162 protein-coding genes, 3 tRNA genes and 1 pseudogene (2 of these 166 only partly in view) are annotated in these 230,686 nt (G+C 35.0%); 53 read left to right on the top strand and 113 right to left on the bottom strand.

Going from position 1 to position 230,686, the window contains the following annotated elements; genetic code table 11:
• Positions 1-202: the start of a 2-hydroxyacid dehydrogenase gene (locus tag BIW12_RS10865; protein WP_071185131.1), read on the bottom strand. Its footprint begins 824 nt before the window's first position; the window shows 202 of its 1,026 coding nt (coding positions 1-202); the start codon lies at positions 200-202; its stop codon lies beyond the left edge, outside the window.
• A 162-nt stretch (positions 203-364) separates the two neighbouring features.
• Between BIW12_RS10865 and BIW12_RS10860 the strand changes: the two genes are divergently transcribed.
• Together BIW12_RS10860 and BIW12_RS10855 are read left to right on the top strand one after the other, a co-directional pair.
• Complete coding sequence (locus BIW12_RS10860; RefSeq protein ID WP_071185130.1) at positions 365-2,818, top strand: TonB-dependent receptor; 2,454 nt, start codon at positions 365-367, stop codon at positions 2,816-2,818.
• A 76-nt stretch (positions 2,819-2,894) separates the two neighbouring features.
• Positions 2,895-3,392 carry a hypothetical protein gene (locus BIW12_RS10855; protein ID WP_071185129.1) on the top strand — a complete coding sequence of 166 codons (498 nt, stop codon included), beginning with the start codon at positions 2,895-2,897 and terminating at the stop codon, positions 3,390-3,392.
• A gap of 78 nt (positions 3,393-3,470) precedes the next feature.
• On the opposite strand, the gene BIW12_RS10850 is transcribed toward BIW12_RS10855, so the two are convergent.
• The 19 genes from BIW12_RS10850 to BIW12_RS10760 form a co-directional block, all read right to left on the bottom strand.
• Positions 3,471-3,725: a DUF6755 family protein gene (locus tag BIW12_RS10850; RefSeq protein ID WP_071185128.1), complete on the bottom strand. Its 255-nt coding sequence runs from the start codon at positions 3,723-3,725 to the stop codon at positions 3,471-3,473.
• A gap of 19 nt (positions 3,726-3,744) precedes the next feature.
• The gene (locus BIW12_RS10845) at positions 3,745-4,266 is read right to left on the bottom strand and encodes a Rieske (2Fe-2S) protein (protein ID WP_071185127.1); all 522 of its coding nucleotides are present in this window, start codon (positions 4,264-4,266) and stop codon (positions 3,745-3,747) included.
• Positions 4,267-4,352: 86 nt separating this feature from the next.
• Positions 4,353-4,922, bottom strand: a complete 570-nt coding sequence (locus BIW12_RS10840) for a 4Fe-4S dicluster domain-containing protein (RefSeq protein WP_071185126.1) — start codon at positions 4,920-4,922, stop codon at positions 4,353-4,355.
• 21 nt (positions 4,923-4,943) lie between these two features.
• Entirely contained in the window at positions 4,944-7,160 is a 2,217-nt protein-coding gene (locus BIW12_RS10835) for a molybdopterin oxidoreductase family protein (RefSeq protein WP_071185125.1), read from the bottom strand.
• Positions 7,161-7,183: 23 nt separating this feature from the next.
• Positions 7,184-8,233: an MFS transporter gene (locus BIW12_RS10830; protein WP_071185124.1), complete on the bottom strand. Its 1,050-nt coding sequence runs from the start codon at positions 8,231-8,233 to the stop codon at positions 7,184-7,186.
• Between the two features lie 523 nt (positions 8,234-8,756).
• On the bottom strand, positions 8,757-10,418 hold the full coding sequence (locus tag BIW12_RS10825) for an MFS transporter (RefSeq protein ID WP_232227078.1): 1,662 nt from the start codon (positions 10,416-10,418) through the stop codon (positions 8,757-8,759).
• Between the two features lie 27 nt (positions 10,419-10,445).
• Positions 10,446-11,921: an MFS transporter gene (locus BIW12_RS10820; protein ID WP_071185123.1), complete on the bottom strand. Its 1,476-nt coding sequence runs from the start codon at positions 11,919-11,921 to the stop codon at positions 10,446-10,448.
• Between the two features lie 183 nt (positions 11,922-12,104).
• A complete protein-coding gene (locus tag BIW12_RS10815) occupies positions 12,105-13,367 on the bottom strand; it encodes an alginate export family protein (protein ID WP_071185122.1) in 1,263 nt (420 codons plus the stop codon).
• A gap of 2 nt (positions 13,368-13,369) precedes the next feature.
• Positions 13,370-13,957 (bottom strand): SCO family protein, encoded by a 588-nt coding sequence (locus BIW12_RS10810; protein ID WP_071185121.1) that lies wholly within the window; start codon positions 13,955-13,957, stop codon positions 13,370-13,372.
• Between the two features lie 26 nt (positions 13,958-13,983).
• Entirely contained in the window at positions 13,984-14,754 is a 771-nt protein-coding gene (locus tag BIW12_RS10805; RefSeq protein ID WP_083382107.1) for a formylglycine-generating enzyme family protein, read from the bottom strand.
• Between the two features lie 26 nt (positions 14,755-14,780).
• Positions 14,781-15,155, bottom strand: a complete 375-nt coding sequence (locus BIW12_RS10800; RefSeq protein ID WP_083382106.1) for a c-type cytochrome — start codon at positions 15,153-15,155, stop codon at positions 14,781-14,783.
• Positions 15,156-15,186: 31 nt separating this feature from the next.
• Positions 15,187-16,674, bottom strand: a complete 1,488-nt coding sequence (gene nirK, locus BIW12_RS10795) for a copper-containing nitrite reductase (RefSeq protein ID WP_071185119.1) — start codon at positions 16,672-16,674, stop codon at positions 15,187-15,189.
• 101 nt (positions 16,675-16,775) lie between these two features.
• Complete coding sequence (locus BIW12_RS16355; RefSeq protein WP_157499546.1) at positions 16,776-17,018, bottom strand: cytochrome C oxidase subunit IV family protein; 243 nt, start codon at positions 17,016-17,018, stop codon at positions 16,776-16,778.
• A gap of 2 nt (positions 17,019-17,020) precedes the next feature.
• Positions 17,021-17,602, bottom strand: a complete 582-nt coding sequence (locus tag BIW12_RS10785) for a cytochrome c oxidase subunit 3 (protein WP_071185117.1) — start codon at positions 17,600-17,602, stop codon at positions 17,021-17,023.
• 21 nt (positions 17,603-17,623) lie between these two features.
• Positions 17,624-18,589, bottom strand: a complete 966-nt coding sequence (locus BIW12_RS10780; RefSeq protein WP_071186335.1) for a DUF438 domain-containing protein — start codon at positions 18,587-18,589, stop codon at positions 17,624-17,626.
• A gap of 7 nt (positions 18,590-18,596) precedes the next feature.
• Positions 18,597-20,372, bottom strand: coding sequence for a nitric oxide reductase activation protein NorD (locus tag BIW12_RS10775; protein WP_071185116.1), 1,776 nt, complete (start codon positions 20,370-20,372; stop codon positions 18,597-18,599).
• Between the two features lie 76 nt (positions 20,373-20,448).
• Positions 20,449-21,240 carry a CbbQ/NirQ/NorQ/GpvN family protein gene (locus BIW12_RS10770; RefSeq protein ID WP_071185115.1) on the bottom strand — a complete coding sequence of 264 codons (792 nt, stop codon included), beginning with the start codon at positions 21,238-21,240 and terminating at the stop codon, positions 20,449-20,451.
• Between the two features lie 110 nt (positions 21,241-21,350).
• Complete coding sequence (locus tag BIW12_RS10765; RefSeq protein WP_071185114.1) at positions 21,351-22,685, bottom strand: cbb3-type cytochrome c oxidase subunit I; 1,335 nt, start codon at positions 22,683-22,685, stop codon at positions 21,351-21,353.
• Between the two features lie 13 nt (positions 22,686-22,698).
• Entirely contained in the window at positions 22,699-23,133 is a 435-nt protein-coding gene (locus BIW12_RS10760; RefSeq protein ID WP_071185113.1) for a c-type cytochrome, read from the bottom strand.
• 291 nt (positions 23,134-23,424) lie between these two features.
• On the opposite strand from BIW12_RS10760, the gene ric reads away from it, so the two are divergent.
• The 10 genes from ric (at position 23,425) to BIW12_RS10715 (ending at position 32,721) form a co-directional block, all read left to right on the top strand.
• Entirely contained in the window at positions 23,425-24,153 is a 729-nt protein-coding gene (gene ric / locus BIW12_RS10755) for an iron-sulfur cluster repair di-iron protein (RefSeq protein ID WP_071185112.1), read from the top strand.
• Positions 24,154-24,384: 231 nt separating this feature from the next.
• The gene (locus tag BIW12_RS10750; RefSeq protein WP_071186333.1) at positions 24,385-26,475 is read left to right on the top strand and encodes a ribonucleoside triphosphate reductase; all 2,091 of its coding nucleotides are present in this window, start codon (positions 24,385-24,387) and stop codon (positions 26,473-26,475) included.
• Between the two features lie 81 nt (positions 26,476-26,556).
• Positions 26,557-26,721, top strand: coding sequence for an anaerobic ribonucleoside-triphosphate reductase (gene nrdD / locus BIW12_RS16350; RefSeq protein ID WP_128194331.1), 165 nt, complete (start codon positions 26,557-26,559; stop codon positions 26,719-26,721).
• Complete coding sequence (locus BIW12_RS10745) at positions 26,705-27,394, top strand: anaerobic ribonucleoside-triphosphate reductase activating protein (protein WP_071185111.1); 690 nt, start codon at positions 26,705-26,707, stop codon at positions 27,392-27,394. Before nrdD ends, BIW12_RS10745 begins: the two co-directional genes overlap by 17 nt.
• An 11-nt stretch (positions 27,395-27,405) precedes the next feature.
• Positions 27,406-27,855: a CopD family protein gene (locus BIW12_RS10740; RefSeq protein WP_071185110.1), complete on the top strand. Its 450-nt coding sequence runs from the start codon at positions 27,406-27,408 to the stop codon at positions 27,853-27,855.
• Positions 27,856-27,898: 43 nt separating this feature from the next.
• Positions 27,899-29,116 carry a hypothetical protein gene (locus BIW12_RS10735; RefSeq protein ID WP_071185109.1) on the top strand — a complete coding sequence of 406 codons (1,218 nt, stop codon included), beginning with the start codon at positions 27,899-27,901 and terminating at the stop codon, positions 29,114-29,116.
• A 53-nt stretch (positions 29,117-29,169) separates the two neighbouring features.
• Positions 29,170-29,604, top strand: a complete 435-nt coding sequence (locus BIW12_RS10730) for an RrF2 family transcriptional regulator (RefSeq protein WP_071185108.1) — start codon at positions 29,170-29,172, stop codon at positions 29,602-29,604.
• A gap of 81 nt (positions 29,605-29,685) precedes the next feature.
• On the top strand, positions 29,686-30,630 hold the full coding sequence (gene nadA / locus BIW12_RS10725) for a quinolinate synthase NadA (protein WP_071185107.1): 945 nt from the start codon (positions 29,686-29,688) through the stop codon (positions 30,628-30,630).
• Complete coding sequence (nadB, locus tag BIW12_RS10720; RefSeq protein WP_071185106.1) at positions 30,630-32,180, top strand: L-aspartate oxidase; 1,551 nt, start codon at positions 30,630-30,632, stop codon at positions 32,178-32,180. The genes nadA and nadB overlap by 1 nt, the downstream gene beginning before the upstream one ends.
• Before the next feature lie 109 nt (positions 32,181-32,289).
• The gene (locus tag BIW12_RS10715; protein ID WP_071185105.1) at positions 32,290-32,721 is read left to right on the top strand and encodes a hypothetical protein; all 432 of its coding nucleotides are present in this window, start codon (positions 32,290-32,292) and stop codon (positions 32,719-32,721) included.
• Between the two features lie 49 nt (positions 32,722-32,770).
• Here BIW12_RS10715 and hemL read toward each other — a convergent pair whose 3' ends face one another.
• The 4 genes from hemL to BIW12_RS10695 all read right to left on the bottom strand — a co-directional run bounded on the left by hemL (position 32,771) and on the right by BIW12_RS10695 (position 36,446).
• The gene (gene hemL, locus BIW12_RS10710; RefSeq protein WP_071185104.1) at positions 32,771-34,057 is read right to left on the bottom strand and encodes a glutamate-1-semialdehyde 2,1-aminomutase; all 1,287 of its coding nucleotides are present in this window, start codon (positions 34,055-34,057) and stop codon (positions 32,771-32,773) included.
• Between the two features lie 89 nt (positions 34,058-34,146).
• Entirely contained in the window at positions 34,147-34,977 is an 831-nt protein-coding gene (locus tag BIW12_RS10705) for a glucosaminidase domain-containing protein (RefSeq protein WP_071185103.1), read from the bottom strand.
• Positions 34,970-35,866, bottom strand: coding sequence for a 1-aminocyclopropane-1-carboxylate deaminase/D-cysteine desulfhydrase (locus BIW12_RS10700; protein WP_157499545.1), 897 nt, complete (start codon positions 35,864-35,866; stop codon positions 34,970-34,972). Before BIW12_RS10700 ends, BIW12_RS10705 begins: the two co-directional genes overlap by 8 nt.
• A gap of 250 nt (positions 35,867-36,116) precedes the next feature.
• Positions 36,117-36,446, bottom strand: coding sequence for a hypothetical protein (locus tag BIW12_RS10695; protein WP_071185101.1), 330 nt, complete (start codon positions 36,444-36,446; stop codon positions 36,117-36,119).
• A 48-nt stretch (positions 36,447-36,494) separates the two neighbouring features.
• On the opposite strand from BIW12_RS10695, the gene BIW12_RS10690 reads away from it, so the two are divergent.
• From BIW12_RS10690 to BIW12_RS10675, 4 genes are all read left to right on the top strand, one after another.
• On the top strand, positions 36,495-36,677 hold the full coding sequence (locus tag BIW12_RS10690; RefSeq protein WP_071185100.1) for a DUF5522 domain-containing protein: 183 nt from the start codon (positions 36,495-36,497) through the stop codon (positions 36,675-36,677).
• 89 nt (positions 36,678-36,766) lie between these two features.
• Positions 36,767-37,303 carry a DUF4136 domain-containing protein gene (locus tag BIW12_RS10685; RefSeq protein ID WP_071185099.1) on the top strand — a complete coding sequence of 179 codons (537 nt, stop codon included), beginning with the start codon at positions 36,767-36,769 and terminating at the stop codon, positions 37,301-37,303.
• Positions 37,304-37,537: 234 nt separating this feature from the next.
• Entirely contained in the window at positions 37,538-38,782 is a 1,245-nt protein-coding gene (ilvA, locus tag BIW12_RS10680; protein ID WP_071185098.1) for a threonine ammonia-lyase IlvA, read from the top strand.
• Positions 38,783-38,819: 37 nt separating this feature from the next.
• The gene (locus BIW12_RS10675; protein ID WP_071185097.1) at positions 38,820-39,218 is read left to right on the top strand and encodes a group III truncated hemoglobin; all 399 of its coding nucleotides are present in this window, start codon (positions 38,820-38,822) and stop codon (positions 39,216-39,218) included.
• Between the two features lie 5 nt (positions 39,219-39,223).
• Here the strand turns inward: BIW12_RS10675 and BIW12_RS10670 are convergent, their stop codons facing one another.
• The 3 genes from BIW12_RS10670 to BIW12_RS10660 form a co-directional block, all read right to left on the bottom strand.
• Complete coding sequence (locus tag BIW12_RS10670) at positions 39,224-39,844, bottom strand: DUF4230 domain-containing protein (protein WP_071185096.1); 621 nt, start codon at positions 39,842-39,844, stop codon at positions 39,224-39,226.
• 2 nt (positions 39,845-39,846) lie between these two features.
• The gene (locus BIW12_RS10665; RefSeq protein WP_071185095.1) at positions 39,847-40,809 is read right to left on the bottom strand and encodes a GSCFA domain-containing protein; all 963 of its coding nucleotides are present in this window, start codon (positions 40,807-40,809) and stop codon (positions 39,847-39,849) included.
• Between the two features lie 257 nt (positions 40,810-41,066).
• On the bottom strand, positions 41,067-41,837 hold the full coding sequence (locus BIW12_RS10660; RefSeq protein WP_071186331.1) for a hypothetical protein: 771 nt from the start codon (positions 41,835-41,837) through the stop codon (positions 41,067-41,069).
• A 401-nt stretch (positions 41,838-42,238) separates the two neighbouring features.
• On the opposite strand from BIW12_RS10660, the gene BIW12_RS10655 reads away from it, so the two are divergent.
• Entirely contained in the window at positions 42,239-42,622 is a 384-nt protein-coding gene (locus BIW12_RS10655) for a hypothetical protein (RefSeq protein WP_140484990.1), read from the top strand.
• Between the two features lie 89 nt (positions 42,623-42,711).
• Here the strand turns inward: BIW12_RS10655 and alaS are convergent, their stop codons facing one another.
• Positions 42,712-45,348: an alanine--tRNA ligase gene (gene alaS, locus BIW12_RS10650; protein ID WP_071185093.1), complete on the bottom strand. Its 2,637-nt coding sequence runs from the start codon at positions 45,346-45,348 to the stop codon at positions 42,712-42,714.
• Between the two features lie 220 nt (positions 45,349-45,568).
• Here alaS and BIW12_RS10645 point away from each other — a divergent pair, with 220 nt between their 5' ends.
• The 8 genes from BIW12_RS10645 to BIW12_RS10610 all read left to right on the top strand — a co-directional run bounded on the left by BIW12_RS10645 (position 45,569) and on the right by BIW12_RS10610 (position 53,356).
• A complete protein-coding gene (locus BIW12_RS10645; RefSeq protein ID WP_071185092.1) occupies positions 45,569-46,546 on the top strand; it encodes a M23 family metallopeptidase in 978 nt (325 codons plus the stop codon).
• Between the two features lie 148 nt (positions 46,547-46,694).
• Positions 46,695-47,027 carry a MerR family transcriptional regulator gene (locus tag BIW12_RS10640; protein WP_026713247.1) on the top strand — a complete coding sequence of 111 codons (333 nt, stop codon included), beginning with the start codon at positions 46,695-46,697 and terminating at the stop codon, positions 47,025-47,027.
• A gap of 61 nt (positions 47,028-47,088) precedes the next feature.
• Entirely contained in the window at positions 47,089-47,682 is a 594-nt protein-coding gene (locus BIW12_RS10635) for a LemA family protein (protein WP_071185091.1), read from the top strand.
• A gap of 58 nt (positions 47,683-47,740) precedes the next feature.
• On the top strand, positions 47,741-48,178 hold the full coding sequence (locus tag BIW12_RS10630) for a TPM domain-containing protein (protein WP_071185090.1): 438 nt from the start codon (positions 47,741-47,743) through the stop codon (positions 48,176-48,178).
• Positions 48,179-48,181: 3 nt separating this feature from the next.
• Positions 48,182-49,027: a TPM domain-containing protein gene (locus BIW12_RS10625; protein WP_071185089.1), complete on the top strand. Its 846-nt coding sequence runs from the start codon at positions 48,182-48,184 to the stop codon at positions 49,025-49,027.
• Positions 49,028-49,320: 293 nt separating this feature from the next.
• Complete coding sequence (locus BIW12_RS10620) at positions 49,321-49,734, top strand: RrF2 family transcriptional regulator (protein ID WP_071185088.1); 414 nt, start codon at positions 49,321-49,323, stop codon at positions 49,732-49,734.
• 258 nt (positions 49,735-49,992) lie between these two features.
• On the top strand, positions 49,993-52,542 hold the full coding sequence (locus BIW12_RS10615; protein WP_071185087.1) for a TonB-dependent receptor: 2,550 nt from the start codon (positions 49,993-49,995) through the stop codon (positions 52,540-52,542).
• Positions 52,543-52,741: 199 nt separating this feature from the next.
• Positions 52,742-53,356, top strand: coding sequence for a deoxynucleoside kinase (locus BIW12_RS10610; protein ID WP_071185086.1), 615 nt, complete (start codon positions 52,742-52,744; stop codon positions 53,354-53,356).
• Positions 53,357-53,407: 51 nt separating this feature from the next.
• Here BIW12_RS10610 and BIW12_RS10605 read toward each other — a convergent pair.
• From BIW12_RS10605 to BIW12_RS10580, 6 genes and pseudogenes are all read right to left on the bottom strand, one after another.
• Positions 53,408-53,597, bottom strand: a pseudogene (locus BIW12_RS10605) (CsbD family protein).
• Positions 53,598-53,622: 25 nt separating this feature from the next.
• The gene (locus BIW12_RS10600) at positions 53,623-54,096 is read right to left on the bottom strand and encodes a Dps family protein (RefSeq protein WP_071185085.1); all 474 of its coding nucleotides are present in this window, start codon (positions 54,094-54,096) and stop codon (positions 53,623-53,625) included.
• 747 nt (positions 54,097-54,843) lie between these two features.
• On the bottom strand, positions 54,844-57,327 hold the full coding sequence (locus tag BIW12_RS10595; RefSeq protein WP_083382104.1) for a sodium-translocating pyrophosphatase: 2,484 nt from the start codon (positions 57,325-57,327) through the stop codon (positions 54,844-54,846).
• A gap of 110 nt (positions 57,328-57,437) precedes the next feature.
• On the bottom strand, positions 57,438-57,968 hold the full coding sequence (locus tag BIW12_RS10590) for an inorganic diphosphatase (protein WP_066328669.1): 531 nt from the start codon (positions 57,966-57,968) through the stop codon (positions 57,438-57,440).
• A gap of 92 nt (positions 57,969-58,060) precedes the next feature.
• A complete protein-coding gene (locus tag BIW12_RS10585; RefSeq protein WP_071186329.1) occupies positions 58,061-60,550 on the bottom strand; it encodes a DUF5686 and carboxypeptidase-like regulatory domain-containing protein in 2,490 nt (829 codons plus the stop codon).
• Between the two features lie 119 nt (positions 60,551-60,669).
• Positions 60,670-61,647 carry a pyruvate dehydrogenase complex E1 component subunit beta gene (locus BIW12_RS10580; RefSeq protein ID WP_035662453.1) on the bottom strand — a complete coding sequence of 326 codons (978 nt, stop codon included), beginning with the start codon at positions 61,645-61,647 and terminating at the stop codon, positions 60,670-60,672.
• Positions 61,648-61,910: 263 nt separating this feature from the next.
• Between BIW12_RS10580 and BIW12_RS10575 the strand changes: the two genes are divergently transcribed.
• From BIW12_RS10575 to BIW12_RS10560, 4 genes are all read left to right on the top strand, one after another.
• On the top strand, positions 61,911-62,657 hold the full coding sequence (locus BIW12_RS10575) for an electron transfer flavoprotein subunit beta/FixA family protein (protein ID WP_071185084.1): 747 nt from the start codon (positions 61,911-61,913) through the stop codon (positions 62,655-62,657).
• A gap of 107 nt (positions 62,658-62,764) precedes the next feature.
• A complete protein-coding gene (locus BIW12_RS10570) occupies positions 62,765-63,733 on the top strand; it encodes an electron transfer flavoprotein subunit alpha/FixB family protein (RefSeq protein WP_071185083.1) in 969 nt (322 codons plus the stop codon).
• 137 nt (positions 63,734-63,870) lie between these two features.
• Positions 63,871-64,491, top strand: coding sequence for a bifunctional nuclease family protein (locus BIW12_RS10565; RefSeq protein ID WP_071185082.1), 621 nt, complete (start codon positions 63,871-63,873; stop codon positions 64,489-64,491).
• 51 nt (positions 64,492-64,542) lie between these two features.
• Positions 64,543-65,367, top strand: coding sequence for a thymidylate synthase (locus BIW12_RS10560; RefSeq protein WP_071185081.1), 825 nt, complete (start codon positions 64,543-64,545; stop codon positions 65,365-65,367).
• A 109-nt stretch (positions 65,368-65,476) separates the two neighbouring features.
• On the opposite strand, the gene BIW12_RS10555 is transcribed toward BIW12_RS10560, so the two are convergent.
• Positions 65,477-65,773 (bottom strand): isoamylase early set domain-containing protein, encoded by a 297-nt coding sequence (locus BIW12_RS10555; RefSeq protein WP_071185080.1) that lies wholly within the window; start codon positions 65,771-65,773, stop codon positions 65,477-65,479.
• 238 nt (positions 65,774-66,011) lie between these two features.
• On the opposite strand from BIW12_RS10555, the gene BIW12_RS10550 reads away from it, so the two are divergent.
• From BIW12_RS10550 to BIW12_RS10540, 3 genes are all read left to right on the top strand, one after another.
• The gene (locus BIW12_RS10550; protein WP_071185079.1) at positions 66,012-66,347 is read left to right on the top strand and encodes a 2TM domain-containing protein; all 336 of its coding nucleotides are present in this window, start codon (positions 66,012-66,014) and stop codon (positions 66,345-66,347) included.
• Between the two features lie 6 nt (positions 66,348-66,353).
• Entirely contained in the window at positions 66,354-66,857 is a 504-nt protein-coding gene (locus tag BIW12_RS10545; protein ID WP_071185078.1) for a dihydrofolate reductase, read from the top strand.
• A 242-nt stretch (positions 66,858-67,099) separates the two neighbouring features.
• Complete coding sequence (locus BIW12_RS10540) at positions 67,100-67,339, top strand: hypothetical protein (protein WP_071186327.1); 240 nt, start codon at positions 67,100-67,102, stop codon at positions 67,337-67,339.
• 64 nt (positions 67,340-67,403) lie between these two features.
• Here BIW12_RS10540 and der read toward each other — a convergent pair whose 3' ends face one another.
• Complete coding sequence (der, locus tag BIW12_RS10535) at positions 67,404-68,714, bottom strand: ribosome biogenesis GTPase Der (protein WP_071185077.1); 1,311 nt, start codon at positions 68,712-68,714, stop codon at positions 67,404-67,406.
• Positions 68,715-68,923: 209 nt separating this feature from the next.
• Positions 68,924-69,805 carry a GTPase Era gene (era, locus tag BIW12_RS10530; protein ID WP_071185076.1) on the bottom strand — a complete coding sequence of 294 codons (882 nt, stop codon included), beginning with the start codon at positions 69,803-69,805 and terminating at the stop codon, positions 68,924-68,926.
• Positions 69,806-70,008: 203 nt separating this feature from the next.
• Between era and BIW12_RS10525 the strand changes: the two genes are divergently transcribed.
• The 5 genes from BIW12_RS10525 (at position 70,009) to BIW12_RS10510 (ending at position 72,269) form a co-directional block, all read left to right on the top strand.
• A tRNA-Met gene (locus tag BIW12_RS10525) sits at positions 70,009-70,081 on the top strand.
• Positions 70,082-70,198: 117 nt separating this feature from the next.
• Positions 70,199-70,271 (top strand) — tRNA-Met (locus BIW12_RS10520).
• Between the two features lie 58 nt (positions 70,272-70,329).
• The gene (locus BIW12_RS10515) at positions 70,330-70,584 is read left to right on the top strand and encodes a GIY-YIG nuclease family protein (protein ID WP_071185075.1); all 255 of its coding nucleotides are present in this window, start codon (positions 70,330-70,332) and stop codon (positions 70,582-70,584) included.
• Positions 70,585-70,771: 187 nt separating this feature from the next.
• On the top strand, positions 70,772-70,954 hold the full coding sequence (locus tag BIW12_RS16190) for a GIY-YIG nuclease family protein (protein ID WP_317040856.1): 183 nt from the start codon (positions 70,772-70,774) through the stop codon (positions 70,952-70,954).
• A gap of 283 nt (positions 70,955-71,237) precedes the next feature.
• On the top strand, positions 71,238-72,269 hold the full coding sequence (locus BIW12_RS10510; RefSeq protein ID WP_071185074.1) for a LacI family DNA-binding transcriptional regulator: 1,032 nt from the start codon (positions 71,238-71,240) through the stop codon (positions 72,267-72,269).
• 46 nt (positions 72,270-72,315) lie between these two features.
• On the opposite strand, the gene BIW12_RS10505 is transcribed toward BIW12_RS10510, so the two are convergent.
• Positions 72,316-74,244 carry a sialate O-acetylesterase gene (locus BIW12_RS10505; RefSeq protein ID WP_083382103.1) on the bottom strand — a complete coding sequence of 643 codons (1,929 nt, stop codon included), beginning with the start codon at positions 74,242-74,244 and terminating at the stop codon, positions 72,316-72,318.
• Positions 74,245-74,418: 174 nt separating this feature from the next.
• Positions 74,419-76,635, bottom strand: a complete 2,217-nt coding sequence (locus tag BIW12_RS10500; RefSeq protein WP_083382175.1) for a glycoside hydrolase family 3 N-terminal domain-containing protein — start codon at positions 76,633-76,635, stop codon at positions 74,419-74,421.
• A 232-nt stretch (positions 76,636-76,867) separates the two neighbouring features.
• Between BIW12_RS10500 and BIW12_RS10495 the strand changes: the two genes are divergently transcribed.
• The 7 genes from BIW12_RS10495 to BIW12_RS10465 all read left to right on the top strand — a co-directional run bounded on the left by BIW12_RS10495 (position 76,868) and on the right by BIW12_RS10465 (position 87,736).
• On the top strand, positions 76,868-79,033 hold the full coding sequence (locus BIW12_RS10495) for an alpha-glucuronidase family glycosyl hydrolase (RefSeq protein ID WP_071185073.1): 2,166 nt from the start codon (positions 76,868-76,870) through the stop codon (positions 79,031-79,033).
• Positions 79,034-79,107: 74 nt separating this feature from the next.
• Complete coding sequence (locus BIW12_RS10490; RefSeq protein ID WP_071186322.1) at positions 79,108-81,945, top strand: glycosyl hydrolase 115 family protein; 2,838 nt, start codon at positions 79,108-79,110, stop codon at positions 81,943-81,945.
• Between the two features lie 25 nt (positions 81,946-81,970).
• Positions 81,971-83,095, top strand: coding sequence for an endo-1,4-beta-xylanase (locus BIW12_RS10485; protein ID WP_071185072.1), 1,125 nt, complete (start codon positions 81,971-81,973; stop codon positions 83,093-83,095).
• A 26-nt stretch (positions 83,096-83,121) separates the two neighbouring features.
• Entirely contained in the window at positions 83,122-84,555 is a 1,434-nt protein-coding gene (locus BIW12_RS10480) for an MFS transporter (RefSeq protein WP_071185071.1), read from the top strand.
• Between the two features lie 30 nt (positions 84,556-84,585).
• Positions 84,586-85,605, top strand: coding sequence for a glycoside hydrolase family 43 protein (locus BIW12_RS10475; protein ID WP_071185070.1), 1,020 nt, complete (start codon positions 84,586-84,588; stop codon positions 85,603-85,605).
• A gap of 215 nt (positions 85,606-85,820) precedes the next feature.
• Entirely contained in the window at positions 85,821-86,675 is an 855-nt protein-coding gene (locus tag BIW12_RS10470) for a transketolase (protein ID WP_071185069.1), read from the top strand.
• A gap of 107 nt (positions 86,676-86,782) precedes the next feature.
• Positions 86,783-87,736 carry a transketolase family protein gene (locus BIW12_RS10465; RefSeq protein ID WP_071185068.1) on the top strand — a complete coding sequence of 318 codons (954 nt, stop codon included), beginning with the start codon at positions 86,783-86,785 and terminating at the stop codon, positions 87,734-87,736.
• 196 nt (positions 87,737-87,932) lie between these two features.
• Here BIW12_RS10465 and BIW12_RS10460 read toward each other — a convergent pair whose 3' ends face one another.
• From BIW12_RS10460 to BIW12_RS10280, 36 genes are all read right to left on the bottom strand, one after another.
• A complete protein-coding gene (locus BIW12_RS10460) occupies positions 87,933-89,174 on the bottom strand; it encodes a cellulase family glycosylhydrolase (protein WP_071185067.1) in 1,242 nt (413 codons plus the stop codon).
• Positions 89,175-89,422: 248 nt separating this feature from the next.
• Positions 89,423-92,572, bottom strand: coding sequence for a glycoside hydrolase family 2 TIM barrel-domain containing protein (locus BIW12_RS10455; RefSeq protein WP_071185066.1), 3,150 nt, complete (start codon positions 92,570-92,572; stop codon positions 89,423-89,425).
• A 57-nt stretch (positions 92,573-92,629) separates the two neighbouring features.
• Positions 92,630-93,313 carry a fibronectin type III domain-containing protein gene (locus BIW12_RS10450; RefSeq protein WP_071185065.1) on the bottom strand — a complete coding sequence of 228 codons (684 nt, stop codon included), beginning with the start codon at positions 93,311-93,313 and terminating at the stop codon, positions 92,630-92,632.
• A gap of 7 nt (positions 93,314-93,320) precedes the next feature.
• Positions 93,321-96,773, bottom strand: coding sequence for a thrombospondin type 3 repeat-containing protein (locus BIW12_RS10445; protein WP_071185064.1), 3,453 nt, complete (start codon positions 96,771-96,773; stop codon positions 93,321-93,323).
• A 296-nt stretch (positions 96,774-97,069) separates the two neighbouring features.
• Entirely contained in the window at positions 97,070-97,753 is a 684-nt protein-coding gene (locus BIW12_RS10440) for a fibronectin type III domain-containing protein (RefSeq protein WP_071185063.1), read from the bottom strand.
• 7 nt (positions 97,754-97,760) lie between these two features.
• A complete protein-coding gene (locus BIW12_RS10435) occupies positions 97,761-103,160 on the bottom strand; it encodes a glycoside hydrolase family 98 domain-containing protein (RefSeq protein WP_071185062.1) in 5,400 nt (1,799 codons plus the stop codon).
• Positions 103,161-103,558: 398 nt separating this feature from the next.
• The gene (locus BIW12_RS10425) at positions 103,559-104,614 is read right to left on the bottom strand and encodes a DUF5627 domain-containing protein (protein ID WP_071185060.1); all 1,056 of its coding nucleotides are present in this window, start codon (positions 104,612-104,614) and stop codon (positions 103,559-103,561) included.
• A gap of 23 nt (positions 104,615-104,637) precedes the next feature.
• On the bottom strand, positions 104,638-106,446 hold the full coding sequence (locus BIW12_RS10420) for a RagB/SusD family nutrient uptake outer membrane protein (protein WP_071185059.1): 1,809 nt from the start codon (positions 106,444-106,446) through the stop codon (positions 104,638-104,640).
• A 17-nt stretch (positions 106,447-106,463) separates the two neighbouring features.
• Complete coding sequence (locus BIW12_RS10415; RefSeq protein WP_198033416.1) at positions 106,464-109,445, bottom strand: SusC/RagA family TonB-linked outer membrane protein; 2,982 nt, start codon at positions 109,443-109,445, stop codon at positions 106,464-106,466.
• Between the two features lie 92 nt (positions 109,446-109,537).
• Positions 109,538-111,511 carry a RagB/SusD family nutrient uptake outer membrane protein gene (locus BIW12_RS10410; RefSeq protein WP_071185057.1) on the bottom strand — a complete coding sequence of 658 codons (1,974 nt, stop codon included), beginning with the start codon at positions 111,509-111,511 and terminating at the stop codon, positions 109,538-109,540.
• Between the two features lie 12 nt (positions 111,512-111,523).
• Positions 111,524-114,703, bottom strand: a complete 3,180-nt coding sequence (locus BIW12_RS10405) for a SusC/RagA family TonB-linked outer membrane protein (RefSeq protein ID WP_071185056.1) — start codon at positions 114,701-114,703, stop codon at positions 111,524-111,526.
• Between the two features lie 831 nt (positions 114,704-115,534).
• Positions 115,535-117,814: a glycoside hydrolase family 127 protein gene (locus tag BIW12_RS10400; protein ID WP_071185055.1), complete on the bottom strand. Its 2,280-nt coding sequence runs from the start codon at positions 117,812-117,814 to the stop codon at positions 115,535-115,537.
• Positions 117,815-117,856: 42 nt separating this feature from the next.
• Complete coding sequence (locus tag BIW12_RS10395) at positions 117,857-119,080, bottom strand: SGNH/GDSL hydrolase family protein (protein ID WP_071185054.1); 1,224 nt, start codon at positions 119,078-119,080, stop codon at positions 117,857-117,859.
• Between the two features lie 230 nt (positions 119,081-119,310).
• Positions 119,311-121,044 carry a glycoside hydrolase family 43 protein gene (locus tag BIW12_RS10390; RefSeq protein ID WP_071185053.1) on the bottom strand — a complete coding sequence of 578 codons (1,734 nt, stop codon included), beginning with the start codon at positions 121,042-121,044 and terminating at the stop codon, positions 119,311-119,313.
• A 169-nt stretch (positions 121,045-121,213) separates the two neighbouring features.
• Positions 121,214-122,578, bottom strand: a complete 1,365-nt coding sequence (locus BIW12_RS10385; protein ID WP_071185052.1) for a glycoside hydrolase family 43 protein — start codon at positions 122,576-122,578, stop codon at positions 121,214-121,216.
• Between the two features lie 4 nt (positions 122,579-122,582).
• Positions 122,583-124,517, bottom strand: a complete 1,935-nt coding sequence (locus tag BIW12_RS10380) for a glycoside hydrolase family 97 protein (protein WP_071185051.1) — start codon at positions 124,515-124,517, stop codon at positions 122,583-122,585.
• Positions 124,518-124,523: 6 nt separating this feature from the next.
• Positions 124,524-125,867, bottom strand: a complete 1,344-nt coding sequence (locus BIW12_RS10375; protein ID WP_083382101.1) for a glycoside hydrolase family 43 protein — start codon at positions 125,865-125,867, stop codon at positions 124,524-124,526.
• A gap of 35 nt (positions 125,868-125,902) precedes the next feature.
• Entirely contained in the window at positions 125,903-126,643 is a 741-nt protein-coding gene (locus BIW12_RS10370; RefSeq protein WP_071185050.1) for a 3-keto-disaccharide hydrolase, read from the bottom strand.
• Between the two features lie 31 nt (positions 126,644-126,674).
• Entirely contained in the window at positions 126,675-128,093 is a 1,419-nt protein-coding gene (locus BIW12_RS10365; protein WP_071185049.1) for a Gfo/Idh/MocA family oxidoreductase, read from the bottom strand.
• A 130-nt stretch (positions 128,094-128,223) separates the two neighbouring features.
• Positions 128,224-129,402, bottom strand: coding sequence for an alpha/beta hydrolase-fold protein (locus BIW12_RS10360; RefSeq protein ID WP_232227076.1), 1,179 nt, complete (start codon positions 129,400-129,402; stop codon positions 128,224-128,226).
• Between the two features lie 44 nt (positions 129,403-129,446).
• Positions 129,447-130,340 (bottom strand): alpha/beta hydrolase, encoded by an 894-nt coding sequence (locus tag BIW12_RS10355; protein WP_083382100.1) that lies wholly within the window; start codon positions 130,338-130,340, stop codon positions 129,447-129,449.
• Between the two features lie 34 nt (positions 130,341-130,374).
• Entirely contained in the window at positions 130,375-131,529 is a 1,155-nt protein-coding gene (locus BIW12_RS10350) for an alpha/beta hydrolase-fold protein (RefSeq protein WP_071185048.1), read from the bottom strand.
• Positions 131,530-131,541: 12 nt separating this feature from the next.
• The gene (locus tag BIW12_RS10345; protein ID WP_071185047.1) at positions 131,542-132,654 is read right to left on the bottom strand and encodes an alpha/beta hydrolase-fold protein; all 1,113 of its coding nucleotides are present in this window, start codon (positions 132,652-132,654) and stop codon (positions 131,542-131,544) included.
• A 31-nt stretch (positions 132,655-132,685) separates the two neighbouring features.
• Complete coding sequence (locus BIW12_RS10340) at positions 132,686-133,984, bottom strand: glycosyl hydrolase family 8 (protein ID WP_071185046.1); 1,299 nt, start codon at positions 133,982-133,984, stop codon at positions 132,686-132,688.
• 9 nt (positions 133,985-133,993) lie between these two features.
• Positions 133,994-135,553, bottom strand: a complete 1,560-nt coding sequence (locus tag BIW12_RS10335) for a glycoside hydrolase family 43 protein (protein WP_083382099.1) — start codon at positions 135,551-135,553, stop codon at positions 133,994-133,996.
• Between the two features lie 8 nt (positions 135,554-135,561).
• On the bottom strand, positions 135,562-136,521 hold the full coding sequence (locus BIW12_RS10330) for a glycoside hydrolase family 43 protein (RefSeq protein WP_071185045.1): 960 nt from the start codon (positions 136,519-136,521) through the stop codon (positions 135,562-135,564).
• 43 nt (positions 136,522-136,564) lie between these two features.
• On the bottom strand, positions 136,565-137,407 hold the full coding sequence (locus BIW12_RS10325; protein WP_071185044.1) for a sialate O-acetylesterase: 843 nt from the start codon (positions 137,405-137,407) through the stop codon (positions 136,565-136,567).
• A gap of 33 nt (positions 137,408-137,440) precedes the next feature.
• Entirely contained in the window at positions 137,441-139,900 is a 2,460-nt protein-coding gene (locus BIW12_RS10320) for a glycoside hydrolase family 95 protein (protein WP_071185043.1), read from the bottom strand.
• Positions 139,901-140,316: 416 nt separating this feature from the next.
• On the bottom strand, positions 140,317-141,303 hold the full coding sequence (locus BIW12_RS10315; protein WP_071185042.1) for a pectinesterase family protein: 987 nt from the start codon (positions 141,301-141,303) through the stop codon (positions 140,317-140,319).
• Positions 141,304-141,318: 15 nt separating this feature from the next.
• Positions 141,319-142,128: a rhamnogalacturonan acetylesterase gene (locus BIW12_RS10310; RefSeq protein WP_157499544.1), complete on the bottom strand. Its 810-nt coding sequence runs from the start codon at positions 142,126-142,128 to the stop codon at positions 141,319-141,321.
• A gap of 6 nt (positions 142,129-142,134) precedes the next feature.
• Positions 142,135-143,121 carry an alpha/beta hydrolase gene (locus tag BIW12_RS10305; RefSeq protein WP_071185040.1) on the bottom strand — a complete coding sequence of 329 codons (987 nt, stop codon included), beginning with the start codon at positions 143,119-143,121 and terminating at the stop codon, positions 142,135-142,137.
• Positions 143,122-143,133: 12 nt separating this feature from the next.
• The gene (locus BIW12_RS10300) at positions 143,134-144,135 is read right to left on the bottom strand and encodes an alpha/beta hydrolase (RefSeq protein WP_232227075.1); all 1,002 of its coding nucleotides are present in this window, start codon (positions 144,133-144,135) and stop codon (positions 143,134-143,136) included.
• A gap of 97 nt (positions 144,136-144,232) precedes the next feature.
• Positions 144,233-145,771 (bottom strand): RagB/SusD family nutrient uptake outer membrane protein, encoded by a 1,539-nt coding sequence (locus BIW12_RS10295; protein WP_071185039.1) that lies wholly within the window; start codon positions 145,769-145,771, stop codon positions 144,233-144,235.
• 29 nt (positions 145,772-145,800) lie between these two features.
• Positions 145,801-149,121 (bottom strand): SusC/RagA family TonB-linked outer membrane protein, encoded by a 3,321-nt coding sequence (locus tag BIW12_RS10290; protein ID WP_198033415.1) that lies wholly within the window; start codon positions 149,119-149,121, stop codon positions 145,801-145,803.
• Between the two features lie 99 nt (positions 149,122-149,220).
• Positions 149,221-150,372 (bottom strand): FecR family protein, encoded by a 1,152-nt coding sequence (locus BIW12_RS10285; RefSeq protein WP_071185037.1) that lies wholly within the window; start codon positions 150,370-150,372, stop codon positions 149,221-149,223.
• Positions 150,373-150,474: 102 nt separating this feature from the next.
• Positions 150,475-151,059 (bottom strand): RNA polymerase sigma factor, encoded by a 585-nt coding sequence (locus BIW12_RS10280; RefSeq protein WP_071185036.1) that lies wholly within the window; start codon positions 151,057-151,059, stop codon positions 150,475-150,477.
• Between the two features lie 338 nt (positions 151,060-151,397).
• On the opposite strand from BIW12_RS10280, the gene BIW12_RS10275 reads away from it, so the two are divergent.
• From BIW12_RS10275 to BIW12_RS10245, 7 genes are all read left to right on the top strand, one after another.
• Positions 151,398-153,884: a DUF2339 domain-containing protein gene (locus tag BIW12_RS10275; RefSeq protein ID WP_071185035.1), complete on the top strand. Its 2,487-nt coding sequence runs from the start codon at positions 151,398-151,400 to the stop codon at positions 153,882-153,884.
• Positions 153,871-155,103 carry a hypothetical protein gene (locus tag BIW12_RS10270; protein WP_198033414.1) on the top strand — a complete coding sequence of 411 codons (1,233 nt, stop codon included), beginning with the start codon at positions 153,871-153,873 and terminating at the stop codon, positions 155,101-155,103. The genes BIW12_RS10275 and BIW12_RS10270 overlap by 14 nt, the downstream gene beginning before the upstream one ends.
• Positions 155,104-155,183: 80 nt before the next feature.
• On the top strand, positions 155,184-156,203 hold the full coding sequence (locus tag BIW12_RS10265) for a LacI family DNA-binding transcriptional regulator (protein ID WP_071185033.1): 1,020 nt from the start codon (positions 155,184-155,186) through the stop codon (positions 156,201-156,203).
• A gap of 48 nt (positions 156,204-156,251) precedes the next feature.
• A complete protein-coding gene (gene mgrA, locus BIW12_RS10260; RefSeq protein ID WP_071185032.1) occupies positions 156,252-157,241 on the top strand; it encodes an L-glyceraldehyde 3-phosphate reductase in 990 nt (329 codons plus the stop codon).
• A 236-nt stretch (positions 157,242-157,477) separates the two neighbouring features.
• Positions 157,478-159,814: a glycoside hydrolase family 2 TIM barrel-domain containing protein gene (locus BIW12_RS10255; RefSeq protein ID WP_157499543.1), complete on the top strand. Its 2,337-nt coding sequence runs from the start codon at positions 157,478-157,480 to the stop codon at positions 159,812-159,814.
• Positions 159,815-160,194: 380 nt separating this feature from the next.
• Positions 160,195-161,052, top strand: a complete 858-nt coding sequence (locus BIW12_RS10250) for a hypothetical protein (RefSeq protein WP_071185031.1) — start codon at positions 160,195-160,197, stop codon at positions 161,050-161,052.
• Positions 161,053-161,324: 272 nt separating this feature from the next.
• Positions 161,325-161,395 (top strand) — tRNA-Trp (locus BIW12_RS10245).
• A 64-nt stretch (positions 161,396-161,459) separates the two neighbouring features.
• Here BIW12_RS10245 and BIW12_RS10240 read toward each other — a convergent pair.
• From BIW12_RS10240 to BIW12_RS16345, 8 genes are all read right to left on the bottom strand, one after another.
• A complete protein-coding gene (locus BIW12_RS10240) occupies positions 161,460-162,464 on the bottom strand; it encodes an alpha/beta hydrolase (protein ID WP_232227074.1) in 1,005 nt (334 codons plus the stop codon).
• A gap of 79 nt (positions 162,465-162,543) precedes the next feature.
• Positions 162,544-164,106, bottom strand: a complete 1,563-nt coding sequence (pelA, locus tag BIW12_RS16180) for a pectate lyase (RefSeq protein ID WP_083382096.1) — start codon at positions 164,104-164,106, stop codon at positions 162,544-162,546.
• Between the two features lie 109 nt (positions 164,107-164,215).
• Positions 164,216-165,817 carry a DUF5123 domain-containing protein gene (locus BIW12_RS10230; RefSeq protein ID WP_157499542.1) on the bottom strand — a complete coding sequence of 534 codons (1,602 nt, stop codon included), beginning with the start codon at positions 165,815-165,817 and terminating at the stop codon, positions 164,216-164,218.
• Between the two features lie 83 nt (positions 165,818-165,900).
• On the bottom strand, positions 165,901-167,697 hold the full coding sequence (locus BIW12_RS10225) for a RagB/SusD family nutrient uptake outer membrane protein (protein ID WP_071185029.1): 1,797 nt from the start codon (positions 167,695-167,697) through the stop codon (positions 165,901-165,903).
• 10 nt (positions 167,698-167,707) lie between these two features.
• Positions 167,708-171,229, bottom strand: a complete 3,522-nt coding sequence (locus BIW12_RS10220; protein WP_083382095.1) for a TonB-dependent receptor — start codon at positions 171,227-171,229, stop codon at positions 167,708-167,710.
• A gap of 173 nt (positions 171,230-171,402) precedes the next feature.
• Positions 171,403-172,542, bottom strand: coding sequence for a FecR family protein (locus BIW12_RS10215; protein ID WP_071185028.1), 1,140 nt, complete (start codon positions 172,540-172,542; stop codon positions 171,403-171,405).
• A gap of 415 nt (positions 172,543-172,957) precedes the next feature.
• Positions 172,958-173,662, bottom strand: coding sequence for a hypothetical protein (locus tag BIW12_RS10210; protein WP_071185027.1), 705 nt, complete (start codon positions 173,660-173,662; stop codon positions 172,958-172,960).
• Positions 173,659-180,228 carry a pectate lyase family protein gene (locus tag BIW12_RS16345; RefSeq protein ID WP_157499541.1) on the bottom strand — a complete coding sequence of 2,190 codons (6,570 nt, stop codon included), beginning with the start codon at positions 180,226-180,228 and terminating at the stop codon, positions 173,659-173,661. The genes BIW12_RS10210 and BIW12_RS16345 overlap by 4 nt, the downstream gene beginning before the upstream one ends.
• A 494-nt stretch (positions 180,229-180,722) precedes the next feature.
• Here BIW12_RS16345 and BIW12_RS10200 point away from each other — a divergent pair, with 494 nt between their 5' ends.
• On the top strand, positions 180,723-181,262 hold the full coding sequence (locus BIW12_RS10200) for a sigma-70 family RNA polymerase sigma factor (protein WP_071185025.1): 540 nt from the start codon (positions 180,723-180,725) through the stop codon (positions 181,260-181,262).
• Positions 181,263-181,378: 116 nt separating this feature from the next.
• Here BIW12_RS10200 and BIW12_RS10195 read toward each other — a convergent pair whose 3' ends face one another.
• The 7 genes from BIW12_RS10195 to BIW12_RS10165 all read right to left on the bottom strand — a co-directional run bounded on the left by BIW12_RS10195 (position 181,379) and on the right by BIW12_RS10165 (position 191,411).
• The gene (locus BIW12_RS10195; protein ID WP_071185024.1) at positions 181,379-182,737 is read right to left on the bottom strand and encodes a glycoside hydrolase family 28 protein; all 1,359 of its coding nucleotides are present in this window, start codon (positions 182,735-182,737) and stop codon (positions 181,379-181,381) included.
• Positions 182,738-182,745: 8 nt separating this feature from the next.
• Entirely contained in the window at positions 182,746-183,477 is a 732-nt protein-coding gene (locus tag BIW12_RS10190) for a rhamnogalacturonan acetylesterase (protein WP_071185023.1), read from the bottom strand.
• Positions 183,478-183,483: 6 nt separating this feature from the next.
• A complete protein-coding gene (gene pelA / locus BIW12_RS10185; protein ID WP_071186307.1) occupies positions 183,484-185,526 on the bottom strand; it encodes a pectate lyase in 2,043 nt (680 codons plus the stop codon).
• A gap of 10 nt (positions 185,527-185,536) precedes the next feature.
• Complete coding sequence (locus BIW12_RS10180; RefSeq protein ID WP_071185022.1) at positions 185,537-187,162, bottom strand: glycoside hydrolase family 43 protein; 1,626 nt, start codon at positions 187,160-187,162, stop codon at positions 185,537-185,539.
• A 250-nt stretch (positions 187,163-187,412) separates the two neighbouring features.
• Positions 187,413-188,636, bottom strand: coding sequence for a glycoside hydrolase family 88/105 protein (locus tag BIW12_RS10175; protein WP_071186305.1), 1,224 nt, complete (start codon positions 188,634-188,636; stop codon positions 187,413-187,415).
• A gap of 28 nt (positions 188,637-188,664) precedes the next feature.
• The gene (locus BIW12_RS10170; protein ID WP_071185021.1) at positions 188,665-189,897 is read right to left on the bottom strand and encodes a glycoside hydrolase family 88/105 protein; all 1,233 of its coding nucleotides are present in this window, start codon (positions 189,895-189,897) and stop codon (positions 188,665-188,667) included.
• Positions 189,898-189,968: 71 nt separating this feature from the next.
• Entirely contained in the window at positions 189,969-191,411 is a 1,443-nt protein-coding gene (locus BIW12_RS10165; RefSeq protein ID WP_071185020.1) for a glycoside hydrolase family 28 protein, read from the bottom strand.
• Between the two features lie 327 nt (positions 191,412-191,738).
• Here BIW12_RS10165 and BIW12_RS10160 point away from each other — a divergent pair, with 327 nt between their 5' ends.
• A complete protein-coding gene (locus BIW12_RS10160; RefSeq protein ID WP_071185019.1) occupies positions 191,739-192,761 on the top strand; it encodes a LacI family DNA-binding transcriptional regulator in 1,023 nt (340 codons plus the stop codon).
• Positions 192,762-193,105: 344 nt separating this feature from the next.
• On the opposite strand, the gene BIW12_RS10150 is transcribed toward BIW12_RS10160, so the two are convergent.
• The 23 genes from BIW12_RS10150 to BIW12_RS10040 form a co-directional block, all read right to left on the bottom strand.
• Positions 193,106-194,083 (bottom strand): IS256 family transposase, variant Zn-binding type, encoded by a 978-nt coding sequence (locus BIW12_RS10150; RefSeq protein ID WP_157499540.1) that lies wholly within the window; start codon positions 194,081-194,083, stop codon positions 193,106-193,108.
• Between the two features lie 187 nt (positions 194,084-194,270).
• Positions 194,271-195,887, bottom strand: coding sequence for a UxaA family hydrolase (locus BIW12_RS10145; RefSeq protein ID WP_071185017.1), 1,617 nt, complete (start codon positions 195,885-195,887; stop codon positions 194,271-194,273).
• Positions 195,888-195,916: 29 nt separating this feature from the next.
• A complete protein-coding gene (locus BIW12_RS10140) occupies positions 195,917-197,359 on the bottom strand; it encodes a tagaturonate reductase (protein ID WP_071186303.1) in 1,443 nt (480 codons plus the stop codon).
• 30 nt (positions 197,360-197,389) lie between these two features.
• Entirely contained in the window at positions 197,390-198,061 is a 672-nt protein-coding gene (locus tag BIW12_RS10135) for a bifunctional 4-hydroxy-2-oxoglutarate aldolase/2-dehydro-3-deoxy-phosphogluconate aldolase (protein WP_071185016.1), read from the bottom strand.
• 11 nt (positions 198,062-198,072) lie between these two features.
• Positions 198,073-199,095, bottom strand: coding sequence for a sugar kinase (locus tag BIW12_RS10130; protein ID WP_071185015.1), 1,023 nt, complete (start codon positions 199,093-199,095; stop codon positions 198,073-198,075).
• A gap of 32 nt (positions 199,096-199,127) precedes the next feature.
• Positions 199,128-200,537, bottom strand: a complete 1,410-nt coding sequence (gene uxaC, locus BIW12_RS10125; protein WP_071185014.1) for a glucuronate isomerase — start codon at positions 200,535-200,537, stop codon at positions 199,128-199,130.
• Between the two features lie 18 nt (positions 200,538-200,555).
• Positions 200,556-201,347, bottom strand: coding sequence for a gluconate 5-dehydrogenase (locus BIW12_RS10120; RefSeq protein WP_071185013.1), 792 nt, complete (start codon positions 201,345-201,347; stop codon positions 200,556-200,558).
• A 4-nt stretch (positions 201,348-201,351) separates the two neighbouring features.
• The gene (gene kduI / locus BIW12_RS10115) at positions 201,352-202,191 is read right to left on the bottom strand and encodes a 5-dehydro-4-deoxy-D-glucuronate isomerase (protein ID WP_083382094.1); all 840 of its coding nucleotides are present in this window, start codon (positions 202,189-202,191) and stop codon (positions 201,352-201,354) included.
• 142 nt (positions 202,192-202,333) lie between these two features.
• On the bottom strand, positions 202,334-203,779 hold the full coding sequence (locus BIW12_RS10110) for an MFS transporter (RefSeq protein ID WP_071185011.1): 1,446 nt from the start codon (positions 203,777-203,779) through the stop codon (positions 202,334-202,336).
• 445 nt (positions 203,780-204,224) lie between these two features.
• Positions 204,225-208,256, bottom strand: coding sequence for a hybrid sensor histidine kinase/response regulator transcription factor (locus tag BIW12_RS10105; protein ID WP_071185010.1), 4,032 nt, complete (start codon positions 208,254-208,256; stop codon positions 204,225-204,227).
• A 23-nt stretch (positions 208,257-208,279) separates the two neighbouring features.
• Positions 208,280-210,115, bottom strand: coding sequence for a metallophosphoesterase family protein (locus BIW12_RS10100; protein WP_071185009.1), 1,836 nt, complete (start codon positions 210,113-210,115; stop codon positions 208,280-208,282).
• Positions 210,116-210,137: 22 nt separating this feature from the next.
• Positions 210,138-213,101, bottom strand: a complete 2,964-nt coding sequence (locus BIW12_RS10095) for a glycosyl hydrolase 115 family protein (RefSeq protein WP_071186301.1) — start codon at positions 213,099-213,101, stop codon at positions 210,138-210,140.
• Complete coding sequence (locus BIW12_RS10090; RefSeq protein WP_071185008.1) at positions 213,088-214,176, bottom strand: phosphatidylinositol-specific phospholipase C1-like protein; 1,089 nt, start codon at positions 214,174-214,176, stop codon at positions 213,088-213,090. The genes BIW12_RS10095 and BIW12_RS10090 overlap by 14 nt, the downstream gene beginning before the upstream one ends.
• 24 nt (positions 214,177-214,200) lie before the next feature.
• On the bottom strand, positions 214,201-215,343 hold the full coding sequence (locus tag BIW12_RS10085) for an acyltransferase family protein (RefSeq protein WP_071185007.1): 1,143 nt from the start codon (positions 215,341-215,343) through the stop codon (positions 214,201-214,203).
• A 1-nt stretch (position 215,344) separates the two neighbouring features.
• Complete coding sequence (locus BIW12_RS10080) at positions 215,345-217,579, bottom strand: alpha-N-acetylglucosaminidase (RefSeq protein WP_071185006.1); 2,235 nt, start codon at positions 217,577-217,579, stop codon at positions 215,345-215,347.
• Positions 217,580-217,605: 26 nt separating this feature from the next.
• Positions 217,606-218,592 carry a family 43 glycosylhydrolase gene (locus BIW12_RS10075; RefSeq protein ID WP_198033413.1) on the bottom strand — a complete coding sequence of 329 codons (987 nt, stop codon included), beginning with the start codon at positions 218,590-218,592 and terminating at the stop codon, positions 217,606-217,608.
• Positions 218,593-218,622: 30 nt separating this feature from the next.
• A complete protein-coding gene (locus tag BIW12_RS10070; protein WP_071185004.1) occupies positions 218,623-220,920 on the bottom strand; it encodes a GH92 family glycosyl hydrolase in 2,298 nt (765 codons plus the stop codon).
• Positions 220,921-220,948: 28 nt separating this feature from the next.
• On the bottom strand, positions 220,949-222,535 hold the full coding sequence (locus BIW12_RS10065) for a glycoside hydrolase family 28 protein (protein ID WP_232227072.1): 1,587 nt from the start codon (positions 222,533-222,535) through the stop codon (positions 220,949-220,951).
• 197 nt (positions 222,536-222,732) lie between these two features.
• Positions 222,733-223,581 carry a DUF4861 family protein gene (locus BIW12_RS10060; RefSeq protein WP_071185003.1) on the bottom strand — a complete coding sequence of 283 codons (849 nt, stop codon included), beginning with the start codon at positions 223,579-223,581 and terminating at the stop codon, positions 222,733-222,735.
• Positions 223,582-223,662: 81 nt separating this feature from the next.
• The gene (locus tag BIW12_RS10055) at positions 223,663-225,456 is read right to left on the bottom strand and encodes a prenyltransferase/squalene oxidase repeat-containing protein (RefSeq protein WP_071185002.1); all 1,794 of its coding nucleotides are present in this window, start codon (positions 225,454-225,456) and stop codon (positions 223,663-223,665) included.
• An 11-nt stretch (positions 225,457-225,467) separates the two neighbouring features.
• A complete protein-coding gene (locus BIW12_RS10050; protein WP_071185001.1) occupies positions 225,468-227,783 on the bottom strand; it encodes a GH92 family glycosyl hydrolase in 2,316 nt (771 codons plus the stop codon).
• 430 nt (positions 227,784-228,213) lie between these two features.
• Positions 228,214-229,827: a RagB/SusD family nutrient uptake outer membrane protein gene (locus tag BIW12_RS10045; protein WP_071185000.1), complete on the bottom strand. Its 1,614-nt coding sequence runs from the start codon at positions 229,825-229,827 to the stop codon at positions 228,214-228,216.
• Positions 229,828-229,858: 31 nt separating this feature from the next.
• On the bottom strand, positions 229,859-230,686 hold the final stretch of the coding sequence (locus tag BIW12_RS10040; RefSeq protein WP_071184999.1) for a SusC/RagA family TonB-linked outer membrane protein. Its footprint extends 2,187 nt past the window's final position; only the last 828 of its 3,015 coding nucleotides appear in the window; its start codon lies off the right edge, out of view — the gene reads right to left on this strand; the stop codon is at positions 229,859-229,861.

The following is a 230,686-nucleotide window of genomic DNA, read 5'->3' as shown; positions in this document are numbered from 1 at the left end:
CCTCATTGACTACATCATTTACAAAAACACAAATAACATCAGTATTACTAATTAATTTCGCCGTTTGCTCGTTTAATTGGGTGTCAAAAAAATCTAATTCGTAACCATAATCAACATTATACTTTTCAAAGAAAACTTTATCATAAGCTTGGGTTGAGAAAAAAGCAATTCTTGATTTTATTGGTAAAATAGGGTGTTTCATGAGCTGTTTTTAAAGGATTCTTTTTTATTTAAAAGTGTTATTCCAATTTAGGAAATAATATTAAACCATTTATAAAAAAACAATCTATATAATAAATAGATTACATTTATACTTCTAAACCAAAAATATACTCTATCACAACTGAACCAAAGAATAACCACTATGACCAAAAAATTATTTTACCTACTTGTATTTTTTTTCAGCATACCCACAATCAATTTTGCTCAACAGCTAAGCGATTCTATTCAAAAAACAAAAACAACTCCACCAGAGATTGAAAAAGTTTACCTCCATACTGACAATAATTATTACACGGTTGGAGAATCATTATGGTACAAAGCCTATTCAGTCTATGCTTACACCAATCAACTTTTTGATCATAGCAAAATACTCTATGTAGAACTCCTATCACCAGAATCTAAAATAATCAGTCGTAATATAACCAACCTTGAAGGCGGTCTTGGTCATGGGGATTTTATATTGGCGGATTCTCTAGGTATCAAACCAGGAACCTACCAATTAAGAGCTTATACCAACTGGATGCGGAATTATGGAGATGATTTTGTTTTCAAAAAAGAAATCCAAATTATTACTCCTAACAAAGAGAATGCAATCCTATCTAAAGAAAACAATAACACAAAAACAATCTCTAAGAGCAAAAAAGACAATTCAAAAGTTGAAAACACGGCAGCAGTACTAGTCGATTTTTTCCCCGAAAGCGGCTCTCTTGTAGAAGATGTAATTAGTAATGTAGCCTTCAAAGCAACGGATTCCTACGGAAATCCAATTGAAATAAAAGGGACTATTTTTGACACTAATGATAAACCAATTACTTTATTCAAAAGTATTCATGACGGCATGGGGAAATTTATATTACAACCCGAAAAAAACCAAAAGTATTATGCCAAAGTGACCATTCCTAACAATGAAGAAGTAAAAATAAACTTACCTGAAATTCAAAAAACAGGCTATACATTATCTGTTAATAAAGTTGATGAGAAAAAAATAGTCTCTATTAAAACCAATGCAGCCACGCTGAATCAAAACCCGGATGCTGATTTAACACTTATTTGCACCACAAGAGGCATTACTTATTTTGAAGGAACTCAACCCTTAAAAGACACTAAACTTTCGTTTATATTACCCGAAGAAAATTTCCCGGAAGGTATTGCACAAATCACACTTTATGATAAACTCTCCCGACCACAAAGCGAACGATTAGTTTACATCGAAAAAAATAATGATATTACGGTATCTTTATCAACTGATAAAAAACAATATACTCCAAAAGAAAAAGTAAACCTGAGTGTTTCAGCAAAAGACAAACAAGGAAATCCTTTGATAGCTAACTTTTCAATAGCCGCAACGGACACCAATGGTATAAACGAAAATTTTGACAACACTTTAAATATTTGTTCTTATTTCCTCATGGCTTCAGATATTAAAGGAAAAGTACACAACCCAAATTATTATTTCAACAATTCAAATCCTGCAAGACTAAATCATTTAGATCTTCTTTTATTAACCCAGGGATGGCGCGATTTTGTCTGGAAAAAATTCCCAAATCTCAATAATAATCAAAACTTTAAAGTCGAAAAAGGAATTTCTATTACTGGAAAAGTGGAGAATTTATTTGGCACTACAGCCAAAGAAAATAATCAGGTACAAATGATACTTTTAAATAACAAAGCTACCGCAATGCTAAATGACACTACTGATGTGAATGGAAAATTTGAATTCAATAATATTGTTTTCAAAGGCACCGCTACTATGCTACTCAATACAAAAAATCAAAAAGGAAAAAACAGTGGCGAATTTGTACTGGACTCTATATACAATCAACCCATAGCAGTCGATTTCAAGGGCTATTATCCTTTAAATTATGAAGAAAATAAAATAACTCAAATCAAAACAAATATTCGTAATAAAAACATTCTTTTTAATATTCCCGAAGAAAACCAATTGAAAGATGTAATTATTACTGCAAAAAAGAAAAAAGATGATACCACTGAAAGTCGCTACGGTTTTGCCGATTTCACCTATATTCCTGAAGAAAAAGGCCCTCGATCTTCTAATATTTTTATACTGCTGCAAATTGCCATTCCTAATCTAACAGCTACTGCTAATTCCGTTCGTTTTAACCGTTATAATGGCCCACCAATTATTTTAGTTGATGGAATAGAAACGGATATGGATCTTTTGTCTTCTATTTCTACCGATGATATTGCTAAAATTGAAGCTATAAAAGGCCCTGGAGCTGCTGTTTTTGGTTCACAAGGTGCCAATGGAGCCTTAATTATCTATACCAAACTTGGAAAAGGAAGCACTACAAGTAAAAAAGTTTTTCACTCTATAGCCATGCCCATCGATGGATATCAAAATACCCGATTTTTCTACTCTCCTGATTACAGTCAACCAAATCCATTAGAAAAGGACAAAGCCGATATTCGAAACACCTTATATTGGAATCCTTACGTTCAGCCTGATGAAAAAGGAAGCACCACAATTTCGTATTATAACAATGAAGTTGACACAACTGTAAATATCAATTTAGAAGGAATAACCAATAATGGAATCCCTATTGTAGTAAAAAGCAGTTATCAAATAAAAAAATAAAAATCATAATTTCTTCTTAACAATTAAACTTTAAACAGCACCAGTAGTCTTATTTAAAAAATAAAACCTATTGACTATGAAAAAATTAATCACTGCAGCATTGATCACTATTATTAGCGTATCTTCTTATGCACAAGAAAAACAACAAAGACCAGCGAGACACGATGGCAATCCGATGGAGAAATTCACACCGGAACAGCGCAATCAACTAATGTTGAAAAAAATGACATTAGATTTGGATTTGAATGATTCCCAACAAAAAGAAATGGGAAAAATTATTGCAGAACAAAGTGCAAAAAGAGAGGCTCATTTGAAAGACAGAAAAGCTAAGACAGAAAAACCAACTTCGGACGAAATTTTCCAAATGAAAAGCAAAATGCTCGATGAACAAATTGCTATGAATGCAAAAATGAAAAAAGTCCTTTCCCCGGATCAATTCAAAAAATGGGGCGAAATGAAAAAACACCACCGTGAAGATTTCAGAAAAAAACACCGCCCTGAAATGAGACAACACGACCGTCATACCATGAAAAAAGGAATGAAGCACAAAGATAGTACTGCGATAAAAAAATAACTGTGTTCAAAACACAAAAAAAGGGATTAACTTTTATAATTAAGTTAATCCCTTTTTCATATTGATATATAAGTCTGTTTATTTTTTGGTATGACCGTTATTTCCTGTTGGTAAATAATACAACCAGCTAAAACCTATCAAAAACAAGATTAAAGAGGCCACAAATGCAGGAATAAGAATCTCTTTATTGTTATCCAAAGCATTATTCAATGAAGCATACAACAACCAAATTTGGATACTCACATTCAATATTAATATAAAAATTAACGACGAAAGGATTGCGTTTAATTTATTAGGATTGGATTGATTCTGACTTCTTCTAAAATTACTCATAGCGATTTATTTTAATAATTTATCCGAGTTTTGCTTGCTGCATTGCTGTTGCTGCTTTAACATATATGTCATTTCCTTTGAAAAACACATCTAAACTTGGCAAAGCTCTAGGCGGAGGTCCTGCAATAACATCACCTGTATTAGCATCAAACGACCCCTCGTGACATGGACAATGAATAATTCCGGTTCCTGGCTTGTAAAAAACAGAACAAGAAAGGTGGGTACATTTCTGTTCGTATGCTTTAAACTCGCCAGTTTCCAGATGAATCAATATATAAGGAATTGTGCTTCCATCGATTACAAAAGCACGTGTTCCTCCTAGCGGAACTTCCTCTTTTTTGCATACAAAATGTTCTCCTTCTACTTCTTCTTTTGGATACATATAAGCTTTAGCGGCAACTAATCCACTACCTACCATCAATCCTCCGGATACTAAAGTTAGGAACTTAGCAAAGTCACGACGACTTACATTAGTAGCTTGTTGTTTTTCAATTGGAAAATCCTTTTTCCAATTTTTATTTAAATTATCTTCTTTTGACATTTTTTTATGTTCTAAAAAGTTTATGTTTCCAATTTCAAGTTTTAGCTTTCAAGTTGAGATACTTCTAACTTCCCACTTCTAACTTCTTAATATATTATCAGTTCTGTACTTCCTTTAGGCATCATGATATTAACCTTAGTATTCACCACTTCTTTTCCAAATATGAAGCTATTTACCGGAGTACTATTCGGACGCATTTCCTGGATTTCATCTTTAGTACCGTAGAACAAAGCCCCACTTGGACAAACTGTAGCACACATAGGTTTTTTGCCCACACTGGTTCGATCGTAACACATGGTACATTTCATCATCAAATCGTAATTTTCTTCTTTCTTTGGCACACCAAAAGGACAAGCCATCACACAGTTAGAGCATCCAATACATCTTTCGGTATTAGCAGTGTGAACAATTCCGAATTCATCCTTCGATATTGCATCGGCCGGACAGACATTAGCACAAACAGGATCATCACAGTGCATACACACCTGAACGGTTGTTTGTACAGTAGCAGCACGATCCACATAATTAACATGTATCATCGAATCCTGACCGTTAGTCTCGCATTCGGCACAAGCCAATTCGCAAGCCTTACAACCAATGCAACGTTGCATATCTACAAAAAACTCTTCATTTTTATTAAAACTAGTATAGTTCATTTTATATCAATTCTTTATAGATTAAATACTCGCGTAAGCCGTCGATTCGTTTGAAGGCGGAGCTATTTCTTTAAGTGGTTCCAAATGACAGGCGCAAACTTTAAATTCAGGTATTTTAGAAATTGGATCTAATGTTCCCGGTGTCAATTGGTTTGCTGATTTTTTCCCGGACCAGTGGTACGGAATAAAAACAGTATCTTCCCGAATGGTTTCTACAATATTTGCCGGAAAAATTCCTTCTCCTCTTCTTGTTGAAACACGAATTAATTCTCTTTGTTTAATATTGTATTGCTTCGCCAAATTAGGATGAATTTCCAACAAAGGCTCAGGGAATTGATCTACTAATTTCCCGATTCTACGGGTTTGCGTTCCACTTAAATATTGTGATACCACGCGGCCGGTAGTTAAAATCACAGGATAATCAACGCAGGTTACTTCACCAGGAAGTTTATACGGCGCCGGATTAAAATGCGCTTTTCCATCAGGGGTTTTAAACTTTCTGTCTTCCCATAAACGTGGAGTTCCGGGATGATCTTCTGTTGGACATGGCCAAAAAACACCCATATTATCTTCTACTTTTTTATAAGTAATTCCATAATAATCGGCTGTTCCTCCTTTTGAAGCAACACGCAATTCATTAAAAATGGCTTCACTGTTTTCATAGGTAAATTTATCTTTCACCCCCAAACGTTTGGCTATTTCCAAGATAATCGAAGTATCTGTTCTGGCATCTCCCGGAGGAGTAACCGCCTGACGAATACGAATTACTCTACCTTCGGCAGAAGTAGTCGTTCCTTCTTCTTCTTCCTGCAAAGAACCTGCTAAAACAATATCGGCATGACGCGCTGTTTCGTTTAAGAAAAAGTCAATACAAACATAATATTCTAACTTTTCCAAAGCTTCTCTAACATAATTACTGTTAGGTAAAGAAACTAGCGGATTGAAACAAATAGACAATAAACCTTTGATTTCCCCTCTGTGAATGGCTTCGATAATTTCGTAAGCCGATAAACCTTTACCCGGTAAATCTTTCTCATTAATTCCCCAAACTTCCGAAATATATTTACGGTGTTCCGGATTTTCTATATCCCTGTTTCCTGGCAATTGATCACATTTGTGACCGTGTTCTCTACCTCCTTGTCCATTTCCTTGTCCGGTAATAGTTGCATAGCCACAATAAGGTTTACCAATTCTTCCCGTTGCCAAGACTAAATTGATACATCCCAAAACATTATCTACACCTTTAGAATGGTGCTCGATTCCGCGGGCATGAAGCAAGAAACTGGTATTGGCTTTTCCCCATAACTCAGCTGCCTGTTGTATTTTTTCTTTCTTAATTCCGGTAATTTCTTCAGCCCATTCCAGCGTATTGTCTTTTACAGCATCTAAAGTTTCCTGAAATCCTGAAGTATGATTATCAATAAAATCATGGTCTAACATATCATGATCGGCCAAATACTTTAACATCGCACCATACAAAGCCGAATCGGTTCCCGGACGCACATCTAAGTGAAGATCAGCTGTTCTGGCCAGCGGAATCATCCTTGGATCGATTACGATTAATTTTGCACCTCTGTCTCTGGCTTTCCAAATCCAATGCGTCAGCGTTGGAAATGTTTCGCTAATATTGGCTCCGGCTACAATAATCACCTCAGCATATTCTAAATCCGAATAGTTGTTAGAACCTCTGTCTAAACCAAATGCTTTTTTATTTCCGGCTCCGGCACTTACCATGCACAAACGTCCGTTATAATCCAGGTTTTTGGTTTTTAAAGCGACTCTGGCAAATTTCCCAACTAAATAACTTTTCTCATTGGTCAATGAAACTCCCGAAAGCATCGAAAAAGCATCATTCCCATAAGTTTCCTGAATACGTTTTATTTCAGAAACCGTTTTTTCCATAGCCACATCCCAGGAAGTAGGTACAAATCCTTGTCCTTCTACCCTTTTCAACGGACTTAAAAGTCGGTCTGGATGATTATTTTGCAAATAACGTTGTACTCCTTTTGGACAAAGACGGCCTTCATTAAAAGGAAATTCCATCCAGGGCTCAAACCCTACTACTTTATTTTCTTTTACAGATAGTTGAATTCCGCATTGCATTCCGCAAAAACAACAATGTGTTTTTACCAATTCATCTGGTTCATCTCTTCCCTCATAGCCTTCCTTTGGACTATAATTTTTATGTGGTCCAAATTGTGCAACAATATGCTCTTCTGAAACAGGTAATTTTGCCATGTTTATATACTTTTATCTTTAAATTATCCAAATAAATTTCCACCAGTCTGTCTTGCTCTCAGGTGTGCTTTCGCCAATCGGGCTCTTTTCCCTTCAGGACTTAAATCAAGGTGCGAACCACCATCTTCCATCGAAAAGTCGAAACCTAATTGTTTAGTCACTATTTTCAAATCGTCAATATGCAATTTGGTAGCAAATTCTTCTCCGGTATGTGGACAAACCGCCATTCCTTTTCTTCTTCCTTCCTTATTATATATGTGTGCACCTATTTGAGCCGGACGCTGAATGATATGGAAAAATTTACCAAACGGAATCCAAATCAAAAACATAATTACCGTAACAGCATGAAGAACAGCCAAAAAGTCGAAAGCAAAACCTTTCATGAATTGGTACGAATAAGTCAATCCCAATCCTGTAACCGAAATAGCTATCAATAAAATGAGCGGCAACAAATCGCCTTCAAAAGACTGAGTTGCAATCAATCCCGGATTAGTCAATCGTCTTCTTAAATAATACAATGAACCAAAAATCACTAAATAAGAAGACCAGTTCAACGCATGAAATGTCAGGAATGCCATGATAGAATCCAATTCAAAATCCATTACCTTGAAACCAAAGAAATGTGCTTCGTAAACCGAAATAGAATTAGGAGCCATCGTAAAGTGAATCCAACCAAATGTAAGCGGAATGGTGATTAAAAAAGCCGATGTACAACCTACAGCAATCATAAAATGCGCTACCCAACGGTATTTTCCCCTTGGATATATAAATTTTTGAAAAGCTATATTTTCGATAGATTCTTTAGAAGCAAACCAAAAATGTGAAAACACCTTTCCTGTAAACAGGAAACAAATTCCTCTTTTGAAATAAATCCACGTAGGAGGTCTTTGCAACCACACCGTATAACGATAAACAATCCCAAAGAAAGCGAATACAGTCCCAAACAAGTAGGTAATTAAAGCTGCATCAAAATTTTGCAATTCTCTTGAACCATAAAACACTAACACAATCATAAATACTGAAAGTAGTGTGGCAATGAGCAATGCTTTTACATTATATGTTCTGTTTTTCATTTTAATTTTAGTATTACACGCTTACAATTACAAATCTATTTTTATCCAAAAATCCAAAGGTTTTTCTTCGGGAGTAAAATTAAACAAAAGAAAAACTAAGTGAAACTACTTAAGTATTTTTCTAAAGTACAAAAACACTTAAATATGTTATAATTCATGTACAAATCACTAATTTACAACAATAATTTCAATCGAATGTCATCAAACTATTAATTTTCGATATAAAATTGTAAAAAACGTACTGCTTTATTGAATATCAACTGAGTTCCAATTATTTTTCAAATTAAGTATTCCTTCAGGGCAAACGCACGAGTTTTATTTTTGCCACGAATTACACTAATTAGCACAAATAGTATTGATTCTAAAATAAATTACACAAATTTTTATCTGCCTTTGGCAGATTTGTGGAATATTATAACATCCAAATTAGTGTTATTTCGTGTAACCTGCCTGTCGGCAGACAGGTTCGTGGCTACTTTTTTTATTTCTGGAACTGGTGCGTTTGCCATGAGTATTCCTTCATTTAACTTGGTCTTTCACATCCTTTTCGATTATAAAACCACCAGTTAATAACAGTAGCTAATATTGTAAAAACAATAAGCCCCATGAAGAATTGTATCACTGAACCGTTTGCTGAAATATTATTTCCTATTAATTTTGAAAAAATGAAAGGACCAAAAGCTGCAATGGCTGCAGTCCAACCAATAACACCTGCTGCTTGTCTCTGATTCTCTGAAAAAATAATTGGAAACTGTCTAAAAGTACCTGCATTCCCTATACCTGTAAAGAAAAACATCGCTAAAATTACTCCAACAAATAACGGAAACTGCTCCATACTGGTAGGAGATACTAATCCCTGAGTGATTAAAATAACAGCTCCTGCTAAAATCCCAATACCTGTAATGGTTGTTAATATAGCTCCTCCCACTTTATCAGCAATAAATCCAAAAGCAATTCGGCTGGCAGAACCAATAAGCGGACCATAAAAAGCATACACTAACGGATCCGGAGCATTTGGAAAATCACCATATAAAAATTTTATCATCAAAGGAAAAGCTGCTGACAAACCGGCAAAAGTTCCAAAAGTCATTAGATAAGTAATTGTACAATACCAGGTATGTTTGTTTTTAAAAATATCCATCTGCTCTTTTACTGAAGCCTGCATTGGGATACTTTTTAAAAAGAACCAACTCATACATGCCAAAACTAAGAGAAAACCAATATACCAAAATGCAGCAGATTGAATATAGATACTGCTTTTATTTACCGCCTCATTTTTGGGGCTTATTTTGTTTAATATTTTTTCAGCTAACTTAGGATTTGCATTAGCTATGGCTTTCGATTTGACTTCCAAAGGCAAAGCTGCAAAAACTACTGTATTATCTGCTGATTTTACGGCAGTTGTTACTGAATCTAAAAGCGGTTTCTTTACAGTAGCCAAAATTATATTTTGCGTTTTAACGTCCAAAGCGGCAAAAACTTCTTTTTGCTTTTCAATTGTTGAGTCTGTTAAAACATTTTGTGTTTCTTTGGCATCGATACTTGTAAATACCGAAGTGGTCCCGTAAATACTAACACTCAAAATAATCGGAGTAATAAACTGAGCTAAAGAAACCCCAAAATTCCCAATACCCGCTTGGATTCCCAACGCTGTTCCTTTTAATCTTTTTGGAAAAAACAAACTTGTGCTAGGCATAAAAGATGAAAAATCTCCGCCACCAAAACCAGTGGTAATAGCCAAAAGAACAAATACCCAAAATGGAGTAGAGGTATCCATCACTGCAAACCCGATTCCAATTGCTGGAATTAATTTGAGTAAAGTTGCCACAGTCACTACATGCCTTGTTCCGAAAATAGGCAGAATAAAGGTGTGTATAATTCGTAAAAAACCCGCAGCTAATCCCGGAATAGCCACCAACCAAAAAAGCTGATCTTTAGAAAATGAAAAACCAAGTCCAGGAAGTTTCACCGCAATGACACTCATCATAAACCAGGAAGCAAATGATAAGATTAATGAAAGAGTGGTTACTGTTAATGTTATCCAGGCAATTTTACTACCTGTTGCCGCCCAGAATGCTTCATCCTCAGGCTCCCACTTGGTCAACCACGTATTACTTTTATTGGTTTGCGTTTCGTTAGATACATTTTCAGGCTCTGATCCTATTTTTTTTAAGTAAGTATCCATAATATTATTTTTTAAAATTTTTCTATTTTATTGGTTGCGCTCAATTCCTTTGGTAAACTGAGGCATCTTTTCTCTCATAATGTTAATAATGGTTCGGTGCATCCATAATAAACAGCCCACAGAAATCAGGAAAATAAATATCCAGGAACTTGTCCATAAGCCAGTTGCATTCAATAAGTATCCGAATAATATTGGCCCTATAAATCCGCCTAAACCACCTATTAAACCCACCATTCCTCCTACAACTCCCACCTCGTTAGGGAAATATTCCGGAATGTGTTTGAAAACGGCTGCCTTTCCAATTCCCCATGAAATCCCGATTAAAACTACCAATAACAAATAAATCCACATATTGGCATTAAATTTTATTTGGGTGATTCCTTCTGCCAAAAGTTCTTTCTTTTTGACTTCCTGATTTTGTTGTACTACAATTTCCTGCCATGAATTTCGAACAGGCAAAATATCCGAATCAGATGAACTAATTATTGATTTTGCATTAACATTGTAAGTTCTTTCTCCTACTTTAATTTCAGAGGCTGATACTTGGGTAACCACTCCATTATTAGTTGCTAAAACTCCGGGACCCGATGTAAAAACTTCCATTTTAGGAAACATCAATAAAAAACTAATGGCAATTGAAGAACCTAAAACCCAATACATAACTGCTCTTGCTCCATATTTATCAGACAAATAACCCCCAAAAGCCCTGATTACACCGGATGGCAAACTAAATAAAGTGGCAAACATTCCTCCCATTACTAAGGTTGTGTGATACACATTCATAAAATTAGATAACAACCATTGTGAGTAAGCAACGAAACATCCAAAGACTAAGAAATAATAAGCCCCAAATCGCCAAACACGGACATTTTTTAAAGGAGCTAATAATTCGGATGTTGATCTGGCCACTGTTGCTGCTTTTTTATTTTTAGCAAAAAACACAAACAATAATCCAATTGCTACCAATACCACTCCGTAAATTACAGGAAGCATTTTCCAGCCGTTCTCCGTATCTGTTTCGGATAAAAAATTGAGTAAGCTTGGCGCAAAAAAAGTAGTGACGGCAGCACCGGCATTTCCCATTCCGAAAATCCCTAAGGCCCTCCCCTGCCATTCTTTAGGATACCAAACTGAAGTATATCCTACTCCAACAGCAAAACTGGTTCCTACCAATCCAAACAAAAAACTTAATACTGCAAATTCCCAAAATGAACCGGCAAAAGGCAATAAAAACAATGGAATAGAACAAAGTAACAACAATGTAGAGAATACTTTTTTTCCTCCGTATTTATCGGTTAAAATTCCTATTGGTAAACGAAAAACAGCTCCCGATAAAATAGGCAATCCTAACAACCATCCTACCTCAACAACTGACCAATTGAAAATTCCTCTATCTACTAAAAAAGTAACTAAAACACCATTTAAAGTCCAACAGGCAAAACTGATTGTAAATGCCAGTGTATTCAAAAATAAAATACGATGTGACTGTGATAAATTGCTCATAAATTCCCTAAATCAATTATGATGTAAAGATATAATAGTCCTTTATCTATAAATATGATAAATATCAGCAAGTTTTATATTCTTACTAAATTCAAATATAATTTATTTTTTAACACAAAAAACCTCCATTAAATGCCCGAGAGCTTCTAAATAGAGGTTAAAAAAAAAACGAATTAATAGACTTTATTTTAATGAAAAGATTTTTGGATTTATAGAAACCATAACCCACGCCCAATTGTTAGTATTTGCAGCATTAGTTACATTTTTAAGTCTTTCTAAAGTTTCGGAAGCAAACATCTGAGAATATCCCGCCGTAGCTACAATATCTTTTTGAATGGTATAAGTAGCCGTAAAATCGATTTCTGTCCCCAAATAACTATCCATTTTTTTATTGGCTGCATCCAAAACCGTATTAGGCGCATTGAAAACATGTGGCATCAAGGAAAACTGCCATTTGTGGGACATATAATTTAATTTCAAATAGGCATCTTGTAATCCCACACTGTTTTGATGGTTTCCCACGTAGAAATAATCCATAAAACCATTAAAAGCATGATTAGTTCCAAAAATCGGACTGAAAGATTTAATAGCTAAACTGCTATCATTTTGATCTTTTCCCGAAAGAAATTCATAGCCCACACCGACTTTAAATCCATCTGAAAAAGCATAGCCTGCAAAAGCTCCCGCATACCAGGCACTGACATTTTTATCAGCACTTTTTCCTGTTTGCCCGTACAAACCTAAATTGCTATCCCATTTTTTATCTTTAAAAGCAAGATAGCTTCCAAAAGTTTGCTTGTAATCGACTTCAAAATTGCCTAGCGATTTTTCGAATTCATAAGCTGTATTCAACAATAACACACTCGCATTTATTTTACTAAATTGGGTATGGTACCAGGCATATTGCAACGATTTATAATTAGTGGTATAAGGCGTTTTAGGAGCAACCAAATTTTCCGCATTGGCATTTAACGCAAATCCTAAATCCAGCTGATGGTTTTTCGGATGAAAAGAAAACAGAGCAGCATCATGGCTTTGTCCTTGTTGTAACCAATCGATTTCGCCAAAAATACGCTGATTGTCATAGGAAATCACCTGACGTCCCAGACGCGCTGACCAATTAGAACTGAAATCGTATTGTGCCCAAGCCTCAAATAAAGCGATACCATTTTTATCAACAGTGGCTGTGGTGGGCACGTCACCCCAAGTTCGAATATTCTGCAGTGTCAGTTTTAATTTTAATTTTTCCTGTTTGAAATTGAGATTCAGTCGGGAACGTTGGGAGACAAATGAGGTTGCATCTTCACCATTTACCATCAGACTTTTAAAACCGTTTCGGTATTCATAACGAGGTCTGAGTTGCAAATTAGCATCCAATTCCTGTGCATAAGTACTCAGGCTTATCATCCCTATTAATGATAAACCGATTATTTTTAATGTTTTCATCTTTAATTTTGTTTTTGAGCTTCTTCGGTAATTTTAGCAACAGTCTGGTCTGAATTTACTCCTAAACCCTCTTGTTGAAATACTAATTCTCCTTTAGTATTAAAAACACTTATAAGATTGGAATGAGAAAAATCCATTGGTGATACTTTTTTATAATTTACAGATAAGACTGCAGCAAATTCTCTAGTGTTTTCTTCGGTAGAACGCAAAAACAACCATTGTTTTCCATTCATTTTATTTTCTATGGCAAAAGCTTTCAATCGTTCCGGCGTATCAACTTTAGGATCAATACTTAACAAAACAAGCTGAACATTATCCTTAATATCTTTTGGCAATCGACTTTCAATATTACGCATGTCAGCCACTAATCTCGGACATGCGGCTTTGCAGGAAGTATATATCATAACCATCGCAAGGACTTTGCCTTTCAGGTCCTTCATTTCGATATTCTTACCCTCCTGACTTGTCCATTTTGAAGGCAAATTATATATGGATAATTCCGAAATCGATTGGTCATCGGTTTTTTTATTGGTATTGCATCCCTGTGTTACCAAAAGGATTATTACTAATCCCAGAAACAGCTTTTTCATTTTTTTGAGTATAAATTGTTTCAAAACTATCTTATGTCTTTCGCACAACGAAACCCAAGATTTTTTGTAGTGTATTTAGCTTTAAGACTTCCTCTGAAAGCATATCGCATAAATGCGGCATAATTCATTAAATCAGTTGCATTGACTGACCCGCTTCCGCAAAAGAGATTCTTATCGGTTGCTTTGTCTTTTCTGGATTCTCCGGAAAGGAAAATACTGTTGAAGTCGGCTGTCCATTCCCAAACTAAGCCGTGCATGTCATACACTCCCCAATAGTTCTTAAAAGTTTGCCCAACGGGATTCAAATAAGTCTTCGGCTTTTCGTACCAGGACATGATATATTTATTGAAATTTTCTTTGGTACGGGCATCAATACGCTTTTCATCGGCCATAGCAACATATTCCCATTCATCCATTGTGGGTAATCTTTTTCCCTGACATTCGCAGTATTTTTTAGCAGCAAACCAGGAAACATTGGTTACAGCTGCATTATCTAAATTGTTTTTTCCGTAATTGAAATCACTTTCCCATTGATTCAAATAACTTTTATCCGCAAAAAGTCCTTTCATTTTAGAACGGCTGTAAGCTGGATATTTTTTTACAAAAGCCAGATATTGTGCATTAGTTACCGGATACACATCTATACTGAAGGAGGTGACTTTAACCGGTTTTTTATTGGTAGCTCCATAAAGAGGGACAAAGCTGCCCTCTTTTATGGATACCATTTTTACTTCTTGTGCAAAAAGAGTAGCCGTCAACAACATCAAAATGGCTGTTATTTTTTTTTGTAGAAACATAGATACTCTTTTTAAACAATTCGTAATTATCTTTGGGCTTTGACCATTGCTGGAGTAATCACTTTTTTGCTATTTCCCCAGCTTGAATAGACATAAGTTAGTACATCGGCAATTTGTTGATCACTTAATGCCTGAGCTGGCATGGCTCCACTAAATTTTTTCCCGTTTACAACTATAGGTCCATTTAATCCTTTTACCACTCCTTTGATAGCTCTGTTTACATCTTTGTTAAGATAATCAGATTTTGCTAATGGCGGAAAAGCTCCCGGTACTCCAGCACCTGTTGCCTGATGGCAAGCCACACAGGTTTGCATATAAACCGATTTCCCTTTAGTTGCATTTTGGCTATAGCCATACAAACCTACTCCCATCATTACGATGCTTAAAACATACTTTTTCATTGGTTTTTAATATTAAATTATTGTTTTTATTTTAATGTTCAGAAGCAACTTTAGGAGCTGGTTTTGCTCTAACTGCTTTTACTTTTGCAGGAGTTACAACTGTTTTATTATTACCCCAACTATTATATACATAGGTCAAAACATCAGCTACCTGCTCGTCTGTTAAATTTTGGCTGGTCATTACATTGTTGAATTTCTTGCCGTTTACTGTGATTTCTCCGCTCAATCCATGCAATACAGCACCAATTGCTCTATCCGGATTAGCATTTAGGAAATCAGATTTAGCCAATGGTGGAAAAGCATTAGGAATTCCCTGTCCTTCTAGTTGATGACAGGCAAAACAAGTTCTTTCATACAATCCTTTACCTGCTTTTATTTGTTCAGGAACTGTTTTGGCTACAGGAGCTTTTGCAACACCATTCGTTTTAGGCATATTCTGGATTGTTCCTCCTTCCGGCAAATAAATTCCTTCTTGAATTGTTCCTGAATAAATTTTCTTATTTTCTTCTCCTTCAACTTTCAGCATCCCTAATGCTCCTTTATTGAAAGCCCTAAAAATGGAATGATCTACTAATATCAAAGTACCCGGAACATCAACTTTAAACTCTACAATGGCTGAACCACCGGCAGGTATCAAAGTAGTTTGGATATTTTTGTTAACCATATCTCCTCCTTCAATATGAACTTTGTCGAAAATTTCCCCAATTACGTGGAAAGAAGAGACCAAATTTGGACCTCCGTTACCCATATAAATACGAACGGTTTCACCCACTTTGGCTGTAATTGCTTTATCTCCGGCAACAGCACCTACTTTTCCATTGAAAACCACATAATCAGGCTCTTCTTTAATGGCTTTATTCATATCAAAAGGTTGAGAACCTTGTTCTCCATAACTTCCTTTGGTATAAAAATCCCCTTGCATGATGTAGTATTCTTTATCCACAGGTGGCAAACCTCCTTCGGGTTCGACTAAAATCAACCCATACATTCCGTTGGCGATGTGCATCCCAACTGGTGCTGTGGCACAGTGATAAACATACAAGCCCGGATTTAATGTCTTGAAGTTGAATACTTTTTCGTGTCCCGGTGCTACCAATGAAGAAGTCGCTCCTCCTCCCGGTCCGGTCACCGCATGTAAATCGATGTTGTGCGGCATTTTGTTATCCGGATGATTTTTTAAATGAAATTCTATCTCATCACCCACTCGTGTTCTGATAAAACTCCCCGGTACCGAACCTCCAAAAGTCCAATAGGTATATTTTACTCCATCAACCATTTCTCCTTCTTCTTCCTTAATTTCCATGTTGACAACCAATTTCATCGCGGCACGATCTCCAACCGGTTTGGGAACCAATGGTGGCGCCGTAAGCTCGGCTTCTTTTTGGCCATCTACTTTTATATCCTGATAATACTGAACATCTTTGTCTTCCTTTTTGGCACAAGAAAACAAGCCAAAAGCCATTGCAATTACTACAGCAATTCTCAAGCTTTGTTTCTTTAAATTTAGTTTGGGTTTCATAGTTATTTGGTGTTAAATTCATCTTGATTTGTATCGCAAATATAAAAGACAAAAACATCCTTTATTATGATATTTGTCATATTTGCCCTTTTTATTCTGATTTATTTAATCAAAAAAAGGACTAAAACCAACACCCCTAAAACCAGACTCAAACTAAATTTCCAAAAAGGATTTGCCTTATTCAATTCCATAAATTGGAAAGCAACTAGGAGGAATTTAATGGCCGAAAAAAACAATATCAAAAGAATTACACTGCCCGAAAAAAAGGCTGATTTTGAAATTAATGCCGTAAACAAAGTCAGCGCAATCAATAATCCATAAGTAAACAATAGTGATTTTTTCATCTTCAAAAAATTAAGTATAAAACCGGAAACAAAAGCAGCCAAATCAAATCGCACATGTGCCAGAATGCGGCACAAGACTCAACATCTTCAATTTGAGTATCGGAATTTTTCTTTGTCATTCCATAATTCGTCCAGATTAAAATGACCAAACCTATGAGAACATGTATCAGATGAAATCCGGTTAACAACCAATAAAACGTAAAAAAGATATTGGTTTCCAATGAAATTCCGGACTCGATTTTATGATAATATTCCAGGCTTTTTAAGATTAAAAACAATAATCCGCCCAGCATTGTCAATTTAAAATATAAAGAAGATTTTGCTGTATTATTTCCTTTAAATTCCTGTACCGCATTGGCCATACAAAAACCACTCGTCAACAAAAAAACCGTGTTTATGGCTCCAAAAGTGGTATTCAATCGCAATCGGGATTGATGAAATAATTCTGCTTGCTCACTTCCATAATATACAAAAGCCACAATCGCCATCCCGAACGTTATGAGTTCCAGAAAAATAATAATCCACATCAAAATACCTCCCGGAGGATAATAGATATTTTTGTAATTGATTTTTAGTGTCTCCATTTTTAATAAGTCATAAATAATCTATTCCCAATCCAGTAATCGTTTCTCTCCTTCAATTTTCTTGATATCGGTAATATCCTGTGACATTTCGATGACGCCTTTGTAGCTTTTGTTGGCATCCCTAACGGCGAAATAGCGGATATAAATCAGCCTTTCCTTGTAGTTAATCCAAAACGAAGATTCGTTTTTTGTCCCTTTTCTGAATTCCTCCAGAATCCTAAGAACGGTTCCAACGCTTTTGGGCGGATGACAAAATTTAACTTCACGCCCAATGATTCCGGAACTTCTGGGAAAAACACGTTCTTCTCCCCGATTATAAAAAATCACTCTGTCGTTTTCATCGACATAAGTCAAATCCAACGGCATCGTTTTAAAAAGCAAATTCACCTGCTCCACCGTCATATAGCCTTCATCATAATGGGAAGTGTTTTCTAAAGAAAAAGTCAGTTCTCTCGGAGTAACATCTTCAGCCGGATGAACGTATTCAACAGCCGGAAACGGAGCCGGAGTATTAGGCAACATCCAGCCAATTTCTTCCTCACCGACACGCATTTTTATCCAGTCTTCTTCGGAAAGTAAATCCAAAGCATTGGGAAATAAAACCGTTTCTTCCACATGCATCAAGCGATAAATCCCATCAACCAAAAATGGAGTGTTTGTACTTATTTTTTCGGGATTTTGAGTTTTAAGATAATAACGAATCAAACGAAATTGTTCTCTCAAATTATCATGAAAAGACCACATGCCCTGTGATGGTCCAACCCAGTTTTTCTTTTCCAAAAACGGAAAAAGCTGGTTTTCTTTTCGGGCAAATCGTTTTTCAATCGTGCACAATTCATTAAATACATTCGTATATTTTTGAAAATCTTCTTCAGGATTTGTATTTGATAATTCTTCTAAAAGAAAATGAATCAGATCATTTTCCTGAAAATATACCCTGATAGGGTGCCCTTCGGGAAGTCTTGTGGTATTGGAATCAGTGTTCATTGTACTATTATTTTTGATGTTTAATTTTTTCATACAATCGCACTAACGATTGCAATAATTCAACAGGGGTGGTTAAAATCTGATAGTGATTCTGCCCAAACATTTGCGGCAAATAATATTTCGCTTCGGCCTCAATGGCCAACGCATAGGAATTGATATTCTTTGAATTAAGTTCGCGAAGTGCCTGTTTCACATCGTTAATACCGTAGTTGCCTTCGTATTTGTCGTAATCATTCGGCTTTCCGTCAGAAATCAGGATTACCCATTTATTTTTGGTATTTCTTTTGTCAAGTCGGGCACCGGCATGGCGCAGAGCTGCCCCGATTCGGGTATAACCGCTAGGCTCAACAGCTCCGATTTTATGTTTGCCAATATTCCAATTTTCATCAAAATCCTTAATGGTCAAATAGGTCGAATAATTTCGGGTTTTCGAATAAAAACTGTCAATCGAAAAATCGATATTGAACTCGTTCAGGATTTCCCCAAAAAGAATGGAAACCTCTTTCTCCACATCAATCACCCGGTTTCCTGCGGCATATCCATCGCTGGAAAGGCTGATATCCAACAGAATCAGAATAGATAAATCTTTTTCTTTTTTACGGTTCGAAAAATAAATTTTGTCCGAAGGCGTTCTTCGGGAATGCACATCGACATACAAATCGGTAATGGCATCAATATCAAATTCGTCGCCTTGAATCTGACGTTTTTGCTGCTGCATTTTGTTATTGACATTGGTCAACATTTTGCGCAAGCCCATCAAGATCGAAGCATTTTTGGCAATCGTCTTTTTGTAATAATCCGAATCGGTTTTTTGTTGTGATTTGGGATAGACTTTACAGAAATTCTCTTTGTAAATCCCTTTGCTGCAATCCCATTCGTTATAGGTCAGATGAAATCCTTTGGCATCCACTTCGGCACTTTCGGAGATAGAAGTGTTCTCGATAAAATCAGCCTGATAAACCGAATGAGCCGTATCATCCACGCGGACGGTGAATTTCATATTCAGCTCTTCCAAGGCTTCCTGATGGTCTTCCAATTCGTCAGAACCATCAAAATCACGCCAAACACCATTAAATTCTTCGGCCGTTTCTACCTTTTCAAAATTATGCAGCATAACATAATCCTCCTGTTGTTTTTTGTCCAATTCTACCGTTTTAACTTCTTCCACCGCAGTTGCTTTTAAAGTAGTTGTAGGCTGGTTTTCGATTCCTTTTTTAGTCTTATCCGAGAAATTTTCGAGTACTGTTTCGGGATTTTGATCTACCTCATTTTGCATCCATTTTCCGTAAAGCCAGGAAAAATCAGGAGCGTTTTTTTCAGTCGCTTGCTGAATAAAATGTTCTCTGGCCTGTGCATGAAAATTTTCGTCAATAGCATATTCTTCAAATACAATTTTCAAAATCGCCTCAGAAGTTTCTAATGCTTTTTGCTTGGAAAGTTCCAATGAAGGTTCCTTTTCTTCGAAAGTCCAATTGAGATTCAAACGTTGTTGGACGCTTAAAAACAATATTCGAAAAAGATAAAAAGTATGATTTTCTTCTTTGGTTGGAAATTCGGCAAAAGAAATCGGAAGGAAAAAATTATTGTTTTTATAACCTCCTTCGCGTTCGGCTGGAAAAATTTCGATAGGATTGCCTGTTAAAGCCCTTGCCAAAATAGTCAGCCGCGGTTTAATTTCGCTAAGGCTAACCGTTCTTGCCAGAATTTCGGGATGTACTTTTCTACTTTTTTTTAAGTGTTTAAAGAATTTCCCAACTAAATATTCATCTATTTCGAAACCCATTTTCAAAAAGTTTTTGATTTTTTAGTTAATGGTTTGTGGTTCTGTAAACTATAAACAACAAACTATCAACACTTTTTCATATCATCAAATTGCACAAATCTTTGAGTGCTTCCAGTGTTTGTAAGTCATCTGTCAGGGGTTCTACAATTGCCACATGAACAGACAAACGTTTGGGTAATCCGCTGTGGATGATTTTTGCGGCATCTACCAACAGTCGTGTAGAAACCGTTTCCGTCAATCCTAATTCGGTCAGGTTTCGGATTTTATTTCCAATGGCCACCAGTTTTTTAGCCGTATCCGTATCGATATCGGTTTCATTAACCAAAATCTCGGTTTCGATTTTGGGTTCGGGATAATCAAACGACACCGCAATAAAACGTTGGCGTGTGGAAGGTTTCAGTTCTTTAAAACCTCTTTGATAACCCGGATTGAAGGAAGCCACCAACATAAAATCCTCGTGTGCTTTCACCGTTTCTCCCAGTTTATCAATAAACAATTCGCGTCTATGATCGGTCAGGGAGTGAATAGCGACAATCACATCGGGACGGGCTTCGGCTATTTCATCCAGATAGATAATCGCCCCTTCTTTTACGGCAGTGGTCAACGGACCGTCCAACCAGACGGTTTCGGCTCCTTTGATGATAAACCTACCGATTAAATCCGTAGAAGAGGTTTCTTCATGACAGCTGATAGTGATGATTTTTTTATCCAGTTGATGCGCCATAAATTCCACAAAACGGGATTTTCCGGTTCCGGTTGGCCCTTTTAATAAAAAAGGAATTTTGTTTTTATAGGCTTGGTTAAAAACGTCTATTTCTTTGCCAACAGCATGATAATAGGGCGTATCTATTAAAGTTTCTACTAACATATTTTTAAAATTTTAGAAAAAAACCGGAACGTCAAACCATTGTCTTTCTGGAAATGCAGTTCTAAAAAACGCTCGTTATCGTTCCGGTAAAAAAAAAGGGATTCGGTTAGTTATTTTAGTTCTATGGCTTCATCCGAAGGACGGCCATATTTAAAGAAATCATAAATAAAGAGGCTTATTCCAGTGGTAAACATTGTGGCGCAAATGAGCAGTACTACAAAATGGATACTGATTTCGTTTTGAACGGCCATAAATTCCATTTTCATTTTTCGTTCCAAATAAACCTGTGCCACACCGGCAACCCCAAAGGCTACGGTCATTCCAAGCATTCCAACATTGGACAACCAAAATGCTGTATTTCCTTGTGTAGTATTGTAGCGTTTTCTACCCGTTAAATTAGGAAGTGCATAGCTTATAATTGCAAGAACAATCATGGCGTAAGCACCCCAAAACGCATAATGTCCGTGCATAGCCGTTACCAATGTTCCATGTGTGTATAAATTAGTTTGGGGCAAAGTATGTGCAAACCCTAGTAAACCAGCACCAATAAATGAAACAATAGAAGCACCAATGGTCCAGAATAAGGCTATTTTGTTTGGATGGCTTTTTTCGCCTTTACGGTACATATTCACGGCAAACAATGCCATCGCCAGAAAAGCCAAAGGTTCTAAGGCAGAGAAAATTCCCCCCACGATTAACCAAATTTTATTCACCCCGATGAAATAATAGTGATGTCCTGTTCCCAACACTCCGGAAAGGAAAGTTAAACCAACAATTACATACAACCATTTCTCGATTACTTCTCGGTCAACACCCGTTAATTTGATTAACAGGAACGAAAGAATACCTCCCATAATCAACTCCCAAACTCCTTCAACCCAAAGATGTACTACCCACCAACGGAAGAATGAATCCATTACCTGACTGTCAAACCAAATCATTCCCGGCAGGTACAATAAGGCGGCAAACAACAATCCCATGGATAAAACTAAGGCTGTGGTTGTCTGGCGTTTTCCTTTGAATAGCGTTCCCAGAATTAATCCCAGAAAAAGCAATACATTAATCACTACCAGAAAGTCCAATTCTCTGGGAATCTCCAAGAATTTTCTACCTTCCCAATGGTTGAAGTGAAAGCCAACAATGGCTACAACTCCTACCACCGCTAAGGATATGAGCTGAATGTACGCCCATTTGACACTGATTAATTCGCGTTGGGCTTCTTCGGGAATAATGTAATAGGCGGCTCCCATAAAACCGGTTAATAACCAAACCACCAACAAATTGGTATGTACGGCACGAGCCGTATTAAAAGGAATAATGTCATGTAATCCTTGTATTCCTATACGGTCGAAGCCCATGATAAAACCATAGATAATTTGCAGAGAGAACAAAAGCATACACAATGCAAAAAACCAATAAGCGACTTTTTGTGATTTATATTTCATATCTGGATAATTTTTAATTATTTTCTTTGGCTAAAGGTGAAACGATACGGTCAAAACCATTTAAATCTATTTTTCCAACCCATTTAAAGTAGGCGACCAATGCATCAGCATCTTTTTCGTTCATGTGGTAGGCTACCATTTTTCGACCACTAGGTGCCCAGGGTACCGGCGACATTAAGGCTGCTTTGACATAGCCTTCCCCTCTTCGGTCGATTACTTTTGTCAATTCGGGAGCATAATAACCTCCTTCTCCCATGATCGAATGACATCCCATACAGTTGTTGGTTTCCCAAAGTTCTTTTCCCCGTACTACCTTTTTGTCAATCTTAGTGTAGTTTGTTTGATCGTTTCTGGGCATAAAGGAATAAACGGTCAATCCTATAAAGATTAAAAAAGTGACCAATGTCCCACCCAAAAAAAATGCTCTTGCCTGTGATTTTGAAAGCATACTTAATTAGTTTTTTAGTTAATAAATGTATATTTTTAAATAAAAGACAAAAACATCCTTTATTTGATATTGCAAAGAAAAGATTGATATGAAATATAGAATATGATTTAAATCATATTCTATATTTTTTATTATTCCTAAAATTACAGTCACAAACAAGAGCAACTAATCGAAGCTCATTTTACTGATTACAAATCATTTAAAAAACAAAACTTAACGAAAATCAATTTAGGACAATTTTATCCTTTTTACAGAGAGATTATTTAATTTTTAAACTTAAAAACAACAATTATGGAAACATTAGAAAAAACAACAATTGGAGAATATGTAGCAAAAGATTTTAGAACAGCAGCTATTTTTTCAAAATACGGAATTGATTTTTGTTGCAAAGGAAACAGAACAATAGAAGAAGCTACCGAGAAAAAAGGACAAGATACAGCAACTATTTTGAATGAAATTAACACCGTTTTGGCAACAAAAAACGACAATACCATCGACTTCCAATCCTGGCCAATGGATTTATTGGTGGACTATATCGAGAAAACCCATCACCGTTATGTGGAAGACAAAACCCAGATTTTACTTCCTTTCTTAGACAAACTATGTAAAGTGCATGGAGCAAGCCATCCGGAACTGTTTGAAATCAACGAACTTTTCATAGGCTGTGCGGGGGAACTGGCGCAACACATGAAAAAGGAAGAACTGATTTTATTTCCTTTCATCAAAAAATTGGTCAAAGCCAGTCTTAGCGATGAACTGATTCAGCAACCACATTTTGGGACGGTAGAAAACCCGATTGCCATGATGATGCACGAGCACGATGCCGAAGGAGAGCGTTTCCGCAAAATTGCCGAATTGACCAATAATTATACACCGCCGGCAGATGCCTGTAATACCTACAAAGTAACCTTTGCCATGCTTCAGGAATTCGAGCAGGATTTACACAAACACATCCATCTGGAAAATAACATCTTGTTCCCAAAAGCAGTCGCATTGGAGAAAAAATTCTCAGAACAATAATAAAAACCAAATAAGTAAACAGAGTGTTCGCATTGAAAAAAAAGTTGGACACGAATTTCACCAATTGTCACTAATTCTTAATCAATTAAAAATCAAATAACACAAATTTCTATCTGCCTTTGACAGATTCATGAAATTAAAACGGGGTGTAGTTTGTGTTTATTTGTGTAATTCGTGGTGAAAATTTTAAATGCGAATGCGTTCATAAGTAAATCAAAATCATCAAATGCTATGGAAAAATATGTTATCAAAAGAAACGGCGAATACAAACCCTTTGAGAGTTTTAAAATAAAGGATGCCATTGAAAAAAGTTTCAACAGTGTCAATGTAGTATTTGATGAAAATATTTTCAAAACCATTTTACAAGGCCTGGAAACCAAAGAAACCTGGGCGGTAGAGGAAATTCAGGATTTGATTGAAAAAACGCTTTTCGAGAAACACTATTTTGAAGTCATGCGTTCGTTTATGTTGTTTCGACATACCCGTAAACTGCAACGCGAGCATATTGATGGTCTTAATGAGGACACCACTTATGTAGACAGTACCCAAACTATCGAAGAATATATCGAACAAACCGATTGGCGCATCAATGCCAATGCGAATACCTCCTACTCTAATGCCGGTTTGGTCAACAATGTGGCGGGAAAAATCATTGCCAATTATTGGCTGGATAAAGTTTATACCAAAGAAGAAGGCTATGCACACCGCAATGGTGACATCCATATTCACGATTTAGACTGCTTGACAGGCTATTGCGCCGGCTGGAGTTTACGCGTATTACTCAACGAAGGTTTTAACGGCGTGAGAGGTCGCGTGGAAAGCAAAGCGCCTTCACATTTCAGGGAAGCTTTAGGACAAATGGCTAATTTTCTTGGAATTTTACAGAGCGAATGGGCTGGAGCGCAGGCTTTCAGTTCGTTTGACACCTATCTGGCGCCTTATGTTTTCAAGGATAATTTATCGTTTGATGATGTGCTGAAAGCAGTTCGCAGTTTTGTTTACAACCTGAATGTGCCTGCCCGTTGGGGACAATCGCCTTTTACCAATATCACTTTGGACTGGGTCGTGCCCGAAGATTTGAAAACACAGATTCCTACGAAAAATGATTTGCATTTTTTTGAAGGAAACTTTAATTATGATCTTTTGGTTCGAGCGAAAGAAAGAGGGGTCTTAAAACTAACCGATTTGCGTTACGAGCATTTTCAACCCGAAATGAACCTCATCAACAAAGCTTATTACACCGTAATGACCGAAGGCGATGCCAATGGACAACCATTTACGTTCCCGATTCCAACGGTAAATATCACCGAGGAATTTGACTGGAACGGCGAAAATACCGAATTGCTTTTTGAAAATACAGCCAAGATTGGATCTTCCTATTTCCAAAATTTTATCGGAAGCCAATATGTTTTGGATGAAAATGGCAATAAAGAAGAAAATCCGAATGCTTATAAACCCAATGCAGTGCGTTCTATGTGCTGCCGTTTGCAACTGGATTTGCGCGAACTCTTAAAACGCGGTAATGGACTTTTTGGAAGTGCCGAAATGACCGGAAGCATTGGAGTGGTAACCATCAACATGGCGCGTTTAGGGTATTTACACAAAGGAAACAAAACCGAATTGTTCAAACAATTAGACCGATTATTATCTATTTCGAAATCGACTCTGGAGAAAAAAAGAGTGTTCATTCAGGAAATGTACGACCGTGGTTTGTATCCGTATACGAAACGTTATTTGCCTCATTTCAGAAATCATTTTTCAACAATCGGGGTAAACGGGATGAACGAAATGATTATCAATTTTACTGAAAACCAAAACGATATCACGACCGCATCCGGAATTGCATTTGCTTCTGAAATATTAGACCATATCCGCAACCGAATGAGAGAATTTCAGGAACAAACCGGAAATTTATACAATCTGGAAGCGACTCCTGCCGAAGGAACTACCTATCGTTTTGCCAAGGAAGACCGGAAACGCTTTACCGATATTTATCAGGCAGGACAGGAAAATAACATCTATTATACCAACAGTTCCCAAATTCCGGTGAATCACACCGAAGATCCTTTTGAAGCCTTGTTTCTTCAGGACGAATTGCAATGCAAATACACCGGAGGAACGGTATTGCACTTGTACATGAGCGAAAGAATCAGTTCGCCCGAAGCCTGTAAAAAATTTGTCAAGAAAGTGATTAGCAATTTCAAATTGCCTTACATCACCGTAACGCCAGTATTTAGTGTGTGCCCGGTACATGGCTATTTGAATGGCGAACACGAATATTGTCCAAAATGTGATGATCTTTTATTAATAGAAAAAAATTAAGAGTTAAGTATCAGCTATCGAAAATTGGTAACCAACTCTTTACTCATAACTTTTAACACATAACTCATAACTCCACAAAATATGAAAACAGCCACTAATCCCATTTTAGAAGAAAAACAGCATTTAAGAACCAAATGCTTAGTGTACACCCGCGTTATGGGCTACCACCGACCTGTAGAGAGTTTCAACATTGGTAAAAAAGGCGAGCACAAACAACGCACTCATTTCAATGAAGAAAAATGTTAGCACCCCTATTTACAGCATAACCCCTTTTACGTTATTAGATTATGCGCATCAATCAGCCTGTATCCTTTGGTTTGCAGGCTGTAATATGCGTTGTCTCTACTGCTACAACCCGGAAATTGTATTGGGAAAAGGAAGTATTTCTTTCGAAAAAGCACTTGGCTTTCTTCGCTCCCGAAAAATTTTATTAGACGGAGTGGTTTTCAGCGGAGGCGAATGTTTGCTGCATAAAAACATCATAGAATTAATTGCTGAAGTCAAAAAAATGGGCTTTCTGGTCAAAATCGACACTAATGGTTCCCAACCCAAAGTCTTAAAAACACTAATCGAAAACCAATTAATTGATTATGTAGCTTTAGATTTTAAGGCTCTGCCCGAGCACTTTGAAAAAATAACCCAATCCACACTTTTTTCTGCTTTTGAAAAGTCCTTACATTTATTGCTGGAAAACCAGCTTCCGTTCGAGGTTCGTACCACTGTTCATTCAGAATTAATTAGAGAAAAAGACATTCAACTAATGATTGCGTATTTAGAAAATAAAAAATATTCTGGGAATTATTACATCCAGTATTTTGTAAATGATGTAAAAACCTTGGCCAAATTAGGACATTCGTTCCGGGAATTAGACAGCCAAAAACTCTCTACTTCGAAAATTAAAGTTTGTATTAGAAAATAATTTCTGAAAAAATGAATCATCATCTGCTATTAATCATTCATCTCTTAAGTGCCGCAATATGGGTTGGCGGACATTTATTACTTTGTTTTGCCTATTTACCTCAGGCATTCAGGGAAAAAGACCCCAAAATCATTTTAAATTACGAAAGGAAATACGAGGCAGTAGGAATGACTTCGCTCTTTTTCTTAGTAACTACCGGCATTATGATAGCTTACAAATACGGTGTGAGCATCCATTTTTGGTTTCAATTTGCTTCACCCATTGAGAAAGTTGTCTCTTCAAAATTGATTTTATTATTGCTAACCGTAGCCTTTGCATTAAGCGCACAATTTAGAGTGATACCAAGATTAAAAAATGATTCCACTCACTTATCCGAAATGATTTTTCATATTGTATCGGTGACAACAATTGGTGTTTTAATGCTTATTTTTGGATCATTCATACGATTTGGAGGTTTTTAAAAATTGCTACACCAATAGGCAATATTTATTTTAGAGGATAACTATGCAAAAATCTTGGCTTTTAACCTGCTTTTTCAATTTCTTTATTGCAGCATTCATGGGATTGCTGCTTCGGTTGCTCTATGTATTCCCTGTTGAAATTATAAATTATCAGTTTTTATTACACGGACATTCTCATGTTGCCATGCTAGGCTGGGTTTATCTGATGATTTACAGTTTGATTGTTCATTTTTTTATTCCAAAAACAACACAACAAAAACCCGTTTACAACCGATTATTTTGGCTAACTGAAATAGCCGTTATTGGCATGATGTTTCGTTTTCCTGTTGAAGGATATGCTTTCTTTTCGATTGCATTTTCTACACTTCATATTTTTTGCAGTTATTATTTCTGCCGATTGGTATGGAAAGACGCCCATACCGATTCGCTTCCGGAAAAGCTATTATTGCGAACCGCATTATTTTTCATGATTTTATCGACTCTGGGGGTTTGGTGTTTGGGACCGGCAGTTGGATTGCTTGGTAAAGCCAGTGCTTTTTACCAAATTGCTATTCAGTTCTTCCTGCATTTCCAATTCAACGGTTGGTTTCTTTTTGCCATTTTAGCCTTGTTTTTTCATCAATTAAAAGCAAATATCAACGAAAAGCAATTTCGATTATGCTACAAATTGTTAGTCACAGCCACCATTTTCACTTTGGCTTTACCGGTAAGTTGGTATCTTTCTAATCCTGTTTTTCATTGGATAAACAGCATAGGAGTACTATTGCAACTGCTTTCTTTTATTATTTTTATTCAAATAATCCGACCATATTTTCAAACTTTCTACACCGCTTTAAAAGCTATTGAAAAATTACTTTATGGTTTTGCTTTAACTTCATTATTCTTAAAAATTGTTATTCAATTAGTGGTTTTAATTCCTGAATTGGCTCAAATTTCACATCAAATTCGAAATTTTGTAATTGGTTATATTCACCTGACTATGTTAGGGATTATCAGCAGTTTTTTGTTTGCTTTCCTATTAAAAAATTCTTTTTTAAACGGACAGAAAAAATTATCCAATTGGGGAATAAAACTATTTATTTTTGGTTTTGTACTAACCGAATTGCTGTTATTTGGACAAGGCATTTATCTCTTTTTAGAGAAAGGACAATTCCCTATGTATTTCCAAAACCTATTTTTTACTAGCATTTTCTTACCTGTAGCTATTTTAATGCTTATTTTTAGCCTTTTTAAAGGCATAATTAAATCACATAAATACTGAAAATTGAGTCGAATAATAACGCTTATTTTCTATAAATTTGTAAAAAACTAATTATGTTCTCTAAAACCTGCGAATATGGGATTCGAGCGACTATTTTTATTGCATCCGAATCTTATCAAAATAATAGATCCGGTCTAAAAGATATTGCCAAAAAGATAGATTCTCCCGAGGCTTTTACTGCCAAGATTTTACAGATTTTATCTAAAAACAATATTATCAATTCTATCAAAGGTGTGGGTGGTGGATTTGAAATTCCAAAAGAAAAAATGAGTCAGATAAAATTGTCTCAGATTGTAACTGCACTCGAAGGTGATTCTGTTTTTACAGGATGTGGTTTAGGCTTAAGCCATTGCTCAGAAACACACCCTTGTCCGGTACATGAGAAATTCAAATCTATCCGAAATGAATTGGCTTTTATGTTAGAGAATACTAATTTAGAAGAATTGGCAATCGGAATTAAATCAGGAGATACTTTTTTAAGGTATTAACTTTTTAAATAAATTAGCTTTACAAAAACAAAACAACAAACAACAACATATTACAATTAAACACTTGTTATCAATATTAAAATGGATACAAACAAAATAAAAGATCTAAAAGAACGAATATTACAATTAAAAAAAGAGAAAAATGCGGTTCTTTTAGCGCATTATTATCAGGAAAATGATATTCAGGACATAGCGGATTATGTAGGGGACAGCTTGGGATTATCACAAGAAGCGATGAAAGTGGATGCCGATATTATTCTTTTTGCAGGAGTCCATTTTATGGCTGAAACAGCTAAGATTTTAAATCCAAACAAAAAAGTAATCCTTCCTGATTTGAATGCAGGATGTTCATTGGCAGAATCCTGTCCTCCGGATTTATTTAAAAACTTCATCGATCAACATCCTGACCATACGGTTATAACTTATGTGAATTGTTCGGCCGAAGTAAAAGCACTGACTGACATTGTGGTTACTTCAGCAAATGCAGTGAAAATTGTAGAATCGATTCCTAAAGACAAACCAATCATCTTTGCTCCGGACAAGAATTTAGGAAAATATGTGATGAGCAAAACAGGGCGCGATATGTTACTTTGGGATGGTTCCTGCGTAGTTCACGAAGCCTTTTCATTGGATAAATTAATCGAATTGCACAAGCAACATCCAGATGCAAAAATCATTGCACACCCGGAATCTGAAACTCATATTTTAGCTACTGCCAGCTATATTGGTTCGACTTCAGGAATGATTGATTATGTAAAAAACAATCCTAACAATAAATTTATTGTAGCTACTGAATTTGGTATTTTACACAAAATGCAACAGGAAGTACCTGATAAAATCTTAATTCCGGCTCCTGCAAAAGAAGACAATACTTGCGCCTGCAGTGAATGTGGTTACATGAAAATGAATACTTTACAAAAAGTATATGATTGCTTAGTAAATGAAAGTCCTGAAGTTCACGTAGCCGAAGACATTATCCAAAAAGCATTAATTCCAATTGAGAGAATGCTTGAATTATCAAAATAATGACAAATACCAATTACCTGATTATCGGTTCTGGTGTTGCCGGTTTGACATTTGCCCTTCGAATAGCAGAGCAATTTCCGAACAAAAAGATAACCATTGTAACCAAGGCAAATGCTGACGAATCAAATACCAAATATGCCCAGGGTGGTATAGCCATTGTTACTGATAAAAATGAAGATTCATACCAAAAACATATAGAAGACACTTTGATTTGTGGAGATGGATTATGTGATGAAGCTGTCGTAAAAATGGTTGTTACCGAAGGTCCAAAGCGATTAAAAGAATTAATTGAATGGGGAGCCAAATTTGACAAAAACTCTGATGGCAATCTAAATTTAGGTAAAGAAGGCGGACATTCAGAAAACCGTGTCGTACACCATAAAGACCAAACCGGTCATGAGATAGAACGCGCTATTTTGATGCAGGTGTATCAAAAAGACAACATCACCGTTTTAGATCATCATTTTGCAGCCGATTTAATTACCGCTGACAACTGCTGCTTAGGAGCTATTGTTTTGGACGAAAAAACAAAACAAATAAGCACTTACCTATCCGATATTACGCTGTTGGCTACCGGCGGAATTGGTCATCTTTACGGACACACTACCAATCCTGTAATAGCAACCGGAGACGGAATTGCCATGGCCTATCGTGCTCATGCCAATATTAAAGAAATGGAATTCATCCAATTCCATCCTACCGCTTTTTATGATACATCTACCGGTTCCAAATTTTTAATTTCTGAGGCAGTTCGAGGTTTTGGTGCTTATTTACGCACCAAAAAAGGACATCGTTTTATGATTGATTATGATTCCAGAGAAGAATTGGCATCCAGAGATATTGTATCCCAAAGTATTGATTTGGAACTAAAAAAATCAGGTGACGATTGCGTATATTTAGATTGCACTCATCTGGATATAGAAGCTTTCAAAAAGCATTTCCCAATGATTTACAATCATTGCCTAAAGGCAGGAATTGACATAGAAAAAGACTGGATTCCTGTAGTTCCTGCTCAACATTATATTTGTGGCGGAATTGTTGTTGACACTGACGGAAAAACATCAGTAAACAATTTATTTGCCTGTGGCGAATGTTCACAAACCGGCTTACACGGAGCTAACCGACTAGCATCTAACTCATTGTTAGAAGCATTAGTTTATTCGAGTAGAATTTACGAATATCTGGCCGATCCTAATTTAGAGATCAGAACAATAAAGAAGGATATTCAGGAAACAGTAGCTACTGAAAAACCGGAAATTGATGCTAACTATTTGACAAATTTAAAAGCAAATCTTCAGCATTTAATGAGACAAAATGCGGGTATTGTTAGATACGACTCTGATTTAATTAAAGCTAAAGAACAACTATTGAATTGGAAACAAGAAATAGAAGCGATTAGTAAAACACATCAAATCAACACTTCGTATTACGAATTATTAAATATGATTACTATAGGATATTTGATTGTTACCCAATCTATTGAAAGACATGAAAATCGTGGTGGCTTTGTAAAATTTGAATCGGCTTCATTTGTTAAAAAAAAATCCTAGTTCAGTTTTAGGATTAAAAAAGACATTCAATATTTTTTTATGAATAATTAAACCTTTTGTTCTTTTTATTATCTTACTGCTATAACTTTTAACATAAATCAAAAAAGAAATGAAAAAACTAATTATTGCCGCATTATTGGTTGTTGGAGTATCAAGTTTTGCTCAGGAAAACAACGACAGACCACAGAGAGCCAACATGGAAAGAATGACTCCGGAACAGCGCTCAGAACAACGTATCGCAAGAATGACTAAGGAATTGAATCTGGATGCAAAACAACAGGAACAGCTAAAACAACTTTATGCTGAGCAAGCTGCCCAAAGAGCTAACAGACAAAACAACCAAGGTCAGGGCAGAGAAAATATGGAGGCTCAAAGAAAAGCAATGGAAGATAAAATGAAAGCTATTTTAACTCCGGAGCAACTAACAAAATGGAAAAGCAGCCAGGACAAAATGAGAGAAAGAATGCAGCAAAGAATGGGTGACAGACAAGGTGGCGGAATGGGTGACGACAGACCTGCTGGTGGAAATATGGAAAACTAAAAAAAAGCTTCGAGAAACTAAACTCGAAGCTTTTTTTTACCCTTTTATATTACAATGTCTTTGAAACTTTATCAATTGCATTGATTGTAAAATCCAAATCTTCATAACTCAAAGCATCGGTGATGAACCAGGTTTCGTAAGCTGAAGGCGCAATATAAACACCTTCCTGTAACAATCCATGGAAGAATTTCTTGAAAGTATCATTATCACCTTTAGCAGCCGTTTGAAAATCAACAACAGGACTGGCATCAAAATGTACCGAAATCATAGAACCTACTCTATTAATAGTATAAACAACATTGTTTGCTTGTAAAACTTTATGAATTCCGACTTCTAAATAAGCTGTTTTTTCTTCTAATCTTTGAAAAATAGCTGTATCATTATTTAAAGATTCCAGCATTGCTTTACCAGCAGCCATTGCTAGTGGATTTCCCGATAAAGTTCCCGCCTGATAAACAGGACCAAGCGGAGCCAGATAATTCATAATTTCTTCTCTGGCAGCAAAAGCTCCCACTGGTAATCCGCCACCAATTACTTTTCCGAAACAAACAATATCAGCATTGATGTTTAATAACTCCTGAGCACCACCTCTAGCTAATCTAAAACCGGTCATTACCTCATCAAAAATCAGTAAGATTCCGTTCTCAGAACACAATTGACGTACACCTTCTAAAAAGCCTTTGCTTGGCGGCACACAACCCATATTTCCTGCAACTGGTTCTACTATAATGGCTGCAATTTCGTTCGAATTTGCTTCGATTAAACTGCGTACATTTTCTAAATCATTGTATTTAGCCAACAAGGTATCCTTAGCTGTTCCAGCAGTTACACCCGGACTATTAGGAGTTCCAAAGGTCATTGCCCCGCTTCCGGCCTGAATCAGGAAAGAATCAGAATGCCCGTGATAACAACCTGCAAATTTTATAATTTTATCTCTTTTTGTAAATCCGCGTGCCAATCTTACCGCACTCATACAGGCTTCAGTACCTGAATTTACAAAACGGATTTTATCAATATTAGGAACCATCGATACCGCCAAAGCAGCAATTTGAGTTTCTAATTCCGTAGGCATCCCAAAAGAAGTTCCCAGTTTAGCTTTCTCAGTTACCGCCTGAACTACTGGCTCATAAGCATGTCCCAAAATCATCGGTCCCCAGGAATTAATATAATCAATCAATCGGTTTCCGTCTTCATCATACAAATAAGCACCTTTGGCTTGTTTTACAAAAATAGGTGTTCCTCCTACCGATTTGAATGCTCTAACCGGCGAATTTACGCCTCCCGGAATTACTTTTTCTGCTTCAGCAAACAGCTGACTACTTCTTTGGTATAACATTTTTAATTTAAAATTTCTGATTTTAGAGTTTAGAATTTAGATTTACAATCTTGACTTCTAACAACTCATTATTTTTTTATAACTTATAATTACTTCACTTTCAACTTTTGCCCTACAAAAAGAGTATTATCCGAAAGATTATTTTTTTGCTTTAAATCATCCACTAACAGATTGTATTTTTTGGAAATAGAATACAAAGTATCTCCTTTCTGAACTTCATAAAAAGTATCATTTCCGGAATTTCTAACTACAATTCTTCGATTCTGATTTTCCACAGGCACATAATTTGTTCCCAAAACCTGAGCATCATATTGACCTAAATTGTAACGTTCTATATAAGAAATCAATTTGTCTGGATATCTCGGATCAGTTGCATAACCTGCCTTTCTCAAACCTTTTGCCCAAGCCTGATAATCGTCTTTATCCAGTTCAAACAAGCTGGCATACCTGACTTTGCCTTTTAAAAACAATGCATGATCTCTGTAAGATTCGGAAACTTTATCGTATTTTCTAAAACATTCCTGACTGGAATCGTCATCATGTCTTACCGAATCTCCTTTCCAGTCGGCGTGGCATTTGATACCAAAATGATTGTTAGCACTTTCAGCTAATTTTCCTCTTCCCGCCCCTGATTCTAAAATTCCCTGAGCCAATATAATACTTGCCGGAATTCCATAGGTTTTCATATTACTCATCGCAATATCTTTGTATTGCAACACATAACCATTAACAACATCATTTGTAACCACCGTTCTCGAAGTAGATTCAATTACTTCATTGCGACCTTTGTATTTTTTATTTTTTTGAGAATAAGCAGTGTTTTTACCGGATCCTTTTTTAGTTGTTACAATTGGAGATTTTGTAGCATTACAACTAATCAGCGTCAGAAGAATAAATAAAAGTAGGTTTTTCTTAAACATCAATATTTATTGTTGGTAATTGTTTGTTTTTCAATCGCTCATTCATGCCAAAAATGCCTTGCAATCCACCAGTGTGAATAAGCAAAATATTGGAATGAGCCGGAAAATAATTCTTTTGTATCAAATCCATAACACCAAAAACCATTTTTCCGGTATAAACAGGATCTAACGGAATTTGATTTTCAATATAAAACTGATTGATAAAATAAATCAAATCTTCATTGACCTTGCCATATCCGCCAAAATGATAATCAGTTAGTAACTCCCAATTTTGATTTTGCACAAAAATACGGATTTCATCTTGTAAAAAATCACCTTTTAAAGCCGGAAATCCTAAAACTTTTTGATGCGGCAACGCGCTGTTAATAATTCCCGAAATGGTTCCGCCCGTTCCTACCGCACAACAAATATAATCAAACGCGCTATCCTCATCGGTTAAAATTTCCTGACAGCCTTCTATGGCCAAAGCATTCGTTCCCCCTTCGGGAACCAAATAAAAATCTCCAAATTGTTGTTTCAATTCATCTAAAAACGAAGATTCACTTTTTAATCGATATTCTTCACGGGAAATAAATTCAAATTGCATTCCGCATTCCTGAGCAAATTGGAGCGTTGGATTACTATCGATTTTATCTCTTAATTCATCGCCACGGATAATCCCAATGGATTGAAGTCCTTGCTCCTGAGCCGCAAAAGCTACAGCGGCAATATGATTAGAAAAAGCACCACCAAAAGTAAGCAGCGTTTTTTTATTTTCAGCTTTCGCCTGAAGCAAATTGTACTTTAACTTTCGAAACTTATTTCCCGAAACCACCGGATGCAGTAAATCTTCCCTTTTAATGGTAACAGCAATCGAATTAGGAAATATTATTTGCAGTTTTTGATTCAAAGCATTTATTTTTTTGACAAAGGTAAAACTTATAGCTTTAAAATAGTGAAAACTTTTTTTAACCCCGAGTTCACTGTGAATTATATGATGACTGTGATAATTTTTAATACCGCAGATTTTCAGATTTTTTTCCCTTCTTTGAATTAAAAAAAATCACGAAAAGCTTTGCTTACCCTACAATAAATAATTCAAAAACAACTATTAAAAAATCTGCGAATCTGCAGTATTAAAAAACTTCTAAACTTTGCGATTAAAACAAATACTTCCAAAAACTAAAAAACCTTCTTTTTTTAAGATAATCCATATCAATTTCGTTGCTATATGCCTCTCTTTCAAAAGAAATATTTCGATAGGCACGATTTTTGTTACGAAATTGTAATAAGCGAACAAGATATTCAAGGAAGTACCAAATAAAAAAAGGAAGTATCAATAATTCTATTTGTTGCCGTAAGTGAATGCGTTCGTGATTGATAAAAACTGGATTTTGTTTATCAATCCGATGTTTCAAAAACACAAATGGATAAGCCGTTAATCCACGGTATCCTTTTGGTATTAAATACTTGTTAACAACAAAAAACATTGGTTCTTAAATTTATAAATTTGTGTAAACTAACAACAAAACCTATTAATGATTGAACAAAGTAATGAAAATAAATTAATAGAAGGAGAAGATTTCTATTACACAGCCGAAGGATACAAATGTTTTACTGAAAAATACCACTTAAAGAGAGGCTATTGTTGCAAGAGTGGTTGCCGTCATTGTCCTTATGGATACGACAAAAAAACAGGTACAAATAAGAAATCGTTATAAAAACAACCCGAATCTATTTATCTTATTTTAGCGTATATAAAAACATAACCCATTTTTATTCATATATTTAACAATCAAACAATTGCATTATGAAAACACTCAAAATACTACCGCTTTTATTTATTTTTCTATTGAGTTCCTGTAGCTCTGTTAGGGTTTATTCTGATTTTGACAGTCGTGCTGATTTTAGTCAATACAAAACCTATGCTTTTCACAAAAAAGGCATTGATCGGGTTCAAATATCTGAATTAGACAAAAAAAGAATACTACATGCTATTGACAACGAATTGAGTAAAAAAGGCATGAGCAAAAGTGAAAATCCTGATTTACTAATCAATTTTTTCACCAAAGAGAGAGAACAACTTGACGTGAACCAATTCAATATGGGTTGGGGTTACGGTTGGGGTTGGGGATGGAATCCTTTCTTATGGGGCGGCAACACCTATGTTAGCTCATCAACCCAAGGCACACTGTATATCGATTTAATCGATGCTAAGAAAAAAGAGTTGATTTGGCAAGGTGAAGGAGTTGGAACCCTAACTGAAAATCGAAGAGAGAAAGAAAACCAAATCAATGAGTTTGTTGCCAAAATTCTGGCGCAATTCCCACCTACTGAAAAAAAATAAATCATATTCTTTCACCAAGCCTAAAGGGTGTAAAATTGATTTAAAATTTTTAAAAGACCTAAAATATAAAATGATATATTTGTAATACAATCATAAAAAATGAACAACACGATTAACATAGGTATCACAATTAACATTATTATCCAATAATAATGACGGAGTGTTATGTAAATAAGTAATCAAGATACCATTTATTCAACCTCCCAATACGGGAGGTTTTTTTATACCAATAAAATGAAACTACTAAACCAAATACAAGAAGCCAAAAAGCAATTACAGGGCGTGGTCATGGAGACACCGCTATCGGAAAATTTGAATCTATCAACCGAATTCAATGCCCGAATTCTATTAAAAAGAGAAGATTTACAAACGGTACGTTCCTATAAAATCAGAGGAGCTTACAACAAAATCAGCACGCTTAGCCCTGAAGAACAAGATCAGGGTGTAATATGTGCTAGTGCCGGAAATCATGCGCAGGGCGTTGCTTATTCCTGTAAATTACTTCAGATAAAAGGCAAAATATACATGCCTAAAACCACACCGAAGCAAAAAATAAAACAAGTCAAACTTTTTGGAGGTTCCTTTGTAGAAATTGTGCTTACAGGAGATACTTTTGACGATGCTTACGCCGCTGCATTGGCTGATGCTACCAAAAACAAGATGCCTTTCATCCATCCTTTTGATGACATTAAAGTTATTGCCGGTCAGGGAACGGTAGGTCTTGAAATTCTGGAAAGCTATAAAAAACCTATTGATTATGTATTTGTTCCCATAGGCGGCGGCGGACTAGCCTCAGGGCTTTCGGAAGTTTTCAGGTATTTGAGTCCTAATACTAAAATCATTGGCGTTGAGCCCGAAGGTGCTTCTTCGATGAAAACATCTATAGAAAATGGAAAAGTGACCATTTTAGAAAACATCGACAAATTTGTTGACGGAGCAGCCGTAAAACAAGTGGGGAAAATGACTTTTGACATTTGTAAAAAAAACCTAAGCGACATTATTCTTGTTCCTGAAGGAAAAGTATGTACCACTATTTTGCGTTTGTACAACGAAGAAGCCATGGTAGTAGAACCCGCAGGGGCATTGACTATTTCGGCATTGGATTTTTATAAAGAAAAAATAAAAGGAAAAACCGTAGTGTGCATTGTTAGCGGAAGTAACAACGACATTGAACGTACCGCCGAAATAAAAGAACGCTCTTTGCTTTACGAAGGATTGATGCACTATTTTATGATTCAGTTTCCGCAACGTCCGGGTGCTTTAAAAGAATTTGTCAACGACATTTTAGGTCCTGACGATGATATTACTTATTTTCAGTTTACAAAGAAAAACAATCGCGAAGTAGGCCCTGCCGTTGTAGGATTGGAACTCAAAAACAAAAACGATATTATTGCTATAAAAACCAAAATGGACAACAAAGGTTTTGAATACAAATACCTCAACGAAAAACAAGACTTATTTCATCAATTAATTGGCTAAAAACAAGCTAACTTTGTAATTCATTATTCCAGAAAACATGAGCGATTTAGCCGATATTAAAAATCTTGACGACATCAAATTATTAGTAGATAGTTTCTATGCTAAAGTACGAGAAGACAACTTAATTGGACCTGTTTTTAATGAAAAAATAGGCCCTAATTGGCCGGCACATTTAGAAAGAATGTACCGTTTTTGGCAAACCATCTTACTCGAAGAACACACCTACTCAGGCAGTCCGTTTCCTCCGCACAAGCATTTGCCGGTAGAAAAAGAGCATTTTAATCGTTGGATGGAAATTTTTACCGAAACTATCGATGCTTTATTCCAAGGAAAACTAGCAGAAGAAGCAAAACTCCGAGCTAAAAACATGGCAGAAATGTTCTTTTACAAAATTGAGTATTTCAGAAATGGCGGACGGAATTTTTTCGAAAACTAAATCAACTATAATTTCACCTGTTGCCCTAAATCTTTTTCAGTTTCAATAACTTTGCCTTCGTATTGTAATTTCCACCCCATAGTGTTGGTCAGAATCAAAATTTTAGAAAGTTCGCTAATGAGTCGGTTTTGGGCATTAGATTTTAAGGTTGATTTAGCTATTTTCTTTGCCAAATTAGCCTTAACCTGCTTGTTGATTTTATTGTAATCATCGCCCGTAAAAGGATTCAGTTTGCTTTGTTCTACATCATAAAACTGAATATCGGGACTGATTTTTATTTCTTCTTTTGGAATACTTACAATAGTGATTATTTTGTTTTTTTCGTCAATATCATACTTCATTTGGTGCAAATCATAAGCCACGGTCACATCGGCATTGACCACAATGAGCGCTTTTTTTTCAAAAGAAACCATATCCAACAGGTATTTTTGCTGATTTTTATAGGTAATCACTTCTGAGAAATGCCCCTCGGTAACGACTAATTTACCAACGTTTACAATTTGCTGCTGAATCAGATTGGTATTGTAACTAATAGCATCTTCATCGCTTTTTTTGAAATCACAAAATTTAAATAACAAGACGGCTGCCACTATAACTGCGGCTCCAATAAGTATGTTTTTTATCATAATTAAAATTTCATAAATGGATATTCCGAACACAATTTAGTAATTCCTGCCTGAAGTTTGGCTAGAAATTTTTGATGACTTTCTGATTCTGGCTTAAAAGACCGATGGGATAAGCTTTTTTGAATTCCTTCCACTTGCTCCATAACAATAAAAGCAGTTTTTGAAATGGAAGTTTCCTTAAATCGCTGCCAGATGTAATTTATTGCCACTTGGTTAGGATGCAGCATGTCTTCGGCATAAAAGCGATAATCACGTAATTCGTCCATCATAATTTCGTAACTGGGAAAATAAATGGCGGAATTTACATTGCAGAAAGCAGAATCCCCTAAAACCTGATGAATTGCACTAATTAAATGGGCTTTACTCCTTTGATTTTCTACAACGCCATCTTTGATATGACGCACTGGTGAAACAGTGAATGTAAATTTTGCCTCGGGATTTAGCGACTGAATTAAACGAAATGTATTCTGAATTGCGGTTTGAATGCTGTCAATCGATAAAATTTCCTTTGTAAATTGCTTCTGGGGTAGTTTATGACAATTGGCCACTATTTCTCCGCTTTCGATATGACGATATACCCAAGCCGTTCCGTAAGTAATTAGAAAATGGCTGGACTGGATTATTTGCTGATGTGTTGCAACAACTAATTCATTTAATAATTGTAAAAAAATTGCTTTATCAGAATTTGAAAGTTCCGAATGAACTTCAAAACAATGCCATGAATCATTGAGAACGAAAATATCTTTTTCGCTAAAAAACTGTTTAGTAACGGCTCTTGAAATTAATTTTTCAATCGAAACGGGATTAAAAATAATCCCAAACGGATTGCAAGCATTTTGAAATTTAAAATACTCCAATTTTTCGGCCATATTTACCGCAAAACAAGAACCCAAACTTAAAATTCCTGAATGATAATCAACAGGAAACGGACTTTCTAAAATGGGTATTGGGGTACGAAATTGCATTGCAGTTTTTTACCAAAAATAAGTATAATAATATTTATTATAATGAGTCTTATACCAACTTTTTTTTGCAAACAATTAAACATAAATAATGTTGCTTTTTAAACCATATAAGCCATATAAGTTTTAGCTTATCTAGTCTTACTTACATAAACTTTGAGTTGCTGTTTTATAATATATTAAGACCATATAAGTATCGATACACCAAACAACAAAACTTATATAACTTACAGACTTACAAACTGCTTTAAAACCGATAACTAATACAAATATTGGATTTTAGAATAATTTGAATTTCCTACACTCGATTCCGAAACCTGTTCAGTAGGATAATTATCGGCATCGTATTTATAGGTTGTTGGATACAAATTTGCCGAAGCAATTGTTTCTTCTCCATTTACAACCTTAGTTTCAACAACGGTTAAAACAACATTGTTTTTAGAAACTAAAGCAGCATTATCCAATAATTGGTTGTAACCTAAAATAGCACAATACGGATTATTATAAGTATCGTACTCATAAGTAGTTTTAGAAGTAGAAAGCACTCCTTCATCAACATTATCAAAAGTACGCTCCACCTTGATTAAATTTTTATTCTTAAAAAACAAGGTTCCATGATGTACCATTTGCTCCTGATTTTGAGTATCGATCTTGAATTTTTCATACAAAACCGTTTCACTGTTTTCATGAGTGTAATAAATCACATAATGATCGGACGAAGTTATTTTAACTAATTTATCATCAAGATAAGTATATTGTAATGTAACACTAAGTTGTGTTTGCTTATTATACTTAACAATTTTAGTAATCAAGCCGTCAGTATAGGTATAATCAATTCTTTCCTTTGAATTATCGGCACTTAACAATTGATTTTGATTGTATGTAAAAACGGAATTTTCTGAAACACCATTCTCGGTAGATTCAATAATTTTGACAAAATTCTTTCCTTTAATTTCTTTTTCATTGGAACAAGAACTAAAAAGAACAGCAACTATTGAAATGAAAACAAATATTCTATTTAATTTTCTCATGGTTTTATAGGTTAATTTGAACATAGCATATTGGGGACTTCAAAACTATATATTAAATACAGCTAAGCCAACAAAACAAGTTCAACAACCTAAAAACTCGTTAAAAAGAATATTTCAAACAACAATTACTGCAAAATATCGAAACATTTTCTATATCAGGGTTTAACCTCATCAAATTGTTAATTCGTTTTTGCAAAACTTCTTAGGCTAAATTCGACCTGAACTCAAACGAACTCTAATTTGGTACTTCAAAAAGAATTACTGATGCAAACCAACTACTTATTTTATCGACAAAATACATAGCCCAAGCGATTTAAAGAGTATTTTATCCTTTCAACGATTTTAAATGGTGAACTCATTTATTGCTTTTACTTTTGATAATGAATACTACAACCAACACCATGAAAAACATATTCAACCCAATTTACAGACAAGATTATTTAGAAGGTTATTCTAAAGGTCTTGATCCTTATTCGAAAGTAAAAAGCGACACAGCCAATACTGCTTTTAATGACGGATTTAACTCCGGTAGAGTTGATTACGAAAGTGTAAATGGCTGCATCCTTGACGGAATTCCGAAAAAAATCATCACCGAAAAAATCTTAGAAGAATTCCTAATGGCAGGCTTACTGGGTATTAATATTGACACCGAAGGTTATACCCATTTCCAGATAAGTGTTTTAGTGAAGTGGTATCAAAGTGGTATTGAAAAATACGATCCTAAAGAAAACAATTACTTACTGGATATTCTGGAAGAAAACGGAATTGAACTAAACCATTCCTAAAAATAACTTTTTCATACTTAAAAAGAGAAACCCTTTTAGTTTGCTTACACATTCTAAAAGGGTTTCTTGATTTTTATAAAACTTAAATTTTACTTCACAAAGTCAATTGCTTTTGATAAAGCATCCGGGATTCCGGCTGCGTTTTTACCTCCTGCAGTTGCAAAGAACGGCTGTCCTCCACCCCCACCTTGGATAAACTTCCCTAATTCACGAACTACCTGACCTGCATTTAGATTTTTCTCAGCCACTAATTCTTTAGAAATATAACAGCTTAACATTGGTTTTCCTTCTTCGGCTGTAGCCAAAACTAAAAACAGATTATCTCCTAAATTCCCTAATTCATAAGCCAAATCTTTTGCTCCCTCTGGGTTCAAATCAACTTGTTTAGCTAAAAATTGAACCCCGTTTACTTGTTGAAGTTCGTTTGCCAATTCCGCTTTCATATTTTTCGCTTTCTCTTTCAACAAAGCTTCCACTTGTTTTTTCAATTTGGCATTTTCATCCTGTAAAGAAACTACTGCTTTAACCGTATCTTGTGGATTCTTCAATGCCGTTTTAATTTCGTCTAACAATTCTTCCTGCGAAGCAAAAAACTGTCTTACGCCATCTCCGGTAATCGCTTCAATACGACGGATTCCTGCCGCTACTGCTCCTTCAGAAACAATTTTGAAAGACCAAATATCAGCGGTATTGTTTACGTGGATTCCTCCACACAATTCCATGCTGTCTCCAAATTTAATTGCACGTACATTATCACCATATTTTTCTCCAAACAAAGCCATTGCTCCTTCGTCTAAAGCTTGTTGGATAGGAATACTTCTTCTTTCGATCAATGGCAATTGCTCTTGAATTCGAGCATTTACAAAATCCTCTACTTGCTGCAATTCTTCATCAGTTACTTTAGAAAAATGAGAAAAGTCAAAACGTAAATTTTTTGGGTTTACCAAAGATCCTTTTTGCTCCACATGCGTTCCTAAAATACTTCTCAACGCCTGGTGCATCAAGTGTGTCGCCGAGTGATTTTTAGAAGTCGCCGCTCTTAAATCGGTATTAACTTTGGCTACGAAAGAGGCGTTTACATTTTCCGGCAATTTTTTAGTAAAATGCAAGATTAGATTATTCTCTTTCTTGGTATCTATAATTTCAATGGTTTCATTAGCCGAAACCAATGTTCCTTTATCTCCTACTTGTCCTCCTCCTTCTGGGTAAAATGGCGTTGCATCTAAAACGATTTGGTACAAAACACCATCTTTTTTAGAATCTACTTTACGAATACGAGTGATTTTTACTTCGTTTTCTACTTGATCGTAACCTACAAAAGACTCTATATTCCCGTCAACCATGATTTTCCAGTCATCAGTAGAAACTTCTGAAGCCGCACGAGAACGCGATTTTTGTTCTTGCATCGCTTTATCAAAACCAGCTTCGTCCAGACTGAATCCTCTTTCTCTAAGAATCAAAGCGGTTAAATCAATTGGGAAACCAAAAGTATCATACAATTCGAATGCTTTTGTTCCTGCTACTTCTTTTCCTTTAGTCTCAGCCATTACATTTTCCAACAATTGCAATCCTTGATCTAAAGTTCTTAAGAAAGAAGCTTCTTCTTCACGAATTACATTGGTAACCAAAGTTTGTTGCTTTTTGATTTCCGGGAAAAATTCACCCATTTGATCTGCTAAAACAGCAACCAATTGATTGATAAAAGGTTCTTTAGTATTTAGAAAAGTAAAACCGTAACGAATAGCACGACGCAAAATACGACGAATTACATAACCTGCTCCAGTGTTAGATGGCAACTGTCCGTCAGCAATAGCAAAGGCTACGGCACGAACGTGATCCACCACTACACGAATCGCAATATTGGTTTTATTCTGCTCTTCTGAAATATTTTTTATTTCATTTGAGGTGTATTTCAATCCTGTAATTTGCTCCACTTTTTCAATAAGTGGTGTAAATACATCGGTATCATAATTAGATGTTACATTTTGCATCGCCATACACAAACGTTCAAATCCCATTCCGGTATCTACGTGTTGTGCCGGTAACTTTTCCAATGAACCATCGGCTTTACGGTTGAATTCCATAAATACGTTGTTCCAGATCTCCACTACCTGCGGATGATCGGCATTGACTAAACTAAAACCTGAAATTGCAGCTCTTTCAGCATCAGTACGCAAATCGATATGAATTTCCGAACATGGTCCACAAGGTCCCTGATCTCCCATTTCCCAGAAATTGTCTTTTTTGTTTCCAAGGATAATACGATCTTCAGATACAAATTGTTTCCAAATATCAAAAGCTTCCTGATCAAAAGGTACATTCTCTGCTTCGTTACCTTCAAAAACAGAAACATACAAACGGTCTTTGTCTAATTTCAACACTTCTGTTAAAAATTCCCAAGCCCACGGAATAGCCTCTTTTTTGAAATAATCTCCAAAAGACCAGTTCCCTAACATTTCGAACATCGTATGATGGTAAGTATCAAAACCTACATCTTCTAAGTCGTTGTGTTTTCCTGAAACACGAAGGCATTTTTGCGTATCAGTAATACGATTGCTTTTTGGCGTGGCGTTTCCTAAAAAATATTCTTTAAACTGAGCCATTCCTGAGTTATTAAACATCAGGGTTGGATCGTCTTTTAGAACAATAGGTGCCGAAGGAACAATTAAATGTCCTTTACTTTCAAAGAATTGTAAATACGCTTTGCGAATGTCTTGTGATTTCATTTTTATATTTTTTTGCCACTAAGGCGCTAAGGCACAAAGTTTTTATTTATTTTTTGTAAAACTCCTAAATTCAACAATTTTTAAATCCTTGAATTTTTAAATTTTGTCAATCAATTTTATGTTATATTTAATACTAAAAAAAGGGCGGAACAACTAAAACATTTATTAAATTTGTTGCAATGTGCTTTTTTAGAGGTGCAAAAATAGGGTATTTTAAAATATGGCGAAAGTAAAATATTATTACGATTCTGAAAATCTGGCTTATCGCAAAATCAAAGTCAAAAAAAGAACAAAATTTGGCTTTGTAGCCTTATTTTTGTTGGCTTCCGCTTTATTTGGTTTTATCAGTTTTGTAGTTTTGTTAAACACCCCTTATTTTGACACTCCAAAAGACCGTCTTTTGATTCGGGAAATTGAAAATTTAAAATTAAACTATGCTTTTTTGAATAAAAAAATAGATCAACTGGACAATGTAGTGGAAGCTATTGAAGAGCGTGACAACAACCTGTATCGCACTTATTTTAATACAGCGCCCATTCCTGAAGAAGAAAGAAAAGCAGGCTACAAGGGTGCAAATAAGTACAAAGCGCTTCAGGGATACAACAACAGCCAACTGGTTTTACAAACCACTAAAAGAGTCGATATTTTAACAAAAGAGCTCGTAATTCAATCGCAATCATTAGATTATATTTTAAAATTAGCCAAAGAGAAAAACAAATTACTGGCCGCTATTCCGGCCATTCAGCCGGTTAGAAATGAAAATTTAAAACACATGGCTTCCGGTTTTGGTTATCGCACTGATCCTTTTACCAAAGCTAGAAAAATGCACAAAGGCATGGATTTTACAGCTAAACAGGGTACTCCTATATTCGCCACCGGAGATGGGGTCATTGCACGGGCCGACAATACCGCTTCGGGATATGGAAACCATATTGTTATCAGACATGGTTATGGATACGAAACCTTATATGCCCATTTGAGCAAATACAAATGTCAAAGGGGACAAAGAGTAAAACGTGGGGACATTATTGGATTAGTAGGAAGCACAGGAAGATCCGAAGCACCACATTTGCATTATGAAGTTCACAAAGACGGTCGGGTGGTGAATCCGCTTAATTTTTATTATGGCAATATTTCGGCAGTGGAATACGTTGCCATTTCAAAATTGGCCAACCAGGAAAACCAATCGCTGGATTAGTTTTTAGTACTTAGTATCTGATCCTATAGTGATTAGTAACAAGTAATTGAAAATTTAGATACCATAATTAATAATAGATGATAAAAACAATATAAAAAAAAGACTGGGAACTAAGGACTAGTAACTACGGACTAAAAAAATAACAAAAATGCACATAGAATTACAACCCGGCAAAAGATATTACAGCATCGGCGAGGTGGCGAAAGCCTTTGACGTCAATGCATCTCTTATTCGTTTTTGGGATAGCGAATTTGACATTCTCAAACCCAAAAAGAATGCTAAAGGCAATAGAATGTTTACTCCTGAAGACATCAAAAATCTCCAATTAATTTACCATTTGGTTAAAGAAAGAGGATTCACGCTAGAAGGAGCTAAAACCCATTTGAAAGAAGGTCAGAAAAAAACGCTAGACAAATTTGAAATCATCAGTAAACTGGAAGCAATCAAAGTACAGCTGACTAATATTAAAAATGAGCTTTAGTCAATATCAATTTTGAAATAAATAAAAACAATAAATATTAAACTTTAAATTAAACAGAAACATGGATTTTAAAAAATTTTTACCTTGGATTATTTTAGCAATTATCATTATTGGTGGTTATAGCTGGGTTAAAGGAATTAACAACACTGCAGTGACTCTAGGTCAGGATGTAGAACAATCTTGGGGAGATGTGCAAACTTCTTATCAAAGACGTAATGACTTAATAGGAAACTTAGTAAATACCGTTAAAGGAGCTGCTGATTTTGAAAAAAGCACTTTAACAGCTGTTATCGAAGCTCGTGCTAAGGCTACACAAACTACAATTGACCCAACTAATATTACACCAGAACAATTAGCAGCGTTTAACTCAGCTCAAAGTGGCTTAAGCAGTTCTTTGTCTCGTTTATTAATTACGGTAGAAAAATATCCCGATTTGAAAGCCAATCAAAATTTCTTAAAATTACAAGACGAATTGGCCAGTACTGAAAACCAAATTTTAACGGCTCGTACTCGTTTTAATGAAGCGGTAAAACCATACAATACGCACATCAAAACGTTTCCAAATACCCTATTTGCTGGAATTTTTGGTTTCAAAGAAAAAGCCTATTTCAACGCTGTTGAAGGTGCTGATAAACCAGTGGAAGTAAAATTCTAATCCTCCCCAACCCCTCCAGAGGAGGGGCTTTTTAATAGGTATTAAAAAAACAAAACAAATGTCAAAAGTAGAAGATTTTTTAACCAAAGAGGAAGAACAAGAAATTGTTGAAGCTATCCGAATAGCTGAAAAAAACACCTCCGGCGAGATTAGAGTCCATATTGAAAGAACAACTTCTATGGACACCTACGATCGTGCGAAGGAAATTTTCCATGAACTTAAAATGGATGAAACCGAATTAAAAAACGGCGTGTTAATTTATCTGGCGGTTGACGATCATAACTTTGTGATATGCGGAGACAAGGGAATCAACGATGTTGTTGAAGCCGATTTTTGGAATTGTACCCGTGATGCTATGGTTGCTCAATTCAAGCAACATAAATTCAAACAAGGACTTGTTGACGGGATTCTAAGAGCCGGAGAACAGCTTAAAAAATATTTCCCTTGGCAGGAAGGTGACAGCAACGAATTATCTAACGAAATCTCAAAAGGATAAATAATGAAAATTCCAACACAGAAAAACTCAAATTCCAAAGGAATTTTTCAATTTGTACTCTTACTATCTGTACTTTTTTCCTGCAATTGCATCTTTTCACAATTTACAATTCCAGAAAAACCAAAAGACCCCAGTTTACAGACTTCGGTTTATGACTATGCCAATCTTTTTAGCACCAACGAAAAAACGCAATTAGAAGAAAAACTCATTCGATATTCTGATACAACCACAACACAAATTGTGGTTATTACAATAGAGAGTTTAAAAGGCGAAGACGTTAGTTTACTCGCTACCAAATGGGGACACACCTGGGGAGTTGGAGGAACTAAAAAAGACGATAATGGCGTAATTATCTTAATATCTAAAAACGACCGAAAAATTGCCATCAATCCGGGTTATGGTTTAGAAGACCGATTGACGGCCGGAATTGGCGGTGAAATTATCCGAAACATCATCATTCCTGAATTCAAAGCCGGTAGTTATTACAACGGAGTTAACAAAGGAACCGACGCCTTGTTTGATGTTTTTAAAGGCAAATACAAAGGCACTCGAAAACAAGCCAAACAAGAACAAGATTTCCCATTTCTCCCTTTTATCATCATCATTGCTTTTATTTTGATTTTAGCATCCAGAAACAAAGGTGGCGGTAGTGGAAACTCCGGAAATAGTGGTGGCGGAGGTCCCAGTTTATTAGATGTTATTATCCTGAGTAATCTGGGACGCAATAGCGGTGGTTTTGGAGGAGGCTTCGGTGGAGGTTCTTCTGGTGGTGGATTTGGTGGAGGCGGCTTCGGTGGAGGCTTTGGCGGCGGAGGTTTCTCTGGCGGCGGTTCCAGCGGAAGTTGGTAATTTTTTATATAACTTTCATTGAGAATGGCACACAGATGAAACGGATTTTCGCAGATTATCATTTACAAAAAACTAAAAAAATCCGTTTTTATCTGTTCAATCAGTATCATCTGTGGCCTATTTTTTCATTTGGTCCGCTTAGCGGACAGCCATAATTTTTTATTCAAACACAATCATAATAAACCATTGGCTACAGCTAATGGTTTATTTATTTTAAAAATTCCTTGACTCCTTTATAAAATTATTTATCTTTATCCTGAATTTATCTGAACCACATAAGATAACCCACACAAATGCTTTCACAAAAAACCAAATACGCACTTAAAGCCCTACTCTATTTAGCGCAACAAGATGTCAATCATATTTCTAAAACCACTGATATAGCTGAAGCAGCTAATATTCCTAAAAAGTTTTTAGAACAAATTCTTTTAGACTTAAAACGTGGGCATTTAGTAGGCAGTAAGCAAGGGAAATTTGGCGGATATTACCTTTTAAAATCAGGAAACGAAATTACACTAGCTGATATTCACCGATTATTTGACGGTGCTATTGCTTTACTACCTTGTGCTTCTATCAATTTTTACGAGCGTTGTTTAGATTGCAAAGACGAGTCGGAATGCCTGCTACGACACGGATTAATCACTATTAGGGAAGAAACTTTAAAAGCAATGCAAGGCATTACGATAACCTCATTAGTAAAAAAATAAAAAAATATATTTTAATTTCTACTAATTATATAGAATTAATTATATACATTTGCCCCAGAATTAAAATCATATATAAAAACCTAAAAATGAAACTTATGAAAAGGCAACGAACAAAATTTATTTTTTCGGAAAATTATTCAAAAGAAAACAAAACTCTAAACAGCAATACAACCATAGCTATTATAATGTGTATGTGTTAGTTAAAAAAATTTATTTTTAAATTCTACTAATTACATATAACATACATAAATACTAAACATGAAAACAATTTATACAAAATCAATCACAATAATCACATTACTATTATTCTTTTCAGTTTCAAATGCACAGAATACTTTAAAAGGAAACGTAAAAAACAGTCAGGACCAATCTCTACCAGGTGCAAATGTTATCCTGAAAGGAACTAAATACAACACGACCACAGATGCAAACGGAAATTTTTCGATTGACACAAAAGACAAGACTTCTTTTTCCCTATTAATACAATATGTAGGATACAAAACGGAAGAAATAACTATTACTGAAAATCAAACAGCTCCATTAACAATAAAACTTTCTGAAGAAAACGAACTTGTTGAAGTTGTTATCTCATCTCGAAGAAGAATTGAAAAAGCACAAAACGTACCTATTCCAATTTCAGTAGTTAGCGGAAAACAAGCAGAACAGGCAGGTGCCTTTAATGTAAACAGAATTAAAGAATTGATTCCATCTGTTCAGCTTTACTCATCAAACCCAAGAAACACAGGAATTAACATTCGTAGTTTAGGTTCTCCTTTTGGTCTTACTAATGATGGTATTGATCCGGGTGTTGGTTTCTATATTGATGGTGTCTATTATGCCCGCCCTGCAATTACAACTTTAGATTTTATTGATGTAAGTCAAATAGAAGTACTACGCGGACCGCAAGGAACGTTATTTGGAAAAAACACCACTTCAGGTGCCTTTAATATTACAACCAGAAAGCCAAGTTTTACTCCTGCTGCTGACTTTGAAGTAAGCTATGGAAATTATTCTTTCCTGCAAGCCAAAGCATCTATTACAGGAGCAATTGCAAAAAAAATTGCAGGACGTATTTCTTTTTCAGGAACACAACGTGATGGTTTAATTGAAAATGTGGCAACAGGAAAAGCAACAAATACATTAAACAATCAGGGAATCAGAGGTCAGTTACTTTTTACCCCTACAGAAAATACTAATATTACATTAGCTGCAGACATCACCACACAACGTCCTGATGGATATGCACAGGTTCTTGCCGGTGTTGCTCCAACTCAAAGAGCTGCATACCGTCAATTCAATCAAATTATTGCCGATTTAAATTATACCCTTCCAAGCACAAATCCTTTTGATCGTAAAATTGACCATGATACTCCATGGCGTTCCGGACAAGACATAGGAGGTATTTCGCTTAATGTTGATACAAAAATTGGAGGAGGAACACTTACCTCAACAACAGCCTGGCGCTTTTCAACTTGGGATCCGTCAAATGACAGGGATTTTACAGGATTACAAGTTTTAGCAAAATCACAAAATCCAAACAGACATGAGCAATTCACCCAAGAAGTGCGTTATGCTGGAGAAATCAGCCCAAAATTATCGGGAGTTGGAGGAATATTCTTTATTGACCAGGAAGTTAATACATATGGAACAGAAGAATCAGGAAGTGCACAATGGCGTTTCTCTCAAAGTACTACTAGCACCAAATGGCAAACACCAGGTCTTTTTGAAGGATATGGTATAAGAACAAATGCAGGTATCCATTCAGTTAGTGCTGCTGTATTTGGTCAATTAGACTGGGCTATTACTGATAAATTACATATTTTACCAGGTTTAAGATACAATTATGATAAAAAGGATGCCGATTACGACCGTGCCACTTACGGAGGTTTACAAACGACAGATCCTGAATTAATCGCTCTAAAAAGATTAGTTTATACTGACCAAAGTTTTAGCAAAAACACGGATGCAACTGACTTTTCAGGAAACTTAACGCTATCTTTCAAGGCATCTGACCGAATTAATGCTTACGCAACTTATGCAAAAAGCTACAAGCCTGTTGGGGTAAATGTTGCCGGACTTCCAACTGTTTCCGGTCAACCAGCTCTTGATTTGGCAGTAATCAAACCCGAAAAAGTACAGCACTACGAAGCAGGTGTTAAAACATCTCCATTTAATAATACTATCTTGAACCTAACTTTCTTTAATACCGATATTACGGATTACCAAACTAATGTTCAGGCTGCTGAATTAGGTGTCAATCGTGGTTATTTAGCCAATGCTGATAAAGTACGTGTAAGAGGTGCCGAATTGGATGCCAGTTTTGTTATCAACAAAAATTTTACTATAAATGGAGCTGCAACTTATACGGATGGAAAATACATTAAATTTACAAATGCACCACTACCATTAGAAGAAACAGGATCTTCAGTATCTTTTAAAGATGTTTCAGGAAGCAGTTTACCAGGAGTTTCAAAATGGGCCGGAAGTTTAGGTGGTGAATACACAACAGATGCAAAATTCTTTGGAAATTTAGGTAAATTCTTTGTAGCTGTAGATTCTTATGCCCGTTCAGAATTTTCTTCAAGTCCATCGGCCTCAAAATACTTGGTTGTTGACGGCTATGCAATCTTTAATGGTCGTTTAGGATTTAGAGCTACTGAAGGTTTATCAATCAACTTCTGGGGACGCAACCTTTTAAATAAAGATTATTTTGAACAATTATTACCTGCCGGTGGTAATGCCGGTCACTATGCCGGAGTATTAGGAGATCAGAGAACGTATGGAATTACATTGAAATATTCGCTATAAAATTCAATTTTCTAACTAAAGGAAGCCGTCTCAAAAATTGTATTGAGGCGGCTTCTTTATTTAATCCAATATTAGAAAACGCAAAAAAACAGCAGTTCAAACAAAATTTAAAATCATTCAAATCACTTACAATAAAGACTATTTTTTTTCTATTTTTACATCTTTAGTAAAATACAAATCATAAAACTGTAACATCATAATGCACATAGCAGTAGCAGGAAATATAGGCTCAGGAAAAACAACATTAACCGCTTTACTATCCAAACATTTTAAATGGGAACCTCATTACGAAGACGTAGTTGACAATCCGTATCTGGATGATTTTTATCACCAAATGGAGCGTTGGTCTTTCAATCTTCAAATTTATTTCTTGAACAGTCGTTTCCGCCAGGTTATGCAAATTCGCGAAAGCGGAAAAAAAGTAATTCAGGACAGAACCATTTATGAAGATGCTCATATTTTTGCCCCTAACCTTCACGCCATGGGATTGATGACCAATCGTGATTTTCAAAATTATGCTACCCTTTTTGAATTGATGGAATCTACGGTTAAAGCTCCCGATTTATTAATTTACCTAAGAAGTTCAATTCCGAATTTAGTGGGACAAATCCACAAACGCGGACGCGAATACGAAAACTCTATTTCTATCGATTATTTGAGTCGTTTGAACGAACGCTACGAAGCATGGATTCACACCTATACAAAAGGAAAATTACTGATTATTGATGTGGATAAAATTAACTTTGTGGACAACCCTGAAGATTTAGGAAACATCATCGAACGAATTAATGCCGAATTAAACGGATTGTTTTAAAAAAAGAAACCGCTTCAAAAATTTGAAGCGGTTTCTTTTTTAACCTTGGCATTAGAATTCTTCATTATACCACTTGGCAATTTCCTCTTTAGTCTTACCTATTTTTTTGTTGAATTTTCCCAAACATTTCATCTTCTTTCCCTTCTTCATACAACAAGTCGTCTTCTGTAAGTTCGGCATACTTTTGTTTTAGTTTTCCTTTAATTTCGTTCCAATTTCCTTTAAGCTCTGTACTATTCATAATTTCTAAATTTTAATATTACTATTTATTTTTGATCTATATATTTACGCAGCATCCACGACTGTTCTTCATGTTTTTGAATTAAAGCCGTTAGAAAATCTGTTGTGCCATAATCTTGCGTTTCTTCAACTGTTTTAACAAAATCTCTCAACTGCTTTAATACCGTTTCATGATCTGTTAAAAGCTCATGAAGCATTTCTCTTTGATCTACAGTTTTTAGATTTTCTTTTAAAATAGAATTATCAATAAACTCTTTCATAGTACCTATGGCATTCCCACCTAGTTTACTAATACGTTCGGCTATTTCATCTATTTCTTGTTCTAATGCCGTATACTGACTTTCAAACAGTTTATGCAACTCCATAAAGCTATTCCCTGAAACATTCCAATGAAATTTTCTTGTCTTTGTGTACAGCAACATTTCGTTTGCTAAAACCGTCGTCAAACAATTAATACTTGACTCGAGCTCTTTTTTTGTGATTCCAATTTTTGGCTCCATTATATTTTCTTTTTGTTATTTACAAATATATTACACTACCACAACTAACATCTTACACAGTTCTCCAAGATTGTTATACAATTGCTTCATATTTAAATTTTATGATTAGGTGCTTTTAATAACACAACAACTATAGGAGAACAAATAAAATTTTGCGACCATTAATAACGACAAAATCAATCCGTTTTTGACGTAACTTAATGTATCCATTTTCGCTTCTATCCCCAGATTTACCTTTAATGATTCCTCTAAAAATGATATACTGATTAGTAACTTAAATCAAAAAACCATGGGAATATCTAGCCTACGAAAAAGATTTATTTGTCTATTTCTTGTTTTCATGCTAACTTTTCAAAGTTGTAGTATTTATGAAAAAGCAGCGTAAGCTTAAGTGAAGCTGAAAAAGCAAATCTAAAAACCTTAGTAATTTTTAATGATAATGTAAAAACATCGTTATTCGAGAATCATAAAAATTAATGATCGTTATTATGGTGAAGTAAAAACAAAAGGCAAAATTGAAACCATACTTTTATCGGAAGAAGAAATTAAAAGTATTCGAATTCTGGACAAACCTTCATCATTATATAGGTAATCTTGTTATTGTTCTGACTACATTTGGAACAATATTAATAATCAGTACTGTTAATTTCGCTCCAGATTTTAATATTGGCGATAGCGGTTATTAATTGTTAACGTAAAAAAATGCCTCACAATTGCGAGGCATTTTTAGTTTTTTTATAGCAAAATTTATTTTTTGTGAGCACAACAACTTCCCTTAGAAGTTCCTGAAGGTATAACAAACTTTCCATTCGCATCATAATGAGACAGGCAGGCTTCTTTTTGCGCTGGCGAACATTTTAAACTATCGCACATTTTTGCACATTCTTCTTTGGACATTGTTGCCATTTTGGACATGTCGCAATGCCCCATCATAGCAGCATTATGATGCTCGCAATTTTTATTCGTACAACCTTTGGCGATACATTCTTCTTTAGACATCGAAGTACATTTAGCAGTTGAAACACAACAAGAAGCCGCAGTTCCAATAGTATGACTTCCATTACCTAAAATCGGAGCAATAACTAAACCTATTAAACATGTTAATTTGATTAAAATATTCATCGAAGGTCCGGAAGTATCTTTGAATGGATCTCCAACAGTATCTCCGGTTACAGCAGCTTTATGCGCATCAGAACCCTTATAGGTCATTTCGCCATTAATCATTACACCAGCTTCAAAAGATTTTTTAGCATTGTCCCAGGCACCTCCGGCATTGTTTTGAAAAACCGCCCAAAGCACACCCGAAACTGTAACTCCAGCCATATAACCTCCCAACATTTCGGCAATTAACTGATTATTGTCGCCATAAACCAATTTACCAAGCAACACAATCGCAATAGGAAAACCAATGGTCAAAACACCCGGCAACATCATTTCGCGTAAAGCGGCTTTTGTTGAAATATCCACACATTTAGCATATTCCGGTTTGGCTGTTCCTTCCATAATTCCCGGAATTTCTTTAAACTGACGACGTACTTCATATACCATGTCCATAGCTGCTTTCCCAACGGAATTCATTGCTAATGCTGAAAAAACCACAGGAATCATTCCGCCCACAAACAACATTGCTAAAACGGGTGCTTTAAAAATATTAATTCCGTCAATTCCTGTAAAAGTAACATAAGCCGCAAACAGAGCCAATGAAGTCAATGCTGCCGAAGCAATTGCAAATCCTTTTCCGGTTGCTGCAGTTGTGTTTCCAACAGAATCTAAAATATCGGTTCGGGTACGTACTTCTTTAGGCAATTCACTCATTTCGGCAATTCCTCCCGCATTGTCTGAAATGGGTCCGAAAGCATCAATGGCTAATTGCATTGCCGTAGTAGCCATCATAGCTGAAGCTGCCAAGGCTACACCATAAAAACCCGCTAAAGCATACGATGTCCAAATTGCAGCTGCAAACAATAAAACCGTTGGAAAAGTAGAAATCATTCCAGTTGCCAATCCTGCAATAACATTTGTCCCGGCTCCTGTACTCGATTTTTGAACAATAGCCATTACCGGTTTTGTCCCAAGACCTGTATAATATTCAGTTACCGAAGAAATCACTCCACCAACTATTAATCCGATAATGGTAGCATAAAAAACACGCATCGAAGAAATTTCCTGACTTCCCTCACCAAAAAATTCCATTCTCATCATTGGTGGTAACATGTATTGCACTAAAAAGAAACAGCTAATAGCCGTTAGAACTATGGCAACCCAATTCCCTATATTCAATGCTTTTTGTACCTGAGCTTCTTTAGCATTATCATCGGTTATTTTTACTAACATTGTTCCAATGATGGAAAATAAAATTCCAAAACCAGCAATGGACATTGGCAACAAAATAGGTCCAATTCCGCCAAAAGCATCCTGAATGCTTCCGCCCATATCTTTGATAACATAATTCCCCAAAACCATAGCTGCCAAAACTGTTGCTACATAAGACCCAAATAAATCGGCTCCCATTCCTGCCACATCGCCCACATTATCTCCTACGTTATCTGCAATGGTTGCAGGATTTCGAGGATCATCTTCTGGGATTCCGGCTTCCACTTTCCCTACTAAATCGGCACCTACATCGGCAGCTTTTGTATAAATTCCGCCTCCAACACGGGCAAACAAAGCAATCGATTCGGCTCCTAAAGAAAAACCTGCTAAGGTTTCTAATACTACGGTCATGTCATCAATAGAAGTCCATGTCCCGCCCATAAAAAAATGATAGAAAAAAATAAAAAAGGAAGTCAATCCTAAAACGGCTAAACCGGCAACGCCTAACCCCATTACGGTTCCACCTCCAAAAGAAACCTTTAAGGCCTGAGGCAAACTACTGCGAGCAGCCTGAGTGGTTCTTACATTGGTTTTAGTTGCTATTTTCATCCCCATATTTCCTGCCAGAGCAGAAAATAAAGCACCAATAACAAAGGCTACAACAATTAATAAATGTGTTTTAACACCTGGTAAAAAAGTAATTCCCGCCAAAACAATACTGGCAAAAAAAACAAAAACGGCCAGTAATCGGTATTCCGCTTTTAAAAATGCCAGAGCACCCTCGTAAATAAAATCGGAAATTGAGGCCATTTTACCATCGCCGGCGTCTTGTTTTAAAACCCAGGCTCTTTTTAAAAACATAAAAGCAAGTCCAACTAATGCCATAAAAACAGGCACCCAAATCATAATTGTATTCATAAATTCGTTTTTGGTTAAGGTTAATAATCAACAGCATACAAACGAATTTAAACAAAAAAGCAATACTCCTGACGAAGTATTGCTTTTTTTACAAATTTATAACCTGAAAATTATTTAATGCTAAATAACCCTTCAGGCTTGTTTTCAATGGCATTAAAACGATCAGTACACTCTTTGATGATTGCTTTTGCTTCACTCAAATCTCCCCATCCTTCAACATCTACTTGTTTGTTTTCAAGATCTTTGTAAACCTGGAAGAAATGCTCGATTTCTTTTAATAAGTGTGGATTAACGTCTGATAAATCATTTAATTTATTCCAAATTGGATCAGAAACCGGTACACAAACAATTTTCTCATCCGGTCCTTTATCATCTGCCATGTGGAAAACACCAATTGGTTTTACTTCCATAACACATCCAGGGAAAGTTGGTTCGTTTACTAAAACCAATACGTCCAATGGATCTCCGTCAAGAGCTAAAGTTTCAGGAATAAATCCGTAATCAGCAGGATACATCATTGAAGAGAATAACATTCTGTCAAAACGCATTCTTTTGATTTCAAAATCGTATTCGTATTTGTTTCTACTTCCTCTTGGAATTTCGATTAACACATCGAAAGTGTTTATTTTGTCTGCAGTCATTTTATTTATTGTCTTAAGTTGATTTTATCTGGGCACAAAAGTAACTCAAATCCTTATTTATAACAAAACATTTGCTTTAGATTTCGTGATTTTTAGAAATAAAATCCAAACGAACCTTTTACAGAAAACTTCTGCGTATCAGGTGTATTCAAATAATTTCCTCTCCAGGTAAAATCAATTCGAAATACTTTAAAAATATTGCCTATTCCTGCACTGTATTCCCAATACACATCTTCGGGAGCGGCATACACTAAGCCCGAAGCATTAATGGCTCTGCTGGCATCTGAAATTGTTCCGTAAACTGCTTTTGCCCCAATTATTTCTCGCCAATTTAGCTTTCTCATAAATGGAATTCTTGAAAACACACGTCCTCCAAAATTATGTTCCCATTGCAACGTACTGTATTGATCGGCAACAAATTCGTAAAAATTAAGGTTATTAAAAGTGTTTTCGATAGTAGAATATGACTGGTTTCCGGGAATTACACTCATCAATCCTAACGGAATTGTTCCAAAAGTTTTTCCTAATTCCAAAGTAAGATTAGTACGTCCTAATGGTCCAATAATAATAGGCTGTCTATAATACAACTGTAATTTATCATACTTAAAATCACTATCAAACAGGCCTTTAAAACCATGACTATAATTAACATAAAAACGGCTAAAAGGACTATCTACAGTACTTCTTTCTACTCCGTAACCTATCATTTTTCGGTTAGGAGTTAACTCTAACTGCAAATTAACCTCTGATTGCTTAACATCACTTCTTGTGGTGGTTTGGCTTGCATCAGTATAATAATCCAACTTAAAAGTATCCGATGCCGATTCTAATGTCCTGTACGAAAATCCCATTTGAAACATTAAGTTTTTTACAGGCTCCATTTCAACCGACAAATTAGACAAATTAATATTAGTCAACTTTCCATTATTTCCTGTTGAAACCAATGAAGAAGAAGCAAAACTTCTGCCCAAAACATCGTTAGTAGTTGTTAAACTGGCACCTATTTGCTCCACATCCCGTCTATTTCCACCTGAAATGATAATTCGGTTCTTCTTATCCACCATCCATTTTCCTGACAAACCGTATTTGAATTTATTATCATCAAAACCATAGGCTGTATATCCTTGTAAACGCCAGGTGTCATTAGGACCAAAATAAGTTCTTCCCCCTGTTCTAATTCGGATTCCTTCTACTTCATTGTAACCAAAAGTGGAAAAAATAGGCCCGTAATCAAAATGCCCAAACTGTACATATCCACTACCTAAAATAGAGACCAAATTATACAATTGCCTGAATTTCTTGACTGTTTGCAAGGTATCCAGCATTTTATAAATTCCTTTCTCGTCTTTATTTAAGTTTTCAAAACGATTGTCATCCCAATACTTCTCCGATCGATTATAAACCTCATTATCAATATAATTAACCTCATCTCTATAAAAAGCAGCCGGTTTTTCGATATTGAATTGATGATTTTGATACAAGGTAGTACGTTTTCCATACACCCCTTTAGACTCATCTTTTTTATTCAAAGCAAAATCTGACATCATGTGATCGCGGGTCAACAAAAAGACCGAATCGTTTTGCACTTCAAATTCCTGTTCGATATAAATATCTTTTACCCAGTTAATATTGGCACTTTTAGTCACTGCCATATTGATTTTTTTGATGGCAAAAGTGGTATCGTTCACCCAAAAATCGCCTTTAAAAGTCAGCTCATTTTTACGTCTTGGATAAAACAAAATGTTGTAACACCATTTTTTATCAATAAAAGCACTGTCTCTAAGAACATAACTATAGACATCTATACCCGTTTTAGACAATGGACTGGTGAAACTTTTGTCAAAAAAAGTAAGGTGGTTGTTGTAAATATCGTAATTCGAATACAAATCCTTAATAAAAGATAAAATTTGCTGATTATCACTAAATCCAGAATTTTTATTAGCCTTTAATTTTTCTTTTACCTTATTTATTTTATTATTCCCATAAACATCCATTAACGATTCATTGATAAAAATAGGCAGATACGTTTTCCCGGTAACTCTCGAAGTATCAATATGATTAAAAACAAATTCCATTCCTTTGAAGATTTTGTTTTTCATAAAAGCACTATCAATAGTATTCATATCAAACTCTACTTTTTCGTACTTCTCCATTTGGTACTGATCAAATTGGTACAAACCATTTTTTCGCTTTCTTTCCCAAATTTTCCTAAGAATATCTAATGCCGGATTGTTCTTTTTAGAAGTTTTTCCAGAGTAAATAACCACCTCTTTTAATTCCTCGACATCTTTTAGTAATACCTTAAAATTATAATTTACGGCTTTGTCCAAAGTAATTTCCGTATCTGAAAACCCTACAGAAGTCACTATCAAAACAGTATAAGTAGCAGGCGATTCGATATAAAAACGTCCGTCTTCATTAGACATAACTCCCATATTCGAACCTTTAAAAACAACATTTGCAAAAGGAACGGGTTGATTGGATTTATCTACCACTATACCGCTCACTTTTGTTTGGGCAAAAAGTGTTGAGAAAACAGACAATACAAAAAACAGAGCTAGAAATAGGTACTTCTTATTCATACAGGTTGACATTTATTGCTTTTTATTGAGGTTTGTTTGCAACAAACTCCCATTAAAATTAAAAAAAAAGCTTCATCAAACTAACGTAAGATGAAGCCTTAATAGTATTTACTAATGTATTATTTATACATTACTTTCTTTACTGCTTTCACAACATCAGCTGCGTTTGGCAACCAATCTTTCAACAATACCGGAGAGTAAGGTGCCGGAGCATCGGCAGTTGTAATTCTTTGAATTGGTGCATCAAGGAAATCAAAAGCTTGTTCTTGTACAATATAAGTAATCTCAGAAGAAATACTTGCAAATGGCCAAGCTTCTTCAAGAATTACCAAACGATTTGTTTTCTTAACTGATTTTAAAATCGCTTCGTTATCCATTGGACGAACCGTTCTTAAATCGATAACTTCACAAGAAATTCCTTCCTTAGCTAATTCATCAGCAGCAATAAAAGCTTCTTTGATGATTTTTCCAAAAGAAACAATTGTTACATCAGTTCCTTCTCTTTTAACATCAGCAACTCCAATAGGAATTACATATTCTCCGTCTGGCACTTCACCTTTATCACCATACATTTGCTCAGATTCCATGAAAATTACAGGATCATTATCGCGAATAGCTGATTTCAAAAGTCCTTTAGCATCATAAGGAGTAGAAGGTACAATCACTTTTAATCCTGGAGTATTAGCAAACCAGTTTTCTAAAGCCTGTGAGTGAGTAGCTCCTAATTGACCTGCAGAAGCAGTTGGTCCACGAAAAACGATAGGCACATTAAATTGTCCTCCTGTCATTTGACGCATTTTAGCAGCATTATTTATAATTTGATCAATACCAACTAAACAGAAGTTGAAAGTCATGTATTCTACAATAGGACGACAACCGTTCATAGCAGATCCTACTGCAATTCCTGTAAAACCAAGCTCAGCAATTGGAGTATCAATTACTCTTTTTTCGCCAAATTCAGCCAGCATTCCTTTTGAAGCTTTGTATGCTCCGTTGTATTCTGCAACTTCTTCGCCCATTAAATATATGGATTCATCGTGACGCATTTCTTCGCTCATCGCTTCGCAAATGGCCTCTCTAAATTGTATTGTTCTCATATTATATTGTATGTTGAATTTTCTGAAGAGCAAAAATAAATATTTTAAACCATTTAAAACACAAATTAACTTAAATAATCCTCCATAAATTCTAACATCTTAGATTAGGTATGTGAATATCTCGCATTTATTCTGCTATTTTACACGAATCAAACAAATAAAAATATTATTGCAACAATGCTTAGTCTTTATTCATACTAAATTATTCGAAATATTATTCTAATTTTGTAACTCAATCTACGAAATTTATAAAATATCCCAACATGAAAATACTAGTTTGCATCAGTCATGTTCCTGATACTACCTCAAAAATCAACTTTACAAACGCTGATACCGAATTTGATACTAACGGCGTACAATATGTAATCAATCCTAATGACGAATTTGGATTAACACGTGCTATTTGGTTTCAAGAACAACAAGGAGCTACCGTAACTGTAGTAAACGTGGGCGGTCCTGAAACCGAACCTACATTAAGAAAAGCATTAGCAATCGGAGCTAACGAAGCCATTCGTATCAATGCTACTCCTACTGACGGATTTTTTGTTGCCAAACAATTAGCTGAAGTTATCAAATCAGGAGCTTACGATTTAGTTATTGCCGGAAAAGAATCTCTTGATTATAATGGAGGAATGGTTCCCGGGATGATTGCCGGTATTTTAGGATACAATTTCTTAAACGCCTGTATTGACATAGCAGTTGATGGTACAAATGTAAAAGCGGTTCGCGAAATTGACGGAGGAAAAGAAACTGTTACCACTTCTTTACCTTTAATCATTGGCGGACAAAAAGGAATCGTTGAAGAAAAAGATTTGCGTATCCCCAACATGAGAGGAATCATGACTGCCAGAACAAAAACATTAAATGTTGTTGAACCGGTTGACGCTGCCATAAACACCAAAGCGGTAAAATTTGAAAAACCGGCTCCAAAATCGGCAATAAAAATGGTTTCCCCAGATAATTTAGACGAGTTAATCGACTTATTACACAACGAAGCGAAAGTGATTTAAGATTGTAGAGTTTAGATTTTAGATTGCTGATTGCAATACGAAATCTAAAAATCACCATTTGATTCACCTCTAAAATCTAAAATCGTTAATCTAAAATCTAAAATCATATGTCAATATTAATATATGCAGAATCTGCAGAAGGAAAATTTAAAAAAGTAGCATTCGAAATCGCTTCTTACGCAAAAAAAGTAGCTGAATCTTTAGGAACTACAGTAACTGCCTTAACTATCAATACTGAAAACGTTGCCGAATTAGCAAAATACGGGGTTGACAAAGTATTAAAAGTAAACAACGACAAATTAGCCGGTTTTAACGCCAAAGCTTATGCTGACGTTATCAAACAAGCAGCTCAACAAGAAAACACAAAATTAGTTATTCTTTCTTCCAGCACTGACAGCATCTATCTTTCTTCATTGGTAGCCGTAAATCTGGAAGCAGGTTTTGCTTCAAACGTAGTAGGATTACCGGTAAGCACTGCTCCTTTTCAGGTAAAAAGAAATGCTTTTTCAAACAAAGCATTCAACATAACAGAAATCAATACCGAGGTAAAAGTTATTGGTCTGGCTAAAAACTCTTATGGTATTTTCGAAAATGCCTCAACATTAACAGAAGAAGCTTTCAATCCAAGCATTGGAGATAATGATTTTGGAATAAAAGTAGCATCAATTGAAAAATCATCAGGAAAAGTATCTATTGCCGATGCTGACATTGTAGTTTCCGGCGGACGCGGATTAAAAGGACCAGAAAACTGGAACTTAATTGAAGATTTAGCTGCTGTTTTAGGAGCTGCAACAGCCTGTTCTAAACCCGTTTCCGACTTAGGATGGAGACCACACGCTGAACACGTAGGACAAACAGGAAAACCGGTAGCAACTAATTTATACATTGCAGTTGGAATTTCGGGTGCTATCCAGCACATTGCCGGAATCAATGCTTCTAAGGTAAAAGTAGTTATCAATACTGATGCCGAAGCACCTTTCTTTAAAGTTGCCGACTACGGAATTGTAGGGGATGCTTTTGATGTTGTTCCCAGATTAATCGAAAAACTAAAGGCTTTTAAGGCGCAAAACGCTTAATACCCTAACTCCTTATTAAAATAATTCTGCCTAATAAAATAAGATAATCGTATCTTTGCTTATTGGCAGAATTTTTAATTAATATTGTAACCTAAAACTAGCCAACAAAACTAAAATACTTTTTCATTTCAACAATTATGAGCTTAGTCAAATTATCCATAAAAGGAATTTCATATAGCCAAACACAAAATGGAGCCTACGCTTTGATTTTGAATGAAGTAGATGGCGAAAGAAAACTACCTATCGTAATAGGAGCTTTCGAAGCACAATCTATCGCTATTGCTTTAGAAAAAGAAATCAAGCCGCCACGTCCATTAACTCATGATTTGTTTAAAAATTTTGCAGAACGATTTGATATTGTTGTCAAACAAGTTATTATTCACAAACTCGTTGACGGTGTGTTTTACTCCAGTATTATTTGCGAAAGAGACAAAATAGAAGAAATTATAGACGCCAGAACATCTGATGCTATCGCATTAGCCTTGCGTTTTAATGCTCCTATTTTTACCTATAAAAACATTCTTGACAAAGCGGGAATTTATTTAAAAACGAATCCTACTGATTCCGACAAGGAAAATCAGCCAATGGATGATGTGATTTCAAATCCGGAATCTTTTACCGCCGAAGCCGAAAGCGGTCGCGCTTACATCAAATACAGTCTTCAGGAATTAAACGACTTATTAATTCAGGCTGTAGAACAGGAAGATTATGAAAAAGCAGCAAAAATAAGAGACGAAATTTCAAAAAGAGAATCCTAATTTAAACGTCAATTCGATCATTCAAATCAACAAATAAGCAAATTCAAAGCAATGAAGCAATATTTAGATTTAGTAAAACATGTTATGGAAAACGGCTGCCAAAAAGGCGACCGAACCGGCACCGGAACTAAAAGTGTATTTGGCTACCAAATGCGTTTTGATTTAAGCGAAGGTTTTCCAATGGTTACCACCAAAAAACTACATCTTAAATCGATTATTTACGAATTGCTTTGGTTCTTAAAAGGCGAAACCAACATTGGTTATCTTAAAGAACATAATGTAAAAATATGGGATGCCTGGGCAGATCAAAATGGCGATTTAGGTCCAGTTTACGGACATCAATGGCGCAACTGGAACAGTGAAGAAATCGATCAGATTTCCGATTTAATCCAAGAATTAAAAACCAATCCTAATAGCCGCAGAATGCTGGTTTCGGCATGGAATCCTTCGGTTTTACCCGATACAACAAAATCATTTGAAGAAAACGTAGCCAATAACAAAGCGGCTTTACCTCCGTGTCATGCGTTCTTTCAGTTTTATGTTGCCGATGGAAAACTGTCCTGCCAACTTTATCAAAGAAGTGCCGACATCTTTCTGGGAGTTCCATTCAACATTGCTTCTTATGCACTATTAACCATGATGATTGCACAGGTATGCGACTTAGAACCAGGAGAATTCATCCACACTTTTGGTGACGCACACATCTATAACAATCATTTTGAGCAATTGGAATTGCAATTATCACGCGAACCAAAACCATTACCAAAAATGATTTTAAATCCGGAGATTAAAAATATCTTTGATTTTGATTACAGTGATTTTACCCTCGTAGGTTATGAACCACACGAAACCATAAAAGGGAGCGTAGCGGTTTAAAATTATAGAAATTCCAAATTTTAAATTCCAAATTCCAATCCCGATATAGTTATCGGGATAAAATTAGAATTTGGAATTTTTTATTAGAATAAAAAAAAAGCGTTTTAGATTAAACCTCTAAAACGCTATTTTCTGTTCCTGCAAATTCATTCCATTTAAAAGAATCTGCTTCTGTTTCGTTGATATATTCTCCGTCAACTAAATATTTGAATTCGTAAGCGGCATCTTTATTCAAATCAAAAGCTCCTTTAAAAGTTCCGTTTTTTAATTTGCTTAAAGCACCTTCTTCAGGATTCCAATTATTAAAATCACCAATAACCGAAACTTGAGTCGCTTCTTTAGCTTCTATAGAAAATGTAACTTTACAAACTGGTTTTGACTTTACAAATTGTTTTTTAATTGGCATAACTATTTCATTTTTAGATTTATGAGACAAAGTAAGTCAATTTAATCGAAGTATAAATACCCAAAAGTAAGTTTTAGGATAATGCTCAATAAACTGTTAAAAACAAACCAATTCATCAAATTTAAAAGCTTTATATTTTCAAAATACAAAAAAGCAAGAGACTAAAAGCTAAATATTCTATAGTACAAATCGGCATTTCCAAATTAAATTTTATCTTTATAGTCAAAAAAAACAGCCTATGAAAACCGAACAATATGAATTGTACGAATACGCCAGAAAACGTATAACACAAAAAAAAAGAGTCTATTTTCATTTTGTTGTATTGTTTTTAGCCAGCCTGTTTTTATTTGTATCTACCGAAGTTTTTCACTTTAACGAAGATGCAAATTGGCACATTTGGTTAATTACAGTCTGGTTATTTCTTTTTATATTACACTTTATCAAAGTTTTTATAACCGATCGTTTTATGAGTAAAAATTGGGAAAAAGAACAAATTGACCGATTAATTGCCCTACAGGAAAAAAAGATAGCCGAATTAAACGACCAAATCAACGAAGAATCCTCTACAAAATAAAAACTAATGATTACAATGATTGCTGCCGCTGCCCAAAACAAGGCATTGGGAAAAGACAACCAATTGATTTGGCATTTACCTAACGATTTTAAAAGATTCAAAAGCCTGACAACAGGACATCATATTATCATGGGAAGAAAAACTTTTGAAAGCTTCCCAAAACCATTACCTAATCGCACACACATTATAATTACACGTCAGACGAATTACAAAGCCGAAGGTTGTATTATTGTAGATAGTATCGAAAAAGCCATTGAAAAATGCCCGGAAGGAGAAGAATCTTTCATTATTGGCGGAGGCGAGATTTATCAGCTAGCCATGCCTTTTTCAGATAAAATCGAACTTACGGTAGTGCATCACAACTTTGAAGCCGATGCTTTTTTCCCAGAAATTAAATTGGAAGACTGGGAATTAATCAATAGTGATTTTCAGCCCAAAGACGAAAAACACCTCTACGATTACAGCTTTGATACTTATATCCGAAAACAAAAAATACCGTCTGAAAAGTAATTCCCAAACATCCTCTTATTGTTTTTATGTGAATTTTTCAAAGTATTAAAAAGATCTACTGATGTAAGTTTGTACCTTATCCTTTTAGATATGCTTAATACAAATTTGAGTGATGCAATATTTGCTATAAATTTTGATTTCAAGATTTCACAACCCCAAACAACAAAACCAAGTGTTTGATTAATAGATATTTAACCCTTTTTTTCCATTTAAAAATCGTAACTTTAAGAGAAAATGGGGCTATGAAAAATTTTGCTATCAAACTGGTATGGTTTACAACGGCTTATGTATTTGTATTTGCTGGTCTCAATCAAACTAATGTTGATTTGAGAATTATAATGACTTTACATCTTATAGGTGTAATTTTGATCCCTTACATGACGTACTGCGTACTCACGGATAAATACAAAACCAATAAAACATTTAAAGATTGGTACGAAGATTATCCTATGGACACGCTGGAAGACGAAGAAGACAATTAAATTCTTAATCATTTTATTCCAAAAAAAAGTCCCAATTCCGATTGTTCGGAACGGGACTTTTCTATTATTTCTCTCTAATATAGATATCTATTGGAACACCTGAGAAATCCCAATTTTCTCTAATTTTATTTTCAAGGTAACGCTTGTACGGTTCTTTTACATACTGCGGCAAGTTAGCAAAAAACACAAACTGAGGCGTTGGCGATGGCAACTGCATGCAATATTTAATTTTCACATATTTTCCTTTAGTCGCTGGTGGCGGATAAGCTTCAATTACTTTCAACATGAATTCGTTGAATTTTGAAGTTGGAATACGTTGTTGTCTGTTTTCATACACTTTTACCGTAGCTTCTAGTGCTTTCAACAAACGTTGTTTAGTCAATGCAGAAACAAAAAGAATAGGCACATCTGTAAAAGGCATTAATTCTTTCTTAATCTTCTCTTCGTAATCACGGGTTGACATGGTATCTTTTTCAACCAAATCCCATTTATTTACTAAGATCACGACTCCTTTACGGTTTTTTTCAGCCAACCAAAAAATACTTTGATCTTGTCCTTCAAATCCACGAGTCGCATCAATAACCAGAATACAAATATCAGCATGCTCAATAGCACGTACCGAACGCATTACCGAGTAAAATTCTAAATCTTCCTTAACCTTCGCTTTTCTACGAATTCCCGCTGTATCCACTAAGTTAAATTCGAAACCAAAACGATCAAATTTAGTATCAATAGCATCACGGGTTGTTCCTGCAATATCCGTAACCATAAAACGGTCTTTGCCAATAAGTGCGTTTATAAAACTAGATTTACCAGCATTAGGACGTCCTACAACTGCAAAACGTGGTAAAATCACTTCTTCCTGAACAGGTTCCGGTTTTTCAGGAAAAGCATCGATTAAAGCATCCAATAAATCCCCAGTTCCACTTCCGGAAATACTGGCAAAAGTGTAATAATCTCCTAAACCAAGGTTGTAAAATTCCACAGCATCCTTCTCACGCATAGCGTTATCAACCTTATTTACTGCTAACAAAACCGGCTTAGTTACTTTACGCAACAATTTAGCCACCGTTTCATCCATTGGGGTAATCCCCTCTTCTACATCCACCACAAAAATGATAACATCGGCTTCATCGATAGCCAATTCGACTTGTTTGCGAATTTCCCCTTCAAATACGTCATCTGATCCGCGAACGTATCCTCCGGTATCAATTACAGAAAACTCTTTTCCGTTCCACTCGCTTTTACCATAGTTTCTATCACGGGTAACCCCAGATACTGAATCTACAATAGCTTCTCTTCTTTGTATCAGCCTATTAAAAAGGGTTGATTTCCCTACATTAGGTCTTCCTACTATCGCAACAATGTTATTCATTTTTTTGAATTTTAAATTTCAGTCCCGATAGCTATCGGGATATATTTTAGATTTTGCAGACTAAATCACATTAGTTTAACAAATCCAAAATGCGGTGTTTTAATTTTTTGCAAAGGTACACTTTAGTTTGCAGTATTCAGCATTAAGTATTCAGTTATTAAAATGCGAAAACTGATTACTACTCCCGAAGCTTCGGGACTGACCACTGATTACTGGTTATAACCAAAACGCTTCAACATATTAGCGTTGCTTCTCCAGTTTTTATTGACCTTCACATACAATTCAATGTGAATTTGTTTTCCGAAAAATTTCTCTAAATCCACACGGGCATCCATTCCTACTTTCTTCAAAGCCGCTCCTTTATGACCAATAACAATACCTTTTTGAGTATCTCTTTCGACCATAATCAGCGAACGAATACGAATAATAGTATCCGTTTCAACAAACTCTTCCGTTACAATTTCTACAGCATACGGAATTTCTTTGCTGTAATTCAACAAGATTTTTTCGCGAATAATCTCATTCACAAAAAAACGTTCCGGTTTATCGGTCAATTGGTCTTTTGGATAATAAGGCGGTGAATCCGGTAATAACGAAATAATTCTTTGAAAAACTTCCGGTACATTAAAGTTTTGTAAAGCCGAAATGGGGTAAATTTCTGCATTCGGCACTTTCTCAGTCCAGAAAGCCACTTGCTGCTCTAATTGCTCCTGATTAGAATTATCAATCTTATTCAACAACAACAAAACCGGAATCTTAGAATGAATAATTTTATTAAAAAAAGCTTCATCTTTCAATTCCTGCTCTCCTATTTCGACCATATAAATCAACACATCAGCATCTTCAAAAGCCGATTTCACAAAATCCATCATCGATTCCTGCATTTCATAAGCAGGTTTGATAATTCCGGGCGTATCCGAAAGTACCATTTGAAAATCGTCACCGTTTACAATCCCCAGAATTCTATGACGGGTAGTTTGCGCTTTTGACGTTATAATAGACAATCGCTCTCCTACAAAGGCATTCATCAAGGTTGATTTCCCTACATTTGGATTCCCTATAATATTTACAAAACCAGCTTTATGTGTCATTTTCTTATAATTTAATGCTGCAAAGGTAGTCATATCAAGCCAATAGACGAAATAAAACATTTTTTAAAATTCGGCATTGTATATGTCGAATTTATTTGTATATTTGCACCCGAAACATCGCGGGATAAAACATTATCCAAATCAGATGGCTCATATCCGCCATGGCGGACACAGGTTCAGAAATTGACAAATTGAAAATATATCGCGGGATAGAGCAGTAGGCAGCTCGTCGGGCTCATAACCCGAAGGTCACAGGTTCGAGTCCTGTTCCCGCTACTAAGATAGCCTTATTGAGATTACAAAACGCACATCGCGGGATAGAGCAGTAGGCAAATCAAAGAGCTCATATCCGCCAAGGCGGACACAGGTTCTAAAAATATATTGAAAATACATCGCGGGATAGAGCAGTAGGCAGCTCGTCGGGCTCATAACCCGAAGGTCACAGGTTCGAGTCCTGTTCCCGCTACTAGAAAAGCTTCATAGAAATATGAGGCTTTTTTATTTATATTTATCAATAAAAACATATGGATGAATTTGTAGTTTATATTCTGTTTTCTGAAAACTTCAATCAGCACTACACTGGATACACTTCCAATGTTATCGACCGCTTCAAATCTCACAATCATTTAGCAACAAAAGGACATACCATCAAATACAGACCATGGATTATAATTCATATTGAATTTTTCAATTCTAAATCTGAGGCAATGAAAAGAGAAAAATATTTTAAAACAGGAATAGGACGAGAATTTATTAAAAACATTATCAAAAACTTATAACTCGTCAAGCTCATATCCGCCACGGCGGACACAGCTTCGAGTCTCCGCCGCGGCTGACTACTAAGAAAACACCACTGAAAAGCTGGTGTTTTTTTTTGTTTAAAAAATATCTATATGGATGAATTCGTAGTCTAAATTCTATAATTCTGGAAAATTTAATCAGCACTACACTGGATACACTTCCAACATTATTGAACGTTTCAAATCTCACAATCATTTAGCAACAAAAGGACATACCATCAAATACAGACCATGGATTATAATTCATATTGAATTTTTCAATTCTAAATCTGAGGCAATGAAAAGAGAAAAATATTTTAAAACAGGAATAGGACGAGAATTTATTAAAAACATTATCAAAAACTTATAATTCGTCAAGCTCATATCCGCCACGGCAGACACAGGTTCGAGTCTCCTCCGCGGCTGACTACCAGAACAGCTTAACATAAATAGAACATTTTTTCCACACCTTAAAACAAATCACTTATTCTTAGCTCTTTTTGAACCTATCCAAACGCATCAAAATATTTTTGTTTAAATTACTATTTGTATTCACCTCAGGCTAACATTGTCACAAGCTAGAAATATTCCTAAAAAACGACAAAGACAATTACTCGAAAATGTATATATTTGTGATTCACACGTTTTAGTTTATGGAAGAAAATAAAGATATTACCATTTATGATATCGCTGAAAAACTGAATCTTGCAACCTCTACCATTTCGAGAGCGTTAAAAGATCATCCGTCAATTAGCGATAAAACGATAAAGAAAGTAAAAAAAACCGCCGAAGAAATGGGTTATGTCCCCAATACTTTGGCAGCAGGACTTCGTGGTAACAAAACCAATACAATTGGTGTTCTAATACCCACCGTTACCCAACCTTTCCTTTCTTCATTAATTAGTGGTATTGAAATTACGGCTCAAAAATCAGGATACAACGTAATTATTATGCAATCACATGACTCTTACGAAGAAGAAGTCAGTTTAGCAAAGTCTTTATACAGCAGTAGAGTAAGTGGTGTAATTAGCTCACTTGCAATGGAAACACGTGACACTTCGCACTTTCAACAATTTGTGAGCAACAATATTCCTTTAGTTTTTGTTGACCGTGTACCCAAAGATTTTAATACGTTCCGGGTTATCATTGATAACTATGCAGCCGGTTACAAGGCTACAAAACATCTTATTGAACAAGGTTGCACCCGTATTGCCCATCTTACCGCCGGATCTGAATTTGGTAATTTGTACAGCGAAAGAAAAAGAGGTTATCTTGATGCTTTAAAAGACCACAATTTACCTTTAATCGAAGAATTAATAGTCAATCTAAAAACAGTTACCTACGAAGAAGGAGCTAAAGCCAGTAACAAATTATTTGATTTAGAACTTCGTCCGGATGGAATTTTTGCTTCCGGAGATATTATAGCTGTTAGTGCTATTCAAACAGCAAAAAAAAGAGGCATTAAAATCCCTGAAGAATTAGCTATAATCGGTTTTAATAATGACCCTATCTCACAAATTATAGATCCTAATTTATCCACCATTACGCATCCCGCTGCCAAAATGGGAAAAGCATCAGCTGAGATTATACTAAAAAACATAAAATCGAATAAAAAAGATGAAGTCAAAGAAATCACTTTTCTAAATACCGAAGTACTGGTTCGGGAATCTTCTAAAAGAATCTAAAAAAGAAACCACGTTAAGCATAATGTCTGCTAACGTGGTTTTTTGATTATTTCTTTTTCACTTCAAAAGGTGTAGCCGGTAATCCTTCTTTCGAAAATAAATTAGCATCTTCTGGATTGTTATCCCAGGCATATCGAACGATTGTGGGATTGCTTATTTTTTCATTCCAGACTTCTACGTTATTACCAATTATTTTAGCCTTTGCCCAGACAAAATTTTTGCCATCATCTGAAATAGCAAAAGATTTTAATTCAGTTCCTTTTTTTACAATTAGTCCTCCTCCACTATTTTTGAAAGAAATAATAGCTTTATCTTTTTCAAAAACAGAAGTATTTGGCATCGGGCTTGAAGCTTGTAATTTACGCTCTCCATAGGCTAACTTTCGAGCCAATAAAGACAAGCGTTTCCCCACATCTTCTTTATTTAAAGGATGAATATCGTTCCACTCTCCCAAATCAATCGTTACTGCCATAGCTGTATTAGGCACGCTTAATGTTTCTAACTGAGCTTGTCTTAAAGCCGCCCAATTGCTTTCTCTAGGTTCTGAAAAAGTTTCCATATAATTAGGCAATTGAACAAAAAGAAAAGGAAAATTACCCTGTCCCCATTTTGTTCTCCAATCCTGTATTAATGCTGGTAAAGCTTTAGCATATAATTTAGGATTTCCTGAATTTGATTCGCCTTGATACCATAAAACCCCTTTAATTTTTAAATTAGTTAAGGGAGCAATCATAGCATTAAACAAACCTTCTGGTTTCCAGCGAATAAAGGTCTCTCCTCTTAACGGCTTCATTGTTGCTCCCAATTTGTATTTCCACAATCCTTTTAAATCGATAGTATCTTTATCTACCGCCAAATAATAAGGTTTGTCCAATACAAATCCTCCCTGTCCGGAATTATTAATCACTCTTATCGAAATAACATTCTTTCCTTCTTTCAAAACAGTTGGTTTTACGGTATATCTGCGTGGCGGATATTGATAACCAGTAGTACCTACTAATTCATCATTGACATAAACAAAATCCTGATCAACAATACATCCCATGAACAATTTAGCTGGCTTTCCTACCATCGATTTAGGGATTTGTATTTCTTTTCTAAACCAAACTGCCCCATTGACATTTCCAATAGACTGACGATTCCAGAATCCAGGAATAGACATTTGTTCCCAGTTTCCATCATCTATTCCTGCTAAATTCCAGTTATTCTTTACCCCTTCATCATTTGCATTCAATAATTGATACCATTCTTCATTTCGTTTTTTATCGGCGGTTTCAATTTCCTTGATATAATCATTGCTCTTGAATTTTTGAGCTTCGTTGTAAGCCTCCGGAAAAGCAGTGAGTGCAGTGTCACTCAACCAAGCTTCTATAGGAGAACCTCCTAATGCTGAATTAATTAACCCAATAGGAACCTGATGTTTCTCATAAATATTTTTAGCAAAAAAATAGGCTACTCCTGAAAAATTAAGCACCGTTTCAGGACTTGCAGAAATCCAATTTCCCGAATCTAAATCGGCTTGCTCTTTTTGAAAATTGTATTTATCTGGCACTAAAAAATGTCTAATATTGGCATTTTTTGCGTTTTTAATCACCTCTCCATACTTTTCTTTGAGGCGTTCCATAGGAAGTTCCATATTTGACTGTCCCGAACAAATCCAAACATCGCCAAATAGAATATCTTTGATTACAATTTCATTACTAGCCTTAAGAGCCATTTGGTAAGGTCCTCCTGCTTTTTCAGCCTGCAAAATAATATTCCAATTTCCTTCTTGATCCGCTTCTGTAAAATACACTTTGGATTTGAATTCTAACTTGATTTTTTCCTTTGGTGAAGCCCATCCCCAAATTTTTACTTTTTCATTTCTTTGCAAAACAACCCCATCACTAATTAGTTTAGGAAGTTTAATTTGAGAAAGAATCATATTAGATGGAATGAAAAGCAGAACAATTAATGCATTTTTTAATTTATTCATTTTGTATGTTTTTATTTTTATAAAAGCTTTGAATTGCCTCCAGCTTTAGCTGGAGAAATAGAATTAAGAATTGAATTCATTGGCTTTAGCCAAAATTATTTTTCTTTTAGCTAAAGCCGATTTCATATTTATTTTACTCCAACTAAAGCTGGAGGCAATTCAAAGCCCTATTTACTATTTCACATTAATTATAACTTCAGACATTTTAGGCGCACCTAATTCAAAACTTCTTTTCATTGGACTGGATCCTCCCACATAAATTTTGAAATCTCCTGCTTCCATAACCCGATTACCTTTATTATTAACCATTTCGAATGCTTCAGGAGTCAAAGTGAATTCAACCTCTTTTACTTCGCCGGGTTCCAAAGTAATTCTTTTCATATTGGCAAGCTGAAAATTAGGCACATCTACTGATGCAACCAAATCCGAAATATACAATTGTACTACTTCATCTGCTTTCACTTTACCTGTATTAGTTACTTTTACGAAAATGCGAAGATTGTCCTTTCTCGAAATTTTATCTGAAAACACTTTTATGTCTCCATAAGAAAAAGTGGTGTAACTTAATCCAAAACCAAACGGATACATCGGATCTTCGTTCATGTATCGATACGTTCTGCCTTTCATCGAATAATCTTCAAATGGAGGCAATTGATCTAAGGATTTTGGAAATGTTATTGGTAATTTTCCTGATGGCGCAGTTCTTCCAAAAAGAATATCAGCTACAGCAGTCCCTCCTTCTTCTCCCGGATACCAAGCCAATAATACTGCATCTGACAACTCCTGTACTTCGGCAAGATTCATTGGACTTCCTCCTGTAATTACAGTTACAATTGGATTTTTATCATTCGGATTTTTATCTGCTGTTTTTCTTAATTCTTTTAAATAATCTATTTGATTTTGAGATAAATTATAATCCAGTCTATCTCCTGCTGTGGAAGAATCTAATGAATCTCCCTCCTCTCCTTCTATAGTACTCGAAACACCCAACACAACAATTGTTACATCACTATCCCCTGCATTGCCGGTAGCATAATTAATAGGATTTATAGATTCTTTATTGAGCATTGCTCCTAAACGATATTGCAACTGACTTGCCGGACTTATAGAAGCAGTAATTCCCTCTAAAATAGTTACCATATTAGGATTTATACCATAATAATTTCCTAAAAGGACTTCGATACTAGCTGCATTTGGCCCTGTTACAAAATATTTAGAAAGGTCATTTTTTAATGGTAAAATCCCATTATTTTTTAACAAAACCATACTCTTTTGAGCCACTTCCCTTGCTAATTCCCGATGTGCTTTACTATTAACAACTTCAGGTGCAATAGCATCATAAGGATTACTTCCCATAGGGTCAAACAAGCCCAGTTTGAATCTGGTTTGCAACAAAATTGCCAATTGCTTATCAATATCTTTTTCAGTTATCAATCCATCCTTAACAGCCTGAGGAAGTGATTTATAAGAATCTCCACAATTCAAACTTACCCCGCTTTTTAAAACTAATGCAGCGGCTTCGGATTGGGTTTTCACAATCCCATGCCCTCCTTTATCTTTGGGAACATAAAAATCATCAATAGCTCCGCAATCGGTTACCACATGACCTTTAAACCCCCATTGTTTCCTTAAAACATCAGTAATTAAATATTTATTAGCACAACAAGGTTCGCCATCGGTACTGTTATAAGCACACATTACGGATTCAACCTTAGCTTCTACCAATGCCTGAAAAGCAGGTAAATAGGTTTCCCATAAATCTTTTGGAGTAACTTCGGCATTAAATTCATGTCTTACTTTTTCCGGACCACTATGCACAGCAAAATGTTTAGCACAAGCAGCTGTTTTTAAATAAATAGGATTATCCCCCTGCAATCCTTTTACAAATTCAGTACCTATCATAGCCGTCAAAAAAGGATCTTCTCCATAAGTTTCCTGCCCACGACCCCAACGAGGATCTCTAAAAATATTAATATTAGGTGTCCAGAAAGTCAGACCTCCGTATTGTTTATTATAGCCTTTGGCTTTTGCAACATTATACATTGCTCTGGCTTCATCTGAAATGGCAGTAGAAACCTTAAGTGCTAAATCGGTATCAAAAGTAGCCCCTAAACCTATAGCTTGGGGGAAAACTGTAGCAGTGCCCGAACGTCCCACACCATGAAGCGCTTCATTCCAATAATCATAAGGTGCAATATTTAATCTCTTTATTTCCGGGGTAGCATTCATCATTTGCTCTACTTTTTCCTCTAAAGTAAGTCTGGAAATCAAATCCTGAACCCTTTGATCAATCGGTAATTTTGTATTATAAAAAGGTAATGTCTGACTCTGACAATGAAGAGCAACAAGCACCATTAACAACATGCCTGATTTTTTAAAATTAACACTCATAAGTAGATTTTTGTTAGTTATTATCTCTTTTTTCAATGAATATAAAAAAAATATGAGATTTTTTTTTTTTATATCATACAATGTTTTACTTTTACGCAACCGATTGCAAATATAAATAAAAAACGATACAAAGATTAAGACTGTAAAAAAATTATAACATGTACTCATAACTCAAACAGAGAGTAAATTCAACTGATGTGTTAAAAAAATCGTTATATAAAATCAATACTAAATGAATCAGCCATTATTTCTATATATCCTATTGCAACTATCTTTTTTGATAGCTCCATTTAATATGTCTGCACAGGAGGATTATAAATTGTGGCTTCAGTACAAAAAAGTGCAAGACACTAAAATAGCAACAAATTATCATTCAAAAATTAATGGAATTGTTGCCTTAGGTAATTCTGAAACTATTCAGACTGCAATAAAAGAAATACAATTGGGTCTTTCTGGTTTAATAGGTCATCAAATTACTCTTCAAAAAAACACGAATACTGAAAACATGTTGATTTTAGGCAATCAATCTTCTTTAGATGAAGCTGTGCTTAAAAATGTAAAAAGTGAGTTTGACTTGATTAATAATGAAGGATATATTATAAAAACCATTCAATTAAAAAATAAAAAACATATCCTAATTACGGCAAAAACAGATATAGGAGTTTTATACGGAGTTTTTAATTTTTTAAAATTACTTCAAACCAATCAACAGATTGAAAATCTAGCAATTACTGATTCTCCTCGAATAAACATCCGAATGCTGAATCATTGGGATAATTTAGATCGAACAGTCGAAAGAGGTTATGCTGGATTTTCGCTTTGGAACTGGCAAAAACTGCCTGATTTTATTGACCAACGTTATATTGATTATGCCCGCGCCAATGCTTCTATCGGGATCAACGGCACAGTTATTAATAATGTAAATGCCAATGCTTTGATATTAACACCTCAATATTTGGAAAAAGTCGAGGCTTTAGCCAAAGTGTTCAGACCTTATGGAATAAAGGTATATTTAACGGCTCGTTTTTCGGCACCAATAGAAATTGGAGGATTAAAAACTGCTGATCCATTTGATGCTGCCGTTAAAAATTGGTGGAAAGAAAAAGCAGCAGAAATTTATGCTAGAATTCCCGATTTTGGTGGATTCTTGGTAAAAGCAAATTCTGAAGGGCAACCTGGTCCACAAAATTATGGTCGAAATCACGTTGATGGTGCAAATATGCTTGCTGATGCTGTTGCTCCGTTTGGAGGAATTGTAATGTGGAGAGCCTTTGTTTATTCAGAACACGATGTTAACGACAGAGCAAAACAGGCTTATAGCGAATTTGTTCCTTATGATGGTCAATTCAGAAATAACGTAATTGTTCAGGTAAAAAATGGAGCGATTGATTTTCAACCCAGAGAACCTTTTCATCCAATGTTTGGCGCAATGCCTAAAACTCCTTTGATGATGGAATTCCAAATCACTCAGGAATATTTAGGATTCAGTACGCATTTAGTATATCTGCCGAAATTATACCAGGAAGTCTTAGAATCTGATACGTATAGTAAAGGCAAAGGCTCTACTGTTGCCAAAATAATTGACGGAACAGTAGACAACCATAAAATTTCAGGAATAGCTGGAGTGGCTAATATTGGAAATGATATTAACTGGACAGGACATCCTTTTGCACAAGCTAATTGGTATGGATTTGGACGACTGGCCTGGAATCCGTATCAAGACTCGGAAACTATCGCTGAAGACTGGTTGCGAATGACTTTTTCGAACGACGAAAAATTTATAAAACCTGTAAAAGAAATGATGCTAGAATCCAGAGAAGCTGTAGTAAATTATATGACTCCTTTGGGCTTACATCATATTATGGATACTGGTCATCATTATGGTCCAGGACCTTGGGTAAGTAATTTATCCAGACCCGATTGGAATCCTACTTATTATCACAAAGCTGATACCAAAGGAATCGGATTTGACCGTTCTAAAACAGGAAGCAATGCAACCGCACAGTATAGTCCTGAAGTGGCTAAAATATTTGATGATGTAGCAAACTGTCCAGAAAAAGATCTGTTGTGGTTTCATCATATATCCTGGGATTATAAATTGAAAAATGGTGAAACGCTTTGGAATTCTTTAGCATTAAAATACCAGGAAGGTGTAAATCAAGTGGAATCAATGAATACAACCTGGAATAAAATGGAACAGTATGTTGACCAAGTGAGATTTAAAGAAGTTCAAATGTTGCTCAATATTCAGCATAAAGAAGCCAAATGGTGGCGTGATGCCTGCCTGTTGTATTTTCAACAATACTCTGGAAAAGAATTACCTAAATCAGTTGAAAAACCAACCCAAACATTAAATTATTTTAAATCATTAAAATTTCCATTTGCACCAGGGAATTAATAAAGAAAACAGCATAAATAATGAGATTTTCAATTCAAAAAAATACATTTCTAGCGCTATTATTGTTTTCAATAATGAACATTGGCTATGCCATTAATCCAAATAAATATGTAACCAATAAAGCTTCTAAAGAAAGTTTTCCTTTGGCTTCGAATGGAAAAGTAGCTTCTCTACTAGTAAGTGATGTAGATTTCCCGGGAGTATTGCGTGTGGTGAATCATCTTCAAAATGACATTCGTTTAGTAACTAGTATTTCACCAAATATTATCAATAAAAGCAGTACCGAAAACTACGTTGTAATTATTGGTACTTTAGGTAAAAGTCCTATCATTGATCAACTAGCCCGAGAAGGCAAAATTGATACCAGTCAACTGCAAGGAAAATGGGAAAAATTCACCACTCAAGTTGTCAATAATCCTATTGCGGGAGTTCAAAAAGCATTAGTGATTGCTGGTTCAGACAAAAGAGGAACTATCTATGGAATTTATGATCTTTCTAATCAAATTGGCGTTTCGCCTTGGGGATTTTGGGCTGATGTTCCTTCAAAAAAACAATCGGAATTACACGTACTTCCTGGCGTTCATACTTTGGGAGAACCAAAAGTAAAATACCGCGGTATTTTTATCAATGATGAAGCTCCTGCCCTTACGGGTTGGGTTCGTCAGAATTACGGAAAATTTAATGCTAAATTCTACGATAAGGTTTTTGAATTAATCCTTAGAATGAAAGGAAATTATTTGTGGCCAGCCATGTGGGGCGAAAAATTTTATGCCGATGATCCTCAAAACGGAATTCTGGCTGACGAATATGGAATTGTTATGGGAACTTCTCATCACGAACCTTTAGCAAAAGCGCATCAAGAATGGAATAAGTCTGTTAATGGAGTATGGGATTTTAATAAAAATCCAGAAGGTTTAAAGAAATTCTGGACTGCTGGAATGGAGCGAATGGGAAATAAGGAAACCTTGGTAACTATTGGTATGCGTGGCGATGGTGACGAACCCATGACTGAAGGAACCGCTATTGATTTATTAGAAAACATTGTTAAGACTCAACGTGAAATTATAACCAATGTCACTAAAAAACCAGCGGAAGAAACACCTCAAATCTGGGCTTTGTACAAAGAAGTTCAGGAGTATTATGACAAAGGAATGAAAGTGCCTGATGACGTTACTTTATTGTTGTGTGACGACAACTGGGGAAACCTAAGAAAATTAACTGCACTGGATGCAAAACCTAGAAAAGGTGGCTATGGAATTTACTATCATTTTGATTACGTGGGAGGTCCAAGAAGTTACAAATGGATTAATTCTAACCAAATAGAACGTACCTGGGAACAAATGCATCTGGCATATGAACATGGTGTTGATAAAGTCTGGATTGTAAATGTGGGAGATATAAAACCAATGGAATTCCCTATCGAATTCTTCTTAGATTATGCGTGGAATCCGGAATACTGGAATGAAACCAATTTAAATGACTATTATTTGCAATGGTCAAAGGATAATTTTGGAGGACAAAATACCGAAGAAATTGCCAATCTATTAAAGATGTATTCTAAATACAATGCCAATAGAAAACCAGAACTATTAGATCCTTCCAGCTATAGTTTAATCCATTATAATGAAGCTGAAAATGTAGTTTCAGACTATAATAAATTGGCTCAAAAAGCACAAGAAATCAATGCACAGCTTAAACCGGAATACAAAGATGCTTTTTACCAATTGATTTTATATCCTGTTTTGGCCAGCGCCAATTTAAATGAATTGTATGTTACCACAGCAAAGAACAATTTGTATGCTAGTCAAGGTAGAGCAGCAACCAATGAATATGCTGAGAAAGTAAAAACGTTATTTGATAAAGATGCTGAACTTTCGAGCTATTATCATAAAACAATGGCGAATGGAAAATGGAATCACATGATGTCCCAAACGCATATTGGATATAAAAATTGGCAGGACCCAAAAACAAATATTATTCCTAACACTAAAACTATTGAAGTCCCTGTTAAAGCTGAATTAGGAGTTGCCATTGAAGGTTCAACAAATTGGTGGCCAAATGCAACAGAAAAAGCAGTATTGCCAAGCTTTAATTCTTCTGAAAACAGCACTTCTTACATTGATATTTTCAACAGAGGTACGACGCCTTTTGACTTTAAAATTACATCAAAATCAAATTGGATAAAATTTTCTAAAACCAAAGGAAACATTGGCAAACAGGAAAGAATATTTGTAGAAATAGACTGGAAAAAAGCACCTCAAGGCAGTCAAACAGCTGCTGCAGTGATATCAGGAGCTGGAAAAGAAATTCCAATCAATATCAAAATAAACAATACTAAAACAGATAATGCTAAAGGTTTTGTTGAAAATAATGGATACATCGTTATCAAAGCGGTAAATTTTTCCAATAAATACGAACCGGAATCTTTTAAATGGAAAATAGTTCCTAATTTAGGAAAAACCGATGGAGCTGTAATTTCATCACCTATCAAAAAAGGACGGGTAGAACTGAATGAAAATTCTCCAAAACTATCTTATAATGTTCATCTTAAGAATACAGGAATAGTAAAAGTTCAAATGCATTTTTCTCCTACAATCAATTATTCTACAAGAGAAGGCATGTATTATGGATTATCATTTGACAACGAAAGTCCAACCAAAGTAAACTATGCTTCAGACCCAATTATTTTTGATTATAATGGAAAAGTGACAAAGAATTGGGACAAAAATGTTACTAACAACATCAAAATTATTACAACTGAATTTAAAATAGATAAAGCAGGAAATCATACCTTAAATTATTATCGAATGGATGAAGGTTTAGTACTTCAAAAAATTATTATCGAAACAGAAAAAAGCGAATTAAAACCAACCCTTCTCTGTCCTTCTGAGAGTTCAAACATAAAAAATTAATCAAAAAAATATAAAATCAAAAAATATGAAACCAACCAAATCCTTTTTATTCTTCTTCTCGGCAATACTTGCGTTAAGTAGTTGTAACAATAAAATCAATAGCCAATCTGCAGCAAAAAATTCTCTTAAAAATGCATACAAGGGTGATTTTTACATTGGAACAGCCTTAGATATTAATCAAATTGAAGAAAAGAATCCTAAAGTAACTAATCTAATTTCAAAAGAATTCAACAGTATCACTCCCGAAAACATTATGAAATCAATGTTTCTTCAACCCGAAGAAAATAAGTTTGATTTTGATGTAAGTGATAAGTATGTCGCTTTTGGACAAAAACACAAAATGTTTATTCATGGTCATACCTTGGTATGGCATAGTCAATTAGCTCCCTGGATGTCAAAAATAAAAGACAGCGCAAGTATGGCTAAAATGCTAACCAATCATATTACTACTGTAGTAAAAAAATACAAAGGAAAAATTGACTCCTGGGATGTTGTTAATGAAGCACTTAATGAGGATGGTTCATTAAGAAAATCAGTCTTTTTAAAAACTTACGGAAAAGATTTTATTACTCATGCCTTTAAAACAGCAGCTGAAATAGACTCAAAAGTAGAATTATATTATAATGATTACAATCTATGCAATGCTAAAAAAAGACAAGGAGCTGTTGAATTGGTAAAAAATCTTCAAAAAAACGGAGTTAAAATTGACGGAGTTGGAGAACAAGGTCATTGGCATTTAGACACACCCACTCTTGAAGAAATTGAACAAACTATTTTAGATTTTTCTACTCTTGGAGTAAAAGTATCTTTCTCTGAATTAGATATTTCTGTACTTCCAAGCCCTTATGGATTACAAGGTGCTGAAATAAGCCAAAGATTTGAGAATAACGAAAAAATGAATCCCTATCCTAAAAGCTTACCCGATTCTATGCAGGTTAAACTTGCTCAACGCTATAACGACATCTTTAAATTATTTTTAAAACACAAAGACAAAATAAGCAGAGTTACATTTTGGGGAGTTAATGATACTCAATCCTGGTTAAACGATTTTCCTATTAAAGGAAGAACAGATTATCCATTATTATTCGATACGAATTTACAACCTAAGAAAGCCTATGAAAGCGTTATCTCTTTGAAAGCAAAAAAATAAATCCACCTACTAAAACAAAAAATTAAATGACATCTATTTCACAAAAATTATCCATAAAAGAAAAAATTGGATACAGCTTGGGAGACCTTGCTGCCAACTTGGTTTTCCAAACCTTGATGACTTATCTTGCTTACTTTTATACGGATATATACGGTCTGTCTCCTTCCGATTCGTCAATAATTATGTTAAGCGTTGGATTAGTAGCTGCTTTTATCTTTAATCCAATTATAGGCGCCATAGCTGACAGAACGAATTCCAAATGGGGGAAATTTCGCCCTTGGATTTTATGGACTGCAGTTCCTTTAGGAGTCATTGCTTTACTGGCTTTTACTACTCCTGATTTTTCATACAAAGGCAAAGTGATTTATGCTGTTATAACTTATACTTTATTACTCTTATTTTATGCAGGTAACAACCTTCCCTATTCCGCTTTAAGTGGTGTTATCACTGGTGATATGGGAGATCGCAACAGTCTTTCGTCTTATCGTTTTGTTGCTGTTATGTTTGCTCAGTTTTTCGTGCAGGTTTTCATGCTCGGAATCATTAAAAGTGCAGGAAATGGTGATAAAGCCATTGGTATCGAAAAAGTAATGACTGTGTTAGCTATTGTGGGAACCATCATGCTTTTAATTACATTTTTTACTACCAAAGAACGAATTATTCCTAAACCAGAACAAAAATCAAGTGTTGGTGAAGACTTAGCCGATTTAGTAAAAAATAAGCCATGGTTAATTATGCTATCACTAACCACGTTAGTATTTATCACACTCGCGATGAAAGGTGGAGCTTATGTTTATTATTTTGAAAATTATGTAGATAAACAAGAATTAGCCATTGTCATCCAACCTATTTTGGACGTTTTAAACTCCATTGGATTGAATCAATTTGGTGAAGATCCTATTTCTGCCGGTTTCGGATTGTTCAATGCCGGTGGTATCATTTTTATGATTGTTGGAATTACTTTGTCAAAAAGATTAGCCGATAAATATGGCAAAAGAGACATTTTTGGATTTTTCCTTTTTATCTCAACCTTATTCATTATTGCTTTTTATTTTTTCTCTCCGCAATCGGTTTCCCTGATGTTTATTTCCCAAATTTTTCACGGATTTTTCTACGGTATTACCATACCGCTTCTTTGGGCCATGATTGCTGATGTTGCCGATTATTCAGAATGGAAAAACAATCGTCGTGCTACTGCTATTATATTTTCAGCAATGATGGTTGGGTTAAAAGCGGGATTGAGCATTGGCGGAGCCTTAACAACTTCATTATTGGGTTATTTTAACTATACCCCAAACTCATTAGAACAATCCGCAACGGCTATAAACGGAATAAAATTATTAGTAAGCGTATTTCCTGCCATTCCTTTTATGATAGGAGTTGGACTATTGTTTTTCTATGAAATCAATAAAAAAATGGAAGTTCAAATAGAATCGGATTTAAAAGGAAGAAGAGCTTAATCATTTTGCATCACAATAAAATTAAATAAAATGCCAGAAGAAAGTATAAAACATATAGACTTTAATGAATTAGCAAAAACAGCTATATCACAACCATTAGTATCCAATATATACACCGCAGATCCTTCGGCTCATGTATTTAATGGTAAAATTTATATTTACCCATCCCATGATATTGATGCAGGAATACCTTTCAATGATAATGGAGATCATTTTGGAATGGAAGACTATCACGTTATATCAATGGAAAGTGTTACTTCCGAAGCTGTAGATAACGGATTAGCATTGCATGTAGACGATGTCCCTTGGGCGGAAAGACAGATGTGGGCTCCTGATGCTGCTCATAAAAACGGAAAATACTATTTGTATTTCCCAGCCAAACGTGCCAATGGAATTTTCCAAATTGGAGTAGCTATTAGTGATTCACCAATAGGTCCTTTTTTACCAGAACCCGAAGCCATCAATAGAAGTTACTCTATTGATCCAGCCGTTTTTGAAGACGAAGATGGTAAATATTACATGTATTTTGGCGGAATTTGGGGAGGTCAACTTCAAAAATACAGAAACAACAAATATGCTGAAGAAAACGAAGAACCTTCAGCCGATGAAGCTGCTCTGGGACCAATTGTTGCCTTATTAACAGATGACATGAAGGAATTTGCCGAAGAACCTAAAGAAATCAAAATTCTGGATGAAAACGGCGAAGAAATTTTAGCAGGAGATAATGAAAGACGTTTTTTTGAAGCTTCATGGGTACATAAATACAATGGAAAATATTACTTCTCCTACTCTACCGGTGACACTCATTTTATTTGTTATGCAACCGGTGATAATCCTTACGGTCCTTTTACCTACCAAGGAATAATTCTTAAACCCGTAATTGGATGGACCTCACATCACTCTATTTGCGAAGTGGAAGGAAAATGGTATTTATTTTATCATGATTCCAGCCTTTCTAAAGGAGTAACTCATTTGAGATCTATTAAAGTAACTGAAATTACGTACAATGAAGACGATACAATAATTCCAATAAATCCGTATCTGGAATAAACTTCTAAATTTCAAAAAAATAAAAACACTAGTTTTCTGTTTATTATTGTTTTACCCTTTTTTTGTATCACTACTTTCTCAAAGTAAATAATCTTAATATATATGGATTCCATTAAACATCAATTTATAAAAAAATTGGTGTTGGAGACTTTCTATTGCAAAAAAGTAGCGTTTGGGTAAAATAAATCTAAAGAGATTAATCCTAAAAAAATAAAATGAAACCTAACACTCAACAATTAAACGATTTAATTATCCAAGTAAGAAGAGACATCCTTCGAATGGTTCACGCTGTTAATTCAGGTCACCCGGGAGGCTCTCTAGGCTGTACTGAATTTTTGGTAGCCTTATATCAAAACATAATGGACCGCAAAGAAGGTTGGGATATGGACGGTATTGGTGAAGATTTATTCTTCTTATCAAACGGACACATCTCTCCTGTTTTTTATAGTGTTCTGGCAAGAAGCGGTTATTTTCCAGTTTCAGAATTGGCAACTTTCCGTTTGTTAAATTCAAGATTGCAAGGACACCCAACTACTCATGACAACTTGCCGGGAGTACGTATTGCATCTGGTTCTCTAGGTCAAGGATTATCAGTAGCAATTGGAGCAGCGCAAGCTAAAAAACTAAACAACGACAAACATATTATTTACACACTTCACGGTGATGGTGAATTACAGGAAGGTCAAAACTGGGAAGCTATTATGTATGCTTCTGCTAAAGGAGTAGATAACTTAATTGCAACTGTTGACCTTAACGGAAAACAAATTGACGGTACTACTGACGAAGTTTTAGCAATGGGAAGTCTTCGTGCTAAATTTGAAGCTTTTGACTGGGAAGTGGTTGAAATCACTAAAGGAAATGATGTTGAAGCTATCATTGGAGGAATGGCTGAAGCAAAAGCAAGAACTGGAAAAGGGAAACCAGTTTGTGTATTACTACACACTGAAATGGGTAATGGAGTTGATTACATGATGTACAGTCATGCTTGGCACGGTAAAGCACCTAACGATGCTCAACTTGAAAACGCGTTAGGACAAAATTATAATACTGGAGGCAATTCAGATTACTAATCCCCTCCTAACCTCCCCAAAGGGGAGGAATATCAAAATTAATAAATAACATAAACCCTATTACCCCAATAGGAACTCCCCTCCTTCGGAGGGGTTGGGGGAGGAAAATGAAAAAATATATAAATACAGGAAGTAAAGATACCCGTTCAGGTTTTGGAGTGGGTATGACTGAATTAGGTCAGAAAAATGAAAATGTAGTAGCACTTTGTGCAGATTTAATTGGATCGTTAAAATTTGATGATTTCAAGAAAAATCACCCAGAGCGTTTTTTCCAAATCGGTATTGCTGAGGCAAACATGATTGGAATTGCTGCAGGATTAACTATTGGTGGAAAAATTCCTTTTACAGGAACTTTCGCTAACTTCTCTACAGGAAGGGTTTATGACCAAATTCGTCAATCGGTTGCTTACTCTGATAAAAACGTAAAAATCTGTGCTTCTCACGCCGGATTAACTTTAGGAGAAGATGGAGCTACGCACCAAATCCTTGAAGATATCGGTTTGATGAAAATGTTACCTGGAATGACTGTTATCAACACTTGTGACCACAACCAAACAAAAGCGGCTACAATTGCACTTGCTGATCACCACGGTCCTGCTTACCTGCGTTTTGGACGTCCGGTTGTACCTAACTTTACTCCTGCCGACGAGCCATTCGTAATTGGAAAAGCAATCATGTTAAACGAAGGCACTGATGTAACTATTGTTGCTACAGGTCACTTGGTTTGGGAGGCTTTAATTGCTGCTGAAAAACTAGAAGAAAAAGGAATTTCTGCCGAAGTAATCAACATCCACACCATTAAACCATTAGACGCTGAAGCTATTTTGAAATCGGTAGCTAAAACAAAATGTATCGTAACTGCTGAAGAGCACAACTACCTTGGTGGTCTTGGAGAAAGTATTGCAGGTGTATTAGCTTTACACCATCCTACTCCACAAGAATTTGTAGCTGTTAGAGATAGTTTTGGTGAATCAGGTACTCCTGAACAATTAATGGAAAAATACAAATTAAACAATCAAGCGATTGTTGAAGCTGTAGAAAGAGTTATTAAAAGAAAATAATTCGCCCCGATTCCGATAGCTATCGGGACTTTCGGGACTGAAATAAAAAACGAAACCGTCAAAAGTAAAATTTGACGGTTTTTTTATGGATAAATTATAAGGTACTACATAAGCCTAAAAAAGGCTGCCCGAAAGGGCAGCCTTAATAAAGATAGATTCTCTTTTACTACAAGATTCACTACACTACAATTTAACATTAATTGCAAATAACCATCTTTTTAGCATATTCTTTAAACCATTTATTCACTGGATTTGCACATGCCTGTGGATCATTATCATAAGCAATACCTCCGTTGACAGATCCTTTATCGATAAGATTTTCCGGGGATAAAACATTCCAGCTTACGTTGCCAGATTCATCAGTCAGCACTTTAAAATTAGCACCAAAACCCCATCCTCCTGCGGTTCCAGTTACTCCTCCTTTTCCCCAAACTGCATATTTCTCTGGTCCCCAATCAATTTCTGTAATAGCGATTGGCGCTATATCTGCAACAGGTTTTATGTTTTCATTCCAATTGGCTCTAAACAATGAAGGGCTATTATTGTCTTTTCCCCAATATCCCGGATAGATATGTACAGCATAGCCTATATTCTCTCCTGCAATAGGATTAACTGCATAGCCTTTATATTGTGATTGCCAACCAGAACCTGGAATCCAAAGAATATTATTGGCACCATTCGTTCTAATCATATCGACAATGGGTTGAAAAAACAATTTCAACTGATCAAAGTGAGCTTGGGTATTGGCTCCATAAGTACCATCGGGAAGTTTTATTCTTATAGGTTCATTTGCTAATTCAAACATCACGTGATCTGAATTTTTTAAAGAAGGATGTTTCGATATATAATCCCAAATTACTTTTAAATAATCATGATAAGCATCACCTACTGCTATATGCTCAGGACAAACACCAGGTGGACGCAAAATGATATACATTCCTCTGGTTTTTGCATGTGCAATAAGCGGAAGAATAACATTATCAATTGCCGATTTAAATCTTTCAACATTAAATTGAGAAATATCATTTTCCTGAATACCTGAAACCCCTAAATTGTTTGTCCAATAAGGGTCTATATGCAAGCGCACATAGTTTAGATACCAACCTTGTTTGGCATCAGATAACTTATTCATTACAGCTTTATTATAGGATAAACATGCCGCTACGTCATAATTATTCCAACGCCATTCGCCAACAGCTCCCCCATTGAACCAAGGACTTGGAGTCATGGCAACACCATGCATATTAATTATATTACCACAAGGATCTTTTAGATATTTACCAACTACTTTTAATTTAGGAGTTGCTAATGGCCAGGCAATGGTTTCTTCAACCGGGACTTCTTTTACAGGTTCTGTTTTGGTTGGAGTATCATCCTTTGAACAGGAAAACAAAAACAAAAAAGCAAATTGTATGCTAAATAATTTATATAATTTCATTCTGACTGATTTTAAAATTAATAAACCCTTTGAACGTAATTAAAAAATAAGTACGCCCAAAGGGTAAACTCAAACTAGTTATTTATGATGATTGCAAATAATTGGATAGATTATCCAGCAACTTTACGTTGCCTAGAAAAAATTCATTTGAATAGAGCTTATTTTAGACATTCAAATTTGAACTTCCTAAAAAAATGCAACTTATTGTAAAAAAACTTGAAAAGTACTTCTTCATATTTAATATTTAATTAAAACAAGTTAATAGTGTAAGTAAATGAAGTAGGCACTGCAAAAACCTGGTATTCTTCAAGTGGTTTAGGTCCACAACTAGCCGATCCTACACCAAGTGTTTTGGTTGAAAGACAAAATACAGTCGAAGTACTTGCTGGTAAATCAATCTTATATTCCACCGGATGCATTTGCTCATCAGTATGAGGAAGCGCCGCCACTTGCATTAATTTATCATCTGATTTTACTATCAATGAAGGCATGTCTTTACCACTTAATTTTGCCCAACTGACATCTTCATGATTTCCACGTTCCATCGGTTTTTCGTATTCGTATTGTTCATTTACGCCTAATTCATAAAGACCTACTTCAGCAGAACTTTTTCTATCCGAATAATTTTCGAATGGTCCTCTACCAAAAAATGACATGCGATCCAGTTTTTTATCAAGTAACATACGTACACCTATTCGAGCCAAATTAATTCGGAAACCTACAAATTGAACATCATTATCCACTTTTATCAAACCATCTCCTTTAACTAGATAAGTTGCGGTATGATACACTCCAAAACCTTCTTTACCATCTGCCTTTGTTGTAGCTGTTATTTTCACTGAAACTTTGTCAATAATTTCTACTTTAAAATCCACCAATTTATATTGGAGCGCAGTTACACCATACTTTTCCCATTGTCTATAAGCCCAGTCATCGTCATTTCGGTGAGAAGCACGCCATAAATGCAATTTAGGAGCACCATCAACTGTTAATAAATTAATACCATTTTTAGTTAACTGACTCATGAAGCCGGTTTTCTTATCAAAACTTACAGAGAAATCTTTTCCTGAAACAATTGCCGATTGAGAATTCTGTACCAGTTTTACGGGTTGAGTAACTTTTATTTCTTCCGCTGGTGGCGTATTAACAGGAAGTTTAAACTGTTCTGTTGCAACTTCAAAGCCTTTATCTGCCCAGAGTGTCTTTTCTTTTAGCTTATATGAAACACGTAGGTAATATTCAGCACCTGCTTTTGGATGCTCTATTTTATAAGAGATATTACCAGTAAAATTCCCTTTCCCCCATGTAGGGCGTATTCTAATTTTGCCATTATCAATTTCTTGACCGTTTTCGGTCAGGCTCCACGTGGCGTCAAAACCATCCAGAGAAATAAACTGATATTTATTTTTAATTTGAATTCCTCCACTAACTGGATCAGCAAGTTTTGTATCAATCCATTGGAATGCTTTCTTCATTTCAGGATAATGTGGTTTTACATTTTTTCCTCCTGTAGCACGATCATAAGAAATCACACCTTTATGAATAAAATAATGGTCATTTGGATTTTCGCCAAAACCACCACCATAAGCCAAAATTGGATGGTTTGGATCACGCCTATTCCACAATGCCTGATCTTGGAATTCCCAAATAGCACCGCCTAAAATTTCAGGATTTTCATCGAAAACTCGAGAGTATTCATCAAGAGAACCCATAGAATTAAACATAGCATGAACAAATTCACAAATATAAAAGGGTTTAGTAAGATTTTTGTCCTGAGCAATGCGGGCATAATCTTCTGCAGTTCCATACATTCGCCCATCGAGATCAGAAGGATTATTTTTACCAGTGCCAAATCTTTCATAGTGAACAAATCGGGTATCATCAATCTTTTTTACCTCAGTCATAGCAGCTTTTAAATTTGTGCTAATTCCACCACCTTCATTTCCTAATGACCAGATGATTACTGATGGATGATTTTTAAAATTTTCAACATTAGCCACATTACGATCAATAATAGCTGCTTTTATTGTTGGTTCTTCATCAAATCGGGTATCATAACCATGGTATTCCATATTAGCTTCAGCAACCAACCAGATTCCCCACTCGTCACACAATTCATACCAGCGTGGATCATTGGAATAATGACTCGTACGGATGTGGTTACAATTTCCTTGCTTAATAACTTCCAAATCACGTATCATTTGCTCTTCGGTAACCGCATGGCCCACATCTGACCAATGCTCGTGACGATTTACCCCCTTCAATTTAATTGGTACACCATTAGCCATAAAAACCCTTCCTTTGATTTCTACCTTACGGAAACCTATTTTCGATGAAAGTATTTCTCCTTCAGAACTTGTTAATACAACCGTATATAGATTAGGTGTTTCAGCGGTCCATTTTAATGGATTAGCTACTTTAATTTTTACACTCAATAACTGCTCTGTATTGGATTTGAGTGCAGAACCATTTGCACTTGCTTTGGCTATTTCTTTGCCCTCTTTGTCGTAAAGTGTAGCTGTAAATGTTTGCGCTTTTCCAGTTTTATCACTGTAATTTTTAATTTTGGCAGATACATCTAATGTTGCATCTTTATAATCTTTATCCAAATCTGTTTTCACAAAAAAGTCACGAATATGTACCTGAGGAGCACTCCAAAGCGTCACATTACGAAAAATTCCGTGCAAACGCCACATATCCTGGTCTTCTAGCCAGGTTCCTGAGCTGTATTGATATACTTCAACAGCAATCATGTTTTTACCTGGTTTTAGATATTTGGTAAGATCAAATTCGGCTGCATTACGACTATTTACACTAAAACCTACTTTTTTACCGTTTACCCACAAAAAGAAAGCACTATCAACCCCATCAAAAGTGATGAAATTACGACGACCTTCCCATTCTGCAGGAACTGTAAATTCTCTGCGGTAACTTCCCACAGGATTTCGCTCATTGTATGATGTGTACCATTTCTCTGGTTCACTCATTACATGTGGAAAATCTTTTTTGATAGTATAACCTAAATTTCTGTAAAAAGGTGTACCATATCCTTTTACTTCCCAGTTAGAAGGCACAGCAATTTCTTTCCAACCAGAAACATCATAATCAGACTTATAGAAATCGACAGGACGTTTTTCAGGCGTTGAAACCCAATTGAATCTCCACTCACCATTAAGGCTCTGACAAAATGATGATGCATGTCGTTTGGCCACTAAAGCTTCTTTCAAATTGCCATAAGGCATCAAAGTAGCGTGATAGGGTTCTTTGTTTATGCCGAGTAATTCGGGATTTTCTATTTCAGGTGGAATTGAGGCTCCTGCTACAGTAGTCTGAGCCTCAATATCATTTATAAAAAATATTGATACCAAAATCAATAATAAGAAAGCGTTTTTTTTCATTTTTTTTACAATTGTTGTCTATTTTTCTGAATGTTTAGCCTTTATGCAAAAATCATCTTATTGTTTAGAAAAACTCCAAACTTGACCAATTGTAGTTCCACCTTTTCCATCTTTAACAACAATATTCCAATAATACTTTGTTCCAGGTGTTAATGAAGATACTTCATAAGTAGCAGTAGATAAGTCTGAAGCTACTTTCTGAGTAGGTGGATTTGAAGTTCCTAAATACACATCATACGACAAATTATCATTATCTGCATCTACTGCTGTCCAACTTAAAGTTGTTGTACTACCGGAAATACTCGAATGCAAAACCGGCGTCTTTATTTCTGGTATAAACGGTAAATGATTAACTATTCCTTCATTTTCAGTAAAAAAAGTATATACCGAAGAATATTTACCAACTTTATTGTTAGAATCTATTGCTTTTACCCGCCAATAATAAAACTTACCCTTCTCTAAAGACAATGACTTACTCAGCATAGTAGTCGTTGAAGTAACTACATTTTTAGTGAAAGCATTATCTGTTGCAACATCTAGTTGATATGTAATAGCATCATTTTGAGCATCAGATGAAGCATTCCACTTCAATTCAACTGTATTGTCTATACAAACCAAATTATTTGTTGGATAAACTAAACCTGGAATAGTCGGTGGAGTTTGGGCATCGCCCTCATCTCCACCACTACTACATGAAACCAATAGTATCAAACTCAAAATAAATAAACTTGTTTTTTTCATATCTCAATTACTTTTTAATAATTTTAATTGTCTCTATAGGATTTGATTGAATTTTGACAAAATAAACACCTGTTGGTTCTTTTCCTAAATCTAAATGCACTTTACCATTTTCAATAGTGTAAACCGATTTAGAAATTAAAATTCCATTTACCGTATAAATTCCTATTTCTACTGAGGTGTCATTAGTAGGTAAATAAATATCAAACGGACCAGTTGTAGGATTAGGAACTGCTCTCACTAAATCAAAAAGTGTAATCGTTTTAACTAATGTTCCTTCACATAATTTTGAAGTTGAAACTTCCAAAACATCTCCGGAATTTACTGCTACATCAAAATTTGAATTATTGGTTTCAAATTGTAAAACTCCATTAACATTTACTTGGTAAGGTGCTGTTCCTGATTCAATTTCAACGTGTAATTTATCCGACGAAGAACTCGTTTTTGCTGTTATAGCTGCACTTGCAGGAATTACAATAGAGTAGCATTGTTTTGAAGCTGCACCTGAAGCCTCAACACATATATCATAAGTCCCCGGAGCAAGATTATTTAACGCTAAAATCTTATTTGTAAAAGCTTTAGAGGTTCCGTTAACAGTTGCTGAATAAGTCAAATTCTGACTGGCAGTAATTGTAATTTGACCATTATTTTTATTTGGACAACTTTCGCCAACAACTTCAATAGAATAATTTGTTGATCCTAAAGCTATACACCCATTAGCATCAACAGCCTGACCGCTAGGTGTATTTGGACAAATATCAATACTATTTTTAACACCATCGCTATCATCATCCAATTGACTCTGAGCACATCCACTAGAATTTACAGTTTGACCTGATAGAGTATTTGGACAGATATCCAGACTATTTTTAACACCATCTCCATCGTCATCTAATTCACTTTGAGCACATCCGCTGGCATTTACGGTTTGACCTGATGGTGTATTAGGACATGTATCTATATTATTTGGAACACCATCTGCATCATTATCATCTGATATATCAAATTTTAGAGGAAGAACTTCTGCTGTATATAAATTTTCGGAAGTAATATATGCCGTAAATGGATTCATATCTGAAAGAGAAGAAGTTGTTACAGTATAAAATCCCGAAACACCATTAACTGTTTTAAAAACATAACTTTTCACAGGAGATTTGTAGCTGATATACACAGGCACAAAATTATTTACTGTGAGATTTTTAGGAGTAGAAACAGCTCCACTTCCCGTAAAAGTAAAGGTGCCATTTGCACTAATTAAAACAGGCGTATTCGCAGGAATAATTCCGTTTTTGATTGATGTACAAGAAACATTTGCAGATGATGAAACCATATTATAAGCAGTAACTCCTGTGGGAATTGATGCTTCAAAAGGCAATGTCAAAGTTCTATACCCTGCAAAAACTCCAGTATAAGTAGCTGAAGTGGTATTAAAATTAAAAGGTACACTAAAATCACCACTCTGATCAGCTAGTGAAAGTAAATTTGCATTGTTGTTTGCAATAACATTCGTTGTAAGACCTGTATAACCTTGAGGCACATAATAAATACTGTTTTTATTTGCTGCTGATTGATACCAATTTTTACTTTGGGGAATTGCTGTTACATTACGAAGATCGAGAGAAGTACTATAGCTACTTGTCAAAGCATCCAGCAAGTTACTATCATCATCGAAATAAACTCCGGAGAATTTCGAAGTTTTTTCATTACCGATATTCAGATAGACATCTCCAAAATTCATGGTGAGTACTGAACTATAATTGGAATTTGTAAGGCTAATAATTCCTTTAATACCATCGGTCAATGTTGCTGTGGAAATATCTAAAACAATGTCAAAACTCCCAGCAGCGGGAAAAGTCACCCGCCCGTAATTTTTACTCTTTACTGTTCCGGCGGCATTTACATAAATAAGCGTCGTATTATCAGAATAGCGATTAGAAACAGATGTTGCACTGTTTACATGCATTATCAATTTGCTATATCTGTCATCCAAAGCAATATAACCATTTGTTCCGTTAGTATTCGAACTAAATAAAGGATTTGGATTAGACCATGTTTTAGTTTGTCCACTAATTTTATAAGCCGTTCCAAAAGTAGCACTAGAAGTTTGCTGAACATCAATTTTATTATAATGGATATCTTCCCCAATCATATTAGATTGTAATCTCTCGCTATTTTTATTAAAAATAAAAGTCATAACACTAGAAGCATCTACAGTTACAACAGGACGAAAAGTTTGTTCATTATAAGTAAGATTAGAAATGGTATAATCACTTGTAGCATTTGTAAGTGCTTTTGTTCCTGAAACGGTATAAAATGGTAAATCTACTGTCAAAGTTGAAGGTGTAGATGCAGTATTATATACAAATAAAACGATTTTATTTCCATCTTCAGAAATATATGAAGATCCTTTTAAAAAACCTTCATCTGTCCATATAGCATTGATTCTGGTCTTTCCGGTAACATTTTTAGCTAATTGCTGAAGAACATATCCTCTTTTAGTAATTTCACCATCAACAGAACCATTAGTTCCATCCCCCATTAACCCATAAAAACGCTTTGTAGCATAATGAATCCAGGCATTTATATTACCCAATAACGCATCATTTACACTTTTAGCAAAAGAAAAACCATCTGTATTCCAATCAAAATCTCTTGGCGTAGTACCACTAGAAGAGTTCCAATTGATAAGATACTCTGTCTGCCAGATTTGTTTGTTATAATTCTGAAATTGCTTATAGACAGACTGCATTCCACCATACTGATGGCCTCCATATACTTCAAAATTAGCCATTACTTCAGGCTTCAAAAAAGCATTTGCATAATTATCTGAAAAACCAACACTCTCGGGTGCGATTACTTTACAATTGATAAGATGACCATAGTCTTTCACAAAAGTAGCAATCTGATCTGGAGTCCATATACATCCATGATACAATGCCTTCTCATCTGGTTCATTTTGTACAGAAATATAATCCAGTTCTATCCCATTATTTTTAAGATACGTCACAAAATCATCCAGATATAAAGCATAATCCTGATAATGTTCTGGCTTTAGATATCCTATCTGTTGTACACCATTAGCATCTACGTACACTGCATTAATATGATTATTAGTTTTCCATTCTGCAGGCATTGTCCAAGGACTTGCAAAAATGGTAAGTCCCATAGATTTTGCAAGTTGTGCAGTAGCCAACACAGAACTCCAACTACTCTTATTTTCAGGAATATAAAGTCGCATAATATTATAACCTGCCCCACTATTTGCACCCCAAACTTTTTGAATTTCTGCTGTTGACATATGATTATAACCAAATTGTGGACTATTTACAAATCCACCAAATCCGGTAATTTTTTGATAAGGTGTATTCTTGTCAATTCTGACTTTTGGATTTTGTGCAAACCCTAGACCGCAAAAAATTATACCCGCAATAATTGCAAATTTTATTTTAATTTTTCTTTTCATACATAGTAGAATTATTGTTACATCATTAAAGTTAATAGATGTTTTTTTTTTATTAAGTGATAAATCAAGTTTATAGATTATTAAAAAAACAAACAATTAACATTCAGTTTTTTATAAATCATAAATTCATAAAAAACTAATCATTTGAAAATCAAGAATATCTCCTGAAAATTGTTTACTTATTTTTTTCGATTCTATATCAAGAGAGATATGAGACCGTCCTAAAATTTAGATAGTCTCATATCAAACTTCTTTTATTTAAAAGATATTTATAAGATAATTGCTGTGTGCAAAACTTATTGTTTATTAAAATCCCAAACCGGACCTATAGTATTTCCTCCTTTATCATCTTTAACAACAACTTTCCAGTAATATTTTGTTGAAGATGTCAATGAAGATGCTGTATAAGAAGCAGCCGACAAATCCGATGCTACTTTTTGAGTAGGAAAGTTTGACGTTCCTAAATACACATCATACAACAAATTATCATTATCTGCATCTACTGCTGTCCAACTTAAAGTTATTGAACTACCGGAAACATCCGAATGTAAAACAGGTAATTTTATTTCTGGTATAAATGGTAAATGGTTAACTATTCCCTGATTTTCAGTAAAAAAAGTATATACCGAAGTATATTTATCTGCTTTATTTTTAGAATCAATTGCTTTTACCCGCCAATAATAAAACTTCCCCTTCTCTAAAGACAATGACTTACTCAACAAAGTGGTAGTTGAAGTAACTACATTTTTAGTGAAAGCATTATCTGTAGCAACATCTAGTTGATAAGTAATCACATCATTTTGAGCATCAGATGAAGCATTCCACTTAAATTCAACTGTATTGTCTATACAAACCAAATTATTTGTTGGATAAACTAAACTTGGAATAGTTGGTGGAGTTTGGGCATCGCCCTCATCTCCACCACTGCTACAAGAAGAAAATAGTGTCAAACTCAATATAAATAAACTTATTTTTTTCATATCGCAACTACTTTTTAATGATTTTAATTGTTTCTAAAGGATTTGATTGTATTCTAACAAAATAAACTCCAGCAGGTTCTTTTCCTAAATCTAAATGTACTTTACCATTTTCAATAATGTAAACCGATTTAGAAATTAGCATTCCTGTGACAGTATAAATTCCTATTTCTACTGAGCTGTCATTAGTTGGTAAATAAATATCAAACGGACCAGTTGTAGGATTTGGAACGGCTTGAACAAAATCAAACAAAGTAATCGTTTTGGCATAAGTCCCCTCACATTCTTTTGAAGTTGTAACTTCTAATACATCCCCATTACTTACATCTACACCAAAATTGGAATTATTGGTTTCAAATTGTAGTACTCCATTAACATTTACCTGATAAGGAGCGGTACCTGACTGAATTTCAACCATTAACTTTTCAGATGTTGATGTCGTTTTTGCTGTAATAGCCGCACTTGCAGGAATTACAATAGAATAGCATTGTTTTGCAGTCGTCCCCGATGCATCAATACATATATCATAAGTACCCGGATTAAGATTAGTTAAGGCTAAAATTTTATTTGTAAAAGATTTAGGGGTTCCATTAACAGTTGCAGAATATGTCAAAGCCTGGCTGGCTGTGATGGTAATTTGACCATTGTTCTTATTTGGACAACTTTCTCCAACAACTTCAATAGAATAATTCGTTGAGCCTAAGGCGATACAACCATTAGCATCGACTGCCTGACCAACAGGTGTACTTGGACATAAATCAACACTGTTCTTAACACCGTCGCCGTCATCATCTAATTGCCCCAAAGCACAACCTGAAGCATTTACTGACTGACCTGTTGGTGTGTTTGGACATAAATCAACATTGTTCTTAACACCATCATTGTCATCATCTAATTGACTCTGAGCACAGCCTGTGGTATTTACCGTCTGACCTGTTGGTGTGTTTGGACATAAATCAACATTATTCTTCACACCATCATTGTCATCATCTAATTGCCCCAAAGCACAACCCGAAGCATTTACTGACTGACCTGTTGGTGTATTTGGACATAAATCAACATTGTTTTTAACACCATCATTATCATCATCTAATTGACTCTGGGCACAACCTGAAGCATTTACTGACTGACCTGTTGGTGTGTTTGGACAGATATCCAGACTATTTTTGACACCATCATTATCATCATCCAATTGACTCTGGGCACAACCTGAAGCACTTACTGACTGAGCTGTTGGTGTATTTGGACATAAATCAACATTGTTCTTAACACCATCATTATCATCATCTAATTGACTCTGAGCGCAACCATTAGCATTTACAGTTTGACCAGTTGGTGTATTTGAACAAAGATCGACATTGTTTTTAATACCATCCCCATCATCATCTAATTGAGTCTGAGAACAACCAGTGGTATTTACCGCTTGACCTATTGGTGTATTTGGACAAATGTCTATATTATTTGGTACACCGTCATTATCATCATCAATTTCTAATGTTGCTGATTCATCTAAACCTGAAAAAGCAATATCATCCATGTAAAAGTCTAAACTGTTAACAGCTAAACCCCATACAATTTGCGTAGCTCCAGCTGAATAAGTTGAACTACCGTCAGTAGTGGAGCCGCCTGTAGTCCAGTTTACTCCATCAGTTGAATACTCAATTTTTAATGCAACACTACCACTTCCTGAAGCAGATGCTCTATACCAAATAGGCTTATTAGGAATTGGATCCAAACTTACAGTTGTACTAATTAGGGTTGTTAATCCACTTGATGTGGAGCGGTAAATTCTAAATTGTGAATCAGTTCCTGTATTATACACTAATAGTAAATAACCTTCCATAATACCCTGAACATATCCTGTTGTTGCATTACCTATTTTACTAGTATTACCTCTTAACAAAACGCCTGTTTTATATTGAGTTGGATCAGATCCAATGTATTGTTTCCATGTTACAGAGTAATTTGTAGCTGTTTTCGAAAAAGCATTCAAATCTATCACACCTGTAGCGTTTTTTTGCCCCACACCATAAGGTTTAATAACATTACTTGTCAAACTATTGGCATCTGTATAAGATACAACGCCAGCTGTTGCAGCATTCCCTTGTCCAATAGTTGCATTGATTGCCGCAGGTGTTGTTGCAGACGTTGTAGCCACATCATTTGTAAAATCATATTTAACAAATATTGGACTTTGATCTACTTTACCGGTCAAACTTATTTGACGGTCTATTGTATTGGTAGTTTTTATTGTGATTACACCTACCTTTTTACCTGTTGACAATCCAGATGTCATACGAACAAATATTGGTGTACTGGCTACTGCTCCATTAATTTGCGGTAATATAAGTTTAGGCTGATATGTGCCATTAGCACTCAAAGAGAGTTCGTAATTTACTGGAGCTTCAACACTTATGTCTCCTACAAGTGAGTTGCCTGACACAGAAAACATTTGACTGGCTGATGGACCTGAACTCTGAACATAAGTAAACCCTTCCATGTCAAGCTTAGATAAGGTGATGCTTGATGAAGAAAATTTAATATCGTCCATTACCCAATTCAAATTGTTTGAGCCTAATCCCCAGACTAATTCTGAAGCTCCTGAAGTATAAATGGCATCCTGGAAAGTTGTTTGCGGCGCACCTTCCCAATTTATACCGTCTGCAGAACATTCAAAAATTAACTTATTAGCTATTGCAGAAGCCCTAAACCACACAGGTTGACCCGGCATTACTTTAAGAGTTGTGGTTGTATAAGTTGGTTTAGCTATAATACCATCTGTACCAGCAACATAAGGCATAAGTGTAATAGTTCCATCTGAATTGTTTAAAGCAATAAACAAATATCCTTGTTTCATTCCATCAGCATAAGTGCATGAACCATTTGCACCTGATGCTCTTAATAAAACACCTTTTTTACCTCCATTAGTAGAATAATATTCTTTCCAGGTAACAGAATAATCTTTTGCGTCAGTCTGGAACAAATCCAAATCTGCCACTGCTGTTCCGTTAATTGACCCCACAGAATAAGCCTTAAAAGCATTACTGGTATTATTATTTACATCTTTATATGATATTACACCAGCACTACCACTTTTTACGGTAATTAAATTAGCAGCAGGCAAACTAGCACTTGTAGTAGCTACATCATTTGTAAAATTATAAACTCCATTATTTTCATTCTGTGAAAATGTAATATTGTCAAAATAAATAGTTGCCAAACCTGCCGCATTGGCTTCTAATTTTATTTCATTATCTCCCTCATTCAATTCTATATTTTGTGATATCGTTAACCAAGAGCTTTCATCATTGGTTTTATTAAATATTGGAGTCGCAACTTTAATCCCGTTTACATATAAATCAATAGTTGTAACTGCTGAAACAGGAGCTGAATATCTTATCTCAAGTTGATAAGTCCCTTTTCTTAAAGCTTTAATTACATCTCTTATACTTGCTGCAGCATTTGTTCCAAAATTTAAATATCCCTGACCCTGATAATTTCTTATAGAACCATTTTGACCACCGGTAATAATGCTGTTTATGTTTTTATAATCAAAATGTTCTGCTTCATTTTGACGAGCCCCAATATAAACTGACGGTTTATTTGGTTCAATTAATCGGGCTTCTGTATAAGCTGATAAACGTCCTGTTGCTGCACCCGAACAATTCACAGTTAAATCAAGAGGGCCATTATGCTGAATTGTTAAAGTAAGTACCCCTCCAGACCAGTTTTTTGTAATAATACTTGCCTGATGATTGGCTCTATCCAGATAAGAATAGGTAGGTTCTGAATTACTTCCAAATATTTTGATAATATCTGTCTTTAAACTCGAATCATACTCATTATAATTTGTCAAATAGAAATTAACTTTGTTTGAAAATTCCTTAATAATTCCTGCAGAATATTGTGAATACGTCAGCTCTACCTTTTCACATGTATTGTATTTAAAAGGGATACTTGCACTAGCAATTTTTCCAGCTACTGTTTTATATGGATTATAAGTCACCCATCCGTTTTCATGTCTCCCTACAAATAAGTCTCCGGTATATTCTTCAGGAAACAATGCATTTAATTCAGTCTGTTTAGAAGTTATAGTTGGCCATTTAGTGGCATAATTTGATTTATTAATCTGGACATCAAATGACTTCGCCTCAGTATCATCCAATTCAAAAACCGTTGGAATTGTTGGAAATCGCCCCGTTTTCTTAAAGAAACTCTTATTATCTTTATAATTACCATCACCATCCATACGGTAAAGCCCTTCGAACAAAGTTTCAGGAGTACTATAAATATTATCAGGAGTACCCGATTGAACATCATTAACAATTACGACCTTAGTTCGGTCAATAACTTCAGTTCTGGTTGGAATACGGACCGTACCATCTAATATTTTTCGGAAAATATCTACAGAAGTATTATCAAATTGAGGAAAAGTTTCCCAATTTCGACTCATATAACCATTTGATGAAGTGATACGGTTTGTTTCACGGAAACACTGTGTCCATATAAGCTCCGGACCATCTATTACGGTTTGTCCTGTAAGCATCATGTGTTCAAAATGTGGCGCAGCTGCAGTAGCCATTGTAAAACCTTCATGGACTCCACTGGCATTTGTCCACCCTGTATCGTCATAACGAATACCATAATTCCCACTATATCCTGAAAGATAAGATCCCAAACAAATACTCTCCATATCTGACTGGTAAGAAATTTGAGTATATTTTTCGGACAGTATATAATTTTCTGTATAATCCCGACAAGCTTTAGCAAAAGCCGGATTTCGTTTCATCATACCAATAGGATTTATAGCAGGGCTCCATTGGTTTCCACACCAACTCACTGACAGATAACCTCCATATTGGTTGCTCAATTTTAATAAATTAGCAAAATGAGACATTCGATTAGACCAAGATGGGGAAAGCGGGTCACTGGCATCATCATATCCCCAGAATTGTTCAGCATAATTGAATCCTATAAAGTTTGGATAATCTTTATAAAACTCTTCATAAACCGAAAGATCAAAATCTGAAAACTGGGAATATCCACCACTAGAAGGTTGAATCATCGCCCACATGCGATTCTGAGCGCAAGTTCTAATCCAAGACTTAGCTATTTCATAACCATATTCAGCAACTTTAAACTGACTAGTTGCTACATCATGACTAATAGAAAGTGAAATATTCATCACAACATAAGGACGAATATCTACGGGGATTAAATCAATAATTTTTTGTGGATCTGCATAATTCCAAGTATCAATATGAACTAACCACATTGGCTTGTCAGGTGAAACAGGTCGCCTTAAAGACACATTTTGTTGAGCGTTAACCAATTGAACGAAAGACAAAAAAAATATTATCAAAAAAATATTCTTAGTACTTTCTTTATAAAAAAGTATTTTTTTTTTCATAATTAAATTATTTCATTAAAATCAACATAACTATATGGCAAACAATACGTATGAAATATCACAGAGCGAATTAATTATAAAATGGCTCAATAATATTTCAAAAAAAGCAATCGGTTGTGTTTTTTTTTTTTTTGCAACTATGACAAAAAATAATTATACCTGCTTTTTTGACGATAAAAAAATGAACCTAAATGTTCTCTTTAAAATATGTAGTAAAATGCCAATAAAAGAAAATAAGAAACAATGAAGGAATTACTTCATTGTTTCTTATAAAAACATTTAAGTAAAGAAATCTAAACTAGAAAAAAGTTTTTACTATTAGATATATGAAAACAAAATCAATTAAATTAATAATTCTTTTTCAATAATATAAAAAAATATTTCTTTATGATTTAATTTTAAGGAGCTAAAACAGGAGTAAATTGTTCCATAACAACCCCTCTGTTTCTCATTACCAGAGTATCCTTAGTTTGTGTTGTAATACCTTTCCCTATATGATTTATTGTATAATCTAAATAAAGAACATCTCTGTCAAGGCCTCCAAAACTTTTCTTCTCACCTTTTTTCACAAACTTTCCAGTACCAGTAACTGTATAAGCTGTCGGATCAGAAGAAGTGATTACACAGTTGTTTTCTTGATCAAAGTTTAAATTTAAAATACAATTGTAATTTTGCGAAGCATTATCCTGATAAACTATTGGGAATCTCAAAACATTTAAAGATTGTGTAGTCAATGGAAAAACCCATTTTTGAGAATCAGCAGCTGAGGCATCATAGGTTACAACATCCACAGGGCGTCTAACTGTAGTAGCTACTTTATTTCCAGAATAAATATCTCTCCCCCTTCTAAGATATTGACCATGCCATGTATTAATATATTTTACTGCATACAATACATAATCTTTTGCGCGAACATCCCAAAGTGCTCCATTCAGCCTTCTAGGTTTAGAACCTAAAACAATTGGTTTCCCTTGCAAAATAGTATCAGCATTAGTAACTGTAGTCATCATTAAAGGAATTACATAATTATTAGCTGTAGCTAAAGGATCAGCAAAAAAAGCATCCGTTAATTGCACTTGTACACCTCCAGAAATACTCCCTTTCTTAATAATGATTTGATTTGATGCTAGTGTATAGTAATTTCTTGGCATAGCTCGTATGGCTCTAGTGGTTCCAGTAAAATTATAACCACTAGGAATGGTATCGGCTATTTCAATATTAATTATTCGGTCTTGTTTGTTTTCATAAACACCACCTAAAGCACACATAATTTCGCACTTACCCTGAAGATCTAAAGTATTGTCAAAAATATCTTCTCCAAAAGTTATTGTTCGCACAGGGAACTGGTAAGGAAAATATACTGCAGAATAATCATAATCCGGAAATGATATTGGATCGTTTGAACATCCTGCAGCAGATATCAATATCAATAAAAATAAAATTAGTTTTTTCATAATTTTTGTTATTAAGTATATTTCTAATTATTCCAAAGATCGTTTTGAAGCAAATTAGTAAATTTTAAAGTTTCCAAATATGGAATTGGTCCATAATACATGTGATTTTGATACGCTCTATTTTCAACGGTTGCAGGCGTGCTGTAAACAGGAGCATTTAATGTTCCAGATACCGTTATTCCTTTAGCATCTTCAGTCAACTTTGAAAACGGAACTTTCCATCGTCGTAAATCCCAAAAACGGAATCCTTCAAAAGACAATTCTAAACGACGCTCATTACGAATTAACTCACGCATAGCATCCTTATCATTTTTAATAGACTCTAAATAAGGATCCGTATTCAAATTCATTGCTCTTTTACGAATAACCTTAATTATATCATAAGCAGTGTAACCATAACCTTCCGGATCGGAAACTGCCCCCCAAGCTTCATTAGCAGCTTCAGCATAATTAAGATACATTTCGGTATAGCGAATACGTGGTCTGTAATGCAACTGCGTATTTCTACCGCTTGGATTATAATTCACATCCTGTCTTAACAATTTTCTCATATAATAACCTGTACGAGTAGAAGTTAACACCTTATTTACTGGATCCTGAGTTCCCGTTGCCATATTAATTTGAGCATTAGTAACTCCTGCTGTTCTTCCATGATAATTAACAAACTCTGCTAAACGAGGATCGCGGTTTGCATAAGGACTATTTTGATTATAATTAGATGAAGGATGTGTTATTGGATAACCATTATTTGCATAAAAAGCATCAACAAAATTTTGGGTTGGATTCACACGACCATTACCAAACAAAGATGGAGGAAAATGTTCACGTTCTAAATCATTATTATTTGAAGTTCCTGCCCTCCATAGAACCTCTGGAGGGTTAGATCCCGCAGTCAATCCATTAATTTGTGATGTATTTCTGTACCATGCAACACCACTATTAAAATCAGTTGGAAGTCCAGTTAAACCACCTTTGAAGGCAATAACTTCAGCAGCATGTTTAGCCGCATTTGCCCATGTTTCGTTTGAACCATTGGCAGTCCCATCAGCAAAAGCAGGACTGGCTGCCATTAAAGATGTTTGCGAACGTATTGCTTTTACAATAATCCCACTTACTAAACCTAAATAGCGCAAACCCATCGTTCTATTATATGCACCAACTGTAGCATTAATCGCTAGGTAACGTGCAGGAATGTCACTTTCGTTAACAATATCTCGATAGTTAAGAGGCAAACGAACTGCTGCACTATCCACATCTTTATAAATTTGTGCTACACAGGTATTAAAATCCTGACGAGGAACATTAAAGTTAGAATCTTTATTTAAAACCTCCGAATAAATCGGAACCCCCATTAATTTTCCATTTACCCAACCTGCGTGTGACTGTAACAAATTAAACATAAAAAGAGCACGTAAACCATAAGCCTCTCCTTTAATACGCTCTTTAAACAATTTATCAATAATTGGGTCTTCTGCAAACGTCATTTTGTCTGCTTCAGTTAAAACAATATTCATGTATTGTATTCCTGAAAAACAAGATGTCCAGCGATCAGCAGCATTATTAGATGCCGTCCATTGCCCTGTTGCTAACCTCAAAAAACCATTACTAACATCATTACTTACTGCATCATCTGTGGCTACTTCACTAAAATTGTAGCCATTAGTAGGAATCCTGGTATAACCTTGAGTCAATAAGCCCAAACCAAAATTTGGCTCATTGTATGTTGAATTTTGGTCACGAATATTCTCGTCTGCTGGATCTATAACATCTGTACAGCCAACAAATAAAATAGAGAGAATTAAAATTACAAATATGTTTTTATTCTTAATCATTATACAATTTTTTTAAATTAAAATGTTGCCGTTAAACCCATATTAAAAGATCTCATCTGTGGCATAGAACCAATATTGGTTTCCATATGTTTTCTCTCTTTAGAAATTAATAATAAATCATTACCATTAACATAAAGACCTAAATTTCTTATAAAACCACTACTAGGTAAATACTCTTTTGGCAAATCAAATGAGAATTGAATTCTAGCTAAATTAAATCGATCATTTTTGAATAACCAAAAATCTGAATTTCTATAATTATTAGCTCCAGCTGTAGTTGTCAACCTTGGATAAGTAGCAGTTTCAGCCGTTTCTGGTGTCCAACGATCACGAAGTGCAGCAGAATATTTAGCGTTCACTCCAGCAGTTGGCCAATAATATGAACTGTTTTTTAATCCAACAGAACCGCTAGTTTGGTTTGCTAAAACAAACAAAGAGAAATGTTTCCATTTTGCTGTCATATTAAGACCTAATGTTAATGGCGATCCAGCCCAGCCACCTCTACCAAGATAAACCTGATCATTATTATCAACCAAACCATCATTATTTATATCAACATACTTAATGTCCCCTGCCTTAACATTTCCAAAAGCAGGAGTTGGATAATCGTTATCAATAATATCTTGTTGTGTATAGAAGCCATCGTTCTTTAACCCCCAAATAGCATCAATAGGCGTTCCTTTACGTTTTTGATACGCTTCTTCAAAAGTTATGTCGTTTCTTATATCAGCATCTGCTGTGTAATAAGTAGCTACCATACCTACATTCAAATCAACTTTATTCACTCTCTTATTGAAAGATACACCTACATCAAAACCTTGACGGTTATCTGCATTATAATTAACATATGGAACAAAAGAACTAGCTGAAGGGAATTGAACAGACAAAAAGCTAGGATAAAGATTAACATCATTAATAGGAATACCTGTCAACTGATGTGCAAAATATGAAGCATTAAACTGTAACTTATTTTTAAACAAAGATCCTTCAATTCCAAAACTGATTTCTCTCCTCTGTTGGTAAGTTAAATCAGGATTACCTACCCTTTGAATGTCTGTAGCACGCAACTGACGACCTTCCTGCCATGAAAAATAAGCACCATTATTTGTACTGTAAACATCACGCTCTAAAAAGTAAGCACCATTGCTTGCAATAAGAGATTCAAAATCCAAATCCGTATTCAAAATACCTGCACTTGCAGTTAATTTTAAATCGTCAATAAAACTAGAATTAGCTAAAAAATCCTCATTACTTATTCTCCACCCAATCGAAGCGGTTGGTGAGAATGCTCCACGATTACCTTCTACAAATCTAGCAGAATGTACATAGTTTGCTGTAAAATCAAGGTAATATTTTTGCTTAAAGTTATAAGCGGCTTGAAAACCTAAGTTAGCACTACCAATAGCATGATACACCTGTGATTCAGCAAGTTTGTAACCATGAGCTACTAACATACTAGATACATTGTGAACTTTGTTAAAAGTATTTTTATACTTAAAAGCACCTGAAAAAAACAAGGTTTGACGCTGATAGGATGCCTCCAAAGTTCTTGAATTATTGTTAACGTTATTACCTATTTGAGATAATGAAGTAATATTATCTCCTGTCCATGTTGGTACATAAACAGCATAAGTATTATCAGAAATATTCTGTGCGTAAGAAGTATTGTAATCAATGGCAAACTGTGTATCAAAAGACAAACCTTTTAAAACTTTGGCTAAATCAAAATTGATAGTAGCATCAAACTGGTATTTACGAGTTGTAGCTTGTCTTGTACCTCTAGTATAGATATCTGCGAAAGGATTGGTTGCCTGTGTTTGAGTACCTCCTAGAATATATTGACCATCAATAATAAAAGGATTAGTACTTAAACGTGCCTGAGAACCCGCATCTAAATTTCCTAAATAACTCAAGGGTATTAAAGGAGCTATCAGATTAGGTCTTAAGGTTGCGGCTGCACCCCAAAAATTACCCTGTGCTGTATTATTGTCATAAAAAGTAACATTGGTATTAATCTTAGTAGAAATCATATCATTTATTTTAATATCCAGATTACCTCTAACATTAAAACGATTTTCTCCCTCTTTCTTACCATTTCCTATATCTAGTAATGAAGTAGTATTGTAATTCCCAACATTAACATAGAATTGTGCACTTTCAGTTCCTCCATTATACTCAGTAACAATTTCTGAACGTCTGGCAAATTTATTTATATTCTTAAAAGAATAAAAGTCAACATCTGGATAACGAAACGGATTGGAACCTGATGCGTAATTAGCTATTTCTTCATTAGAGTATAAAGGAGCAATACCATCATTTACTAAAGCCTCATTAAAAAGAGTCATATATTCAGCTGAACCCAAATATTCTGCATAACGTTTAGGGGTATAAAGCGTATTATTAAAACGAACGTCAAATCTGCTCTTTTTAGCAGTACCTCTCTTAGTAGTAATAGAAACTACCCCTTTAGCAGCACGGCTTCCATATAAGGCTACAGCAGCAGCACTTTTTAAGACTGTAATATCATCAATTTCAAATGGCAACACATTGAATTCGTCACGAGGCACTCCATCAACAATAACCAACTTACTATTCATCCCCCATATATTACCATGGTAACCTGGAATAAAACTAGATAAATTATCTAAACTGAATAATGAATAGTTAGTATGTAGCATTCCTTCAATATTCACGTTAGAAACACCACCAAGAATGTCAACCTTATCCACTTTATTGAAGGCTACATTTACTAAATTGGATTTATCCAATTGTAATACGATAGTCTTCAAATCTGACTTAGCCTGGACAGTACTTAATTTATATCCAGACGCTTTTACAGACAAAGTACTATTAGCTTCAACAGTTAATGCAAACTCACCAACTTCATTAGCAATGGTAGTAACATTATTACTATCCGTGATGATTGCGCCTGGTACCTGTACTCCTTTAGTATCAAGCACAACAGCAGAAACAACAATCTTGTTATCTTGTGCACTCATTTTCAATGAGAAAAGAGTGTGTATTGCGCATATAAAAAAAACTATTTTGATATATTTCATTATTATTTACTTTTTTCGATTATATATTGCAATTACCAACCTGGATTTTGAGCAAATTCTGGATACAAATTTGCATCAGCTCTTTTCAAAGGAAGCCAATAATGTCTTTCTGTAAAATTACGCTGCCAAACTACATACTCTCTTAAATTTTCTATTCTATTGTTTTGAGGAACATTTTTATCAAGGAAATTAAATGTTGGAGTAGCATTGTTAGTTTCAGGAATTGCTCGATCAAAACTAATACCTGTTTTAACATTATATGGCGACTTAATTAACAAACGCCAACGACGCAAATCATTGAATCGATGTCCTTCATAAGCCAACTCAACTGCACGCTCACGTCTTACCTCAGACATAAAACTCTCAACAGAAGTAAGAAATATTGGAGCAACGCCAGGTAGAGGATTTCCGTTTGGTAATATCACACGATTTCTTACTTTATTAATAGCATAGACTGCATTCTGACTAAAAGTCGTCGAAGTAGCGTTAATATTATTATAACCCATAGCTACTGATTCTGCATACATCAAATAAACATCAGCTAGTCGCATCCAAGCCGTATGTACCTGATGTCTGTTATATGCATTATCATACTTATTAAAACCAAGAGGATTGAATTTCATCATCAGATATCCTGTATTACTACCCGTGTTTGCAGCTCTGTAATTTCCTCCTGTATAAAGATTAGCATAAACAAAATTTTTAGCAGCAGCAGCAGTACTGTTTACCATCTTTTGAGTATCGAAACCAAAATTGATATAAAAGCGAGGATCTCTATTTTTCCATGGATAATGAACATCATAAGTTGATCCCTGATCACCTGGAACATCAGCCTTACTAACACTGTTGATTGGTAAACCAGTATCCATACCAAAATAATTCACATAATTAGCTGTAGCATACTGCGACCAGCTTCTGTCTTGTAAAACTCCCCCAGCACATAAATACTGTTTGTTAGTAGATTGATCAGTACCGCCCCAGTTAGGACCTCTAAAAATCGCTTCATTGTAAACAACATTGTTAACAGTTGCTGTACCAGGCATTCTACCTCCTTGTCCATTAGTCATATAATTTTCAGAATATTTACTCCAAGGAATCAAACTGTACTGACAAGCACCAGATTCAGAAGCTTGTAACAAAATACCAAAAGCATCAGCAGCTTTTTTGCAATATTCAGCGTTGTAAGCATCAGCACCACCTGAAGACAAATTCATTAATGGACTCCCTGCATACAAATAATTTTTACCTAAATAGGCAATAGCCATCCATTTATTTATGCGTAGCTCATTTTTATTAACTGTTGCTTGTCCTGCTGGTACTGCATCCCAATTTCCTGGTAATAATTCATAAGCTTTTTGAAAGTCCTCAGCAATTTTGTCAGCAGTTTGCTGATAGGTCAACCTAGGCAATCTAAGTGGTTCATCAGACGGAAGCACATAATCTATATAAGGCATTCCGCCCCAATAGGTAATTAAATGCATGTGAAACCAAGCTCTAAAAAAATACAATTGACCAGCAATTATATTTTTTTCCTCAGGCGTAGCATCGACCATTTTGTCAATATTTGCTAGACCTATGTTTGCTCTTCTTATTCCGTACCAAGCACCAACCCATAATGATTTAGATCTCTTATTGTTATCGGTACTAAAATTATCTGTATTTTGATCCAAGAAAGAGCCTCCGTTTCCAAAACCTCCTCTTTGCCATGACCAATAGTTCCCTAAATCAACTTGCCAAATCCAAGCGCCTTGATTGGTTGCATTTTGCTGCCACATTTCTTCTTCTCCATTATTAAAGAAATTGTTATCGTCACGATTACAAAAACTGGGAACACAATTATACAACTCCTCTGTAAAACCTTGGAAATTCACAAAATTTTTGTAAGCATCCTCCGGATTAACTAAAGATGCTGGTGCAACATCTAAATAATCTGTACAGGAAGAAGTACTGCCTGCAAGAAAAAAGAAAAGCCCACAATACAAAATTATCTTATTATATATTTTCATTTTTATTGTATTTTATAATGTTAATCTAAAACCTAAATTTACACGTCTTACCGTAGGATAAGCTATACCCCCATTATCAACCTCTCTGTCATCTGGTGTTTTAGTCCATAAAAACAGATTATTACCGTTAGCATAAACACGTAAGGATTCAAGACCAATAGACTTAACCCAATTTGAAGTGAAATTATAAGCAATTTCCGCATTCTTCAAACGAATATAAGAACCATCATATACATAACGTGTTCCCCAGCTATCACCATTTAATGTATTATTTAATCTTGGTACAGGTGAATCAGCATTGGTATTATCTTTAGACCAATATGTTCCTTCTTCAAAAACATTATTAAAATACGCTAGTGAGAAAGTTGAAATTGGCACAGAACGCATCACATTGTTTACACCGTAAAATTGAACCATCGCTGAGAATCCTTTCCAATCCACACCAAGAGTAGCGTTGTAAGTATTCTGTGGATTACTAGGATAACCATATCGTACTCTGTCAGTATCCTGATTGATTATACCATCTCCATTGTAGTCCATTATTCTATAATTACCCGGTATTTTAGAGTCATTTGTTTCAAAAGCTGTACTACCATACAACTCATCCCAGGTATTATAAAACCCTTGATCAATCATATACCTACCTTGTCTGAGCGCATAACCTTCTCTCTTCATATAGTCAGGTAAAAGTCCCGGATCATCTCTAAATATGACCCTATCTTTAGCATGAGTTAAAGCAAAGTCAGCCCATAAACGTACATCATTATTAATTCTCTTACTAAAGTGCAATTCGAATTCATATCCATTTACCTCCATAGCTCCCAAATTTACCCTTGGAGGAGTAAATCCAAAATAAGAAGGCATCGCTCTATCACTACCAGCCATTAGGATATCCGTTCTATAATCATTAAAGATATCAACACTACCTGAAAACAACTTATCAAAAATTGAGAACTCCACACCAAAATTCTTTTTAGTTACATTCTCCCATCCGATATTAGGATTACCAATCGAAGTTTGAGTAAACCATCCATAAGCAGAACTGGTTTCTCCTTCTGTAGTAGTCAATCTAGGTCTGGTAATCCCATTGCCATACTGGTCAAAGTATAAAAAACGTGCATTTGCACTGTCATCACCAATTGTTCCATAAGAAGCCCTTACTTTTAGATTATCCAGAAAAGTCAGTTTACTCATGAATTTCTCTTTTGAAATTACCCAACCTACAGTTCCAGAGTTAAAAAAGCCGAAACGGTTTGCAGAAGCAAATTTTTCAGTACCATTATAAGCACCGCTATACTCAGCAAAATATTTACTCTTATAATCATAAGTTGCACGGAAAATCCAATCCTCACGATAAGAAGGAATATCTGCCCCTATCCCTAACTCCTGACGTTGAAGGTTACCCATTGCTGTAACATTGTGATCACCAAACTGACGCCCATAGAATAATTGCGCCTGATAGGTCAAGTTACGACGGGTTTGTCCGTTATCCATTAAACCTCCATTAATTGTCCAATCAGAAGATTCATAAAAGTCAAAACCAGTAAGGCCATCAGGGGCATTACGTAAAACAGGAATACCGGTTAACGGATCTATCCATTTTTCATAAACCGTAAAATTTTGATTATTAGCGCCTCTTTGATTTTCAAGAAAAGTATTATCCAAAGAAAAAGTTACATTTGCCGAAAGCCCTTTTATAAATTTCCCTAAATCTTGTTTTAAATTAAAATCAGAGGTAATACGAGTAGTTGTTATATATTCAGCTCCCCCCATTGTCAAGTTCATTGCAGAATTCGCCCCTTGAACCTGATTTAAAGGATGGTATCCCCATGCCCCATCGGAGTATTTCGGATAATAAACATCTGGTGGTAAGGTATAAGCCCCTTGCCACAAATAGCCTTCAGAAATTACCCTCCATGGCTGTTGCTTTTGAGAATAAGAACCTGCTAAATTCACTTTTAAAGTTGTAGTTTTTGATAATTGAAAATCCAAATTCGCTCTAGAATTCAATCTATTTAAAGCATAACCAGAATCAAAACCTTTCCCATTAGGAATTAAATCAACTAAATCTCCTTCATGTAAATAATCTACAGCCGCAAAATATTTAACCTTATCCGTTCCTCCTGTTATATTCAGGTTTGCATTATGAGTCATTGCAAAATCTTTAAACATAAAATCCTGCCAATCAATATTAGGATAACGCTCTCTTTGCTCCTGAGTAGTTTGATTGCGATAGTTATCAATAAAAGATTGTGGTCTGATATAAGCCCAACTGTCTGGCCTCTGATTCAATTCGTATTCAATTACTCTATTTTTAATAAGTAAAGCATCATAAGCATCATATTTACCCGGTAGTTTAGAAGCTGTTTTCATTACAGAGTTGAAACCAAAGTCAATTTTTGCTTTTCCTTCAACCCCTCTTTTAGTAGTAATCAAAATTACCCCATTTGCGCCTCGAACACCATAAACAGCAGTAGCCGAAGCATCCTTTAAAACCGAAACAGTTTCAACAGAAGTAATATCAACACTACTAATTTCACGTTCAATACCATCCACAAGAATAAGCGGGCTACTATTATTCCAAGAACTAACCCCCCTAATAATAATTTGAGGATCTTCCTCTCCTGGCTTACCAGTTGTCTGTAAAGTAGAAATCCCTGGCAGGTTACCTGTCAACGCAGCTCCTAAACTGGAAACACCTCCCGTTCGCTGCAAAACCTTACCTGTAGTTTGAGAAATAGCTCCAATAACACTGGCTTTCTTTTGCGTACCAAAACCTACAACCACCACTTCTTCAAGATTAGTTTGATCACTAGACATGACAATGTTAATTATGGTTTGCGAACCTACTTTTTTCTCAATGGTTTTAAATCCAATACTTGAAAAAACCAAAACTGCATCACTGGAAGGCAAACTAATTTTATAATTTCCATCAAAATCAGTAACAACCACTAATTTTGGATTACCTTTAACTGCGACAGTAACTCCCGGAACAGGTAATTTATCTTCAGAAGATGTAATTGTCCCAGAAACGATAATTTGTTGCGCGACTGGTTTTTTTTCTGTTGCCAAAGAAGGTGAATCAACACCAACCCCTTTAGCCAGCAATGCATTCGAAAACAAAAACTGAAATAAAACTCCCATTACCACGATATTTGTTTTTCGTGGAATTTTAATTAATCGTATTTTCATATTAATATTTTGACATTTTTTAATTTGTTAAAAATTAGAACTTAACTTTAATAACCATATTCTTCCTCATTATCAATAAAATCACTTCAAATGATTCTAATTTATGGTTGCTAAATTACACTACATAAATACAGTGAATTTTTTTTAAAAAAAAACTTTTATTTCATAGGCTTGAGCTGGTCTTTTTAATTGTTAGTTAATAGTTTATGTTTGGTTTATTTAGTTTTTTTTTGAATCTTTCCATACACCCTTATCAGACTGGTTATAATTAATAATTCCCGTATTCTATAACACAACCTAATTACTTACCTAAACAAGTAAAACAACCGATTGCATTCTTTTTTCAATTTTTCCGAGCGTTTTTAATTCTTATACAACATCAAAACTTCTATATATATCGCAAAAATAGTTACTGACTCTTAAAAAGCCGAGAGTAACCAATTCCCGGCCTTTACTACAAACCACACTAACTAAAATTCTAAAAACCTCGATTCTCAAAATTCACGAAACAACAGACATCTTAATTAACAAAAGATTAAGAATTAAACAAATATATAATAAAATAATATTAAACACAACCGATTGCGTATTTTTTTTGTAAAAAAAAGTAAAATTAAATTAATTATAAATATTTAAAATATTATTTAATTACACATTATATAATTAATACAGGAATATACTGAAAAACTCTAAAAAAAATTAATCCATAATCTTATAATTATGACGAATAGATAACAAAAACAAGAACAAAAAATTAACATTTTATTAAACCTTAACAATATGTCCTCTTATCGTAAGTATTTAACCACTTGAAAATAATCTGTATTTGAATTATTTTAAAATCCTTATTTGATAAAAACGAGGCGATACAATTTTATTTTTGGCAGTAATCTTCAATTGAAAACTCTCTTCTACTGGTACTTCAATTTTAATAAGCTTACTTTCAACGGCAATTATTTTAGCTTCATTTCCATTGATTGTAATTTCAATATTTTCAAGATTAGCATCATTCAAAGTAGTGATTTCAGTGTATTTACCTGCATTGTTTTTGTTTTGTAGTTGGTATGAAATATAGGAACGTGTAGTACGCCAAAATTTCTCATCATTATAACCGGAATTACTTTGTTCCCCTTTGTACTGATGATCCACCTCTGGTTGTTGCTCACCACAATTAATTTTATCTACAGTTTTAGCTTCAATGGCTAAAAGTTCCATTTCTTTTTGTTTTTGAGCCTCTTTTTGTTTTTCATAATCTTTTTGGGTGAAAGTTTGAAAATACATTTGATAACGTGCATCATGAATTTGATAAAAAGGTTGTAAAGTCAATGAATCCATTTTGAAATTCATATTATCAATAGGTTGCAATTTTGAAACATAATTTTTAGAATCGTCTACCAAGGCATAAGCTTCATTAATTGGGTACAATTTTCCTCTTGTTTCATGTCCCATTCTACTATCATCAGCAAAAAGTCCTTTTAAATCATCTGTAGAAGTTTTAGCTGCTAAAACGATAGGTCCGCGTACAAAAGCTGCCCAATTAGAACCGTCTGGAAGATATTCTAATTTGGTGTTCATCGTAAATTGCACAACAATTTTATCACCATTTTTCCAATTCCTATTCAAATTAATATATTCTGAAGGATTGGCCTTCACTACTTCTGCTTTTCCATTCACTATAACTTTAATATTTTCAGCCCATTTAGGATAACGAATGTTAAGAGAGAATGTCTGTTTTTTATTCAGTTTTAATAGTAATTCAGTAGCATTCTCATTTGGAAAATTATTTTTTTGTATCAGTTGAATTCCTTTTTCTTTCCAATTCAATTCAGAAGGAATGAAAAGATTAACAAAAACGTCTTTATCAGAATGGCTATATATTAATTCACCATACTTGGTATGGTTTTCTATCCCGGAACCCACACAACACCACATACTAGTTTCTGGTTGTGAATAAACTCTGTAATGGTTTGGGCGAATGGGTGTAAAATATACAAAACCTCCTTTTTCAGGATGTTGAGTCGATAAAATATGGTTATAAAGTGTACGTTCATAATAATCAAGATAACTCACATCATTATTATCTAAAAATAAAGCCATACTTAATCGAAGCATATTATAACTGTTACAAGTTTCAGGTCCCTGATTGGATTCTAACATACTTTTAAAATCGTTAGTTGGATTAAAGTGTTCCCGAACACTGTTTCCTCCAAATGCAACACTGCGATTTTCTGTAATATTATGCCAAAAATATTCCGCTGTATGTTCCCATTCAGCATTGTTTGTCAATGTGCCAATTTTTTCAAAACCAATTACTTTTGGTATTTGTGTATTAGCGTGAAGCCCTGTGAGCTTATCTTGTTTTTCAAGTAAAGGATTCAAAATTTTAAGATGCGAAAGTCTTTTTGCTGCATCAAGATACTTTTTGTCTTTGGTAATAATATACAAATCAGCAAAAGTTTCGTTGATTCCTCCATGCTCTGTATTCAATACTTGCTGAATTTGCTCAGTAGAAAGTGGTTGTATCAATTCAATAAACCAATCGCCTAATCCTATCAATACTTGTTTTGCCTGATTATTACCTCCTATCTCATAAGCATCACGTAAACCTGCAAAAAGCTTATGAATATTGTAAATAGGTACCCATGTATTGTTTAACCCAAAAGTACTTCCGTCAATATCTCCTTTGTGAATACGTTCCCAAAATACTTTCCCATTAGGAATTCCTCCAACATAGCCATTACCATTCTTTGCCTGACAAAGAGCCAGTTCATTAACCATATAATCCAGACGGGTTTTTAGTTCTTTATTTCCGGTACTGGCATACATCATAGCTAATGCAGACAAATAATGTCCACCAATATGGCCATCTAATCCTGTACTTTCCCAGTTGCCATATCGTTGAGCTTTCAATGGCAATCCTGCATCAATTAGATATGGAGCAAGCAATTTATCTGGATTTAGATCTAAAATGTATTTTAAATCAACATCCTGAGCTTTTTTGAAAACACCATCTGTAAGCCTTACTTCCTGCAATTTGAAGGGTTGCATTTGAGCAAAAGAAGACTGAATACAGATAAGCAGTAATACATATTTAATTTTTTTTAACTCCATAATTATTATTTTGAATGATAACCAATTCCTGTTTTATAAATATTAAATTTTAAATAATCCCAGATCAATTGCCTCTCCTAAACGACGATAACCTTTTTCATTAGGATGTAAAAAATCGTTATCATGCATATCAGGTAAAATAGTCTGTGATTCTGTATTTGATTCCATCACTTTATCAAAATCAATAACCGCGTCAAAACTCTTGCCAGATCGTATCCATTCATTTACAATACTTCTGGCTTCTTGTTTAAAATCGGCATCATAAAATGATTTTTTAAAAGGTAAAATGGTACATCCGTACACTTTTATTCCTTTAGCATGGGCTTTGCTTATCATTACCTTATAAGCTTCAATGAGTTCATTAGCTCTTACAGTTGCGTCTTCTGCTTTTCGAATACCTCCAATATCATTAATTCCTTCTAAAAGAATCAACCATTTAACTCCATTTTGAGAAAGTACATCCCTGTCAAAACGCTCTAATCCTGTTGGACCTAAACCTCCTCTCAAAACACAATTACCACCAATACCTAAATTTAATACACCTATAGTATTTGTAGCATGATTGGCTAATAATCGTTCGGACAAAATATCCGTCCATCTATTTTGCTTATTCGTTCCTGAACCTCTCCCATCTGTTATTGAATTTCCCAAGCAAACAATAGCATTTGTTTTTTTGGAAGCCATAACATCGACTCCCATTATGGTATACCAATGATCGGTTTTAATTGCACCAGAAAAATTGACATTCTTACTATGATCCCCTTCTAAAAGAAATGATGTGGTTCGAGATCCAGGATGACCTGATATTTTCGAAGCTGTTTTACCATAATGAATTGTAATAGCTAATAATTGACCTGCTTGTAATGGAAAATCAAATGCGTCTGAAAAAACATCCGTTTTCGCTTCAATAGTCACTGATGATTTTCCGCCAAAAGTAAGTTGCTTAAGCGATTGACCATCAATCATAGCAGCATCAACAACATTAGCAACAGTTACCGATTCTAAAACTGTAGATTCATCACTAAATAAATTGGAAAAATGTAACCTTATATTTTTACCTCCTATAGAAACTCTAATAATTTGTCGTAAGGTATTATTTGTAAGTCCGGGACTTGGAGGTACATTATGTGGTTCAACTAGTTGTTGTGCTGTAGCCCAACTTCCAACCCAACTTGACTTATTATTTGATAAGCGTTGTGATTGACATCCTGAAAAAAGAATCAGTAAATAAAAAAATAAGAGCCAACTTGTATATCGTTTATACATAATTAATTATTATTGTGCTTTAACAACATCATTTACATAGATTTTCCCAACATTAATAGTATTTATATAAATAAATCACGTCATTGTTAATACACAATAGGATTCTAGCTTTACGTATGAAAAGCATTATTGGAAAACTACTGATTTTAAAATTCAGTTTGACTTAAATTATGGTTGTCCTGAATATTTCGATTCAGGACAACCATCTTCTTAATACTATCAAAAATTACTTATGGTCGTGCATCATTAGTTGAAGTAGCATACAATCCTAATAAACAACCTGTAAATCCACCTGCAACATCCGTTGATAAAATATCTCCGGAAACAATTCCTCCTACATTAACAAAATCAGTTCCGTTGACAGAATAAGCAAATTCATAATCATCTCCATTTGCTTTCATTTGAAGCTGAACCGGTTTTTTAAGATCTATTTTTGCACTTGCCACAATTGTAGAATTTATTGCGGCATCTCTTCTTGTTTTCTGATTTTTTTGCAGCACTACATAATAGTCTTTATCCTTCATGGTAATTCCAAAAACATAATTAGAACCTTCATTTTGCAAGGCTACAACACCTGCTAAATCTTTGTCTGATTTTGGTTTGTAATCAATAGTTGTTGTCAATGAAAATCTATTATGCTGTTGGCGATAAAACAACGTAGATGTAGGTTTTAACTCTTTTATATTGGTTTCAAACGGATTAATTTGTAATCCTTTTTTAGTAATTGCTATAAATTTTTCACGAGGTCCTCTTAGACCAATCCAACGATTATCCAATTTGTTTGATGTGAAATTATCATTGAAAGTGAAATTACCATTCGGGAAGAATCCTTCCTTACCTGTTTTGTTTTCAGTAGCTCCTTGTGGCATTTTCATTTTTGGTTCCAATGGAATCAATCCATTTTCGAAAACTGGAAATTCACCAGACCAATCTACAGGCAGCATAAAAGTTTCACGACCGGTATTTACCCTATTTTTTTCGTTTGGTCTAACCGCTAAGAAAACACCATAATATTTGTCTCCAGGTCCTTTAACCAAATCGGCATGACCAGCCCAATCGACTTTGTTTTTTCTGTCTCTTCCAAAATACTTTTGTGTTAGAATTGGATTGCTTGGTGCAGGAATAAATGGTCCTTTTGGACTATCACTTTTAAAGATAACCTCAGTATGATTGCCTCCAGTACCACCTTCAGCACACATTAAAAAATATTTTCCGTCTTTCTTATAAAGATGTGGTGCTTCAATCCAAATTGGATTTTTAGCAGGATCTACTCCTCCATCAACAATAATCTTGTCAGTTCCCGGAATTACTTTATCATTTTCCACATCATATTCCCAAATTTTAATCACACGATGTCCATTGTAACGCTCTTTCCCATTATCCGGAGCATCATTATGAACGATATAACCTTTACCGTTATCATCAAAGAAAATAGAAGGATCGATACCTCCAAAACCTAATTTTATTGGATTCCCCCAACCTTTTTTAGGATCTTTTGTTTTTACAATAATATTGTTTAAACCTCCTGAAAATGCCGTTACAATCATATAGAATGTATCATTATGAGGATTATAAGTAATTCCAGGCGCATAAACTCCAGCACTAATTCCGGTGTCATGAGGATTGAATTGCGTAACATCATTCAATACTCCTCCCAGGTCAGTCCAGTTGACCAAATCTTTAGAGTGAAAAATAGGCACACCCGGAAACATGGCAAATGAAGAACATACCATGTAATAATCGTCCCCTTTTCTAGTGATGGCCGGATCAGGATAACATCCTTGTAAAATAGGAGTATAAAACTCATCAGATTTTAATGGATTATCTATATACACCTGATCGTTTCCTTGATAGCTGAAATTAGAAAATAAAGGAGGATTATTTTTTGGTTTATTTTGGCTGTTTGCTCCAGTTACAGATAACAAAACAACGCTTAATAATAGTAAGACTTTTGTTTTTTTCATTAGGTTAATTTTTAATTGTTTATTTTTTATTGCTTAATTATTTTATTTCTAGACTTAATTTAGGATACTTTTGAAATCAGCTAACATAATTTTTATTCATGTATCTTTCGAATCCTAATTTAAAAACTTTTTAGACAACCGATTGCTTTTTTCTTAAAAAAAAATAAAATTATTTTGAGAATTTCCAATAATCAAAATACATAATATCCTTTTGGGCTTTCCCTTTAAAAACGAAATAGACATCATGAATTCCGGATACTTTTTTTATATCAATTGTCTGTAATACCCATCTGTCATTTCCTCCTGTCATTGGAACATTTACAGTTCCAATTAACTCTCCTTCTTTACTGTCCAATCGTACCTCCATAGTTACATTACTATTATGCGTTGTACCGATTCGGGCTGTAAATTTTGAAGCTCCCTCTTGACGAAAATCTACCTCTTTGACTTTGGTATAAGCATTATTATATTTTGCTGTAATAAAATTACCAACTACATCATTTTTCATCGACTTCACACCTTCTGACCAGGCAATAGTTTCTGCTTCCGTTTTAGTAAAAGGATTTAACGGACTTAAACTTTGTTTAATTCCTTCGGTCATATTCATTTGCACGATCGAACCGTCTTTATTAAATTTAAGTTCTTCAACACTTACAGAACGGGTGAAACCTCCACCTCCCGGTAATGCTCCATTATGATAGAAAAAATAACTTTTTCCCTTAAAATCAATAACTCCCGGATGATTCGTAAAAGAACCTCCTTGTGTAGGCATTACAACTCCTTGATATTTCCACGGTCCAGTTATGTTTTTACTGGTTGAATACCCAATATGCTCCGAAATAGGTCCTGCTGCAAAAAATAAATAGTAAAGATTATTGCGTTTGTACAACCACGGTCCTTCTTCATAAGTAGTTGGTCTTTGTTCATTTACTTTTCCTTCACGCTTGCCAAATGCTTCAATTGTATTCGAAATTTGTTGGATTTCACCTTTATAAGAAATCATGTCTTCATTTAACTTTACATAATAACACACCGGATTTCCCCAAAATAAATAAGCTTGTCCATCATCATCTATAAATACAGTAGGATCAATATCGGCATTACTATTTGAAACTAAAGGTTTTCCTAACGGATCAATAAATGGTCCATAAGGACTATTAGCAACAGCAACTCCAATACCGTTCTTTCCCTGACGATCAGTTATGGGAACATACATATAAAACTTTCCTTTTCGCTCTATACATTGTGGTGCCCAAGCGTTCATTTTTGCCCAATCGAATTCTTTATAAGACAATACAGCACCATGATCAGTCCAATTGACCATATCGTCGGTGGTATACAATCGCCAATCGTTCATTGTAAACCAGGTAGAATCATCTTCATCATGACTGGTATATAAATACACTTTGCCATTATAAACCATAGGAGCCGGATCGGCAGTATAATTGGTTTGTACAATAGGATTTTGTGCTTCTCCTATTGTACAATTTAAAATGGTAATAAGTATTGCTACTATTTTATAAGGTTGTTTCATAATTCTAATTGGTTATTACAACTCCTCCATTAGGTTGTATTGTTATAGACAATTCTCCATTTTTAGAAACTTTTAAATTAGTGGTATACGTTTCTTTATCCGCTTTATCATTATACATCGTGATCGTTTGACCAGCAAGCATAGGTAATTTTAGTTTTAAAACTTTAGCTGTTTTCTCGGCATTTACACCTGCTACATACCATTTTTGTTCCTGTCTTCGGGCTACAACACTGTATTTGCCCGGATATCCGTCTATAAAAACTGTTTCATCCCATGTGGTTGGAACCTTTCTTAAAAAATCCAATTCAAAAGCAGGTACATCAGTCAAATTATTAGGAGTCAGACCAAACATCTGAACAGGATTTTGAAAAAGAACCGAAGTTGCTAATTGAAAAGCATCAGTAGTCAATCGTTCTTGTCCTTTTGTATTTCCTTTGTTTAGAAATTTATTTAATAATACGCCTCCAAATTCCATACTTCCTACTGCATTTCGAATAAAAGGATGTAATGACGCAAAATAAGCTTCTTTTTCACGTACATCCTGCGAAAAAATTAACATTTCAGAGGCTACTACAGCTTCACTTCCTACAAAATTAGGATACATTTTTTCCCAACCACGAGGTAATGTTGCACCATGAAAAACAATCATTAAACCATAATCATTAGCATCTGAAAGAATATCTTCATACAGTTTCATAGTCTCTTGTTTATCTCCTCCAAAGAAATCCACTTTCAATCCTTTTACACCTGCTTCTTTAAGCCACTTCATTTCGTTTTTTCGGGCAATAGCGGTATTCATTTTATTGAGCGGAGTCTGAAAAGCATCATTAACAGTACCATTAGAATTATACCATAAGAATACCTCAACATTTTTAGATTTAGCATACTTAATTAATTCTTTCATTTTGTCATAACCAATTCTATCATCCCACCAGGCATCAATCAAAATATATTCAAACTTCATAGCAGCAGCCAGATCAATATATTTTACCTGATCTTCATAGTTCATACTATTGTCCTGCCATACAATCCAGCTCCAGCTACCGCGTCCCATTTTATACTCTTGTGAAGGCTTGTAAAGTGGTTTTACAACATCAAAAGGAATGGTAGTTTCAACAATAGGTTTTAGTGTTTCTCCTACAGTGATTGTTCGCCAGGGTGTTACTCCGGGAAGACTTATTTGTGCTCCCGAACTTCCAAAACCATTATTTTGTTTCGGATTGGGATACTCTACAGTGTATATACCGTTTTTATACCCACTTAAATGGGATGCGGTATACAAACTACTCACTCCTGTTTCGGATAACAAAATCCAGGCTTTATTGGCTAAATTGAAAAGTCCCGGAAACACATAACCTTCAGAAGATGTGGTTTTACTCAATGGAGCATCCGCTTCGTAACCGCTTTCATAACTTGGTGCAGTACGGGCAAATCCTGTCATTGGTCGCATCATCGGAGAAAGAAAAGTTGTTGTTGATGACGGAAATTTAAATCCTGTTTTTTCTTCAGAAACCACACATACTTTAGTATCTCCCCATGCCGGAAGCTCATATCTAAAAGCAATATTATTATCACTTACCTGAAACAAAACTGCTATTTTTTGTTGCTTGGCATTCGAAAATACACAGTTCAAAGTATTGGCATTATAATTTACTTTTGATTGTTTGATCTTAGTCTGATGGTAAGTTTCCTCTACTTTTGCCGTAGTTGAACTCACAAAATTCATATTAGTTGTAAAATCACCAGCATTAGTAATTAATCCTAGTGGAGAATCTTCTAATACAATTCCTCCCTTGTAAGCAACGGAATAAAAAGCCGTTCCGTCGTTGATTAACACCTTTAATGTCAGGTCTCCATTAGGACTGGAAACCGACATTGTGTTTTGTGAATAAGCTGCTGAAAAAATGATGAAGCAGCATAAAAAAAATATATTTCTCATTGGTGTTTATTTACTGAATTTCCATGCGTCAAAATTGAATAATTCTCCTTGCTCTCCTTTAAAAACAAAAAACAAATCATGTACGCCATTTACTTTTTTTACTTTAGTTTTGAATGTTTTCCAATTTTGTCCTCCACCCGTATTTTCTATTTTACTGATACCAATGATATCACCATCAACATTATCCAGACGTATCTCAATTGTTCCTCCGTTTAAAGAGGCTGCAATAAGCTCTATTTTTTTAGCGCCTTTTGCAAAATCAACCCCTCTTATCTGAATAAAGTCACCGTTATGGATTTGAGTTACATAAACTCCGGATTCTTTATTTTTATCGGCTTTAACACCTTTACTCCAAGCCATCGTTTCTGCTTCTATACGTCTAAAAGGATTGAGTGTTTCTATTTGTTCCGGTCCTTCTTTGGTGAAATAACTGTAATTTTTAATTGTTCCGTCTTCGTTATAAACCAGCTGTTCAGCATCTACAGAACGTCTTTCATAAAAGGTAGAAGTCTCACTTTTTAACAAATCATAACTATGTCCAAAAACATAGGATTTCCCCTTGTAATCAATAATTCCCGGATGATTTCCTCTTGTTTTTTCACTTGCATCTATAATCATTCCTTTGTATTCCCAAGGTCCTGTAGCTGAATTACTCATGGCATAACCAATACCTTCCGGACAACAGGTAGAAGCATAAGACAAATAATAATGATTTTTTCTTTTCCAAATCCATGGTCCTTCCTGATAATTTTTAGGCTTTGAATCTACTTTTACAACTTCGCCAGAAGTAGAAATCATATCCGCATTTAGTTTCACATAATACAAATGTGGATTTCCCCAATACAAATAGGCCTGACCATCATCATCAATAAACGGACTTGGATCTATATCGTCCCAAATGTTGTGATCAGAATAGACTAGTCTCTTCCCCAGAGGATCTATAAATGGACCATACGGACTATCTGAAACTAATACTCCTATACCTCCACCGTGCATAGGACAATACAAATAAAATTTACCATTTCGTTCGATACACTGCACTGCCCAGGCTCCGTTATCCTGCTTAGCCCATTTAAAATCTTTTAAAGATGCAACTGCTCCATGTTCTGTCCAATTGACCATATCGGTTGATGTATAAAGCAACCAATCGAGCATTTTAAAGCCTTTTGCATCATCTTCATCATGTGAAGTATAAAGAAATATGGTATCATTATGTACCATTGGTGCAGGATCGGCAGTATATTTTGTTTGAATTATTGGTTTTTGGGCTTTTACTGTTGAAAGATTCAAAAGAAAAAATATCCCAAAAGCCAATACCCTTGCATTATGCAATTTTGAATAATTAATCATAATTTTTGTTATTAATAACATTAAAAAAAGAACCACTATTTTAAAACTTTAATTTTTATATTTTTGAAAAACACTTCATTTCCATGGTCTTGCAATAGAATATTACCCTCTGCTGCGTTTCCGAAATTTGGCCAATCCTTATATTTACTGTAGGCAACTAAAGCATCCCACATTTGGTTATTTCGGGTATATTCTACAAGTTTAACTCCATTTAACCAGTGTTCTACTTTTTCATTTTGAACTATGATTGTGGCTGTATTGAAGTCGTTCTTATCAAACTTGAAATTCTTGTCTCTTTTAGAGGTAATTAAATCATAAAGGGATCCGAGTGTACGATTTCCTCTGACTCCATTTTTTGCATCAGGATGATTTTCATCATCTAATATTTGGAATTCACAACCAATTGCAGATCCTGCTCCTTTATTCAAATCAGAATCCACAAAGTACTTTATTCCACTATTAGCTCCTTTTGTTATTTTAAAATCAACTTTCAAAATGAAATTTTTATACTTTTTAACGGTAACAATATCCCCACCATTAGAAGATTCTCCACCATCAGTGCTATGTACTTTTAAGCTACCGTTTGCAATACTCCATCCTTTTGTGGGAAACGTATCCATTCTTGCCCCTCTCCATCCATTGGTCGTTTTTCCATCCCATAGTAACTCCCAACCCTCATTCACTTCTTGTGGGGTTAAAGTATTCGAATTGTCTTTTTGTGCCTGAACAACAAGACTGCTAAGCAACACTATAGTTAGTAACAATATTTTTTTCATGTTTAGATTTTATTTTTGAACGATTCTTTTATCAAAGTTTATAAAATTCTTCCCATCCTTTGCGTGGTGGGACATCTGTTAATAATGCATTAGCAAACGGATTGTTTGTAATCGTTTTTGTATTTCTGTCAAATTGAATAGGTGTATTTAATCTTTGAGCAATCACTCCCAATGAGAAAACCTGACTCAGTGGACCAAAAATCTTAAACGGTGATCTGGTTTTCTCTTTTCCCAAGCAGGACAGCAGAAAATTAGCAAAATGATTAGAAGTGCTTACAGGAACTTCTGGCAACTTTGATTCCATTTCTTTGGCTTTGTCACTTGGAATGATGCTTAAAGTACTTCCGTGCGTACCACCTTTAAAAATAAGATCATCACTGTAAATTATTTTTCCGGGATTCAACTTTGCCTCCTGCAACTTTGCACCAGCGACTGTTGGAATATTAGGATCCAATTGAGAACCACCATATCCGGATGGTAAAGCTGGCATATTGTTTACACCATCATACCAAGTAATATTCATAGGTGGCATACTACCTCTTTTAGGGAATTTAAATTGGATTGTGGACGACATAGGAAAGAAGTAATCATTATGACCTTCTAATTTAATCGGATTAACTTCATAAGGCAGTCCAAGATCTAGAAATTCATGGGCTGTGTCTAAAATATGAGCTCCCCAATCTCCCAGTGCTCCCATTCCAAAATCATACCAACAACGCCAGTTACCCTGATGGTACTTTTCGCTGTAGTCATGATAGGGTCTGGCCATTAACCAGGTGTTCCAATCCATACCCTCGGGAATTGGTTGTCCTTCCGGAAGTTTATAAATATTTGGATCCCAACCATGCCATCTTCGGGGCGAATTCATGTGGGCTACCACTTCAGTTACATTTTTGATAATCCCGGCTTCTTTCCATGCTTTAAACTGGAAATAGTTTGCCTCTGAATGTCCCTGATTACCCACTTGGGTTACCACATTAGGATGTTTTCTGGCTGCCTGCATCATTAGTTCAATTTCATAAAAGGTGCAAGCCATAGGTTTTTCAACATAAATATGCTTTCCTAAAGAGAGTGCCATCATGCAAATAGGGAAATGGGAATGATCTGGTGTACCTACAGAAACTGCTTCGATTTCATTTGACGCTTTATCAAACATTTCCCGAAAATCTTTAAACTGTTTGGCTTTGGGAAACATTGTCATAATTTCCTGTGTGTGCTTAGCTCCCATATCTACATCACAAAGCGCTACGATTTCACACAAACCAGTAGCATACAAATCCTTGGCAATTTGCCCGCCACGGTTACCAATACCTACCAAAGCTAACTTAACCTTCTCTTTTTCGGATGCCGAAGCTGAATTTGCAAATAATGACGGAGCTATAGCAACTGTAGCCGATCCTAATATAGCTTGTTTTAAAAATATACGTCTTGAATTTTCTCTTTTACTCATATTAAAAATATTTTAATGGTCTTGTAAAATTTTATCTTTTTCTAATAATAAAAATCAAATCCCAAAATCAACAATAAGTAGAAGATGATACATTGCTTATGTTCATTCTTGGTACAATTGTCTTTATGATTTACTTAAACAATAATGGTGTAAACAGAAATAAATCGTGTCTCCAAACCGGCCAACTATGACCTCCAGGATATTCACTATATTTGTATTTTATCCCCATTTGGTCGAATTTGCTCATCATTATTTTGCAGTTTTCATACGCAATATCTTCTTTTCCTCCCATAGAAATCCAGAATTCTTTAATATTTGAGTTAAGAGTTGCGACATTGTTTTTCATAAACTCATATTGAGGTTCAGATAATGTTGTATTATTTGCCCACCAACCAGAGCTAAACACTCCTATACTTGAAAACATATTTGAATTTTTCACACCAGCATATAAAGTCTGCAATCCACCCATTGATAAACCGGCCAAAGCTCTGTTTTTGGCATCGGTTGCCACTCTAAAATTACTTTCCACAAACGGAATTGCTCCTAACTTCAATTCATTTTCAAAGGCCTTCAGCGCATTTTCATTAAAACCTGTAATTCCTCCTGTATTTCCCATATTGCCATCAAGCATTGCTATCACCATCGGTTTGGCTTTGTTTTCGGCAATTAAATTATCTAAAATTAAATTAGCTTTCCCTTGAGTAGCCCATCCTCTCTGATCTTCTCCTCCTCCGTGCAATAGATACAAAACAGGATATTTTTCGGTAGATTTTTCATAGCCTGGTGGAGTATAAACATACATTTCACGCCAGGAATTCGTGGCTTTTGAAAAATATTGCTTAATTCTGATATCACCATGGGGCACGTTATTTAGAGCATAAAAATCACCTTCTTTATTTGGAATCTCTATCCCACTGGCCATACGTCCCATTCCATAGAAACTTTCGCTTGCAGGGTCAGCAACCGCTACACCATCAATAAGTAAGGAATAATAATTAAATCCTTTATTGATGACATCAGTAGTCAGATTCCAAGTTCCGTCTTCCTCTTTTATCATGTCGTATTTTTTTCCTAAATCGACTTGTACTTTAGCAGCATCCGGTGCCTTAATTTTAAAAACAACCCGATTGTCTGGTAGTATTTGAGGATACTTGGCATTACGGATATTGGTTTGGGAGGGAACACCTATTAGCTCCTGTTTTGTTTCAATTATCGAACTTTGAGCTTTAACTGTAACAAAATTCAAAAAGAAAAACATTCCTAATGTCAAACCAGTGTTGATGTTACATAATTTTAAAAATTTACTCATAATTGTTTTTTATAGACCGTTGTTAATCCAATATCTGATTATTTTTACTTCTCAACAGAAGCCGTATCCAATACTGTATATTGGCTTAAAGAGGCTACATCAACAGGCTTAAACAAAAACTGTGACAACATATACAAACCATTTTTCCAAACTTTAAAATCATGTCCGCCTGGCTCTAAATAATATACATGCGGTACGTTTTTTTCCAATAAATAATCATGTAAACGCTTGCCGTAAGTAATTAATCCATCTTTGTCTCCACAGGAAATCCAAAGCAATTTTAATTTTTTCTTTGCTTCTTCCGGATTTGGTATTAAAACTTCTGGTAATTTAGTATTAGGTGCAGATGAAAAACCTCCCACCCAGGCAAATTTGTCTAAGTTCCCTAAACCAAAATTAAGTGATTGACCTCCTCCCATAGAAAGTCCTGCAATAGCGCGGTTCTCTCGATCAGTCAGAGTTGGATATGTTTTTTCGATAAAAGGGATTAAATCGTCTAAAAGATCTCTTTCAAAAGTGGCAAAACCTTGAACCTTATCTGGAGCCATAATATTTCCAGTAGCCCGATCATCTTTAATAGCGCGTCCATTTGGCAACACCACTATCATTGGCTTAATTTTTCCTTCGGCAAATAAGTTATCCAATATTATTTGTGGAGTCCCTCCTTTTAGCCACTCTTTTTCATCACCGCCAATACCATGCAGTAAATAAAGTACAGGATATTTTTTGTCCTTTGAAAATCCAGGAGTCTTATAAACTAAAGCCTTTCTGGTGGTTCCTACTGTTTTTGAATCATAAGCGATGGTATCTATTGTACCGTGAGCGATAGCTGGCTTTAATTGGTCAAATCCCTTCGGACCTTCTTTTTCGATTTTTTGTGCAACAACAATTAGATTACACATAAAAAGCATTGTTGCTGTAACAATAATTTTTTTCATTATTTTATTTTTAGGTTGGTTGATAATTGGTTTTTTATTTAAATAATTGAGTTACAAATTGATTTAAGCATCTTCTCCATGTAAGCCATTCATGCGCTGTTTCAGGAGATTCATAATAGGCATATCTAATTCCTTGTTGTTCTAACATGGTTCGAAATGCACCTACGGATGCAGGAAATGGGATAGGCTCTTTCGTTCCTAATCCTAACCAAAAAAGCTTTATTTTTTTATTGAGTGCATTACCCTCTTTAAATTTTCCATCTAAAAAAGTGTTGACGTCAATTGCATCAATACTCGGATAATTGGAAGTTCCACTAAATCCTCCATAATAAGAAAAGGTATCCAAATGATTCATCATTATCCTCATAGTTTGATTGGCTCCCATAGAAAGTCCGGCAATTGCTCTGTGTTCACGATTTGCAATGGTTCGAAACTTTGAATCAATCATAGGAATAATTTCATTTATTACAACCTCTTCGAATATTGATTCCGGACGAGATGTATTCGTTTGAGGTTTATAAGCGTAGCCATTATCCATCACTACAATCATAGGATTTGCCTTTTCCGAAGCAATCAAATTATCCAATATTAAATTGGCTTTTCCTTGTACTGCCCATCCTGTTTCGTCCTCAAAACTTCCATGTTGTAAATAAAGTACAGGAAAACGTGTTTTTGAATCTTCATTATAATTTGCAGGCGTATAAACAAAACAGCGTCTAAACGAATTCGTTAGTTTAGAGAAATAGATATTTTCGCTAACAAGCCCATGTGGAACATCTTTCATTGCATAAAACTCCTGATCAGCAGCTGGAATTTCTATTGCACTTCCTAATCTTCCAGCTCCGTAAAAATATACCGTTCCTGGATCAGGAACTGATGCTCCATCAATATTGAGTTGATAATAATGGAATCCCTCATCCTGAGGATCAGATACTCCTGTCCAGATCCCTTTCTCATCTTTAACCATGTCATATTTTGTACCACCAAGATCAAGCTGCACCTTATTAGCCTGAGGTGCAAGAATACTTGCTCTCACCCGACCTTCGGAATTGACTTGCGGATATAGCTTCCCTTGTTGATTTACAGACGATGGTTTGAAATCTTCCGTAACTTTAAGCGGATTAGTTTGTGCAATACCAATTGTTGTTGTCAAAACACCCACCAAATAAATAATAGATTTGTAATTCATAAAAATCTTTTTTTAATCCTTAAAAAGTAATGGTGCTAATTCTTTAAAACTACGTCTCCAAGTTTGAAATTCGTGACCAGTTCCTTCAGAAACATAGGAAACGGCATTAAATCCTGCTTCTTTTAGACCAGTTACTGCATTTTTCACACCATCAGGACGTTCTTTGCTTCCACAGCTTAAAAAGATAAGTTTCACCTTAGATTTATCTTTAATATCTTCTAGCTTATACGTTCCACCACTCAAAAGTGCGTAATGCGAGAAAACTTCCGGTTTGTTAATTGTTATGGTTTTTGTTTCCATACCTCCCATTGAAAGTCCCGCCATGGCTCGATTTGCATGATTAGCCAGAGTACGGAAATTTGCATCGACATACGGAATTAATTCATCAACAAGAACCGTTTGAAAACCATCAATTTTAAAACTTGCCATACCGCCCCATTTAACTTCATTGGTCATACCATAAGTCATCACTATGATAAACGGTTTTATTTTTCCTTCGGCTATTAAATTATCCATGATTAGGTTAACACGTCCTTGATTACTCCAAGCGGTTTCATCTTCGCCCCAACCGTGTTGCAAGTACAAAACAGGAAAACGTTTTGATTGTTCTTTGGAATAACCCGGTGGTGTATAAACATAAGCACGGCGCGAAGTGTTAGTACTTTTTGAAGGAAAAAGAATTTGCTGTACATTACCATGAGGAACGTTTTTTAATGCATAAAAATCCTGATCATGGGCTGGAATTTCTATTCCGCTTTCCCAACGGGTAGATCCATAAAAATTTAAGGCTCCGGGATCATTAAAAACACCTCCATCAACAGTTACATGATAATAATGAAATCCTTCATCCATTGCTCCTGCTGTAGTTCCCATCCAAAAACCATTCTCTCCTTTGGTAAGAACAGTACCTCCCTTTGCTCCTCCTAGTCCAAGACTCACCACAACCGATTGTGCTTCTGGAGCTAAAATTTTGAATCGTGCGTAGCCCTGAGAATTAACTTGTGGGTATTCCTGTCCAGGCTGATTGACTGTGGAAGGCTTAAAATCTTCCACAATAGATTGTCCTAAACACAAATAGTTAGATAAAATAAATACCAATAACGTAACATTTAAATACTGTTTCATATTTTATTTTTTAAGTTTAAAAATTTTAATTTCAATTAATTTCTGGCTCTATAATTTGATAATTTCCACTAAGATGCATTAAACTGAAGAGATACATCAAACCATCATAATAGGGATCAAAATAGCCATCTTCATAAGGCTCTAGTTTAGCATTCCAAATTGCACGAACAAAATCTACACTTCCTTTATCTTTATTGACAAGTGAAGCAGTTGCTGCCGTAGATACTAATCCTATAGAATGTCTCAACTTTTTAACTGGACCCGCCTGAAGAATAAAATCAGGAGTAGAACCGTCCAGATTGAATTGATCCTCATAAGTTTCTAATCCTTTAGACTTAAGGAAATTTTGAAATCTCTTAGCGTAATCTTCCTGCCATTTTTTATCTTTTCCATACCAGGTATAATCCATCGCAATATTCATTGGAACACGCCAGGAATCATAACGAAAAGCTGCCGGCATCCATCGAGTGGAATGTGGTTGACCGTTAAATTCTGTATAATCTGCATTTAAACCTGTTACAGGATGACAGGCTTTATGCAAAAAATTACGAGAAACATTGGCACATTCTTTATAAAACTCCTCATGTCCATCTTTAGCATACAATGCCCAAACTTCATAGAAAGCAGGCAAATGATAAGAAGGATCTGTCCAATTGTAACTTCCTCCTTCAGGTACAAAACTTATTTGCTTGTGCTCAGTATTAATCAGATTATATACATTATCAGTTCCATCTTTTTTCCACATCGCATCTAATATTCTACGAGCTTCTTTATAATAATCAATACCAGTATTATTACCCCATTTATTAGAGGCAAATAGTAAACTGGTTATATAATATAATTCCCCGTCAGAAGCTGAATTCTGCGAATTCTTTTTCTTGGTTTCTGGATTTACACTCCAAGCAAAGTAGCCTTCTCTTGGTCCACTTTGATGCTGCATGTATTTTACCGACCAACGCCAAAGACGATCAAAAACCTCTTTTTTATCCAATTGAACTGCTACCATCATACCATAAGACATGCCTTCGGTACGTGCATCTTTATTTTTAACATCAGAAACATAACCTAAAGAATCGCCTTCTTTAAAATAAACACGATTTGGACCTTCAAAAATATCATAATAAGCTTTAGCTAATTTCTGGTCTATTTCAACCTGACTGTAACCTGCTTCTTTAAAAAGATTACGATATTGAGATGTTTTGATTGCTGATTTTACGGTTTTCTTTTTGTTTTGGCTTATGGCCAAAGCCGGAACTATCAAAATAAGAATCAGTACAAAAAATTGGATAATTCGATGATAATCCTGCTTATAAAATTTATTTATAACCATACTCAATCTTTATTTAATTCTGAACCAATCAAAATCTACATATCCACCCGTATTTTTTGTAGCATAATTAAACAGACCAAAACGGTATCCCATAAAATGTGGAAGTGTGTAAGGTAACTTTATAGTGTTCCCAATACTAATCCATTCTTTTCCGTCCAAACTGTAATAAAACTTTCCTTTATCTGCTCTATCTTTAAAATCACATTCTGCTTTAAAATATACTTTGTCTTGGTTTACAGTTACACTTGCAATTTCTTTTGGAATTCCTTTGGAAGCATCAATCATTACAATTTTTTTAGAACCATTTTCAATTTTCACCGCTATTAATCCAAATTCTTTTTGCAGTAAAGCAAGTCCTGCCATGTCTCCTTCTTTCATTTTAGAAATCTCAAGCATTGTTGAAGCCGAACTTTCAGGTCCAAAAGTTCTTTGAGTCAAGGTATTTTTAGCCTGAACAAAACTGCTGTCTATTCTGGCTGTTTTTAATCTTAAATACCCTTTTCTCTCTCTCACAGACCAAAGTGAATTGTCTGGGTTATGATTCCATTGCCAAACTAAAGACAAATCTTGATCACTTCTTTTACGTGTAAACTCATCTGAATTTACAATTCCAGGAATCAATCCTTTGCTTGGTGGTAAATCTAAATATTCAGGAACTTTTCCATTCACTCCTAATATTGGCCAGCCATCTTCCCATTTAACCGGAACTAAATAAGGAATACGTCCCACACCTCCGGCATCTTTAAATAAATAAGAAAACCATCTACCATCTGGAGTATCGATAAGTCCACCTTGTGCCACACCCTGATCTTGCAATCCCACTTTTCCTTCCCAAGGACCATTGATGTTATCGGCACGATGAATAATTACAGTACGCATTCCTCCTCTTGGCCAGTTGATATTAAATAAATAATATTTTCCGTTAATTTTAAAAAGTTGAGAACCTTCAGATTGCAACATTATATTGTTTCCAGCAGGAGCACTTGCATTTTCTATTAAGACTCTTTTAGTTTCTTCTTTTACTCCTGAAAGATCCTTATTTAGCTCTATAATTTGAATTTTTCCTGCTCCCCAAACCATATACACTTTTCCATCATCATCAAAAAGAATGGAGTGATCGTGGTATGAGTTGTTTAATACTATTTTTTTCCAAGGTCCTTTTTCTAAATTTTTTGTAGAAAAAATATATGTTTTACCCGTTGTTCCTGAAAAAGTACTTACATAATAAATTCCTTCATGGAAACGCAAACAGCTAGCCCATGAACCTCTGCCATAATCATTTTTTCCATTATCTAAATTGAGCCTGTCATTGTCATCTTCTAATGTTTCATATGCATAATTGACAAGTTTCCAATTTACTAAATCAGTAGATTTCATAATTGGAACTCCCGGATTAACGTGCATTGTAGTGCTACTCATATAATAAGTATCACCTACTCTAATCATTGATAAATCAGGAACATCTGCATAAATCAATGGATTTTTAGCTTTATTTTCCTGAGCATAATTAGTAGTAATTGTTAAACCAACCAGCAAAACAATATAAAAAAAAGTATCTCTTATTTTCATGTCAATTTTTATTTTAAAGCTTTTACACCTTCAGTAGTTTGTACTATTTTCTGAATAGTTCCATCCTCATTATAATACATATAATCTACACAAACAGAGCGTCTGTAACTACCTCCTGTAGGCAAAGTTCCGTTATGATAAAAAAAGTATGAGTTTCCTTTATAATCAATAATTCCCGGATGTGTCGTAAAACTGTTAGGTACATTTTCCTGAATAATCCCCTGGTATGTCCATGGACCTGCGGGATTTGTAGCGGTACAATATTCAATCATTTCCGGTTTTGTACCTGCACTGGCATATACCAAATAATAAAGTCCTTTTCTTTTATAAACCCAAGGTCCTTCAATATAATTTTTAGGTTTAAAAGTGGCAATAGGACCATCCATTTCTATCATGTTCTCTTTCAATTTCACCCATTTACAGCTTCCATTCCCCCAAAACATGTAAGCTTGTCCGTCATCATCCACAAATACGGTAGGATCAATATCATCCCAAGCGTGAGGTAAATCTTTGGTCATTTCGTTTATCACAAGAGCTTTACCAATGGCATCTTTAAAAGGACCTGTAGGCGTATCTGAAACAGCAACTCCTATAGCTGCTCCGCCTCCACTAACTCCATCTTTTTTATGAAAGGTCGAAACAAACCAGTAAAATTTCCCGTTTCTCTCGATACACTGTGCGGCATAAGCATCACCTGTAGCCCACGAAAAAGTACTCGGCGAAAGTGGTGCCCCGTGATCTTTCCAGGTTGCCATATCAGTTGTAGAAAACACATGCCAATCGGCCATTTTATAATTAGTATCAGCTTCGGTAGCGACATCATGCCCTGTGTATAAAAACAGCGTATCTTTATGTACTATTGGCGAAGGATCAGCAGTAAAAATATGCTTGATGATAGGATTTTGTGCTGTAATTTCAATCATCGACAAACAACAAAACGCCAATAAAACCTTGGTATTCAATCTCATATTTATATTTTTTTGGTTGGTTATTTTAAAAGACTAGCCTGATTTAAATTTTATTCTTTTTCATTATCTCAAGCATCTTTGCAGCATATCGTTTCCCTAACACTCTATATCCTTCGGCTGTAAAATGAAGATTATCTGCACCATCCTGGCATCCGCTGGAAGAAATCACATAGGAATTGGGGATTGTTTGAGGCAAAGTGGCAATAATTTTATTCATACCGGCACATACCCCATTTTGGTCTGCATGAACCACTTCTCCAGCCAATAAAGGCGTAGATTCAGCTTTAAGATTTAAATCTTTCAATAAATTATCATAAACTACTTTTACCTTTTTTGTCCAAAGCGTATCACCAGTATTCGATTCTCCCTGATGTAATAATATTCCTTTTATCACTCCGTCTTTCTGAGCAATTTTAGCCATTTCTACCAATCTGGCATAAGGGTTCCCGTCATATTGAGACACCATCGATTTCAACCATTGTGGTGCTGTACTCACGTAAGCTTCATAATTATCTTTGTCAAAAAGTTCGATTTTACATCCTCCCACAGCTACATTGATAACACCAACTTTTACATCTTGCGGAAGATTAGCAATCATTTCTCTTCCAAAATAATCTGCCGGGCTAAGTCCTGTAGTACAACGACTCAAAGGCGGAACTGCTGTGTACCATTGTCCTTTTTTTCTGTTCAAATTATCACAATCTACTGCTTCTAAAACCTGAAAACGCTTATTTACTATAGTATCCTGGGGTTCAATTTTAGCATAGCCTTCCATATTAGACTGCCCTAAACAGAGATAAATATGAAATTTAGGATTTTGGGCAAATGTATTTGTTCCAAAAAATAATAGTGTGAAAGCAAAAAGTAGATTTAATTTTTTTTTCATTTTAGTCCTATTTTTAATTTTTATAAAATTGTTTTATTTACTAACAAATGTGTAAACATTCCCTTTTTTTGTTTCAATATCAACCAATATTATAGGTTTAAGCTCAAGTGGTTTTATATTGGATTTTTCAGATATAATGGCTTGTGCCGTTTCATCAACAAAATAAAAAGGATTCGGATTTTCTCCATTTGCCATTGCTAATTCAGCACCTGATTTTTGTTTGAGATTATTTGGTAAACGCAATCTTAGATTCCCTCCTAATGTTGATTTTACAACTAATTTGGTAAGTTTATAATTCTTCCATTTCATCTCTACAATTTCGAAACCACCTCGAGCACGTATTCCTTCAACGCTACCATCTGGCCAAACATCAGCTAATGCCGGAAGCAAATGAATAGCTCCGTCAGAACTTTGAACTAACATTTCTGTAATTCCCGAAGTACAACCAAAATTTCCATCAATCTGAAATGGAGGATGCGCATCAAAAAGATTATTATAAGTTCCCCCACCTCCTGAATTTACACCTAAAGGAGTAAGTTGATTTTTTATAAGCGAAAAAGCATGATTTCCATCTTGCAATTTTGCCCACCAGTTAATTTTCCAGCCCATACTCCAACCCGTGGAAACATCGCCTCGTTGAAGCAAAGTATTTTTAGAAGCAGCAAATAATTCAGGTGTCTTGTATGCCGAAATTTGATTAGATGGAAACAATCCGTAAAGGTGAGAAACGTGACGATGATTGTCTTTAGGATCATCAATATCATCCAACCATTCTTGAAGCTGATTGTGTTTTCCCACATGCATCGGAGCCAATCGACTGCGTAACTGTTGCAACGTATCTATTAAAATAGCATCTTCTTTTAAAATTTGTGCTGCCCGAATTGTGGTAGAAAAAACATCATAAACGATTTGATTATCCATTGTTGTTCCTGCATCAAGCGATGAACCATTATGAGCCTGTGGTGCATTTTCCGGAGAATTCCCCGGATTTACAACCATCCATTTATATTTAGGATGTTCTACCAGAAAATCTACATAAAATAAGGCTGCACCTTTTAGTACAGGATATATAGATGCTAAAAATTCTTTATCCCCTTTATAAAGATAATGTTCCCATAAATGCTGACTGGCCCATCCGCCTCCTGCTGTCCATAATCCCCAGAAAGCACCATCCACAGCACCAGTAGCCCGCCAAATATCAGTATTATGATGTGCCATCCATCCTCTTGTACCATACATGGTTTTGGCAGTTTCTTGTCCCGTCACAGCTAGATCTTTTACCATTTCTAAAAAAGGTTGGTGTAGTTCTGAAAGATTGGTTTTTTCAGCAGGCCAATAATTCATTTCAGCATTTATATTAATAGTATATTTACTGTCCCAGGCCGGAGTAAGACTGTTATTCCAAATTCCCTGTAAATTAGCCGGTTGTCCTCCAGGCTGTGAAGAAGATATCAATAAATAGCGGCCATACTGATAATATAATGCTACAAATTGTGGGTCATTTGTATTTCTAAAATTTTTCAAACGCTCATCTGTTGGCAAATCAGCTGCCGGAGTTGTCCCCAAATCTAATTTCACCCGATTGAAATATTTTTGATAGGCAGCAATATGTTTCTTCTTAAGGGTTTCATAAGATTTTCCATAGGCTGCATTCATATAATCAGCAGCACGTTTCGCTTCATTACCGCTTACATCATTATAGTTATTAAAATTTGTAGCTATTGATATAAAAATAGTAGCAGCATTGGCATTTTTTACAATAAGTGAATTATCAGTTTGTTCTAATTTTCCGTTATCTAATTTGATACGAGTTATTCCTTTAAAATTAATCAAACTTTTTACTCCTTCATGATCACTGGTAATACCTGTGATTTCAAGATCTTTTGAATTGCTTACTGAAAAATTCTTAATCTTATGGGGCGAAGTATAATTAGCAGTGAATGAAAGACTCCCTTTTTTATTTGCCGTAAGATGAATTACAATCACTCTTTCTGAAAATGAAACAAAAGCCTCTCTCATATAAGTTACACCATCAACCTCATAACTTGTTTTTGAAATTGCATTTTCTATGTTAAGTTCTCTCCTATAATTAGAATACTTTTCATGTCCTTCAAAACTTAAATTAAGATTCCCTACCGGCTGAAACATCTGCCCTTGTGATTTTTTTGAAATAAAAGCCTGGTTTGCTAATTTTTCAGCATCCTTATGTTTTCCATCAAAAATCATTTTTCGAATTTCCGGCAAAGCAGCTAAAGCATTTGGATTATCATTTCTATTCGGTCCACCACTCCATACTGTATTTTCATTTAACTGGATAATTTCATTTTCAACATTTCCATAAACCATAGCACCTAGAAAACCATTACCAATAGGCAAAGCATTTTCCCAAGTTTTCCCTGAAGGTTGATTATACCAAAGTTTCAGTCTATTATTCTCTTGGGAATATCCCAATGAAAACACTAAAACCAAGTATATTAAAAAAAAGTTTTTCATTCTATTAATTGACAAAATCCTAAATTATCTCCAATACTCCAATTTTAACAAACAGCCCCTTTATATATGTGTTTAAATAACACTTAAAAAAAGGGATGAAAAAAACCTTCAAATTAAAGTTTTTTTTTAATCACCAGATTGTTATTTTTCTTTTGAATTATAACTTCTTTTGCCAGACTCAAAAGCTTAAGTATAAATTCAACTTTACAAATATATAAAAATTACACAATCGGTTGCATGTTGTTTGTTATTTTATTTTTGATAAAAATATTTTAGTATTTTTTATAATACCATAAAATAATTCAATAAAAATTAGCCTGATATTTATACGATGGAAGTTATTACAAAAAAACCAGTGAAATATAATCCACTGGTTTAAAAATTTGTTGTTAACCCTGTCAATCTATTTTAAAAAATCACAATTCATACCATTCCTTTTCTGAAGATTTTGAATTACTGCCCAAAATAGTTTTCAAAGTATATCTTTCGGCTTCTGCTTTTTTCAGTTGATGTGTCCATGGCGCTCTTTCTTTTGGTCTAAAACCTTCACCACTACATTCGTATTCAGCAAAAAAAGCTGTTTTTTCATTCTCAACATTTCCCCAATTATCCCATGCTTGCGGAGCAATTTGTTTAGGCAATTCACATTTTATAAATACTGATTTTGCCCAGGCTCTCCAAGGTCGGCCAAGGTACATTTTATCAACTTCGCTAGTCACACTAACTTTACAATCCATAAAGACAAAACCAAACTCTTTATCCTTTGGAGTATTGGGTGCTGTGATATAAGAATTCGCTTTACAAAGGATTGTACAATTTTTAAAAACTGCCGTTGCCGGACCGAATATAAAATCGGTTGTTCCCTCTATATGACAATCCACAAAAAATTGTCTGGAATATTCACCGCCATGATAGATCGTATCTTGATTTCCTAAAAATTTACAATTTTTAAAAACGGCTTTATCAGCATCAACATACAAGGCTACTGCCTGCCCTACCCTGCCTGCTGAATTTTCAAAAGTTATATTTTCAGCCTTAAATCGGTTTCCAGATATTTTAGCGGTATAGGAATCAAAAGTCCCCATTTTGCCTCTTCCTGAATAATCATTATAAGTAATAACGGTTTTATCAACACTTTCACCAATAAAAATCACATCGGTATTATTGGCAGACAAATCTATTTTTTCGTTATAAACTCCATTTTTAATATATAAAGTGATTGGAGCCAAAGGGAATTTTCGCATCGCATCGATTGCATCCTGAATGAATTTATAATCACCACTGCCGTCTTTAGCAACAACAAATTGATATTTATATTTTTCAGGATTTGCTGTTTGGGCAAAAAAGAATTGGCTAATAAATAAAAAAAACAAAATGTATTTTAGTCGGATTACATTTCTCATAGAAAACAGTTTTTATTAATTTTTAATAGTTGCATTTAATTCTTTCATTCCTTCAAAAACAAGTCGGGCTACCTCAACAGCACCTTTGGTTTGAAAATGGGTATTGTCTTTTTGTCCCTCTGGATAGGCTTCATATTTACCGGCAGGGAAATTCATAAAATAATTTTCAGCCGAAAAAGTCTCTCCTTTTTTAGTGAAAAAATCCATTGATTTCTTGTTCAAATCGATAACCAAAACCTGCAATTCATTTGCCACATCTTTTGCAGCCTGATCGTACAATCCGTGAACATTTTGAAGTTTCCCTTCTTTCCATGGATAATTTCTGGCCACTGGTGTTAAGATAATTGGAACTGCTCCTTTGGATCTGGTTTGGTCAACAAATAATCTTAAAAATTCCTTATAACCTTCAATGGTAACATATCTTTCGGCTCTGTCTTCGGCAGCATCGTTGTGCCCAAATTGCATCAAAACCAAATCATCTTTTTTAAGATTTTCATACACCGCCCGCCATCTTCCTTCCTGAAAAAATGTTCGTGTACTGCGACCGCCTCTGGCTCGGTCATCGACAAAAGCACTGTCCGTTTTGATTAATTTATTCACTTTTCGCAAACTATCTTTCACTAAATATTGCTGAAAAACCTGTCCCCATCCTGTAACCGGATATCTTGTTTTCATATAATCTTTGCCCGGCTCGTAATTATTAGCATAATCCGCCATTGTGGAATCGCCAACTAAATAAACCGTTACGTGATTTTTTTTCACACCGAAAGCCATTATAAAACTAGCTATTACACAAACGGCTGGAACTATAAATTTTATTTTCATATTCATTTATTTAAAAACTTTAATTAAAAAATCATTGATATAATTCGCCGTTGGATCAATCCAGGGATTAAACAACCAGAATGTATGGAGCTGGATATCAAATTTATGAACTTCGGTATATATTCCCCAATCTTTCATCATCCCGATTAACTCATCCTGACCGGCGTGAAATCTTGGAAAACCACTATTGACAAACAAGATGGGACAAGATTTTTCATTAGCCCAAAAGATAGGAGAAGCATCTTTCCAAATTTCCGGTTTTTCATAAAAAGTGCCTCCTAACCATTGTACATCTGGTGAATCAGGACCTCGTTTTAGATTAAGAGACAAAGGTGCCATAAAATCCACTACTCCATCCAAATCTACGATGGCTTGTATATCACTCGAAAAACCTAAATTCCCCTGATTTCCTTCCTTGACTTCAACTCCATTTGTAAGTCCGACTAATAAGGCCAATTGTCCTCCTGCCGAACAACCTGAAATTGCTATTTTATCCGAATCAATTCCGTATTTATCCGCATTGGCACGTACCCATCGCACTGCCGATTTTATATTAAAAACAGCTGCCGGATATTTGGCTTCCTGCAACAATTGGTATTCCACAGAAACCGTTACAATTCCTTTGGCTGCCAATTTTTGAGCCAGCGGTACTTGCAATGCTTTATCTCCCGCTCTCCATCCTCCGCCATGAACCATAATTAAGGCTGGATATTTTCCTTTTTTCTTTGGCGAAAAAACATCAAGATGTAAATCTCGGTCTCCAAAAGGAGTGTCTTTTAGTGTGGTATATATCAGGTTCCTACTTTCATTTACATTTTCCGGCAAAGAATCTTTAGCGGGTTTTATATGTGGAAAGTTTTTCAGGTATTTTTTGTATTCATTTTTTACCGTAAAAGAAGTGTCTTTTGGAATCTTAATTGTGGTTTGTTGTGCTTTTGCATAAAAAGAAACAAAAAGGACCATCCAAAAAACATTTTGAAAAAACTGCTTCATAGCATTGAAATATTATTTATTAAAAACTTTAGTTAAAAAATTGTCTATATATTGAATTGTTGGACTAAACCAAGGCTCATACAAACAAAATGAATGCGGAGCTCCTTCGAATTCTTTTACTTCCGAATAGATTCCGTTTTTATCCAAAACTTTGATATAATCTTCCCGGCCCGCATGCATCCAAGGCACAGCACTATTGATAAAAAGTGTTGGTGGCGTTTGAGCACTTACATAACTCAACGGCGATGCTGCTTCCCATAATTTCGGGTTTTCTGCTTTTGAATAGCCAAACCAATAGGTTCCAGCCGAAATTCCTTTGCTATCATCTCCTTCTCTCCCATCCGGATGTACAAAAGATAAGGTTCCGTCAATATCTACCACGGCATTTGCATGAGATTTTGCATTTAAATTACAAGAAGTTCCTTCAAATAACGGCATATTTCCCGTTGTACCCATAAAAGCCGCCATTTCGCCTCCAGCGGAAAAACCTAAAACAGCGATTCGATTGGCATCAAAATTATAAGCTGCGGCATTTTCCCGAACCCAACGAATCGCTGCTTTAATATCATAAACAGCTGCCGGAAAAAGTGCTTCGGTAGAAAGACGATACTCTGGTGTAAAACACACATAACCCAAACTGGCTAACTTTTGCGCCATCGGATAATGTTGTTCCCTGATTCCCGTTCGCCAACCGCCACCGTGAATAATGATGATTGCTGTTCGTTTGGAATTTGCCTTTTCAGTATTGTAAAAGACATCCAAATTCAATTTACGTTTCCCAATTTCGCAATAGCTAATATTTCGTATTTCTTTAACTGAAGAAAACTTAAATTCAGTAACAATCTTGATAGACGGATGCGTTTTTACATCATATTTATAAGCATTTTTAGTAGAATAAGAAGAATCTCTAATTCCAGTTACTCCTGTATAAGATTGACCATAACTATGGTTCAACGATAGTACTAAAACAAAAATTAAAATAAATCTAATCGATACATTGGTAAAAGACATCATTACACACAAAATTAAATTAAGATAAAAAACCCATGTATTTTAGAATAATCTAGGAACACATGGGTTTAACCAACTATTTATTAACCAAATTTATTACTTAATTCAAAGGGTAACCTGGATTCTGTTCCAGTTTTGGATTTGCAGTTCGCTGCTCCTGAGGAATAGGATATATACCTCTAAAAGTATCCGTTTGCGTTGTTTTGAATGCCCAGGTTCCTGTAAAATAAGTCCCAAAACGAATCATATCTCTTCTACGGTGACCTTCCCAAATCAATTCTCTAGCTCTTTCGTCTTCAATATTTTTCAAAGTCAAGCTTGATAAAAGAGACGCATTACTTCTACCTCTTACGGTATTTACTAAATTTAATGGTGTATCAGTGATTGTTGTAGTACCTCCTCTAAACAAGGCTTCGGCTTTTATCAATAAAATATCAGCATAACGTATTAAAACCAAGTCATTATCAGCATTAAAACCAGACCATGATGTTCCTATAGGAGTATATTTTAACACCTTGTAACCTTCATTATCCTCTGCGCTGATTAAACTCTGTACAGCAATTATATTTAATTGTGTTCCGTTTGGATATCTTAAAGGTGTAACACCATCTAAATAATATTGTGGTCCATATTCAATCAATGACTTACGGACATCCTGATTTTCATATCTGTCAAGAGCTTCCTGATAGGTACTGTAACCATTGGCCGGTGTAAAAGGCAAATTATATTTTAATTTATCTAATGCGTTTTGAGTATATAAAATAAATTGATTGTTTCCTGCATTCTGTGCTGGCGCAATAGAAAAAGAAGAAATTATCTCTGTTGAATTCTGCTCTTTAGTCGATTTGAAATTATCTACTACAGCTGCTTCCATTGAATATTTATTTGTGCTGATAATTTTATCACACATGGCAACAGCTTCAGTCCATTTAGGAGTTCCTGTATATACCTGAGCATTCAAATACATGGTTGCCAAAGCGCCATAAATAGCTTCTTTTGTAAACCTTGGATAATAACTTGCTTTGTTTACAGTTGTTATTGAAGGTAAATCTTCTATAGCGGCTAACATTTCTGTCTCAACAAAATTAAATATTTCCGCTCTGGGAGTAGTACCAGGCAAATTATTAGGATCTATTCTTGCCACAGTAACTAATGGTACATTACCCCAAAAATCCATTGCATAAAAATAACCATAAGCACGTAAGGCTCTTACCTCAGCAATTAATCCTTTTAAATTGGCACTATTTGGAGATGCCTGCAAACTTTCTAAAACAGCATTAGCCGTACCAATTTCCTGAAAAATATTTCTCCATGCTCTACCACAAGTAGCATTAGTTGGAGCTACAGTATGATTGATTATGTCAATATTGTTTTGATCAAACCATCCCCCGCTGGCTCTTCCTGGCACGATAAACTCATCGGTTCCAAATTCGGCAATGCGCCAAGGATCCCCAATATGAGCTACCTGAGACAAAGCCTGATAAACTCCCACTACAGAAGAAAGTGCCTCTGCTTCATTGTTATAATAAGTATCAGGAGACAAACTTCCGAATGTTTCCTCCTCTAAATTGGTACATCCCGGCAATAATAGTGAAACAGCAAATGAACACCATATTAATTTGATTATATATTTTTTCATAATAGTATTATTTTTAATTGAAGTTTAGTTTAGAAGGTTACACTTAATCCGGCACTTACTGTTTTAGCTTTTGGATAAGCTAAATAATCAACTCCAATAGGAGCAATTCCAGTACCAGAAACATCTGAATTAACCTCAGGATCTAAACCTGAATATTTAGTAAACAACAACAAATTCTGTCCCGTAATAAACAATCTTGCATTAGAGATTGCAGGCAAATTTTTAAGATTAATATCATAACCTAAAGTAACATTGTCTAATCTTACAAAAGAACCATCCTCAATCCATCTGGAAGAATATTGTTTAGGTTGCGTTCTTAAAACACCGCTTGAAACAGCTTCCTGCAATACATTTCGTCCAGGAAGATTACTTAAATACCCTAAATTATTAGCAGTTAAATTAAACACATCATTCCCAACAGATCCTCTAAAATTAAATCCTAATGAAAATCTCTTATAATTTAATGAATTGGTAATACCAAATGTAAAATCCGGTTGGGCACAACCAATAACTTTCATTTCAGGATCAATTATCTCAACACCATTTTCGATTCCTTTGAATTCTCTTCCGTAAAAAGTCCCCACAGGCAATCCCGGTTGTATAAGTTGGGCATAAATACCTGCTGTTAAGCCTTGTCCTTGCAATGGTGCAACCTGAATATTATCCCCTTTGTACAAGCTGTTAGAAAGACTTAATACCTTATTTCTATTTCTTGTATAGTTGATAGAAGTACTCCATGAAAAATCAGCTTTTTTAATGATATCGGCTGAAATCTCTAACTCAATACCTTTATTCTGTACACTTCCCACGTTTGCTAATTGGGTACTAACAGCTGTAGGCGAAGGCACCGGAATACGCAATAAAAGATCAGTAGTTTTTTTAACATAATAATCGATGCTTCCGCGAATTCTACCATCTAATATCGAATAATCGATACCCGTATTAAACTGTGCAGTTTGCTCCCATTTTAAATCCGGATTAGCATATTGCAATGGTAATACAGTGGTGATTCTTTGTCCTCCAACAATATATCCTGCTGAAGTAGCTCCCAATCTTGTAATGGAATTCAAATTTCCAATTTCCTGATTTCCTGTCACCCCATAACTGGTTCTGATTTTTAAATCAGAAATAGTTTTAGATTTAAAGAAATCCATATTAGAAACTCTCCATGCCAAAGACCCCGATGGAAATACCCCCCATTGATTTCCTGAACCAAATCGGCTTGAACCATCTCTTCTCACAGTTGCGGTTGCCAGAATAATATCATCAAAATTATAGTTTACCCTACCATACATCGAAATCAATTTATTACTTCCTTTAAAAGAAGTTACTCCTTGATTAGTACTGGCAGCCTGAAGGCTATACCATTTGAATTCATCTGATAAAAATCCTGATACGGCATTACGAATTCCTTCGTTTACAAAATATTGGTATGAATAACCCGCAATAGCATCTACACTATGCTTACCAAATGAGTCATTATATCTCAAAATAGTTTCTAATAACTTGCTGTAATCTTCTAGTTTTTGAACACTGGCATATCCGCCCATTCCTTCTCCCAGCGGATTGGATTTTTTAACATAGGAATTTCTGTTGATGGCCTGGTTAGTATAACCTAAGTTTACATTTACACTTAAAGGGTTTAAAATCTTATAAGTGGTGGATAAATTTCCTAAGAAACGATTATTGGTAACCTCATCTAAAACATCATTAGAAAAAGAAACCGGATTGATTCTATACGGAGGCACATGGTTGTATTTTCCATTGGCATCATAAATTGGATACGTTGGATTAAAGACATAGGATTCATAGTTAATACTTGTTCCTGCTTCACTTCCTACCGTATTTGACACCGGTGAATTATTAGAGAATGTTTGACCATAATTCACTCTAAAATCAAATGTAAGTTTATCATCAAGTGCGGAATGATTCACGTTGATTCTTGCATTAGCTCTTTCTAATTTAGAACCAATTAATACTCCTTCCTGATTACCATATCCTAAAGAAGCTCTGTATGCGGTTTTGTCTGAGCCACCTGAAAAAGATAAATTATAATCCTGTGTTTTTGCGGTTCTGTAAATTTCGTCCTGCCAATTGGTATTTCCACCTAAATCAGAAAAAGTCAAACCTAAATCGGTATTAATTTTTCTGTATTCATCAGCTGACAATACATCTAATTTATTTGAAACTGTAGCAATACCTCCGGTAACATCAAGACTCACTTTTAAATTTCCTGATTTTCCTTTTTTGGTTGTAATAACAATTACACCATTTGCTCCTCTTGAACCATAAATAGCTGTTGAAGAAGCGTCTTTCAAAACAGTTACCGATTCAATATCATTTGGATTAATGGTCATCAAAGGATTGGTTGGTTCCTGATCAAAAAAGTCAGTTCCATTCCCTCTGATATTTGCTGAACTCACTCCTGCCGAAGTAGAAATTGGCACACCATCAATAACATACAAAGGATCATTGGTTCCTGTTAAGGAAGTTCCTCCACGAATGATTACTGTATTAGATCCTCCTGGTTTACCACTATTCTGAGCAATTACAACACCAGCCATTTTTCCTTGAATAGCTTGCTGTGCGCTCAATTGCGGTCCTTTGTTAAAATTTTCTGATTTTACAGAAGAAACAGAACCCGTTAAATCTTTTTGTTTACTTGAACCGTAACCCACTACAACAACTTCTTCTAATTTTGCGGTTTCTGGCAGAAGTTGGAAATTGATTACTGACTGATTATTAATCTTTATTTCTTTGGTTCCATATCCTATAAATGATACAACCAAAACACTCTCATTTGATGGTACTTTTATTAAATATTTACCGTCAAGATCAGTCTGTGTGGCTATTTGAGTTCCTTTAACAAGAATACTTGCTCCCGGAATAGGCTGATTATTCTCATCGGTTATTTTACCGGACACTTTTATTTCCTGAACAGCTTTTTCTTTCGCTTCAATGGGCTTTTCTTTCGCCTCAATATTCAAAGCCTCTTTAATGATAATATTCTTATCAGCTGTTATTTCAAAATTCAAATTACGGGATTTAAAAATCGGAGCTAATAATTTAGAAATTTCAATGGTGCCTTTTTTCAATTGCACCTTTGGGGCATCTTTAAAAAAGTCGTTAGGATAAATAAAACTGTAATTGGTTTGCTTTTGAATTATTTTAAAAACTTCTTTGACCGAAACCAATTGATTTTCATCAATAGATATTTTTGCCTGCGAAAAGGTGGTTTCAGTATTGAAACTGAAAACGGTCGTACAAAATAGGATTAAAAATGTTTTCATCATAATCAATAGAAGCCGTTTTTGAAATTCAAAACGACAATTAATAGAATTAATTTTCATAGTTTTGTGGTTGTTAGTTGAACAATAGTTTAATTAATGTATAGGGAGGGAAGTAGTAAGGAAACCGCTAAATATCTAAACTACTAACCCTCTTTTTTTTTATTTCAGTATCAAGGTTTTATTTTTAAATTCATATTTCTTTATAATTCCGGAGTTTTTAATAGACCTCAAAATCTCATCAATATTTCTGTCTTTTATTAAAACTCCATTAAATTGCTCTTTTTTGATAGATTCGTTTTCAAAAACAACCTGAATATCATACCATCTCGATAACACTTTCATAATTTCATCAAGTGGCTTATCCTCAAAACTGAAAACACCATCTTTCCAGCATATTTCGCTATAGACATCTACCTTGGCTATTTTCACCTTGTTGGTCTTAAGGTCAAAATTGGCGCGTTGATTTGGAATTAAGTTTTGTTTGACATTATCAAATTGCATTTCGACCTTTCCTTCTACTAAAGTGGTAGAAATACTCGAATCGTCTTTGTATGCTTTTATATTAAATTCGGTACCTATAACATGGATTTCCTGAGCCTTTTGAGACACTGTAAAACCTGCCCCTTTATGAGCTGTACTTGGAGACACATCAAAGTAAGCTTCACCATAAACTAATTCTACTTCTCTGGTTTTTCCTTCTACAAAATTTACCGGAAATTTCAATTTGGTTTCTGAGTTTAACCAAACTTTTGTACCATCAGAAAGCGTGATGGCAAACTGCCCACCTCGTGGAATAGTCAAATAATTATACGCTACTTTTTTTGAAGCCGAATTGGATTTGTTGTACAACAACTCTTTTCCAGTGCTATTTACGTTTTTATTATTGTAAGTTTTACCTTTTTCTAAAACAACAGTGGAACCATCTTCCAAAGTTAACATCGCTTTATCAGTACCAACTTCTATTTTGTTAGGAACCGCTGCAACAACAGTATTTGTTTCTTGTTGATTAAAAAAAGCTGTAAATGTTATCAATACTGCTACTGATGCCGCTACAGCATATTTAAAGAAAGGTTTTTGATATAACGGAATTACTTTAGTTTCTTCTTTTTTATCGAAATCCAATTCTAATCGGATTTTTTCATGCATTCTTTGCTGCACATCTTCTTTGGATCCTAAATGAGCAGGCCAATTTTCGATTTCCTGATTATTTAAAAAGAAATTCAGTAGTTTGTCTAATTCCTCTTTCGTAATAGAACCATCGAGAAGTTTACTAACTAATTCTGAAAAATAGTGTTGGTGATTGAAACTCATTTGTTCGTTTTTTGTATGCTTATATAACTAAGTCTCCAAAAAAACGTTTCACACCTGCTCTATTTGTAATTATTTTTACTTTTTTTTACACATCTTATTTTTTTACTTTAAAAAAAGTGTGATAAACTCAATACTTACGGCTACTCCAAGCGATTCCTTTAAAATCTTTAAAGCTTTAGAAATATGGCCTTCAACCGTACGTTGCGAAATATTTAATTGCTCAGCAATCTCTTTATTAGACAACATATTCTCTCTGCTCAACTTATAAACCTCTTTGCATTTGTCCGGTAAAGTATCAATAATGGAATCTAAATGATGAATTAATTCTTCATGCATTAACTTGGTTTCTGGATTAGAAGTTTCAATTTTATTTTCAAAATTATCAAACAACTCGCCCTTTAGCATCTTTTTATTTTTATCAAAATGGTCATAAACTTTATACACAGTGCTAGTGTACAAATAACTTTTCAAAGAAACTTTTATCTGCAATTTCGCCCTTCTTTGCCATAGCGAAATAAACACTTCCTGAACTATATCCTCACATACCGATCTATCTTTAACAAGATTATAGGCCGCCAAATACATGATTTCCCAATATTCTTTATAAATAATCGTCAAAGCTTCTTCTTCGTTTTCCTGAAGACGCTTCACAAGATCTATGTCATTGTATTTATTTACAAATGCCATTTAAAATATGCTTTAAGGGTTAGTGGGTCAAATCTAAAAATAAATAATCAATTTTCGAATATCTTAAAATTTTAACATAATATTTTATCAAACAAAGAGAACAATCCCTACAAACATTAAAAAAATAGGGTTTTGAAAATTATTTTTATTTCTCAAAAAAATAGCATTCGTTGCCATCAACCAGAATAATAAGAACCAATTTAATTCTTTTATAAAAAACAATACACTAGCAAAAACGAATAAACCAACTTAAAAAAAGCAGCTAACATCAGAAAAAAATGACAGTTGATTTATAAATGTTACTATATTTACATTTCATTATTTTCAAAAAACCTGCTATGACTATTTTTTTATTGTTATTACTTTTTGGATTTTTATACTATATCAAAACCACTCTTGATTCAAAATTCGACGGACTTGAAGACAATTTAAGAGAATTGAGTCGGAAAATAGACCAACAAAAAGTAGTAGAAAAACTTCCTGAAAAACCAATTGCAACTCCTGAAGCTACAAAACCTCCAGTAGCTGTTGCAATCGAAAAACCAATAGCCCCTGTTCCTATTGAAAAGGAAACAATTCAGGAAAAAACAGAGAACGTTATTCAGCCAATAGAGACAGTTCCTACTCCAAAAACGGAAGAACCAAAACCAGCACCAAAATCATACATTCCTGTAGAACCTGAGAAAACTTTTTGGGAAAGATTCAGAGAAAACAATCCTGACTTAGAGAAATTTATTGGCGAAAACCTAATCAACAAAATCGGAATTTTAATTCTGGTTTTAGGCATTAGTTATTTTGTAAAATACGCTATCGACAAAGACTGGATTAACGAACCGGCCCGTGTGGGAATTGGTATGCTTGCTGGCGCATTAATACTGGGAGTTGCACATAAATTACGTAAAAAATATGCCGCCTTCAGCTCTGTTTTTGTAGCTGGTGCCATTGCTGTTTTCTACTTTACTATTGCTATTGCTTTCCACAGTTATCATTTATTTGGTCAAACCGTGGCATTCATCATTATGGTGCTTATTACCGTATTTAGTTCACTCATTTCACTTTCTTATAACCGAAAAGAGTTGGCTGTACTATCTCTAATTGGCGGATTTGCAGTTCCGTTTATGCTTAGCACGGGCGAAGGAAATTATGTGGTATTGTTTAGCTATATCCTCATTTTAAACATCGGGATTTTAGCGTTAGCGTATTATAAAAAATGGGGAATCATAAACATCTTGTCTTACTCCTTTACCGTATTGTTGTATGGCGGTTGGTTATTTAATGAACTCGATGAAAAAACACCGCATTATCTTGGTGGGTTAATTTTTGGATTTGCATTTTATTTTGTTTTCATACTCATCAACATTATCAACAATATTAGAACCAAAGGACTTTTTTCTGTAACAGAATTGAGTATTCTGGCCAGTAATAGCTTTTTGTTTTATGCTGCCGGAATGGTGATTTTAGAAAATTTCCATCCTGAACTTAAAGGAATATTCACCACCGCATTGGGATTATTGAATTTTACTTACGCCTGCTTTTTATACAAAAAAATGGGTCTGGACAAAACAGCCGTTTACTTATTGATTGGATTGACGCTTACCTTTATAACACTCGCTATTCCAATACAATTTGAAGGCAATTTCATTACTTTATTTTGGGCAGCAGAAGCCGTAATTTTATTATGGCTGGCTCAAAAATCAAAAATAAATTATTACCGATTTGCTTCAGTTATTGTTCAAGCCTTAATGACCATTAGCTTGTTGATGGACTGGAAAGCAATTTATCTATCTGATCTTACGTTACCAATTGTATTCAATAAAATATTCTTAACAGGTATTTTTGCCGTTGCTTCCTTATTTGCTTCCCATTATTTATTAAAAAACGAAGAAGAAAATCAACAGCAATTCGGAATCACTTTTAACCCAAAAGAGTACCGTTATTTTATAAGTATCATCGGAATTCTAATCGGTTATTTGGTTGGATTATTTGAAGTAAATTACCAGGCTAATCTTCATATCCAAGGAGTGAATTCGGCATTTACACTTCCTGTTACTTATCATTTCATTTTTAGTGTTTTTGTTTTCAACTATTTTTATAAAATCAAAAATACGGTTGCTAACCAACTTGCCAATATCCTAGCGATTATCAATATTGTATTGTTTACATTTTTCTTCTCTAACTATTCGTTTTACGAACACGAGCAATACATTACAACAGGAATTCATCAAAGAATCGGATTCTATTTGCACTATATTTCGTTAATTATTACGCTGTTTTTTGGCTATAAGCTGTACCAAATCAATTCTGAAAATCCAATATTTGAAATATTCCAAAAGAAATTTTTTATTTGGATTGCCGCATTTTTCATTGTCTATCTAGCCAGTACCGAATTAATGCTTCACGGATTGGTATTTTCAAATGTACCAGTTACAGCGCAGGATGTTCAATCTAGTCCGCTTTATAAAAATTACGCAGTAAGCAATTTGCAGTATCTAAAACAACAAATCGCTTTTGACCAAATACAACTCAGCCGAAACCAAATTATAAAAACAGCATATCCTATTTTATGGGGAATTCTGGCTTTTGTTTTCCTAATTATTGGAATTCGAAAACACATTAAAAACCTACGAATAGCGGCTTTAATCTTATTAGGAATTACCATTTTAAAATTATTTTTGTTCGACATCAGCAATGCTTCCGAAACTGGAAAAATAATTGCCTTTATCTTATTGGGAGTTCTAATTCTAATTATTTCATTTGTGTACCAAAAATTAAAAATATTGGTTCAGGATGATAATAAAAACCACGCCAACAATGAAACTGAATAAATTTTTAGCGTTTTTAATTCTGCTGCTTACCAATGGTATTTTGGCACAATCCAACACTACTGCAAAAATCAATGCTGTAGCCAAAAATGGTTTACATAAAATGAGTTTGCCTTCTGAAATTCGTTCTTTTTCGAAAGAAGATCTGAGTGATTTTAGAATCCTTGATCCCAATGGAACTGAAGTGCCTTATTATATTCTGCAAGGAAATATGGAAAGCAAATCCAGCTCTTTTTCGGAATTTAAAATACTTTCCAGAACGGCAATTCCAAAGAAAGAAACCACTATTATTTTCGAAAATGATAAAACATCTATTTCCGAAATCGCACTATCGATAAACAATTCTGACGTTAGAAAACCGTACAGCATCAGCGGTAGTAATGACCAAAAAGAATGGTTTGGATTAGTGAACAAAGCCGTTTTAAGCGAACTTGAAAATAGTGAAGCTGTTAGTGTTTTCAAGACCATTCCGTTGCCCCTTTCCTCCTATCGCTATTTAAAAATTGATTTAAACGACAGTATATCATTACCCATAAACATCTTAAAAATTGGCTACTTTACCCATAAAATCAATGCTGCCGATTTAATTGAAATTAAAACAAGTAGCATTAAAACAATGCAAATTCAGGCGCAGAAAAAAACGCTGATTCATGTTGCTTTTAAGTATCCACAAATTGTTAACCAAATTCATTTCACGGTATCCAATCCGAATTTATTCCAACGCAATGCCCGAATATTTGTCAATAAAAAAACGGTTATAAAACACAAAACCAAAAGCTATCAAGAAACGCTTTCCAATTTCGAATTAAATTCCAATCAAAAGAACATCTTTACCATTCAGCAGCTTTTCGAAAAAGATTTTTTTATCGAAATTGAAAATCACGACAATCAACCTTTGACTTTTGCTAAAATTCAGTTTTTCCAAAATCCAATTACTGTAATTGCCGATTTGAAAGCCAATGAAACCTACAACATACAAACAGGAAATCCAAAACTTAATCAGCCAGAATACGATTTAGAAAACTTCAAAAACAACATTAATACTGATTTACCTGAAGCTACAATTCATGACATCCAACATCTTACTGCTAAAGAAAACAAAATCAAAACCCAGTCTTTTTGGCAACAAGCCTGGTTTATGTGGCTTTGCATTGGCTTAGGTGGAATTGCAATTGTGTTTTTTACTGCTAATTTGGTAAAGGACATGAAAAAGCATTCGTAAACAACAATCTACAAAATTTAACTTACTTCAATTTCGCTATTTCAAAATAAAATTCTATTTTCGTAAACGATTACGGAAATATGAAGAATAAAATAACCATTAGCGATATTGCCAAAGAATTAGGAATTGCTCCTGCAACGGTTTCCCGTGCCTTAAGCAATCATCCTGAAATAAGTGCCAGTACGAAGAAAAAAGTAAAAGCAGTCGCCGAACGTTTGGATTATATGCCCAACAAAATAGCTTCATCCCTACGTTCTGGAAAAACAAAACTGATTGGTGTTTTAATTCCAACAGCCGAACACTTATTCTTTGGATCTGTAATTCATGGCATTTCAAATTTAGCGAGTCAACATGGCTATGATGTTTTGATCTATCAATCGAATGAATCGGAAGAATTTGAAAAAAAGGGAATTGACACTTTTATTGGTGCCAGAGTCGATGGCATTCTGGTTTCCATTTCTAAAAACACCACTAATTTCTCTCATTTCAAATCGGTTAAAGAGAAAAATATTCCGATTGCTTTTTTTGACCGAACCAATGACGATTTAGAAATTTCTTCGGTTTGTATTGATGATTATTTGGGTGCATTTATGGCAACCGAATCCCTTATAAAATCAGGATACAAAAGGATTGCACACATTTCCGGACCGCAGCATATCAAAGCTTTTTCGGAAAGAATTAGAGGTTACAAAGCTGCATTGGAACAATACAATATTCTTTTTGACAACAACTTAATTTACAACGGAGACATCAGCATTGAAGCAGGAAGAATAGGTGCAGCTTATTTTTTAAATTTAGAAAATAAGCCGGATGCTATTTTTGCCGTGGAAGATTTTACCGCTCTTGGCGTTTTAAAAGAATTAAAAGAAAGAGCAATTCAGGCTCCTAATGAGTTTGGAGTCATTGGTTTTTGCAATGACTTATTTGGGGAACACATCACTCCTTCTCTATCTACTGTGGATCAAAAAACAGTACAAATGGGCGAAGAAGCCTTCCATCTTATTTACGAGTTAATTTCGAAAAAAGGAGAAAAAACAAACCATCAAAAAAGAATACTGACTCCAACATTAATCACAAGAGAGTCTTCCAAAAGAGAATAAAAAAAATTTAATAATCACCGTAAACGATTACGAAAAAATAACAAAAATATGACATATCAACCAGCAGCAAACCGATACGATAAAATGGAATACCGCAGATGTGGAAATTCAGGATTGAAATTATCTGCATTTTCATTAGGACTTTGGCACAACTTCGGAGAAAACAGTGATTTTGAAAACAGCAGAAACTTAATTAAAACTGCTTTTGATAATGGAATTACCCATTTTGATTTGGCTAACAATTACGGTCCGCCTCCAGGTTCGGCTGAAACATGTTTAGGAAAAATTTTTAAATCAGATTTTAAAAACTACAGGGACGAAATGATTATTTCGTCTAAGGCCGGTTATACGATGTGGGACGGACCTTATGGCGATTGGGGTTCGAAAAAATATTTGGTTTCCAGTTTAGACCAAAGTTTAAAAAGAATGGACTTGGAATATGTCGATATTTTTTACCACCATAGACCTGATCCGGAAACGCCTTTAGAGGAAACCATGGCAGCTTTGAATTTGATTGTTCAACAAGGAAAAGCTTTGTATGTGGGTATTTCAAACTATCGTCCGGCCGAAGCTGAAAAAGCATTTAAAATATTAAAAGAAATGGGAACTCCTTGCCTGATTCACCAGCCAAAATATTCAATGTTTGAGCGTTGGGTAGAAGACGGACTTTTGGATTTATTGGGTAAAGAACAAGTAGGTTGCATTCCGTTTTCTCCATTGGCACAAGGCTTATTGACTGACAAATATTTGAACGGAATTCCAGCCGATTCCAGAGTAGCCACCAGCGGACAATTCCTAAAAGCAGATCATATTACTCCTGAAAGAATTGAAAAAATTATAGCGCTTAATAACATTGCCAAAGAAAGAGGACAAAAATTAGCACAAATGGCATTGGCCTGGATTTTACGTGATGAGCGAATAACATCGGTATTAATTGGTTCCAGCAAACCGGAGCAAATTATAGATTCTATTAAAGCTTTGGAAAACACCAATTTCAGCACGGAAGAATTAGAAAAAATCAATTTGATTTTAAAATAAGATCCGCCTGTTTGCTAACGAATTAAACTGCCACGGAGCTGAGCCCACGAGGTATTAAAAAACAACCGCAGATTCGCAGATTATAATATGAAAATCGCGAATCTGCGGTAAAAAACGAAGCAAAGCTCCGAGGAATTAAACCTAAAGAGATTAAATAAAAAAGACCACAGACCTGTTTGCCATTCTCTGTAATTGGCAGAAGAAACGTAAAATAAACCAACTTAAACACCATAAAAATGAAGAATCCAAAAAACATAAAAGCCTACAGCCTTTTATTCTTTTTAGCTTTTGCCACGACAATTTTAGCTCAAGGGAGACAAACCATCAATTTTGATGCGAACTGGCAATTTACAAAAGGAGAAATAGCCGGTGCTGAAAAACCAGAGTTCAACGATAAAAGCTGGAGAAATCTTGACGTGCCTCACGATTGGAGCATTGAAGGTCCTTATGACCGTGAAAATCCAACAGCACGTGGCGGTGGTTATTTGCCTGCCGGGATTGGTTGGTATCGCAAAACCTTTAAGGTTGACGCTGCCGATGCCAATAAATTATTCGCTATCGAATTTGATGGTGTTATGGCTAATAGTGACGTTTGGATCAACGGAAAACATTTAGGAAAACGTCCTTATGGCTACATCAGTTTCAGTTATGATTTGACACCTTATTTGAACTTTGGAAAAGATAAAACCAACACCATTGCAGTTAGAGCTGACAACACTATCCAACCCGCTTCACGCTATTATACAGGTGCGGGAATTTATCGTCATGTGCGTTTAGTTGCAGTAAATAAAACACATTTTAAACATTGGGGAACACAGATTACAACTCCTAATCCTACTGCAAAAAAAGCAGTGGTAAGTATCAAAACCGAAATAGAAAATAAAGGGGCTTCCGGAATTTATAAATTACAAATTGAAGTTATAGATAATACTGGAAAAGTGGTAAAATCCAGCGAAAGCCAGGAAAATATTTCAGCCAATAAAACCAACGAATTATCAAAGGAAATTGAAATTCTAAATCCTAAATTATGGGATATTGAAGCGCCCAATTTATATACGGTGAATACCAAATTGTATTCAGGGAAAACACTTATCGACAATCAGACGATTACTATTGGAATCAGAAACGCCGAATTTAGAGCCGAAACTGGTTTTTGGTTAAACAATAAAAATTATAAAATAAAAGGAGTTTGTCTGCATCATGATGGTGGAGCCGTTGGAGCAGCAGTTCCGCTTGGCGTTTGGAAAGAGCGCTTGCAAAAATTAAAAGAAGTGGGCGTAAACGGAATTCGTACTTCGCATAATCCTGTAGCGCCAGAATTTCTTGATTTGTGTGACCAAATGGGATTTGTAGTTATGGATGAAACTTTCGATACCTGGACGGCAGCCAAACACAATGGTGAAAAAGGATATAATTTATATTTCAAAGAATGGTGGGAACAAGACACCAAAGACATGATTTTAAGAGACCGAAATCATCCATCGATTGTGATTTATAGCATTGGAAACGAAATTCATGATGATTTAAGCTATCCGGAAGGTTACAAAAAATACAAGATGCAGGAAGATGTCGTAAAGAAATACGACAACACCCGACCTGTAACGATGGCGCTTTTTAGACCTAACGTTTCTAAGGTATATGACAATGGTTATGCTGCACAGATGGAAATTGTAGGTCAGAATTACCGTGAAAACGAACTAATTGCAGCTCATGAAGCACATCCAGACTGGAAAGTTATTGGTACCGAAAACACCCATGTATTGAATCAATGGCTGGCTTTAAGAGACAAGCCGTATATGGCAGGACAATTTTTATGGACCGGTTACGATTACCTAGGCGAAGCCGACTGGCCAGAAACGACGAACAATCAAGGTTTGTTTGACAGAGCTGGAAACTGGAAGCAACAATCGTTGCAAAGAGACAGCTGGTGGTCTTCAGAACCTGTGGTGCATATTGTTAGAAAATCAGATAATGCGGGTGCCGGTTTCTGGGTTTCCGATTGGACCCCGAGCGACTTTGATACCTATGATAATGCCAAAGTAAATGTGTACAGTAACTGCGAAGAAGTAGAACTTTTCCTGAACGATAAATCATTAGGTTCTTTGAAAAAACCAGCTGACGATTCACCAAGAGAATGGAATGTTACTTTCGAAGAAGGAACAATAAAAGCTATTGGAAAAAACAACGGAAAAGTGGTAACTCAGGAAGAACACACTTCTGCGGGAAAGCCTGCCAAAATCATTTTAACGCAAAGCAAAAGCACAGTTGCTAACAACTGGGACGATGTCACTTTTATTACCGCAACTATTGTGGACGAAAAAGGAATTAGATGTGCCAATGCGGATAATCTAATCCAATTTTCTATTACTGATTCAGGTAAAATTATTGCTGTTGACAATGGAAACATCATCAACCACGATGGTTACCAAGGTCAAAAAACAAGAGCTTATCAAGGAAAAGCCATTGCGATTATTAAAGCCACTAAAGACAGCGGAAGCATTTCAATAAAAGCAGATGTTGATGGTTTGACACAAGGAGCAACAACGCTCAGTATTGTTACTGAAAAGAAATAATACTATTTCATTTTTTATACTCTAAAAGTACAGTGCAAGCTGTACTTTTTTTGTTTTTAGAAGAAGTTTTAAATTTAATTTTTAAGCATTATTTATCATTAAACTTTACTGCAACTATGTATGGAGTATGTATGGAGTATGTATGGGGTTGACACGTGCATTAAAAAAGCAAATAAATAAACACATACATCCTTAATAAGAAAAACACCCAATAAAAAAATCCATTTGAAGATTTGTAAGAAAAAATTAATACATTTCAAAATACATAAAGCGAAACAAATCTTCGCCAATCTACCCATTTTTAGGTGTATATACGAAGGTTTATTTCGCCTATACACAAGTTAGTGGCAAGCTTAAAACGCTCAAGAACCTTAATTCTTATGATAGGAAAATGCAAGCTTTACGATATTGAATGTGAATTAAAAAAGAGTCATCTCATTCCAAAATTTGCATTCGATTATATGAAAAAAACTGGTGGTAGGTTTCTTCGTGGTCATGAAAATCCAAATAAACGAGTTCAAGACGGAATTACAAAATTTCTTTTAAGTGAAAAGGCTGAACAAGAATTCAGTAAAAGAGAAAGATGGTTTGCTAATAATATATTCTTTCCATACTTAGAAAATAATAAGCAACTGTTTCATTACAACGAAGATTTGTCTTATTTTATGGTTTCTGTTTTTTGGAGAGTATTGTTAGACCAATTAGAACATCCAACATCAAACGTTCCAGAACTTAAATTTCTAAATGAAACAGCGGACGAATGGAAAGAATTTTTAGCAAATAATAAACACCCGAAAAATTTTGATAATCTTAATATTTTTCTAACAGATAGAATAAGCAATTCAGTTTCAAATTTAAAAAGTTCTGACATTTATTTGTCAAGAATGATTGATGCAACAATAGTAGTTAACAACGATTATTCTACAGTAGCAGTTTACGTTAAATTTTTAAGGTTTATAATGTGGAGTATAGTCAAGGGAAAACCAACAACTGGAAATAATCTAAGAGTTAGCTTTTCTCCAAGCAAATTAACTCTTCCTCAATCAATCCAAGATAACTATTTTGGAGGTTTTTTATACAATAGAATTAAAATGATAGATGACGGTCCAAAGATTAGTGCAGAACAAGAAAAAAAAATTGTTGAAGAAATACTAAAAAATGAAAAAGACTTTTTTAATTCAGATATGTATAAATCGTTAAAAAACGACAATAATTTAAACGAGAAAGCCAGCCACTAACAGCCACTACAACGGATTTGGGCAATAGGCTTAATGGGAAGTTGATTTTGTATTTGGAATATTAGGCTTCCTTAATCCGTCACATCGCCAGGTTACAGGAGGTTAATAAAAAAAAACATCCAGAAATAAAAAAAGATTTCCGTGTAATCGTCTCCTAACCATTTCATTAGAAAACAGTAACAAAATTTATTGTTTATACTTGCTGCTGCTGTTCGTTTTTTCTCTAAATAAAAGTATATTTGCGCCCTCAAGGCAGTTAGCTCTTGTTTTCTACGGGCGTAGTTCAAGGGTAGAATAGCGGTCTCCAAAACCGTTGATGGGGGTTCGAATCCCTCCGCCCGTGCAAACTAAAATAACAAAGCCTCAAAAATAATTTTGAGGCTTTGTTATTTTATAAAATTTACTTTTTATTTCTTAAAAACTTTAGTCAGGAAACTATCAATATATTGAATAGTAGGTTCAAACCAAGGATTAAACAAACAAAAAGAATGAGGCGAATTTTCGAATTCATGCACTTCTGAATAGATTCCGTTTTTATCTAAAACCTTTCTGTAATCATCGCGTCCGGCGTGCATTCGGGCTACTGAACTATTAATAAATAATGTTGGCGGCGTACTCGCACTTACATAACTCAAAGGCGAAGCAGCCTCCCAAAGCTTTGGATTGTCTTTTTTCGAATAACCAAACCAATAGGTTGCTGCAGAGATATTTTTGCTATCATCGCCTTCGCCTCCTTCTGAATGTACAAAGGATAAAGTACCATCAATATCAACCACTGCATTGACCTGAGATTGCGAATTAGAATTGGTCACCACTCCTTCAAAAAGTGGCATATTCCCGGTTGTCCCCATAAATGCCGCCATTTCTCCACCAGCCGAAAATCCCAATGCCACAATTTGATTCGGATCTACATTGTATTGATTGGCATTTTTTCGAACCCAACGAATAGCGGCTTTCACATCATAAATAGCCGCTGGAAAAAGTGCTTCTGTAGAAAGTCGGTATTCAGGAGTGAAACAAACATAACCCAAACTCGCTAATTTTTGCGCCATCGGATGGTGCTGTTCTCTGCTGCCTGAACGCCATCCACCGCCGTGAATGATAATGATGGCTGTTTGTTTTTTCTTGATATTCTTATCAACGAAAACGTCCAATTTCATTTTGCGTTTTCCGTAACTACAATAAACAACATTGTTTTTTTGCTTTATATTTTCAAAATTCATTTCGGGAACCATCGTAGTATTAGGATGGTATTTCAATGTCTTTTTGAAAGCGCTCGCTGTCGCAAAAGAAGTATCTCTTACTTGAGTTAAACCTTTAAGGTATTGGGCGTTTGCGCACTGAATACCAATCATAAAAAAGAATAAAAATGATATCTTTTTGATTTTATGCTGCAATATTACATTTGCCATTTGTCCTTTTTATTAATTATTAAATTGAAAAAATCACAATTTACGAAGTGAATAAATTGCAATCAAAATTAATCAATAATTACAAACCATGTTTAGCTTTCCAATTGGTATATTCTGAACCAATCAAGGCATTGGGCCAATTGCCATACCAGGAATAATTAACTCTTCTTTCATTCTCAATTTCGGCTAAAGTTGTTTTTGGGATTCCGTCACGACCACAAAACATTGGTAAATTGTTCGTTAAATCATAAAATCTTGCCCATATTACATTTCCAGGAGATGAAACCACAATAACATCCTGCCCTGTAGGCTGAGAAGCATCGGTAATTTTTTGTGTAGCAATTCCGATAATCTTAGCTCCATTAAACCAGTCAATGGCATCTTTTACAGCCTGTTTTACCGCTGCTGATGGTTGTTCTACCAGCATTAAAACACGTACAATACCAACTGATTCCGAACCGCTAAAAGAAGGTAACTCATAAGATCTGGCTAAAGCAGGTAGCAAAGTCACCTCATCATGTTGCGCACACCAAACTGTTTTTTTGCCTTTATATGTTATTTGAGTTTGTAATATAATATCGATACCTTTATTGAAAGCGGTAGTTGCTTTGTCTTTGTATGTTGGATTTACCAGTTCTAAATTATTTTTGCCTTTTATAATATCCCACATCAGGTTCATCACATTCGCAATAGCATTATCATTATAGGTAATTTGATGTCTGTACCCACTTTTATCCGGATAATATTGTGGCCAACCTCCATTAGCATATTGGGCTAAAAACAGCCAATCAATCGCTTTTTCGGCAGCTGCTAAATAATTAGGATTCTGAGTTGTTTTGTAATCGGCTAGTAACCATCGTAATTCGGTTACCACATGCCCGTTGTCTATAGTAGTATCAGTATTGTTTTTTGTGGCCAATGCAGCTGTTTTTTCTTGAGTTGTAGGTGCTACATTATAATCATTTAAATCAGCAATGGTTTTCCCCCATCCTCCATTATTTCTTTGCCACAACAAGATACTTTCGCCTCGCACTGTAGTTAGATACACGGTGGTGACTCCTGAAATAGTTATTTGAAGTTGGGTACTTTTTCCGCTTCCATCAGTAGCTGTAGCTGTTACAGTAATTGTACCATTAAGTCTGGGAGTTAACAAACCATCGGCACTAATAGTTGCTATTGCCTGACTTGAAGTAGTCCAGCTGAGCGTTTTAGTAGTCGCATTTGCAGGAGCAATTTGAGCGGTCAATTGCAATGGCTGACCGTTAGTAATTGCAGCAGCTGTAATAGCAATACTTTGTATCAATACGGCAGGTGATGTTATTCCTGAAACAGTGTAGGTTTTATCTCCATAGCTACCAGAACCGTCTTTGGCTGTGGCAGTAACTTTTACCGTTCCGTTTTTTAGGCCTGTCAAAAGTCCGGTTTCGGTAATTACAGCTGTTGATGGATCCGAAACACTCCAGCTTACTTCCTTGTTTGTCGCATCAGCAGGAAGTACATTCACTGTTAATTGTTTAGGTGTGCTGGTTAATGAATTATCCCCATTAATTGTAATAGTTTTTACTTGTACTTCTTTTTCTATATCATCTTTTGAACAGGACGAAAGATTCCAAACAAAGAACAGGATTAGTATATATTTCATAATTGATTATCTTATTTTAGAAAAAAATTCTATTGTTAATTCAAAACACATTATAACTAAAGAGGCATGCTAATAGCACACCTCTTTATTGAATTTAAAATATTAAAGATTATTTAATCCAACGAGGATCACCAACTAGTCTATCTTTTAAAGTTTGATTGCTAATGGTAAAATCTCCAGAAGCAGCATTTGTAAATCCTGGGTCTAAAGTAGTTCCTGATGCATCAACTTTATTATTAGTTATCGTAGCATCTTTAAAGTTCGGAGAATTAAAATAATTATTGTCTGTGAAAGTAGGATTGGATGTATTTGCTTGATTGGAATAAATAGCAGCTGTATTGGCAAACAACGTTTTACGAACTGTCAACACATTATTTAAAAAACGAACATATAAAATTCTGTTTGTAGCCAACATAGTGCTATTATGAATCGTACAAGCATCAATTAAAACATTGCTAGTCAAACCTGTACCTGACAAACCTGTTGCAGCATCTATACGCACAAAATCTCTTGAAGCCGAGCATTTATTAAAAGTACTGTTTTTAAGAGTAACATTAGCTACATACGTATTTCTGAAATCAATAAAATCAGCACCTATGTTAGTATTAACATTGGTAACAATGCTATTTTCAACCGTAAAAGAATTAACTCTGGCGGCACTTGCATTTGCACTAATTAAAGCACGGGTATAATCGTGAATGTTACAACCACTAATTATAAAATCACCATAATTTGAACTTGCTCCCGTCACAGAAATAACACTTGCATTGGTAATGTTTTCAAGTAAACCACTAGTAGTATTATATACCCTACCATCTAATTCCAAATCCAATAAGGAAACATTACTAGTTCCAGCATTAACCGTCACTTTATAGCGTAAAACAGGTTTAGTTTTCCCAGGAATTCCGCTAATAGTAATTGATTTCGCCAATACGATATCAGTACTTGGAGTTATTCCATCTGTCCCAAATGATTTGTATTCACCAGGCTCTAAAAATAATTTTGCTCCTGAATCAGCATTTGCAATAACAACTAATAAATCATCGGTACTTTTTACCAAAATACCATCTCCTATATCAATACCAGTCGTAAAAGTAACAACACCTCTTTTCTTTGTTCCATTATATAAAACCGCCTGATAAGATGTTTCCGGACTCAAACCTGTTACCGTAGCAATACCGTTAGCTTTTTCTGTAGCTGTAATAGTATGTGTAATATTTCCTGGAGTTAATACAATTGATGTTACATTACTACCAGCAACCCATCTTAACGTTGCTTCTTTAGATGCAATATCACCATCGATGATACTTAAAAAGATTTGCTCGGTAAGTGTAGTAGCAGTAACAGTCGTCCACTTAGAATCTTCTAATCCATTTACAATGGCTTTTACCCTGATAGAATAGACTGTTTCCCCTTCCATTTGTACTCTCAAAGGCAATTCGGAAGCACTCACTTCTAAACTTTTCGCAATAGTAGTAAAATTGGGATCATCGGCACTAAATTCAACTACATAATGATCTACATTATCTCGTGGAGTCCAGTTTAACTCAACTGTAGTTTGTGTTCTGATTGTTGCAGTAAGTTCTACAGGAGCAAAAGCTCTGTTAACCTCCAGCATATCGATTACGTCTTCATTGTAACCTGTACAACTCATTAGAGTCCCTACAACAAATAAGGAAGCTAAAAATATTTTAACTATAAATTTTTTCATAATTTTTTATTTAATGAATCCTGCTACCCAAAATTTATTAACATTATACAACATAAATATTTTTTCGAATAGCAAAACCAGCTTTAATTTTCATTTCCGTATCCGTAATCATTTACTAATTGTTTGTTACTACCAGTAATAAAGACTTGCCAAATAGGCCAGAATTGTCTTGTATCCGGATTAATAGTAGCATCATATAGTGTACTGATTTTAAGTGGCTCTAACTTAAGCCAGCTTTTTGCAGTATATCCTACACCGGGATTGGTAGTTTCTCCACGGTTTAATCCGTAAATTTCCAATGAAACATTATCAGCTGCGGTTTTAAAATATAAAGTTGAAGGTACATCGGCATATTCGCCAGTACGAGCCTGAAGGTTTGTCATTTTCACCTTAGCTTCGTCTAATTTTGTTTTCAATAAATTCCAACGAATTAAAGCTTGTTTACGCTCCATTTCTCCGGTGAACTCAAATTTATGTTCATCCACAATAGCATTAAACATCGCCTCTTTAGACGCCAAAGCATTTACATAAGCATCTACCATGGTTGCATGTGATGCCGATGGGAAAGCTCTTTTTCTAATTTCTTTTAAATAGGGAGCAGCAGCTGAAGGCCCTTCTAATTCGTTAGCCGCTTCGGCAGCTATTAAAAGCACTTCGGCATAACGCATATACAATTTATCTACTCCATCATCATTAGTTGAAGTAACATAACGAGACATCCATTCGTAACGGTATTTTCCAAAATACCAGGTATCCAAATCATTCAATTCCTGCTTAGAAACACCACTAACCGCTGTACCATATTTATAAGGCACACAGGTCACATCTCTACGGGTATCGGCCTGATTGTAGTCATAGAATACAAAAGGTAATGGTCCTGCAGCTCCTCCTCTATTATTACCATTTGCCTGAAATTGATCAATACTATTATGACGAACTGCAAAAGTAAACAACATACGTCCACGACCATCAGCAAAAGGAATTTGCCATAATGATTCGCCTCCGGCAGTTACATCTTCCTGATTGTATTTTCTCCATAAGGTTTCAAAAGAAGTTTCTAAACGTGCCGTACCACTGTTGATTACATCTCTACATTCATCCAAAGCCAGTTTGTACATTTTGTCAACCGTAAGATCTGCATCATTACTTCTTCTTATTCCATCAGGATATTGCTGCAATCCGCTGGCTGCCATTGCTAAACGGGCGCGTAATGCTTTCACAAAAGCTTTATTAATTCGGTGTACACTGGAAGTAGCTGCACTTCCATTAGGCCAGGGCACTAAATCAGCAGCCTCTCCTAAGTCCTGAATAAGTTGTTTATAAATCACATCACGACTTGATTTAGGGATATATATTGTTGCGGAAGTTATCGGCTCAAAACGTGCAGGAATATCTCCCCAGGCTTTTAACAAATCAGCATAATATACCGCTCTCAACGCCAAAGATTCTCCTAAAAGATAACCCAATTCAGTTCCCGGTTGCGGATTCCCATAGGTACGCAAACCACGGATACAAATATTAGCACGTTCAATACCTGAATACATCATAGCCCAGGCATTGTTAGTCGTATTCATATTGGTATTATCCCATTTTGTGTTGTAATTACACAATTCTGAATTGGCATTTATGGTTTGAGAAGTGTTAAACCACTCCACATCCGTATTCAAACCGTACCATGGTAAAAAACGTCCACGGTAAGAGTTCGTTTCTCCAAATGGAACTTTAATTCCGTCTACAGCTCCTTTAGCCAAACCTGCATTAGAAAAGATAACCGACTCATCTAAAGTTGATTTTGCGGGAGCATCTAAAAAATCATCTGAATTACATGAACTTAAAAAGCCAACTGTAATTATTGATATATATAAAAGTACTTTTTTCATTTTTTAAAAATTAAAAATTAAGATTTAAACCTAAAGAAACTTGTCTGCTTCTTGGGAATGGGGCAAAATCCACTCCTGGCGTAAGAGGTGTTCTTCTGATTGTAGAAACCTCCGGATCTAAACCTGAATATTTAGTGATAACAAATACATTATTAGCCGTTGCATAAAATCTTAATTTGGCAATACCATATTTAGAAAGTGCATCTGCCGGTATGGTATATCCTAATGAAAGGGTATTTAGACGTAAGAAAGAACCATCTTCTACTGCCCAATCACTGAACACATAATTTCTCATGAATGGAGACCACAAAGTAGTATTAGCATTCAAGGCTTCTAATTCGGCCGGATCAGTAACAATTTCTCCCGCTGCATTCAAATTAGTCCATCTATTATCAGAAGCCATCAAAGTACTTAAATTTCTATACTGTGTATTTTCAGTTGCTGTACTATACTCGATTTTATTGGCATTATAAACATCATTACCAAAGCTATAATTAAAAGCTGCCGATAAGTCAAAACCATAAGCGTTAGCATTTAACACAAAACCTCCTGTGTGCTTTGGATTAGCATTACCTATTATCGTTAAATCTTTTGCATCAACTACTTCATCCCCATTAATATCCTTTAATTTCATTACCCCAGGAGCAAGTGTACCCAGGAGTGTAGTATTAGGAACTCCTGCTTTTAAAGTATAACTGGTTCCATTGTAATCAAAATCAGACACTTCATAACGTCCATCACTTTTATATCCTTGCATTATTCCTAATGGCTGTCCAACTCTTACAGCATAATCATCTGCAAATGCGGTAGATGCCCAGTTTGTTGACCAAAAGAAATCATTCATTACTCCTAATGAATTGATTCGGTTTTTATTCATCCCAAAGTTCATAGAAAGACTTAAACCATAATTCGGTTTATTAATAATATTAAGATTCAACGAAGCCTCAATACCGGTATTTTGAGTCTCTCCCATATTTCGGTACTGTGTATCGTATCCACTACCCGGAACATTGAAATTAATCAACAAATCTCTGGTGATATTTTTATAGGCTTCAACACTTCCACTCACTTTTCCGTTAAACAACTCATAATCCAAACCGAAGTTTTGAGTTATGGTTGTCTCCCATTTTAAATCCGGATTAGGCATTGTTTTTGATGGAGCCCAAAAACTGCTAACCCCTTCAACCCATGTTGTAACATTAGGATTAAACAACAAACTGGTTTGACCTGTTGGAATATTGTTATTCCCTGCCTGACCATAACTGGCTCTTAGTTTCAATAATTTTAACCAGGAAACATTTTTCATGAAATCTTCTTCAGAAAGTTTCCATGCCACAGCAGCTGACGGGAAATAACCCCAACGGTTTTTTCCTAAAAACTTACTGGACCCATCTGCACGATAGGTTGCTGTAAATAAATAACGGTTTTTGTAGTCGTAATTTACACGTCCAAAAAAAGATAGTAATTTATCCTCAGGAGCATAAGTAGTTTGTGTAAATTGTGCATCTCCCTGAGAAGAAAGATTTTTGGCACTTTGAAAATCAAAAAACAAAGGGAAGGCATGAATTTCACTGGTTAATTCAGTACTATTTATTTTTATTAATTCCTGACCTGCCAGTAATTTTAAGCTATGATCTTCTCCTAATATTTTCTTGAAATCATAATTAGCTGTATTAGCAATTCTAAATGTAACATTCTTTCTGTCTAACAAAGCTAAGGCTGGTTTCCCTTGATTTTCTGCCGCTACCTGATTTCTTACATAAAAAGTTGAACGTCCATAAAAACGATAATCCTGATTATAGTAATTATCCAGACCTAAATCAGAACCCAATTGAAGACCCGGCAAAATTTTATACGATATTCCTCCTAAAACATTGAAGTTTTTTCTTAATTGCAGACGGTCATTATCAGCTGCTGCTACAAAAGGATGTACTAAAAAGCTGGCATCGGCCTCATCTGTATTATCGGAAGTCAAACCTTCTAAAGGAATTGGTGCATAAGCCACACTATTACGTAAACGGGCATCGGCCGAAACAGATTTAGCATTTTGCTCATTAGTTCCTCCACCTTTAATTTCTGTATCCGAATAACGCACCGTGAAAGACAAATCAATTTTATCAGTAGCTTTGTTTTTTACAGCCAGAGATAAATTGTTTCTTTTGTATTCAGAACCGATCATAATGGTTTTTTCATCAATATGGGCATAATTAAAATTGAAGTTCACTTTATCGGTCCCACCTCTAATACCTAAATCTCGGCTTCTGGTTTCTCCCAGACGACCATAAACCTGTTTTTGCCAATTATTACCTTTCATTCCTGTATAAAGATCACGATCAGACCATTGTCCAAAATATTGTTGATACGAACTGTCGTCTTCTTTAAAACGATTCACATATTCGTATTGCAATCTTGCATATTCTTCAGGATTTAAAACACCAATAGTGTTAGCAATCTTTTTAAATCCGTAAAAAGAATTAAATGTTGTAGAAATTTTACCGTCTTTTCCTTTTTTAGTAGTTACAAGAATAACTCCATTAGCTCCTCTGGAACCGTAAATTGCAGTAGAAGAAGCATCTTTTAAAACCGTTATCGTTTCAATATCCGATGGAGCAATATCATTTAAATTGGCTATTGGAAAACCATCTACAATGATTAATGGAGACGCATCCTGAGTTAAAGAACCTCCTCCTCTAATTCGAATATTGATGGCAGCATCCGGAGAACCTTCAGAAGAAGTTACCTGAACCCCTGCTACACGTCCTGTCAAACTCTCAGCCACATTATTCATATTAGTTTTTTTCAAATCTTCTCCTCCAATTGAAGCAACAGAACCTGTTAAATCTCCTTTTTTAGCAGTTCCATAACCAATAACCACCACTTCGTTTAAGGTAGAATTTTCGTCCTTTAAAACAATATTCAAATTGCTGTTTTGTCCTACTGCTTTTGATAAGGTCTCGAATCCAATGAATGAAAAAACCAACACACTGGATGATCCTTTTACACGAATAGTGAATTTCCCGTCAAAATCAGTTTGAGTACTGTTTTTAGTATCTTTTTCTAAGATATTAACACCCGGAATTGGCATTCCCTGAGCATCTTTGACTACTCCTGAAACTTTTACTTCCTGAACATCCAGAGCTTTCACCGCATTAGTTACTAATGGAGCTGCTTCTTTTTTTCTGACTAATAATATCTGTCGGTCGTTTATGGTATAAGAAACATCCGTTCCTTTAAAAACTTTGTCTAATATTTCAACTATTTTTTTGTTCTCAACATTAACAGAAACCTTTCTGTCTAAATCAATCAAACTGCTTTCAAATAAAAATCGATATTCTGAAACGGACTCGATTTTATTGAACAGCTGCTCAACAGAAGTATTATTCACATTTAATGTCAACTTTGTATTTTGCGAATAGGTACTTGCCTGGATTCTGACCAAAGAAAGTATCAATAATAGCGTGGTTAGTTTCATCTTTAGACTAATTTTAGGCAAATACGGACTGAGCCATTTCCCTTTAATTATTTTTTTCATAATTTTGGATGGGTTTTAAATGATTTTAATTTCGATACGTCGTTTGAAACACATTACTAAATCGGGAAATACTGGTACTATTTTCCGATTTTTTTTTAAATGAGTTTCTTCTTTCCTTAAAAAAATTACACTCTTATTTCATTAATTGGCGTTTTAGTTTGTTAGTAAATTAGTTAGTTTATTTTTATGAGTTTACCCTCTTTTTTATAGGTAAAATTTTGAATTTCACTCATTGTTTGCAAGACCTTATCAATACTTTCAATATTTTTATTAAAACTGGCATTGAATTTTCTGTCTAAAAGTTCTTTTTTATTATTCTCTATTGTAACATTATAGGTACGTTCTAATCTTATGATGATTTCTCTAAAAGTTGCCTTTCTAAAAACAAGCTCTCCTGTCATCCACTCGGTATAAATTCGGGTATCTACTTTTTCAACTGCTATTCCGTTTTTTTGAATATTCCAGGTTCCTTTTTCACCCGGAACAAGCATTTCCTTTTCATTTGGTGCTACCACACTTGATAAACTAACCGATCCTTCAACCAAAACGGTATTAATATCAGCCTCTTCTTTATAAGAACTCACATTGAATTTTGTTCCTAAAACCTTCACATCAACCCCTCTTGTTTTTACAATAAAAGGATGTTTTTTATCTTTTGTTACCTCAAAAAAAGCTTCTCCCTCCAGCACCACTTCACGATTGTGCCCTTTTATAAATTGCACCGGATATTTCAAAGAAGAACCTGCATTCATATTGACCACTGTACCATCAGACAGAGTAATTACAAAAGTTTTTCCGTAAGGAATCTTGATTTGATTGTAAACCAATTTATCCATTGAATCATCAGAAGCATAACTAATTTGATTCTCTTTTTGAGAAGCTACTACCTCTCCATTTTTCTTGATTATTTGCTGATCACCATTTGGGCTTAAAATCTGAATATCTCCATTTTCCAATACTAATTGAATGGCATCATCAGGAATTACAATTTCATCTGAATTATTTGTATTATTTTGAAAAACATAAACCAAGCCCAATAAACACACAAAAACTGCTGCATATTGAAAAACAGTTCTCCAATTAATTACAATGGGCTTTTTTCTAAGTTCAATTTTCTCTTTTAATTCTTCCCATGATTTTTGGGTATCTATCGATTCCATATACAACAATGCTTCTTCGAGCATGCCATTAGCCTGGAGTTCTTTTATTAAGTCTTGCTCTTCCTGAGGCAACAAGGCAATTTTAGAAGCATCTACACTTCCATTAGTAACTGTTTCCTTTAGGATATTTATCAAATTTGTGCTGGAATCCATTGTATTTATCTTGTGTGTTAATGTTATGTTAGCAAAAAAGTTTTTTAGGGTGACAATTTTACTAATTATTTTTTTTTAGGATTAAAATTTAACACGATGTAAAAGTTAAGCATAAAAAATGAATTTTACCCAAAAACAAGTAAAAAACTACATACTAACAACTTACATAAAACAAGCTATCCGAAACGACAAAAAAACAATCTCAATTCGCATCTTATACACCATTTAGAAATATGGAGAAATCTAATTATTTTTTGTCCAATCGAGTACAGTCGAGATTCAATAACGGTTCTCGACTGCGCTCGAACTGACAATAAGACCATTTTATATTTCCAAATGGCATTATTTAATTGCAAAAAAATAGCCCGGAAAAAACTTCCAGGCTATATATAATTTAGATAACTGTATCGAACGTCTAGTTCACCGTAAATTGTACTATTTGAGAAAACGAACTGCTATTAGCATCAGACGTTTTTACTCTCCAATAATACACTCCACTGGTTACTGAAACACTAATTTGTGTATCTGATATATTAGTCAATCCCGATAGAGGAGTTTGTTTTCCATCTACCTTATCAAGATAAATAGTATATTTTAAGCCACTACTATCCGTATCAGATCCAGCCCATTTTAAGGTAATTTTACCATCAACGGCCGTTACCATTTTATCTTGAATTGGTGCAATTAAATCAGCCGGAAAAGGTGCATAATTAGCCACACTTTCACCAGCAGAGGCATAAAATTTCCATACTTTGCTAAGATTATTGAATTCCTTAGACAAATCATCTGTAGAAGACACTTTCCATGAAAAAGGAACATCTTTGTCCAAAGTCACTTTATACGAAGTCGTTTCAATATTATTCTTAATCAAAACCACTTTGTTTGTCTCAAGATTAGTTATTGTCAACGTATAACTATCGGTATCAGCTGTAGGTTCCCAAGCCAAAGTAACTTCGCATTTGGTACCGGAAACAGAAGTCCCTTCGCAGGTAGAATTATCCAAAGGACTCGCCAAGAACAATTCTCCTAATTCGGGAGTATTTTTTTCATTATCATCATTACTGCAAGCAGTAGTAAAAATAACCAATGAAAGAACAAAATAAATTAATGGTTTTCTCATTTTTTTATAATTTTAAATGTTTTGCTTATCGTTTTTCCTTCTAATTGAATCAAATACATTCCATCCATATAAGAAGACAATTCTAATTGGAAATTTCTATTAGTCGCAATTGATTTTACATATTTTGAAATCAGATTTCCTGCCAAATCAAAAACAGCAACATTCACTTCATTATCCACTCCTGCTAAATAAATCTGAACAACTCCCGAAGTTGGATTTGGAAAATACTGAATCCCTTCTGACAAAAATATCGTTTCATTAAAAGCACCCTGACACTCTAAATCAGTACTTACTGAAATGGTATTGGTTCCTGTTTTTAGAGCAGCCGTATAATTAGTTCCTGTAACCAGCTCTTCAACACCATTTAATGTTACTTTGTATTGGCTGGCACCTTGCATCGAAAGTCTCACAGTATTTGAATTTTTAGAAACAAAAGAACTAACCACTATTTTTTCAGGCTCTTCAATTTTTACCTCATAACATTGTTTGTAACCCGGAATACTTGTAGTTGAAAAACAAATTTCATATACTCCTGCCGACAGATTACTCAATGTTTTTGTGTATTCATTTTCAGAATTTAAAACATAATTATTACCATTGATTTTAACATCATAAATTAATGTATTTTCTTTAGAAGAAACTGTTATAGCTCCATTATTTGCCCCATTACAAGTAGCACTATTAACTAATACCTCGAAATTATCCAATGGTAATGTTACAATTGTTTCCAAGTTAGGAATTGGATCCCATCCATCCGTTCCTTTTGTAAAATTAAAGGTTGTGATATCAGTACCATCAGCCAACTTAGGAGTTGTAAGCATCTTAGACCAACTTACACGATTAGCTGAATTATCAACACCTGAATCTTCTATTGTTCCAAACTCATAAATATTATCAGATGTACCTCCTAATGAACTTGTCCATCCTGCAGGTGCTATTAAAGACAAACCTTCTGAACCAGTGAAATTAGAAGTTTCAATTTTAGTTTTATACAAAACCACCTCACTTGTATTAGCCGACCATGGACGTCCAAAATAACCCGGCTTAGCTCTAAAGGCTGAAGCGGTTTCAACTCCCGGCACTGCCGAAGTAACTTTACATTCATACAATAAGAAACCTCTACCGGAACTTTGCTGAGGAGCTGTTAAATAAGAAGCATCTCCGGCAACATCACTCACATTCATTACAAAATCGGTTTTATAAAACACTCCTATCATTCCTCCAAAGATATAATCTACAGCTCCCATTACCGCTCCTTTGTAAACCACTACTCTGGAACCTACGCCTCCGTAAAAAGAATCCTGACGACCTACTACTCTACAGTTTTTCAAAACAGTCTTATCAACACCATTTGGAATACCAATAGCCGCAGCTCTTTCAACAAAACTTCTGTTTTGAACCGCTGTATTTCCGTAATCTGTTGGTCGCTGACCTTTATTACCTACAGTCCACATCACTACTTTATCTTGAGATTCTTTTTTAGAAATGTATTGATTGAATGAATTTTCGAAAATAATATCATTGGCCTCAAAACCATTAGCAGCAATTACAGCTGTAGCATTCCAATAAGAACCATTGGTAGTTCCACTAACATTCTCATAGGTATAACTATTATTCGCTTTGTTCACTGCTAAAACATCAGCATTCCATTTATTGTCATTACCCTGACTGTAATAACTATAGCCATAACCATAATAAGAAGTAATACGAACTGCATTAGCATCAATATCCACACCTTTGTTTTTCAAAGCAATACTTGGTTTAGCCGCAGCATTCTTAAAGGTAACATTAGGACTATTGACCACAATCATTTCTTCGTAGTTACCCGGATCGATTACCACAGTTACTCTTTGCTCAGCTGTACGAACCATTTTAGAAATGGCTTTCAAAGCACCATTAATCGTTTGATAATCTTTGTCGATTCCAACAGTAATCACAGAAGTATAAGGTACAATTAGATCGACATTAATATCCGTAAAATAACTTGTTCCATTCACAGCAATAAGAACATTCCCCGGACTAGTTCCTGTATAAACATAATCAACCTTTTCAAAAAGACCTGTACTATTACTACTAGTTGTAACGGCTGCACCTCCTTGTATAGAAAAATTAGCTGCATAATAATAAGTAACCGTTATTTTTTGATTTGGATTTACAGGGACACTAATTGTAGAACCCGTCCCAGCATTTAGATGACCTTTGGCAATTTCGTTAGCAACAGCACCAGTAAACAACATTCCTTTGTAACTAGTTGTTCCATTAGCAATTACTTTATCATCAAAAGACCAATTAGTAACAGTTTTAAATGTTAGTTCTTTTGAAACTGCTGCATTTGAAACTACAAGATTAGATGTCATTGCTAACTCTACCGGATATTCATCCAATCCTAAAGCGCTAACGGAATAAGTTCCTTTACGTAAATTGACATTATTAATATCCGTAAAAGTATAAGTTATTCCAGCCTCATTAATATTGGAGAATTTCAATCCTAATTTAGTCAATTGAGTTGCATCCAAAGAAGGAGCTGTGATAGTAACTTTGTACTTCGGTTTTAGAGTAAAAGCGACATCGACAGTAGTGTTTGACGAAACAGTAACTGAATTAGCTAAAATTTCATATTCATTAACTCCAACACCTGAAACAGTATATCCTACACCCGATTCTAATTTTACTGAGTACTGCCCTGTAACAGCATTAACAACAGCTACCGGAACATAGGTTTTATTAGCTGCTGGATCAGAAGTATACTTCAAACTAAGATTAGAAATAGTTGTTCCTAAACCTGTAACATTTCCAGTTACTGTAAACAATGTAACTTTTGAAATTGTAATATTATGTTGGTTTGAACCCACAGCAACCTCAAAACTATCTCCACTAGTAATTAAATATCCATTGGCATTACCTACACTTAATGTATAAGTATATCCCGCTGGCAATGTTACATTATACTTCCCATTAGCCACAACAGCATTCCAGATTTTCCCTGCTGCATTAGTAAAATCAACTGTATATCCTGAAGAAATATCTGCTGCGTTAGTTACATCAATAGACCCGGAAACCGCTACTAAAGTTGCCGGTTTTCGAATAATACGATAATAACTTGGTTTATTTACCTGATCATAAATTTTATAAACTCCTGTTTGTTTAGCTACAAATTTATATTCTTTAGTTGTAGTTGTTGTTTCTACAAGATCCGATTGTACATTAGCATCAGTAAGATATACAAAATTTAATCTACCCGCTGCGTCAGTGTTAGCAACAACTGTTAACTCATCATTTTCTTTAAGATTAAAACTTAAATAACGACCAGCCTGAGCCGAACCATTTACATAAATTCTTCCTGTATATCCGGCTGCAGCACCAGAGCCTACATTACTATCATATCGAGTAAGTGCTGTGTTACTGGATCTAAGACGATCATTGGAACCTCCAACCCAAGACAAATCCCCAGCAGTAAACGAAGTAGGCATCACATACGTTGTACTAGCCGTACCCACCACATAACCAACAGGATACCATGAATTAATAGTTGCAACATCTAATTTGTTATTATATAAAACATCGTCCAGCTGTTGCGCACCAAAATCCCAAACATCAGCTTTAACAACATCGGTATTATCCGGTATAATTTCTAGCGATGGCAAATATAAATCAGTCCCCGGAGCCACCAATTTAAAACGCAATGTTCTTGCTCCACCAATATACTTAAACTCATAAGTATCCACACGATCAACAACAACTTTAGTGGCTATAGTCCCTAAATCACCTGCTACCGAAGCGGTACCCTCCATTTGCAATGAAGAATATTGTGACCCTAAAAACCGAACTGTACAACTTCCGGTTACTGCAATATCAATTTGTCCACCAACCTTCATATTAAGACCATAGGTGGCACCATGTAGCTTATAACTTCCCCCACTCAAAGTAACAACATTATCAGTACTTTTACCCGCAGCAATAATTACTCCATCCCTAAAATCATAGACAACAGAACTTGCTACTTGCTCTGGCAAAACTTTTAATGTCGCTGAAATACTTCCCGCAGCATAAATTGAAGTAGCAGCCTGATTAGCCGTAATAGTAGTTGTTCCTTCCCCTACAATAGTTACCATATTTCCACTTACCGTAGCAACCGCTGTATTACTGCTTGTATAAGTAAAAGTCCCATCACTATTAGATGTAGGAGCTGTTAATGCAAAAGCAGCATCGCCTACAACTTTATCAGCAATAGTAAAATTAGAAATTGATGGAGTTATTAACGCAGGAGTATCATATACCGTTTTTATATAAAATAAATTTGCTGTATCTCCTTTAAGAATCGTATTCGTTCCTGCAGCTACCGAAGGAATCACCACCACACCTGCAACCGCCGTATAAGACACATTGTTAAGTTTAACCTTTCCTGAAAATGAACTATCAAAAACTAAGGTCAAAGTTGAAGTTGCCGTTGTTGTATAACTAATTACAGTAGCACTTTCCATTTTTAAACGAGCCGTCAAAGTCAAACCATCATAAGTTTGAGAACCATCAGTAGAGTTCATATTTCCTGTAATAGTATAAAAAGAACTCGTTTTCCCTGAAGTTGTAAAGTTATGCACCTCACCACCTGTTGTAGTTCCGGGAGTCGATACCGTAATCGTTCCAGATCCTGTTGCCGGATTTCCAACTGTACCTGTAGTTGCAATAGAATAAGACACATTAGCCGTAGGCGTACCGGAAATAGTGATAGTTTTAGCAGTCGCATCTTTTACAAAAGTAATTCCCGATGCAGGCAATCCTGTTACCGTAGCATCAGTTGCATCTCCTCCCCAGGTATATACAATATTTGCAATTGCTGAACCAGAGTTAACTGTTTGATTCGTATTAGAAGTCGATGTTAAAGTTTGACTGGAAACTACTGTTTCTCCTTGTACCGCTACTAAACTACTGGTATAATTAGTAATAGCCGTTTTTAATGCAGTAATTACAGAAGAGGAAGTATCATCAACATTATTACTAAAAGTCCATTTCAAATCACCACCTCCTGTACGTCCTGAGTATTGCATAACTTTTGATTTAGCCACTTCAGGAGAATCCGGAACTAAATTTTTCACATATAATGCTACATCAGTATCAAAGTTATTATAGACGTTTGCTCCCGCATACGATTTTACAGTATTAGGAATCTGCTCTCCTCTGGTAGTTGCTAAATAAGCATCAAAATCTATCGTAGAACTAATTTTTCCTGAAATATTATACAACGGATTAGGATCACCATAGGCTACAAAACGCATTTCATTAGTAGCAATATCTGCATCAAAAGTATTATTAAAAGCTTTGATGATTCCTCCGTCTTCACCTGAAAAAGTCCCAACATTTCCCGGATCATTGGCTTGTTTAGAGCTACTCCAAACATCTGTTCCCTGCATAGAAATCATCATAGGACGTTTAGAATTACGGAAATAATTATTTTCTACAAACAAAGAAGAGCCACTTGTGGAACCAGCACCATACTTTGAAACCCCATCATAATAATTATTATAAATGTGAGCTGAATAAAAACGTACACGAGGGTGACGTGAATCAGAATGATCAAACCAGTTATGATGATAAGTCACATACAAACCCACAGTTGTATTTTCACTCAAGCCTAAAAGACTACATTTCCCACTATCCCAAAAGTGATTGTATGAGAACGTACAATAAGTTGAACCTTTATTATCTAATGCACCATCACCTTTTATCTGATCCGCATCACTACCTGCATTACCATAGAACATCTCATTATTATGTACCCAGATATGATCATTATCCTGTTGCATTCCAAAATCATCACCTGCTGTACTGTTGACATTCATAGTAGCGAGATTTCGAATTTCAACATTAGAGGCATACTTCAATCTTACTCCCCAACCATTACAAACAGCATCATTCCCTACACCTTCAAATGTAATAGAACCTGATGCGTTATTTTTATTCTCAATAACAATATCTCCACCGTCCATAACACTCATATCAGTAATATTACCGATTAAACGAACAATCAAAGGGCGATTATCTAATCCTTTTTTAAACCCAAATAAAATATTTTGCAAACCTATACAAGGATTTGTTGTTGCCCCTGTAACTGTTAAGGAAACTGTGTTTTTTGTGTTCTCGGTAACATATATGATTACCGCATTAGACTTTGGTGTCCCGTCCATATTATATCCACCTGGTATGCGTCCTCCCTGAAACGCAAAACCATTACGGTCATGCGCTAAAACGGTAAGACTTTGTGTAGTTGCAGCATCTCCTTCCACTCCCGCAATCACAGCTTTCACCGAAACAGTATAATTCCCGGCAGCCAGTCCTAAAACATCGGCACGAAAATAAGTACCATAACTTCGAATTAGCTGGTTATCTATTTTTTGATTTGTAATACCGTTACCGCTATAATACACATTATAACTTTGCGCCCCGGAAACAGGCTGCCATTTTACATAAGCAGACTCTAACCATCCGGCTGATTCAGTAATAGTTACTGTTTGTGAAAACATTTGCAATGACGCAAATAGAACGGCCAGATAAAGTAAAATTTTTTTCATAATTTTGGTCAGTTTTTAAATGATTTAATTTCGATACGTCGTTTGAAACACATTACTAAATCGGGAAATACTGGTACTATTTTCCGATTTTTTTTGATGTATTTCACTTTTTAAATACAGTCTTACTTCATAAATTAATTAATTTAATGGTTAATAAATTCGTTGGCTTTATTATAAATCTCAACTTTTAAAATACTTCCAGCTTATTGAAATAACTCCTTTCATTTATTTCTAAAATCAACAACCCAATACCTGAATATTAAAACAAATTACCCTCGATTATTTTCTATAAAAAGTTCTATAACCTTAGAAACACATTCAACTACTTGTTTTTATTTTTAGTTGTTAAATATTTGTTATCAAAAAAAACTTTTAGGGTGACAGCTTTAGTAAAAAATTTTATTTATTTTTACATATAACAAAAAAAAACTAAGTTTTTATTTTACATTTGACACAATGTAATCCATTACAAAACAAATAATCCTTATTTACAAATGTCATCTCACAAAGATTTAAAAATATTTGAAGACTTGTACAAAGAGCATTTTGCCTATCTATCTTTAGTTTCTTTTAACATAACTAAGGATAAAGACGTGGCAAAAGATGTTGTACAGGACTTTTTTATTTATCTATGGGAAAAAGAAGAAGCACTCAGTTTCACGATTTCGTTTAAGGCTTATGCTACAAGAGCGGTAAAAAATTTAAGTCTTCAATATTTAGAAAAACACAAAACAATAAGTTTAGAAAACAATAAAAACATCCTCCCGAGGATGGAGGAACAACATGTTTTTGAAAAAGCAGAAGAAAACAAAAAAACTAAAATTTTCACTTTGGTAGATAAAATCCCGCAAGCCCGAAGAGAAATTTTTATATCACATATCGTGGAAGGACACAGCTATGCAGAAATTGCAGAAATGTACAACATATCTGTTAATACGGTAAAAACACAAATGAAGAGAGCGTATGCTTTTTTAAGAGAATTTGAAAACAGCAGCACTCTTTCGGCAATATTATATTTTCTATTTAGAAATTAATTCATCTTTACTTTTTTATAAAATCAAAGCGAAGTCAAAAAACAGCTTGTTTTCTGACTTCGCTTTGATTTGTTTTTTTTTACAAGATGAAACAACAAACTTTTTTTTCAAAAAAACTATTTCACAGCGCTTGGCACCCCTATTTTATCACCAATTATAATTTCGTTTACACTTATATTCTGGGTATTTGTCAAGGTCATTCCGTTTTTAGCTGATTTTACCGTAATTTTATCCAAAACCACATTCTCCACTTTCTTTTCCGGAAAACCTTCAATAACAATTGCGGTATTAGAAGCACTCTCACAACTCACATTAGAAATCAAAATATCGGATATTTTAGAAGGATACAAACCAGCTCCTTCACCGTGATAATTAGCAGTCATATAAATGCAATCCTCAACTTTCCCCAAAGCAATATTAGAAAAATACAAATCTTTAACATAACCTCCTCTATCGGAATTGGTCTTGATATAAATCCCTCTTTTCAAATAACCTCCGGCCTTGCAATTATCTACATACACATTGCGTACACCAGCTGACATTTCGCTACCAATAACCACAGCATGCAAACCTTTGAATTCGCAATTTCGAATCACAATATTTTCCGAAGGACTATTGGAATTATCACGTCCTTCATTATCACGTCCGGCTTTGATAGCAACATTATCATCTCCGTTATTAAACTTAATATTCTCAATTAAAACATCACTTGAATATTCCGGATCAATTCCGTCATTATTATTATTCTGCGCATCATATTTTAAACCGCGAAGCGTAATACTCCTGGATTTTAATAAATGTACACACCAAAATGGAGAATCTTCAATTTTAACATCCTCAATCAAAATGTTTTTAGAATTGACAAACTGGATCAGTTGTGGTCTTAAATAATGACCTTCACCAAAAATACGCTCTTTTAGGGGAATATTTTTATGATTCATTTCCCTGCTTAAAAGCTTATCTTTTTCTTCAAGAGGCTTCCATTTTATCCAGGTATCCTTAGCTTCACCATCAATAATTCCGTTTCCCGTTACGGCAACATTTTCTACATTATTACCATAAATCAATGGGCTATAATTGTACAACATGGTTCCCTCCCAACTGGTCAATACCAAAGGATAATCTTTCGGATTTGAACCAAAACGAATTTTAGCCCCGGCTTCCAGATGCAATTTTACATTGCTGACAAAATGGATTGGTCCATTAATGGTATAAACTCCTTTAGGGACCACAATAGTACCGCCTTGTTTTTTTGCACAGGCTTTCATTGCTTTGTCAAAAGCCGATTTACAATTGGTAATCGAATCGCCTTTAGCACCAAATTTAGTTACACTAACTTTATAATTTGGAATAACAGGCAACTGAATGCTATTAACAATTTTCTCTATTTCAATCTTTTTGTCTACAATTTTAGTTTGCGAACATAAAACATTAAAACACAACAACAGGACAAAATAAAAAGTATTGTTTTTCATAGCAATAATTATTTAATGTGTTTTTTCAAATCCAAATCCGTTTTCTTCAATTCAGCTACAACTAATTTAGCAATTTCAGTAGCACCTAACAAGGATAAATGGGTATCATCATGTTTTTCGGTTTTGTAAAAAGCGTTTTCGCCTGCATTAAAATGCAAATGCAGTTTTTTAGAACCTTCTACTCCATAAGACTCTTCTAACAACTCGGTCAAATATTGTAAATCAATAAATGGCACTTTATAATCCGTAGCCACTAATCGGGTTTCCATTGGATACAAACCATGAGTGTCAACCAAAGTACCTTCGGCATTAAAATTCCTTCTTACAATCGAAGAAAACAAAACCGGAATTGCGCCTTTAGCACGAGCTTCGGTTACAAATTTGATTAGATTTTGGCGATAAGCCGTTCGCGGATTAGTATAAACGCTCGGTTTATTTTCTTTTTGGTCATTATGTCCAAATTGGATAAAAACATAATCCCCTTTTTTCAAGGTTTCCAAAATAGCATCCCAACGTTTTTCATTGATAAAACTGCGGGTACTACGACCATTTTGCGCTCTGTTATCAACCACAACATTGTTGTCAAAAAATTGCTGTAAGACCTGAGCCCAACCGTGTTCGGGATTTTCTGTCGGGTTGGATTTATTTGCCATTGTCGAATCGCCAATGGTGTAAACTGTTGTTTTTTGTGCAAAACAACTGGTAGCAATTAATAAAAAAAGGAATAATTTTATTTTCATAATGTTTTATTTAAAATTTGAATACCAATTCGAATTAGATTTCGAATTAGAATCTCCTAAGATATTTTCTAAAGTATATTTTTTAGCTTCTGATTTTTTTAATTGATGTGACCATGCCACTCTGTTTTCTGGCTGAAATCCTGGCCCCGAGCAATTATATTCGGCATAAAAAGAAGCTTTTTCAGCTTCTGTTTTAGACCAATTGTTCCATCCTTCTTTTCGAATATGACTCCCCATTTCGCAATTCAAATACACCGTTTTAGCGTTAATACGCCAAGGTCGTCCAAGATACACTTCTGTTGCTTTTTCGTCTGCAGTCAATTTGCAATTCATAAACACAAAACCGTATTTAGAACTTTCAGGCGTTGAAGCCGCTGTTAGATACGAATTGCTTTTGCTGTGAATATCACAATTATCAAACACCGCAGTCGCATTTCCAAAAATAAAATCGACTGTTCCTTCAATAAAACAATCTTTAAAATACTGTTTGAATCCTTCTCCCGAAGTATATAAAGTGTCCTGGTTTCCTGAAATTACACAATTTGAAACCACTACTCTATCCGCAACTACCGACAAAGCTATTGCCTGACCAACAGGACCCGCAGTATTTTTAATGGTTAAATTAGTTGCCTTAAAATCATTTCCCTCCACCAATACTGTTGGAGTCAAAAAGGTACTATTTCGTCCTAAATTGATTTTTCCAAAATAATCATCATAGGTGATTGTCGTCTTTTCTTTGCTTTCGCCAATTAAAGAAATCTTAGTATTCCACTCCGGAATGCGGACTTTTTCATGATAAACACCATTTTTAACCGTAATCAAAACTCTTTTGTATGGAAAAGAAGGCGAATTATAAATAGCATCCTGAATACTGGTATAATCCCCGCTGCCATCTTGCGCCACTACAATATTGTACTCATCTTTGGGTGCTTTCGCTACTTTTTTTTTAATCGAATTCAGTTCAGTTGAAAGTTTTTTTTTCCACTTATCGTATGCTTTCAACACTTCTTTAGGCTCATTAGTGTACCAGGAATAACCATTTCTTCTTTCGTCACCTATTTCAGCCAGAGAATATTTCTTTATGCCATCGCGATCACAAAAAAACGGTCTATTGTCATCCAATTCCATAAAACGAGCCCAAAGTGCCGGGGCATTGGCATCGGCAATCATCTTTTTATCGGTAATTTTCCCTTTAGCATCTACCACTCGTTCTTCTCTCAATCCAGTAATTTTTACTTTTTCAAACCAGGCCACCGCAGCCTCAACTGCCGCAATTATCTCTTTTGAAGGATTTTCGACAGCCATTAACAACAATGTAATTTTAGCCGATTCTTTCCCGCTTAATGACGGTAATTCATAAGCACGGGCTTTAGCAGGCAACAAAGTAACCTCATCATGTTGTGCGCACCAGGCAGTCAAAACTCCGTTTTGTTTGTACTGACTTTTGACAATACAATCAATTCCTTTATCGAAAGCTATTTTAGCCTTTGCAACCAAATCATCTGATGCCTTTATTGAATAAAAATCCGTTTTATCTTTAACTTCCTTTAAGACATTCAGAATATTTACCATAGAATCGTCGTTATACGTAATATGTGTATAATAGCCTTTTTTCAAAGGAAAAAATTGCGGCCAACCTCCATTATCATATTGCGCTTTCAGTAAATAATCCAAACCCGAAAGAAAAGCTTTTTGATAGCTGACATCCGGTTGTTGTTTGTTTATTTTAGAAAGAAAAAGCATTTCCTGAACTGTTCCTCCATTATCAGTCGTACAACCTTCTGTAGAAGTTTTAAGAGCCAACAATTCTTTCTTTTGAGCATCAGAAAGAGGTTTCTGCATTTGAGTGTTTTTTGGCCAGCCACCAATATGGCGTTGGTACAACAACACATTTTCGGCAACTGCTTTTGCTTCTGCAGATGCAAACCAACTTTCATCTTTAATCTCGGTAATGCTCTTCCATGATTTATCCAAAACCTGAGCATACATGTTTATCCCTGCCAGAAAAAAGCAGAAAAGTATCATTATTCCTTTAAAAAAATTATTCATCGTTCTATTTTTATTTAGTAAATCTAAACCAATCAACCGCTACACTTCCGGCATCGTTTATTTTTCCTTCTCTAAGAGCTGTTAAACCAATTTTAGCTCCAATCCATTTCCCTTCACGGGATTTAAAATCTTCGCCTAAGGCTTTAAAATTTTCACCATCGGTACTGTAAAAGAAACTGCAAATTCCGCCCGCTTTTACCTTAGTTTGTAAATAAAAAGTGTTTTTATCTAATTTTACTGCTGCTAATTCTGTCTCAACGCCTTTTTTATCGGCATTTTTACAAACAAGCTGAGAAATAAACAATTCGCCATTTTGCTGTTTTACTTTTAGCACACTATAATCCAACCCCATAATCACCAATCCAATACTTTCTCCATCAAAACGAGCGTTAAAAGTCATTTTGGAGGTAGCCGTAAATTCATTAGCCGGGAATTTTTGTGCTAAAATATTAGGAACATCAAATAAATTAACTGCTTTTTCAGGCATTGGACGACAGAACAAATTATAAAATCCCATTGATGTTGGCATTCCCCAATACACCTGATAGTTAGCATGCCATTGCCATTGCAGCCCTAATTTAGTCGAATTAAATTCATCTGAATCAGGTGGTGTCATAATTGGAAATGTTTTACCAACATTTGGTTTTTTATACGTTAAAACCGGTTCTCCTTTCCCGTCTTTGTCGTTATCAATTCCAATAACCGGCCAATCGTTTATCCATTTCATCGGTTGCAAATGCACAATTCTTCCATAAGCACCTTTATCCTGAAAATGAAAAAACCAGTCTTCACCTGTTTGAGTATCCACCCAGGCACCCTGATGAGGACCATTAATAGGTGTTTTACCCTGATCGATTACTTTTCGTTTTTCATAAGGACCAAAAACATTTTTTGAACGCATAACGGTTTGCCAGCCTGTAGGAACACCACCAGCTGGGGCAAAAATGTAATAATAACCATTGCGTTTATAAAACTTAGGTCCTTCTACCGTAGCTTCATCAAGATGTCCATCAAGAACCATAACAGCATCATCATTAGCCACTGTTCCTTCAGGATTCATCGAACAAACAGCCAGCAAACTTTTGGCACCGGCACGACTTCCTGCAAAAGCAAAACCTAAATAAGCTTTGCCGTCATCATCCCATAAAGGCGCAGGATCAATCAATCCTACTCCTGCTTTTACCAATATTGGCTCTGACCAAAGTCCTTTTGGATCCTTGGTTTTAATCATATAAATTCCGTAATCAGGATCGGGGTAATAAATATAAAACTCCTCATTGTGATAACGAATGCAAGGTGCCCAAACTCCGTTTCCATGTTGTGGCTTATCAAAAATGTCAAAAGGAGGCTGTTTTGGAAGTGCGTAATTTACTAATTCCCAATTGACTAAATCCTTAGAATGCAAAATAGGCAATCCCGGAATACAATTAAAAGAAGAAGCAGTCATATAATAATCGTCCCCTACACGAATAGCATCGGGATCCGAATAATCCGCATGTAAAACTGGATTTTTATAAGTTCCGTCGCCGTTATCAGCTACCCAAACTTTAGAAACCTCATTTGTTTTTTGTGCAACAATTAGTTGGCCAGATAGTATAACTAATCCTATTGCCAATGTATTATTTAGAAACTTCATAGAAGAAAATTAAATATTAATAATGTGTTTTTCTTTACCCTATACCTGTCTGCCGACAGGCAGGAGTCATATAAATCTGAACGAAAGTTTTTTCAACTTATAACCTAAAGTTTATATAAGCAGATATTGGCTAGAAACACACTATAAATCAAAAGGATATTTTTAAAAAAACCATTAAGAAATCAAGAAACGTTAAGTCTAAATTTTCTTAATTTCTTAATGGTGAAATTTTAATTTTTATGGCTTGAAATTATCTGTTTAATTCGATTGCCGCTAAGATAAACGGCCCTGTGGCTTTAGGATCATTATCTTTCTTTTTCTCATTTACATAATACTCATAAGAACCATCTCGGTATGGATTTCCTCCTAAACCTGCTACCTGACAACATTGAGTCAAAGTAATTCCGCCATCGGCATCCACTCGGATTAATTTGGTTGTCAATCCGTCAAAAGCAAAATTAGCTACTTTTTTAAATTTAGCCGGCAAGTATCCTTTGTTTACTCCTTTTGCTAAAGCATAAGCAAACATTGAAGAACCGGAAGCTTCAAGATAGTTTCCTTCTCTTCCTGCCATATCCGTTACCTGATACCACAATCCTGTTTTTTTATCCTGCACTTTTTCTAAGGCTACTGCCAATTCGTTCAAATAACCTACTAATTCCTTTTGTTTTGGATGTTCTTTTGGGAAATTATCCAAAACATCAACTAATGCCATAGCATACCAGCCTAAAGCACGAGACCAGAAATTAGGTGATTTCCCTGTTACTTTATCAGCCCAAGGCATCTTTCTGCTTTCGTCCCAGGCATGGTATAACAATCCGGTTTTAGGATCTTTATCATTTTTTTCAAGTAATTCAAATTGTTTGGCTACATCATCCAGTTGTTTTCCATTTTCAAACTTTGTAGTATATTGAGCGTAGAATGGCTGTCCCATGTACAAACCATCTAACCACATTTGGTTAGGATAAATTTGTTTGTGCCAGAATCCGCCACTTGCAGTTCTAGGCTGATTATCCAATTGTTTTCTAATGGTTTGCATCGCAACTAAATACTTGTTTTCTTTTGTTCTGTCATAAATATCAAACAAGATATTAGCAGCCACGACCATATCGATATTGTATTTATCCATCTCATAAGTAGCAATATTCCCCTTTTCATCAATTAAAGCATCTGCATAACCTTTTACATACTCATAATACTTTTCATCTTTGGTTTTTTTGTACAATTCCTCGATAGAACTGGCTACTAAACCATGAACATAATCCCATTTTGCAGTAGTTCTGTCATCAATTTGAAAAGCTTTTGGATGACGCATCATTAGCGTTAAAGCCATTTTCTCTGACCATTTTAACTTTGGAGATGTTAGCTCTTTTGATGCCGAAGCTGCGTTTGACTGCGATTTACAACTTGTAAATCCTAATGCGCCTATTAAAATAAACGTAAATAAAAATTGTTTTGCTCTCATTAATTTCATCATTTTATGTTTTTAATTATTTTTTTTATTATTTATCTAATTCGATTGCTGCCAATAAAAAAGCCCCTAAGCCATGTGAATTGTCAACTTTGATTTTTTCACTCATATAATATTCGAATGAACCATCTCGGTATGGATTTCCTCCTAAACCGGCACTGGCACAGACTTGTGTGATATGCAATTCGCCATTATCGTCCACTTTTATCAGTTTAGTTGTCAAACCATTAAAACCTTTAAGAGCAATTTTATTCATCGCTTTAGGCAAATAGCCTTTATGCACTCCTTTTGCAATTGCGTAAACTAACATTGACGAACCTGAAGCTTCTAAATAATTTCCTGCCCGGTTTGGTAAATTCGGTACCTGATACCATAATCCCGATACGTCCTGATATTTACTAACACCGCTGGCTAATTCATTCAAATAAGCTACTAATTGTTTTTGTTTAGGATGATCTTTAGGAAAATAATCCAAGACATCCACTAACGCCATTCCGTACCAACCCAGAGCTCTTAACCAAATATGCGGAGCTGTCCCCGTTTCTTTATTGGCCCAAGGCATTGCTTTACTTTCGTCCCAGGCATGAAAAAACAATCCTGTTTCTTTATCATAAGCATGATTGCGAAGCAACTCAAATTGATGGGCCACATCGTCTAATTTTTCACCCTTTTCAAACTCAACAGTATATCTTGCATAAAAAGGTTGTCCCATGTACAAACCGTCTAACCACATTTGATTAGGATATATTTTTTTATGCCAAAATCCCCCGGAAACCGTCCTTGGATAATCAACAAATTGATTTCGTAATGTTTGTAAAGCCGTTAAATATTTTTTTTCCTTCGTTTTATTATAAAGCCCAAAAAGAATTTTTCCGGCATTAATAAAATCAATATTATGATCCTGAGGATTAAAATTTTGAAAATTCCCAGAATCATCAATCAATGTATCGGCATATCCTTTTATGTAATCAAAATATTTTTCTTCTTTAGTTTGAGCATACAACTTTTCATAAGCCGTTAAAATCATACCAATCTTATAATCCCATTTTGGTTTTTCGTGATAATCAATCTGCCAGGCTTTAGGATGACGCTTCATAATGGACAATGCCATTCGCTCTGACCATTTTAACTTATCAGAAATTGATTGTTCTTGTTTATTTACAGCAGTGGCTCTTGCTTGTTCAATTGGTTTACAACATAAAAACAAGACACAAATGGTAAATATCCCCAAACCAGAATATACAAACAAAGAAAATTTTCTCATAATGCTAAATTTATCGTGAATACTCAATATTTCTAATTCTGTCTAAAAATGATTCAAAGCTTCCTTACCTTTTACAATCCCTTAGGACTAGCTACTTTTTTTCCGTTGATATAAGTGTTTATAAACTGAATATTCTTCACATTATCTATCGAATAAGCCTCTCCTACTTTCTCAATAGTTACATTTTTCAATAATACGTTTTCAATAGGTAATTCTTTATATCCCTGAGCTAAAACGCCATATTTTCCACCATTTTTAACTTTTACATTCTCCAGAATCACATTCTTTACCTGAGGAATATAATTGCCTGTTTGGTTTCCGTACACATTATAGAACATATTAATTCTTAAAACCGCTTCTTTAACCTGACCGACTTTAATATTTCGAACAAAAACATTTTCTACAATACCACCTCTTCTTGAATTGGATTTGATACGAATGGCTCTGTCTAAATTGGGACTGTCCATAGCGCAATTTTCAACAAAAACGTTCTTAATTCCGCCCGTCATTTCGCTACCCATTACTACTCCTCCGTGACCATCAAGCATTTTACAATCTTTCACAATAATGTTCTCACTCTTCATGGCTACACGTCTTCCATCACCATCTTTACCTGCTTTAATTGCAATACAATCGTCTCCTGTATTAAAAGTACAGTTTTTTATAATCACATTTTTAGAATATTCAGGATCACAACCATCGTTATTAGGCCCATGGCTTTCAACTGTTACACCATCAACCGTCACATTTGTTGATTTCATAGGATGAATAACCCAAAATGGCGCATTTATAATTTTCACATCTTTAATCAATGCGTCTGTACAACCAAAAAACTCAATAAAATTGGGTCTTAAATAAGAGCCCTCACCATAAATTCTTTCATCAACCGGAACATTTTGTTCTCCTGATTCTACTAATCGAATACGATTTTGAGGATCATTCTGATTCCCTCTTCCTTCAGCCCATCCGTATTGTTTTGCACCGCACCAATACCACCAATTATCATTATCGGCCTGACCGTTCAAAATCCCTTTACCTGTCACAGCAACATTTTTTTTATTATAAGCATAAATCAGCGGAGAATGATTCATTAATTCTGTTCCTTCAAATGAAGTTCTCACCAAAGGGTAATCAGATGACTTTGTGCTGAACAAAATTTCAGCTCCGGCCTCCAGATGAAGATTGACATTGTTATCCAAATGAATTGGTCCTGTTAAGAATTTACCAGACGGAATAACCACCTTTCCACCTCCGTTTTTAGCGCAGGCTTCAATTGCTTTTTTAAAAGCTTCTGAATTATTAATCAATCCTCCACTCTTAGCTCCATAATCAACAATACTATAGTTTTTATTGACAAAAACAGGAACTACTACTGACTTTTCAATTTGCTGCTTTACTTTCCAGGGATTGGCTAAAATGGCATTCGCTCCTTTTTGGGCTGAACAATTAGTTAAAAAAGCAAAAACCAAAACAATAGAGAAACTAAAAAACGAACGATGCAGTTTATTTTGCATGGATTAAAAATTAAAGAAGTTAAATTCAAAAAAATTATTCGACTTAAAAAACGGTTGATTTCATGTAATCGATTACACAAATCTATAGTTATTTTTTTATTTAAACTATAAAAATCATCAAAAAAAATAGATTTACACAAAAAAAAGAACATTTATTTTACTTTATAAAAAAATAAGCTTTTAATTCGTAAAATACTATAAAACCATATTTTAGATAAAAAACAAAGGCAAAAACCTTAATTTGATTTTAAAATCTTATCAATATCAGTACCAAACAAATAATTATATAAAAAAATATAGTATTTTTACCGAGATAGACCAATTATAATGAGTGGAAAAACAACAATTTATGACATTGCCAAAGCGCTAAATATAACTGCTGCAACTGTTTCGAGAGCATTAAACAACAATCCTAAAATAAGTCAAAGCACTCGAAAATTAGTCCTTGAAACGGCTAATAAAATGAATTACAAGCAAAACAAATTAGCATTAGCATTAAGAAGTGGAAAAAGTAACAATGTAGGTGTTATTGTGCCTCGCATTAACACTAATTTTTTCGCTTCGGTAATTCGGGGGATTGAAGAAGGCTTGCATCCTGAAGGCTACCAGGTTATTATTTGTCAAACTCATGAAGACGAAAACAGAGAGGTCGAAAATGTCAACACCTTATTGAACGCTCAGGTTGACGGTATTTTTATGTCTATTTCCAATCTTCCAAAGGAAAACAACCACTACATAGAACGCGTTATCCAAAAAAACATTCCTTTAATCTTTTTTGACCGAAAAAAAGAAATGAAGAATGTGAGTTCGGTAACTATTGATGATTATCTGGCTTCATACCAGACCACCCAACACCTTATTGAACAAGGCTGTAAAAAGATAGCTTATTTCTCAGGAGACCGCTCGTTAGAAATCTATGAAGACCGCTACAGAGGTTACGAAAAAGCCTTATTAGACAATAATATCCCCATCAATCCCGATTATATCATCTCTATAAAAAGTAATGTTACCGAAGGAAGAGATGCTGTCGAAAAATTATTAGCCTTAGAGAATCCTCCCAACGCTATTTTTTCTACCAGTGATTTTGCAGCTTTAGGTGCTATTCAAAAATTAAAAGAGCGCGGTATAAAAATCCCTGAAGATTTTTGTGTTTTTGGTTTTGGAAACGAACCTTTTACCAAATTCATGGAATTGTCTATTTCTACAATTGACCAGTCGCCTTTAGAAATGGGAAAAATGGCTGCCCAGGTATTTTTAGACAAAATCAACAATAAAAAATCTGAAAACAAAGTGATTTTATCACCTAAATTACTCATCCGTCAATCTTCAACCAGAATACCTCAAATTTAAACCACAATAGATTTGATTTTACAGAATCAAAAAAATCAAAAAAAATTACCGCAGATTCACAGATTATAAATTTTAAAAATCTGCGGCTCGAACGATAGCGAATTGGCGAAGCAATCTGCGGTCTTTTTTTAAGCTTGAGTAAATTTCGGTAATGTGGTCAAAAATAGTTGGTAATTTTTCATTTTGGATTAGTTAAATTACGCTATCAAATTGAAGAGGAAGTTGGCTCTGCTGAGGAGCAACCAGCCAGCAATAAATTTGATGATTATACGATAATTAAAAGGATAGTTTTTAGCTATCCTTTTAATTATCGGCAATCTGATATGGCTTACAAAAAACCTATTTTAGGTTTGGTTTTTATAATATAAATACCATTTCAAGAAGTTCTTTCTATTAGCTAAACTTAATCCTCTATGAATATTCAAGTTACCTTTTAAGTGTCCAAAAAAGGATTCTAGAGAGTTTGTTGAGTTGGGTATTTTGTCATCCTTCAAGTACAGGAACATGTTAGGTATAGCTTTCTTGATTACGGTAAATGATCTTCTAACCATTTTATGAGTATACCAATATCTTCCTGTTTCAATATTATATGATTTTTGGTTAATAAAATCTCTATATCGTTCTTCCCATTGAATGAGCTCTATTAGCCATAATTGTCGTTTGTATTCAGAATCAATATGATGGATTTTTACTGCTATTTGTTTGAGTTCAAAACCAGATTTATGTTTAGGGTTCTGTGTAAGCCATATTCTACACATTCTTGAGATATGGACTAAACATCTTTGAAAAGGCACTCGTGGACAAACTTTTTTAATGGCTTTTATAGATGATTTGTCTCCATCAGATGTAATACTTTTTATTTTGATTCCTAGACTTAATAAATTTTGCAAGTCTTCTGCTATTTCCTCAAAATGCTCTCCATTAGTCATTCTATAAAGCTGTGTCGACTTTAAATGAAAGTTTCTATAAACCACCAGACAAATATCATTTGGAAAATAAGTTCCATCAATTACCAGGTAAATTTCATCTGTTGAATTAAATTCTAAAATTGGAGCTTTGGATAACATTTTAGAAAAATAACGTTGCAATGTACTTTTGCTATATCCTGATTCGACTGATAGTTTATCAAATGTATCTTTGCCAATTACCCAGTTTCTAAACCAAATTTCTTTATTAGAATCCGAAACAGATTTATTATTTGATGTAAATAATTGTCCACAATCTTTACATTTAAATCTTTGCTTATTTAACTGGATTCCCCATTTAATAGTTTGAAGACTTTTACATGTTGGACAGCGCTTTTTTTTGAGTTTTTCATAAATAAAAAAAGTTTATTGAAACGAATTTCAATAAACTTTCGGGAGTGTCATATTTTTCAATGCTTAACAGAACTTTTACCAACTATTTTTGACTATTAAACCTAAATTTCTATTTGAAACCAATAAAAAAAGGGAGGCATTATAAAAAACACCTCCCTTTTTAACTAAAAACAAAATCTAAAAACAATCTTTATAGCGATACTCCTCGTTTCCAAGGAATGAAGTCATTTTGATTTAAAATGGCAGCTTTGGTTTTTACTTCACCACTAGCTACTTTTATAATAAATTCTAACATTTCGTCAGCTGTTTCTTCAATCGATTTATCACCTGTTATAATTCCACCAGTGTTAAAATCGATAATATCAGACATTTTTTGAGCCAATTGAGTGTTAGACGATACTTTTACGACCGGAGCAATTGGATTTCCTGTTGGAGTTCCTAAACCTGTTGTAAACAATACCATATTCGCTCCTGAACCTACCATTGCAGTAGTACATTCAACGTCGTTTCCTGGAGTACATAACAATGTAAATCCTGGCTCGTTGATATACTCTCCATAATCGTAAACCCCTACAATTGGAGAAGTTCCTCCTTTTTTAGAAGCACCTGCTGATTTCATTGCATCAGTAATCAAACCGTCTTTGATGTTACCCGGAGAAGGATTCATATCAAATCCTGAACCAGCATCAATAACTGTTTTCTCATACCATTTCATTAAGTCTAAGAAACGTTGTCCGTCTTTATCATCGATACAACGGTTTACTAATTCCTGCTCAACACCACATAATTCTGGGAATTCAGAAAGAATTGTAGTTCCTCCCAACGCCACTAATTTATCAGACAACACTCCTAATGTTGGGTTTGCAGAAATTCCTGAGAATCCATCAGAACCACCACACTCTAAACCAATTCTTAATTTAGATAATGGAGCAGGTTTTCTTTCAATTTTATTAGCCTCTTTAATAGCAGCAAATGAATCTTTTACTACAGTACTCAACATTTCTTCAATTGTACCAATAGATTGTTGGTCGTAAATTAAAACCGGCTTGCTGTAGTTTGGATTAATTTCTTTCATCGCATCCTGGAAGATAGAAATTTGTAAGTTTTGGCAACCTAAACTCAACACAGTAGCTCCGGCAACGTTAGGATTATTTACATATCCAGCCAACAATTTAGCCAAGCTATGAGAATCCTGACGGATTCCTCCACAACCACCTTGGTGCTGAATAAACTTTACTTCGATATTTTGGAATAAATCTACTTCTGTTGATTTTTGTACCACTTCATCACCGCCTTTTTCAGAATTAACCAAAGAACGAAGCAACAATTGGTAATCGTTCTCTTTTGGTTTCATTAATTCTTTTTCGAAAATACCTTTTAAGATTTCGATATTTCTGTTCTCACAAAATACTAATGGGAAGAACAACCAAACATTCTCAGTTCCCACTTGTCCGTCTTCACGGTGGTATCCCATGAAAGTTTTATCTTTCCATTTGTCAACATTAGGAACATCCCAACCAATAGTTTCTGTTTTACCAGTTACCTTAGCACTTTCGTGTTTTACATTAGTAGTAGCAATAACATCACCTTTAGCAATTTTTTGGCTAGCTTTTCCAACGATTACACCGTACATATAGATTTTATCTCCAGGCTCAAAATCTACCATTGCAATCTTATGCTTCATTTTAGTATCCGATAATACTAAAACATCTTCTCCTTCAAAAGCGATAGTTTCTCCAGCAGTTAGGTTTACTAACGCTACAGCCACATTATCCGAAGGATCTACTTTTATTAATTTCTTTTGCATCTTAATTAACTTGATTTTTTTGTCTTTTTTTATTTTTTTTGAGAAAAATTGATAAACCCCTGCTCTATACCATTGGTCTCAATTTCATTTAAAGCAAGCACTAAAGCTTGTGATAATCCGTCAACTTTTGTTAAATCTTCACCCCAAAATTCTGTATTGGCTAAAACTGTAGCTACAACTGAATTTAAATCTTTTAATTCCCAGGCTTTTTTGAATGCTTCAACTAATTCCGGAGTATCTTTTACCGGTAAAGCTTCATTATTCCAAGTCCCTTTGTAGAATTGGATCAAACAAGCTAATGAAAAAGTTAAACTAGTTGGAAGTTCTTTTTTCGCATTATAATATCCTAATAAACTAGGCAAAACTCTTACTTTGAATTTTGAGATTGAATTTAAAGCAATATCAGCCAAAGCATGTTTGATAAATGGATTTTTAAAACGATCCATTACCTCTTCAGCATAGGCAGTGATTTCGTTTTTATCCATAGGAAGGGTTTCACTAATTTCACTGATAACATTATCTACAAACGGTCCGGTAAAATCGCCATTAACCGTTTCCATTACTAATTTGTTACCAAATAAAAGAGAAACAGGAACCATTGCGGTATGTGCTCCATTCAAAATACGAACTTTAATCATTTTGAAAGGACGAATATCGTCAACAATTTTTACATTCAAATCTGTTTTATGGAATGGTAACTTCGCTTTTAAATCTTCCCCACCTTCAATTGCCCAAAGGAAAAATGGTTCAGCCGCAACAATTAAATTATCCTGATAATCTAATTTGCTATTGTATTCTTCAATATTAGCTCTTGGATATCCAGGAACGATTCTGTCAACCAAAGTACTGTGATAGGTACAAGCCTCAGAAACCCAAGTTACAAATGCTTCTTCCAACTTCCATAATTCACAATATTGCAAGATACATTTCTTCAAGGCTTCTGAATTGTAGTCAATCAATTCACAAGGAATGATAGTCACTCCCTTTGAAGCATCACCATTAAAATGTTTGAATCTTTCATATAACAAAACAGTCAACTTTGCAGGAAATGAAGCTGGAGGCTGCATATCAGGAGTATCTGTTCCAACGAATTCAATTCCGGCTTCAGTAGTATTTGAAACAATAAACTGAAGCTCTTCTTCTTTAGCTAACGCTAAATAATCGGCAAAATCAGTATAAGGATTGATTCCTTTTACAACATTAGTAATTAACTGAATGTCTTCTATTTTTTCTCCTTTTTTGATTCCGTTCATAAACAAAGTATAAAGACCATCCTGGTCATTAATCATGTTTACCATACCACCTGCCAATGGCTGAACCATCGCAATACCAGCATTGAAATTAACTTCATTATTTAATCTTTGAAAAGCGTAATCAACAAAAGCTCTTAAAAAGTTACCTTCACCAAATTGTACTACTTTTATTGGATTCAATTGTTCTAATCCTCTATTCTTTCTGTTTAATTTTTCCATTACTTCTGACATAGTTGGTTGTATTGTTTTTTATTTTTTACGTAAATCGGCAATAGTTGCTATCGTTTCTTTTACTTTTTGAGCTAATCCTGCATAATCTTTATTTTTCAAAACTTCAGCTGAAATTAATTGAGATCCAATTCCAACACAAGTTGCACCAGCATCAAACCATGATTTTAAATTATCTCTTTCAGTTGAAACCCCACCTGTAGGCATGATATTAGTCCAAGGGCAAGGTCCTTTAACACCTTTGATAAATTGTGGTCCGTAGATTTCTCCAGGGAACAATTTAACAATCTCACATCCTAATTCCTCTGCTCTTGCAATTTCAGATAATGTACCACAACCAGGAGACCATAATACTTTTCTACGGTTACAAGCAATAGCAATATCTTCTCTAAATACCGGAGTTACAATAAAATTAGCTCCTAATTGCATATACAATGAAGCAGCTGCGGCATCAGTTACCGACCCTACTCCCATTATCATTCCAGGTAATTCTTTGATAGCGTATTTTGTTAATTCAGCAAAAACTTCGTGAGCGAAATCCCCTCTTGCAGTAAATTCCATCAAACGGGCACCTCCGTCATAACAAGCTTTCAATACATTTTTACTTAATTCCAGATCATTACTAAAAAACAAAGGAATCATCCCTGTTTCTTTCATTGCTGTAGCAACTTCTATACGTGTAAATTGAGCCATTTTATATTTTTTTATCTTGAAACCTTACCTGTGAAATCCCCATCAAGTAATTTTTCAATTTCATTTTTAGTAATTAAATTATAATCTCCGTAAATAGTGTGTTTCAAACAACAAGCCGCAACCGCAAAGTTTAATGCTCTTTGTTTATCCAAAGGTTCTTCGTTTAAACCATAGATTAAACCTCCCATGAAAGCATCACCACTACCAACTCTATCCACAACCGGAGTTACTTCCTGTACAGCAGCTTTATACACCTGGCTACCATCATAAAGGATTCCTCCGATACGTTGGTGAGAAGCACTAACAGAATAACGCAAAGTAGTTGACATGTATTTTAATTCAGGGCAAAGTTTAAACACCTGATCATATAAAGCCGGCAATGTCGCTACTTGCTGATAATCAGGATCTACCTTATCCAAACCTAACATAAAGTTAGCTGTATCAATGTCTCCTAAGATAATATTACTATACTTTAACATTTCAGGCATAACATCCTTAGGTTGTTTACCATAATTCCAAAGTTTTGAACGGTAATTCAAATCGGTAGAAATAGTCAAACCTAATTCGTGAGCTACTTTGATAGCTTCAAAACAAGCTTCGGCAGCAGTTTGAGAAAGCGCAGGAGTAATTCCGCTCCAGTGAAACCAAGTTGCATCTTTTAATATTTCTTTCCAGTCAAATTCTCCTTTTTTCAAAGTAGACATTGAACTGTTTGCTCTGTCATAAATTACATTACTGGCACGAGTACTGGTTCCTGTTTCAAGGAAATAAATTCCTAAACGATCTCCACCTCTCAGTACATTTTGACAATCTACATCCAGTTTGCGCATTTCGTGGATAGCACAACTTCCTAATTCATTATTAGGTACTTTAGTAACAAACTCAGCCTTCATCCCGTAATTTACAAGCGAAACAGCTACATTAAATTCTCCCCCACCATAGGTTGCTTTGTAAGACTCGGCCTGAGCAAACCTCAAATGTCTGTCTGTAGACAAACGCAGTAGAATTTCTCCAAAAGTGACTACTTTTTTCAAGTGAAATATATTTTTAATAAATTATACTTTAATTATTTTACCGGGAATTTGAAATATTCCTTAGCATTACCATAGCTGATATCAGAAACCATTTTTCCAATCCATTCCATTTCAGAAGCCGGTAATTCTCCTCTTTTTATTTCGTCTCCTAAAAGGTTACAAAGAATACGACGGAAATACTCGTGTCTAGGGAAAGACAAGAAACTTCTTGAGTCAGTCAACATCCCAACAAAACAGCTAATTAAACTCATGTTAGAAAGAGCGTTTAATTGTTTTGTCATACCATCTTTTTGATCTAAGAACCACCATCCTGAACCAAATTGTACTTTTCCTCTAACACTTCCGTCGTTAAAGTTACCAATCATGGTAGCCATTACTTCGTTATCAGCAGGATTCAGGTTATAAATAATAGTTTTTGTCAATTTATCTTTACTATCCAAAGCATTTAAGAAAGCTGATAATTTTTGAGCCTGTGGATAATCTCCAATAGAATCCCATCCAGTATCAGGTCCTAAAATACGGTGCATACGAGCATTATTATTTCTCAAAGCTCCTAAGTGAAATTGTTGAACCCATCCAAATTCATGGTAAGTTTCACATAAGAATACTAAGATAGCACTTTGGAATTTCAAAGCTTCTTCATTGCTGATAGCCTGGTTTTCTCTTTTCTTTTTGAAAATAGCATTTACTTCGCTTTCAGTATAGTTCTCAAAATAAATTTGATCTAATCCGTGGTCACAAAGTTGGCAACCATTAGCATTAAAATATTCAATTCTGTTTCTTAAAGCCGCTTGTAAATCAGCATAAGTATTAATCGAAATTGAAGCTTTTTGCCCTAAAACATCAAGGTATTCGTTGTAACCATCATTAGCAATTAAAATTGCTTTGTCAGGTCTAAAAGCAGTACTTACTGTAGTTTTGAAATCACTTTTAGCTAATTGCTCGTGAAAATCCAGACTATCAATTGGATCTTCAGTAGTACATACTAATTCAGCATTTACTTTACGCAACAAGTTTCTCGTGCTGTATTCAGCAGAATTTACTTTAGCCGAAGTTTCGTCATAAATTCTTTCAGCTGATTTTTCGTTTAATAAATCAGTAATATCAAAATAACGAGCTAACTCCAGGTGCGTCCAATGATACAATGGATTACGCATTGTATAAGGAACTGTTTTGGCCCAGTTTAAAAACTTATCTTTATCAGAACCATTACCGGTTACAAATTGTTCGTTGATCCCTAAAGTACGCATTGCACGCCATTTGTAGTGATCACCTTTAATCCAAACATCAGTAATATTGTTGAAGATTTTATCTTCGGCAATAAACTGAGGATTCAGGTGATTGTGGTAATCAATAATCGGTTGATTCTTAGAATAATTATGATATAATTCTTCTGCGAATTTATTTTCTAATAAAAAGTTATCGTTTATAAAAGTGCTCATTATAATTTTCTTAAAATATTAATCTTCATTTGATGGTTTACCAATGGTAGCTAAAATTCCACCATCAACGTATAAAATGTGACCGTTTACAAAATCACTCGCTTTAGATGACAAAAAGATTGCCGCTCCGGCTAAATCACCCGGATCTCCCCATTTAGCTGCCGGTGTTCTGCTAATGATAAAATCGTTAAACGGATGACCGTCAACTCTAATTGGTTTTGTTTGCTCTGTAGCAAAATATCCAGGACCAATTCCGTTAATCTGTACATTGTATTTAGCCCATTCTGTTGCCATATTTTTAGTCAGCATTTTCAAACCTCCTTTTGCAGCAGCATAAGCCGAAACAGTATTTCTACCTAACTCACTCATCATTGAGCAAATATTGATGATTTTCCCTTGTCTTCTTTCAATCATTCCTTTTGCAACATGCTTAGAAACAATAAACGGGCTTACTAAATCAATATCAATCACTTCTCTGAAATCAGCAACCTCCATATCCAGCAATGGAATTCTTTTAATGATTCCGGCGTTGTTAATTAAAATATCAATAGGTCCAACTTCACTTTCAATTTTTGCAACAGCAGCTTTAACTTCCTGCTCTTCCGTTACATTAAATTTACACCCCACTGCATTGATTCCTTCACTTTGAAGTTCCTTTACAGCTGCATCAATTTTTTCCTGAGAGGAATTCCCATTAACAACAATGGTTGCACCTGCCTCACCTAAACCTTTAGCCATAGCCATTCCCAGACCATGAGTACTTCCAGTAATAAGAGCAACTTTTCCTTTTATATCAAATAAATTTGTCATTTTTTTATCTTAAATCAGTGATTTTACAAACATCCATATCTCCGTAATCTAAGTTTTCACCTGCCATACCCCAGATAAAAGTATAATTAGAAGTTCCTGAACCTGAGTGAATAGACCAAGGTGGAGAAATAACTGCCTGATGATTGTTCATCCAGATATGTCTTGTTTCTTGTGGCTCACCCATGAAGTGACAAACCGCCTGATTTTCCGGAATATCTAAATAAAAATAAACTTCCATACGACGATCGTGTACGTGCGCTGGCATTGTATTCCAAACGCTTCCCGGATTTAATTCAGTCATTCCCATTTGTAATTGACAAGTAGTCACTACACTTCCAATAATCATTTGGTTCACTGTACGGTGATTAGCCGTTTCCATTGTACCTAAGTGCAATTTGTTTGCTTCTGCCAAACTCACTTTTACAGTAGGATAAGTGGTGTGAGCCGGAGCAGAATTGATGTAAAATTTAGCCGGATTTTTAGCATCAGCACTTTTAAATATCACTTCTTTATTTCCGCTACCTATATACAAAGCATCTTTAAAACCTAGTTCATAAGTTTCTCCTTCAACAACAACAGAACCATTTCCTCCAACATTAATGATTCCCATTTCTCTACGCTCTAAAAAATAAGCTGATTTAAGAGGGTCGATAGTTTCTAAAACCAAATCAGCAGCTACTGGAACAGCTGAACCGGCAATATATCTGTCGTAATGTGAATAAGTCAATACAATTTCATTCTCTTGCATTAAATCATCAATTAAGAATTCTTCTCTTAATTCTTTTGTATCATATTTTTTTACCGCTTGAGGGCTAGATGCGTATCTAGAACTGTATTTTGTCATAATTATTTTGTGTTTAGTGTAATCGATTACAAAGGTATTAATTTAATTTATTTCTACATCAACTTTTATAAAAACAAGTTATTCATAAAAAGTTAAAAAAAGAAAAACTCTCTTGCACGACACAAGAGAGCTTTAACAAATTTTACAAATCAGTTATCGGAGCATATTTAGGCACTAAAGATTTCATCACCGTCCAGCCTATTAAATAACAAACTGCACAAATAGAAAAGATGATAAAGTAACCTGCTTCAATTCCTTTAAAGCCCATGAAAACCATATCCGTTTCTTTGGTATAATCAAATAAAACTCCTGAACCTTTATTAATAACTGTAGAACCAATTCCCCCTGCTAAACCACCAATACCGGTAATAGTAGCGATTGCCTTTTTAGGAAACATATCCCCTACAGTTGTAAATATATTCGCTGACCAAGCCTGATGAGCCGCTCCTGCAATACCAATAATAATTACCGGCAACCAATATGAAATATATCCTAATGGTTGAGCAACTAAAGCTAACAATGGAAAAAAAGCAAAAATCAACATCGCTTTCATTCTTCCTTCATAAGGATTCATTCCTTTTTTCTCTACAAAATAAGTTGGCAACCAACCTCCAATGATAGACAACAAAGTAATCATATACAATACAAATAAAGGAAAAGCAGCCTCTGTAGAATCCATATCATAAACAGAACTCAAGTAAGCAGGTGTCCAGAACAAGAAAAACCACCAAACACCATCGGTCATAAACTTACCAAAAGCAAATGCCCATGTTTGTTTGTATTTAAAACAAGCTGCCAAAGAAACTTTATCCGTATTCTCAGGAACATAACCTTCTATTTTACTATCAGCTAAAACATCTTGTTGAATGTATTCTAATTCGGCAGCATTTACTTTTGAATGTCTTTCAGGCTTATCATACATAAACATCCAAAATCCCATCCATACAAAACCTAAAGCTCCAATGATAATAAACGCCATTTCCCACCCGAAAGACTTAGCAATAAACGGAATTGTAATTGGTGCCGCCAACGCTCCTACAGTTGCCCCGGCATTGAAAATACTGGTAGCAAAAGCTCTGTCTTTTTTAGGAAAATATTCAGCCGTAGTTTTAATAGCCGCCGGAAAGTTCCCTGCTTCTCCTACTGCCAAAACAAAACGCGCAAAAATAAACAAAGTCACACTTACATTAATTACCAATGCAGTATCTTCAATAGTTCCAATAACTTCCTTAGCCCCCTCAAAACCTACAAACCAATTTCCGGTAATAATACCAGAAGTTGCAATTCCGGCAAAAGCATGCAAACAAGCTCCTATAGACCAAACTCCAATAGCCCAAAGAAAACCTTTTTTAGTATCCATCCAATCGATAAATCGCCCGGCAAACAATAAAGAAACTGCATAAAAAATCGAAAACAAAGCGGTAATATTTCCGTAATCGTTATTAGTCCAATGAAATTCAGGAGCTATAAAATCACTCCATGTTAAAGAAAGAACCTGTCTGTCTAAATAATTTATAGTTGTTGCAAAAAACAATAACGAACAGATTGTCCAGCGATAGTTTCCAACAGCTTTGTTTGTTTGGTTCATAATTAAAATGTTTATAAATTTAGTTAAAGTTAAATATTCATTACTTGTTGTTTTTTTACCGAAATCGTTTTAGAAAAAGGCAAAAAAATTAGCGCTATATCCAAAAATAAAGCGCAAAACACTATTATTCAATAAATTAATACCAAAAAGAGAATAATCACAACAAAAAAAATTGTAATCGATTACACAAATATAATTCTTAATAATCGAAACACAACTATTTTGTTCAATATTTTAAAAATCTAACAAAAATAAACAGTTTTTGTAAAAATTAGACTTTTAAATTTAACATCTGCTAATGTATGTATTAAATTCTAAAATTAGCCAACATAATCAGCCAAAATTATGCCAAAACGCAATTTTTATTGAATATTCGTTAAAAATGAACTTAGATAACGAAATATTTAAAAGCCATACTAACAAAATTTAAATTATTAAAAAACAACTACTTAATCAATCGGCTTGGCGAATATCCAAACTGTTTTTTAAAACACCTGCTAAAATATAGCGGATCATTAAAACCCACTTTATCAGCCACTTCCGAAACATTATTCACTTTTAATTTTAACAACTGCGCCGCTTTTTTCAAACGAACCGTTCTAATAAACTCATTAGGTGACAAATCGGTTAATTGCTTGATTTTTCGATACAATTTAGACGAACTCATCCCTAATTCAGCACAAAGGAAGTTTGCCGTCAATTCGGGATCACTCATATTTTGCTCAATCAAATCGGTAATATTCGAAATTAAATCAATATCTAATTGTGAATGCGTCAATGTTGAGACATCACTTTCAATTTCGCCGGAGAATTTTTGTTTTAACTCGGTACGGGTTCTAATAATATTATCAATTCGGGTTTTTAATAAAGAAGGATCAAATGGTTTAACCATATACTCATCTACACCTAAATTGTATCCTTTAATTTTATTTTCGTTTTCTGATAAAGCAGTCAGCATAATCAATGCTGTATGACTAATATCGTCATCATTCTTTAAGGCCTCAACAAACTGAAATCCTCCCATAACCGGCATCATTGCATCGACCACACAAAGTGCCGGTTTAATTTTTCTACAAAGATTCAAGCCCTCATCACCATTCTCTGCCTGATACACTCTGTAAAATTCAGATAAATATTCGACTATAAAAAAGCGCAACTCGGCATTGTCTTCAATAACTAAAACAGTTTGTTTCAACTCTGTACTTTGATTGCCTTTTTTTATTTTATCTGCGGCTTCATAAGCCACTTCGGTTTCTTTGTATTCAATATCAAAAACTTCCGATTTTTTATAACTGCTTTTAGACACAGGCAATTCCAAGGTAAAAACACTTCCCTGCAAAGGAGCACTTTTTAATTTCAATTGCCCTCTGTGAACCTCAACCAATGAAATAACTAAAGACAATCCAATACCCGATCCGGTATTATTTTTTTTACTGGTTTTAACCTGATAAAATCTGGAGAAAATCTTTTTCTGGCTTTCCAGTGGAATACCTATTCCATTATCGCTTACCTCAACAACCAATATTGTTTCACCCTCTTTTTCTTTTGTTCCGATGAACAATTCCACTGTACCATAGTTATTGGTAAATTTCAACGCATTCGAAAGTAAATTGTAGAGAATCTTATGGTATTTATCTACGTCAATCCAGGCTTCGAGATTTTCAAGTTCGCAGTTAAAATTAAAATTAATCTCTTTGTCCTGTGCCAATTGTGTAAAGGAATCAAAAACGGTTTGCGTATTAGCAACAATTTCTGTTTTGGACACTTTTAATTTTAATTCTCCGGATTGTGCTTTCCTAAAATCTAAAATTTGGTTTACCAGCAACAACAATCTACTGGCATTTTGATAAATCAAATGAACTTTGGATTTATCATAATCCACGCCGTCATTTTGTTCTAATAATTGCTTGGCCGGGCCTAAAATCAATGTTAATGGTGTCCTTAATTCATGTGAAATATTAGTAAAAAACTGTAGCTTTTCATTCGATAGACGCTCGTCACTATCGCGTTTTACACGCTCTAACAAAAGTGCCTGTCTTAGCTTAAGACGGGATTTAATTTCTTTTCGGATGTAATATGAAGACACCGAAAGTATTAAAATCAGCAACAGGAAAATCTTTGTATTAGTCCAAAAAGGAGACAGAATAGTAATTTTGTAAGCTGCCGTTTTACTCCAAATTCCATCACTATTACTAGCTCTTATTTTAAATGTATATTCGTTAGGATTAAGGTTAGTATATTGAATAGTTCTGGCATCGCTAGTGGTAGTAATCCAGTTTTTATCAAAACCTTCCAGCATATACTCAAAGGTATTCAGTCGCTCATTAGTATAAGAAGGTGCCGAAAACTGAATGGAAAAATTGCGATTATCATAATTAAGTTCCACTTCCTTATGGATGTTAATATCCTTATAAAACGGAATCTGACCATTGATTTCTAAGCCAGGAAACACCTCTTCATTTTGAACTTTAAACTCTGTTATAATTGGCGAAGGCGCTATTTTATTCTCTTTAATTTTATCAGCCGAAAAATAGATGATTCCATTTTTGCCTCCTAAATAAATAGTTGAGTTATTTAAACTGTAAAATCCTTTAGAACTAAAAACATCTAGTCTATTACCGCTATCAACATAATAAATATTTATTTTCTTTGACTTTTTCTTATATCTGGCAATACTGTTATTGTTGATATTTAACCACAAATAGCCATCATTATCCATTTCTAAGTCGGTAATCCATTTTCCATGCAGTTCTTTAGGCTCTAAAACAGGAACAAAATTATCTTTCTTGGCATCATAAAGGCCAATACCTTTGACTGTTGCCACCCAAATATCTCCATTGACATCAATTAAAATATCACTCACATGACTGGCAGGCAGTCCTATTTTTTCATGCTCACCCTTCAAATACAGTTTGAGTTTTCTGCTCTTTACATTATATCTTGCAACCCCAGTTTCAGTTGCAAACCATAAATTCTTAAAACGATCTGTTTTTATCTTATTAATCTGAAAATCTGACAACAAAACACCTTTTGGAACTTTAATTTCTAAAGTTTTTGCGTCTAAAATTACAGCTCCTTCCCCAAAAGAGCCTACTACCAAAGTATTGTCATCGGCTACTAAAAAAGAAATTATAGGCGAACTTTTCACCCCAATATCAACTAATCTGGAACTATTGGACAAATAATTATAAACCAATATTTTACCATCCCACAAACCACAGTAAAACAGCTTTCCGTCATTAGAATAAATACTGGCAATATCATATCTGTTATTGAACAATGGAACAAATGACTTTTCTCTGGAAACAAAAAGCCCATTGTATCTTGTAGCCACAATCACTTTGCCGTCATAAGTTTTAGCAAAACCACGGATATTAGGTTTTTGATTGTCATTATACAATGAAATATCTTTGTTAATTTTAAACTGATCTCCATAAGGATCATATTTATCTAAACCATCCTCTGTACCTATCCACAGCACCCCTGATTTATCAAAATACAAGGAATTCACTAAGTTTCCTACCAGTGAATTATCATCGGTAAGTTTGGAGAAATACCTTTGAAAATTACCCGTAGCTATATCTTCTAATTGATTACAAACCAAAAGTCCTCCAAGAGTTCCAAGCCAATATTTACCGTCGGGAGCACGGGCAATTGAAATAAAATAAGGTCCTAATTTATTTCTTAAAACCGCATCCTTAATATAAAGATTCTCAAATGTGTTTTTTGACTTGTTTAACTTATAAAGACCTTCTCTTGTACCAACAAAAATATCCGATTTAAAATCTTCATAAATGAAATTGATATAAGGATTTTTTTGATTCGAATTAGGGATAGACAAACCATAAGTAGTTATTTTTAAAATCTCACCCTTGGCTCCCAGTATAATTTTAGCTACTGAACCTTTGCCAAAACTTCCTACCCAAATATTTCCTTTTTTATCCTGAAAAACTTCTTTTACATACTCAAAACCTTTAATATTTATTTTAGAAAACCGTTGTTCTTTAGGATAATAAACAGCGAGTCCTTTACTCATTGTACCTACCCAAACTCTTTTAAATTTATCTACATGAACAGCACGAATTTCATCTTCAGGCAAGCTATTTGGATTGTTTTTTTCATTAAAAAAAGTACTAAAAACATGCGTATCCATTTTATACAAGGTAAGCCCTTTTCGGGTTCCTATCCATAAATTATTAGAAGTTTCATCAAGTTCTAAAGCGGTAATATCATCATTATACAGTTTGTTCTTACCCAGTTCCGAACTCATATAAGGTTTAAACTGATAGCCGTCAAATCTGTTCAGTCCAAAAAAAGTACCCAGCCACATAAAACCGTTCTTATCCTGAACAATATGCCTCACCGAATTATACGAAAGTCCATTACTCTCATTATAATGTTCGAATTTTATATTCTGCCCAATACTCGTAGAGAATGAAATAAAAAAAACTAAAATGATAATCAATTTAGATTTCATAAATAAAGTGGTTTAGCACAAAATTAATTGTGGATAGTATTTCTATTCAAATTTATGATAAAATTATCTGATGGAGCACCATTTAGAAAACTTTTAAAAATGGAACAAAATTCATAAAACGAAGTTTCTAAGACAGTAGGTCTCGGCTTTTTTTTATAATGATTACTATATGAATCTATAATAATTTTATATTGACGAATCCGCTCTTCTCCAATGTCTTTTAACGCCAGTTCATCAGCTGAATACAGTCGATAAAAATCGAAAATCAAATCAAAACCTGTCCAGCTTTTATCTTTAAATTTCTGTTGATTTGAATGAGAAATATTAGCAAAAGCATACAAATCCTTTGCTGTCGATTTCAACAGGAAATCTTTAAAATCTTCAGGCCAATCCTTTTTTAGAAATCGTGTTCGAACGAGTTCTTTGAGATGCCAATTCGTAAATTCATGATAATTTTTAGCTTCTAAGATTCCTTTATCCCAAATATCCGGATTTCCAGTACTTTTTAAATAAGCATATTCCTGTTCGTACAAAGGAAAAAGCGTTTTAAATCCAGGCACCGAATCAATAGCAACTGTACTTATCTGCATCTTATTTTTACTTTGAATCGTCAGGATTTTATACCCCGGAATATAAGCCGCCAACGACGGAATCTGGATATTCACTAATCCCTTTCCATTTTTATATTTTCTGATTCCCGTGTCATTGATGTGCATGTGTCCCGCAAAATGAAGTTGCACTCCGGCTTCCGCAAAAATTTGTGCCACTTCTTCACTTGGAACTCTATGCAACTGCATTTTATCTTCACCAAATAATGCTTTCATCATAGCTGAAGCACCATCATTAAACTCAATCATCGGATAATGACTGAACGCAACTAAAGTTTTGCCTCTTTTTTTTGCCTCCTGAACCACTTTAGTCACCCATGCAATTAAATGTTTTTTATGCGTTAAAACTTGGTTGTAACCAATATTGGCACTATTGTAATTTAATGGATTTTTCGGATGCTCCTTTGCCTCTTCTTTGGGCACATACACATTGCCATCAATGGCTAAAAACCAAACGTCTTTTTGGGCTTCTACCAAATAACTTAAATCGGGAATTTGCGAATTGTAGGGCGGAATAGCATAAGTTCTTTTTTCGATTGTGGATTGCTCCAATGCTTTTTCGAAAGTATAATTATCTGGATTGTATGAGGTAAAAGGAGTTTCCCAATACAAATCGGTTTTCTTTGGAAAAAAACCAAAATCACCTAGTTCTTGTAAAACTTCGGCATAGCCCATCGTCCCGATATCTTTTGTAATCACCGCAGGAAGTTCATCAGAACTTTTAGGAACGTACATTCCCGCTTTACTCATTATCACTTGATTTTTTCCTCCTTCGCCCAGAAAATCAGTTTTACCGGAATCGGTCAAAAAGGGTTTTGCAACATCGTGATTTCCTGTGGTAATTATAAAATGAATGCCGTATTTATTGGAATACTCATTCAGAATCTTTTTTAATCCCCGAATGTTTATGGGTTGTCCGTCATCACTAAAATCTCCAGGAAGAAGAACCGTCTTTATATTTCGTTTTGCCACATCATCCAATGCAGCAATAAAAGCAAAATAATTTTCGTTAAACAATCGGGTGGATTGCAATTGGGATTTCATAGTTCGCGCCAAAGTATATTTCCCATCATAAGGATTCTGCACTCCTTTATAATCTGAATCGGAAAATGTCCCATAAATATCCAGTAAATGAACATCAGATAAGAATGCAACTTGAGTGCTTTTAGGTGTTAATTCCCTGACCGAAGTACAAGAAACAACGGTCAAAACAATAGTCAAGCCCACAATTACTTTCTTACAATAGTTCATTCAATATAGTATTTTTCAAAATTTACATTTTTGTTTCTGCTGGAAAAGCATAGGAATCCTTCCAGCCTCCCAAATCAATTAAAACGCGGTCAATCATTACTCCGGGATCAACCATCCAGATTCTCAATTTATGTTTTCCTGCCTTATTGATAATTTGTGCTGCCGATTTTACTGCCGCATTTTTCAATACATTTTGTAACCATTCATCACTTCTTCCAAAAGTTTGAAAATCTAAAATCACAGGCTCAGCATCATCAATAGCTACAGCACATCGCACTCCTTTTCCCTGGTAAAAAGCATGCGTTGGAATGGCTTGTACTTTTACATTGGCTTGACCAAAATTAAAACTATAAAAATCATATTCCATAAGCGGACTATTATCTTTTATGCTTTTTAAATCCACTTCAGAATTAGCCGTTCTTGGCAAAGCCACACTTACTTTTCCTGCATATCCAATACCTTCAAAAGTTTCCCATTGGGCTGCTGCACCTTCTTTTTTGTTCGAAAAATTCGCTGCGTCAATCGAGATATATCCTTTGTCTTCCACAAAACCTTTGTAATTTTCTAATGCTTCAAACTTTGGATTAAAAGCCGAAATCCCAATAGTGATTAAAGTGTCTTTACTCACAAAATCGATTGCCGAATTGACTTTATAACTTGGCGGAATCAATTGGTAATCGTGTCCTAATGGGGCTTCTTTTTTATTTTCTCCTTTTGGAACTTTACTCCAGTCGATACTTACCCAAATGCGTTGTTGACTGTTTTTATCGTTATCCAAAACGCCTTGTTGTTGCGAAATTTTAATCCAATCGGCTTTTGGTTTTGCTTGCCAGGAAATTTCGCCAGCGCCTCTCATAAAAACATCAATATAATACTGATTGTCTATGTAAGCGTTAAAAACAGGCAAAACATCGGCATAGGAATTCTCCGTTTTATGGTTGACTTCCATTTCATAACTTTCCAGAGCCAGTTTCAATTCAGGTTTTGTTCCTGCAACCGCAGTAGTTGCTGTGGTTTCTCCAAAAACAGGCAAATAACGTGGCGACATACTCATAATATGTTTCCATTTTCCGTTAGCCAATTCGTCATTGAAATAGTTGGTTTCTTTCTGAATTCGCTTATAAGCTTCTTCAGCTTTTGAAGCAAAAAAAGCAGCACTTCCTCTTCCTTGTTCGGCTACAAATTTATTTTTATACGAATACAACCATTTATGATTTAAACTCGCTGCGCCAACAACAGGATAAGTTACCAATTCGTAAAAAGCATTTTGACGATTTGCTGGAATCTCTTTTTGCAATTTTTCGGCAGTATTCATCAAATTTTGGTATTCGTCAATCCTTTTCGAAACCTCATCTCCATAATGGATTTGAGTCAGCGCCGTTGGTTTTGATTTGGTTTCCGGTTCTACCTGATTCCAGGCCATAAACTCAGGACGACGCTGGAAAGCCAAACGATAATATTCGAAAAACAAATCAGTAATTTGAGTAGCGTTTTGAGTTCCAAATTCTCTCGAAGCCCAGTTTTGCATGTGTGTTTTTACACTTTGGCTTTTAGCAAAAGGAGTCATATGCCAAGCCATATCCAAAAACAATTCGATATTGTATTCATGTGGTTTGATATCTCCGCAGTTCAAAATCCATAAATCGCGGGATTGAAATTCATAAGCTTTTGCCATTTCTTCCCACATTAAAACCGGGTTAGTCGAATTCAACCACAAATAATCATGCGGACGTCCCCAATAGGAAGTATGGTAATAAATCCCCGCGCCACCAGAACGTTTTTGCTCTTTTAAATTACTCAATTGACGAATGTATCCATAATTATCATCCGTCCAAACCAGTTGCACATCTTCCGGCAATTGCAATCCTTTTTGGTAATAATCCAATACTTCTTTGTAAGGAATAAATGCTTGCGGAATGGTTTTAGGTTCTTTTCCTGTGGCTTTTTTCAGAATCGCTCTTTGATCGGTAATTACTTGCTCTAATAATTTAACCTGAGAATCCGAATCGTCTTCGCCAACAATCATCGGCGAATCGTGTTCACCACGCATTCCTACAGTATAAATATTTTCGAAAGCAGCTGTTTCCTTGGCTCTTTTCCTGAAAAAATCTTTGATCACTCCTGAGTTGGTATCATAACGATATTCACCCATTGTATTATGATTCCATTCTGCGTTAATATTACTCAACATCGGTTCAGCGTGCGAAGTTCCTACCACAATGGCATAATCATCAGCAACTTGTTTGTTTTTTGGAAATGAATAAAAAGCTTTGGTGCTTTTATGCATCGCTGGCCAAATGGTATTGGCTCTCAAACGCAACAACAATTCGAAAACTTTAGCATAGGTTTTTGGGCCAATATCTCCCGTTTCCGGTTCAAAAGTTTTAGCTGCCCAGGGCTGCAAACCCCAGTCTTCATCATTTAGAAAAATTCCTCTGTATTTCACTGATGGCGAACCATAGGTTTTCGTTTCAATATTTAAGACTAGATCGTCTTTTTTGTCTGGCGTAACATCAGCCCACCATTCCCAAGGAGAAACGCCTATGATTCTTGAAATTTCTAACAAACCATAAGCTGTAGCTCTTCGGTCAGAACCTACAATAACCAATGCTTTTTTAATGGCTGCTGTTGGATTTTCGACTACTTGAATTTTATAAGTTTCCCATTTTCCTTTTACATCAGTAATAGTAATTTTTTGTTTCGAAACCAAAGCATCTATCCATTTACTTTGTCCAATAGTTCCTGCCATAATTACTATTCCTGAACTATTTTTCGCAATTGCCAATCGTTGATTGCTGATAGAAAACACATCATCAGCCAACATTTTAGAAGCGATATGAACCACTTTTGGTTCTTTATCTTCAACTAAAATACTCGCTTTTTGATTTCCTGAAACAATCGTAAAATTGCTATTTTGTGCCTTTATTGCGTTGGCAAAAAGAAAAATAAAGACTAGAAAAATGGTAGTAAACTTATTTTTGAACATGGTTTCTTTTTTTAATTCTTTCGTAACGGTTATTGTCAAAACTCACTTTGTAAGATGATTTAAAAAGTGTTGATGGCATATAATAATCAGTTGAAATGACCTGTGCTCCCGATGCTTTTGCTTTTTCGAATTTAGTATAATCATTCGTCCTGGCTTCCGTTGTACCGTCATCGGCGCGAGTGCGAACGATATAACCTTTGGCTACTAATTCTTTGATGTAATCAAAATTTTTAATCGGGTCGTTTATGACTCTAAAAGCCGCTTCAGGATTTCCTTCTTTACTGTTTACAAACAACACTCTGTTTTTTAAACTCGGATGTCCCTCAAGATAGCGATTAATTTTAGTTTCATTTTCATCCAAAACAAAAAGGAATCTCCCTTTAACAGCATTCAAATCAGGCCATCCTTTTTTTAAAATAGCCTCTTCTAAGGTATTGAATTTTCCCCGAACCAAATCAGGAGTTATCAATTTCGAATCCTCAAAAACCGAACGGATTTCAATATCAATACTATCTAAAGCCGATTTTGTAAAAGGCAAGGGCTCTCGTAATTTTCTATTATTATCATCTTTGGCATTTATCAAAATAAAAATGGGCGTGTGATTTGGATGCAAATCCGACCATTTTTTTAAAGCGAATAATCCTTCTTTAAATAACAAATAGTGACTTCTAAAATCGATATCGGGAACATGAAACATTTTTAATCCGGGCTGAGCCAACTTATTTTCTGTGTCATATTCCAGTGGCACTTTCCCTAATGATTTTACAATTTCCAAACCTTTTGGATTCGAATAATAGCCTCCTTTTGGATCATACAACACATCATATTCTAAATTTAGAAGTCCTAAATCCAATTGCTTTTCAATCGAAATATGAGTATATTGTAGTGCTTTGGCTGCTGCCGAATCCCGTTGAAACAAATAATTCCACAGCGGCTCTTCAATAGCAATTTTATATGAATTATGACTGCCAATAACCTGAATTTCATTCATTTTTACAGGTTCTTCTTTTTTAAAAGAAACCAATAAAAACAATGAGATTATTAGCAAGCTTAAAATTTTATTTTTTGAAATCATATCAAAAACATTTATCTTCTAAGATTAAATTTTAATATAAATGCGTTTTTTATTCAACCACCAGCCCAAAGACCAGCAAACCAACATGAATACAATTGCGGTGACAAATGCACCAAAACTTCCTGGAAATATTCTTTGAAAAATACGTTCGCTCACCCATTCAAAAGCATCCATCTTCGAATTTACCGGAATGAGACGTAAAGTGATAAAAAACAATTCAGAAAACAAATAAATAAACAAAGGATTTTTACCAAAAACGGTGGTGAATTCTACTCCAAAATGCTTTTGTTTCAATTCGATAAAATAAATTAAAATAGCCATGATGGATAAATCAATTCCAACGGTATAAAGCACAAAAGAACCAGTCCACAATTTTTTAGAAATAGGTAGAACTAAATCCCACCAACGTGCTAAAGCCATCAGAAGAAACCCAACAATCAACAGTTTTGCTATTCCTTCAAATGATTTTCCAATTCTCTGAATAAAACTTCCAGCGATAAAACCTCCTACAACATTGACAATGGATGGCAAGGTGCTTAAAATTCCTTCGGGATCAAATGGAATACTATCGCGTTTGTAAATATGACCTTCTCCTAAAACAAATAAATCAAAACGAGTTACAGCATTGGTAGCCATTTCTAATTCGGCTTCAGGTTGTCCAAATAAATACAATATTGCCCAATATCCCAACAACAATATTACCGAAAGAATTATTGCTGCTTTCTCTGATAAATAATAAAAAATAATGGCCGTAACAAAATAACACAAAGCAATGCGTTGCAAAACACCCATAATGCGGGTTTCGGCAAAAGGTTTTAATTCCCAAGCACCATCCATTCCTTGTCTAAAAAAAGGAAACCAATACATTAAATACCCCAACAGAAAAATGATAACACTGCGTTTGATTACTTTTTTCCAAAAAACATTAGCCGTAGTTTCTTTCATTTTTCCCATAGAAAAACTCATTGCATTTCCCATTGCAAAAAGAAAGGAAGGGAATACCAAATCGGCTAAGGTGAATCCAAACCAATTGGCATGAGTCAAATAGTCATAGAAATGAGCTCCCGTTCCAGGCGTATTGACTACAATCATTAAACAAATCGTTAGTCCCCTGAACATATCAAGGGACAAAAAACGATTGGAATTTGGGTTAGAAATTGCGTTCATTTTAGTAATCGTATTTAATTGGTGCCATTCTTTCCGTTACGGGAATAATGCGTGATCGGTATTTTTTATGTAACGCTTTGGCAACCACATTCGGATTCCCTTTAGCTTTTACAGGAAAATCTTTTCGCTCCGTTACCCATTTCCATTCCCATTGTTTTATTTTTTCATCAAATTGAGTTTGATCGAAAGTTCCCCAATTGGCTTTTACATCGGTAAAGAATTGTTGCCATCTTGGTTTGTAAAAATCCGTAAACAATCCGCTCCACTGACGGTTGCTGTATTCATGCAATCTATTGTCAGCTCCGCCCCAAAGCGTAATCAAATCACGGGCGTTTTGCTCATACAATGCTTTTTCTTTTTCGTCAATCCCCCAGCTTCTGGCATCGGCAATCCAAGGTCCTAAAAGGAAATCCTGACGTGTAGCTAATAACAAATCCATATCGTCAATCAATTCTAAAAATTCCTTGCTGTATTTATCAAATGCTACTTTATCGTTATTTTGATACGCCTTAGTTATTTCTTGTTGCAAAGGCAGGGCATAATTCGCCAAAACTTGTCTGCTCACATCCACCAAATCATATTGGAAACCATCTGATTTTTGAGCAACAGGAATGGCTTTTATAAAAAGATCCCAGGCTGGAAGTAAATCTTTTGGTTCATAATTTAATTTGGTTCTCGCCCAACGACGATAGCCTTCAAAAGTAGGACGCGACACAATAATTGATTCTGCTCCATCACGAATAACCTGTCCGTTATACACTGTTTTTACCAGAATATCCCAGGCTTTAGAAATATCAGCATTTGATTTTCCGTAACGGTTTAAAGTGTATTTAGCTAACCATGAATTTAATTCAATTGGTGTATCTCTCCAGGTATTATCCGTCATCAACTCATACAAAACCGGATTTTGTTCAATAGCTTCCATTGTCAATCCAATTCCTTTTAATTTTCCTGATTTAGGATCTTTTAAAGCTTTTGCAGGTTCATTAGCAACGGCTTCGATTCTTCCAAACATTGAAATATTTCCACCAAAATTGTGCAGCATATTCCAAATCCATTGTTTGCCATAAAAAGCTTCTGTTCGTTTCCAAACGGGTTCAATTTCGGTAGCCAAATCCAATATAATCATGCGATCATCAGGAACTGCATCCAGCATTCCTTTTATTTGTGGCGCTTCCCAAAATTCTCTGTGACTGTAAAAAAGCCAACCCTGCATTACCCAAACCGCATCTTTATCGGCTGATTTCATGCCTTCGAAAATCTTCTTACTCAATTCAGAAAGATAAGCAGGATCATTTGATGGAGGCGTATTTTCGTTAAAAGTATCTGCTGAATATAAGTGATCGGTTCCGTAAACTTCAGATTGTTTTTCTAAGAATTTCTTACCAATTTCGGCAAATAAAGGATCATCAGAATCTAAGATGTAAGTATCTTCAAAATCATTCCCCCAGTTGGTTTGTTTTAATTTAGCATTTGGAAAAAACTTTTTGAAAGAAGCAGGAACGTGACCTGTAAAAGCAGGCAACACGGTTTTCATTCCTAATTCACGTTCTCTTTTTAGAATTTTCAATTGTAAATCGCGGTGCGTGTCTTTCCAGTTTTTAGACAAAGGTCCGCCCCAGCCGTCTAAATTTCCCATCCAAAACCAGGAGAAATAAGCAGGGCCACTAAAAAAAGTACTCAAATCTTCATCAGTAAAACCATAAGATTTATAAACTTCATCCCAGATGTATTCTTCTCCTGTAATGGCAAGCGGCATGTTGATTCCGTGCAAAGCCATCCAGTCAATTTCTTTTTCCCAACGAGTCCAATCCCACCAACTCATGCTGTAATTGAACGTACAATAGTTCAAATAATAGCGGTATTCATAAGGTGTTTTTTTATGAATCAATTTAGGAACTGCCGGTAATTTTTTAGGCAAATTCAAATTGGTTCCATTCCAGGTAATTTGGCTGTTCGTAAAATTATTTAGATAATAATACAAAGCCGATGCAACCGAAACCCCATTGTTTCCTCTTAAAACAATTTTGTCTCCTTTAGAAATAATTTCGAACCAATCTTCTTTATTGGAAGATTCGATTTCGACACTAAACTGCGAAGCGTGATTTGGCACAACGCGAGCAATAAGCTGGCTGGCAGTAGTAGCTATTTCTGTTTTTGATTTTGTCGATTGACAGTTTCCTGCTTCAAAAACAAAAACAATAAACAATAGGATTAATTTAAGATTGGTTCTCATATTTTTTTAGATTATATTATAGAAAATCAGAAACTGGTAATACCAGTTGGTTTTATTTTTATTATTTGATGATTCGCATCAAAATTCAGACTATCAATACAAATTTGACGTAAAACATATTTTTCTTTTTGCGGAAAAATGCGATGGTACAAAATATAATCCTGTCCATTTTCATTAAATACGGAATGATGTCCCGGTCCATAAGTTGTACTATCAGCAGACGTTTCCAGAATAGGACTATTCGAAGCTGTTTCAAATGGACCTAATGGAGAATTTCCCACAGCATATCCTACTTTATAAGTGGCATCTATGGCTTTTCCTGATGAATACATCAAATAATATTTTCCAAAACGCTTAATCATGTATGGAGCTTCAAAATAATCTTTAGGGGTGACTGCTTTGGGTTCTCCATGAAATGAAATCATATCTGAATTCAGCTTGGTCGCCATACAAACACCATTTTTCCAATTAAATCCGGAACCCCAGTATAAATAAGCCTGACCATCTTCATCAATAAAACAATCGGCATCGATATTATGTACAGCAGGATAGTCTTTTGATGAAATTAAAGGTGAAGAATCTTCTTTGGCATTTTTCCAGGGACCTAGAGGAGCATCACTCACACCAACCCAAATTTCGCTTCCCACAGAAACATACATGTAATATTTTCCGTTTGCTGCTTTTTTAACAGAAGGCGCCCATACCATAGAATCATTGGACCCCGGACTTGTACAGGCTTTTTTTGTGGGCCAATTTAATTGATGACGTTCAAATTTCAAGAAATCCTTAGTTGAAAATACAGCCAACTCATCACCTCCCCAAGGATCGATTGTGGCATAAATAAAAAAAGTATCTCCTTCTTTTACAATGCAGGGATCTGCAAAATATCCTTCTATAATGGGATTTGCGATTTTTGATTTAGTCTGTAGATTTTCCTTCTTGCTTGTTAGCTTACAAGAAATCAGCAACATGCTCATCAGCAAAATAAAAATACCCGGTTTAAAATTCTTCATTACTATTATTTTAATCATCAATAAAAATTATTATTCCTCAATTATTTGATCTGATTTAGATGGCGGAACTTGTTTTGTTCCCCATGTTTTAGAAGGCGTTGCAGCCATTTCAAATTCTAACACACCACCACCCGCAACAATATCGCTGTGCTCAATAAATGCATTTTCGAATGCTTTTCCGTTTAATGTTACCGATTTGATGTATTTGTTTTTATCCGAAAGATTCTTGGCTTTGATGGTGAAATCTTTTCCATTTTCCTGATGAATCACCGTTTGTTTGAAATATGGCGAATTGATCAAATAATAAGATTGTCCCGCATTAGGATACAAGCCCATCATGTGAAAAGCCAACCAGGAAGACATGGCACCAGAATCGTCATTACCTGGAATTCCGCTTCGGCTGCTATTATAATTTTTATCGATAATTTGGTGAATGCGGTCGTTACTCAAATCAGGACGACCAATCCAGTGGTATAAATTCGGACTCAAAAATGAAGGCTCATTCGCAACGTTATAAAATCCTTTATCAAACAGCGTGTTTAGTCTTTTCTTGAAAGCTTCATTTCCACCTGTTTTTTTGATTAACATCGCCACATCATGAGGCACTGAAAGTGAATATTCCCAAGAACTGGCTTCGTAAAAAACACCACACCACCAGCAAACACAATTAGGCCAATCCTGCGCCAAAGGTGTGTAAGGCACATAAGAAATTTTCCCGTTGGTTGCAGCGCATTGAATGCTATCTACCCATTTTCTATTGGAATCTTTTGGCATAATAAAACCACGGGAACCATTGTCTTCGATGTCTCTCCACAGGTTTTGCCAGTTGTCAGCCTGCTTGATAAAACGCCAATATTCTCCTTTGCGTTTGGTTCCTTTGGCTACAATTGCCAGACAATAATCATTATACGAATATTCTAAAGTTCGGTTTCCGGAACGCACATAATCAGTCGACACATATCCTAATCTATTGTAATCTACTAATCCGCCACGCCCCTCTTTTTCTTCATTTCCACCTGGAGGAAACATGGCGTCTTTCATCATTGCTTCCAAACCTAATTTGTAATTGATGCCTTCCAATCCTTTTACAAAAGCATCAGCAATTACTACCTCAGCGTTTGAACCTCCCTGAGTTCGTCCATTTGAATTTCCGCTTCTGGCTTCTGGCAAATAACCGTCGCGTTTGTAGATTTGCAACATCGCATTGACAATATCAATTTCTCGTTTAGGATCTAAAAGTGTAATTAATGGGCTAGAAGAACGATAGGTATCCCAAATAGCGTAAAAATCATCATAATAAGGCGAATCATTTTCCCATAACGGATTTTCTCCTGTACGATCCACAGGCATCAACATCGTGTGATACAATCCTGTGTAAAACATGGTTTTCTTTTCTACCGAAGCTTCTTTTTCAACCTCAACCCTTTTTAATAAATCCTCCCATTTCTGTTGGGTTTCGGCCAATTCTTTATTAAAATCCCAATGCGGAATTTCGTTATCGATATTTTCTCTGGCTTTCAATGAACTGATGAAAGAAATTCCGATTTTCATGTTCACGGTCTTATTCGCTAATTTTTCGAAAAGCAACATAGCACCTGTTTTCTTTCCGTTATCCACCTGATTTTTTTCATTAGGAAAAAACTTTTCGCCTTTCCAGGTAGAGAAATTAGTAAATGGCTGATCGAATACCGCAGAAAAATAAACGGTATAAGTAGCTCCGTTGTTCCAACCACCACGAACTTTAGTGTAACCACGAACTTCAGTATCCGAAATCACTTCTACCTGAGAACCTACAAATTGCTGTGCTTCTCTTCCGTCAGGAATAATGGACTCGTCCAAATATCTTCCTAAATCAATTTTAATTGCATTTTTAGCATTCGAATTAAAAATAAATCGATAAAAAGCAGCTCTGTCAGAAGTTGTAATTTCAGTTTGAATATTCCATTTTTTCAATAAAGCGCCATAATATCCTAAGGCTACCTTTTCGTTTTCGCGTAAAGATTCCTGTTTGATAGTTTCAAAATCGCCCGAAATTGGCATGATAGAAACATTACCATATTTAGCTCCACCTCCGGTACCACTTACATGAACCTGGCTAAAACCATAAATAGGTTTATTTAAATCTGTCGTGAAACCACTATTAGCGTTTAAGTCATTATCAGGACCTGGTTTAATCATTCCGTAAGGACATGACGGCCCTACAAAAACATTTCCCAATCCTTCTGAACCAATCATAGGATCGACATAACGATGATTTTGTGCACTCAATGACAAACACTGTAACAGCAGTGTCAAACCAACAAAAATGGAATTTCGACTTTTCTTCATGATTTCTATTTTAAATACTAAAGTGGTTTTATGGTATGGTTTTTATATTCGTTTCTTTCAAATCTATTTTGGATTCAGAGACATTTTTTAAGACAAGCTGTTCCTTTTTGTCTTCGGGTAAATCAATTTGTTCCATATTCAAATTTTGAACATCATCAAAAACAAATGCGGGTCTGAAATCAGTATTGTCCAAAGTAACTTTGATATTTTTGAAACTGATTCCCTTAACGTGACGCACATAAAATGCCCAGGCTGGTAATTCGCCAAACATCGAAAATTCAGGATACTCTTTTATCACTTCCGGTACCTGATCCAATCGATTTAATGCCACGTAAGCCATTCCTTTAGTGGCTCTGCCGGGATACGAAATAGTAATGTTTTCAAGACTTACATTCTCTATTTGGTATCCAGGAATTCCAACAATTGAGGATGGAAACGGATTATGGAAAAAATCTACTTCAGGACCTCTTAAATCGTAATTAATGTCCGGTCTTCCAAAAGGCACTTGCACTTTTATATTTTTGATACTCACATTTTTAATACTTCCTGCTTTATCCCCACTTCGTTGTCCTATTCGAATAAAAATTGCATTACCTGTATTTACAGCATTGATATTAGAAACTGCAATATTTTCTATGGCAGCTCCATCAACCGATTCGATAGCGATAGCCGAACGAAAAGTATCATAGACTTCAATATCTTTTATTACCACATTTTTAAATCCGCCATAAGATGCCGTTCCAAATTTTATTGCACTGGCACTGGATTTTATCGTACAATTGGCAATATATATTCCATCATTAGCATATCCCGGATAATAGGATTTTAAACAAATTCCATCATCGGCAGTGTCTAAATCACAATTAGTAACCTTCACATTTTTACAATCGGTAATATCGATTCCATCATTATTCCAATACGACCGATTAACAACTTTCAACCCATCCAAACTAAGATTAGAACACAACTCGAAAGACAATCCCCAACAAGAAGCAGCTCCCACTTGTAACCCCTCAATGGCTACATTATCACACTGAGAAAACCGAAACAACTTAGGCCGCATCGTTTCATTAGGTCTATTTCTGCGACTGCTGTAATTAGGATCTACAACAATTCCTGCATGATGCAAACTGTCTATATTTAAAGCCAATTGCAATCCTTGACCGTCAATTTTCCCTTTTCCGTATAGTTTAATATTGGTTGCTTTGTGCGCTAACAGTAAAGCCATTTGTGAATTATCGTCTTTCTTTGGAGAGTCAGGTCTTCCCGGAAAATCCATTTTGTAATAATCCTTAGGATTTGTACTTCCTAACAAAACGGCTCCTTCTTCCAGACGCAGACTCACATTCGATTTCATTTGAATACTACCCGATAAAAATTCCCCTTTTGGAAAAACAACAGATCCACCTTTGTTTTTAAAAGCGGCATCAATCGCTTTTTGAATTGCGATTGTATTTAAGGTTTTTCCATCTGCTTTTGCACCATAATTAGTAATTAAAAACTCTTTTTGAGTTTTAACTTTTTCTTGTGCCTGAGCTTTAAGCCCCAACAACAAAACGCTTACTAATAAGACGGTAAAAAACAGTTTTGGAATTATTTTTAACATCATATTCATTTTTTACATTTTCTTTACCTAAATTCAAAAACACTTAAAATTCAAATACTTAACTCTTTAACAAAACAATATTTCACTTAAAAAAAAGCACAAAAAAAGTACACAGATGACACCGATTGATTAAGTATCATCTGTGCACTTCTTTTTTGAGTTTCAGAATTTCAAATCCTACAAAAAATAAAGCGCTGTTGTATGCTTTATTTGATGTAAGCTTCTAATTTATCTAACGTATTTATTTCTTTTTCCTTAGCACAAGCTGATGTAATTTCAGTTGCTAAATATTTTGTTGGCTTAGAGATTAATAAATACTGTGTTCCATCATCGGTATTTTTTACATAATTCTTAGGATTGTATTTTATTGCTGCTCCAATTCCTACTACTTCTGCGGCTACATCCTCAGGATGCGTTCCCCAAACAGCGATATAATTCTCTCCTTTTTTAGTTTCAAATCCTTTAAAGTAATTTACTCCTGTAGCAAACTGTACTTTTTCGCCATTCAAACTAAAGGCTTCCACTTTAGCTTCTCTTTTTCCAGAGAAAACGGTAACACGAACCAGAATATCAACTTTTTTCCCTTTGTAAGGCACACCTCTGGAAATCATCTCCATCCATGAAGTGTTCTCTGTTTTTCCAACACGAGCTAAACGATTTGTCACTGGATTCAATGAAACTAATTTTTCTCCATCCCAAAGTTTCACTCCTCCTAAACCTACAGTTGATGCCACTTTATAATAATCAGCTCCCCATCCTTCTTTTTGTTGCGCCGGAGTTGGATACCAATGTGCCGCTTTCAACTCTAAACCTTTCTTGGCTTTATTATAAACATCGATAGCTACTTTATCACTAAAATAGATTCTCAATGCCATCCATTCATTTTCTACTGCCGGACCGTGATGCCCAATAGTCTGGTATAAATCTCCTGATTCTGAACCAATATCAGTCAGGTAACTTATTTTTTCGGCTTTCATATACAAACTGTTGTCTGTATTATTTTGTCCAAAACAAATACCGCAAAACAGCAAAGCAGCCATAAATGATAATTTCATAATTTCAATTATTTATAGATTAAACTTAATTTTCGTAAAATTAAGTAAACTTTCTGCAATGCCCGAAAAATTCCTCTATTATTAAGAAATTGTCATTTTATGTCGAAATGGTGTGAAACCGGTAATATAAACATGAACTCCATCGGTACGTAAAGTTCCCTGATGATAGGTGTATTCTTCACTATCTAAATTACTTACGTTTTGATGTTCACAAATCCCTGGGCCTAGCTGGATGGCATCTGTTCCCATTGATAATTGAGCCGTACCTGATTTCAAAAAATAATTTCCTTTTTCTCCCAAAGTTGCTCCAGCAACCTGAGTCCCTTCTTTGAAACACATTTCTACCGTTATTTCCACATTAGGCGGACCATCCACTTTAAAATCCAAACTTAAGGCTCCATTATTTTCCTCAATTTCAACAACCGTGGTTTGCGTTTTTATATTGCTTGCAACTCGATTATCAAAATCCATTTTGTTCCAAAACCTTCCATCCTTTGACTCTGACAATTGATAATCGCCATCAGTTTTCCGGAATTCCGGAGCCAGTGGCTGATAATAATCGGCTTCTTTTGTTTCTTTCAAAATGTATTTATTCCCTACTTTTTCGATACCATCACTACTGAAATAACCCATTCTGAAAAACGAAGACGACAATCGCATGTATTTTAATATGGCATCTCCTTTTCGATACATTAAAAAATTAGGGTTAGACGATCTTCCTGAAGCTATTAATACCGGTTTGTCATTTCCTCCAAATAGCGTTATCGAAGTTTTGCCTCGTCTGATTCGGGCCAAATTGGAAAGAACAAAAAACTTTTCAAAATCATTTTCAACATTAGAACTCACAGGAATTTGCTGCTGCAACTCTGGATCCCCCATAAATTCAACCAATGAATCCTGTAGAATATACTTGTCAAAATCGGGACTTTTTTCAATAAGTTTTACCATATACGCAAACAATGGATTTCCCGTATGAATAGCCATATAACGGTATTGCAAATAAAATTTGGTAACCGTGATATCCATAAACTGATCCTGTCTTTTAGAATCTACAGTAACCAAATCGCCATTAGGTTCCGTGTAATAATAAGTTGTGATTAAGTTTTTTTGAACCATTTTCAACAACTCCGGCCTATTCAGTAATCGGGCCATCGTAATTAAGGCCTTGTCTATAACCGCCGAATAAATCCCGCTTCGTTCCGAATAATGTCCATCCTGATTGATATAAACTCCTTCGGCCAACCATTGGTCAATTCTTTGAACGTATCTGACATCCGGATAAAGCGAATTGATATTGGCCAGAGCTGCACTAACCACCCATCGGTGATTAGGCGTGTGAACTCCTCCTGTTATCATTGCTTCCCCGGCATTCTGAATAAACTTTTTAAGTTTCACTTTTACCGGATCCAAATCTTTTTGTTTATTTTCTCTCAAAACTGTCGCAGCCGAACAAATGTATTCTAAAACAAAAGCCGTATCAGGTGGTGACTGTCTGTTTCCACCAGCATCAACCGTCCCATCGCTGTATTGTCCTTTTAATAATACATCAGCCGATTGATTCAAACGTTCGACAACAATTTTAGACTTATAAAACCTCGATTCCGAATGAGAAACCGAGGCGGATAATACCGCAATACTATTTGCCAAAGAACGAAAACTACTCAGACGAATAGCAGAATCAGTGAGCTCCTTTTGAAGCAGCTGTTCCACCTTTGCATCATTACTTAAAAGAAGTTTTTTCATCAAAAGAGAATCCACTTTAGTTGTCGGGGCACTAAAAAATCCATCATTTGCCAAAACAGCGTCGCTAACCAAAGCACCAAGCAATGATAGACTTCCTAGTTTTAAAAATTCGCCACGACTTATCTTGTTCATCTCTTTTATTTTTAATTCGATAATGAAAATGGCTTACTTTCCTTAGCTGTTCCCCATGATTTATTAGGTTGGTTTCCCATTTCAAAATCTAAAATTCCTCCCTTCATAATAGAAAAATGATCCAAATAGGTTTTATAATATTCTACTCCGTTAAACCTTATTTTCTGGATGTAATTATTCCCGGAAGAAGCTCCTTTTGCATTAATAATCAATGTTTTTCCGTTTTCCAAACTCAGTGTAATTTTATCAAAATGAGGTCCCGAAATCACATATTGAGGCACTGAAGGAGCAACCGGATAAAATCCTAAGGCTGCAAAAACATACCAAGCCGACATTTGTCCTGCATCGTCATTTCCACTTAATCCACCTACTTCACTGCTGTACTCGGTTTTCATAATTTGGCTTACCAATTCCTGAGTTTTCCAGGCTTGTCCAGAATAATTATACAAGAACGGAATTTGATGACCCGGTTCATTTCCATGCCAGTATTGTTTGGCGGCATGGAAACGATCCAGGTTGGCATTAAAACCATCTTCTCCTCCCATTAAATTCATTAATCCTTTGATATCCTGAGGTACATACCAGGTATATTGATACGGTGTGCCTTCGGTGATATATGGTTTTCTTATAAACTTGTCAAAATCTTTAGTAAAAGTGCCATCGGCAAAACGTCCTCTTACCGTAGAATCTGCTACGCTATACACATTTTTATAATTCAACGCTCTTTTTTTCAAAAGTCGGGCGTGAAGCGTGTCTCCTTTTTTGGCTGCAATTTGCGAAAGCGCAAAATCATCAAAAGCATATTCTAAAGTTCGGGAAACCTGCTCTCCTTTATGAAACGATTCTAATACGGCATCTTCCAATGGGACATAACCATATTTTAAATAAGAGTCCAAACCACGGCGCCCTTTTCCATTTACATAATCGGCATGATTATCCGGTGTTTTAAAGGCGTTTTGTATCAAATAGCTGTATTCTTTGTCGGATATTTCGATATTATTTTTCATATAAGCGTCAGCTACTGCCGCTACTGAATGATCGCCAATCATAGCCGAAGTATAACTATTCCAGCAGGGAAAAATAGGCATCCATCCACCTTGCTCCGCCATAGAAAACAGACTTTTCATCATTTGTCCATTCACTTTTGGCGTTAGCATATTAAACAACGGAAGCGAGGCTCTATAAATATCCCACATAGAGAAATCAGTAAAATAATCGTCTTTGCCGCTATTCATTAATTTTTGTCCACCATTGAAACTTACATACGTTCCATCAACATCATTAAAGGTTCTTGGCTGTAAATAACTATGATACATTGCGGTGTAAAACTTTACTTTATCATCTTTATTTGTTCCTTCAACCTTTACTTTTGAAAGCAAGTTTTCCCAGGTTTCTTTCAGGTTTTCTTTTGCTTCTTCAAAATCCAAATCTTTAGTTTCAGCTGCTAAATTCTTTCTGGCTTGTTCAATACTGGTGAATGAAGTCCCGATTTTTGCTTCGATGGTTTCTCCTTTTTCAACATTAAAAGAGATGTAGGCTCCTATATTTTCTAAATCAGAAATTTGTGTGTTTCCTTCAAGAACTTTTTCATTTTGATAAACACCAAATCTCCCTGAACTTTTACTCAATTGTACTACAAAATAGCCACTGAAACCAGCTTTATCACCCCAACCCTGGTAAATTTTATGTACAGGATTATAGCCAACAATTTCGTTTTTTTCTGCATTTATTTGGATAAAACCTTCTCCTTCATCACTATTAGGATTCACAACAATATGAGCTTCGCCTGAATTTTCGAATGTAAACTGGAACAAACCACAACGCTTAGTTGCTGTCATGTTTACATCAATCTTGTAATCAGCCAGAGTAACATTATAATTGTATGGAGTCGTTTTTTCGGTATCATGCAAAAAATTTGATGCTCTATCATCGGCCTGACATTTTAATTTTCCTGATATAGGCATAATGGTCATACTTCCATAATCCTGAACACAAGAACCGCTAAGCCAATGACTTCCTCTAAAACCTGAAATCTTTGTATCAGTATAATAATAAGGAGCCACACATTTGGTTTCCGTTGCTTTGGTTTGCGCTGTCCAGTTAGTCATTCCAAAAGGAACAGTAACATAAGGTACTACCTGTGCATTGTTCTCTTTTTCATCTTCTCCATGTTGCAAAGCACTAATAGTTGTAGAAGGTGCTGTCCCTATTAAAGGATTGACAAAATCTACATATTGACTAACAGATGTTTTTACCGAACAGGAAAGCACAACTAATAAAACGGGGAAGGCTATGAGCCTATATCTAAATAAACGGTACAAATTCATATTGATTGATTTGTGTTTTTTTGATGCTGGTGTATTGCGTTTAAAAAGGCAATACAACAATCATCAGGAATAAGCTCTATGCTTGAGTATTTGAATTTTAATTAATTATGCTGTTGCAAAAAATAGCATTCTAAAGAAATCTTACATTATACCAACAAATTGATATGGATTAATTAAGGCAAAAGCATTTCTTCTCATTCACTTTTAAAACAGTTGAATTTCTCTTTTTATTAAAAAAAATTAAACTATTGAAATAAGTAAAGATTAGATTTTACCGATTTTTAAAACAAACGCTTTGAATGAGATAATGAATAACAATCTTGTTGAATTCATTTTTTAAGAAGAAAAGAGAAGAAGAACGAGCTTCTTCTCTTTTCAGGGGTAACTAAATTACCAACCAACTTTAACAATCAAACAATAAATAATAAACTTAATTATTAATATAATCCGGGTTTTGAACCAAAGCAGGATTTAACACCAACGCATTAGTTGGAATTGGGAAAACACGACGTTTAACATCTGAATCTGTTTTGAAGCCCCATTGTCCTTCAAATTTCCCAAATCGAATCATATCATTTCTATGCCAAGCTTCCCAAGCAAATTCACGAGATCTTTCTTTGTACAAATCCTCTAATGTTACACTTGTCCATGCAGTTGAAGTAGAGCGATTAGAACGTATCGTGTTTACTAAAGAAAGTGGTGTATCACCTAAAGTAGCAGCTCCACCACGAAGAATAGCTTCAGCTTTCATTAATAAAATATCTGAATAACGTAAAAACGGTACATCATTATTTTGATTACGGCTTGTTGAAGAAGCATCAGGATAGAATTTAATATTTCTATATCCCATATTCCATGCAATTTCATCGTTACCTAAATCTGTTAATGGAACACTTTGACGAAGAACAATATTAGGAGTTAAATCTACTTGGTAAGTATATGGATCTCCACCATCAGAACCGGTATAGAATTGATCATATCCTTTTTTTGTTGTAGTAACAGTTAATGGAGTTCCATTATTATTGTATTGTAATCCTGTCAGCCATTGTTTGTTACGAATATCATTAGCATCATTTTCAAAATGGGTATAGAATTCAGGCAATGTACTTCTAGGTGCACTCGGAGTAAAAGGCAGAGCAAACTTAGCACGCATAGATCGAGGAACATCATAACGCGCATGGTACATTAATCCACCACCACCTACAGCCGGATCATAAGGTACTGCAAAAATAAACTCCTTCATTTGTGGTCCATTATTAGGATAGAACATCTGAAGATAAGTTGCTCTTGGTTCGATATTATACAAACCTGAACCTATTACCTGGTCACAAGCTGCAATACAGTCATTATAACGTTGTGTCCCTGTATATACCTGAGCATTCAAATACATTTTAGCCAGTAAAGCATTAGCTGTTTGTCTGTTTGGTCTTCCATAAGTAGCTACTCCTGAAGCAGGATTCAAATTAGGAATAGCTTCTTTCAATTCTTTTTCAACAAAATTGAATACCTCTACTCTTGTTGATTTTGGTTTAGAGCTAAAGTCTCCATATACTGTGTCTAATGGTACTTCTCCAAAATTATCCATCATGATGAAATAAGAAATAGCACGCATGGTTTTTAACTCAGCAATTAAAGTCGATTTTTCAGTTCCAGCCGGCATTGCCTGTTCTAAGATTGAAATAGCCTGATTACTTCTTCCAATTACACCAGAAGACCAATTCCAAAGACTTCCTACGATACCATTATCTACTGTCCAATCATGGAAGTGCATAGCAATGTAGTTTCTGTTATCAAACCAGTTTCCTCCTCTTGCAGGCAGAATGGCTTCATCTGTACTTAATGATTGTGTCCACCACCAGGAAAATGAAAAATCTCCACGGAAAGCAACATAAACCGGCCCTGCTGTTTGAATAAACTGAGTTGAATTTTGAGGAAACACATCAGGGGTTAGTTGTGTCGTAATTGGCACATCTAAATTTTCACAGGATCCAAACAAGCCCATAGCCAGTATTGGAAGTCCCAAATATTTCATTATTTTTTTCATAATATTTACAATTATTACAATTATTATTTTCTTAGAATACCACGTTAAAACCTAATAAAAACGTTCTGGTTTTTGGATAAAAGTTATTTGAATCTACACCAGGAGCTGTACCACCTTGTTCTACCTCAGGATCAATTCCACTGTATTTAGTAATTACAAATAAATTATTTACTGTAGTGTACATGCGGAAACTTTTAACAAACTTGTTGATGTTTTTAAAATTATAGCCAAGAGTTGCATTATCTAATCTGATATAACTACCATCTTCTATAAAGCGTGAAGAATAACGATAAGAATTCAAATCATTTGGTGATTCGTTTTGTGCATCAACTAAAATATTTGTAGTCATTGCTGTGGCAGGTCTAAATAAATCGGCGCGGGTAGCATTGAAGATTTTATTTCCAAATACTCCTCTAACGAAAACGCTTAAATCAAAATTCTTGTATTGAAAATTATTTGACCAACCCAATAATACTTTTGGTTGTGCACTTCCTAAGTAATGGTAATCAACACCGTTTAATGGAGTTGTAGTTAAATTTCCATTTTTATCATAATATTGAGAAACTCCATTTTCATTTTTCCCGGCATAATCCAATGTAAAGAACTGTCCAAGAGGTTTACCTTCTTTAAAAATTTGTAAAGTCGCTCCTGTTTGTCCTCCACCATCAGGTTGTACTCTTCTGATAGAATCTCCACCAATAAAGAATGGGTTTGTCAATTTTACAATTTTATTCTTGTTACTAGCAATATTCAGGTTAGTTGACCAAGTAAAATTAGCCGTTTTAACTGGGGTAGCACCTAAAGCAATCTCAATACCTTTATTAGACATAATACCTCCATTAGCGACAATAGAACCTAC

Source organism: Flavobacterium commune (assembly GCF_001857965.1).
Lineage (GTDB): Bacteria > Bacteroidota > Bacteroidia > Flavobacteriales > Flavobacteriaceae > Flavobacterium > Flavobacterium commune.
This window is presented reverse-complemented; position numbering and strand designations above follow the sequence as displayed.

Bases quoted from the DNA above. Each gene is read 5' to 3' on its own strand.
- BIW12_RS10860 (WP_071185130.1), top strand. From the start codon at position 365: ATGACCAAAAAATTATTTTACCTACTTGTATTTTTTTTCAGCATACCC.
- BIW12_RS10855 (WP_071185129.1), top strand. From the start codon at position 2,895: ATGAAAAAATTAATCACTGCAGCATTGATCACTATTATTAGCGTATCT.
- BIW12_RS10850 (WP_071185128.1), bottom strand. From the start codon at position 3,725: ATGAGTAATTTTAGAAGAAGTCAGAATCAATCCAATCCTAATAAATTA.
- BIW12_RS10845 (WP_071185127.1), bottom strand. From the start codon at position 4,266: ATGTCAAAAGAAGATAATTTAAATAAAAATTGGAAAAAGGATTTTCCA.
- BIW12_RS10840 (WP_071185126.1), bottom strand. From the start codon at position 4,922: ATGAACTATACTAGTTTTAATAAAAATGAAGAGTTTTTTGTAGATATG.
- BIW12_RS10835 (WP_071185125.1), bottom strand. From the start codon at position 7,160: ATGGCAAAATTACCTGTTTCAGAAGAGCATATTGTTGCACAATTTGGA.
- BIW12_RS10830 (WP_071185124.1), bottom strand. From the start codon at position 8,233: ATGAAAAACAGAACATATAATGTAAAAGCATTGCTCATTGCCACACTA.
- BIW12_RS10825 (WP_232227078.1), bottom strand. From the start codon at position 10,418: ATGGATACTTACTTAAAAAAAATAGGATCAGAGCCTGAAAATGTATCT.
- BIW12_RS10820 (WP_071185123.1), bottom strand. From the start codon at position 11,921: ATGAGCAATTTATCACAGTCACATCGTATTTTATTTTTGAATACACTG.
- BIW12_RS10815 (WP_071185122.1), bottom strand. From the start codon at position 13,367: ATGAAAACATTAAAAATAATCGGTTTATCATTAATAGGGATGATAAGC.
- BIW12_RS10810 (WP_071185121.1), bottom strand. From the start codon at position 13,957: ATGAAAAAGCTGTTTCTGGGATTAGTAATAATCCTTTTGGTAACACAG.
- BIW12_RS10805 (WP_083382107.1), bottom strand. From the start codon at position 14,754: ATGTTTCTACAAAAAAAAATAACAGCCATTTTGATGTTGTTGACGGCT.
- BIW12_RS10800 (WP_083382106.1), bottom strand. From the start codon at position 15,155: ATGAAAAAGTATGTTTTAAGCATCGTAATGATGGGAGTAGGTTTGTAT.
- nirK (WP_071185119.1), bottom strand. From the start codon at position 16,674: ATGAAACCCAAACTAAATTTAAAGAAACAAAGCTTGAGAATTGCTGTA.
- BIW12_RS16355 (WP_157499546.1), bottom strand. From the start codon at position 17,018: ATGAAAAAATCACTATTGTTTACTTATGGATTATTGATTGCGCTGACT.
- BIW12_RS10785 (WP_071185117.1), bottom strand. From the start codon at position 17,602: ATGGAGACACTAAAAATCAATTACAAAAATATCTATTATCCTCCGGGA.
- BIW12_RS10780 (WP_071186335.1), bottom strand. From the start codon at position 18,589: ATGAACACTGATTCCAATACCACAAGACTTCCCGAAGGGCACCCTATC.
- BIW12_RS10775 (WP_071185116.1), bottom strand. From the start codon at position 20,372: ATGGGTTTCGAAATAGATGAATATTTAGTTGGGAAATTCTTTAAACAC.
- BIW12_RS10770 (WP_071185115.1), bottom strand. From the start codon at position 21,240: ATGTTAGTAGAAACTTTAATAGATACGCCCTATTATCATGCTGTTGGC.
- BIW12_RS10765 (WP_071185114.1), bottom strand. From the start codon at position 22,685: ATGAAATATAAATCACAAAAAGTCGCTTATTGGTTTTTTGCATTGTGT.
- BIW12_RS10760 (WP_071185113.1), bottom strand. From the start codon at position 23,133: ATGCTTTCAAAATCACAGGCAAGAGCATTTTTTTTGGGTGGGACATTG.
- ric (WP_071185112.1), top strand. From the start codon at position 23,425: ATGGAAACATTAGAAAAAACAACAATTGGAGAATATGTAGCAAAAGAT.
- BIW12_RS10750 (WP_071186333.1), top strand. From the start codon at position 24,385: ATGGAAAAATATGTTATCAAAAGAAACGGCGAATACAAACCCTTTGAG.
- nrdD (WP_128194331.1), top strand. From the start codon at position 26,557: ATGAAAACAGCCACTAATCCCATTTTAGAAGAAAAACAGCATTTAAGA.
- BIW12_RS10745 (WP_071185111.1), top strand. From the start codon at position 26,705: ATGAAGAAAAATGTTAGCACCCCTATTTACAGCATAACCCCTTTTACG.
- BIW12_RS10740 (WP_071185110.1), top strand. From the start codon at position 27,406: ATGAATCATCATCTGCTATTAATCATTCATCTCTTAAGTGCCGCAATA.
- BIW12_RS10735 (WP_071185109.1), top strand. From the start codon at position 27,899: ATGCAAAAATCTTGGCTTTTAACCTGCTTTTTCAATTTCTTTATTGCA.
- BIW12_RS10730 (WP_071185108.1), top strand. From the start codon at position 29,170: ATGTTCTCTAAAACCTGCGAATATGGGATTCGAGCGACTATTTTTATT.
- nadA (WP_071185107.1), top strand. From the start codon at position 29,686: ATGGATACAAACAAAATAAAAGATCTAAAAGAACGAATATTACAATTA.
- nadB (WP_071185106.1), top strand. From the start codon at position 30,630: ATGACAAATACCAATTACCTGATTATCGGTTCTGGTGTTGCCGGTTTG.
- BIW12_RS10715 (WP_071185105.1), top strand. From the start codon at position 32,290: ATGAAAAAACTAATTATTGCCGCATTATTGGTTGTTGGAGTATCAAGT.
- hemL (WP_071185104.1), bottom strand. From the start codon at position 34,057: ATGTTATACCAAAGAAGTAGTCAGCTGTTTGCTGAAGCAGAAAAAGTA.
- BIW12_RS10705 (WP_071185103.1), bottom strand. From the start codon at position 34,977: ATGTTTAAGAAAAACCTACTTTTATTTATTCTTCTGACGCTGATTAGT.
- BIW12_RS10695 (WP_071185101.1), bottom strand. From the start codon at position 36,446: ATGTTTTTTGTTGTTAACAAGTATTTAATACCAAAAGGATACCGTGGA.
- BIW12_RS10690 (WP_071185100.1), top strand. From the start codon at position 36,495: ATGATTGAACAAAGTAATGAAAATAAATTAATAGAAGGAGAAGATTTC.
- BIW12_RS10685 (WP_071185099.1), top strand. From the start codon at position 36,767: ATGAAAACACTCAAAATACTACCGCTTTTATTTATTTTTCTATTGAGT.
- ilvA (WP_071185098.1), top strand. From the start codon at position 37,538: ATGAAACTACTAAACCAAATACAAGAAGCCAAAAAGCAATTACAGGGC.
- BIW12_RS10675 (WP_071185097.1), top strand. From the start codon at position 38,820: ATGAGCGATTTAGCCGATATTAAAAATCTTGACGACATCAAATTATTA.
- BIW12_RS10670 (WP_071185096.1), bottom strand. From the start codon at position 39,844: ATGATAAAAAACATACTTATTGGAGCCGCAGTTATAGTGGCAGCCGTC.
- BIW12_RS10665 (WP_071185095.1), bottom strand. From the start codon at position 40,809: ATGCAATTTCGTACCCCAATACCCATTTTAGAAAGTCCGTTTCCTGTT.
- BIW12_RS10660 (WP_071186331.1), bottom strand. From the start codon at position 41,837: ATGAGAAAATTAAATAGAATATTTGTTTTCATTTCAATAGTTGCTGTT.
- BIW12_RS10655 (WP_140484990.1), top strand. From the start codon at position 42,239: ATGAAAAACATATTCAACCCAATTTACAGACAAGATTATTTAGAAGGT.
- alaS (WP_071185093.1), bottom strand. From the start codon at position 45,348: ATGAAATCACAAGACATTCGCAAAGCGTATTTACAATTCTTTGAAAGT.
- BIW12_RS10645 (WP_071185092.1), top strand. From the start codon at position 45,569: ATGGCGAAAGTAAAATATTATTACGATTCTGAAAATCTGGCTTATCGC.
- BIW12_RS10640 (WP_026713247.1), top strand. From the start codon at position 46,695: ATGCACATAGAATTACAACCCGGCAAAAGATATTACAGCATCGGCGAG.
- BIW12_RS10635 (WP_071185091.1), top strand. From the start codon at position 47,089: ATGGATTTTAAAAAATTTTTACCTTGGATTATTTTAGCAATTATCATT.
- BIW12_RS10630 (WP_071185090.1), top strand. From the start codon at position 47,741: ATGTCAAAAGTAGAAGATTTTTTAACCAAAGAGGAAGAACAAGAAATT.
- BIW12_RS10625 (WP_071185089.1), top strand. From the start codon at position 48,182: ATGAAAATTCCAACACAGAAAAACTCAAATTCCAAAGGAATTTTTCAA.
- BIW12_RS10620 (WP_071185088.1), top strand. From the start codon at position 49,321: ATGCTTTCACAAAAAACCAAATACGCACTTAAAGCCCTACTCTATTTA.
- BIW12_RS10615 (WP_071185087.1), top strand. From the start codon at position 49,993: ATGAAAACAATTTATACAAAATCAATCACAATAATCACATTACTATTA.
- BIW12_RS10610 (WP_071185086.1), top strand. From the start codon at position 52,742: ATGCACATAGCAGTAGCAGGAAATATAGGCTCAGGAAAAACAACATTA.
- BIW12_RS10600 (WP_071185085.1), bottom strand. From the start codon at position 54,096: ATGGAGCCAAAAATTGGAATCACAAAAAAAGAGCTCGAGTCAAGTATT.
- BIW12_RS10595 (WP_083382104.1), bottom strand. From the start codon at position 57,327: ATGAATACAATTATGATTTGGGTGCCTGTTTTTATGGCATTAGTTGGA.
- BIW12_RS10590 (WP_066328669.1), bottom strand. From the start codon at position 57,968: ATGACTGCAGACAAAATAAACACTTTCGATGTGTTAATCGAAATTCCA.
- BIW12_RS10585 (WP_071186329.1), bottom strand. From the start codon at position 60,550: ATGAATAAGAAGTACCTATTTCTAGCTCTGTTTTTTGTATTGTCTGTT.
- BIW12_RS10580 (WP_035662453.1), bottom strand. From the start codon at position 61,647: ATGAGAACAATACAATTTAGAGAGGCCATTTGCGAAGCGATGAGCGAA.
- BIW12_RS10575 (WP_071185084.1), top strand. From the start codon at position 61,911: ATGAAAATACTAGTTTGCATCAGTCATGTTCCTGATACTACCTCAAAA.
- BIW12_RS10570 (WP_071185083.1), top strand. From the start codon at position 62,765: ATGTCAATATTAATATATGCAGAATCTGCAGAAGGAAAATTTAAAAAA.
- BIW12_RS10565 (WP_071185082.1), top strand. From the start codon at position 63,871: ATGAGCTTAGTCAAATTATCCATAAAAGGAATTTCATATAGCCAAACA.
- BIW12_RS10560 (WP_071185081.1), top strand. From the start codon at position 64,543: ATGAAGCAATATTTAGATTTAGTAAAACATGTTATGGAAAACGGCTGC.
- BIW12_RS10555 (WP_071185080.1), bottom strand. From the start codon at position 65,773: ATGCCAATTAAAAAACAATTTGTAAAGTCAAAACCAGTTTGTAAAGTT.
- BIW12_RS10550 (WP_071185079.1), top strand. From the start codon at position 66,012: ATGAAAACCGAACAATATGAATTGTACGAATACGCCAGAAAACGTATA.
- BIW12_RS10545 (WP_071185078.1), top strand. From the start codon at position 66,354: ATGATTACAATGATTGCTGCCGCTGCCCAAAACAAGGCATTGGGAAAA.
- BIW12_RS10540 (WP_071186327.1), top strand. From the start codon at position 67,100: ATGAAAAATTTTGCTATCAAACTGGTATGGTTTACAACGGCTTATGTA.
- der (WP_071185077.1), bottom strand. From the start codon at position 68,714: ATGAATAACATTGTTGCGATAGTAGGAAGACCTAATGTAGGGAAATCA.
- era (WP_071185076.1), bottom strand. From the start codon at position 69,805: ATGACACATAAAGCTGGTTTTGTAAATATTATAGGGAATCCAAATGTA.
- BIW12_RS10515 (WP_071185075.1), top strand. From the start codon at position 70,330: ATGGATGAATTTGTAGTTTATATTCTGTTTTCTGAAAACTTCAATCAG.
- BIW12_RS10510 (WP_071185074.1), top strand. From the start codon at position 71,238: ATGGAAGAAAATAAAGATATTACCATTTATGATATCGCTGAAAAACTG.
- BIW12_RS10505 (WP_083382103.1), bottom strand. From the start codon at position 74,244: ATGAATAAATTAAAAAATGCATTAATTGTTCTGCTTTTCATTCCATCT.
- BIW12_RS10500 (WP_083382175.1), bottom strand. From the start codon at position 76,635: ATGAGTGTTAATTTTAAAAAATCAGGCATGTTGTTAATGGTGCTTGTT.
- BIW12_RS10495 (WP_071185073.1), top strand. From the start codon at position 76,868: ATGAATCAGCCATTATTTCTATATATCCTATTGCAACTATCTTTTTTG.
- BIW12_RS10490 (WP_071186322.1), top strand. From the start codon at position 79,108: ATGAACATTGGCTATGCCATTAATCCAAATAAATATGTAACCAATAAA.
- BIW12_RS10485 (WP_071185072.1), top strand. From the start codon at position 81,971: ATGAAACCAACCAAATCCTTTTTATTCTTCTTCTCGGCAATACTTGCG.
- BIW12_RS10480 (WP_071185071.1), top strand. From the start codon at position 83,122: ATGACATCTATTTCACAAAAATTATCCATAAAAGAAAAAATTGGATAC.
- BIW12_RS10475 (WP_071185070.1), top strand. From the start codon at position 84,586: ATGCCAGAAGAAAGTATAAAACATATAGACTTTAATGAATTAGCAAAA.
- BIW12_RS10470 (WP_071185069.1), top strand. From the start codon at position 85,821: ATGAAACCTAACACTCAACAATTAAACGATTTAATTATCCAAGTAAGA.
- BIW12_RS10465 (WP_071185068.1), top strand. From the start codon at position 86,783: ATGAAAAAATATATAAATACAGGAAGTAAAGATACCCGTTCAGGTTTT.
- BIW12_RS10460 (WP_071185067.1), bottom strand. From the start codon at position 89,174: ATGAAATTATATAAATTATTTAGCATACAATTTGCTTTTTTGTTTTTG.
- BIW12_RS10455 (WP_071185066.1), bottom strand. From the start codon at position 92,572: ATGAAAAAAAACGCTTTCTTATTATTGATTTTGGTATCAATATTTTTT.
- BIW12_RS10450 (WP_071185065.1), bottom strand. From the start codon at position 93,313: ATGAAAAAAACAAGTTTATTTATTTTGAGTTTGATACTATTGGTTTCA.
- BIW12_RS10445 (WP_071185064.1), bottom strand. From the start codon at position 96,773: ATGAAAAGAAAAATTAAAATAAAATTTGCAATTATTGCGGGTATAATT.
- BIW12_RS10440 (WP_071185063.1), bottom strand. From the start codon at position 97,753: ATGAAAAAAATAAGTTTATTTATATTGAGTTTGACACTATTTTCTTCT.
- BIW12_RS10435 (WP_071185062.1), bottom strand. From the start codon at position 103,160: ATGAAAAAAAAAATACTTTTTTATAAAGAAAGTACTAAGAATATTTTT.
- BIW12_RS10425 (WP_071185060.1), bottom strand. From the start codon at position 104,614: ATGAAAAAACTAATTTTATTTTTATTGATATTGATATCTGCTGCAGGA.
- BIW12_RS10420 (WP_071185059.1), bottom strand. From the start codon at position 106,446: ATGATTAAGAATAAAAACATATTTGTAATTTTAATTCTCTCTATTTTA.
- BIW12_RS10415 (WP_198033416.1), bottom strand. From the start codon at position 109,445: ATGAGTGCACAAGATAACAAGATTGTTGTTTCTGCTGTTGTGCTTGAT.
- BIW12_RS10410 (WP_071185057.1), bottom strand. From the start codon at position 111,511: ATGAAAATATATAATAAGATAATTTTGTATTGTGGGCTTTTCTTTTTT.
- BIW12_RS10405 (WP_071185056.1), bottom strand. From the start codon at position 114,703: ATGAAAATACGATTAATTAAAATTCCACGAAAAACAAATATCGTGGTA.
- BIW12_RS10400 (WP_071185055.1), bottom strand. From the start codon at position 117,814: ATGGAGTTAAAAAAAATTAAATATGTATTACTGCTTATCTGTATTCAG.
- BIW12_RS10395 (WP_071185054.1), bottom strand. From the start codon at position 119,080: ATGTATAAACGATATACAAGTTGGCTCTTATTTTTTTATTTACTGATT.
- BIW12_RS10390 (WP_071185053.1), bottom strand. From the start codon at position 121,044: ATGAAAAAAACAAAAGTCTTACTATTATTAAGCGTTGTTTTGTTATCT.
- BIW12_RS10385 (WP_071185052.1), bottom strand. From the start codon at position 122,578: ATGAAACAACCTTATAAAATAGTAGCAATACTTATTACCATTTTAAAT.
- BIW12_RS10380 (WP_071185051.1), bottom strand. From the start codon at position 124,517: ATGAGAAATATATTTTTTTTATGCTGCTTCATCATTTTTTCAGCAGCT.
- BIW12_RS10375 (WP_083382101.1), bottom strand. From the start codon at position 125,867: ATGATTAATTATTCAAAATTGCATAATGCAAGGGTATTGGCTTTTGGG.
- BIW12_RS10370 (WP_071185050.1), bottom strand. From the start codon at position 126,643: ATGAAAAAAATATTGTTACTAACTATAGTGTTGCTTAGCAGTCTTGTT.
- BIW12_RS10365 (WP_071185049.1), bottom strand. From the start codon at position 128,093: ATGAGTAAAAGAGAAAATTCAAGACGTATATTTTTAAAACAAGCTATA.
- BIW12_RS10360 (WP_232227076.1), bottom strand. From the start codon at position 129,402: ATGAGTAAATTTTTAAAATTATGTAACATCAACACTGGTTTGACATTA.
- BIW12_RS10355 (WP_083382100.1), bottom strand. From the start codon at position 130,340: ATGAAAAAAATTATTGTTACAGCAACAATGCTTTTTATGTGTAATCTA.
- BIW12_RS10350 (WP_071185048.1), bottom strand. From the start codon at position 131,529: ATGAATTACAAATCTATTATTTATTTGGTGGGTGTTTTGACAACAACA.
- BIW12_RS10345 (WP_071185047.1), bottom strand. From the start codon at position 132,654: ATGAAACAGTATTTAAATGTTACGTTATTGGTATTTATTTTATCTAAC.
- BIW12_RS10340 (WP_071185046.1), bottom strand. From the start codon at position 133,984: ATGGTTATAAATAAATTTTATAAGCAGGATTATCATCGAATTATCCAA.
- BIW12_RS10335 (WP_083382099.1), bottom strand. From the start codon at position 135,553: ATGAAAATAAGAGATACTTTTTTTTATATTGTTTTGCTGGTTGGTTTA.
- BIW12_RS10330 (WP_071185045.1), bottom strand. From the start codon at position 136,521: ATGAGATTGAATACCAAGGTTTTATTGGCGTTTTGTTGTTTGTCGATG.
- BIW12_RS10325 (WP_071185044.1), bottom strand. From the start codon at position 137,407: ATGAAAAAAAAATTAAATCTACTTTTTGCTTTCACACTATTATTTTTT.
- BIW12_RS10320 (WP_071185043.1), bottom strand. From the start codon at position 139,900: ATGAAAAACTTTTTTTTAATATACTTGGTTTTAGTGTTTTCATTGGGA.
- BIW12_RS10315 (WP_071185042.1), bottom strand. From the start codon at position 141,303: ATGAGAAATGTAATCCGACTAAAATACATTTTGTTTTTTTTATTTATT.
- BIW12_RS10310 (WP_157499544.1), bottom strand. From the start codon at position 142,128: ATGAAAATAAAATTTATAGTTCCAGCCGTTTGTGTAATAGCTAGTTTT.
- BIW12_RS10305 (WP_071185040.1), bottom strand. From the start codon at position 143,121: ATGAAGCAGTTTTTTCAAAATGTTTTTTGGATGGTCCTTTTTGTTTCT.
- BIW12_RS10300 (WP_232227075.1), bottom strand. From the start codon at position 144,135: ATGATGTCTTTTACCAATGTATCGATTAGATTTATTTTAATTTTTGTT.
- BIW12_RS10295 (WP_071185039.1), bottom strand. From the start codon at position 145,771: ATGAAAAAATATATAATCAAATTAATATGGTGTTCATTTGCTGTTTCA.
- BIW12_RS10290 (WP_198033415.1), bottom strand. From the start codon at position 149,121: ATGAAAATTAATTCTATTAATTGTCGTTTTGAATTTCAAAAACGGCTT.
- BIW12_RS10285 (WP_071185037.1), bottom strand. From the start codon at position 150,372: ATGAGTTTCAATCACCAACACTATTTTTCAGAATTAGTTAGTAAACTT.
- BIW12_RS10280 (WP_071185036.1), bottom strand. From the start codon at position 151,059: ATGGCATTTGTAAATAAATACAATGACATAGATCTTGTGAAGCGTCTT.
- BIW12_RS10275 (WP_071185035.1), top strand. From the start codon at position 151,398: ATGACTATTTTTTTATTGTTATTACTTTTTGGATTTTTATACTATATC.
- BIW12_RS10270 (WP_198033414.1), top strand. From the start codon at position 153,871: ATGAAACTGAATAAATTTTTAGCGTTTTTAATTCTGCTGCTTACCAAT.
- BIW12_RS10265 (WP_071185033.1), top strand. From the start codon at position 155,184: ATGAAGAATAAAATAACCATTAGCGATATTGCCAAAGAATTAGGAATT.
- mgrA (WP_071185032.1), top strand. From the start codon at position 156,252: ATGACATATCAACCAGCAGCAAACCGATACGATAAAATGGAATACCGC.
- BIW12_RS10255 (WP_157499543.1), top strand. From the start codon at position 157,478: ATGAAGAATCCAAAAAACATAAAAGCCTACAGCCTTTTATTCTTTTTA.
- BIW12_RS10250 (WP_071185031.1), top strand. From the start codon at position 160,195: ATGATAGGAAAATGCAAGCTTTACGATATTGAATGTGAATTAAAAAAG.
- BIW12_RS10240 (WP_232227074.1), bottom strand. From the start codon at position 162,464: ATGGCAAATGTAATATTGCAGCATAAAATCAAAAAGATATCATTTTTA.
- pelA (WP_083382096.1), bottom strand. From the start codon at position 164,106: ATGAAATATATACTAATCCTGTTCTTTGTTTGGAATCTTTCGTCCTGT.
- BIW12_RS10230 (WP_157499542.1), bottom strand. From the start codon at position 165,817: ATGAAAAAATTTATAGTTAAAATATTTTTAGCTTCCTTATTTGTTGTA.
- BIW12_RS10225 (WP_071185029.1), bottom strand. From the start codon at position 167,697: ATGAAAAAAGTACTTTTATATATATCAATAATTACAGTTGGCTTTTTA.
- BIW12_RS10220 (WP_083382095.1), bottom strand. From the start codon at position 171,229: ATGAAAAAAATAATTAAAGGGAAATGGCTCAGTCCGTATTTGCCTAAA.
- BIW12_RS10215 (WP_071185028.1), bottom strand. From the start codon at position 172,542: ATGGATTCCAGCACAAATTTGATAAATATCCTAAAGGAAACAGTTACT.
- BIW12_RS10210 (WP_071185027.1), bottom strand. From the start codon at position 173,662: ATGAGAAAACCATTAATTTATTTTGTTCTTTCATTGGTTATTTTTACT.
- BIW12_RS16345 (WP_157499541.1), bottom strand. From the start codon at position 180,228: ATGAAAAAAATTTTACTTTATCTGGCCGTTCTATTTGCGTCATTGCAA.
- BIW12_RS10200 (WP_071185025.1), top strand. From the start codon at position 180,723: ATGTCATCTCACAAAGATTTAAAAATATTTGAAGACTTGTACAAAGAG.
- BIW12_RS10195 (WP_071185024.1), bottom strand. From the start codon at position 182,737: ATGAAAAACAATACTTTTTATTTTGTCCTGTTGTTGTGTTTTAATGTT.
- BIW12_RS10190 (WP_071185023.1), bottom strand. From the start codon at position 183,477: ATGAAAATAAAATTATTCCTTTTTTTATTAATTGCTACCAGTTGTTTT.
- pelA (WP_071186307.1), bottom strand. From the start codon at position 185,526: ATGAATAATTTTTTTAAAGGAATAATGATACTTTTCTGCTTTTTTCTG.
- BIW12_RS10180 (WP_071185022.1), bottom strand. From the start codon at position 187,162: ATGAAGTTTCTAAATAATACATTGGCAATAGGATTAGTTATACTATCT.
- BIW12_RS10175 (WP_071186305.1), bottom strand. From the start codon at position 188,636: ATGAAATTAATGAGAGCAAAACAATTTTTATTTACGTTTATTTTAATA.
- BIW12_RS10170 (WP_071185021.1), bottom strand. From the start codon at position 189,897: ATGAGAAAATTTTCTTTGTTTGTATATTCTGGTTTGGGGATATTTACC.
- BIW12_RS10165 (WP_071185020.1), bottom strand. From the start codon at position 191,411: ATGCAAAATAAACTGCATCGTTCGTTTTTTAGTTTCTCTATTGTTTTG.
- BIW12_RS10160 (WP_071185019.1), top strand. From the start codon at position 191,739: ATGAGTGGAAAAACAACAATTTATGACATTGCCAAAGCGCTAAATATA.
- BIW12_RS10145 (WP_071185017.1), bottom strand. From the start codon at position 195,887: ATGCAAAAGAAATTAATAAAAGTAGATCCTTCGGATAATGTGGCTGTA.
- BIW12_RS10140 (WP_071186303.1), bottom strand. From the start codon at position 197,359: ATGGAAAAATTAAACAGAAAGAATAGAGGATTAGAACAATTGAATCCA.
- BIW12_RS10135 (WP_071185016.1), bottom strand. From the start codon at position 198,061: ATGGCTCAATTTACACGTATAGAAGTTGCTACAGCAATGAAAGAAACA.
- uxaC (WP_071185014.1), bottom strand. From the start codon at position 200,537: ATGAGCACTTTTATAAACGATAACTTTTTATTAGAAAATAAATTCGCA.
- BIW12_RS10120 (WP_071185013.1), bottom strand. From the start codon at position 201,347: ATGACAAATTTATTTGATATAAAAGGAAAAGTTGCTCTTATTACTGGA.
- kduI (WP_083382094.1), bottom strand. From the start codon at position 202,191: ATGACAAAATACAGTTCTAGATACGCATCTAGCCCTCAAGCGGTAAAA.
- BIW12_RS10110 (WP_071185011.1), bottom strand. From the start codon at position 203,779: ATGAACCAAACAAACAAAGCTGTTGGAAACTATCGCTGGACAATCTGT.
- BIW12_RS10105 (WP_071185010.1), bottom strand. From the start codon at position 208,256: ATGAAATCTAAATTGATTATCATTTTAGTTTTTTTTATTTCATTCTCT.
- BIW12_RS10100 (WP_071185009.1), bottom strand. From the start codon at position 210,115: ATGAACTATTGTAAGAAAGTAATTGTGGGCTTGACTATTGTTTTGACC.
- BIW12_RS10095 (WP_071186301.1), bottom strand. From the start codon at position 213,101: ATGTTCAAAAATAAGTTTACTACCATTTTTCTAGTCTTTATTTTTCTT.
- BIW12_RS10090 (WP_071185008.1), bottom strand. From the start codon at position 214,176: ATGATTTCAAAAAATAAAATTTTAAGCTTGCTAATAATCTCATTGTTT.
- BIW12_RS10085 (WP_071185007.1), bottom strand. From the start codon at position 215,343: ATGAACGCAATTTCTAACCCAAATTCCAATCGTTTTTTGTCCCTTGAT.
- BIW12_RS10080 (WP_071185006.1), bottom strand. From the start codon at position 217,579: ATGAGAACCAATCTTAAATTAATCCTATTGTTTATTGTTTTTGTTTTT.
- BIW12_RS10075 (WP_198033413.1), bottom strand. From the start codon at position 218,592: ATGAAGAATTTTAAACCGGGTATTTTTATTTTGCTGATGAGCATGTTG.
- BIW12_RS10070 (WP_071185004.1), bottom strand. From the start codon at position 220,920: ATGAAGAAAAGTCGAAATTCCATTTTTGTTGGTTTGACACTGCTGTTA.
- BIW12_RS10065 (WP_232227072.1), bottom strand. From the start codon at position 222,535: ATGAATATGATGTTAAAAATAATTCCAAAACTGTTTTTTACCGTCTTA.
- BIW12_RS10060 (WP_071185003.1), bottom strand. From the start codon at position 223,581: ATGAAATTATCATTTATGGCTGCTTTGCTGTTTTGCGGTATTTGTTTT.
- BIW12_RS10055 (WP_071185002.1), bottom strand. From the start codon at position 225,456: ATGAACAAGATAAGTCGTGGCGAATTTTTAAAACTAGGAAGTCTATCA.
- BIW12_RS10050 (WP_071185001.1), bottom strand. From the start codon at position 227,783: ATGAATTTGTACCGTTTATTTAGATATAGGCTCATAGCCTTCCCCGTT.
- BIW12_RS10045 (WP_071185000.1), bottom strand. From the start codon at position 229,827: ATGAAAAAAATAATGAAATATTTGGGACTTCCAATACTGGCTATGGGC.